At 43.8% G+C, this 230,686-nt stretch carries 196 protein-coding genes, 1 tRNA gene and 1 other RNA gene (2 of these 198 only partly in view); 88 read left to right on the forward strand and 110 right to left on the reverse strand.

What is annotated here, in order from left to right; genetic code table 11:
- The 3 genes from srmB to hemW form a co-directional block, all read left to right on the forward strand.
- Window positions 1–855 carry the 3' portion of an ATP-dependent RNA helicase SrmB gene (gene srmB / locus Q4561_RS00470; protein ID WP_303456502.1) on the forward strand. Its footprint begins 396 nt before the window's first position, so the window shows 855 of its 1,251 coding nt (coding positions 397–1,251); its start codon lies off the left edge, out of view; its stop codon occupies window positions 853–855.
- 383 nt (window positions 856–1,238) lie between these two features.
- Complete coding sequence (gene rdgB, locus Q4561_RS00475) at window positions 1,239–1,841, forward strand: RdgB/HAM1 family non-canonical purine NTP pyrophosphatase (protein WP_303456505.1); 603 nt, start codon at window positions 1,239–1,241, stop codon at window positions 1,839–1,841.
- Entirely contained in the window at window positions 1,834–2,973 is a 1,140-nt protein-coding gene (gene hemW, locus Q4561_RS00480) for a radical SAM family heme chaperone HemW (protein WP_303456507.1), read from the forward strand. Before rdgB ends, hemW begins: the two co-directional genes overlap by 8 nt.
- Before the next feature lie 54 nt (window positions 2,974–3,027).
- Here hemW and Q4561_RS00485 read toward each other — a convergent pair whose 3' ends face one another.
- The 8 genes from Q4561_RS00485 to Q4561_RS00520 form a co-directional block, all read right to left on the reverse strand.
- Window positions 3,028–3,837: a YggN family protein gene (locus tag Q4561_RS00485; protein ID WP_303456510.1), complete on the reverse strand. Its 810-nt coding sequence runs from the start codon at window positions 3,835–3,837 to the stop codon at window positions 3,028–3,030.
- 202 nt (window positions 3,838–4,039) lie between these two features.
- A complete protein-coding gene (locus Q4561_RS00490) occupies window positions 4,040–4,591 on the reverse strand; it encodes a DUF1566 domain-containing protein (protein ID WP_303456513.1) in 552 nt (183 codons plus the stop codon).
- A 2-nt stretch (window positions 4,592–4,593) separates the two neighbouring features.
- Complete coding sequence (locus Q4561_RS00495) at window positions 4,594–6,420, reverse strand: DUF1566 domain-containing protein (protein WP_303456515.1); 1,827 nt, start codon at window positions 6,418–6,420, stop codon at window positions 4,594–4,596.
- 99 nt (window positions 6,421–6,519) lie between these two features.
- A complete protein-coding gene (locus tag Q4561_RS00500) occupies window positions 6,520–7,011 on the reverse strand; it encodes a PAS domain-containing protein (protein ID WP_303456518.1) in 492 nt (163 codons plus the stop codon).
- The gene (locus Q4561_RS00505; protein ID WP_303456522.1) at window positions 7,011–8,006 is read right to left on the reverse strand and encodes a response regulator; all 996 of its coding nucleotides are present in this window, start codon (window positions 8,004–8,006) and stop codon (window positions 7,011–7,013) included. The genes Q4561_RS00500 and Q4561_RS00505 overlap by 1 nt, the downstream gene beginning before the upstream one ends.
- 188 nt (window positions 8,007–8,194) lie before the next feature.
- On the reverse strand, window positions 8,195–8,911 hold the full coding sequence (locus tag Q4561_RS00510) for an LrgB family protein (protein WP_303456523.1): 717 nt from the start codon (window positions 8,909–8,911) through the stop codon (window positions 8,195–8,197).
- Complete coding sequence (locus tag Q4561_RS00515; RefSeq protein WP_303456526.1) at window positions 8,901–9,296, reverse strand: CidA/LrgA family protein; 396 nt, start codon at window positions 9,294–9,296, stop codon at window positions 8,901–8,903. The genes Q4561_RS00510 and Q4561_RS00515 overlap by 11 nt, the downstream gene beginning before the upstream one ends.
- Before the next feature lie 263 nt (window positions 9,297–9,559).
- Window positions 9,560–9,892, reverse strand: a complete 333-nt coding sequence (locus Q4561_RS00520; RefSeq protein ID WP_303456529.1) for a DUF3718 domain-containing protein — start codon at window positions 9,890–9,892, stop codon at window positions 9,560–9,562.
- A 240-nt stretch (window positions 9,893–10,132) separates the two neighbouring features.
- On the opposite strand from Q4561_RS00520, the gene Q4561_RS00525 reads away from it, so the two are divergent.
- Complete coding sequence (locus Q4561_RS00525) at window positions 10,133–10,792, forward strand: hypothetical protein (protein ID WP_303456532.1); 660 nt, start codon at window positions 10,133–10,135, stop codon at window positions 10,790–10,792.
- A gap of 20 nt (window positions 10,793–10,812) precedes the next feature.
- Here the strand turns inward: Q4561_RS00525 and Q4561_RS00530 are convergent, their stop codons facing one another.
- Together Q4561_RS00530 and Q4561_RS00535 are read right to left on the reverse strand one after the other, a co-directional pair.
- Entirely contained in the window at window positions 10,813–11,142 is a 330-nt protein-coding gene (locus Q4561_RS00530) for a hypothetical protein (RefSeq protein ID WP_303456536.1), read from the reverse strand.
- A 228-nt stretch (window positions 11,143–11,370) separates the two neighbouring features.
- Window positions 11,371–12,168 (reverse strand): MbnP family protein, encoded by a 798-nt coding sequence (locus Q4561_RS00535; RefSeq protein ID WP_303456539.1) that lies wholly within the window; start codon window positions 12,166–12,168, stop codon window positions 11,371–11,373.
- Window positions 12,169–12,505: 337 nt separating this feature from the next.
- Here Q4561_RS00535 and Q4561_RS00540 point away from each other — a divergent pair.
- The 3 genes from Q4561_RS00540 (at window position 12,506) to Q4561_RS00550 (ending at window position 16,529) form a co-directional block, all read left to right on the forward strand.
- A tRNA-Ile gene (locus Q4561_RS00540) sits at window positions 12,506–12,582 on the forward strand.
- Window positions 12,583–13,015: 433 nt separating this feature from the next.
- Window positions 13,016–16,144: a TonB-dependent receptor gene (locus Q4561_RS00545; RefSeq protein ID WP_303456542.1), complete on the forward strand. Its 3,129-nt coding sequence runs from the start codon at window positions 13,016–13,018 to the stop codon at window positions 16,142–16,144.
- Window positions 16,145–16,334: 190 nt separating this feature from the next.
- Window positions 16,335–16,529 carry a hypothetical protein gene (locus Q4561_RS00550; RefSeq protein ID WP_303456545.1) on the forward strand — a complete coding sequence of 65 codons (195 nt, stop codon included), beginning with the start codon at window positions 16,335–16,337 and terminating at the stop codon, window positions 16,527–16,529.
- Window positions 16,530–16,617: 88 nt separating this feature from the next.
- Here the strand turns inward: Q4561_RS00550 and Q4561_RS00555 are convergent, their stop codons facing one another.
- On the reverse strand, window positions 16,618–17,556 hold the full coding sequence (locus tag Q4561_RS00555) for a PA2778 family cysteine peptidase (RefSeq protein WP_303456548.1): 939 nt from the start codon (window positions 17,554–17,556) through the stop codon (window positions 16,618–16,620).
- Window position 17,557: 1 nt separating this feature from the next.
- The gene (locus tag Q4561_RS00560) at window positions 17,558–17,938 is read right to left on the reverse strand and encodes a PA2779 family protein (protein ID WP_303456551.1); all 381 of its coding nucleotides are present in this window, start codon (window positions 17,936–17,938) and stop codon (window positions 17,558–17,560) included.
- 378 nt (window positions 17,939–18,316) lie between these two features.
- On the opposite strand from Q4561_RS00560, the gene Q4561_RS00565 reads away from it, so the two are divergent.
- The 5 genes from Q4561_RS00565 (at window position 18,317) to Q4561_RS00585 (ending at window position 23,804) form a co-directional block, all read left to right on the forward strand.
- Window positions 18,317–19,033, forward strand: a complete 717-nt coding sequence (locus tag Q4561_RS00565) for a hypothetical protein (protein WP_303456553.1) — start codon at window positions 18,317–18,319, stop codon at window positions 19,031–19,033.
- A gap of 101 nt (window positions 19,034–19,134) precedes the next feature.
- Complete coding sequence (locus Q4561_RS00570; RefSeq protein WP_303456556.1) at window positions 19,135–20,217, forward strand: patatin family protein; 1,083 nt, start codon at window positions 19,135–19,137, stop codon at window positions 20,215–20,217.
- A 143-nt stretch (window positions 20,218–20,360) separates the two neighbouring features.
- Window positions 20,361–20,960, forward strand: a complete 600-nt coding sequence (locus tag Q4561_RS00575; protein WP_303456559.1) for a TetR/AcrR family transcriptional regulator — start codon at window positions 20,361–20,363, stop codon at window positions 20,958–20,960.
- A gap of 263 nt (window positions 20,961–21,223) precedes the next feature.
- Window positions 21,224–21,961 carry an SDR family oxidoreductase gene (locus Q4561_RS00580; protein WP_303456562.1) on the forward strand — a complete coding sequence of 246 codons (738 nt, stop codon included), beginning with the start codon at window positions 21,224–21,226 and terminating at the stop codon, window positions 21,959–21,961.
- 250 nt (window positions 21,962–22,211) lie between these two features.
- The gene (locus Q4561_RS00585; protein ID WP_303456564.1) at window positions 22,212–23,804 is read left to right on the forward strand and encodes an ABC-F family ATPase; all 1,593 of its coding nucleotides are present in this window, start codon (window positions 22,212–22,214) and stop codon (window positions 23,802–23,804) included.
- A 176-nt stretch (window positions 23,805–23,980) separates the two neighbouring features.
- Here the strand turns inward: Q4561_RS00585 and nagA are convergent, their stop codons facing one another.
- Genes nagA through Q4561_RS00600 form a run of 3 tightly spaced genes read right to left on the reverse strand, consistent with a single transcriptional unit; the run spans window position 23,981 to window position 26,252 of the window.
- Window positions 23,981–25,114 carry an N-acetylglucosamine-6-phosphate deacetylase gene (gene nagA / locus Q4561_RS00590; protein ID WP_303456566.1) on the reverse strand — a complete coding sequence of 378 codons (1,134 nt, stop codon included), beginning with the start codon at window positions 25,112–25,114 and terminating at the stop codon, window positions 23,981–23,983.
- Window positions 25,114–26,103, reverse strand: a complete 990-nt coding sequence (locus Q4561_RS00595; protein ID WP_303456569.1) for a BadF/BadG/BcrA/BcrD ATPase family protein — start codon at window positions 26,101–26,103, stop codon at window positions 25,114–25,116. The genes nagA and Q4561_RS00595 overlap by 1 nt, the downstream gene beginning before the upstream one ends.
- Window positions 26,097–26,252 carry a hypothetical protein gene (locus Q4561_RS00600; RefSeq protein WP_303456571.1) on the reverse strand — a complete coding sequence of 52 codons (156 nt, stop codon included), beginning with the start codon at window positions 26,250–26,252 and terminating at the stop codon, window positions 26,097–26,099. Before Q4561_RS00600 ends, Q4561_RS00595 begins: the two co-directional genes overlap by 7 nt.
- A gap of 216 nt (window positions 26,253–26,468) precedes the next feature.
- Between Q4561_RS00600 and Q4561_RS00605 the strand changes: the two genes are divergently transcribed.
- On the forward strand, window positions 26,469–27,119 hold the full coding sequence (locus tag Q4561_RS00605) for a sulfotransferase family 2 domain-containing protein (RefSeq protein WP_303456573.1): 651 nt from the start codon (window positions 26,469–26,471) through the stop codon (window positions 27,117–27,119).
- A 47-nt stretch (window positions 27,120–27,166) separates the two neighbouring features.
- Here the strand turns inward: Q4561_RS00605 and Q4561_RS00610 are convergent, their stop codons facing one another.
- The 3 genes from Q4561_RS00610 to sbcD form a co-directional block, all read right to left on the reverse strand.
- A complete protein-coding gene (locus tag Q4561_RS00610) occupies window positions 27,167–28,747 on the reverse strand; it encodes a diguanylate cyclase (RefSeq protein WP_303456576.1) in 1,581 nt (526 codons plus the stop codon).
- Between the two features lie 215 nt (window positions 28,748–28,962).
- Window positions 28,963–32,640 (reverse strand): AAA family ATPase, encoded by a 3,678-nt coding sequence (locus Q4561_RS00615; RefSeq protein WP_303456578.1) that lies wholly within the window; start codon window positions 32,638–32,640, stop codon window positions 28,963–28,965.
- Window positions 32,637–34,022: an exonuclease subunit SbcD gene (gene sbcD, locus Q4561_RS00620; protein ID WP_303456580.1), complete on the reverse strand. Its 1,386-nt coding sequence runs from the start codon at window positions 34,020–34,022 to the stop codon at window positions 32,637–32,639. The genes Q4561_RS00615 and sbcD overlap by 4 nt, the downstream gene beginning before the upstream one ends.
- A gap of 191 nt (window positions 34,023–34,213) precedes the next feature.
- Between sbcD and Q4561_RS00625 the strand changes: the two genes are divergently transcribed.
- Both Q4561_RS00625 and Q4561_RS00630 read left to right on the forward strand, forming a co-directional pair.
- On the forward strand, window positions 34,214–35,512 hold the full coding sequence (locus Q4561_RS00625) for a PAS domain-containing methyl-accepting chemotaxis protein (protein WP_303456582.1): 1,299 nt from the start codon (window positions 34,214–34,216) through the stop codon (window positions 35,510–35,512).
- Window positions 35,513–35,600: 88 nt separating this feature from the next.
- Complete coding sequence (locus Q4561_RS00630) at window positions 35,601–36,209, forward strand: YigZ family protein (RefSeq protein WP_303456584.1); 609 nt, start codon at window positions 35,601–35,603, stop codon at window positions 36,207–36,209.
- 159 nt (window positions 36,210–36,368) lie between these two features.
- On the opposite strand, the gene Q4561_RS00635 is transcribed toward Q4561_RS00630, so the two are convergent.
- From Q4561_RS00635 to Q4561_RS00645, 3 genes are all read right to left on the reverse strand, one after another.
- A complete protein-coding gene (locus Q4561_RS00635; protein WP_303456585.1) occupies window positions 36,369–36,905 on the reverse strand; it encodes a peroxiredoxin-like family protein in 537 nt (178 codons plus the stop codon).
- Window positions 36,906–37,042: 137 nt separating this feature from the next.
- On the reverse strand, window positions 37,043–38,974 hold the full coding sequence (locus tag Q4561_RS00640) for a M1 family metallopeptidase (RefSeq protein ID WP_303456587.1): 1,932 nt from the start codon (window positions 38,972–38,974) through the stop codon (window positions 37,043–37,045).
- A gap of 188 nt (window positions 38,975–39,162) precedes the next feature.
- Window positions 39,163–39,591 carry an organic hydroperoxide resistance protein gene (locus Q4561_RS00645; protein WP_303456589.1) on the reverse strand — a complete coding sequence of 143 codons (429 nt, stop codon included), beginning with the start codon at window positions 39,589–39,591 and terminating at the stop codon, window positions 39,163–39,165.
- Between the two features lie 177 nt (window positions 39,592–39,768).
- Between Q4561_RS00645 and Q4561_RS00650 the strand changes: the two genes are divergently transcribed.
- Window positions 39,769–40,233 (forward strand): MarR family winged helix-turn-helix transcriptional regulator, encoded by a 465-nt coding sequence (locus tag Q4561_RS00650; protein WP_303456591.1) that lies wholly within the window; start codon window positions 39,769–39,771, stop codon window positions 40,231–40,233.
- Between the two features lie 313 nt (window positions 40,234–40,546).
- Window positions 40,547–41,425: an FAD:protein FMN transferase gene (locus Q4561_RS00655; RefSeq protein ID WP_303456594.1), complete on the forward strand. Its 879-nt coding sequence runs from the start codon at window positions 40,547–40,549 to the stop codon at window positions 41,423–41,425.
- Window positions 41,426–41,470: 45 nt separating this feature from the next.
- Here the strand turns inward: Q4561_RS00655 and Q4561_RS00660 are convergent, their stop codons facing one another.
- The 3 genes from Q4561_RS00660 to Q4561_RS00670 are packed head-to-tail and all read right to left on the reverse strand — an operon-like array spanning window position 41,471 to window position 46,863.
- Window positions 41,471–43,090: a general secretion pathway protein GspF gene (locus Q4561_RS00660; RefSeq protein WP_303456597.1), complete on the reverse strand. Its 1,620-nt coding sequence runs from the start codon at window positions 43,088–43,090 to the stop codon at window positions 41,471–41,473.
- Between the two features lie 10 nt (window positions 43,091–43,100).
- A complete protein-coding gene (locus tag Q4561_RS00665; protein ID WP_303456599.1) occupies window positions 43,101–45,581 on the reverse strand; it encodes a LamG domain-containing protein in 2,481 nt (826 codons plus the stop codon).
- Between the two features lies 1 nt (window position 45,582).
- On the reverse strand, window positions 45,583–46,863 hold the full coding sequence (locus Q4561_RS00670) for a hypothetical protein (protein WP_303456600.1): 1,281 nt from the start codon (window positions 46,861–46,863) through the stop codon (window positions 45,583–45,585).
- A 497-nt stretch (window positions 46,864–47,360) separates the two neighbouring features.
- Between Q4561_RS00670 and Q4561_RS00675 the strand changes: the two genes are divergently transcribed.
- The 17 genes from Q4561_RS00675 to Q4561_RS00755 all read left to right on the forward strand — a co-directional run bounded on the left by Q4561_RS00675 (window position 47,361) and on the right by Q4561_RS00755 (window position 64,938).
- Window positions 47,361–50,090 (forward strand): hypothetical protein, encoded by a 2,730-nt coding sequence (locus Q4561_RS00675; RefSeq protein ID WP_303456602.1) that lies wholly within the window; start codon window positions 47,361–47,363, stop codon window positions 50,088–50,090.
- A gap of 3 nt (window positions 50,091–50,093) precedes the next feature.
- On the forward strand, window positions 50,094–50,846 hold the full coding sequence (locus Q4561_RS00680) for an SH3 domain-containing protein (protein WP_303456603.1): 753 nt from the start codon (window positions 50,094–50,096) through the stop codon (window positions 50,844–50,846).
- Window positions 50,816–51,445 carry an outer membrane beta-barrel domain-containing protein gene (locus Q4561_RS00685; RefSeq protein ID WP_303456605.1) on the forward strand — a complete coding sequence of 210 codons (630 nt, stop codon included), beginning with the start codon at window positions 50,816–50,818 and terminating at the stop codon, window positions 51,443–51,445. The genes Q4561_RS00680 and Q4561_RS00685 overlap by 31 nt, the downstream gene beginning before the upstream one ends.
- Before the next feature lie 10 nt (window positions 51,446–51,455).
- The gene (locus Q4561_RS00690) at window positions 51,456–51,980 is read left to right on the forward strand and encodes a TlpA disulfide reductase family protein (RefSeq protein ID WP_303456609.1); all 525 of its coding nucleotides are present in this window, start codon (window positions 51,456–51,458) and stop codon (window positions 51,978–51,980) included.
- A 2-nt stretch (window positions 51,981–51,982) separates the two neighbouring features.
- Window positions 51,983–52,237: a DUF4266 domain-containing protein gene (locus tag Q4561_RS00695; RefSeq protein ID WP_303456612.1), complete on the forward strand. Its 255-nt coding sequence runs from the start codon at window positions 51,983–51,985 to the stop codon at window positions 52,235–52,237.
- Window positions 52,203–53,357 carry a DUF3570 domain-containing protein gene (locus tag Q4561_RS00700; protein ID WP_303456615.1) on the forward strand — a complete coding sequence of 385 codons (1,155 nt, stop codon included), beginning with the start codon at window positions 52,203–52,205 and terminating at the stop codon, window positions 53,355–53,357. Before Q4561_RS00695 ends, Q4561_RS00700 begins: the two co-directional genes overlap by 35 nt.
- 10 nt (window positions 53,358–53,367) lie before the next feature.
- Window positions 53,368–53,955 (forward strand): hypothetical protein, encoded by a 588-nt coding sequence (locus Q4561_RS00705; protein WP_303456618.1) that lies wholly within the window; start codon window positions 53,368–53,370, stop codon window positions 53,953–53,955.
- An 11-nt stretch (window positions 53,956–53,966) separates the two neighbouring features.
- Window positions 53,967–56,240 (forward strand): hypothetical protein, encoded by a 2,274-nt coding sequence (locus Q4561_RS00710; RefSeq protein ID WP_303456621.1) that lies wholly within the window; start codon window positions 53,967–53,969, stop codon window positions 56,238–56,240.
- Complete coding sequence (locus Q4561_RS00715) at window positions 56,230–59,373, forward strand: tetratricopeptide repeat protein (protein WP_303456624.1); 3,144 nt, start codon at window positions 56,230–56,232, stop codon at window positions 59,371–59,373. The genes Q4561_RS00710 and Q4561_RS00715 overlap by 11 nt, the downstream gene beginning before the upstream one ends.
- Window positions 59,357–60,193 (forward strand): hypothetical protein, encoded by an 837-nt coding sequence (locus tag Q4561_RS00720; RefSeq protein WP_303456626.1) that lies wholly within the window; start codon window positions 59,357–59,359, stop codon window positions 60,191–60,193. The genes Q4561_RS00715 and Q4561_RS00720 overlap by 17 nt, the downstream gene beginning before the upstream one ends.
- Window positions 60,186–60,533 carry a hypothetical protein gene (locus Q4561_RS00725; protein WP_303456628.1) on the forward strand — a complete coding sequence of 116 codons (348 nt, stop codon included), beginning with the start codon at window positions 60,186–60,188 and terminating at the stop codon, window positions 60,531–60,533. Before Q4561_RS00720 ends, Q4561_RS00725 begins: the two co-directional genes overlap by 8 nt.
- Before the next feature lie 117 nt (window positions 60,534–60,650).
- Entirely contained in the window at window positions 60,651–61,316 is a 666-nt protein-coding gene (locus tag Q4561_RS00730) for a MotA/TolQ/ExbB proton channel family protein (RefSeq protein WP_303456631.1), read from the forward strand.
- Between the two features lie 6 nt (window positions 61,317–61,322).
- Window positions 61,323–61,910, forward strand: a complete 588-nt coding sequence (locus Q4561_RS00735; RefSeq protein ID WP_303456633.1) for a biopolymer transporter ExbD — start codon at window positions 61,323–61,325, stop codon at window positions 61,908–61,910.
- The gene (locus tag Q4561_RS00740; protein ID WP_303456635.1) at window positions 61,907–62,461 is read left to right on the forward strand and encodes a biopolymer transporter ExbD; all 555 of its coding nucleotides are present in this window, start codon (window positions 61,907–61,909) and stop codon (window positions 62,459–62,461) included. Before Q4561_RS00735 ends, Q4561_RS00740 begins: the two co-directional genes overlap by 4 nt.
- Entirely contained in the window at window positions 62,458–63,438 is a 981-nt protein-coding gene (locus Q4561_RS00745; protein ID WP_303456636.1) for an AgmX/PglI C-terminal domain-containing protein, read from the forward strand. The genes Q4561_RS00740 and Q4561_RS00745 overlap by 4 nt, the downstream gene beginning before the upstream one ends.
- Before the next feature lie 352 nt (window positions 63,439–63,790).
- Window positions 63,791–64,426: a hemolysin III family protein gene (locus Q4561_RS00750; protein ID WP_303456638.1), complete on the forward strand. Its 636-nt coding sequence runs from the start codon at window positions 63,791–63,793 to the stop codon at window positions 64,424–64,426.
- Window positions 64,423–64,938 (forward strand): hypothetical protein, encoded by a 516-nt coding sequence (locus Q4561_RS00755; RefSeq protein WP_303456640.1) that lies wholly within the window; start codon window positions 64,423–64,425, stop codon window positions 64,936–64,938. Before Q4561_RS00750 ends, Q4561_RS00755 begins: the two co-directional genes overlap by 4 nt.
- A gap of 19 nt (window positions 64,939–64,957) precedes the next feature.
- On the opposite strand, the gene Q4561_RS00760 is transcribed toward Q4561_RS00755, so the two are convergent.
- A complete protein-coding gene (locus Q4561_RS00760; protein ID WP_303456642.1) occupies window positions 64,958–65,866 on the reverse strand; it encodes a hydrogen peroxide-inducible genes activator in 909 nt (302 codons plus the stop codon).
- Between the two features lie 198 nt (window positions 65,867–66,064).
- On the opposite strand from Q4561_RS00760, the gene Q4561_RS00765 reads away from it, so the two are divergent.
- Complete coding sequence (locus Q4561_RS00765) at window positions 66,065–67,051, forward strand: universal stress protein (protein WP_303456645.1); 987 nt, start codon at window positions 66,065–66,067, stop codon at window positions 67,049–67,051.
- Between the two features lie 121 nt (window positions 67,052–67,172).
- Here the strand turns inward: Q4561_RS00765 and Q4561_RS00770 are convergent, their stop codons facing one another.
- The 5 genes from Q4561_RS00770 to Q4561_RS00790 form a co-directional block, all read right to left on the reverse strand.
- The gene (locus Q4561_RS00770; RefSeq protein ID WP_303456648.1) at window positions 67,173–68,441 is read right to left on the reverse strand and encodes an inorganic phosphate transporter; all 1,269 of its coding nucleotides are present in this window, start codon (window positions 68,439–68,441) and stop codon (window positions 67,173–67,175) included.
- A gap of 289 nt (window positions 68,442–68,730) precedes the next feature.
- Window positions 68,731–69,447, reverse strand: a complete 717-nt coding sequence (gene phoU, locus Q4561_RS00775; RefSeq protein ID WP_303456651.1) for a phosphate signaling complex protein PhoU — start codon at window positions 69,445–69,447, stop codon at window positions 68,731–68,733.
- Between the two features lie 36 nt (window positions 69,448–69,483).
- The gene (pstB, locus tag Q4561_RS00780; protein WP_303456654.1) at window positions 69,484–70,290 is read right to left on the reverse strand and encodes a phosphate ABC transporter ATP-binding protein PstB; all 807 of its coding nucleotides are present in this window, start codon (window positions 70,288–70,290) and stop codon (window positions 69,484–69,486) included.
- An 8-nt stretch (window positions 70,291–70,298) separates the two neighbouring features.
- Window positions 70,299–71,951 carry a phosphate ABC transporter permease PstA gene (gene pstA, locus Q4561_RS00785; RefSeq protein ID WP_303456656.1) on the reverse strand — a complete coding sequence of 551 codons (1,653 nt, stop codon included), beginning with the start codon at window positions 71,949–71,951 and terminating at the stop codon, window positions 70,299–70,301.
- Window positions 71,944–74,193, reverse strand: coding sequence for an ABC transporter permease subunit (locus Q4561_RS00790; RefSeq protein WP_303456659.1), 2,250 nt, complete (start codon window positions 74,191–74,193; stop codon window positions 71,944–71,946). Before Q4561_RS00790 ends, pstA begins: the two co-directional genes overlap by 8 nt.
- A 239-nt stretch (window positions 74,194–74,432) precedes the next feature.
- Between Q4561_RS00790 and Q4561_RS00795 the strand changes: the two genes are divergently transcribed.
- From Q4561_RS00795 to ppx, 3 genes are all read left to right on the forward strand, one after another.
- Complete coding sequence (locus Q4561_RS00795; protein ID WP_303456661.1) at window positions 74,433–74,939, forward strand: glycine cleavage system protein R; 507 nt, start codon at window positions 74,433–74,435, stop codon at window positions 74,937–74,939.
- Between the two features lie 145 nt (window positions 74,940–75,084).
- Window positions 75,085–77,166, forward strand: a complete 2,082-nt coding sequence (gene ppk1, locus Q4561_RS00800; protein WP_303456664.1) for a polyphosphate kinase 1 — start codon at window positions 75,085–75,087, stop codon at window positions 77,164–77,166.
- Between the two features lie 23 nt (window positions 77,167–77,189).
- Window positions 77,190–78,719: an exopolyphosphatase gene (gene ppx / locus Q4561_RS00805; protein WP_303457165.1), complete on the forward strand. Its 1,530-nt coding sequence runs from the start codon at window positions 77,190–77,192 to the stop codon at window positions 78,717–78,719.
- 155 nt (window positions 78,720–78,874) lie between these two features.
- On the opposite strand, the gene Q4561_RS00810 is transcribed toward ppx, so the two are convergent.
- From Q4561_RS00810 to tkt, 9 genes are all read right to left on the reverse strand, one after another.
- On the reverse strand, window positions 78,875–80,995 hold the full coding sequence (locus Q4561_RS00810) for a S9 family peptidase (RefSeq protein WP_303456667.1): 2,121 nt from the start codon (window positions 80,993–80,995) through the stop codon (window positions 78,875–78,877).
- 198 nt (window positions 80,996–81,193) lie between these two features.
- Entirely contained in the window at window positions 81,194–82,675 is a 1,482-nt protein-coding gene (locus Q4561_RS00815) for a TolC family protein (RefSeq protein ID WP_303456670.1), read from the reverse strand.
- Window positions 82,668–85,850 (reverse strand): efflux RND transporter permease subunit, encoded by a 3,183-nt coding sequence (locus tag Q4561_RS00820; protein ID WP_303456672.1) that lies wholly within the window; start codon window positions 85,848–85,850, stop codon window positions 82,668–82,670. The genes Q4561_RS00815 and Q4561_RS00820 overlap by 8 nt, the downstream gene beginning before the upstream one ends.
- A gap of 10 nt (window positions 85,851–85,860) precedes the next feature.
- Window positions 85,861–86,949, reverse strand: coding sequence for an efflux RND transporter periplasmic adaptor subunit (locus tag Q4561_RS00825; protein ID WP_303456675.1), 1,089 nt, complete (start codon window positions 86,947–86,949; stop codon window positions 85,861–85,863).
- A gap of 187 nt (window positions 86,950–87,136) precedes the next feature.
- Window positions 87,137–87,469, reverse strand: a complete 333-nt coding sequence (locus Q4561_RS00830) for a hypothetical protein (protein ID WP_303456677.1) — start codon at window positions 87,467–87,469, stop codon at window positions 87,137–87,139.
- Between the two features lie 133 nt (window positions 87,470–87,602).
- On the reverse strand, window positions 87,603–88,499 hold the full coding sequence (locus Q4561_RS00835; RefSeq protein ID WP_303456679.1) for a fructose bisphosphate aldolase: 897 nt from the start codon (window positions 88,497–88,499) through the stop codon (window positions 87,603–87,605).
- Window positions 88,500–88,620: 121 nt separating this feature from the next.
- The gene (locus tag Q4561_RS00840) at window positions 88,621–89,796 is read right to left on the reverse strand and encodes a phosphoglycerate kinase (RefSeq protein ID WP_303456682.1); all 1,176 of its coding nucleotides are present in this window, start codon (window positions 89,794–89,796) and stop codon (window positions 88,621–88,623) included.
- Between the two features lie 77 nt (window positions 89,797–89,873).
- Complete coding sequence (gene epd, locus Q4561_RS00845) at window positions 89,874–90,884, reverse strand: erythrose-4-phosphate dehydrogenase (protein WP_303456684.1); 1,011 nt, start codon at window positions 90,882–90,884, stop codon at window positions 89,874–89,876.
- Between the two features lie 17 nt (window positions 90,885–90,901).
- The gene (gene tkt / locus Q4561_RS00850) at window positions 90,902–92,896 is read right to left on the reverse strand and encodes a transketolase (protein ID WP_303456686.1); all 1,995 of its coding nucleotides are present in this window, start codon (window positions 92,894–92,896) and stop codon (window positions 90,902–90,904) included.
- Window positions 92,897–93,285: 389 nt separating this feature from the next.
- On the opposite strand from tkt, the gene metK reads away from it, so the two are divergent.
- Entirely contained in the window at window positions 93,286–94,431 is a 1,146-nt protein-coding gene (gene metK, locus Q4561_RS00855; protein WP_303456688.1) for a methionine adenosyltransferase, read from the forward strand.
- Window positions 94,432–94,719: 288 nt separating this feature from the next.
- On the opposite strand, the gene Q4561_RS00860 is transcribed toward metK, so the two are convergent.
- Complete coding sequence (locus Q4561_RS00860; protein ID WP_303456690.1) at window positions 94,720–95,082, reverse strand: hypothetical protein; 363 nt, start codon at window positions 95,080–95,082, stop codon at window positions 94,720–94,722.
- Window positions 95,083–95,509: 427 nt separating this feature from the next.
- Between Q4561_RS00860 and Q4561_RS00865 the strand changes: the two genes are divergently transcribed.
- Complete coding sequence (locus Q4561_RS00865; RefSeq protein ID WP_303456691.1) at window positions 95,510–95,995, forward strand: hypothetical protein; 486 nt, start codon at window positions 95,510–95,512, stop codon at window positions 95,993–95,995.
- Window positions 95,996–96,032: 37 nt separating this feature from the next.
- On the opposite strand, the gene Q4561_RS00870 is transcribed toward Q4561_RS00865, so the two are convergent.
- Both Q4561_RS00870 and Q4561_RS00875 read right to left on the reverse strand, forming a co-directional pair.
- On the reverse strand, window positions 96,033–96,563 hold the full coding sequence (locus Q4561_RS00870; RefSeq protein WP_303456693.1) for an exonuclease domain-containing protein: 531 nt from the start codon (window positions 96,561–96,563) through the stop codon (window positions 96,033–96,035).
- Between the two features lie 223 nt (window positions 96,564–96,786).
- On the reverse strand, window positions 96,787–97,935 hold the full coding sequence (locus Q4561_RS00875) for an iron-containing alcohol dehydrogenase (protein WP_303456695.1): 1,149 nt from the start codon (window positions 97,933–97,935) through the stop codon (window positions 96,787–96,789).
- A 42-nt stretch (window positions 97,936–97,977) separates the two neighbouring features.
- On the opposite strand from Q4561_RS00875, the gene Q4561_RS00880 reads away from it, so the two are divergent.
- The 4 genes from Q4561_RS00880 (at window position 97,978) to Q4561_RS00895 (ending at window position 105,296) form a co-directional block, all read left to right on the forward strand.
- The gene (locus Q4561_RS00880) at window positions 97,978–98,934 is read left to right on the forward strand and encodes an AraC family transcriptional regulator (protein WP_303456698.1); all 957 of its coding nucleotides are present in this window, start codon (window positions 97,978–97,980) and stop codon (window positions 98,932–98,934) included.
- 175 nt (window positions 98,935–99,109) lie between these two features.
- Window positions 99,110–100,285, forward strand: coding sequence for an ABC transporter substrate-binding protein (locus Q4561_RS00885; RefSeq protein ID WP_303456701.1), 1,176 nt, complete (start codon window positions 99,110–99,112; stop codon window positions 100,283–100,285).
- Window positions 100,285–103,155 (forward strand): ATP-binding protein, encoded by a 2,871-nt coding sequence (locus Q4561_RS00890; RefSeq protein ID WP_303456704.1) that lies wholly within the window; start codon window positions 100,285–100,287, stop codon window positions 103,153–103,155. Before Q4561_RS00885 ends, Q4561_RS00890 begins: the two co-directional genes overlap by 1 nt.
- Before the next feature lie 251 nt (window positions 103,156–103,406).
- The gene (locus Q4561_RS00895; protein WP_303456707.1) at window positions 103,407–105,296 is read left to right on the forward strand and encodes a bifunctional diguanylate cyclase/phosphodiesterase; all 1,890 of its coding nucleotides are present in this window, start codon (window positions 103,407–103,409) and stop codon (window positions 105,294–105,296) included.
- A 38-nt stretch (window positions 105,297–105,334) separates the two neighbouring features.
- Here the strand turns inward: Q4561_RS00895 and rnpB are convergent.
- From rnpB to Q4561_RS00915, 4 genes are all read right to left on the reverse strand, one after another.
- An RNA gene (gene rnpB, locus Q4561_RS00900) (RNase P RNA component class A) lies at window positions 105,335–105,684 on the reverse strand.
- Between the two features lie 52 nt (window positions 105,685–105,736).
- Window positions 105,737–107,197 carry a potassium/proton antiporter gene (locus Q4561_RS00905; protein WP_303456709.1) on the reverse strand — a complete coding sequence of 487 codons (1,461 nt, stop codon included), beginning with the start codon at window positions 107,195–107,197 and terminating at the stop codon, window positions 105,737–105,739.
- A gap of 91 nt (window positions 107,198–107,288) precedes the next feature.
- Complete coding sequence (secD, locus tag Q4561_RS00910) at window positions 107,289–109,985, reverse strand: protein translocase subunit SecD (protein WP_303456710.1); 2,697 nt, start codon at window positions 109,983–109,985, stop codon at window positions 107,289–107,291.
- A 78-nt stretch (window positions 109,986–110,063) separates the two neighbouring features.
- Window positions 110,064–110,459: a hypothetical protein gene (locus Q4561_RS00915; RefSeq protein ID WP_303456712.1), complete on the reverse strand. Its 396-nt coding sequence runs from the start codon at window positions 110,457–110,459 to the stop codon at window positions 110,064–110,066.
- A 269-nt stretch (window positions 110,460–110,728) separates the two neighbouring features.
- Here Q4561_RS00915 and Q4561_RS00920 point away from each other — a divergent pair, with 269 nt between their 5' ends.
- Window positions 110,729–111,256, forward strand: a complete 528-nt coding sequence (locus tag Q4561_RS00920; protein WP_303456714.1) for a DUF421 domain-containing protein — start codon at window positions 110,729–110,731, stop codon at window positions 111,254–111,256.
- A 24-nt stretch (window positions 111,257–111,280) separates the two neighbouring features.
- On the opposite strand, the gene Q4561_RS00925 is transcribed toward Q4561_RS00920, so the two are convergent.
- Window positions 111,281–112,486 (reverse strand): AraC family transcriptional regulator, encoded by a 1,206-nt coding sequence (locus tag Q4561_RS00925; RefSeq protein WP_303456716.1) that lies wholly within the window; start codon window positions 112,484–112,486, stop codon window positions 111,281–111,283.
- A 222-nt stretch (window positions 112,487–112,708) separates the two neighbouring features.
- Between Q4561_RS00925 and Q4561_RS00930 the strand changes: the two genes are divergently transcribed.
- The gene (locus tag Q4561_RS00930) at window positions 112,709–113,548 is read left to right on the forward strand and encodes a DUF2306 domain-containing protein (protein ID WP_303456720.1); all 840 of its coding nucleotides are present in this window, start codon (window positions 112,709–112,711) and stop codon (window positions 113,546–113,548) included.
- Between the two features lie 71 nt (window positions 113,549–113,619).
- Here the strand turns inward: Q4561_RS00930 and Q4561_RS00935 are convergent, their stop codons facing one another.
- Window positions 113,620–114,342 carry a YebC/PmpR family DNA-binding transcriptional regulator gene (locus Q4561_RS00935; protein ID WP_303456723.1) on the reverse strand — a complete coding sequence of 241 codons (723 nt, stop codon included), beginning with the start codon at window positions 114,340–114,342 and terminating at the stop codon, window positions 113,620–113,622.
- Between the two features lie 120 nt (window positions 114,343–114,462).
- A complete protein-coding gene (gene zapE, locus Q4561_RS00940; RefSeq protein ID WP_303456726.1) occupies window positions 114,463–115,560 on the reverse strand; it encodes a cell division protein ZapE in 1,098 nt (365 codons plus the stop codon).
- Window positions 115,561–115,822: 262 nt separating this feature from the next.
- Between zapE and Q4561_RS00945 the strand changes: the two genes are divergently transcribed.
- The 3 genes from Q4561_RS00945 to Q4561_RS00955 all read left to right on the forward strand — a co-directional run bounded on the left by Q4561_RS00945 (window position 115,823) and on the right by Q4561_RS00955 (window position 119,030).
- Complete coding sequence (locus Q4561_RS00945) at window positions 115,823–116,260, forward strand: DUF1043 family protein (RefSeq protein ID WP_303456729.1); 438 nt, start codon at window positions 115,823–115,825, stop codon at window positions 116,258–116,260.
- An 80-nt stretch (window positions 116,261–116,340) separates the two neighbouring features.
- On the forward strand, window positions 116,341–117,708 hold the full coding sequence (locus Q4561_RS00950) for a DegQ family serine endoprotease (RefSeq protein ID WP_303456731.1): 1,368 nt from the start codon (window positions 116,341–116,343) through the stop codon (window positions 117,706–117,708).
- 251 nt (window positions 117,709–117,959) lie between these two features.
- A complete protein-coding gene (locus Q4561_RS00955) occupies window positions 117,960–119,030 on the forward strand; it encodes a trypsin-like peptidase domain-containing protein (protein WP_303456734.1) in 1,071 nt (356 codons plus the stop codon).
- Window positions 119,031–119,220: 190 nt separating this feature from the next.
- On the opposite strand, the gene murA is transcribed toward Q4561_RS00955, so the two are convergent.
- The 7 genes from murA to mlaF form a co-directional block, all read right to left on the reverse strand.
- Window positions 119,221–120,483: a UDP-N-acetylglucosamine 1-carboxyvinyltransferase gene (murA, locus tag Q4561_RS00960; protein WP_303456736.1), complete on the reverse strand. Its 1,263-nt coding sequence runs from the start codon at window positions 120,481–120,483 to the stop codon at window positions 119,221–119,223.
- Window positions 120,484–120,497: 14 nt separating this feature from the next.
- Window positions 120,498–120,755 carry a BolA family protein gene (locus Q4561_RS00965; RefSeq protein ID WP_303456738.1) on the reverse strand — a complete coding sequence of 86 codons (258 nt, stop codon included), beginning with the start codon at window positions 120,753–120,755 and terminating at the stop codon, window positions 120,498–120,500.
- A gap of 44 nt (window positions 120,756–120,799) precedes the next feature.
- Window positions 120,800–121,108 carry a lipid asymmetry maintenance protein MlaB gene (locus Q4561_RS00970; RefSeq protein WP_303456739.1) on the reverse strand — a complete coding sequence of 103 codons (309 nt, stop codon included), beginning with the start codon at window positions 121,106–121,108 and terminating at the stop codon, window positions 120,800–120,802.
- On the reverse strand, window positions 121,105–121,770 hold the full coding sequence (locus Q4561_RS00975) for a phospholipid-binding protein MlaC (RefSeq protein ID WP_303456741.1): 666 nt from the start codon (window positions 121,768–121,770) through the stop codon (window positions 121,105–121,107). Before Q4561_RS00975 ends, Q4561_RS00970 begins: the two co-directional genes overlap by 4 nt.
- Window positions 121,771–121,868: 98 nt before the next feature.
- The gene (gene mlaD, locus Q4561_RS00980) at window positions 121,869–122,342 is read right to left on the reverse strand and encodes an outer membrane lipid asymmetry maintenance protein MlaD (RefSeq protein ID WP_303456743.1); all 474 of its coding nucleotides are present in this window, start codon (window positions 122,340–122,342) and stop codon (window positions 121,869–121,871) included.
- A gap of 9 nt (window positions 122,343–122,351) precedes the next feature.
- On the reverse strand, window positions 122,352–123,128 hold the full coding sequence (mlaE, locus tag Q4561_RS00985; RefSeq protein ID WP_303456745.1) for a lipid asymmetry maintenance ABC transporter permease subunit MlaE: 777 nt from the start codon (window positions 123,126–123,128) through the stop codon (window positions 122,352–122,354).
- Window positions 123,125–123,925 (reverse strand): phospholipid ABC transporter ATP-binding protein MlaF, encoded by an 801-nt coding sequence (gene mlaF, locus Q4561_RS00990; protein ID WP_303456747.1) that lies wholly within the window; start codon window positions 123,923–123,925, stop codon window positions 123,125–123,127. The genes mlaE and mlaF overlap by 4 nt, the downstream gene beginning before the upstream one ends.
- Window positions 123,926–124,341: 416 nt before the next feature.
- Between mlaF and Q4561_RS00995 the strand changes: the two genes are divergently transcribed.
- The 12 genes from Q4561_RS00995 to mgtE all read left to right on the forward strand — a co-directional run bounded on the left by Q4561_RS00995 (window position 124,342) and on the right by mgtE (window position 133,676).
- Window positions 124,342–125,298, forward strand: coding sequence for a calcium/sodium antiporter (locus tag Q4561_RS00995; protein WP_303457167.1), 957 nt, complete (start codon window positions 124,342–124,344; stop codon window positions 125,296–125,298).
- Complete coding sequence (locus Q4561_RS01000; protein WP_303456749.1) at window positions 125,298–126,272, forward strand: KpsF/GutQ family sugar-phosphate isomerase; 975 nt, start codon at window positions 125,298–125,300, stop codon at window positions 126,270–126,272. Before Q4561_RS00995 ends, Q4561_RS01000 begins: the two co-directional genes overlap by 1 nt.
- Window positions 126,272–126,838, forward strand: a complete 567-nt coding sequence (gene kdsC / locus Q4561_RS01005; RefSeq protein WP_303457169.1) for a 3-deoxy-manno-octulosonate-8-phosphatase KdsC — start codon at window positions 126,272–126,274, stop codon at window positions 126,836–126,838. The genes Q4561_RS01000 and kdsC overlap by 1 nt, the downstream gene beginning before the upstream one ends.
- On the forward strand, window positions 126,835–127,413 hold the full coding sequence (gene lptC, locus Q4561_RS01010; RefSeq protein ID WP_303456752.1) for an LPS export ABC transporter periplasmic protein LptC: 579 nt from the start codon (window positions 126,835–126,837) through the stop codon (window positions 127,411–127,413). The genes kdsC and lptC overlap by 4 nt, the downstream gene beginning before the upstream one ends.
- Complete coding sequence (gene lptA, locus Q4561_RS01015; protein WP_303456754.1) at window positions 127,382–127,945, forward strand: lipopolysaccharide transport periplasmic protein LptA; 564 nt, start codon at window positions 127,382–127,384, stop codon at window positions 127,943–127,945. Before lptC ends, lptA begins: the two co-directional genes overlap by 32 nt.
- Window positions 127,946–127,947: 2 nt before the next feature.
- Window positions 127,948–128,673, forward strand: coding sequence for an LPS export ABC transporter ATP-binding protein (lptB, locus tag Q4561_RS01020; protein WP_303456757.1), 726 nt, complete (start codon window positions 127,948–127,950; stop codon window positions 128,671–128,673).
- A 75-nt stretch (window positions 128,674–128,748) separates the two neighbouring features.
- Window positions 128,749–130,233 carry an RNA polymerase factor sigma-54 gene (locus Q4561_RS01025; RefSeq protein ID WP_303456759.1) on the forward strand — a complete coding sequence of 495 codons (1,485 nt, stop codon included), beginning with the start codon at window positions 128,749–128,751 and terminating at the stop codon, window positions 130,231–130,233.
- A gap of 29 nt (window positions 130,234–130,262) precedes the next feature.
- The gene (gene hpf, locus Q4561_RS01030; protein WP_013785361.1) at window positions 130,263–130,550 is read left to right on the forward strand and encodes a ribosome hibernation promoting factor; all 288 of its coding nucleotides are present in this window, start codon (window positions 130,263–130,265) and stop codon (window positions 130,548–130,550) included.
- A gap of 8 nt (window positions 130,551–130,558) precedes the next feature.
- A complete protein-coding gene (gene ptsN / locus Q4561_RS01035; protein WP_303456762.1) occupies window positions 130,559–131,002 on the forward strand; it encodes a PTS IIA-like nitrogen regulatory protein PtsN in 444 nt (147 codons plus the stop codon).
- Window positions 131,003–131,041: 39 nt separating this feature from the next.
- On the forward strand, window positions 131,042–131,887 hold the full coding sequence (gene rapZ, locus Q4561_RS01040; protein ID WP_041453031.1) for an RNase adapter RapZ: 846 nt from the start codon (window positions 131,042–131,044) through the stop codon (window positions 131,885–131,887).
- The gene (locus tag Q4561_RS01045) at window positions 131,887–132,159 is read left to right on the forward strand and encodes an HPr family phosphocarrier protein (RefSeq protein ID WP_303456765.1); all 273 of its coding nucleotides are present in this window, start codon (window positions 131,887–131,889) and stop codon (window positions 132,157–132,159) included. Before rapZ ends, Q4561_RS01045 begins: the two co-directional genes overlap by 1 nt.
- A 158-nt stretch (window positions 132,160–132,317) precedes the next feature.
- The gene (gene mgtE, locus Q4561_RS01050) at window positions 132,318–133,676 is read left to right on the forward strand and encodes a magnesium transporter (RefSeq protein WP_013785365.1); all 1,359 of its coding nucleotides are present in this window, start codon (window positions 132,318–132,320) and stop codon (window positions 133,674–133,676) included.
- 2 nt (window positions 133,677–133,678) lie between these two features.
- On the opposite strand, the gene Q4561_RS01055 is transcribed toward mgtE, so the two are convergent.
- The 10 genes from Q4561_RS01055 to rplM form a co-directional block, all read right to left on the reverse strand.
- Window positions 133,679–134,575 (reverse strand): AraC family transcriptional regulator, encoded by an 897-nt coding sequence (locus tag Q4561_RS01055; protein WP_303456769.1) that lies wholly within the window; start codon window positions 134,573–134,575, stop codon window positions 133,679–133,681.
- Window positions 134,576–134,733: 158 nt separating this feature from the next.
- On the reverse strand, window positions 134,734–134,937 hold the full coding sequence (locus Q4561_RS01060) for a hypothetical protein (protein WP_303456771.1): 204 nt from the start codon (window positions 134,935–134,937) through the stop codon (window positions 134,734–134,736).
- Window positions 134,938–135,046: 109 nt separating this feature from the next.
- Window positions 135,047–135,253 (reverse strand): hypothetical protein, encoded by a 207-nt coding sequence (locus Q4561_RS01065; protein ID WP_303456773.1) that lies wholly within the window; start codon window positions 135,251–135,253, stop codon window positions 135,047–135,049.
- 123 nt (window positions 135,254–135,376) lie between these two features.
- Complete coding sequence (locus Q4561_RS01070) at window positions 135,377–135,832, reverse strand: ClpXP protease specificity-enhancing factor (protein WP_303456776.1); 456 nt, start codon at window positions 135,830–135,832, stop codon at window positions 135,377–135,379.
- Window positions 135,829–136,461, reverse strand: coding sequence for a stringent starvation protein SspA (gene sspA / locus Q4561_RS01075; protein WP_013785368.1), 633 nt, complete (start codon window positions 136,459–136,461; stop codon window positions 135,829–135,831). Before sspA ends, Q4561_RS01070 begins: the two co-directional genes overlap by 4 nt.
- A gap of 109 nt (window positions 136,462–136,570) precedes the next feature.
- Window positions 136,571–137,305 (reverse strand): cytochrome c1, encoded by a 735-nt coding sequence (locus tag Q4561_RS01080; RefSeq protein ID WP_013785369.1) that lies wholly within the window; start codon window positions 137,303–137,305, stop codon window positions 136,571–136,573.
- Entirely contained in the window at window positions 137,305–138,567 is a 1,263-nt protein-coding gene (locus Q4561_RS01085; RefSeq protein WP_303456780.1) for a cytochrome bc complex cytochrome b subunit, read from the reverse strand. The genes Q4561_RS01080 and Q4561_RS01085 overlap by 1 nt, the downstream gene beginning before the upstream one ends.
- 1 nt (window position 138,568) lies before the next feature.
- Window positions 138,569–139,201, reverse strand: a complete 633-nt coding sequence (gene petA / locus Q4561_RS01090; protein ID WP_013785371.1) for a ubiquinol-cytochrome c reductase iron-sulfur subunit — start codon at window positions 139,199–139,201, stop codon at window positions 138,569–138,571.
- Window positions 139,202–139,678: 477 nt separating this feature from the next.
- Window positions 139,679–140,071, reverse strand: a complete 393-nt coding sequence (gene rpsI / locus Q4561_RS01095; protein WP_013785377.1) for a 30S ribosomal protein S9 — start codon at window positions 140,069–140,071, stop codon at window positions 139,679–139,681.
- Between the two features lie 12 nt (window positions 140,072–140,083).
- Entirely contained in the window at window positions 140,084–140,512 is a 429-nt protein-coding gene (gene rplM / locus Q4561_RS01100; protein ID WP_013785378.1) for a 50S ribosomal protein L13, read from the reverse strand.
- Window positions 140,513–140,855: 343 nt separating this feature from the next.
- On the opposite strand from rplM, the gene Q4561_RS01105 reads away from it, so the two are divergent.
- On the forward strand, window positions 140,856–141,500 hold the full coding sequence (locus Q4561_RS01105; protein WP_303456784.1) for a hypothetical protein: 645 nt from the start codon (window positions 140,856–140,858) through the stop codon (window positions 141,498–141,500).
- A 94-nt stretch (window positions 141,501–141,594) separates the two neighbouring features.
- Here Q4561_RS01105 and mazG read toward each other — a convergent pair whose 3' ends face one another.
- The 11 genes from mazG to djlA all read right to left on the reverse strand — a co-directional run bounded on the left by mazG (window position 141,595) and on the right by djlA (window position 153,189).
- Window positions 141,595–142,554, reverse strand: a complete 960-nt coding sequence (mazG, locus tag Q4561_RS01110; protein WP_303456787.1) for a nucleoside triphosphate pyrophosphohydrolase — start codon at window positions 142,552–142,554, stop codon at window positions 141,595–141,597.
- Window positions 142,532–144,715, reverse strand: a complete 2,184-nt coding sequence (gene relA, locus Q4561_RS01115) for a GTP diphosphokinase (RefSeq protein WP_303456790.1) — start codon at window positions 144,713–144,715, stop codon at window positions 142,532–142,534. Before relA ends, mazG begins: the two co-directional genes overlap by 23 nt.
- A gap of 12 nt (window positions 144,716–144,727) precedes the next feature.
- Complete coding sequence (gene rlmD / locus Q4561_RS01120) at window positions 144,728–146,149, reverse strand: 23S rRNA (uracil(1939)-C(5))-methyltransferase RlmD (RefSeq protein WP_303456792.1); 1,422 nt, start codon at window positions 146,147–146,149, stop codon at window positions 144,728–144,730.
- Between the two features lie 17 nt (window positions 146,150–146,166).
- Window positions 146,167–146,544, reverse strand: a complete 378-nt coding sequence (acpS, locus tag Q4561_RS01125) for a holo-ACP synthase (RefSeq protein WP_303456793.1) — start codon at window positions 146,542–146,544, stop codon at window positions 146,167–146,169.
- Between the two features lie 71 nt (window positions 146,545–146,615).
- Window positions 146,616–147,353, reverse strand: a complete 738-nt coding sequence (gene pdxJ / locus Q4561_RS01130; RefSeq protein WP_303456795.1) for a pyridoxine 5'-phosphate synthase — start codon at window positions 147,351–147,353, stop codon at window positions 146,616–146,618.
- A 155-nt stretch (window positions 147,354–147,508) separates the two neighbouring features.
- Complete coding sequence (recO, locus tag Q4561_RS01135; protein ID WP_303456796.1) at window positions 147,509–148,222, reverse strand: DNA repair protein RecO; 714 nt, start codon at window positions 148,220–148,222, stop codon at window positions 147,509–147,511.
- Window positions 148,223–148,280: 58 nt separating this feature from the next.
- On the reverse strand, window positions 148,281–148,556 hold the full coding sequence (locus Q4561_RS01140) for a hypothetical protein (RefSeq protein ID WP_303456798.1): 276 nt from the start codon (window positions 148,554–148,556) through the stop codon (window positions 148,281–148,283).
- Window positions 148,557–148,638: 82 nt separating this feature from the next.
- Window positions 148,639–150,360: a single-stranded-DNA-specific exonuclease RecJ gene (gene recJ / locus Q4561_RS01145; RefSeq protein WP_303457171.1), complete on the reverse strand. Its 1,722-nt coding sequence runs from the start codon at window positions 150,358–150,360 to the stop codon at window positions 148,639–148,641.
- 137 nt (window positions 150,361–150,497) lie between these two features.
- Entirely contained in the window at window positions 150,498–151,220 is a 723-nt protein-coding gene (dsbC, locus tag Q4561_RS01150) for a bifunctional protein-disulfide isomerase/oxidoreductase DsbC (RefSeq protein ID WP_303456801.1), read from the reverse strand.
- Window positions 151,221–151,405: 185 nt separating this feature from the next.
- Entirely contained in the window at window positions 151,406–152,323 is a 918-nt protein-coding gene (gene xerD / locus Q4561_RS01155) for a site-specific tyrosine recombinase XerD (RefSeq protein ID WP_303456803.1), read from the reverse strand.
- Window positions 152,323–153,189: a co-chaperone DjlA gene (djlA, locus tag Q4561_RS01160; RefSeq protein ID WP_303456806.1), complete on the reverse strand. Its 867-nt coding sequence runs from the start codon at window positions 153,187–153,189 to the stop codon at window positions 152,323–152,325. The genes xerD and djlA overlap by 1 nt, the downstream gene beginning before the upstream one ends.
- A 466-nt stretch (window positions 153,190–153,655) precedes the next feature.
- Here djlA and lptD point away from each other — a divergent pair, with 466 nt between their 5' ends.
- From lptD to Q4561_RS01195, 7 genes are all read left to right on the forward strand, one after another.
- On the forward strand, window positions 153,656–155,890 hold the full coding sequence (lptD, locus tag Q4561_RS01165) for an LPS-assembly protein LptD (RefSeq protein ID WP_303456808.1): 2,235 nt from the start codon (window positions 153,656–153,658) through the stop codon (window positions 155,888–155,890).
- Between the two features lie 54 nt (window positions 155,891–155,944).
- Entirely contained in the window at window positions 155,945–157,231 is a 1,287-nt protein-coding gene (gene surA, locus Q4561_RS01170) for a peptidylprolyl isomerase SurA (protein WP_303456810.1), read from the forward strand.
- Window positions 157,232–157,246: 15 nt separating this feature from the next.
- Window positions 157,247–158,230 carry a 4-hydroxythreonine-4-phosphate dehydrogenase PdxA gene (gene pdxA / locus Q4561_RS01175; RefSeq protein WP_303456812.1) on the forward strand — a complete coding sequence of 328 codons (984 nt, stop codon included), beginning with the start codon at window positions 157,247–157,249 and terminating at the stop codon, window positions 158,228–158,230.
- On the forward strand, window positions 158,227–159,054 hold the full coding sequence (rsmA, locus tag Q4561_RS01180; protein ID WP_303456814.1) for a 16S rRNA (adenine(1518)-N(6)/adenine(1519)-N(6))-dimethyltransferase RsmA: 828 nt from the start codon (window positions 158,227–158,229) through the stop codon (window positions 159,052–159,054). The genes pdxA and rsmA overlap by 4 nt, the downstream gene beginning before the upstream one ends.
- A gap of 9 nt (window positions 159,055–159,063) precedes the next feature.
- The gene (gene apaG / locus Q4561_RS01185; protein ID WP_303456816.1) at window positions 159,064–159,438 is read left to right on the forward strand and encodes a Co2+/Mg2+ efflux protein ApaG; all 375 of its coding nucleotides are present in this window, start codon (window positions 159,064–159,066) and stop codon (window positions 159,436–159,438) included.
- A 12-nt stretch (window positions 159,439–159,450) separates the two neighbouring features.
- A complete protein-coding gene (locus tag Q4561_RS01190) occupies window positions 159,451–160,266 on the forward strand; it encodes a symmetrical bis(5'-nucleosyl)-tetraphosphatase (RefSeq protein ID WP_303456818.1) in 816 nt (271 codons plus the stop codon).
- Window positions 160,267–160,520: 254 nt separating this feature from the next.
- Window positions 160,521–162,545: a methyl-accepting chemotaxis protein gene (locus Q4561_RS01195; protein WP_303456821.1), complete on the forward strand. Its 2,025-nt coding sequence runs from the start codon at window positions 160,521–160,523 to the stop codon at window positions 162,543–162,545.
- Between the two features lie 146 nt (window positions 162,546–162,691).
- Here Q4561_RS01195 and lysC read toward each other — a convergent pair whose 3' ends face one another.
- The 6 genes from lysC to Q4561_RS01225 form a co-directional block, all read right to left on the reverse strand.
- Complete coding sequence (gene lysC / locus Q4561_RS01200; protein ID WP_303456823.1) at window positions 162,692–164,056, reverse strand: lysine-sensitive aspartokinase 3; 1,365 nt, start codon at window positions 164,054–164,056, stop codon at window positions 162,692–162,694.
- A gap of 72 nt (window positions 164,057–164,128) precedes the next feature.
- Window positions 164,129–164,578, reverse strand: coding sequence for a DUF192 domain-containing protein (locus tag Q4561_RS01205; protein WP_303456825.1), 450 nt, complete (start codon window positions 164,576–164,578; stop codon window positions 164,129–164,131).
- Window positions 164,579–164,648: 70 nt separating this feature from the next.
- Window positions 164,649–167,261, reverse strand: a complete 2,613-nt coding sequence (gene acnB, locus Q4561_RS01210) for a bifunctional aconitate hydratase 2/2-methylisocitrate dehydratase (RefSeq protein WP_303456828.1) — start codon at window positions 167,259–167,261, stop codon at window positions 164,649–164,651.
- Window positions 167,262–167,620: 359 nt separating this feature from the next.
- A complete protein-coding gene (locus Q4561_RS01215) occupies window positions 167,621–168,613 on the reverse strand; it encodes a DNA ligase (protein WP_303456831.1) in 993 nt (330 codons plus the stop codon).
- A 213-nt stretch (window positions 168,614–168,826) separates the two neighbouring features.
- Window positions 168,827–171,640 (reverse strand): bifunctional aconitate hydratase 2/2-methylisocitrate dehydratase, encoded by a 2,814-nt coding sequence (locus Q4561_RS01220; RefSeq protein ID WP_303456834.1) that lies wholly within the window; start codon window positions 171,638–171,640, stop codon window positions 168,827–168,829.
- 415 nt (window positions 171,641–172,055) lie between these two features.
- Window positions 172,056–173,429, reverse strand: coding sequence for a PQQ-dependent sugar dehydrogenase (locus Q4561_RS01225; protein ID WP_303456837.1), 1,374 nt, complete (start codon window positions 173,427–173,429; stop codon window positions 172,056–172,058).
- Window positions 173,430–173,541: 112 nt separating this feature from the next.
- On the opposite strand from Q4561_RS01225, the gene Q4561_RS01230 reads away from it, so the two are divergent.
- From Q4561_RS01230 to Q4561_RS01245, 4 genes are all read left to right on the forward strand, one after another.
- Window positions 173,542–174,012, forward strand: a complete 471-nt coding sequence (locus Q4561_RS01230) for a hypothetical protein (protein ID WP_303456840.1) — start codon at window positions 173,542–173,544, stop codon at window positions 174,010–174,012.
- A gap of 210 nt (window positions 174,013–174,222) precedes the next feature.
- Window positions 174,223–175,791 carry an AMP-binding protein gene (locus Q4561_RS01235; protein ID WP_303456843.1) on the forward strand — a complete coding sequence of 523 codons (1,569 nt, stop codon included), beginning with the start codon at window positions 174,223–174,225 and terminating at the stop codon, window positions 175,789–175,791.
- A 222-nt stretch (window positions 175,792–176,013) separates the two neighbouring features.
- A complete protein-coding gene (locus tag Q4561_RS01240) occupies window positions 176,014–179,214 on the forward strand; it encodes a PAS domain-containing hybrid sensor histidine kinase/response regulator (protein ID WP_303456845.1) in 3,201 nt (1,066 codons plus the stop codon).
- Window positions 179,207–180,301, forward strand: coding sequence for a two-component system response regulator (locus tag Q4561_RS01245; protein ID WP_303456847.1), 1,095 nt, complete (start codon window positions 179,207–179,209; stop codon window positions 180,299–180,301). Before Q4561_RS01240 ends, Q4561_RS01245 begins: the two co-directional genes overlap by 8 nt.
- A 255-nt stretch (window positions 180,302–180,556) precedes the next feature.
- Here Q4561_RS01245 and Q4561_RS01250 read toward each other — a convergent pair whose 3' ends face one another.
- The 11 genes from Q4561_RS01250 to phoB all read right to left on the reverse strand — a co-directional run bounded on the left by Q4561_RS01250 (window position 180,557) and on the right by phoB (window position 194,796).
- Window positions 180,557–181,882 (reverse strand): lipopolysaccharide assembly protein LapB, encoded by a 1,326-nt coding sequence (locus tag Q4561_RS01250; protein ID WP_303456849.1) that lies wholly within the window; start codon window positions 181,880–181,882, stop codon window positions 180,557–180,559.
- Between the two features lie 4 nt (window positions 181,883–181,886).
- Window positions 181,887–182,495, reverse strand: a complete 609-nt coding sequence (locus tag Q4561_RS01255) for an energy transducer TonB (protein ID WP_013785411.1) — start codon at window positions 182,493–182,495, stop codon at window positions 181,887–181,889.
- Window positions 182,496–182,498: 3 nt separating this feature from the next.
- Window positions 182,499–182,906: a biopolymer transporter ExbD gene (locus Q4561_RS01260; protein ID WP_013785412.1), complete on the reverse strand. Its 408-nt coding sequence runs from the start codon at window positions 182,904–182,906 to the stop codon at window positions 182,499–182,501.
- A gap of 29 nt (window positions 182,907–182,935) precedes the next feature.
- Window positions 182,936–183,454, reverse strand: a complete 519-nt coding sequence (locus Q4561_RS01265) for a MotA/TolQ/ExbB proton channel family protein (RefSeq protein ID WP_303456851.1) — start codon at window positions 183,452–183,454, stop codon at window positions 182,936–182,938.
- Between the two features lie 2 nt (window positions 183,455–183,456).
- Complete coding sequence (locus Q4561_RS01270; protein WP_303456854.1) at window positions 183,457–184,824, reverse strand: MotA/TolQ/ExbB proton channel family protein; 1,368 nt, start codon at window positions 184,822–184,824, stop codon at window positions 183,457–183,459.
- A 13-nt stretch (window positions 184,825–184,837) separates the two neighbouring features.
- A complete protein-coding gene (locus Q4561_RS01275; protein ID WP_303456856.1) occupies window positions 184,838–185,596 on the reverse strand; it encodes a DUF3450 domain-containing protein in 759 nt (252 codons plus the stop codon).
- Between the two features lie 181 nt (window positions 185,597–185,777).
- A complete protein-coding gene (locus tag Q4561_RS01280; protein WP_303456859.1) occupies window positions 185,778–188,432 on the reverse strand; it encodes a TonB-dependent receptor in 2,655 nt (884 codons plus the stop codon).
- Window positions 188,433–188,557: 125 nt separating this feature from the next.
- Complete coding sequence (locus Q4561_RS01285) at window positions 188,558–191,323, reverse strand: hypothetical protein (RefSeq protein WP_303456861.1); 2,766 nt, start codon at window positions 191,321–191,323, stop codon at window positions 188,558–188,560.
- Between the two features lie 433 nt (window positions 191,324–191,756).
- A complete protein-coding gene (locus tag Q4561_RS01290; RefSeq protein WP_303456864.1) occupies window positions 191,757–192,731 on the reverse strand; it encodes a PstS family phosphate ABC transporter substrate-binding protein in 975 nt (324 codons plus the stop codon).
- Window positions 192,732–194,033, reverse strand: coding sequence for a phosphate regulon sensor histidine kinase PhoR (gene phoR, locus Q4561_RS01295; protein WP_303456867.1), 1,302 nt, complete (start codon window positions 194,031–194,033; stop codon window positions 192,732–192,734).
- 73 nt (window positions 194,034–194,106) lie between these two features.
- Window positions 194,107–194,796: a phosphate regulon transcriptional regulator PhoB gene (gene phoB / locus Q4561_RS01300; RefSeq protein WP_057793852.1), complete on the reverse strand. Its 690-nt coding sequence runs from the start codon at window positions 194,794–194,796 to the stop codon at window positions 194,107–194,109.
- A gap of 202 nt (window positions 194,797–194,998) precedes the next feature.
- On the opposite strand from phoB, the gene Q4561_RS01305 reads away from it, so the two are divergent.
- Window positions 194,999–196,735 carry a HAMP domain-containing sensor histidine kinase gene (locus tag Q4561_RS01305; RefSeq protein ID WP_303456869.1) on the forward strand — a complete coding sequence of 579 codons (1,737 nt, stop codon included), beginning with the start codon at window positions 194,999–195,001 and terminating at the stop codon, window positions 196,733–196,735.
- 93 nt (window positions 196,736–196,828) lie between these two features.
- The gene (gene rdgC / locus Q4561_RS01310) at window positions 196,829–197,740 is read left to right on the forward strand and encodes a recombination-associated protein RdgC (RefSeq protein WP_303456871.1); all 912 of its coding nucleotides are present in this window, start codon (window positions 196,829–196,831) and stop codon (window positions 197,738–197,740) included.
- Between the two features lie 281 nt (window positions 197,741–198,021).
- On the opposite strand, the gene Q4561_RS01315 is transcribed toward rdgC, so the two are convergent.
- Window positions 198,022–198,594, reverse strand: a complete 573-nt coding sequence (locus tag Q4561_RS01315; protein ID WP_303456872.1) for a helix-turn-helix domain-containing protein — start codon at window positions 198,592–198,594, stop codon at window positions 198,022–198,024.
- Between the two features lie 169 nt (window positions 198,595–198,763).
- On the opposite strand from Q4561_RS01315, the gene Q4561_RS01320 reads away from it, so the two are divergent.
- Complete coding sequence (locus Q4561_RS01320; RefSeq protein ID WP_303456874.1) at window positions 198,764–199,927, forward strand: benzoate/H(+) symporter BenE family transporter; 1,164 nt, start codon at window positions 198,764–198,766, stop codon at window positions 199,925–199,927.
- Window positions 199,928–200,043: 116 nt separating this feature from the next.
- On the opposite strand, the gene Q4561_RS01325 is transcribed toward Q4561_RS01320, so the two are convergent.
- Window positions 200,044–200,880: an HDOD domain-containing protein gene (locus Q4561_RS01325; protein ID WP_303456876.1), complete on the reverse strand. Its 837-nt coding sequence runs from the start codon at window positions 200,878–200,880 to the stop codon at window positions 200,044–200,046.
- A gap of 387 nt (window positions 200,881–201,267) precedes the next feature.
- Between Q4561_RS01325 and Q4561_RS01330 the strand changes: the two genes are divergently transcribed.
- Window positions 201,268–202,989: a Zn-dependent hydrolase gene (locus Q4561_RS01330; RefSeq protein ID WP_303456879.1), complete on the forward strand. Its 1,722-nt coding sequence runs from the start codon at window positions 201,268–201,270 to the stop codon at window positions 202,987–202,989.
- Between the two features lie 170 nt (window positions 202,990–203,159).
- Here the strand turns inward: Q4561_RS01330 and Q4561_RS01335 are convergent, their stop codons facing one another.
- The 4 genes from Q4561_RS01335 to folB form a co-directional block, all read right to left on the reverse strand.
- Window positions 203,160–203,528 (reverse strand): histidine triad nucleotide-binding protein, encoded by a 369-nt coding sequence (locus Q4561_RS01335; RefSeq protein WP_303456883.1) that lies wholly within the window; start codon window positions 203,526–203,528, stop codon window positions 203,160–203,162.
- 93 nt (window positions 203,529–203,621) lie between these two features.
- Window positions 203,622–204,422: an undecaprenyl-diphosphate phosphatase gene (locus tag Q4561_RS01340; RefSeq protein ID WP_303456886.1), complete on the reverse strand. Its 801-nt coding sequence runs from the start codon at window positions 204,420–204,422 to the stop codon at window positions 203,622–203,624.
- Between the two features lie 8 nt (window positions 204,423–204,430).
- Window positions 204,431–204,925 (reverse strand): 2-amino-4-hydroxy-6-hydroxymethyldihydropteridine diphosphokinase, encoded by a 495-nt coding sequence (gene folK / locus Q4561_RS01345; RefSeq protein WP_303456888.1) that lies wholly within the window; start codon window positions 204,923–204,925, stop codon window positions 204,431–204,433.
- A complete protein-coding gene (folB, locus tag Q4561_RS01350) occupies window positions 204,925–205,278 on the reverse strand; it encodes a dihydroneopterin aldolase (RefSeq protein ID WP_303456891.1) in 354 nt (117 codons plus the stop codon). Before folB ends, folK begins: the two co-directional genes overlap by 1 nt.
- A gap of 238 nt (window positions 205,279–205,516) precedes the next feature.
- Here folB and plsY point away from each other — a divergent pair, with 238 nt between their 5' ends.
- The gene (gene plsY / locus Q4561_RS01355; protein WP_303456894.1) at window positions 205,517–206,119 is read left to right on the forward strand and encodes a glycerol-3-phosphate 1-O-acyltransferase PlsY; all 603 of its coding nucleotides are present in this window, start codon (window positions 205,517–205,519) and stop codon (window positions 206,117–206,119) included.
- 47 nt (window positions 206,120–206,166) lie between these two features.
- On the opposite strand, the gene Q4561_RS01360 is transcribed toward plsY, so the two are convergent.
- Together Q4561_RS01360 and tsaD are read right to left on the reverse strand one after the other, a co-directional pair.
- Window positions 206,167–207,471: an ectonucleotide pyrophosphatase/phosphodiesterase gene (locus Q4561_RS01360; protein WP_303456895.1), complete on the reverse strand. Its 1,305-nt coding sequence runs from the start codon at window positions 207,469–207,471 to the stop codon at window positions 206,167–206,169.
- Window positions 207,472–207,544: 73 nt separating this feature from the next.
- Window positions 207,545–208,558 (reverse strand): tRNA (adenosine(37)-N6)-threonylcarbamoyltransferase complex transferase subunit TsaD, encoded by a 1,014-nt coding sequence (gene tsaD, locus Q4561_RS01365; RefSeq protein ID WP_303456897.1) that lies wholly within the window; start codon window positions 208,556–208,558, stop codon window positions 207,545–207,547.
- Between the two features lie 389 nt (window positions 208,559–208,947).
- On the opposite strand from tsaD, the gene rpsU reads away from it, so the two are divergent.
- From rpsU to rpoD, 4 genes are all read left to right on the forward strand, one after another.
- The gene (gene rpsU / locus Q4561_RS01370; RefSeq protein ID WP_012517258.1) at window positions 208,948–209,163 is read left to right on the forward strand and encodes a 30S ribosomal protein S21; all 216 of its coding nucleotides are present in this window, start codon (window positions 208,948–208,950) and stop codon (window positions 209,161–209,163) included.
- A 172-nt stretch (window positions 209,164–209,335) separates the two neighbouring features.
- Entirely contained in the window at window positions 209,336–209,782 is a 447-nt protein-coding gene (locus tag Q4561_RS01375) for a GatB/YqeY domain-containing protein (RefSeq protein ID WP_303456898.1), read from the forward strand.
- A gap of 141 nt (window positions 209,783–209,923) precedes the next feature.
- Window positions 209,924–211,705, forward strand: a complete 1,782-nt coding sequence (gene dnaG / locus Q4561_RS01380) for a DNA primase (RefSeq protein ID WP_303456900.1) — start codon at window positions 209,924–209,926, stop codon at window positions 211,703–211,705.
- A 326-nt stretch (window positions 211,706–212,031) separates the two neighbouring features.
- The gene (gene rpoD / locus Q4561_RS01385; RefSeq protein WP_303456901.1) at window positions 212,032–213,855 is read left to right on the forward strand and encodes an RNA polymerase sigma factor RpoD; all 1,824 of its coding nucleotides are present in this window, start codon (window positions 212,032–212,034) and stop codon (window positions 213,853–213,855) included.
- A 256-nt stretch (window positions 213,856–214,111) separates the two neighbouring features.
- On the opposite strand, the gene Q4561_RS01390 is transcribed toward rpoD, so the two are convergent.
- From Q4561_RS01390 to Q4561_RS01410, 5 genes are all read right to left on the reverse strand, one after another.
- Window positions 214,112–215,731 carry a methyl-accepting chemotaxis protein gene (locus tag Q4561_RS01390; RefSeq protein WP_303456902.1) on the reverse strand — a complete coding sequence of 540 codons (1,620 nt, stop codon included), beginning with the start codon at window positions 215,729–215,731 and terminating at the stop codon, window positions 214,112–214,114.
- A 154-nt stretch (window positions 215,732–215,885) separates the two neighbouring features.
- The gene (locus Q4561_RS01395) at window positions 215,886–217,067 is read right to left on the reverse strand and encodes a topoisomerase IV (RefSeq protein WP_303456904.1); all 1,182 of its coding nucleotides are present in this window, start codon (window positions 217,065–217,067) and stop codon (window positions 215,886–215,888) included.
- Window positions 217,068–217,098: 31 nt separating this feature from the next.
- Entirely contained in the window at window positions 217,099–217,503 is a 405-nt protein-coding gene (locus Q4561_RS01400; RefSeq protein ID WP_303456906.1) for a phosphate ABC transporter substrate-binding protein, read from the reverse strand.
- 471 nt (window positions 217,504–217,974) lie between these two features.
- Window positions 217,975–221,085, reverse strand: coding sequence for an efflux RND transporter permease subunit (locus Q4561_RS01405; RefSeq protein ID WP_303456909.1), 3,111 nt, complete (start codon window positions 221,083–221,085; stop codon window positions 217,975–217,977).
- A gap of 3 nt (window positions 221,086–221,088) precedes the next feature.
- A complete protein-coding gene (locus Q4561_RS01410) occupies window positions 221,089–222,150 on the reverse strand; it encodes an efflux RND transporter periplasmic adaptor subunit (protein ID WP_303456911.1) in 1,062 nt (353 codons plus the stop codon).
- Between the two features lie 212 nt (window positions 222,151–222,362).
- Here Q4561_RS01410 and Q4561_RS01415 point away from each other — a divergent pair, with 212 nt between their 5' ends.
- The 5 genes from Q4561_RS01415 to Q4561_RS01435 all read left to right on the forward strand — a co-directional run bounded on the left by Q4561_RS01415 (window position 222,363) and on the right by Q4561_RS01435 (window position 226,656).
- The gene (locus tag Q4561_RS01415) at window positions 222,363–222,818 is read left to right on the forward strand and encodes an NUDIX hydrolase (protein WP_303456913.1); all 456 of its coding nucleotides are present in this window, start codon (window positions 222,363–222,365) and stop codon (window positions 222,816–222,818) included.
- Between the two features lie 118 nt (window positions 222,819–222,936).
- Entirely contained in the window at window positions 222,937–223,704 is a 768-nt protein-coding gene (locus tag Q4561_RS01420) for a class II aldolase/adducin family protein (protein WP_303456915.1), read from the forward strand.
- 66 nt (window positions 223,705–223,770) lie between these two features.
- The gene (locus Q4561_RS01425) at window positions 223,771–224,955 is read left to right on the forward strand and encodes a mandelate racemase/muconate lactonizing enzyme family protein (RefSeq protein ID WP_303456916.1); all 1,185 of its coding nucleotides are present in this window, start codon (window positions 223,771–223,773) and stop codon (window positions 224,953–224,955) included.
- Window positions 224,956–225,019: 64 nt separating this feature from the next.
- Window positions 225,020–226,306, forward strand: a complete 1,287-nt coding sequence (locus Q4561_RS01430; RefSeq protein WP_303456919.1) for a hypothetical protein — start codon at window positions 225,020–225,022, stop codon at window positions 226,304–226,306.
- Complete coding sequence (locus Q4561_RS01435; RefSeq protein ID WP_303456922.1) at window positions 226,303–226,656, forward strand: hypothetical protein; 354 nt, start codon at window positions 226,303–226,305, stop codon at window positions 226,654–226,656. The genes Q4561_RS01430 and Q4561_RS01435 overlap by 4 nt, the downstream gene beginning before the upstream one ends.
- A gap of 6 nt (window positions 226,657–226,662) precedes the next feature.
- On the opposite strand, the gene Q4561_RS01440 is transcribed toward Q4561_RS01435, so the two are convergent.
- Together Q4561_RS01440 and Q4561_RS01445 are read right to left on the reverse strand one after the other, a co-directional pair.
- Entirely contained in the window at window positions 226,663–227,574 is a 912-nt protein-coding gene (locus Q4561_RS01440) for an amidohydrolase (RefSeq protein WP_303456925.1), read from the reverse strand.
- A complete protein-coding gene (locus tag Q4561_RS01445; protein ID WP_303456927.1) occupies window positions 227,571–228,320 on the reverse strand; it encodes an SDR family NAD(P)-dependent oxidoreductase in 750 nt (249 codons plus the stop codon). The genes Q4561_RS01440 and Q4561_RS01445 overlap by 4 nt, the downstream gene beginning before the upstream one ends.
- A 233-nt stretch (window positions 228,321–228,553) precedes the next feature.
- Between Q4561_RS01445 and Q4561_RS01450 the strand changes: the two genes are divergently transcribed.
- The gene (locus tag Q4561_RS01450) at window positions 228,554–230,314 is read left to right on the forward strand and encodes an acyl-CoA dehydrogenase family protein (protein ID WP_303456930.1); all 1,761 of its coding nucleotides are present in this window, start codon (window positions 228,554–228,556) and stop codon (window positions 230,312–230,314) included.
- A gap of 120 nt (window positions 230,315–230,434) precedes the next feature.
- Here the strand turns inward: Q4561_RS01450 and Q4561_RS01455 are convergent, their stop codons facing one another.
- Window positions 230,435–230,686: the 3' end of a DUF3016 domain-containing protein gene (locus Q4561_RS01455; protein WP_303456933.1), read on the reverse strand. 294 nt of this gene lie beyond the right edge of the window; only the last 252 of its 546 coding nucleotides appear in the window; its start codon lies beyond the right edge, outside the window; the stop codon is at window positions 230,435–230,437.

A 230,686-nucleotide genomic window follows, 5' to 3' on the forward strand; every position in this document is an offset into this window, starting at 1 on the left:
CGTTTATTCGAGCACATCCAAAATGAAATGGCCGATTGTCGTGACATCGAGTGCCTTATACTTGATGAAGCCGACCGCATGCTAGACATGGGTTTTCGCACTATTGTGAACCAGATTGCGAGTGAAGCACGCTGGCGCAAACAGAACATGCTATTTTCTGCCACATTAGAAGGCGGCGGTGTAAGTCAGTTTGCCAATGACATTTTGCAAAACCCTGAAGTGATTGAAGCCTTTCCATCACGAAAAGAAAAGAACAAAATTCATCAGTGGTACCACCTAGCTGATGACTTAAACCATAAAAAGGCATTGCTCGTTCATATATTAAAAGAACAAGCGACGACTACGGTTGTGTTTGTTAAAACTCGTGAACGCCTGCAAATGCTAAAAGATTACTTAGCATCGCAAGATATTATGGTGTGCTGGTTACAAGGCGAAATGCCACAAGATAAACGTATGGCTGCCTTAACGCGTTTTAAAAGTGGCGAAGTGCCAGTATTACTGGCCACCGACGTAGCCGCACGAGGCATTGATGTACCTGAAGTTAGTCATGTTATTAACTTCGATATGCCACGCAAAGCCGATATCTATGTGCATAGAATTGGTCGTACTGGCCGTGCTGGTGCTAAAGGCACTGCAATTTCATTGGTAGAAGCCCACGACTTTGAGTTCATCGCCAAAGCCGCCCGCTATACCGAGGAGCCTATTAAAGCCCGCGTTATCGCCGAACTTCGTCCGCAGAACAAAACACCTAAAATTGGCCCAAGAAAGAAAAAGCTAACCGCGAAAGACAAAGCAAAAGCCAAGTCTAAAGCGAAGCCAAAGAATAAAACCAAAGTACGCACTAAAAAGCGCTAGTGCGATGCAATGATATGGGGATAAGAGATGCGGCCAATCAGGTGTGTTGGCTGCGTAAGCCCTCTCCCAATTTTTGGGCCATCTGCGAAACTGGCAGGTATAAACCTCGTTTAGCCATTTTAGAGATTTCTTATAAACCGATTCTTGTAAAGGGCTGCTTAATTCCCTACACACGCTGTTAAATAAACCGCGATTAAAACTGCAATATTAGCTACGCAGGCTAGCAAATAGGTGAACTAACTACCCCGTAACCACGCGGTAAATACGTCCCTGTACGCTCCGCTGCCGCATCCATGCGGCAGAGGGGTTTCGGGGTAGTTAGTTTTCCTGCTTAGCCTAACCTGCGCCAGCTAAATATGAATTCAATTTCTTAAGGTATTTTTATGACTTTTCCTCAAAAGATAGTGCTCGCGTCTGGTAATCAGGGCAAGGTGCGTGAGTTCACCAGCTTGTTTGCTGAATACGGTGTAGATGTTATTGCGCAAAAAGAATTGGGCGTGGAAGATGTGCCTGAAACTGGCACTACCTTTGTTGAAAATGCCATTATTAAAGCTCGACATGCTGCCGAGGTAACAGGTTTACCCGCTATTGCTGACGATTCGGGTTTAGTGGTTGATGCTCTTGGCGGCGCGCCAGGCATTTATTCAGCTCGTTTTGCTGGCGATAATGCTACCGACAGTGACAATATCGACAAGCTTTTAAGTGAGCTATCGGGCAGCGATAACCGCAAAGCACATTTCTTTTGCACACTCGTCTTCATGCGTCACGCTGATGATCCTGTGCCTTTAGTCAGCCAAGGCAAATGGCAAGGCGAAATTTTAAATTCTCGGGAAGGCGATGGTGGCTTTGGTTACGATCCTGTGTTTAACGTGCCGTCACACAACTGCACTGCTGCCCAGTTAGATAAAGCTGAAAAGAACCGTATTAGTCATCGCGGAAATGCCCTGGCTATATTATTAGAATCAATGAGAAACACTTTTGCGTAATCCTCCACTAAGTTTGTACGTGCATATTCCTTGGTGCGTACAAAAATGCCCTTACTGCGATTTTAATTCACACGGTTTAAAGTCTGCACTGCCCGAAAAAGAATACGTGGCTCACTTACTTGATGACTTAGCCATAGATGCTAAGCGTATTGGCGATAGGCCAATTGAAACGATTTTCATAGGCGGGGGCACCCCAAGTTTATTTTCAGCCGAGGCAATTAGCGACTTAATCAAAGGGATTCGCACGCGGGTGAACTTGACAGATGACGCTGAAATTACCATGGAAGCAAACCCTGGCACGGTGGAAAGTGGCCGTTTCGCTGGATTTTATCAAGCCGGAATAAACCGTATATCAGTAGGTATACAAAGCTTTCAGCCAGCCCACTTAAAGGTGCTTGGCCGCATTCATGACGATACCCAAGCCATAGAGGCGATAAACCAAGCGCATAGTGCTGGCCTACCCACGTTTAACCTAGATTTAATGCACGGCTTGCCTGAGCAGAGTGTTGAAAATGCTATGTCTGATGTAGATAAAGCGCTGGCGTTATCACCCTATCATTTGTCGTGGTATCAGCTCACCATTGAGCCTAATACACCCTTTTATTCTCGCCCGCCGGAATTACCCGATGACGATATATTGTGGGATATTCAAGAACAAGGGCATGCTCGATTAAAAGCCGCAGGTTACGAGCAATACGAGATTTCTGCTTACGCAAAAGCGGGGCATCAGTGTCAGCATAATCTTAACTACTGGCGCTTTGGGGATTACTTGGGAATAGGTTGCGGTGCCCACGGTAAGATTACGGATATCGCTACAGGCACTATTACGCGTACGGTTAAAATTAAGCACCCTCGTGGTTACATGGAAATAAGCCGCCCTTATTTGGATACTGCAACTCAAGTACCTGCTGAAGACTTACCTTTTGAATTTTTCATGAACCGCTTTAGATTAGTAGAGCCCTGCCCTATTGAGGATTACACCACACTAACCGGTGTTGAACTGACAAAAGAATATCAAGACGCTTTGGATGATGCCCAAACACAAGGGCTACTCGATATTACCGATACCCATTGGCAGGTAACCGCCAAAGGCAGACGTTACTTGAATACTTTGCTATCTTGCTTCGTATAGGTGGTATTGAGATTGGTTGGCTTGAATTAGCCGCGCTTAGTAAAAGGCTAACTACTACTCAGTCTCTTCTGGGGAATGGGAAGTAATGAGGTTATACGGTTGCAAGGCAGGAATTGAAGCGCGAAGCTTTTCTTCAGCAACATCTAACCGTTTTAGCTTGTTGCAAATCCACTCTGCTTTATTTCTTAGGGTAGTAGCTTTGCTGTTCATGTCTTTTTCAAGCTGCTCGCCTACTGTGCCTAATTGACGGGTAATTTCAGCAACTTTTTCACTATTCACTTCGTCACTATTCGTGTTAATACCACTAATAGCAGACAAGATACCGCCTACCGAAGTGGAAATAGCTTCTTCTAACTGGGCTTCAATTTCACTGTCAACGAATTCATCCACGCTTTCTAACGACCCTGGGCCAATGAAATAATGATTACTTGCGTGCCTAAACTTGTCTTTAACTCTCACTTTCACTCGCTTCATTGCACTATTTAAGCGCTCGTAGCTGTCGTGATCGCTGCCAACTAAACCTAGGTAAACACTTTCAATAGTATCCACTGCCAAGTCGACACCCTCGGTAGCCAAAACAATCATTTTGGGCACTACGTAATGAAGACCGTGGGCGTATTCACCTAACCACTCACTTTGTTCCGCAGTAAGAGTTTGCCAACGCCCATCAATAAAAAGCTGAGTTTGATCGTTGATTTGCACCCGCGTTCGCGATTTTTCCATGACCCGAAGTTGTGTTTCATTCACTGCTAGGCCGTAGGCAAAATCTATGTTGCACGTGATTTCCGCCGAGGCTGGCTTAATCCAACCAGCGAATAGCAAGGTGCTTAAAATGCCTATTGATAGGCGTTCAAAATATTTCATGGAGCTATTGTGGCTAGCTTGCACACAAATAGGAAGGTGGCATGAGTCTAAACTGCGAAAAATCAGGGTGAAAGATCAAGGTTGGCATTTATACCCCCAAGCAATAGGAAAAGCGCGTATTACAGGTGCGCGCTTTATCATTTCCTACCGTCCCCCCCTTACATTAACCTAAAGTATAAAGTAAGAGGTTTGTCTCATTTCACTAATCGTTAGTGTACGTTCGCACCAATCTTACGTAAATAAAGCGATCTTTCTCTTTGATTGAATGGCTCGCATTGAAGAATGCGACTACCCATGCTCTATCGGGATCATCTACCGAAGGCGTGGATGTCCAAAAGTCATCTGGCGGCGTTGCTGGAAACATGGTGCTATTCACAGCGGGGCGAACACAATCACGCTCAACAATGGTAGCAAGCTCTTTAACATTAGGTAAACGCCAACCTAATAGGTCATCATCACTGGCTGCTTGTGCAAGTTGCAACGCTTGTTGCCACGTGTACTTCACGGCTTCTCCATCACAGGTACTTCCGTCCCAGGTTTGGCCTTCTGCACAGCGCTCCCACACTAAATCCGTAGGCTCGTGCAACACCGTACTAGTGGTGATAGTAGTAAAGTCTTCATCAGGTGTTGTTTCCAGCCCGTCAGACAAACAGGTTTGTGCGGACAGACCAGTAGACGCCAACATAAGCGACGCAGCTACAGCGGCTACGGTTGGTGCTGATTTAGGTGCTAATACAGATGCTAAAATTTTCATGATTATCTCCCCGCTCTTACTAAGCGCACTTTTGCCGCCGAGGATTTATTTAAAAAGTTATCTACCCCAGAATCGAAATCAAGTGCCCACGCATTTTGCGCATCATCACTGTTAACACCATCGGCGCTAGGCACAGATGTCCAGTACCAGACAGGGTCTGATGAGAGCACGCCCGTGTACGGGAAGTAATCTTCATCAATAGTCATGCTATCAGAGATGCCTAAATGCATTAATGAAAAAAGCTCTTGATGGGTTGGCATACGCCAATCGTAAAAGCCACATAGCCCTTGGGCATTAAGCGCCGTGACATAGGCTTGTGTATTACAACTGGTAAGCGAGCACGCCGTATCAGTGCCGCTTAGGTCACCTTCATAACCACCATTAACATCGTCGCTATACCATGAGTAGGTGTAGTCTTTATCTTGTAAAGTACCGTCGTCGGTTTTTACTTCCCACACTAAGCCCGTCACATTATCTCGAACACAAGACCACGTATCCGCACTGGCGTCTTGCTCATCACCATTTGCATTTAAACGGGTGTAATCAAACCCAGCTTTGCCTCTACCGGCTTTTTCAATTAAGCCATTTTGCTCAACAACATCTGCGCCACGTTGGCCATCTTGACCCGGCCATTCGTTCTGTTGAGCTTCAGTAAGGGCATTGTTAGTCGCTTGCTGTAACACGCCGGTATCATTCATTAATGGTGTAGGCATAGTACGTACGCTCACATTAATAGTGTCTTCTACCTGATTACCGTTGGCATCGGTAACCGTTAGGGTATAAGCCACTACGGTATATTCAGTTACCGCAGGCGCGATAGCAAAAGTAGATAAGTCATCTTCATCATCTATTGCTTGAATATCTACGTTTTGGTTTAACGTAGCTGCATCTGCTGTATTAACAGGCAACGTTGTTGAAGATAGGTTATTGCTGCGCTCCCAATCGTAAGTGAGGGGTAATGCGCTTGGAATACTGGTACTGGCATCGCCATCAAGTACAATCGTTTCACCACTGAATACACCTTGCGAAGAACCGGCGTCAACTACGGGGAGCGTATCTGATTCAGACTGCACAAAAATAGTCACAGATTCAGTGTCGGTTGTACCTTCACTGTCGGTCACTTCAAGTTCAAAGGTTAGGGTCTGCGCGTCGTTCGCGATAGGCGTCACTATGGTAAGGGTTGATAAATTCGTCTCTTCACCCGTAATAACATTGGTGCCATCGGTTTGCGTCCAACTGTAGTCAGAAATGGATGCACTCTCGTCTGTAGCGTCGTCATCGGTACTGCTACTACCATCGAAAATAACTTCTACGCCACCGGGGAAATTGTTCGCGTCTAAACCATCCCATTCTGGTACTTCAATAATCGCCTCTGGCGCAATATTAACGGGCACGACAGTAATAACCGTTAAATCACTAGCCTCGTTACCACCTGTGTCGTTTACTGTTACCGTAATAGTATATTCGGTTGCACTTGATACGCTTGGCGCTTCGAAACTAGCAGCCGAATCGCTAGTGTCTTCATGGGTAATAGTGAGTGAGGGTGATGCCGACCAACGATAAGTGTATTCCTCATTTCCGCCACTCACTACAGCACTTAATGAATAGGTCGCCCCTTCGGTAATAGTGGCATCGTCGCCTGCGTTAATCACTAAACCATTGCTGCCTGAACCGCCATCGCTATCACCGTCTCCACCTCCGCCACCACAAGCCGACAGCACAAATAAACAGCCTAACAAGAACGTAAATTTAGCAAGCTGGCTAGTGCCGCTTCTGTTCTTTAGTGTCAATAATAGTGGTGAAAATAGAAACTGAAAAAAACTTTGCATAATGACTCCGTCAACACATAGAGCTAACACTACATGTCGATTAAACGCATTTAAGTCTGGGGCTGATTAGCAGCTTTCAAGAGGCTATAAAGGTATATATCAGCGAGAAAATTGTTGGCGCTCTTTCGCTTCTGTTATCTGAACCTGTATGGCTTCAAGTTGCTTCTTACCAACGGCGACATCTGTCATGTCGTAAATCATCATACTGATATACTCAACGTTTCCGGTGGCCGATATTAATGGCGACAGCGTGATGTTTTGATACATGAATGACTCACTACCTGTAATCGGCCGATAGTTGGGAAACTTAAATAAATAAGGGCGCTGTTCCCAGGTCATAAATGCTCTGGTTTTTAGCTCAAATACCGGTTTAGACTTTTGCTTAAACCAATCTTCTTTAATGGTAGGAAATAAATCAAAAAGCGATTGATCACGAACATCACTGGGCAACTTGCCACTGTGACTTTCCATGAAACCATTCCAGACTTGAACTTGATACTGTCGATTTAACACTACGATACCTACATCAACGGTTTGCAGCATGTCCATCATCCAATGGAATTCAAGTATATCATCCAAGTGTTGGCTCACTAGAAGTCCTCCAACAGGTGGGCAAGTTTCGAATTCATGGTTTTCATCGACTCTTCAGTAAATAACAAAATCAAATCACACTGAACGTTATAGCCTTCAAGGCCATAGCTTAGTTCAATAGCCAATGTTCGCTTCCACTTAATTTTATTCATACTGATAATTTCAGTAATGGCTCTGTGCTGCCCCAAAACGATGGGATGCCCTTGGCTAAAGTTAACGTCCATTTGCACCGCAAGACCGCTTAGGCAAGTTCCAATAAGAATACTGGCAGCGTCCATTAATAGTTCTAGTTGAAGCTGATCGTCCACCTCACCTTCAACATTTAAAATTTTCGCCACATCTTCAAAACTCGAGTCGCTAAGAATGCAAATGGCCTCGCCGCTGATACCGGGTCCCAAGAACCCCTGACATACCGCAGTAACTTGCTCATGGCTTTCAATATCTGAAAGCATCATGTGCAACTCAGATACTTCAATTAGGTTAACATTGGGAATAGGAAGACGAACAAATACGTTCATAATTCTCGCTAGATGGTCGCCCGCTTGGCCCATCGCGATATTGGTAATTTCTTGGTAGCAGTCTCGAATATTAGGATCTAGAGGCGTAACATCGGTTGAGAGTTCTGGTTCACTGTGAAGAATATCGAACTTTTCAAGCACCTCGACGAGCATTTGTGGAGAGACAGGTTTGCGGATGAAATCCAGCGCCCCTAATGCCTTTACTCTATCGTAAGCTTCGGGCTGAATATCACCTGAAATAACAATAACTTTCGTATTTAGTCCTGCCGCTTGAATCGCTTCAAGTGTGCCATAACCGTCCAAAATAGGCATATTTAAATCGAGTAGCAGCAGATTGCCTTTACCTTCTTTAAGTGCAACCAGTGCTTCTTCACCATTTTTTGCAAAATGGACAGCAATGTCCCAATCTTGAGGCAAGCATTTAGCAACTTGTTTTCGAGCGACTAAAGAGTCGTCACAGACCAGTACAGAAAACATTGAGCGATATTACCACCTAGCTTTTGATGACAGTTAACATTACAAAAAGTGTAATCGTTCCTGTATCGGCATTAATACTTCGAACTGAAGCGATAAATTCTGACGGCCGGTATTTATACGTAGCGCGTCTTACCTAAGAATACTATTTTCGAATAACATTCTTTCATCAATTGTAGTCAAATTTATCGCTATGGTGATAAAAAACTAAAGATTATTGGAAGAATAATGGCGGTAAATATTCCATTAACACATAAACCTAGGGTTGCCATGGCTGCCACCTCATCCCCCATTTGCAAAGATTTAGCAGTTCCTACCGCGTGAGCAACCGTACCTAATGCTACGCCTTGCGCTTGTGTGTCGGTGACGTCGAATAACCGAAAAACACTGGTAGCTGCAATCGCACCTACTACACCAGTTGTTATAACAAACACAGCCGCAAGGGCCGGAATACCGCCAATTTGTGCTGATGCCTCCATTGCAAGGGGCGTAGTTATTGATTTTGCCAGCATGGTGAGTTGCATGCTGATAGGAGAGTCGAAACACCATAAGGCTGCCCATGCAAAAATAGGCGCCACTACACCACCTGCCATTATACTTAGCAGCAAAGGCAAGCCGTAATGATGTAGTCGTTGCCACTGTCGGTAAATTGGCAAGGCCAATGCAACAGTTACAGGCCCTAACAGCCAATGCAAAAAGCTAGCAGATTGCTGATATATTTCGATTGAAGTATTCGACAAAAACACAATGGTGCCAACACTTACTGCGGTAAAAATAAGCGGATGTGAAATAGGGTAGCGGTAATATTTGCGGTTAATACGTAAGCCAACCCAATAGAAAAGCAGCGTGCTCCCTAACCAGATAAGTCCAGAGAGCGACAAGGCGTGACTAATGGCCTCAATCATCATTTTGCCCCTGGCTTGAATGACGAGCGGCTAGCAATTTCTCTGCTATTTTTGCACTGATACCCAAGCTTATACAGGTAGTAATAATTATAGCGATACCTATCGCCCACCCGTTTTGTGCTATTTCGGTCCAGTAAGTGGTAACGCCAAGTACCGCGGGAACGAACAGTACCGACATATGACTGAGTAAAGGCGAAGCCGCCCGGGCAACATAGGGCTCAGCACTAGGCGCAATAAAGAGTATTGCCAGTAAAATAAGTAATCCCGTGAGGGCTCCCGGCAAGGGCAACCCCACAGATAAAGACAGCCACGTTCCCACATAAAAGCATACCAGCACTAAAATAGCGCCAAATATCCACCTTTGCATTCCTGCTATCAAACTTTTCATACCTCCATTTCAAAGCAAGCTAGTACTTCAGTTACCCATAGTTTACGAAAACAGTGTATCGACTGAATGAATATGGCGCTAGTAAGACATTGGTCTTTATCGAAGTTTTCGACCTATAGACAGAGCGAGAAAGGAAACTATAAATAGACGATAGAAATGTAGTGAATAAATGCTTTGTTAACAACAAAAAAAGAGCTACTGATAATCAGTAGCTCCAAATCCAGGGATTTTAAAATTTAATATACTGCGTTATCTTTTTGCCACTAACGTTTTGCCGTTAAAACTGACTTTTCGGCGTTAACTCTGCGGGCAAGATAATCACCCGTTGAAATGGCGTTATTAGACTGGGCAAAAGAAAGCATATCTTCGCCGTTACACACTAATCCTTTGTGCAAATCTTTATAACTAATACGACTGCGTTTTACCGCTTTATGCAATGCTAAGCGATTATCATCTTGAATCGCTTCACATACCGCTACAAGGTCTTTTTCACTACTTTCAGGATACCCATTCGCATTGGCCAGACTTGCTGCTAACGCAAGCGTAGCACCAAAACCAAATAAAACGGGTAATCTAACGTGGCGTGACATATCCATATCAAGTTCCTCTAACGAGATTAGTTAAATGATGCGTCGACATCTCGTTTTTGTCTTCGCGAACATAAACTAGTGAAAAAATATGACATTCGCGCTATAAAAAGGTTAAGACTCTGTTACGTACGACCAAGCGATAAACGGATGATAAAAGCCGATAATTAACCATGCTAAAACGCTTAATGGTCGCGGGTTACACACTTTTTGATACAAGTCACTCATTCACTAAACAAGGAAGTCATTATGTTAGAGCAACAAAAATACCATCATATTCGAGAGCAAATGCGCCCAGGCGATATTATTGCGTTTGGCGGTAATAGCCTTTTTTCGCGTTGGACAAAATTAACCACCCGCTCTGCCGTTACCCATATCGCCATCGTAATGCAAACCAAAATGCGGGATGAAGAATCTGGCCGATACTTTAATCAGGTAATGGAAGCGACGGTTTATGAAGGAAAAAAAGGGGTAATGACAAACCGATTAAGCGAACGGGTTCATACTTACGATGGCGACATGTGGTGGTTACCTTTAGGTGAAGATGCCCGAAGCATGTTTGAACAGAATAAGTTTGAGTTCTTCAACTTTATGTTTGCTCAAGAAGGTAAGGCGTACGACATACTTCAGCTTTTCGGCTCAGCAGTAGATGCACTAGACAGCCATCCTATTCTAGGAAGCATTAGCTATAATCAAGAAGATTTCAGTAGTTGGTTCTGTTCCGAGCTTATTGCTGAGGGGTTAGAAACCGCAGGTATTATTAGTAGTGTTAATGCATCAGAAGTGACGCCGGTTGATATATGCAGGTTTTCTATTTTTGAACCACGTTACGTGCAACTTAAAGGTGAAGCTCGCCCAATAGCGGGGTTCAACACACAGTTAGCAGATAACTGGGGTCAGGTTTGCTGACCCAGTATAATATCCAATAATTAGAAAATGCTATCTTGATGGATTTTGATGAACATGCTGGTACCGATTTTGGTGTAATCGATTTTGTATTCTTTCCCATTTAGGGTTTGAATAAACACTAAGGTCTTTTCATCACCAAATACTTCGCTTGTTGTGATATCAACAAGTTCCATGTCCATCATTTTAGCATCCCGCTTATTTTCAGGAACTTTTCCCTCATATTGCTTGATGCCTTTGTAAGTAACAATTATAGGCGGATGCTCATCACCATTTGTTACTAGCAAATCTAACTTTCGAATTTTATGGATAATGGTATTTCTACCGCTTATCAGGAAGGCCTTTTCTGTCATTCTTATCTCCGCGCCAGTTCGCCTTGTTCAGTAATGCTTTTTTATTTCTATTAAGATAGCAAATTTTAACACCATGTGCACAACATAACCTATTGGCACGAGGTTATTATCTCTATCTGAAGTATAGCCATAAAATATCAACCATAGCCAAAAATTAACTATCGAATTTAGGCGTTAGAAGCCCATTTTAAGCACTTCTATGCCAATACCTAATACAAAGCGTAGAGCTTACTCCCATTTTATCCAAGGTCTATTTAATAAGTTTCGTAACAATTGTTTGCAAGGCGGGGCTTCTGGGCTCGAAAATTCACAGCTTGGAGCTTCTAGAATATCAACTTGAGCCAGTATATTCGACACTGACAATTCCAGCGTCAATTCACTGTCTAACTGAGTCATTGGCAAAATAAATTCGACCCTATTGGTGAACGCACATGATGCTTCTGGCGGCGTATCGGTCGACGCTGAAGTACAATTCGCACTACCTAAATGATATGACCACTGCTTTTCATTTGCGCCCGCTTGGGATAAATCTAGTCTTAAAAAACGATGACCTTGCTGTCTATTCAAAAACATTGATGTGTCGTTTAACGGCGAGGCTTGGGAAAGGGGGTTAGCATGATTCGCATCGAACGGAAGTCCCATCGTAAACCTAAGGTTGGTAGCCAGTTTCAATAAGCCCTCAGACACATCTAGAATAATTTTATTGTTTGCATCATCAGGCGAACTGCACAGCGAATGAAATTTTAGAAGTGCAGTTGATTGGGTCTGCCATTTGGTTTGCTTAAACGAGACGCGCTGCCACTTACCATCTATACGTACTTCAGGTTTAGTTAGATAAAAGCCGAAATAATCTAGCTGCCATTTCGTAGGCCCTACTTTTACCATTGATGGACACGCACCACTCTCAATACCCGTTAACGTAAATGGGATCTCCCCCACTTCTCGTTCTTTCCAATCTAGCGTGTCACAACCCGACAACCCTAAAACAATCGCTAACATGACACCAAAACGCCCGTGCATTTTCATTTCTATTTTTACTTCCTGTTCAAATTTATTGTGCTAATTGATGTGCTACCAATTGAGCTATTAAAATGGCGTATCGGATTAATCCAATGCGTGCCTTATGGCGAGTGTTCATAGTGCTGTTAACTAGGCTGGTTCGTCAAGGAATGACGATAGTACTGAAGGTAAAGATATCGATAAGAACGCAAATTCATAAAAAATGCAGAAAAAACTGAACAAAAATAAAGCAAACTGTTCACAAAGCCGAACCCTAGGCGTGACAAGGCAATTAAAACTGCTTATACTTGCGCTCGCTTTTCGTTGATACGTTTCGCGTTTTTAACAAAGCGATTTCAAATATGGCCCCATAGCTCAGTTGGTTAGAGCATCCGACTCATAATCGGCAGGTCCCCTGTTCAAGTCAGGGTGGGGCCACCATTTTTATCTATAAATTACTCGTCTATATTTAAATTCTTCCCAAAATATCTTACTCCTCAAAAGAGTCGATATTATTTATTCGCGTCACTCACTTTCACGTACCCTCGCGCCGCTAGAAAACCCTACTCCAAATAATTCACTCGCCTATATTGCTGTATCTCTTTGAACTACATATCCACAGACCACTTTTACGTAAACACACGTAAAGCGTGTAAAAACACGTAAAACCGCTTGATTTATTAGCCGCACAAACGCTCAAATAACCTTTTATTTCATAATGTTATGTAAATATGCATTTACACAAATGAAATAAAAATGAAATAAAAATAGCCAACAATTGCGCTACCTAAGGCAACAGCAAATAAGACGTGCTTAGTAAGCATGCGTGGCTTGCTGAGCACTAAAACTCACTATTATAAATAACGAGAAATACATGAATAATAAAACTCAGTTTAATCGCATCGCGATGGCTGTCGCATTGTCTATTGGGGTCGCAACAACAGCCGTTGCAGCCACCGGACAATCTTCAGCAATGCGCGGCACCATTTTGGGTCCTCAAGGTAATCCTGCTGCAGGTAGCGCCATTACCATCATTCACCAACCTTCAGGTACGGTAAAAGAAGTTACCGTAAACGATGAAGGGGTATTCTCTGCTAGGGGTTTACGTGTTGGTGGTCCTTATATGATTGTCGTAGAGTCAGAAAAGTTCCAAAGTCGTGTTATTGAAGATGTGTATTTAGAATTAAATGACACGTTTGAGCTTGATACGGCTCTTCAATCTGCCTCAGATATGGAGCGCGTAACGGTTACTGGTACTCGTGACTTTTTCTCAAACAATGGGTCGAATTCAGTGTTTGGCGAATCTGCCATTGAAAACATGCCTACCTTTAACCGTGACATCAAAGATATTGTTCGCTCAAACCCATTAGCAGTCGTAAGTGCAGACGGCGAAGAATTAAGTATTGCCGGCTCAAACCCTAAATATAATACCTTTACTGTTGATGGCGTAGGCGTTAACGACACCTTCGGCTTGCAAAGTAACGGTTACCCAACGTCACGTCCTCCAGTTTCTTTAGATGCCATCAGCCAAGTATCTGTTGAGTTTACGCCTTTTACTGCCCGCGCTGGTAAATTTGGTGGCGGTAACGTGAATGTGGTAACTAAATCGGGTACCAACGAATTTCATGGTACGGCATTCTATGAAGAAGTGCCTTTTTCTGGCACCGCAAAAGATACAAAGCTTTACAACACAGAATATGATGTTGATAACGACGAATCATCATATGGCTTCACGCTTGGTGGTCCATTAATTAAAGACAAACTTTTCTTCTTTGGCTCTTATGAAAAATGGGAAGAAGAAATTGATACGGGCTTTAACTCTTCTGCATACCCTACTGAACTCGTTAGTGCGGCAGAGGAAGTGATTACTGCCCTAAATGACACTTATGGCCTTGAAGATTCGATTGCAGGTGCTCCTGATGCAGACGAAGACGAAAAATACCTCATTAAATTAGATTGGAACATTAACAACGACCACCGCGCTGATTTTACTTATAGCTATCAAGAAAATACCGCTGCACAAAACTATAACGATGATTCAGAAACTATTCTCTTATCATCAAGCGCTTGGACCTTAGCGCAGAAAAATACGTACTACACCGCCCACGTCTATTCAGATTGGTCAAATAACCTTCAAACAGAAGTGAGTCTTTCATACAAAGAATTTGAGCAAGCTTCTGTCACGGCTTCTGATTGGGGTGAAATCAATATCGACACTGCAGCAGGTTCAGACAGTGGCTACAGCATAGTGGGTGGGGCGGATGAAAACCGTCATGCCAATGTCCTCGCCAATGAAGTGTGGAACTTTGCCTTACACGCGACTTATTTAGCGGGAGATATTGAATACAAGTTCGGTACTGAAATAGAAAACACGTGGAACTACAACCTTTACGGCCGAGACTCTTTAGGTACGTGGTATTTTGATGATACTGAGGCATTCGCTAATCAGGAAATTTCTTATTTCGAATACGCTAATGCGTATACCAATGATGTTGAAGATCTTGCCTATAATGTTGAAAGTACGGTTTACTCGCTTTATGGCGATGCAACCTATGAATTATTCGACGACTTCTCGGTTACTGCAGGCTTGCGATATGAATACCTTACTGTTGAAGACTCTCCTCAGCTAAACGATAACTTTAGCAACACCTACGGTTTTACGAATACTGAAAACCTTGATGGCTTCGATATTTTCCTTCCTCGGGTAAGTTTTAATTGGGATATCAATGACGACTTAACCCTGCGAGGTGGCGCAGGTCGCTTCTATGGTGGAATGCCACTGGTTTGGATCTCAAACGCATACACCACCGATGGTGTAACCAATGACTCGGTAACTTTTTCGAGCCTTGACGCAAGTTCGGTAGACTTCACTTCAGTTCCTACCGAAGCGCAAAGTGCGTTGATGCAAGGAGCGGGAAGCACGAACTCAATCGATCCTGATTTTGAATTGCCTTCTGACTGGCGCTATCAAATTGCTGCAGACTACACCTTCGATATCCCTACCCTTGGTGATAACTTTGCGTGGACGACTGAGCTAACTTACGTTGATCGTCAAAATGCGGCTTACTGGGAAGATTTGTCTCGTATCGATAACGGCAATAGTACCCCAGATGGCCGTATCATTTGGGACAACGTTTATGACGGCACTGAATATGAAGACAACTATGATATTCAGCTAACCAACTCTGATGACGGTGGCCGCAGTATCTTGTTTACCACCGCGTTGGCCAAACAATGGGATAACGGTATCAGCCTTAATACCTCTTATACCCATCAAGATATTACTGAGGTGAACCCTGGTACAAGTTCAACAGCTGAGTCTAACTATCAGTATGAAGTTACAGTTAATCGTAACGATCCTTTAGTGGGCACGGCTTACTACGAAATCAAACACCGTTTTCTAGTAAACCTTGGTTACACTCACCAGTTTTTTGACGGCTACAACACTAACGTTAATTTGTTCTTTGAACGCCGTTCTGGTCAGCCTTTCTCTTGGGTACTTGGTGCTTACCAAGACGGTGGATTGGGAGACCAGTCTGAATTTGACGATGCAGACGTTTATTTACCTTACATTCCATCGGGTGCTAACGACGCAGCGGTTGATTTCTCCAGTGGCCTTAGCTACGACGAAATCATGGCGATTGCTGAGCAAGCAGGTGTAGCAGGCAGTGCTGGTGGCTATGTAAGTAAATACTCATCAACCCAGCCATGGGTAACAACAGTAGATTTGGCAATTTCGCAAGAAATCCCTGGTTTTGTAGAGGGCCATAAAGGGCGCATTTATCTGAATATTGATAACTTCGCCAACCTTCTAAATAGCGATTGGGGTAAGGTATACGATTTAAGCTACCCGCAACAAATACTGTTCGATTATGACATTAATGATGCAGGCCAGTATGTTTACTCAGAAGCCTATGGTGGTACTGATACCAGCAACTATAATTCGTTTGATGAAGAGCAATCAACGTGGCGAATTAAGGTAGGCGTTAAGTATACTTTCTAAGTATTGAACCTACCTATTAACTAACAACAAGCCAGCTGCTATTCAGCTGGCTTTTCTATTTCAGTATCAGTAATTCATTTTATAGGTGGAGTTCAGTGTCAAAAAAAGTTGGCAAGCTATTTGAAAGTTCAAGAGTAGGTATTGACCAAATGACTGCGTAACACGCACTAAACAACGAGATTTTGACACTATGCGCCTACCGACCAAACAACTTATTAGTAAAATTGAAACGCTATCTAATGATTTGTCACAAGACCAGCTATCCAACTTTCTTGATATCATCAACGCGATGACTGCGCTTGTCGAAGAAGCTAGCGAGTTAAGTAACACCGATGGCGCAATAAAAATCAAAGAAGCTCCTGCCGTTGGGTCAATCATACATTAGAGCTTGGTCCCTGAGTCTGGGTTTTAAAAACTTGCGCTCCTCAAAAACAATTGATCAGCAAAGGAAATTATCACTTCCTTTGCAAAAGTCACTTGTATGATTTTATGGTTAACGCCGTTTTTTTCAAACTCTCATCTTCGGGAAACCGCAATAGGGCATCATCAATTAATGCGTGAGCCTTGGTTATGTTTCCACTTTTGGCAAGGACATAAGCGTAGTTATTCATATACGCAGCCTGATTCTGACCCACCTGATACCCCCGCTTAAACCATTCTACCGCTTTCTCTGGCTGTTCTTCTAAATAGTAATTGCCCAATAGAAAATAGGCTAACCATTGATTGGACCACTGTTTGGTAGCCGCTCGTAAAAAGGCAATAGCTTGCTCGTCCTTTCCCACCTCTAACATATCGTAAGCAGCACTAACGTAAGTAAACGGATTCATCTTATCGCTGATTTTATTTGGAGGAACTGGCGCTAGAAGCCAATAATTTCCTCTTCCCCATGTTTTTTCAAATAGTTCGAAAGACATAGTGTGATTGGGCGTTAAGCCCGTGTGCATGGTCATGGTACGAGTGGTTAAATCGAAACCGGTCACTACCGCGTAATGCCATTGGGGTAGCAGTTGAATAGATAAATTTTGAAATACAATGACAGGTATATCACTACTCACTAACTGCATTAATTTAGTTAGCGTCCCCCTTTCGGTATAAGGTAAAAAATCATACTGACGCGTTGCCGTAATCATTTCTAGCTGTAAGCTTCCTTCTTTATCAGGAATAAATATTTTGGGCGCTATGTCATTCGCACTAATATTTTGCCCATAATATTCAAATATTTCTGATAACGTAGTGGGGCCACAGTAATACTGTTCTTGAGCATAAAATGGGACATTGTTTATGGTATGGCTTAATGGTACCCCAGAAGGTTTTTGTAGCGCTAAGCGGTCTGCCTGCGGCGTTCCCTGGCACCCACTTAGCAATAAAAAGCCCGCAATAAAGCAGGCTCTGAATAAAACATCTAATTTCATATTAACTATTAATCGGACGAATAAAAGGATACACGTCAGTTACACCTACTAAATCTAAGATAGCAATAATGGCGAGTACAGTAAGTACTGCACCAACAACACCACCGGCAGGTGCATCGTTCAATTGGCTGTTGAGCTGCGCTATTTCACTGTTAGTCATACCGTTTATGCGAGAAATAGCATCGCCCTGGGTAACACCCAGACTTACCAGTTTTTCTTGCACATCAGCGCGGCTAACCATTTCAATGAGTTGCTGTTTGTTGTAAGCATGTGCTTGTGCCTGCATCACGTTGTGAGAAGTCACCGCTTCAGCTTGTACCGTTCCAGTAGTAACAACAAAAGCGGCCGCTGCACCAACCAACAACTTAGACATATAATTCATAGGGGTTCCTTTTCTCTTTATAAAATCTACAACACTAAATCTTATACAAACAAAATGAAAAATAGGTTCAAACGATTCAAGAGTCAGCGGGCTTAATTTTCGATATTGGACTTTGAATGAATATATTAACTCTAGATCTTTACCATCCAGTATTTAAAAAATAGTGAAATAGGTTTACTCTTCTAGGCATAATAATTAAGAGTAAAAAACTTTCTCACTATGCGCTTTTTCGCCCTTTCGGTCGCTTTCTTTCTTAGCTTAGTTGTTTCAGTATTGGTAAGTTGAAACGATATCAACACATCATCGATAACGCTTCATACTGACGATCACCACTTAACGAGCAGAATTAATCAACCACATGCCCCTTTTTCGGCAAGTGTGGATACTGCGCAACTATTGCTTGATGCCATAGACTATAATAAGCCTATTCTAGAAGTTTCACTTAAACGTTCATTCCAACAGATAGAGAATGGCGAATCGGTTTGTGTTATCAACAAGATAAAATCAGCCGAGCGAGAAAAGAAGTACACTATTTCCTTGCCGCTTAACTTCTTTCAAACGCAAAAACTCTATCAGCTTGCATCACTCGCGCCTTTGGCCCCAGAATTACTAAACGAGAATGGCGAAGTAGTTAGCATTCAAAAGGCATTAAATGCGTTTAAAGCATCAGCCATTGTGTTGCCAGAAACCTATTCTTTTGGTGAGCGGGTAGATAATGACTTAAGCAACATTGATGACAGTCAAATAATAACCTTGAGCAACTCAACATTCTTTACTCGTTTTATGAAGATTATTTCTGCAGGTAAAGCCGACTTTGCCCTTATATTCCCTGCGTCTTTGTATCAATCATTTGGCGATACCCAGCCTGTTGAAATGAGAAGTTACGCTATTGCGAACAACCCAAAGTTCGTGTCTGGTCACATGATATGCGGTAAAACGCCGGAAGCGCTGGCATTTATTGAGAAAGTAAACGCGGCGATAAAAAGTATCTACTCAAAGCCAATTTTTATCGAAGCGCACACAAAATACCTTCCTGCAAATTCAAAGCAGATTATCGAGCGAGCAATACAGCAACAGGTGTCTAACATCCTGTAGGTTTTTTCCTATCGTACCGATTCATTCTTTCAATTTTCGAAATATCGAATTTATCTTTACACTTGTTTAAATCAACTAAACAGATTTAAACAGGTAATGAAATGAATTCCTCTGCTGCGCCCACGTCCTTTCCTCTTTATGCCACCAAGAGCAATAAATTTGCGCTTATCGCTGAAGGTGGTGGGCAGCGAGGAATTTTTACTGCTGGTGTATTGGATGCTTGGCTTGAAGCAGGTTACGACCCTTTTGATATGTTCATTGGTACATCTGCTGGCTCGCAAAATTTAACCAGTTTTTTAGCGCGGCAAAAAGGCTACGCAAAGCGTTTAATTCGAGGCTTATCTCGTCATAAGCGCTTCTTCCAATTAGGCCGCGGCCTTGTGGGTAAGCATATTGTCGATTTAGATTGGTATTTCGATAAAACGAAAGAAGCTAACCGCATATTAGATTTTAATGCCGCGAAAGAAAGCTTAGGGGACAGAGAGCTACTTATTACCGCCACTAACTCTCGAGATCGCAAACCCTATTTCTTAAGCCCTAAAGGCAGTGGCAACCAATGGCGTGAATTGTTGAAAGCCTCTAGCGCTTTACCTTTCTTATACAAGCAAGGTGTAAAGCTCACCACTGAACATAATGCAGTTTCGGTCAGCGATAATGTAGCCACTGTGCTTCCTCAGGCACAACCTGAATCCGACTACTATCTAGATGGTGGTTTAGGTGCGCCTTTGCCTGTCCGTGAGGCTTATGAGCGTGGGGCTAGAAAAATCGTGGTTATTCGTACTGGTGATGTAAATTTCCAAGCGCAATCAGCATGGTTACACAAGCTTAAATCATTAGTGTGTGTAACCGGTCATTGCCCTAAAACGATTAACTATTTAGTTCAACATGAACAAGCTTATCAGCAAGAATTAGCCTTTATTGCTAATCCACCGGCGGATGTGGAAATTATTCAAATTTTTGCGGGCACTAAATTGCACAGCAAATTATTGGGTAGCGCCGATATCGACCTTCGTCACGACTATAAAGTAGGCGTTGATGCAGGAAGACAGTATTTAATGCAGCAAACAAGTGCAAAATCAATTGTCGTTGAGAAACCTTCTAACATTCATGAAACAGCCTTTGCTAACGTTGCAGGTGCTCAATTAGCGTCGAAGCAAACAGAGCCTCAGCGCTTATCAGCGTAAGTCATAATCAACACCAGTAAACTGATAAGAGCTCCCTAACTCTAGGTTTACAAAAATATACCTATTGGTACAATATAGGTAAATCAGCTTTAGCCTATATACATACGCTTTGGTTATACATACAAGTAAGTTTTGGGGCTACTATGACAGTGGGTAGAAAAAGAGGTTTTGACGAAAACGTAGCGCTTGATGCGGCTATGAACGTTTTTTGGCAAAAAGGATACCTTGGCGCCTCTTTATCCCACCTAACGGCAGCTATGGGTATAAACAAGCCCAGTATGTACAGCACATTCGGCAACAAACAGGCCTTATTTGTTAAGGCAACATCTCATTATGTCGAGTCACATATGGCGAAACATCTGAAAATTCTAAGCGCGCCATCGCTATCTCTCAGAGATAAATTAATGCAGTACATGCAAAGTGTTATTGCTATGCAAACAGAACAGTCTCAAGGCCGTGGTTGCTACTTAGTTTTATGCCAGTCTGAAATAGTCAGTGATGAAATACCCAGCGAGGCTGTAAGTGTTTTGGAGCAATACGACGTTGAAGCCAAAGCTATTTTCTTGTCGTTATTTGAAAGTGACCCTGAGTCTATCGAAAAGGGCTTAGACAAAAACGCGCAAATACATGCGCTAACTATTTACACCGTTCTTAAAGGCGCAGCCAGTATGGCACGAGCTGGAGTACCTTGTGCTCAATTAAATGGAGTAATTGATAATACGTTAACAGGCATTGGCCTGTGATAAATATATCAATTCTATATTAAAGCCGCTTCAAAGCGGTTTTTTATCTTTTTACCAAAGTGCCCACTCTGTACTCCCTACTCTCTACTCTCTAACCTCTAACCTCTAACCTCTAACCTTTAATCTTTAATCTTTAATCAAAGAATATCTATAATTATCATTATATTATATGCAATTTCTTACGTCCCCCTTGAATTTCATACCAATAGGTACAATATTAATTACATACCAATCAGTACAATTTGATAAATTTGGAGTCATTAATGGGAATTTCAGTAGAAGGTAAAGTTGCACTAGTTACAGGTGGAAACCGTGGAATTGGAAAAGCAATTGTTGAAGAATTTTTTAAACGCGGTGCTAAAAAGGTTTATTTAGCGGTTAGAGATCCAGAATCTACAGCAAGTTTGACAGAACAATACGGTGACAAAGTCGTTACCCTTAAAGCAGATGTGTCTGATGCGGTATCAATAAAAGCGCTAGCAGAAAATGCTACCGATGTAGATATCCTAGTCAATAATGCTGGGGTAATGAAGCTTAGTTCTCCGCTAGCTGAAGATGCTGAGGAATCACTCAAGCATGAATTTGATATTAATGTGCTCGGCCTCATTCGGGTAGCTCAAGCATTTGAAACTACGCTTGTTTCGAATAAAGGCGCTTTGGTTCAGTTAAACTCTATAGCCTCAATTAAAACATTTGGCGATATGGCAACATACTGCGCCTCAAAAGCAGCCTCGTATTCAATTACCCAAGGCTTGAAAGAGAAGCTTGGCGAAAAAGGCGTAACCGTATTAAGTGTTCATCCTGGCCCTATCTCAACAGACATGGGCAAAGGTGCAGGTTTTGATGATGCCCCAGGCCCAGATACTGTAGCCCAAGGGATTGTTGAAGCGCTTAACGCTGGCGACTTCCACTTGTTCCCAGATCCAATGGCAAAACAGCTTGAAGAAGCTTATCAAAGCTACGCCGACAACATTATCCTTGGCGACCTTTCAGTAGGGTAACAGGGAACAGCGTCGCATGAATTTATAAGGGGCTATTTGGCCCCTTTCTCTAAATTTCGTGACAGTTGGTTAACATAAGTAGGCTGTTTACGACATTTATATGAAGATACGTCCAATAGCTCAAAATTTCCTCGACACAGCGGCCTTAATTCCTTATAGTGCGCGCCCAAAGCTTACTCGCGTAAAATGCATTTTTAACATTTATCGCTAAGCTATCTTTTTCTTCTGATTTACCCGCTGGATACCTGTTTTGATTACCACCGCCAATATCACCATGCAGTTTGGTTCTGCACCCTTGTTTGAAAACATCTCTGCCAAATTTGGTAACGGCAACCGCTATGGCCTTATAGGCGCTAATGGTTGCGGCAAGTCTACCTTCATGAAAATTTTGAGCGGTAAGTTAACCCCAAGTGCGGGTAACGTTTCTATGGCGCCAGGTACTAAATTAGGTATCTTAAGCCAAGACCAATTCGCATTTGAAGAGTTCAGCGTAGTTGATGCTGTGATCATGGGCGACCGTGAATTGTGGGAAGTGAAAAAAGAACGTGACGAAATATACAGCAAGCTAGATATGAGTGAAGAAGACGGCATGCGCGTTGCCGATTTGGAAACTCAATTTGCGGAAATGGATGGCTACACCGCCGAAGCTCGCGCGGGTGACATTCTGAATGCCGCTGGCATTGAAGAACATTATCACTTTGGTTTGATGAAAGAAGTGGCGCCGGGCAAAAAAGTTCGTGTATTACTAGCACAAGCCTTGTTTGCTGACCCTGATATTTTGCTACTCGACGAACCAACCAACAACTTGGATATCTACACCATTACGTGGTTGGCCGATGAGCTAAATAAACGTAAGTCGACCATGTTGATCATTTCGCACGATCGTCATTTCCTAAATTCGGTATGTACCCACATGGCTGATATCGATTACGGCGAATTGCGTGTTTATCCTGGTAACTACGATGCATTCATTGAAGCCTCGTTGATGGTTCAGGAACAGTTGCTTAACGAAAACGCGAAAAAATCAGCAGAAATTGAAGAACTACAAGGTTTCGTAGCGCGTTTCTCGGCTAATGCCTCAAAAGCAAAACAAGCAACGTCTCGTGCTAAGCGCTTAGAAAAAATTGAGCTTGCTGAAGTTAAATCTTCAAGCCGCCGCAAGCCTTACATTGTGTTCGAACAACATAAGAAACTTCACCGCTTAGCGATTACACTGGAAGGCGTAGGTCATAGCTACCCAGACCTTCCACTATTTAACAATGCAAACTTGTTGTTAGAAGCAGGCGCTCGTCTTGCCATTATTGGTGAGAACGGCGCGGGTAAAACTACCCTATTAAAATGTTTGGTTGATGAATTATCGCCTGAGCACGGAACTATCAAATGGGCTGAAAACGCCTCGATTGGTTATATTCCGCAAGATAGCACTAAAGATTTTGAATCTGATTTAAGCTTGTTCGATTGGATGAGCCAATGGCGCTTACCTAAGCACGATGACTTACAAGTTCGAGGCATGTTAGGCCGCTTATTGTTTAGCTCAGACGACTTTAACAAAAAAGTAGCTGTGTGTTCTGGTGGTGAAAAGAACCGTTTGTTGTTTGGTAAGCTTATGCTGCAAGACATCAACGTATTGGTCATGGATGAGCCTACCAACCACTTAGACATGGAATCTATTGAAGCGCTAAACAATGGGCTTTATAAATTCGACGGTACGGTTATATTTGTAAGCCACGACCGTGAGTTTGTTTCATCATTGGCGACGCAAATTATCGAAATAAAAGATAACAAGCTTAACCACTTTGAAGGTAACTACGAAGAATTCTTGGCGCATAGCGAAGGCAAATAACATCGAAAGTCGTTAGTACTGACTTTCGATACAAGTATATATTGTTGAAAGCCCAGCATGGTAACTCACTTACAGTGACTCCATGCTGGGCTTTTTTGTATGCGGCTTGCGGTAAGCCAAAGCATGCGATAGCGTCGCTAGTTCTATAGCTAATCTTGTCTTTGCTATTTCTGTAGCTATTGATGCGGAGCCTTAGCCGTGCCTTTTACCCAAATGTTATGCAGCGTTAAATCATCTTTCACTAACAGTACATTGGCATATTGCCCAACTGCTATACTCCCGAGCTTTTGCTGTATGCCCATAAAGGTGGCCGGCGTGCTACTGGCCATTGTGCTTGCGTGAGTAAGGCTGATACCTAAATCTTTACAGGTGTTAACTACTGCGCCATGCATATCTAGACATGAACCTGCCAGAGTGCCATCAGGCGTAGTCAGTTTACTTCCGCTTCGTTGAATTTCTGTATTGAAAAACGCAAGCTTATCTAGGTTGCTCCCCACATGGGCCATAGCATCGGTAACCAGCATTATTTTATTTTCGCTTTTCACCTTTATGGCCAATTCAGCGCTCTTAGGGTGAACATGGTGGTGATCAACTATTAACCCGCAATACGCACTATCGAACAACAATGCTGCCCCTACCGCTCCCGGTGCACGAGACGTAAATGCCGACATGGCGTTGTATAAGTGGGTAAACCCTGTCGCCCCTGCAGATAATGCATCGCTTACCTGTTCGAAGCTTGCATTGGTGTGCCCTAAAGCCACCACTACCCCCTCAGCTACCATTTCTTTGATAAAACCAAGGCTGACCGTTTCAGGGGCAACGGTGAGTAATACCTTTCCTATATCTTTTCTACATAACGTAGCCAGTTCGCTATCACTAGGCGTGCGAATAAAGGTTTCTTCATGCACGCCTTTTTTGGCCGCACTTAAAAATGGCCCTTCAAAATGAATACCTTCAATATTAGGATGATTGTCGGTAATGGCTTCGCTTACCGCATCGGCAGCCTGAGCCATAATAGTGGCGTTGTCTGTGATAAGTGTGGGCAGCATACTGGTAGTGCCGAATTGTAAATGGGCATTCGCCATGGTTTTAAGCGCATCATACGTGGGCGTATGGTTAAACAATATTCCTCCACCACCATTTACTTGCGTATCGACGTATCCAGGAATAAGCGTTCCTTCAATAATATTCCTATGTTCTTCATCATTGGCGTCACGCATATCATAAATAACGCCCTGCTCTATACATAGGGTTTGACTGCTCTTGATTCCCGATGGGGTCAATACTTTGCTTGCGGTAATTGTTTGCATTACGCCTTTGCTACCTTTCGTTTTGCGAACTGAATAGCACCCGCTTGAGGTGTTGAAAGTGGTGCGGTTAGCCTAGCTTGAATATCAGCGTCTAATAGTGGTTGGTAAACATAACTTAATCCACCCATTAAACAAATGGGAAAATCTTGATTGCCACTAAGGGTTTTCGCGATACCAGTGAGATAACTAGCGCCTTGCTGAATAAATGAATTAGCTACCGTACAGCCCTTCTTGTGTGCAGCGACAACGCAAGGTGCTAAAGTGCCATATTCCTTCCCCGTAAAACCAGCTACTTTTGTTACCAGTTCGTGGGCAGTTGATACTGCCAAGCTCTCGCAGACCATTGAAAATAAATGGCCTTGTGGTACTAAGTTGTCAAATACTAATAAGCAATGTTTAACCGCTTCAAGTCCAAGCCAACTGCCGCTGGCATTGTCGCCAATTGAAAGCCCGTAGCCACCTTTGTCGTGAAAACCAGCATCTTGATCAGATGGATGCTTTCCAGGTTGTTGAAAAACAGTGGCCGCCGAGCCAGTGCCGCAAATAATCAAACCACCTGAGAGGCCATTATGGGCGCCTAAACAAGCAGCGTGTAAGTCACTGATGACGGTTAGTGATTTAAATGGATGGTTTAAAGCAAGAAACTGTTCTAATGCACTGGGAATATTAGCGCCAGCAAGCCCTGCGGCAAGATGTATCTGGCTGAGTTCGATTGTTTGATTGGCTAAGCTAATGGGCTTGTGCAATTCGCTAATGGACTTATTCACTTCGCCAACGTGCTCTTTCAGCACGCTAACGGGCTCATTCAGCACGCTAATGGCTTTTTCACTAGCAGTGATGATGGATTGCATGGCAAGGGCGGCATTGGTCATGATATTGGCAGAGCCAGCCTCGGCAGTGCTCAACACATTACCCTGCTCATCTTCTAGTTGTACCCTGCAATGGGTGCCGCCGCCATCTACGCCGATAAAGTAACCTTGGTTTACCACTTTGCTGTTCCTGTTCTTGCTTCAGTTTTGGCTTTCATTTCTTTTTCCGGTTCTATTGCTCTTGCCATTACCCCTACAAATACCATTGCCTTTGCCTTTGTCTTTACAACTGCAATGCCAGCCCCTCCCCTTTTTATTTTATCTACCATGCTGCGGTTATCCATTTTAGTAGATGCTAGCCCAGCAGTGTTTTACTGCATATTATCATAGCTTTACTTACCACCATCAAAAAGCCAATTTATGCACTTCATGTCGTGGTATCTTTTACTTATTATTGAATAGGCCACCAGCATCAATCTGTTTGTCATATTTACCTGTCACACTGATTCGATGCTTGAAATCGGGTTTCGCAAGGATAATAACCGATGCTACTTTCTCATAGTAAACAATTCCTCTTTGTACATATTGCCAAAACGGGTGGCACGAGTATTCGTGATGCACTATCCCAATATCGGTGGGGACATCGCTATGCGGTAGCGCAATTTATTACGAACAAGATGAGTCAATTATGTGGGCATAAGATTGGCAGTCGCTTTCCTCGCCACTCACGCATTATTGCTGCAAAAGAAATGCTACCAGAAGAGTATTTTAATGGGTTGTACAAGTTTGCCGTAGTGAGAAACCCGTGGGACTTACAGGTTAGCTCGTATCATCACATTAAGCGCGAACGCCCTCATGTCATGGAAGGCCATGAAACCTTTGCAAGCTTCATGCAATGGAAGTTTAACCCTACACGTCCGTATCAGTATCACATAGACACTTCACTGCAATTACAAAGCGATTACCTTGTAGATTTACATGGCAATTTATTAACTGACTTTATTGGTCACTATGAAAATTTGCAGCAAGATTTCGACGCAATTTGCGAACACCTAGCCATTCCTACATCAACACTTCCACACAAACGTAAAGCCACAGACAGAAGTAGCTATCAAGCGTATTACACCGATGAAATCAAATCCCTAGTTGATAACCATTTCGCTCAAGATATTCAATTATTAGGCTATACGTTTTAACCTCATTACTAACTGTTTTTTTGGCAAACTCTTCGTTACATTTCCGCTTAAATAGGTTGCGTCATTGCACTTTGATGTGCCTTTTTTTGCTCATACATCAGTGTATCAGCCTGGTCAAGTAACGCCTCTAGGTCGCTACAAGGCATATCTGTAATCAAGCCCCCTACACTGGCCGAAACCGGAATTTGTGCGTTTAGCGTTTGTATAACTAAGTCACTAAATCTGTGCTGAATACGCTTTACCAATCGCTCAGATTGGCTTCGGCTGTGGCAATAGCTCAACACCACAAACTCATCCCCCCCTAGTCTTCCCACCACATCTTGCTCGCGGCATTGCCCTTTAAGAATTTTTGAAATAATACGTAGCACATCGTCACCTGATTGATGCCCAAACGAATCATTAATTCGTTTGAAATTATCCACATCAATGAACATCAAGGTAATGAAGCCACCATGGTGATTGAACTCATCAAGCAACACTTTCGCAGCCCCTTCCCATCCGTCTCGATTAAGAATATGACACAAGGGGTCGGTAGCTGCCCGTTTAAACGCGGCCATCCTGTCGTCATCTAACTTTTTCACTTTTTGCGCGGCAGCAAAAGCAAATATCAAGGCTTCTATAGTGACGGCAATAATAAGCCCGTACCGCTGCATGAACGGACTATAGTCTTTCAAATAAAACCTAGCGAGCATAGCCAGCACGATAATTGACACACCAAGTAGTACCAAATTTGCGCAGTGCACCTTGTGATACACGGCGTAGATGATTGCAGATAAAATACCAGCCATAATCACCAGGGTAAGCTTCGACATGAGTTTATTAACTTCCATACTCGCGTCACTACTTAGCACTAATTGCGCGCTGACTAAAATCAACACCAAACAGGTTAGGTATTGCAGCGACTTTCTTTGCCATTTCTTTAAAAGCGCTTTGAAATCGAGTAATTGATCTAAAAAGCGTAACGACGTGAATATGGTTAAACCCGCGAAGAACACACTCAGTTGTAAGCTATTTACAAAGAGAACTTGCGGAAATAAGGTGTGAACTAACCCCTCTTGTAATAAGAAGAATATACCTGCACTTGCCACGTAAAAGCTGTACGAATAGAAACCGTAACTTCGCATGCTGCGGCCTAACACCCCAACATAAATAGAAAGCGCAAAGCAAAAGCCCACAAATGCACTTAAGGTTAATGTGTGAATTGTATTAAATGCTTGGTAATCAGGAACCGATGATATTTTGGGGTGTATGGTTCTGCCAAACTGAGCATCTACATCTAAATGGTAAGACGTTGAGCCAGCGGCAAGAACATAAGCTTGTCGTGCACTAAGAAGTTCGTCTTGCTGCACAGGCTCTGGCTTCTGTGAACTGTGCTCTGGAGCTTCTGTTCTATATAACGCGGCTTGATTAACGAAGTTTCGAGGAAAGTGAAAAATATGCGGGTGATCAAGGTCGCACTCAAAGGTTAAGCGTTGCTCACCTTTCACCATTTGAATAGGGTTACCTACCTTGCTTTTTAACGGCGAAGTAATAACGCACGAGGCGAAAGCACTCCCACAAATTAAAAAACACAACGCGGCAACGGCAATCAGAAGTATGGCTGACCGTCTTGCATTTAAGTCGCACATGGAAGTTGTTCGCCTCCAACAATCTGTACTTATGCAAGTTCCTCTTTGCTTAAAATTACCTTATAAGTTGTTCTCGTGACTAATGCATTATCGCCTTCGAAACTACAACACATATTTAGTCGGCATCACCTTTAATTTCGTAGTGTTGCATACGATACATATTTAAAGGCTGATTTAAGTGTAGCTTTAAATAATAGTCAGCGCCAAAAAAATCGTCAAATTTTTGTCGCTGAGTACTGATTTTCCAACGCGCTTAGCCCTACCCCATTTCGTTTTATCACTTTTAATTGGGTAGGAATTCGTTCTTTCATCGCTTCAATATGGCTAATTACACCTATCATTTTCCCGCTAGCGTTTAGGTTATCTAGCGCATCTAAGGCTACGTCTAGGGTTTCGGCATCTAACGTACCAAAACCCTCATCTAGGAATAAAGAATCGATGCTCGTTTTAAAGCTCACTAAGTCAGACAGGGCCAGCGCTAGCGCTAAACTCACCAAAAAACTTTCCCCCCCTGAAAGTGTTTTCGTATCGCGGACTACATCACCCTGCCATGTATCTAACACACTCAAGCCCAAGCTATCTTTTGTATTGCGGGTAAGCTGGTAACGCCCGTGTAATCTATCGAGTTGTTGATTGGCTAAGCGCACTAAATTATCTAAGGTGAGCCCTTGGGCAAAACGCCTAAACTTATCGCCACTGGCCGAACCAATAAGAGAGTGTAGATAAGCAATATCATCATACGAGGTTTCAAATTCCCGCAATTCATTAATTAAACTTTGCTGCTTCTCTAGGGCTTGTTGATTGCTGTCTAGTTGTTGCGATATTTGCCCTTGCTGCGCAAGTAAGCCATCTTTCACTTCACTTTGCTCATGCAGCCTAGCTTGTGTTGTTTCTATATCAGTTTGCTGCCACTCAGTAGCCTTGTTATGGGCGAGTAAAGCCCTATGCTTTTGCGTGATCTTGCCTAATAACAATTGCGCGTTTTGCTGTTCCCGTTCAATCACCTGCTTCTTCTGCACTAAACGTTGGCGTTCTTCATAAGGCAATAGGGCTTTTAAAAACTCGCCTTCATTAGAAAAAGGGCTTTGGCTCAAGGCTGTATCAAACTCGGCTTGCTTGGTCTCTTTCGCGCTTTGTTTTTGTTCTAATTCGGTTGTGAGTATCTTTAATTGCGCATTCGCATTTTCTAACTCACGCTGGGCATGTCGAAGCGCAGTGTCAGATTGCCTAAATTGCTGCTCTGTTACCGACACCCCGTTTTGGACTTCACGTCTAGCAGTGGCGATATCGCCTTGGGGAAAGAGCGACTTACGTGTGGCAAGATGCCCATCTCGCTGAAATTCAATTTTTTGAATACTTGTTTTATATAATGAAATGTCTTTTTCAGTAGATACCCTGGCTTCATTTAATGCAAGTAGCTTATCTTCCAGACTTTTTATATCATGAGACATCGTATTAAATGCATTGGTTTGTTGCTGAAATGCTTCAACATCGTGCTGCTTTTGAACAAGCCATTCAGTTATGTTGCTGTCAGGCGCTACGTTTAAGTGAAAGCTTTCAATTTCGTGAACCAGCGCACGTCGATTATTGGCAAGCGTGCTCTGTGTGTTAGATTTTGCACTGTTTAAGTCGCTAAGCTGAGCTTCTAGTTGGGCGACCTTTGCAGTTAATAATGTAGTCTCATTATTAATGGTGTCTATCTGCTGCTGATGCAAGCGCGTTTGGTTTTTGGCCTCGTTAAGCTTCTCTTCGCCATTTCTTATCAGGTTAAGCTGTTCATTCAACTTAGATAGGGTTGCCTTGCAGGTTTGCTGAAAATGCTTGAACGATTCACTATCTGCTATATCAAGCTTGGCATTTAATGTAACCATCGCCTGTTGCCAATCTGTTTCAATTTTAGCAAAAGCGGCTGTAGCGTCTGCCATCACTTTCTCACACTGCTGCTTTTCGAATTCTGCCGTGCTTATTTGCTCCCGCTTTTGCGTACCCGCCTTTTCAATGCTCTCTAATGTACGAGTTAATTCATCCCGTTTTGCGATAGTTTCAGGCACATCAATATTCATTAGCGAAGCATCATGCTCGGTGGCGCCGCATAAAGGGCAAGCTTCGCCTCGCGATAGCGCGTTACGTAAATGAGCAAGCTCTGCATCTAGCTTTATTAACGACTCAACATCTTTTAGATGGCTCTGGGTTGCTTTGTAATTCGCCGCTAGGTCTGCACGCTCTTGTTTAAGCGTATCTATTTGTGAATGCAGCGAACTTTGCAATTTTGTATTTTCTAAATGGCGCGCTTTGTGACTACTGTACTGTTGCTGCCATTGCTCACAGGCAGCAAGAACAGGCCAGTTGTTGTTAAGCACGCTTATTTCAGCATTAACACTGGCTACATTACCATTACTGAGTATTTCAGCCAGCCCAGACTCACACAACGACACGACCTCTGCGCTTTGGGAATATAACCCTGACAGTTTGCTTTTGTTACGTTCTTTACCTGACAACTCGGTAACGGCACTGTCTTTTTGTTGTTGGGTTAGCGCTATCTTTTTTGTTGTTTCAGCAATGGCAATTTCATCATCACTAAAACGCGCTACTTTTTCTTTCCAGCCACTTATTTCGCCCGCTATTTTACCGTCGGCTTGATGCGTTGTTAGGTAGGTGGTTAAGGTCTTTACTGTGCGCTTTTTACCTTCAAGTTCATCAGAAAAAGCGTGGTGATTTTCTTGCGTCTTAGCCTGCTTTTGAATGGAATCTGCTAATGCTTGCTGGTTTGTATCAAGCCGATTAGTAAGCGTATTGATTTCAGTATCAAGGGGAAGCACTTGCTCGTTAATCAAGGTTTCAACACGCTGTTGATTTGCTTTCGCTTTAGCTAAATCAGCCTCGCTGTGCTCAAATGCAAGTAGCGAGGTTTGTTGCTGACTTTTTAATTGGGGTAATTGTTGTTGTTTTAGCGTTAGTTTGTTAGCAATACGCTGCACATCTTCGTTTAACTGGCTAAGTGCTGAATGAGGTAAACGAAGCAACTCGGCGGGCTCACCTGCCACCAACAGCGCTAACTCGTCTTTCGCTTCGCCATAAACCTGATTAGCTTGAACTAGCGCTGCGTTCGCGCTATCAAGCTCTATTTCCATTTGTTTAGTTTCTTGCTGCCATTGCAGTTGCTCGCGCAGCGAGACTATTTCAGTGTTGATACTAAGTAACTGTGTTTTAAATTCAGCTAGCTGAAAAGTAAGTTCACTATGCTGCGCTTCACTAAGTAGAGCTACACCTTCTAGCTTTAGTTTGAATTCGCGTTTGGTGGTTTCTGCTGCTTTGTACTTTTCATGAATAGCTTGTGATAGCTGGCCGTAAATTTCTGTGCCTGTAAGCTCTTCGAGTAATTCAGCTCTATCCCCTTCGTTGGCATTAAGAAACGCGGCAAAGTCGCCTTGGGAGAGCATCATCGATTTAGTAAAGCGCGCAAAGTTAAGCCCGGTTAGGCGTTCTATCTCTTCACTTTTTGGCCTAACTTGGGTGGCTAACACCTTGCCAGATTCAACCTCGGCTAATTCCACATCGGCTGATTGCAAGTTTCCGTCGGCCTTTCCTCTAGCACGTCGCATGCTCCAAAAAGCGCGATATGCTTTACCTTTTATATCGAACTCAACTTCTGCCAAACATTCAGACGTACCTCGGGTCATAATATCGTTCGAGGTAGCCGAAATAGTGCCTAAGCGCGGAGTTTGATGATAAAGGGCTAGGCAGATAGCATCTAGTAACGTGGTTTTACCCGCCCCTGTAGGACCGGTAATGGCAAACAAGCCATTATCGATAAATGGAGATTGGGTGAAGTCTATCTTCCACTCCCCTTTTAATGCATTTAAGTTTTTCAGCCGTAAGGTGAGAATTTTCATAGCTTGTCCTCACCGGGCTGTTCACTTGTATATTCATTTACCTGTTCAGCGCTTTTGATGTTGTCGTCAGGCTTTGCATCGGTAGCATTGGCCTCTTTTCCCTCAACTTTAACGCTAACGTTATCAATATTGTCCCCCTCGTTGTCTACATGGGCCAATTGCACATCATCAACCACCTGCTCAAACAAGGTTTGAATACGTTGTTTCCTTAGCTTGTCGTCATCAGACTCAAACGCTTCCAAAGATAATCTTGCATTGAAGACTTCTTGCACTGACAGCTCACTTAAATTTACATTTTCTTTCGCAGAGATAGCGTTGCTTCGTTGTTTGCGCATACGCTTTAGCTGCAATATTTCCGCAGGCTTGTCGTCTATTAACGCCTGAATGCGCTGCTGAAGATCGGTGAGATAATCTTGGGTTTCTACCTCAATGCATAACCATGCAGGTTGTGCTTCAGTGGCGCTTTTAACCGCCTCACTTTGTTGCAAGGCAAGCGCAATGTCGTCTAGGTTTCCGCGCAGCACCTCCATTGCTTGAAAGCGTGGAATTGGCATACTTTCAACCTGAACGAGAGACTGTTTTTCAAACGTGGCAATTAGCACCTGCTTTTGTGATTTAAGTTCATCAAAGCTTAAAGGGATAGGCGAGCCGGAATAGCGAATGTGATCGCACCCAGCCACTTTTTGTGGCCTGTGAATATGGCCAAGAGCAATGTAATCTGCCGGCGGAAAACCATCGGCGGCAAACCCTTCTAGGGTACCAATGTAGATGTCCCGTACACTTTCAGATTGACTCACCCCTAAAGCAGTTAAGTGGCCCGTTGCAATAATAGGTACGCTAACGTTTAGTTCATCTCGCTTTTTCAGCGCGATTTGATAAAGATGCGCATAATGCTGTTTAATTGCCTCGCCCAATGCTTTGCGTTTCTCAACTGCCGATTCTCCCGCTTGGCTTTTTAAAACATCACGGGCACGAATGAAAGGCACCGCGCACAGTATTGCGCCTGTTTTACCTTTTCGGGTAGTTAAAGGCAACACTTGCTCTTGCGCATCGCCATAGGTGCTAGCAATAACGTGGCAGTTTAAATAAGACAGTAATTCTCGGCTTTCATTTAACACAGATACAGAATCGTGATTGCCCCCAAGCACCACCAATGTGCAGCCCATACCTTGAAATCTGCCGACAAGTTGATGATAAAGTTCCCGTGCGTAACTCGGCGGTGTACCGGTATCAAAAATATCACCCGCAACAATCACTGCATCTATCGCTTCTTGTTCAACCAAATCAACCAGCCATTTAAAAAATTGTTCGTGTTCACTTTTGCGGCTTTTAGTAAAGAAACTTTGGCCTAGATGCCAATCGGAGGTGTGTAGAACTTTCATATAAAAATGACTCTGAAATGCTGTTGAGAATGGATTGAAAAGGGTTTAAAGGACTAAATAGTAATCGCGTTTAGTTAGTGATTATTAAATAACATACCTAATCCCCTATAGATTGCACCTATTGTCTAAACGCCCTTGCTTCAATTTAGCACTATACTTTTGTCACTTTATTAGAAGTTAACGGTGCCGACATGCTTGTATCCAGTTCACGATATAATAAGGAAGTTTCCTCACTCACGGCCGAGAATTCCAGCTTAGCAACTATGCTAAGTACATTAAAAGAAAACCTCGCGTACGCTATATACGCTGAAAGAGGGGATTGCTTATATGCATCATCTCGGCTTTTGGATATTTTAGCCCGCTCAAATAGTGGGGCGCCATCCTTCAATCGTAACGATCTTCGTGTCCCTGGTACTCAGAGTGACAATGATTATCGCCTATTTTGGCAGTCATTGCTAAACGGTGGATCTTACACGAATACCGTTGCGATGAAAGCAGAGACAGGCGAGACTAAGTGGCTAACGGCCAGTTACACTCATGTACCGAACGGGGACACTGTAGAAATTCACGCCATCTATCATGATGTAACTGAACAACAAAACGCGGTACTTTCTGGTAAAGCCATTACAGATGCACTCAATAAATCAATGGCAGTTATCGAGTTTGAGCCTGACGGGACGATTATTACTGCCAATGAAAACTTCACCGCGACGGTTAAACACACCCTTGATGAAATTAAAGGCAAGCATCATCGCTTGTTCTGTAAAGACGATTTTTATCAGAACAACCCAAACTTCTGGCAGACATTAGCGAGTGGACAATTTTCTTCAGGTACTTTCGAGCGGATTAATGCTGATAAAGAAACCTTGTGGCTAGAAGCTACGTACAACCCCGTTTTCGATAGCACCGGCAAAGTGGTCAAGGTCATTAAGTTTGCCTCAGATGTAACAGCACAAGTTCTAGAGAAACATGCAATAGCTCAAGCAGCCGAGTTATCCGTATCTACGGCTGAAGAAACGTCGCAAATTGCCGCAGATGGGGCCTCATCACTTCAGCGCAGCATCGATGTCTTTAAAGTTACATTAGACGAAGTAGACCAAACCAATGTATTGATGCATGAACTTAGTGAGCAGTCACTGAAAATCGAAACCATAGTTACTACTATCAGTGGAATTGCAGATCAGACTAACCTTCTTGCATTGAATGCAGCTATTGAAGCCGCGCGTGCGGGCGAACAAGGCCGAGGCTTTGCTGTGGTTGCAGATGAAGTTCGACAATTGGCACAACGTACCAGTGACTCCACCGTTGAGATTGAAGCAGTAGTCGCAGAGAACCGTAAACTGGCCGACAAATCTACCAGTAAAATGGCAGTAGTTAAGGAAAACGTTGATTTAAACAGTCAGCAAATTACTCAAGTACAAAATGTGATGGACGAAATCTTAAAAGGTGCAGTAAACGTGTCAGAAACCGTTTCTGGCATACTACGTTAACGTTAAAAAGCCTCTAGTGAAGTAATAAAGTGCTTAGCGTTGTTGTACCTGTATTTAGCCACTAGCGAAACTCAGGTACAATAGCGTGATGTCATATCCCGTTCCCGCTCAGCAGGTTGAAAGCCTGTACGAGATAAAAAAAAGTAAGTTTATTGCCTTTGCCGCCTTTGCAGATAGTCGCGAAGCTGCGATGGCACATCTAGCAAATGTGAAGCAGCAATACCCAGATGCTCGTCATCACTGCTGGGCTTATTTACTTGGCAATCCGCACTCACCATCAAGTGCCGCAATGGCCGACGACGGTGAACCCAGTGGTACTGCAGGAAAACCCATTCTTAATGTATTACAGCATAAAGGTGTGGGCGATGTAATCATTATAGTTACCCGCTATTTCGGTGGTATTAAATTGGGAGCCGGTGGGTTGGTACGTGCTTATTCCGCCTCAGCGCAGCAAGCGATGGAACAATTGCCAACCCGAGAAGAAGTACGCCTTTATGATGTGTGTATAGAGATAGACTTTAAGCATGAACAATTTATTCGGCATTTATGCGAGCAGTATTCAGGCAAAATACTAAGTTGTGACTATGCACAGCACGTTACCGTGAATGTGCAGTTACCCAATCAAGCCATCGATGAATTCAAAGAAAAAACGGCTGCTATGGCTATTGCCTTTGCTCTTCCCGACCGCGAAGCATAAAAAACCTGCTGATGCAGTGAATTGCGCTCAGCAGGCTTGCTAGTCTTGATGTTGCTTCTCTTAATTTTATTTCGCGCTAGCTCAGAAGCTAATTTAAAACACTAATTTAAAACACTAATTTAAAAAGCTAGCGCCAAAGCTGAATAAATAAATGAGTAGCTACCCGTTAAATGTACCGCGAATAGGGTAATCATTTTCTGGGTCTCGAATGAACTCCAAACCTGACACAAGCTGCTCTAAATCTGGACGTACAAACGGTGCGTTTGCCAACTCACAAATTTGGATAGTGTTGTCTTGATTTAGGATGAATAATGCAGGCTCAGCAAAATTATGATCGGTTTCTTTCGCGCTTCTAGGCTCAGAAATATATAAGCCCAACTCTTTCATATCTGCTTCGCTTAAACCATAAGCAATCGGGAATGAAATTGATAAGTCGTCTAGATGTTCTTCAAGCTGAGATTGACTGTCTGCAGATACTGCAATCAAATCAACGCCTAGCTCTAACAAACGCCCTTTATAGTCTTCAAGCGCATTTAAATACTTAGTACAAATTGGACAGTGTTTGCCACGGTAAACAACCACCATCTTCCAGTCACAACCTTCACGTTTGTTACTTAGTGAAACGGCCTCACCAGAATCCAGTGTTACCTGTACATCAGGAAATGAAGAATCAGGGTGTAGTTTTTGCGTATACATACAATCTCCTTAATAGCGTATTGACTACGTGAGCCAATATCTTCCGTAAAATAAGCCATTAGCAACACTAACAAACTCGCTAGTGTTACTAATGATACCTATTTAGTTCTACGCCTTAAGGCTTGTAAAGATCGCTTTTATTCAACAAAGCCTTGGTTGGCTCTGATGGTCAACGGGTGGTAACCCGGCTTTGCTTCTTCGAAAGCACGTTTTGCAAATGCTTTGCCTTCTGGGGTTTTCGAAAGCGCTCTATAAAGCGGCTTAACTAACTTGTTGCGGCCAATTTTAACCAGGTATTCATACAAGCGGTCGTAGGCAGGTTTATATTCATTTGCTACCGCAATCATTAACCAACTATGGGCAATTTCGTTGTTTTGTGTTGTGGTTAGCGAGAACGCAGCATCTAGTGCAGCCAATTGTTCGGCTGAAAGTTCATTTGGCATATTGTTCAAGAAATACAACCATTCATGCACGGTCCATAGTTCGGTATCAATATTTACCGCTTCTACTTCACCGGCTAACCATGCATTGCGGGTTGCATCAATTTTATCAAACGCATCCGACTCTGGCACAGGTGCCCCTTCTGGAATGCCTGGTTCGAACACCCACGCATCAATGCGTGCTTTGCTTAACTTATCTGGGTATTGCACTAATAACGTTTCATCTAGGTAGGCTAAGAACGTATCGGTAGTGATGCTTTTAAACTCGAAGTCTTCAAAGTACTGCATTAGAAAAGCATCGAAATTCTCACGACCAATTTTGTTTTCAATTTCACGTAAAAAAAGCGCGCCTTTTTCGTAAGGAATGTTAGAGAAAACATCGTCTGGATTTCTACCGCGAAGGTCGATAGCTAAAATTTCATCTTCTTCGTTTAGGGCTTCAATGTCGTTTTGTAAATCTTGATACCCTAGAACGGCTTCTTTTTTAAATCGGTCGTGGCCGTATATCATTTCCATAATGCGGTAGGTTAAATAAGTAGTGAAACCTTCGTTTAACCATAGGTCACGCCAAGTCGCATTGGTAACCGTGTTACCCGACCAACTGTGTGCCAACTCATGGGCAATCAGCGACACTAAGCTTTTATCACCGGCGATCACTGTGGGGGTAATAAACGATAAACGAGGGTTTTCCATGCCACCAAATGGGAAAGAAGGCGGTAAGATCAGTAGGTCGTAACGATCCCATTGATACGGACCATAGGTTTTTTCCGTTACTTCTAACATGGCTTCGGTATCTTCGAATTCTTTCGCCGCCGCATCTAACACGCTAGGCTCGGCATAAACACCGGTACGCTCACCCATTGACTTAAATTTCAAATCACCAATAGCCAATGCAATTAAATAAGAAGGTACAGGTTGCGGCATCGTAAACGAGTATTCACCATCGCGAGCCGTCGTTGGGTCATTTGAAGCACTCATCACGGCCAACAAGGCTTCAGGAGTGTGGATAGTGGCGGTATAGGTTACTCGTACTTGTGGTGAGTCTTGTAGCGGAATGAAGCTTCTTGCGTGCATAGCTTGCGCTTGGGTAAACAAGAATGGATGCTGCTTGCCTGCGGTTTGTGCTGGCGTTAACCACTGTACACCCGACGCATTTGGCGAAGTTGAATAGGCAATGGTTAGCTTATCTGCCCCTTCAGGTAGTGTAACCGACAGCGGTGTACCAAGTTCAGGATCGGTTTCGCCCATATCGTAAGAAACCGCTTCGCCATTGACTGTTACCGAGGTGATATCTAAAGCGCGAGTATCTAAAATAACGGTATTGAAGGTAGGCTCGCTACGTTTAACTGTAAGCGTGGCAGTACCGGATAATTTTGACGTTTCAAAATCTGCGGTTAAGTCTAAATCTAAGTGGGTTACTCGTACTTCTGATGGGTTGGCAAATGAATGGTAATCTTTGCCCGCTTCAATTTCAGACATCACATCCACTTTAGACACTGCGCTCTCGGCAGCAATTTTGCTGTCCGCGCTATCAGAAACCGCTGATGGAGTTTTAGTTTCTTGCGAAGATTGTTCGCTGCACGCAAACAACATTGGGGCACAAATGGCTACCCAGCCTATATTCTTCATAATACTTCCTGTTATTTTTCTGTCTTACTCATAATTCTGTCTTATCTATAATAACAAAGAAGTCCCCTAATGCTTAAGCTCTAAACGACAAGCAACGACACTAGCGGTTAAATTGAAGTTTTCCCCCTCCTCTACCTCAAATCTGCAATGCAGATTATTTGGTGAGGGAGGGAGCAAGTAGTAGGCCTTTACGCTAGTGAAATTTGCACATCAATGTTGCCACGGGTGGCATTTGAATATGGGCAAACTTGGTGTGCTTTAGCCACTAGGCTTTCTGCTGTAGATTTTTCCATATCCCCTAAATCAACGCTTAGTTTTACTGCGATAGCAAAACCTACCTCGATAGGACCAATCGATACATCACCTGTTACGCTGATATCGCTACCTAATTTAACTTTTTCAGCCGCAGCAACATGTTTGAGTGCGCCAATAAAGCAGGCTGAATATCCAGCGGCAAACATTTGTTCAGGATTAGTACCGCTTCCACCTGCCCCACCTAATTCTTTTGGTGTTGATAGGGTAACATCTAAACTTCCGTCGCTCGTTTTAGCCGTACCTTCACGACCACCTGTTGCTGTTGCAGTGCCGGTATAAACCACTTGTTGAAGTGTATGCATAATATAAATCCTCGTTTGCTTCGCTCAACGTGAGCATTCTTTATTAAATTGAGATTGCGAATAGAAAATGCAACTTACTTTGCATGCAAAATAAATTAACACTAATGCGACTTGTAGATCAAGTCCTTTGCATGCAAAATATTAATTATTCTGTTTCTCTCAATTTTAGGAACGCTTATGTCTGACAAAGCTAGGCTTGATGAACTTGCACCCGATACGCTTAAATTAGAAAGCCAGTTATGCCATCGCTTTTACACCCTATCTAATGCGTTTACTCGCGCCTATCGCCCGCTGCTTAAAAACCTTGATATTACCTATCCTCAATATGTAGTGATGATGGCCTTGTGGGAACAATCAAATATCACCATTGCCGAATTGCTCGATAAAACCGTTATCGATGGCGGAGCTATGACGCTAATTTTAAAAAAGCTAGAACAGAAAGGTTTGTTAAACGTTGTTAAAGATGAACATGACAAGCGCGTACGCCGAGTGGTGCTGTCGAAAGCAGGTAAAGATGCCAAAGTAAGCGCACGTGAGGTGCCAGCGCAAATGCTATGTAAGCTAGATGGCATGTCTAACGCTGAGGCAAAGCAATTAGTTGTGCTAATGGATAAGCTGCAAGGATGTTTTAACGCAGGTTAAGAATACTACTCATTAATAAGTTCGACCATGTTGCCCTCACGCTTTTGGTAACCGCAAATATGTTACAGTAACGCGCAGAATAAGGTCGAGAAATAAGCTCGTGATATGATATGTCACTGCGATACGGGACTGCGATCACAGAGCCCGAAATAGAACAAAAATTAAAAATACGAAATAAGAAAAATATGAAAAACGAGACAAATTAATGAATAACTGTTTTTTTCGAACATGTCTTTTACGAGCCTGGCTTCTAACTGCATTAATCTGTAGCCCTTCCGTTTTCGCCCAATGGCATTACGGTGAAGCGGATATTATGGGCACTAACATCGAAGTTCAGGTATGGGCCGAGAGTAAAGATGTGGGCGATGCCGCCATTGCTAAAGTGTTTGAGCAAATGGAAGCCGTTAACCAGTTGATGAGTCCTTATATCCCATCCAGTAATCTAGCGATAGTGAACCGAGACGCCGCGAATGAGCCGGTGGTTGTTGATGACGCGCTTTTTCGTCTTATCAAAGAAGCACAAGCTTTTAGCGAGCTAACCCACGGCGCTTTCGATATCACTTTCGCCAGTATTGGTTTTATGTATGACTACCGTCATAAAGCCAAGCCTAATCAGCAATCCATTGAAGCGGCACTAGACGCGGTAAACTATCATCATATAGTACTTAATGAGGCTGAACATTCGGTTAGTTTCAAACACGAAAATGTGAAAATAGATTTAGGCGGAATAGCGAAAGGCTATGCCGTAGATATCTCTATTGAAGCCTTAGCCGATATGGGAATTGAACATGCGTTGGTAACCGCTGGGGGAGATACCCGCTTATTGGGTGACCGACGCGGGCGCCCTTGGATGGTAGGTATACGCGATCCTAGAGATGAAACTCGCCAAGCGGTGACATTGCCATTAGCAGACGCGGCTATTTCTACCTCCGGTGATTACGAACGGTATTTTGAAGAAAATGGCACCCGTTACCATCATATCCTGTCACCTAAAACGGGAAAATCAGCGAACGAAGTACAGTCGGTATCCATTATAGGGCCGTCGAGTACAATCAACGACGGGCTTTCAACCTCAGTATTTGTGCTTGGAGTAGTAGAAGGTATTACGTTGATTAACACGCTGCCTGACTATGAAGCAATTGTGCTGGATAAGCATCGCAAACTTCATTATTCGACAGGCCTTACTCAATAAATAAAGCACTAGACTAACTTATCCATTCTTTAAGGTGCAGCCTTGCTAAATCACCCCATTCACTATCGGTTCGAACGCAGTAAGGCTGTCCATTAATGTGCTATTACCTAAGCCATGACTTGGAAATAATTGAGCAAATTGGCCTTGCTCTCCGTGCAGCGCAAGGTAATTCAGCACAATAGTTTCCACCAGTAAGTTCACATTATTTGCCGCTGGAGTAGACGCGGTTTCTACTGAACCGTCGGTACGCATATATCCAAGCTGCTGATGTTGCGCTTGAGCATCGGTGTTCGCACCAATAAGTTGAGGCGCGCCCCCTGGGTTGAAAACTAAGAAAAACGACGCCGAAGTAGACGAATTATCGCCAGTCCACACGCCTTTTCCGCGACCATTTTCAGAATCGTCTACCATGCCGTTACTAAACACCGAACCATCGCTGCACACGTACATCATAAGTGGCGTACCTAACCGAGCTGCATATTCTAAACAAGCGCCCATACAGCGGCCTGCCCGTCTGTCGCGAATTTCTCCCGTGGCTCGACTGCCATCGTGATAATCAAACCCGCCCATGGTAATGGTGCCTGCGCCGGCAAACCCATTCATGACCAGTTTCATTACAGATGCGGTCTTTCTAAACTCGCTGTCACCGTTAAATTCTTCTTCGGTAAATATTCCTGAGTCGCCTACAATGTCCGTATCTAACTCAGGGTTTAAGGTAGTCGGATCGCCAAAACGATCAGTAATATCTGCACTTTTCACGTAACCGCAGCGCACCATTTCTTTTACTACTTCATCTGAGCTAATCTTGGTGTCTACATTGTTAAGCTTCATGTCACTAATACGGGAAATTGACTCCATAACAGCCACAGAGTCTTCTTGACTAAGCAGCCCCACTAAGTCGCCGGTATCTACAAGACCGGTCACATCAGAGGGGCGGTCAATTTTAGTGGGTCTCGCTGAGGCATCTATCATGGCAGATGGCGCCATTGAATTCCCACCCGAGTCACTATTACGAGAGCCAACAAGCTGCAACAATGAGCCATCGGCGCCCGCGCGATTAATGCCGTACATAGGGTTATGCGGGTTATTGCCCGTGTCGTTTTCCGAGCGTGCGGGAATAACGGCACCGTTAATATTCGCCCTGTTAGTTACGCTTACTTTATCTAAAATACCTTGTAAAAAAGCACTGTCGCTGTGAAAAGCGAGCCCCAACTCGTTGTTTATGTAATCCGATAAACCGGTGTCTGAGTTTGCTATTGAAGGTACCATATCGCCCGGTAAACCTTGTCTGCTATAACCCGCCGTACTTAGAAAGTCGAGTTGACCGCCACGTCCACCCACCAGCACATTAGACCCAGCCACATTAGCGCCACCTGCTAGGTCAAATACAATAAAAGGTATTTTACCCGCGCCTTGAGAAGCAATCCCGCAGGTTGCTTTCAATGCCTCTAAATCAGCAGATAAAGACGCATGCGCCTTTTTAGGGTTAGCAAAAAGACTTAACGCTGAGCCCCCCAACACTGTCGCCGCACCGGTACAAAAACCTTGGGCAATAAATTCCCGCCGAGTAACAGGCTTACTGTGATCTAAGTGATACAGAGGAGCATCGGCACATGCCGCTTGTTTTGGACGCTTTTTGAAAAAGTGTGAAGTTAGTTTTGCCATGAAATTCGTCCTACTGTATCAACATAGTGGCACTGCCTAAAACGGCGGCGCAGCTGGCTTTAGCTATCGTTTTCGTATATTGGGTGTCGCAACTACTTCCTGCACCACAAAGCGTTAATCGGTCTATCAGCAAATTAAGCTCGCCTCGAACAGCGGTTTCATCCGCTTGAGAGTCAATGTTGCTTAATAACATATTGCTGATGATAGGCGTGAGCACACCGTCTCGCGCGTCTCCCTCATAGGCTGAGCTTGCTGGAAGAGTAAAGTCAAAGTCGGGAAAATACGCATTACGTAAACTGTCCGTTTCTACCAGCGTGTCGCAGTAACGAATGGCAAGCTGAGTTATTCCCATCTGATTAGATGCTAAGAAGCTGCTAATATCTGTTACCGAGGGCAACTGTTGTTTGAGTTGTATGAAGGTATCGTTAATCGTAGGCGTATTCATGGGAACCGTGGTTAACACCGACATAGTCGCATTAATTTCTGCGAAGTGCTTAGTGCCAATATCTGACTGCGGCTCAAGATCAGATGACTCTGCTGGCGACGCAGGAAGTGCTTCCACCACTATGTTTTGATTGTCGCCCAATACTTCAAACGTTAAGAAAAACTCGTCTAGTTCAGGGCCCTTTTCTAGTGGAATAATAGTGCCTTGGCGCGACAATGCGATTCCGCTTTGAGCATCGTAATTTGTATCTGAAATTTGAGTATTTAAGGTTGAAAACACCTGACCTGACGATGATTCTCTGCCGTTAAGACCAATACGCATTCCTGCTAATGAAATGTCAGGTATTTGAGCACTACTATCAAGAGAGATGAAGAAAGGTTCTGCAAAAAGATAGCTATATGAATCGTATTGACTGACTTCAAACACAATGTAGCTCTGCGGCACGTCAATTAACTCACTGACACCGAATAGTAGGTAATATTGTTGCCCCACTCCCGCGTCAAAATTCGTTAAAATTTCATCATCAGACAACGTTCGGTTATGGATGGCAACCATTCTGATGGTTCCCGCCCAAGGTGCTTCTCCTGACACTTCACTGCCTAGCACGAATGCGAAACTATCGTCCCAGTCAGTTAAATTCGTACCTTCAACATTGTCGCCGTCTTTAGCCAATTCACCATTAACATAAATGCGGCGACGATTATTAGCATCGTAATTAACTACTACGTGCTGCAGCGCGGCTTGCAATACTTCATCGGCATCATCGGTCGATAGCGCGGGCTCTCCGTTAATATCGGTATTTCCAGTACGCAACAACATATCGTAATTATAAAGCGTTTGCCCTAGGGTAAAATTACGACGATCTTTACCCCCTGAATAGCTAACAATGCGTGCAGGCCCTTCTTGCGTAACGTTGGCTGGGGCAACCCACGCTTCAATAGCAAACTCTCCACTGCCTAAAATAAGGTCGTAAAGTTTCTTGCTATTCGTTGTACTGCCCTGTGCTTTTCCTTCCGCTAACTGAATGCCATAACCGCCTACCCAGTCGTAACTGCCAGACAAGGTTAAATCTAATGCCGGATCAACACCGGATGTATCAAAAGCAGTATTGCCGGTTCCGGCTTTAAATTCCCATTTAGCAATCGTGTTTTGTTCAAAACGTCCTCCACCACTGGCTAACGTCCCATCAAATAAAGAAACCGCATTTGAATTAACTAAACTCTCATCTAGCTCTGTGGTTTCAATGCCCTCAGCCATGGCGGCAATAGCGTCTTCAAGTGATTCGCCATCTTGGTCACAATTACTCCAGCAGTTGTGAAATTCATCTCTAAGACGCACAACAAAACGTGAGTCGCTTGGAGTAGTCAAATTCATTCTATCTTTAGCTGCTTCATAAGCCTCATCAATATCGCTAGACGAGAAAAAAGGAGAGATAGGTATAGTGGCGCTATTGGTGTGACAACTTGCACAGAAATTTTCTAGTAAAGGATAAACCGTGCTTTCAAATAAAGCGGCGCTTTCTGGAAAGTTCTTTGTTGAGCCCGGCGACTTGGTAGTGGGCGCTTGAAGTTCTATTTCGGTAGCCTGATTCTGTTGTTCAGACTCACTTGCCCAATCAGAAATCCACGTTGTTAAAATGTCGGCGCAGGCGGTATCGCTGGTTAGCCAACAATTATGTCCACCAGCTACTTTCGTGACTAAAAGAGATTCGCTGGGCTGACTTAAATTAACTAATGTTCCTGTATCGGCGTAAGCAAGGTTTATATCGTCATTGCGTGCAAAAGTGGGAGACTGTGCCCCCTGCGTATGACAAGCACCGCAACGGTCTGTGGTAGCAATATTATCCCATAATGCGCGTTTAAAATTGGCAACATCGTCGGTACTCGCAGCCGGCCCTGTATAATTTACGACGGGTTGCTCGGTAGCAGGTGGAAGCGGGTTAGTTTCAACTTGTGTTTCACTGCCGCCACAGGCTGCTAACAATACAGTTAGCATGGTTGCGACTATATTTCGCCACTGCAGTTTCCTTACATTTGCTTGGGGCATGCTAATCTCCTTTACAGTAGTTCGCGGCTTCAGCGAATACTGACTTCATTTGATACCCCGATGTGGCAAACTGAGTTTGCAGCGCGGTGATTTGATCCCTATCGTCACTGTCTTGAGGTGACCTAAGACACACTTCTTCAAACACTTTAGTCACTTGACACTCGGCGAACTGTTGACTGTTTGCCAACTCTTCACCCATAGATTTAGCGCCTTGACCAGAACCGGTTAACGACTGTGACCAGCCCAAATTGTAATTAACACCTTCACGCCAATAGTTGTCCCAGCTATCGTCATCAGTAACAAACCCATGCACGAAATTATTACCATTAATTAAGTATTTTTCTTGTACCCGTGTGCCAGAAACTGGGTCTGTCTCACCATTTGAATTGTATTCAATGGTACCTTGATCGCCATCTGGATCGCTGGCGGCGTCGTAACGGTAATTGTAATAAGCAAATGCCTGCGCTAAAGGGTCCATGCCCGAATGGCAGCTCACACAGTTGTTGTGAAACACGCGGCTATCTCCGCCAGGGCTTCTACTCACATCCTGCCTAATTCTATCCGGAGCCCGCGTAATATCTGCCACCCCTTCTAAATCCGTGCACATATGATTAATTAACGTAAAACGGAACATGGCGCGGTTGGTACCATCTTTGAAAAAAGCTTTAGCGGCAGCTCGAGTTGTCATCACTCCTGCTGTGGCTTCACTTGGTAGACCAGTAACAGCTGATTGCGTGGTTTGTACTAAGTGGGCCTTTAAATCAGTTACCTCATCTTCCATCGCAAGGTAATGTTCATTGCTGGTGTTGCTATAAGCCGGTAGAGATAGGGCGTTATCGCCCACGTATAAAATATCGCCGCTTAGCACTTCGCGAAAATCGATATCATCTCTAACCATGCCCACAACAGTGGCAATATAGTCGTTAAGCGGCTCAAATTTATCGAACGCTTCATTAGTCCATGGCGCCACCCAGGTTTTCAACGTAACGTTGTAAAATGCGGGATGCTCCATTGCCATATAAGCCGCAGAGTTCGTATCGCCGGCTTCAATTAACGACTGCATAGCATCTAACGTACTTTCTGAAGCTGGTACACCTGCCAATCTCTCATGCATTCGCATAGCTTGTTCCCGCGAGCCTGCGTATGAACTGGCAGTAAAACCAACTGAAATTACTAGCAGTGATGTCACACTAATGATTGATTTAGCCGCTTCTAGTTTGAATTGAGGCGCTTTTAAAAATGCTAAGCAATTTTTTATTAGTGAGGAAGTTGTGTCTCGCACTATTTCTTATCCTAACTTTCGCAATTACCATTAATAAAACCAATCGGTTAAAAAAGTGTAAAGCATTTATTATTGATTTAGGTGTTAGATTTTATAACTTATGTCTGAATAAATTAGCCTTAGCTTATACGCCAGCCCAAGTGGATAAAGGAGCTGGCGAACTGCTCCCCCGTATCAACCCCACTGAAGTAAAATCGAAAAACTCTGCATTAACTCGCTGCGATGGGCTTTTCTGTTTCTATCCATGCGCTCACCTCTATGCTTCGAAAGTATGAAAAAATATTCCTTTTATAATTTTCAAGCTTGAGTCATTCTTCTGTAAATGGAATGCTAACAGCACTTACAATTGTCAGTGGTATGTAAGTGTCTACACAGACTAGCTAGCTATGTTTTGCAAACGGGTTCTACCTTGCCAGTCTAAAATGAGCAGACAAACATTAACTCACTGATAAACAATTAAGTTTAAAAATCTGTTTTCAGGATAGAGGCTCATAACCATGGAACTTGGCTCAACAACTAACACCCTTTCAAGGACGGTATTTCGCACGGTAAGTGCGTTGCTGGCGTTTGGTGTGCTTATGGGTTGTGGCGAGTCTGTGGTATCGCAAAGTAACGAAGACCCCGACCCTGTCGTGGTCGATATCCCCATTGCTTTTGTTAAGCGTACGCTACCCATTAACGATGACGGTACTGCTACCGTGGTTGATTTACGCACTCCTGCCGAATTCATCCCAGGCGCTCGGCTTTATATAAAAGGCAGAGCCGCCGTAAGTAGTGAAGAAATCAATATAACTGACCGTGCATTTGCTGATGAAAGCCAGCTTGAAAATAATGACGGGGATATCACTACGTTGCTGTACGACGTAAAAGACCTAGAAGTGTCTTTTGATGGCACCCGCCTCTTGTTTGCCATGCGCGCGCCAGAAATTGAAGGTGCCGATGATGACGAACAGCCCACATGGAATATTTGGGAGTATGACTTCCTTAATGATGACTTACACCGTGTCATTACATCAGATATTGTCGCTGAAGCTGGTCAAGATACCGGCCCGATTTATTTGCCCGACGGCAGAATAGTCTTTAGCTCAACACGGCAACGTACAAACCAAGCCATTCTTATTGACGAGGGTAAGGCACAATATTCAGGCTTAGAAGAAAGCCTCACCACCCAAGCGTCTGTATTGCACGTGATGGATGCGAACGGGAACGACATTACGCAAATCTCGTTTAATCAAAGCCATGATATCGATCCCCTTGTACTCCCTAATGGAAAAGTGCTTTTCACTCGATGGGATCAAGCAGCTTCAGATAAAGGGATGCATTTGTATCAAATGAACCCTGACGGTAGCCAACTAGAAATAGTTTATGGCCGCCATAGTCATGATTTAAACGGCAGCAATATTCATTTTGTTCAAAGTCGTGTAACCCCCGATGACAAAGTTATTACTGCGGGGAGTGAATATGAGCGAGACACGCTAGGTGGTAACTTTTTTCAAATAGATATTGATAATTACACTGACAATGAAACCCCAATAGCATCCAGTGATAGTCTGTCTGAACCTGGTCAAGTTCCCGCATTGTTTGACACCATTGATGCACAAGCAGCAATTTCACCCGGCGGCTATGTGGCAGCGCTTTACCCACTTTTTGATGGCAGTGGACGACAACTCTTCACATGGAGTCAATGTCGAGTTTACGACCCAGACGCTACAACTGATAACGACGCTGAACGCAGAATCCTTCCCTGTACCGAAGCGCTATTAGACACTCCTGATATTGAAGCAGCACCATTACTGTATGGATTGTGGATGTACGACCCACTGACCAATACCCAAAACGTAATAGCCCCACCTGAAGAAGGCTTCGCCTATACCGAAGTGGTGTCGATGGAGCAAAGTGACTTCCCTGACGACTTTTCGGTTAGCGAGAACGCGGCTAGCGGAAGCTATGATTATGACCTTGCTGACCAAGGTTTAGGCCGTATTCACATTCGAAGTGTTTATGATTTTGCCGGTGAAGATGCCACTCCCTTGGGCATAAGCAGTATGAGCAATCCAACGATAACATCAGCAGAAGACCGCCCTATTCGGTTTGTTCGTGTAGTGAAAAGCGTCTCTATTCCCGATGACGATATTATTGAAGTGGAACGCAGTGACTTTGGTCCAAACCAAAATTTACTGATGCGTGAAATATTAGGCTATGCCATGGTGGAGCCCGATGGCTCATTGATGCTTGATTTGCCCGCCAATGTGCCCCTTTCATTTAGCTTTTTAGATGAAGCAGGCATGCGGGTTACCGCTCGCCATGATAACTGGGTACAACTAGTGCCAGGTGAAGTGAAAACCTGTAATGGCTGTCATTCTAGCGACAGTGAATTACCTCATGGCAGGCTTGATGCGGAATACCCATCCATTAATTTAGGCGCACCATCAACTGGCACTGCACATCCGGGCGCAAACCCTGCTTTATTCGCCGACTTAGGTGAAACCATGGCAGAAACCAAAGGAAGGGTGAACGGGGTTGCCTACCCAAGTGCTGATATCGAGTTTGAAGATGAGTGGAGTGATCCTGAGTTAAGCACAGTGTCAGCATCATTTTCCTACGCGTATGGCGACATGACAACACCCATTCCTATATCGCAGAGCTGTGCGCAAAACTGGACGAGTTTATGCCGTATAGCCATTAATTACCCCGACCATATTCAGCCACTTTTCGAACTATCAAGGGTGACGGTAGATGAACAGGATGCAACGGAAATCGACCATACATGCATTAGCTGTCATGCCCCTGCAGATGAGGACGGCTTGGTACAAATCCCCGCCGCTCAGTTAGATTTAAGCAACCAAGTATCACTGGATAACAATCAGCAATTGACCGGTTTTCGTGAATTGCTTTTTAACGATGCCGAAGTTGAAATAGTAGAAGGTGTACTACTAGATAAATTGGTACAGGCCTTTGATGGCAACGGCGACCCCATCTATGAAACCGACGAAGATGGCGAACTCATTCTAGATGCAGAAGGTAACCCTATTCCTGTGTTAGTCACGATTAATGTGGCAGCATCAGCCCGGGCAGGAAGTGCTGCAACAAGCACCACATTCTTTACCCAATTTAGCACCGGCTCACATGCCAATTGGCTAAGTGATGCTGAGCTTCGGTTGATTGCCGAATGGCTAGATGTAGGGGCACAATATTACAACAATCCGTTCGATACGCCGCAGGACTAAAAGATGAATAAAATAATGTCCTTAATTGGCTTTCTTTGCGTGGCTTTAGCCTGTTCATTTTCCCTAGATGCCCGTTCTGATGACGTGGTAGTAAAAGTAGTAGAGCAATACGCCGATATGCATACAGGCCCTGCTTCAGAGTTTCCGGTTTTTCACGTTATCGAAAAAGGTGAAACGATTACGGTGCTTAAGTCACATACGAACTGGTACCGAGTACGAACCGGTGATGATAAATATGGCTGGATTGCGAAAAAGTCCCTTGCTGCAACATTGGGTCTTGATGATTCCCCTATTCAGTTAAATGAGAGTAACTTTGAAAGTTACGTCAACCGCACCTGGGAGTTTGGGTTACACGCAGGCATGCTTGACGATGTTACCGCAATGACAGTTAGCGGTGCATGGGTACTCACTGACAACATAGCGATTGAAGCAAGCGTAGGCCAGGCGTTGGGTAATTTTTCAGACAACCGTTTTTGGTTAGTCAGGTTTCAACACTACACCTTTCCAGAGTGGAAACTCTCGCCCTACTTTACCCTTGGGGCAGGACAAATTCGAACAGAACCCAGTGCCACGCTTGTACAGAGCGGCGCTGAATCAAGAACTAACGACTTACTTGAAGTGGGTGCGGGTGCGCGTTACTACCTAACCAAAAACTTTGTGGTAAGAGCAGAATATAAACGACTAACGGCGTTGACCGAGCGTGACGAATTAGAGGAGTTAAATATATGGACTTTAGGCCTTTCAGTTTTCTTTTAATTGGTGTGGCAGCACTTATTGAAAGTGCTGGTGCTTATGCACAACAAACGCCGCTTATCGAACCTGATTTAGATCGTCGCGAAATTCGCGAAGCTGATATTGATAACGAAAATTTTGAAATAGGTGTTTTTGCCGGCCAAGTCAGTATTGAAGACTTTTCATCATCTTCAATAGTGGGCGTTACTTTAGGCTATCACATTACTGAAAACATCTTTGCTGAAGCGAGTTACGCTCAGGCAGATGCCGGTGAAACCAGCTTTGAAATTTTATCAGGTGGCGCACCATTTCTCACTGAAGACGAGCGCGAGTATCGCTACTACGACCTATCTGTAGGTTACAACTTCAATGGTGAGTTATTTGTAACAGATAGCATTGTTTACAACACCGACTTTTTTGTCACGCTAGGCGGAGGCAATACAGATTTTGGTGGTGAAAGCCAATTCACATTAAGTCTTGGCGCGGGCTACCGCGTACTGATTACCGATTTTTTCGCCGTTCGTTTAGATATGCGAGACCGCATTTTTAATAGTGAGCTAATTGGCGAAGAAAAAGACACCCATAACCTACAGTACACCCTTGGTGCTACTTACTTTTTCTGAGTAATACCTTATGAAAGCTAAAATACTAGATCCATTTACAAGCCTTGCCGCTAGCGTAACTGTGTTGCTTTGCGTGGCACTTTTGCTATGTACAGAGGCCAATGCCGCAACGAAAAATGCCCCTGCCCCCGACTTTACGTTAAAGGGCAAAGATGAAGCGAACCATCGACTTAGTGAAGAAGTAGGGAACATTGTCATCGTTAACTTTTGGGCATCGTGGTGCGGCCCTTGTAGAGAAGAATTACCGACGTTCGAATCCCTATATGAAGAATATGCCGATTTAGGGGTCACCATATTAGGCGTGAATGTTGATGACGACCCTGAGAAAGCGAACGTTTTGCTTAAGGATATCAGTGTCTCCTTCCCCGTTTTGTACGATACCAGCGGCGATGTCAGCAAGCTCTATGACGTGTCGGCAATGCCCACCACTGTGATGATTGACCGTGATGGAAACACGCGATTAATACACAAAGGGTATAAGTCGGGCGATGAAGTACGCTACGAAAAAGCGCTTAAATTGTTACTAAGGGAATAATAATGAAAAAGCGAATGCTGTTAAGCGCTGTACTGCTAACGAGTGTTGTTACCGCCACAGGCTGCGTAAGTACGATGGATGAACTCACCAACATAGAACCTTGGGTTAAGCCTTATGAACGCAGTAATTTAGCCGACCCTATTATGAGTGTAAATCGCAATCCTGTTGCCATGGCTTACATGAGACATGTTTTTGAAGCCCGCGAAGCAGCAAGAGGCGCCGATGGTGGTGCTGGAGGTGGTTGTGGTTGCAACTAGGTTTTGGATAGCGGCTGCGGCTGTGTGGTTTAGTTGCAATGCAACAGCCGCAGTACTGCCACAAGACCGTTCTGATGTGATGTACCACAGCTACTCTGGCGACGGTGTCACCATTGATGGCCCCTCAGTTATGCTGCGCAAGAAAGTAGGTAACAAAGTATCGTTTTCAGCGAACTACTACGTGGATGCCATATCAGGAGCTTCAATTGATGTGCGAGCCCAAGCTAGTAAATATCAAGAAGAAAGAACAGAAACCACCGTTGGCGCTGACTTTATTCACAACAAAACGTTAATGAACGTGAGTTACACCAACTCAAGTGAAAATGATTTTGAAGCAAATTCTTATCACCTAAGTTTTAGCCAAGACTTTTTTGGCGATCTGAGCACGTTAGCCCTTAGTTACTCCCGCGGTAACGATGAGATACGTCGGGTGGGCGACGAGAGCTTTCTAGAAGAAGCCACAAGACAAAAACTTGGATTGGGGCTAAGCCAAGTTGTATCGAAGAATATGATTATCGGTTTTAACGCTGAAAATATCTCTGATGATGGCTACTTAAACAACCCCTACCGCACCGTTCGCTATCTTGACGCAGATAGTGCAAGAGGGTTTTCCTTTACAACTGAGGTGTACCCGAATACCCGAGTGAGCAATGCGTTTTCTATCAATGCAAATTACTACCTACCCTATCGAGCAAGCATATATGGCGATATGCGGTACTACTCAGATACATGGGGCGTAAAAGCGACCAATGCCAAATTAGGTTATATCCACACCATTGGAAAAGCATGGATCCTTGATGCCCATGTTCGCTTTTACCAACAAGACAAAGCTAATTTTTACCAAGACCTTTTTAATCGCGCAGATGAATTTACCTTCATGGCTCGAGACAAAGAACTCTCTACCTATTCCAGTTTTTCAGGTGGGATAGCGGCAACTTATGAATGGCAGTTTTCATCAAATGCATTGGTCGAAAAAAGTACATTCAACATAGAATACGATTACATGCACTTCGACTATGATGATTTTCGCGATGCCACGACAGGCGAAACAGTAGGTGAGGAAGCCTTATTTGGCTTCTCGGCCAACGTTATTCGCGCTTATGTTTCTATATGGTACTAGGAAAATAATAATGAAAATTTACCATTTAGTGAAAGAACCTAATAACTGGTTACTTAAGAAGCTTTGGGGCAATGAAGTGTTGTCTATATTTGGATATGCATTTCTCGCTTTCAGCTTAACCTTTTCGTTTACGGTAAACGCTGAAGAACCGACTGATGCGCCTATTTCTGCACAAATAGAAGATCTTAAAAAAGCCCTTATTGCGTTAAACCGAGACCTTTTTATACTAGAAGAGGATTTGCTCTTTCCTTCTAGTACACAGGTAGCAGTGTACCTTTCTTTAGATGTGGGTACTTACTTTGCGTTAGATGCTGTTGAGTTGGTTATTGATGATGAGATGGCCACCAATTACTTATATACAGAACGCCAACTTCATGCCCTCAAACGAGGTGGTGTGCAACGGGTATATATGGGTAACTTGAACCAAGGTGAACATGAACTTACCGCGTTTTTCACCGGTATAGGGCCAGAAAAAAGACCTTATAAGCGCGCCGTATCTATCGCTTTTGAAAAAGACGAAGATGCACAAGCCATTGAATTAAAAATAACAGATTCGACGGCTAAACATCAGCCAGAATTTACCGCCACTGTGCTTTAGGGCTTGATGTGATGATTGCAAATCGGTCGTGGTGGCTTCTGGCTGCGCTTTTAGGAATAACGTCAACGTGTGTGTCTTCTGAAGATGACATGCAAGCCGCTGATGATAAGCGCAATACAGACGCCGAATACCACACCCAAAACCTACACAAGATGCACTTTGGTGAAGTGGTCTACTCTCTTTATGTTGATGAACCTTTAACCGTTTTGGGGCGGATGGCAGTAGCAGAACAAAAAGGGGTTAGCGATACCCACGGCCAAACAATGTCTTTAATGAAAGGTGGCGTGCAACTTGGCTACGGCATGCCTCAATCAGCGCAGCATAATCTTTCTTCACAAGCCCAATCACTAGAACTGAGTAACAGGCCGCTCGCGTGGTACTGGCTTGCTCGCCTGAACTTTTCTCATCAGCGTTACCAACAAGGAATTGAAGCATACGATGCGTTAGAAGCCTCGTTAGCCTCAGCCGATATTGATGTAGATGAGTTGCTTACACCAGCGCAGTGGTACGAATTGAATTATGAGGCGGCGCAAGGGGCAATGTCTCTTGACCATACTAACAACACTGATATATCACGATACCTACACCCTATTCCCAAAGGGCACATTACTCGCCATTATTTAAGATACAACCGCGCCGTTGAAGCTTATCAGCAAGGTAATACCCTAGAAGCGAATCATATTCTAGCGGCTCTTGAAAGTGACTTAACACAGAGTGCAACTAGCTCAATAAATGATAGCGGTTGGCTGTCTTGGCTTAGTTGGTGGCAAGACCGCGTAGATACCACGATTAAAAATAGTGAAATACAAGCATTACTCAACCAAGTGCTGCTATCAAATGGTCAGGTCTTACTGGATTTAGGGCAAAAAGAAGCTGCATTATTCGCGTTTGATCGTATCAATACCCAATCCTTAGCACGCCAAAATACACTAAACAAATCACCGGATAACCCTTACGGTGACAACGGTCAGAATTTACTGCGAGACGAAGCGCTTTTACACTATGGCTGGGGGCTGGCACAAACTGAAAACTTACCGTTAGCACTGGGCGTGTGGGACTTTTTGTCAAAACAACACACCAACCTTTTCACCTTACAGGCCACTCACGCGCTGGCCTATGGTTATGCGCAACAAGGTGGCGAAGTTCAAGCCTACGATACACTTCAGCTACTGACCAATAAGCTTGAAGGCGCTATTGGTGAGCTAGACAACCTAACCCATCAAGTAACAGAACCGGGGTATTGGCAAGCCGTTTCGTTGGGTGCCAATGAACTAAGCGGTGAACTAAGCAGCGAACGCGACGAGCAAATTAGCGAACGCGATAAACAGTCCAGCGATCGGGAAGAAGAAAACAGTACACACGGGAATAAAAGTACCGATAAAGCACATTGGGAAGCGCTATGGCCAGCATCACAGCAGGATTTGCTGGCAGAGATAATAGCTGATAATAGCAGTTCTCTAGGCCAACAAGATAAGTTGTCGAGTTTAGTTTCACTGTATGGCGTTGCACAAACACTTGGTGAACAATTATCTGACGTTACCATTTATGAAAATCTACTAGATGAGCGAGACAGCACCCATGCTAACCGCGTTCAAAATGTTCAACCCGCTGAGTTGGCGCAAAAGCTAGAAACATTGCAGCAGGTATATTCCGATTTGCAATCAAACATCGATAAAGCTGAAACCACCGCTGAGCAAAGCGACGATGAATGGCTATCTGTATTGCTTACTTTCGCTACCGCTGATCAAAAAGCCTGGTATGAGAGAATAGCGCGAGCTCAAGCAAATCTTTCGATGTTGGCAGGTAAACGTACCATGCGCCCTAGTTATCAAGCACGCCTGCATCGCGCTAAAGGCACGCTTATATGGCAACTTGCTGAGCAATTTCAACGAGAGCACTGGCAAAGTAAGAAAGACCTTGGCAACGTACATAAGAAGCTAATTGAAGCAGGCCTTTCTCAACAACGCTTAGACTCACTGCTAAACGCACCTAGCGTGACAACCTTACAACGCAACGAATTAGCCTCTATACAAGGCCGGATCAAACATCATTTACACACCACCAATACGTTAATAACAACGATAGAAGCTGCACTAACAGAAAAGTCGCTTTTTGCTATTGCTCAACGAAAAGCTTATTTATCACAACAACACGCGCAAAGCAGGCTGGCCATGTTGCAGTTACGGGATTTTAACTTAAATTCGTCGCCATCAACGCCAGCAGATAAAACGAGTAAGGTTGAAAATACAACCAAGGCAGCCCAGGGAGCGCAAAATGAAGGGTGATCAGGCGCTAGTGTTTAAAAGAGCTGTGACAAAACGAGCTGTATTAAAAAGCCCAGTTTTAAAACTAGCATCGTTAAAAGCAATGCGACTACCGAGAAAAGCGTGGCTAAGTATCTTATTGCTTAGCTTATGCGGATGCTCGTTTAGCTTTCAAGAACAAGAAAAAGCAGTGAATAGCGACAGCGAAAGTTCGCTGTTATCACAATTAAACATTGCCCCTATCGAGGTTGAAAAAACGAAACTGGAGCCTGTGGGGCTAAGTGAAATTCGCGATGGCTATGCGCAGGTGGTTGGAAAACTAGACAACGAACAACTTGCACGCCAACTAGACTTAAGGCTTGCCGATGTGGAAATGCTGCTAGCTGAAGAAAAGCAAACCCAGATCCCACTGTCACCCGACCAATCTATTTACCAAGACGCTATCACCGCTTATCAGAATGTATTGATAAATTACCCAAATGACGAGACAAAAGAAGCGGTACTTTATCAACTTTCTCGTGCGTATGATTTAGATGCTCAGCCTGAAAAAAGTGTCGCCGTATTACAAGAGTTACTCGCACAATTTCCGTCATCTGAACATGCAGCAGAAGCATGGTTTAGGATGGGTGAAGCCTCGTACAGTGAAGGAAATTACCGTGCGGCATCACAAGTCTACGATAAAGTCATTCAAATTGGTGGGCACAATGCGTTTTATACTATGTCTGCGTATATGCAAGGTTGGGCGTACTACAACCTAGAAGACTATGACGCAGCCTTAGTTTCTTTTGACAACATGCTATCAGCGAGCTTTTCGGATATCGCAGACGAGCAACTTCCCACCTTAGATGCATTGTCGCGGGGCCAGCAAAGGTTGGTAAAAGACAGCCTGCGGCTCATGAGTGTGTTATTTTCGCTTAAAGGAAATGGGAAAGCGGTTGTGGCCTTCTTTTCCAATAAACAAAATGCTAATAGTCACGATGCCAGTAGACCGACAGCAGCTTATCAACACTTAGTGTTTAACGAATTGGCGCAGCAGCACTTAGACAATGACAGGTATATTGATGCCAGCGAAGCTTACCTAGCCTTTGCCAATGCCTACCCTGCTCACAGTGAAGCCGTTGAATTTTATGTGCGACACATTGATGCGTTTATATTAGGTGACTTTCCCAGTGAAGTGCTAGCAGCGAAAGCCGGCTTTATTGAAATGTTCGGGAAAGGTCGGGGGTTATTTGAATCGCTCACTGTTTCGTCACAAGACAGCGCGAAGCCTTATCTACACACTTACTTACGAGAGCTTGCGCAAGCACAGCACAGTTTTGCCCAGCAGTTGAGCTCTCCAGAGCGCCGCCATACCTTGCCTGAAACAATTCAACGCTTAGATGACCAAAGCTTGAAGGCCCAAACCCAAGCCGCCTATGCCAAAGCAGCAGGTTATTACACTGACTTTATAGATACCTTTCCAGAAGATGCATTACGCCCACAAATAGAGTTTAATTTGGCGGAAAGCTACTTCGAATCTAAGCAGTTCGCTAAAGCCATCTTTCATTATGAACGCTTTGCTTACACCTTTACCCAACATGAAAAAGCGAGCGACGGGGCCTATGCCGCACTGCTGGCGTACGACAACTTAATAGATCAACATAATTCAACCGACAGTGCATTCCAAGCCAGTTGGCTCGAAAAGCAACGCAGCAGTAGAGTGCAATTTATTCGCGTGTTTGATTACGACGCTAGGGCTATAACCGTTGTGCAAACACTGATGCAGTCTCACTTCGACTTGGCTAGACTAGGCGCAATGAAGCAGGGCGCTAGCAAACAAGGGGCTGCGGAACTAAGTACATCGAACACTACTGAGTTCGAAAGCGCGCTCAAGTATAGTCGATGGTTGCTTTCACCTCCTAAAAGTCAAACTACGCCGGTAAGTGACGCAATACAAACCTCAGCTCAGTTAGTAGAAGCCCATGCTCTATTCGGTTTAGCCCGTTTCGCCTTAGCCGAAAGCGCCTACGCTAAAATTTTATCTGACCTGCCACCACAAGATAATAACGTTAAAAGCATCACCCGAAATTATGCGGTTAGCATGTACAAACAGGCTGATACCGCCGTTGCAAAGGGCGACTATGCGCTGGCTTTAACCCACTTACAGCGAATTATTGCCAATACCCCAAACACCGATGTGCGAATAAACGCTCAGTATGATGCCGCAACGTACCTGATTGCCGAGGCGCGTCTTGAGGAAGCCCAGTTGTTACTTGAAGACTTTGCTAGGCGCTTCCCGAATCACGAATTGGCAAAAACCATAGAAGATAATCGATTATACGTTTATGAAGAGTCTGAAAAGTGGCAAGAGGCTGCTGAAATACTGTATGCCAAGTGGTCGCGAGACAAGCAAAGTGAAACAGGACGAACTGCACTTTATCAGGCCGCCGAGTACTATGAAAAAGCAGGGAATAGAGCTAAGTCATTACCGGCCTATCGTGCTTATGCTCACGCCTACCCCGCACCATTTACTTTGGCAATGGAAGCGCGATTCACTATGAGCCTATTTTATCTGGAAAGTGGTGAAGAAGGTAAGCGCCGTTTCTGGTTGAACAAATTGATAAAAGCCCACGATGCTTCAGTGAGTGAAAGCGCCAGAAATACGGACGAAAATACGGAAGAAGAAACTAGGGTACGCTCAAAAACCTTGGCCGCGATGGCAGCTATGGTATTTGCTGACGACGCAAAATATGTTTTTGACAATATTAAGCTCACCCAACCTCTCAAGCAGAGCTTGTCAAAGAAACGCACTGCGCTAACCAAAGCGGTTAATGCCCACAACAAGGTATTGTCTTATGGGGTAAGGGAATACGTCACCGTAGCGAGCCACCAACTTGGCACTTTGTATCGCACCCTAGCCCAAGATTTAATGGCGTCTGAACGCCCTTCCCAACTTAATGCACTAGAGCTAGAGCAATATGACTTGCTGTTAGAAGAGCAAGCCTATCCATTTGAGGAACAGGCTATTCAAGTATATGAAATAAACGCCCAACGAAGTTGGGACGGGCTTTACGATAAGTGGGTGAAAGCAAGCTTTACAGAGTTATCTGAATTACTGCCTAGTCGCTATCGTAAAGTTGAAAAACTTGAGGAGGTAAGTGTTGAACACTACTAGCCCCAATTCACATGTGAAATTTTTCTTGCTGATGGTATTAGCGCCATTATGGCTAGCAGGCTGCAGTAGTATGTCACTGCCTTTTGCTCAAAAAGACAGCCAGACTGAGGCCATTCCAGACGATACATCACGCACTACTTCAGGCGCTCTAACTAATAAGGAACCTAATAAGGGGCCTGATGAGATACCTAATGAGAGCCCTGATGAGAAACCATTAATAGAAAGCGTCGATAAAGCAACAGCCCTAAAGTTAAGGCAGTCTCCTAACCGTTATTTATCTACACGGGGTGTTTTATCAAAAAATCAGGATTTGGCTTTCCAACATGCGGTCGCGCAATTCCATCACGGAAATCTCGTTGAAGCTACTACCCTGCTACAACCTCTACTACATTCGCCTGATGCGCCATCCTTTTTGTATGTATTAATGGGTGACATCGCCATGCGCGCGAATGATAAACAAGCAGCGGTAGCGAATTATGAAAACGCCCTTAAACAGAATCAATACAACTATTTCGCGTTAAACCGCATGGGCATGCAGGCCCGTGAAAACGGTCATTTTGAAAATGCCGAAGCGTATTACCTTAGCGCATTAGAAGCTTGGCCTGGCAATGAAGCGGCCTATTACAATTTAGGTATTTTGTACGACCTGTATGTAGGTGATAAGGCAAAGGCGTTGAGCCAATATGAAACCTATTTTGCGCTAGTTAGTAACCCTAAGTCAGGTGACGTGGATAAAAAGCAAGCGAGACAAATTCAGCGTTGGATAGCCGACCTAGGTCGCCAACTCGTCAGTGCGAACAAGGAAAACCATAATGACTAAATCTTCGTTTCGTATTCTATTGTCGCTTCAAAGTGCTTGTTTGAGCTTATTATTTATTTGCTCACCAAGCGCGGCACAGCAAGAAGAGACTTCACCTGACGAACCATTGCGCCTAGAAGCAACTATTCGTGGTGATAAAGAGCAGCCCAGAGTCATAAGTATCGTTCCGTGGCAGCTACCTATTCATCGCGAAATAGAAGGTACTTTGTCGTGGGAACCTTCAAACAAAGAATTAGAACCTTTAAACAGAAAGCAGTTTTTACGCAAAGTCGCGTTGTCAAAACAGTTCAGCGCGACGGGCCCTTTCGCTAATCCCCCTGTGAGCGAAGATAATCATTAGGTATTAATTCCATCATAGATGTGGTCATACAGATAACCTATTCACGCACACAATAAGTTATAACAATGTTTAACGTGGCGTTTAGGTACTCGTTGTAAATTTTAAAGAGGAAATATCATGCAAGCCTTTGAAGTAATCGTTCGCTTTTTTCAAGAAGGTGGCCCTTTTATGTTCCCTATTGCGATAGTGTTAGCAATGGGTATTGCCATCGCCCTAGAGCGGTACTTTTTCTTAAGCTCGGCGAAGCGCACTAATAAGCGCGCCTTTACAGAACTAGAGCCTTTGTTGAGCAATCAACAATACGATCAAGTTCGTCGCTTAGGTGAGCAAGGCACAGCCCCTATTAGCCGTGTGATAGGCGCAGGTATTGCTCGACTGCAAATTAGCCCTCGTCGTGAAGATATTGAGTACGCGATGGAAGAAGGGTTGATGGAAACCATTCCTCGTTTAGAAAAGCGCACACCCTACCTAGGCACCTTAGCTAACATTTCAACACTGTTGGGCTTGCTAGGTACGATTATTGGCTTGATTGCAGCGTTTTCGGCAGTCGCTAACGCAGATCCATCAGAAAAAGCCAGCTTGTTATCGCAAAGTATTTCAATAGCGATGAACACCACAGCATTTGGATTGATTGCCGCCATACCTTTATTAGGTTTTCACTCTTTACTGCAATCAAAAACCACAGAGATTGTAGATAGCATGGAGATGGCTGGCGTGAAATGCTTGAATGCTTTGATGGCGAAAAACGCCGTATCATCACATAGTCGCGGTTCTGACGAGTAGATAACCATGTTAGGCAAACGAACCCGTCAAAGAAAACCTGATGCGGAATTAGATATCACGTCATTTCTCAATCTTATGATTGTGTTGGTACCCGTGCTATTAATGATGATGGTGTTCTCTAGGATAACCGTTGTAGAGCTTAAGCTGCCTGGGCTAGAAGCTCTGGGCGACGGGGCCAATATAGAAAACCAACAAATAGAGCTCGTAGTTACCTCTAAGGGCAGTGCTATCTATTTTCCCGCAGGGTATCTTGTGCAACAAATTCCTGCTTTGCAGCAAACCGATAGCGCGGCAAAAATGCAAGATTGGGACAATATTCAATTTGTTTTAAAGCAGTTGAAACAAACCTTATTGACTAAAGGCACGCAAAAAGACGATATTTCGCTGATGATTGGCGACGATGTCGATTACCAAACTATCGTCACCTTGCTTGAGCGCACGCGTTCATACAAAGATGTGGTAGCAGCATCCGTGGTAGATGCCGCCCTATTCCCCGATGTTACTTTCGCTGAGATGCCAGAAGATATGTCACATATAGTCTGGAAAACTGACGTATTATCCACCGAAGGTAGCAGTGCAGAGGGCGCGTTATGAGGCAATCAGTTCACGCAAAACGTATGGCACGCAACCACAAGCGACAAGGTCAGCAAGCTAAGCTCAGCTTAGTATCACTTATGGATATCTTTACAATTTTAGTCTTCTTCTTGATGCTAAATGCGTCTGATGTTCAGGTACTTGATAACCATAAGTCGGTAACGCTACCTGAAGCGCAGTCTGATACTCCAGCAAGGGAAACCCTGCTTATATTGGTGAATAACAGCGACATTGTGCTTCAAGGGCAGAAGCTAGCCGATGTACCCACAGTGTTAAGCAGTGGGCAAGATACCATCGATGCGTTATCTAAAGAGTTGCAATACCGCGCCACTAAAGCAGCAAAGGAAGGGGTAATTGAAGGCACTGTCAGTGAGCAAGAAGCAAATGACGTCAATAGCGCCGGTACAATAAGTAAAGCAATTACGATTATGGGTGATCAGTCAGTGCCCTATGCTTTATTGAAAAAAATTATGTATACCTGCGCTGAAGCTGGCTATACCGATGTCTCTCTCGCTGTAGAGCAAATCGTCAGTAATGAGGTAGTGCAATGAGCAGCGTTTATTTTCAAACTCAGTTACCTTGGTCTTCAAGCGAACAAGAAAATAAGCGCTTCACAAAAATTACCTATGGCTGTCTTGCCATAGCGTTAATGGTAGCGCTGCTGGTTCAGTGGGTCCAGGTCCCGCAGCAAACTCGTGAAGAAAAAGAATCCATTCCGCCTCAACTCGCTCGCATCTTAAAAGCCAAGCCGCTGCCACCGCCTCCCGTGGTGAAGCCGACGCCTAAAGTAGAGCCAATTGTGGAAGAGAAAAAACCGGTACCTAAAAAGCCTGATGAACCGGTTAAACCCCTGCCGAAGCAAGTGCCAGAACCGGTACCTGTACCGAAACAAATCACAAAAGAAGAAAAGGTAGCGCAAGCGAGGGAAAACGCTAAACAAACTGGGCTACTAGCGTTCTCGGACGACTTAGCCAGCATGCGAAATGATATAAACCTAGCAAATGTCGCTAATACCGAGACGATTGAAGGCGCTGGGCAGCAAGAACAGACTAGCCGAAAGCGCATTGGCCAAGAGACACTCACCGCATCAAGCGGCAGCCTGAAGAACGCGAATATTAGCCAAAATATTGGTGCAAGAGGCGAATTAGAAGGCCGCAGAAACACCGAATTCAATGCCCCTGAAGAAGGTGTAGCATCACTAGCCGCTAAGCGTATAGAAGTTGAATCGCAAGTACTTGGAGATAGAGATCTCGAATCTATCCGAAAAGTCCTAGATGCAAATAAAGGGGCAGTTTATGCACTTTATAGAAGAGCGCTTCGCCAAAACCCTGACTTAGAAGGCAAGGTGACGGTAAATTTAACCATAGAGCCGAATGGTAGCTTGTCAGCGGTTGCTTTAGTCAGCAGCGAACTTGAAAATGTTGAATTAGAGAAAAAGCTACTGGCTCGTATCCGGATGATTAACTTTAATCAAGCGAATGTGCAGCAAACCCAATTAGAATATGCGTTTAATTTCTTACCCTTCTAAGCGTCCTAGGCGTGCTATCTACTCACCTGTAACGTGAAACAGTAAGGCGTACTCTTTAATTACAAGAGTGCGCTTTATTTTGCACACAAGGCTTCGTCCTTACCCCACTGTGTTTAAGAATAATAAACGTATAACGCCAATCTGCTTAAGACATGCCACTAACGGCGTTAAGATTTACAAGTACAGCGCAAAGTAACTCAATATCGAAATAAATTTGTCATACTCGTCTTCCCAGCTTCTGTTACAATTGAGCGCACACATGTACGCCCAAAGACGTACACTGTATAAAACAGCGGTTAACAATAAGCTATTTAAAAACAAACGCTAAGTTAAAGCGGAGGTGAAGAGAAGAATGACAAGCATAACGGCAAAAGCCTATTCTGTATTAGAAGAGTGGCTCAATAGTATTAGTCATGGTGTTGGCTGTATTGCGGCTATTGTAGGTATGGTTTTTTTGCTTTATCGCGCAGATGATCTTCTTACTATCACAGCCTCCGCCGTTTATGGTGCTTCGCTTATTCTGATGTTTCTAAGTTCAACCCTTTATCACGCCACTTCCCACCAGCGCGCTAAGGGGTGGCTAAAGCTATTTGACCACAGCGCCATTTATTTATTGATAGCAGGTACTTACACGCCTTTATTACTAGTATCGATTGGCGGTGTACTTGGGATTACCATGACCGCGGTAGTATGGACATTAGCGTTAGCTGGCGTCGCCTTTAAGTTAATTGCGCAGCACCGCTTCCCTAAGGTATCGGTAATGACCTATTTGCTCATGGGCTGGATTGCCATAGGCCTTATTTACCCCTTATACGTAGCATTACCTGGTGCAGGGCTATGGCTATTGGTCGCGGGTGGCTTATGCTTCACCTTTGGGGTGTGCTTTTATGTAGCGAAAAAGGTAAAATACACCCATGCTATTTGGCATGTATTCGTTTTAGGCGGGTGCAGCTGCCATTACTTCTCAATTTATTATTATGTGGTATGAATAAAAACGAATCAGCACAAACATCTAGGGGCTCAAACGACCAAACCTCTCTTGCATGGTTTTCGCTAAGTGCGGGAAAGATATGTCTGGGTCAAAAGCCTACTTCAGATACCTATACAAGATTGAAAGGTTTTGGCGTTACCCATCTTGCTACGGTACAAACCGGTGAGGAAGATGCCCCTATCATTCGCGATGGCGCTAAAGCTGCTGGGCTTGAATGGATATGGCTGCCCTTTTTACACCCATCAGCAGAATCTCCTACCGACGATGTTCATTTGCATCAATATCTACACGAGTTGTCGCAAATGCTAATGGAAGGTGCCAGTGTATATTTACATTGCGATGGCTCACAGCACCGCTGTAGCTTGTTGTTTTATGCCCTGTGTCATTATTGCCGCGCGCCTTCAAACAGTGCCTACAGCGCGTTACATAGCTTTGGGGCAAGCTCAGCCAACGGGTTATCCCGTGGTGAGCTACAATGGGCGGCTGAGCTTGGTCATACCGCCCCTTAATATTGGTATTGCGCTAATATTATCTAAGGGTCGGAACGGGAAGCAGAGGTGAAATAATTTCGCCAATGCGACGAAACAGTTGCATGCGCGTGGTACCGGAACGCCACACCAAACCTATCTCTCGAAAGCCTTGTTCTTCGGCAGCGAAACTTTTCAAATGAGTGTGTGCCAAAATAGACTGATTGATAGCTAACTCGGGCAAAAAGGTATACCCCATTTTGCTGTTTGCTAGCTGAACAAGGGTATACAAACTACTGGCGGCAACCGAACTAATTTGGTCACTATGCTGCAGATTACAGGCGCTTACTGCGTGCCCCGTCATACAGTGCTCCTGTTGTAACAAGAAAATGCTCTTCTTCGGTAACGAAGAGATATCCACTGGATCGGGCAATTTATCTGCTATTTCTTCATGGGCCACAAGATGAAATGGGTCATGCCCCAATATCATTTGTTTACACCCTGGCGTCTCCATCGGTAGCGCTAAAATAAGTAAATCTAAGCGCCCGTCTATTAACTGTTGAAGAAGCTTCTCAGTGGTGTCTTCTTGCATTTCCACGTTGATGTCAGGCAAGAATGCGTTAAATGCACCAAGCATGCCTTCGAACAAAAATGGCGCTATGGTAGGAATTACACCTAACTTCAGTGTGCCTCGCTGCCAGTTTCCTGCATTCTGTGCATATTCCACCAATTCACCGGCTTCTTGAAGCAGCAGTTTACTTCGCTCGACAATATCTAACCCCAATGACGTGAAGACAAAAGTCTTGTGCTCTCGCTCAAGAAGCTGGCTACCAAAGTGTTCTTCGAGGTTTTGGATTGCCGTGCTTAACGTCGACTGGCTTACATTACAGCGCTGGGCTGCACGATGAAAATGCTGCTCTTGATACAGGGTAACTAGGTAATGTAAGTGTTTGAGATTAGGCCACTTCATAACAACTCTTTACTGATTAAGAAATTAGGTTTTAATCTAGCACAAAGATTATAAAGACCCAATAAGAATACGGTTATTACCCTTTTGTGAAATACGACTTTGTTATGATGTAAATCACAGTTTTAAGGTAGCAAGCATGTAACTCAACGGGTAGGATGAAACATGAAACATATAGCGCGACATTAGCTAAGGATTTCTATGGACAGTCATTTTACTAATATTTTGTGTGTACTCAGCGATTCCCATCGTCAAGACGATGTGGTGGCTCAGGCCGTTCATATTGCAAAGAGTAATCAAGCTTCACTTACCATCATGCTTACCTTAGAAGCTCTACCGCCTAATGCCAACATGGTGATGGAGTCTTTTGCATATATAGAATCTCATCAGACCATGGAGTCTCAGGCGAAAAGCTGGCTTACCGAACAGCAAGAAGCATGGGCGAAGGATTACCCGCTATCCACCACAGTAAAAATTGGCCATCCCCTCATTGATATTGTGAGCGATGTGCTAAAGCATAATTACGACTTGGTGATTAAGCGAAGTGAAGAAGGCTTTTTAGACCGCCTCTTTGGTGGCTTGGATATACGCCTATTTCGAAAATGCCCTTGCCCTGTATGGGTGTTAAATAAGAACAACCGCAGTCAGTATAAGAACGTAGTGGCTGCTCTTGATTTAAATTATCACTATCCAAAACACGAAATTTCCGTAAGGAAGAAACTTAACTTCGACATATTGCGCCATGCTGCCCGCATCGCCATGCTTGAATTTGCGCAGCTTCATATAGTGCACGTGTTTGACTCTGTGCCTGAAAACATTGTGCGAGACGGTTTCATTAGCGTCGATAACGATACAATGGAAACTGACCTTTCAAAAATTCATGAGGAACGCGAGCAAGCCCTTGAAGCGCTGTTAACTGAATTAGAAAGTGAATTGGCGCCCGATATTATCGAGTTCTTACAACCTCAGAGACATATGGTGCATGGTTACCCACGCCGAGAGATAGCCGCTACCGCAAAGTCGTTAAATACAGACGTCATTGTTATGGGTACAGTAGCTCGTATCGGTGTACCAGGGTTTATTATGGGCGGAACAGCGGAAGAGACTATTGAACAGGTTAATTGCGCTGTGGTAGGCATTAAACCCGATGGCTTCGTTTCCCCTATTAAACCAGATGCTTCTGAATAAAGCGGTGGAGCGTTGACTGGGTATAAATCAACTAAACACTAATCACCTAGGCATACATTAGCTAGGCACAAAAAAACCGCGTTATTCGCGGTTTTTTCTCTATTATTTTCTATTAAAACAATTAAACGCCGAAGGCAGCTTTTAGTGCGAAGAAGAAGATAATTGAAAGAATAGCACCTGCTGGCAGGGTAACAATCCACGACACCACGATATTTCTAACAATACCAAGATTAAGTGCCGAAACGCCTCGAGCCAAACCTACACCTAATACCGCACCTACTAGCGTTTGCGTGGTAGAAATAGGTAAGCCAGTACCTGATGCTATTACAACCGTAGTAGCTGCTGCTAATTCAGCGGCAAAGCCACGACTTGGCGTAAGGTGAGTAATCCCCTGCCCAATTGTTTTAATTACGCGATGACCGAAGATAGCTAAACCAAGTACGATACCTAAACCACCTAGGGGCAAAATCCACCATGCAAGGCTAGCACTGGCATTGATTTCACCGCCAGATGACACAACACTAACAACCGCAGCCAATGGACCAATTGCGTTCGCAACGTCGTTTGAACCATGAGCGAAAGCCATACAACAGGCGGTAACCACCATAAGCAACGCAAATACTTTTTCTACGTTGGCAGCTTGTAAGTCGGCGTCTTCTGAACCACTAAATTTCATACGACCTATAAACCACTTACCAATGATGGCCAAAATAATAGCGATAACCACTGCCAATATATAACCGTTCATGGCGCTCATTTCTAAGCCCACGTGCTTTAGCCCTTTTTTAATGGTAACTAGCGACATAATAAAGCCCGCTAGTGCCATGTAAAAAGGCACGTAACGCTTAGCATTTTCAAACGGAGACTTAGTATCGAATATAAGTTTGTGTGCACTCATAAAAATAAGATAGGCGATAATGCCCGATATAGCAGGCGTAACAATCCAACTACCTACGATACCGCCCACTTTATCCCACGCTACTGCATCCATACTTACGCCGGTCGCAGTAAAGCCAATAATAGCGCCAATAATTGAGTGTGTTGTAGATACAGGCCATCCTAACCACGAGGCGAAAGCCAGCCATATTCCTGCTGCAAATAGAGAGGAAATCATACCTAGAACGAGATATTCGGGAATAGCAGAGAAGTACTCTGGATCAATAATGCCTTTACGAATAGTAGAGGTCACCTCTCCACCCGCTAAATAAGCACCTGCAAACTCAAATATCATGGCAATTACGATTGCCTGTTTTATTGTTAACGCTTTAGAACCAACAGATGTTCCCATTGCATTGGCGACGTCGTTCGCCCCAATACCCCAAGCCATGATAAAGCCGACACCGGCAGCAAGGAGAATAAGAATGAGACCATAACTCTCGAAAAATTCCACGGATAACCGCTCCTGATCTTTACGCGATTTAAGCTAGCTACTGCCACACCACGTTACATACGCTTGTAAGTGATGTAGACAAAAATGATAGTTTGACGACAAAATTATTCTTAGCTCAAGCTTAGATTATTTTTTGCACGAATTATTCTTTGCTGCGGCGCATGATAGCGTAATCATCTGCAGAGCCATAGTGAAAATCTACGAAAAAACAGAAAACGCAACGGAATTAAATTCATACGATGATAATTTGGACAAGTATTGCGGTTTTGTGACAGTTTTTAAGCAACTTTTAGCTTAAATCCTCTAATTTCTGATGAATGTTTTCCAGCGGTGTATGCCTTACATCTGTACCTCTGGTTAAATAAACAACGTATTCACACACGTTTTTGCATCTATCGCCGATTCGCTCTAGCGAGCGCATCGCCCATAAAACATCAAGCCAGTCTTGCATATCTTCAGTGGTCTTTTCCATTTCAGTGGTGGTGTAGGTGAGCAAGCGTTTATATTCGCTGTCTATTCTATTATCTTGCTGATAAACCGCTAACGCAGCACTTTCATCTTGTCGAGCAAACGCATCGAATGTGCCTCGCATCATGGCTGCTACCCGCTCACCAATGAGTAACATGCTACTTTTAATAGTGTCAGAACTTGGCAGTTTATTACGGGTCACCAATTTAGCGATACGTTCTATTTCATCACCCATTCTTTCAATATCGGTGATAGCTTTTGAAATAGTCATAATAAGGCGCAGATCACTGGCGGTAGGATGACGCTTAGCAATAATTCTAATGCACTCTTCGTCTATCTGGATTTCCATCGAATTAATCTTAAGGTCATTCAGCACCACTTTTTCAGCCAAGCCAGGATGATTTAATTTCAAGGCTTTTAGCGTGTCTAATAGTTGCTGCTCCACTTCACCGCCCATGGTTAACACCGAGTTTCTTAAGTTTTCTAACTCAATATTAAAGGTGCCGGAAATGTGAGTATTCAGTGCAACTTGACGCATTATATCGCTCCTATTCGCTACAACTAATTTTGTAGATTAACCGTAGCGGCCGGTAATGTAGTCTTCTGTCTGCTTTTTATCTGGCATGGTGAATAATGAATCGCTATCTGCATATTCAATTAACCGGCCTTGATGGAAAAACGCTGTGTAGTCGGAAACCCGAGAGGCTTGCTGCATATTGTGGGTAACAATCACGATAGTACAACGCTTTTTAAGCACCGCCATCAACTCTTCAATAAATAAGGTCGTAAGTGGATCTAGCGCTGAGGTAGGTTCATCTAACAGTAAAATTTCAGGTTTCAGTGCCAGTGCTCTAGCAATAACAAGGCGCTGTTGCTGCCCACCAGACAAAGCATTAGCCGATTCAAATAACCTGTCTTTCACTTCATCCCACAACGCAGCATCTTTTAATGCGCTCTCTACTGCATCGTCTAAATGCCGACGGGTTTTAACCCCTTGTAGTCGCAGTCCATAACAAACGTTGTCGTAAATACTCATAGGGAACGGATTGGGGCGCTGAAAAACCATACCCACTTGGGTACGTAACCGAGAAACATTTACTTTTTTACTGTTAATGTTTTTGCCACCAATAACAATTTCGCCTTCGTATTTGCAGCCATCGTACAAATCGTTAAGCCTGTTAAAGCAATTCACCAATGTAGATTTACCGCACCCGCTTTGGCCAATTAACGCAGTAATTTTGTTTTTTGGGATGCGCATAGAGATGTCGTTGAGAACGTGCTTATTCCCAAACCATAAATTAAGGTTACGCACATCAATAGCAGTGGTGTCATCTGTGATATCAGCCACATTGAGCGTATTGCGTTCAAACAACTTCAGCATGTAAAAGGTTACCCTTGTAAATAGCGCTTTCTTAACCGCGTTCTTAGTATAACTGCAAGCACATTCAATACAAATACCACCATCAGCAGTAGCAAGCAGGCTGCAAACATCATAGAGGAGTTTTTCGCATCGGTGCTGCTATGAAAGGCACCGTCATAAATGAGTACCCCTAAGTGCATGAATTGGCGCTCAAGATGCAAATAGGGAAACTCGCCATCTATAGGCAGTGTGGGCGCGAATTTCACTGCGCCTACTAGCATCAGAGGCGCTACTTCGCCTGCCGCTCGCGCAATTGCTAATATAACCCCTGTCATAATGCCCGGGGAAGCGATAGGAAGTATTGTTTTAACTATGGTTTCTACTTTCGTGGCACCTAGCGCGTAACTGCCTCGCTTTAAGCCTTCTGGTACCCGTCTTAACCCTTCTTCAGTGGCAACGATAACCACCGGCAAGGTAAGAATAGCCATGGTTAAACTGGCCCAAAATACCCCAGGGGTTCCCATAGTAGGTGCAGGCAGTTTATCGGCAAAGAAAAACGCATCAATATTACCGCCTAGGGTATAAACAAAAAAACCAAGACCGAATACCCCGTAAACAATGGAAGGTACACCTGCCATGTTGCTCACACTTATTCGTATTGCCGTGGTAAATGGCGTATCGGGCGCATACTCACTTAAATAAATTGCCGCCAGCACACCAAAAGGCGTCACAATTATTGTCATTAAAAACACCATCAACACTGTGCCGAACAGTGCTGGGAACACCCCACCAGAGGTATTTGCTTGTTTGGGAGAGTCGGTTAGAAAAGTAGCTACACGATTAAACACAACCTGCCATTTTTCAAAATAACTAAGCTGGCTCACATAATCGATGCTTTTTATTTCTGACACCCGAATACTGTATTCTTGCGCATTAGCGAACGTAATTCTTAATTCGTACTCATCACGCTCTTGTTCAAAATGAATAACGTCATGCTGCCAACGTTCAAATTGCGTTTCTAAGCGCTTTCTTGCCGGTGCATTTCTATTTACCCCTTTACCATCTAACGAGGCTAACGACTCATGAATAGGAGACAAGCGCTCACTGCGGATTTTTTCAATTTGTGAACTTAGTGCTGTTACTCTGCTTTGAATATCTGCAAAGTGTGATAAATCTTGGCGACGACTATCAGGGGTGGTCAAAAATTGTGGCTGCCCTAGTACGAAGCGACCGTCTATGGTTTTTATTTCTGCGCTGTTGTGAGCCAACTCCATATTAATAACATCGGCCTCGGCCAGCTGCATTTGCGCGCCATAAGGGCTTTGGTCATCGGCATAGTGCACCTGATAGATACGCTCAGCTTCATCAGTTATGTATAACTGAGCGAATATTCTATTTTCTTTATTTTCTCTATTTTTTCTATCTTTTATAGATGTCTGAGGTTTTTTATTCCCATTGTCAGCTTCATTCGTATCGCTAGTGTTGTTTATGGCGCCGTACTCACTTCCCACAGCATCTTTATAGGTCACATCGTAAATAGGCTCTGGCCAAAAATAAGCCCCGCCTCGAAACGAAATAAGCACTAAGACACTGACTAGCGCAATCAGAAGTAGACTGGTAAAAAAGGCGGTTAACGAAATCACCAGCGATTGCCGATGAGCAGGGCTAAATAAACTATTCATAATAAGATCTACTGCGTAACCGCTGGCGAGTAAATTCAGCAATCGTATTAACAACAAAGGTAAACACGAACAATATGCCTGCGGTTAAGAAAAGTATTTGGTAATGGGCAGAAGAGACATCTGCTTCGGGTAACTCGATGGCTAAGTTAGCAGTTAACGCCCGTAAGCCTTCGATCAAGCCCCAACTTGATATAGGCGTGTTCCCCGTCACCATCAACACAATCATAGTTTCACCAAAAGCCCGCCCGAACCCCAGCATGATTGCGGCCATTATGCCTGGGAAGGCAACATGCAATACTACGTGTATCAGCGTTTGAAGTCGTGTTGCTCCTAACGCAAAAGAGGCATGTTTTAAATTATCAGGAACGCCGCCAATAGCATCTTCAGCAAGAGAATAAATACTGGGTGAGATAGCCACACCTAATGCTAAGGCCACTACTATAGTGGTTTTACCTATCGGACTGTCAGATTCAGCCGCTAGCAGTTCGAACCCGTCCACGTTGACTATGCTGAAGAACCATTCTGGCGCCCACACCACACTGATATAACCCAAAATAAAAATACCAACTAATGCAAAGCCTAACTCTGCACCGTGGCGAATTTTAGCCGGCAACCTATCCGCCACAGGCCGCTGAACAAAGGCAACACCAATAAGTACAAAAGGAATAACAATAAGAAAGAAAGCGAAGGAAAACAAAAATTGCTCAGCCATAGGCGAGAGCCAAATAGCGGCGATAAAACCAATTAATACACTAGGAATCGCTTCTAGCATTTCAATGGCAGGTTTTAACGCATGGCGAAGGCGGTTCTTGGCAAAAAATGCAGTGTATATTGCGGCCCCTATCGCTACGGGAATAGCAATAAACAAGGCTAACAGCGACGCTTTCATGCTGCCTATAATTAATGGTGTGAGACTAAACTTAGCTTCTTGAAAATCTGTGGCATTGGTGGTTTGCCATACCGTATCTTCAACCACATAACCTTCGTAATGCTGAGGAGCAAAAAGCGAACGCCAAGTCGTAATGCCACTCAAATGATTTGCGGTCCAAATAAAAATAGACGAGCCATTGTAGCCATAAAGTCGATTACCGAACCAAGATATCGATTGCAGAGCTTCGGGTAAGTCAATCTTGGTTACCACCTCGCCGGATACCCGGTTAATAAACATCAAACGTTGTTTATTAGTCAGCGCAGCCACCACGTTAATACTCGCGTGCTCTTTAATATCTACGAGGCGCTCACCGGCATCTAAAGAAAATTGATACGTTTCGGTAAAGCCTAAACTCTTGTCGTCGCGATGGAGTACCCATCGACTTACTTGATTATTGTCGCCCTGTAAGAAAAAGGTTCTGTCTTTTTCTAAGCTTAGTACTGTTATTTCGAGGGTATCGGAGGAATCTGTGTTTTCAGCAGTCGCAAAGGAAGTTAACGGCGTGAGCGCTTTTTCATCCTTTGATAGCTTAGCTAGATATAGCCTTGCGCCTTTTTCTACCAACATCATTTGCGCACCTGGCAACAGATGCATATTATCGATGTTGGTATAAAATTTATCAATCATCTGGGTAGGGTCAAGCTGATTAACCCAGCGTACGAAGACTCCTTCTTTTGTCGTTAACGCAATTGCCGCCCATTTTGACGATAACGCAAGATGCCAAGATTCCGTGTTAGACCAATATTTGTTCGGCAGCGCAAAAGATACGCTAGAGGAATTTAGACTAGAAGAACTTAGGCTTGAAGAAAGTAGATTTTGAGAAATCGCTGAGGACTGATTGAATTGGTTGGCGTTATTTGTATTGGCAATTAATACACTTCGGTACGTAATCGACCTTACCGGCACCACTCGCACTTGCCCACCCGCAGAGATATCTACAATCGCATTTTCGCCCATCAAAGAAGTGGTTGCGAGTTGATGATCACAAGGGCGAATATAGTCGTGAAGCTTAGCAAAACCGTTATCGTTGTAACCATATAGGCTTAGCCGGCATGCTTCACCACGCATAACAAATGGCTGCCCGCCGAGCAGATCGCCCGTATTCACCACATTGCTGTTATCTGGAAGGGTAAGTTGATGCTCTTTTTCGATAGTCGGTACTAACGCTAGCGGTAAAGCCTGACTCACAAGATGAGAAATTAAGATGACCAGCGTCAGCAATACCAAACCACCAAAGGCAGTGACGATATATCGCCCCCACTTATCGTTGCGCTGGCGTTTTTTATTGATGCTATCGCTATTGGAAGTCATTCTTATTTAATAATAATATCAGGTGTAAATTACACTGGTGAGCAGTGTAAGTTTTGTTATGCTAATAGCAAGCGAAAACTTTTAGGCTCTTAGTTGTCCAAAAAGCCTAAAGCAAGCAGCCACACGCACAGTGGAAGGTAAAAGTTACCGACAGCGCTCTCAACTAACGACGCTTATGGTATTACCCTCAAACCACAGTGGCAAACGTATTTCTACAGATTCTGAAATAGGAGTTTCTCATGCAATCGCTCATCATCAGTATTATGGGTAAAGATAAACCTGGTTTGGTAGATGCTTTAGCTAAGTGTATTTATAAACACCAAGGTAATTGGCAGGGTTCTAGCTTTGCCCATATGGCAGGCATGTTTACTGGCTTTGTGGAAGTACACGTTCCGAAAGATGAGAACGAGAAACTTGTTAACGCTCTAAATGCTATTTCCGATTTGTCAGTTCAGTCGGTGGCAGTGAATACTGCGAGCAATACATTAACAAATCAACTTACCGTTGATGTGATGGGCAACGACAAGGCAGGCATAGTGCAAGAGCTAACCTCGGTGCTGAATCAATTTAATCTTAACATCCTCAATTTCTCTTCACGTTGCGAAAGCGCGCCTAATTGGGGAAGTCTAATATTCAAAGCCAATGCGGTTATAGCGGTACCTGAAGATTTTGATGACGATGCACTGCAAGATGCTCTTGAGTCGTTAGCCAATGATCTTGTAGTAGATATTCAGGCTAAACAGTAAGGCCCTAGCGACACAGTAAGGCTTCAACGACCTGTTGGCAGTAAAGGACTACAAATTAACCCTATTATATCTAAGGGTTGTCACAGTAATGTCATTGACTGATGTCAGTCTTTGGCCATTTTTAAAAGCGAAAATACGATAAATTATGGATAACCCAGAATTATATTATCCCAAAGAACTTAGTTGGTTAGCATTTAATGAAAGGGTTTTGCAGGAAGCTGCTGATAAAAACAACCCCGCTGTAGAGCGTATTCGTTTTCTTGGTATTTACTCAAACAATCTGGACGAATTTTATCGTGTTCGTGCTGCTGACGTAAAACGCCAAATCACTATTGCTCAGAACGACGGCAATGAAGAAGAAGCTGAAAAACAAACGGCGTTAATGGCTATTATCCAGCAGAAAGTGGTTCAGCTTTCAGATAAATTCGACCATATCCACAAAGACGTATTAAGAGCGCTCGCACGTTACAACATTCACATTTTGCGAAAGCATGAATTAAATGACTATCAAAAACAGTGGGTGCGCAATTTCTTTGTGAATAAGGTGCTTCGCCATATTGCACCTATTATTATTGATAAAAAGATGGATTTGTTAAGCCGGCTAAATGGTACATCTGTTTATTTGTACGTCGCGCTTCGACGCAAAGACCGCAATACTCGCTATGCGGTTATTCAGGTGCCTACCTCTGACATGTCTCGCTTTATGCTTATTCCGCCGGAAAAAAGCCGGAAGAAAAAGCATATCATTATGCTGGATGACATGATTCAGCTTTGCTTAGAAGACATCTTCCGAGGCTTTGTGAAATTTGACGAGGTCGAGTCGTTTTCATTCAAGATGACCCGAGACGCCGAATACTCTATTAATGACGAGATTGATGAAAGTTATGTAGAGAAAATGTCTGAGAGCATGAAGCAGCGCTTAATTGCCGAGCCTGTTCGGGTTATTTACGATAACGACATGCCTGAAGATATGATGCAGGACTTACGCAAGCGTTTACGTATAACCAAACTCGATACCATGCATGCAGCAGGGCATTATCGTAACTTTAAAGACTTTATTGGCTTTCCCAATGTGGGCCGTGAATATTTAGAGCATGCGCCACTACCTGCTATCGACAGTAATGCCTTCTCTAAATTTAATACTGTATTCGATGCTATTACTGCTCACGATATTTTATTGTATTACCCATATCACCGATTCCTGCATGTGACTGAGTTTGTGCGTCAAGCTGCTTTCGATCCTAGCGTTAAAGTCATTCGCATTAATATTTATCGTGTAGCCAGTAACTCACGTATTATCAATTCACTGATTGATGCAGTAGACAACGGTAAGAAAGTTACCGTTGTCGTTGAACTTCGCGCCCGTTTCGACGAGGAAGCCAACATTGCTTGGTCTAAACGAATGACTGATGCTGGCATTCGGGTTGTATTGGGTGTACCTACTTTAAAAATTCACTCAAAGCTATGCGTGATCACCCGTGAAGAACGTGGTGCTATGATTAATTATGCGCATTTCGGTACGGGTAACTTCAACGAAAAAACCGCAAAAATCTATACGGATTATAGCTTATTTACGCGAAACCAAGAGTTAGCGAATGAAGCAGTAGCCGTGTTCGATTTAATTCAATACCCGTTCCGCCGGTATAAATTCCAGCATTTACAAATTTCACCTTTAAACGCAAGAACCCGTATTCAGTCGCTTATTCGTCAAGAAATTCAGCATTTAAAAGAAGGCCGACCAGCGCAGATCACCTTCAAGATTAATAACCTTGTCGATAATGAATTGATGGATGACTTGTATCGTGCCAGCCAAGCTGGGGTGAAAATTCGCGGCATCGTGCGTGGTATGTGTTCATTAATACCGGGCTTAAAAGGTATTAGCGAAAATATCGAAATTATCTCTATTGTAGATAGGTTCTTAGAACACCCGAGGGTGATGGTATTTGAAGGCGGCGGTGAGAGAAAAGTGTTTATTTCATCTGCTGACTGGATGACCCGTAACATGGATAATCGCATTGAAGTCGGTTGCCCTATATACGATAAAAACCTGCAACAGCGCATTGTCGATATTATGGATATACAATTTCGTGATACGCTGAAAGCGAGAGTGATTGACAAGGAACAAAGCAACAAGTACGTTGCCCGAGGCAATCGTAAAAAATTACGTTCACAAATAGAGATATACGACTATCTTGTGAAAGAAGAAGAAAAAGAAGCAGGAAAATAGAACCCTAAATGACTCAGCATGAAATGACTCAGCATGAATCCGTTTTTGATACTGTTGAAAGCCGTGAGGTTAATAAAGTAGCCGCGTTAGATATTGGCTCGAATAGCTTTCACCTTGTGGTAGCACGTATCGTTGCTGGGTCTGTTCAAATTCTGCATCGCGTTAAGCAAAAAGTGCGATTGGCAGAAGGGTTAGACGACGATAATATTTTGTCTGACGAAGCCATGGAGCGAGGCTTAAAAATGCTCCGTATCGTGGCTGAAAGTCTGCGTGGTTTTGAACCCGACTCGGTTCGCATTGTCGCTACCCACACACTTCGTAAAGCAAAAAATGCACACCACTTTATTAATGCCGCGAAAGATATTCTGCCCTACCCTGTAGAAGTCATTTCAGGGGTGGAAGAAGCCCGTTTGATTTACTCTGGTGTAGCACATACCAACCATGCTGATGGTCAGCAGTTGGTAGTGGATATTGGCGGTGGCTCTACAGAATTTGTCATTGGCGAAGGGTTTAATCCACTTATTTGTAGAAGCTTACAAATGGGCTGTGTGAGCTACACCAAACGCTTCTTTCCAGATGGGGAATTGAAAAACAAATCTTTCGACCTTGCTATTACCGCGGCTGAACAAGAGCTTGAATTTATTCAGGGTAAGTACCGTAAGTTAGGCTGGGTGCAATGTATTGGTACGTCGGGCACTATTCGCTCCTTATTTACCTTGTGCCAACAAGATAAACCGAATGGCCACGATATACCGGTAACGCTTAAAAGCTTACGTAACTTAATGAAGCAATTTATTAGTGCTGGCCATATCGACAAGCTTAGCTACCCTGATTTAACCGAAGACAGACGCGTGGTTATTGCCGGCGGCTTGGCTATTTTAATTGCAGTATTTAAAGCTTTAGAAATAGATACCTTGGTTTATTCCCCTGCGGCCTTGCGTGAAGGCGTGATTTATCAGATGGAAGATGAGCTACATCATGCGGATATTCGCGGCAGAACTGCTAGCAGCTTGGCTACTCGTTATGATGTAGATACCACACAAGCTACGTTAGTGCTCAACACCTCATTAATGCTATTTGGTCATGCCGAAAAGGCATGGAAACTTAAGCATCACGATTTCAAAAGTATGCTGGGTTGGGCGGCGTTGTTGCATGAAGTGGGCATTCAAATTAACTCTCGGGGTGTACAGCGCCACAGTGCCTATATTCTGGCTAACGTAGATATGCCTGGGTTTACGCAAGAACAACAAGAGTTATTAGCTACGCTAGTGCGCTTTCATAGAAAGAAAGTGCGGGCTAACGACCTTCCTAATTTTAACTTGTACGATTTAGCGGCGGTTAAAAAGCTTATCGCCTTGTTGCGCATTGGCGCGTTACTTAACATTAAACGTCAAGAAGGCTTCTTACCTGATTTAGAAATTGATGTAGATAAGGGCGGTCTAAGCCTTACTTTCCCAAAAGATTGGTTAGAAGAAAAGCCCATCCTAGCTGCTGACCTGGTGCGAGAAAGCGCCTATTGGAAGGCGTTAGACTTAACGCTTTCTATTAAATAAGCCCTATTTAAATAGTCCTTATCAAATAATCTGCATAAAATAAGCCGGATCAAGCAAGCCGGTTTGCGAGCAATAAAAAGGGAGCATTAATGCTCCCTTTTTGCGTTTTACGCTTTAGGTTTTATGCTTTAGGTTTTACACCAGCGTGAAATCAATTATTGCTCGTCTTTCTGCTCGGCAGAATATTTCTTAAACCATGCCAATATGTTCTCTACCTTGCCTATCATACGGGATGGTTTTGACGCGATGCCATGAGGTGAACCAGGCACTTTCACTAATACCGTATCTACTTTTTGCAGCTTAAGCGCTTGATAAAACTGCTCAGCTTCAGATGAGGGCGTACGCTTATCTTCTGTACCGGTAATCAACATAGTTGGCGTTGTGACATTTCCCACTAAAGAAAGCGGCGAGCGTTCCCAGTAATGCGCGATATTTTCCCATGGTTTAGCGGGAAACTGGAAAGGTATTTGGTAAAGCCCTGAGTCAGCAGTAAGTACCTTTGAAAGCCAGTTAATAACCGGCTTAGCAACAACAGCGGCTTTAAAGCGGTTAGTTAACCCTATAGCATAAGCTGATGCTATTCCTCCTGCAGAGCCGCCTGTAATAAAGAGCTTCTCAGGGTCTACTAGGCCCTTATCGATAAGGGCATCAACACCAGACATATGATCGGCAAAATCGTACTTAGAACTGTACTTACCTTGCAATAGCAATGCAAAGCGCTCACCGTAACCTGTACTCCCCCGATGATTATCATAAAATACAATATAGCCTTCGGCTGCCATACGTTGTAACTCGGCAGTGAACACAGGGCCGTAGGCCAAGTTTGGGCCACCGTGAATCTCTAGAATAAGCGGATATTTTTTAGTTTCATCGTAATTAGGCGGCAAGATATACCAGCCTTGAATTTCCTCATCATCAATTGATGAGCGATATACAATTTCTTTAACTTCACCAAGTTGCTTATGACCTAACGCATCTTCGTTTAAAAACGTAAGTTGTTGTTCACTACGGGTGGTTACAAACACATCTGCGGGGCGATCGGTACGCCCTTTGGTATAAGCCACTACGTTGTCGGCAGCATGGTACATACCAAACACATAGGGACGCCCTAGGGTAGTGCCCCCTAAGCCTTTGGCAACAGACTTAACTTTGCCAGAAAGCGTAACAACATCGACCTGCGCAAGGCCGCGTACCGATTGCTGGAAGTAGATACTTTTATTGTCTTTCCACTGAAAATTAGACACAGAATTATCAATGTCAGCGGTAAGGTTTTTGTGCTCAGTACCATCTGCATTCATAACGTATAAATAACGGTTTTTATACATCACTTTATCGTCACTACGGCGTGAATACGCCACATACTTTCCATTCGGTGATACTACTGGAGAGGATTCCGTGCCTTTAAAGTCGGTAAGCTGCTCAATATCACCTTGCATATTTACCGTAAAGATATCGGACTCCACCGGCTCATATTCCCAGTTGTCACTGCGATTGGCCGAGAAGTATATTTTTTGCGAATCAGGAGAAAAGCTTAAGCTTCCTTTGTGGTGATAATTACCAGAGGTTAGTTGCCTAGCCGTGCCGCCATCTGTTGAAACCACAAAAATATGTGTATAGGCCGGCTCTAGAATCCCTTTACCGTCAGCTTGATAACGGGCTTTGGTAATATACTCAAATTTAGGTGCCCACTTTGCGCCTTTCGGCTTTTTAGGCAAATTGACTTTAAGGGGCTTTTCTTCAACATCCACACTCATGGTAAATGCGATATGTTTTCCGTTAGGTGACCAGGTAATATTGCCAAGGGATGACGTAACATTGGTGATTAGGGCCGTTTGCCCCGTATCCATCCAACGCACGTATAGCTGAGGCTTGCCTTCTTCATTAGACAAATAGGCGAGTCGCTTACCATCAGGTGACCACCGTGGAGAATAATAACTGTTCTTAGATGATAATAATGGGCGATGGGATTTTCCATCTACTGACGCCAGCCAAATGTTGGAGCGTGTGCTGTCTGTCATGACGTCATTAGAACGGCGAACGTAGGCGACTTGCTCGCCATCGGGAGATACCCGTACGTCACTCACGTACTCTAAATCAAAAATATTTTCAGACTGAAAAAACATATCATTATCAGTGCCTTCTTTCTCATCCTCGGCGTAAGAGAATGATGAAAGGCCTGTAAAGATACATAGAAAGAATACGGTTAAACGCGTTGTAACACGAAAATCTTGTCTACCTTGCCTGCGCTGGCAATTAACAATTTGAGTTGAAAACATGATACCCCTGATATTTTTATTGGTGTTTCTTTATCTTACGGAATAAATAATAAGTGTTAATAATAAACGGTGAGTAAACAAAATTATAAGATGAAATTTTGGTGATTTTGAGCGGATATATAGGTAAAAGTGTTCAGCAGAAAAGTAAAGATTGATAAGCGCGATGCACTTATCAACCTTGATTTTTAATGGGTTAAACTAGGACTTAACCGCAGGAGTAGCAGTTTGCCAACCTCCTCCTAACGCTTGGTATAAGTCGACCAGCGCCGACATTTGTTGTTGCCGAGTTTCAATAAACTCACTTCTTGCTTCTAGCGCTTCTCTTTGTGCTAACAGCACTTCAAGATACTCACCATGGGCTGAAGTGAACAACTTATTCGCAATATCTACCGACTGCTCTAAAGCCTCAATTTGTAGGCTTTTAGCATTTACGCTTTTATCTAAATTATTAAGCTTAGATAAACTGTTAGTGACTTCCGCCACAGCGCGCACAATAGTCAATTCATATTCATAGGCTGCTTTTACTTGCTCAGCACTCGCATTTTGATAAAGCGCCTCAATTGCGCGGCGATTAATTAGAGGAGCAAAAATATCACCAGATAGTGAGTATGCTAACGATTCAGGAACGTTAAACAAATATCGGCTATCAAAGGCAGAGAGCCCTATATCAGCATTAAGCTCAAAGGTCGGGTAAAAATTAGCTTTTGCTACATCAATATTTAGCTTGGCTGCGGCAAGTTCCAACTCAGCTTGCTTAATGTCTGTGCGATTGGCAAGTAAAGATGAAGGCACACCCACATTTGGCTTGTAAATCTCAGCGTTTAGCAATATTTCACTATTTCGCGCAATAGGTTGTGGCGTTCGCCCTAGCAATAAATTAAGAGTATTCTCCTTCTCAACAATTTCTTGTTCAATTACAAATCTTTCGCTCTCATTTTTCTTAATTTCAGCTAAGAAACGTGAAGCGGGTAAAGATGTAGAACGCCCATAGTTCTTCAACGCATCAATAGTTTTAATGACGTTTCGCTGTACCTCTATGGTTGAGTCTAAGTTAGCTAATTTATTATCCAATGCCAGTAATTCGTAATAGCAACGGGATACTTCAGACACCAGTTGAGTAATAAAAAATTTCCGGCTTTCCACCGAGGCTAAGTACTCAAGAGAAGCAACTTTGGTTGCATCTCTTAACTTGTGCCAGATATCCACTTCCCATGATGCACTAAGCCCGAGCTTCAAATTCCCCAAAGGATCGGGAAAGGCTTTTCCTTCTTTAATATCTAATTGGTTTTCAACTGCTCCTTCCCGAGTATATTCCCCTACTTTCTCGGTTTCAGCTTCAATGCCCGCCGACAAGCTAGGTAGATATTCACCTTCTCTTGCATAAACCTCGTTTGAAGCAATATTAATTCGCTGCAAAAGTATCGCTACTTCTTGGTTATTATTCACAGCGAATTCGACTAAGTCGGACAATTGTGGGTCGTTAAACCAGTCAGACCAATTGATGTTAACATCACTATTTACCCGCGAACTGGGAGCTTTCTCTGCAGCGGTATAAGCATCTGGCAAATCAATTTGGGTATCTCGGGTTTGTATAGTTGGTAGCGCACAACCTTGTACAACTAGGGCACTGGCGAGGGCTATCCATAACGGGCTTTTGGTTATTTTTTTGCGCTTAATCATCGCTTAGCACCTCATCGTTATACTGATAAGTTTCGGTTAACGGTAAATGATCTTCGTTTTTAATCAGAGATTTCCCTTCTTCTAATTTTGCAAATAAGAAGTACAAACCGGGAATGATTAAAACACCAAATATGGTACCAAACAGCGTCCCACCTAAAGCTGATGCGCCAATGGTTCTATTTCCCACTGCGCCGGCCCCTGTGGCAATGACAAGAGGAATAAGCCCTGCCACGAATGAAAAAGAAGTCATCAGAATTGGACGAAAACGCTGCTTTGCTGCTTCAACGGCGGCATCAGCAATAGACATGCCCTGCTGGTTTTTCTGCACAGCATATTCAACAATTAAAACCGCATTTTTACCAAGTAGGCCAACTAACATAACAAGCCCTAATTGAGCATAAACGTCATTGGCTAGCCCCATACCTTTAAGCAACAGAAATGAACCTATTATTCCTGTTGGCAGTGATAGAATAACTGCAAACGGCAACAGCAAGCTTTCATACTGAGAGGCAAGTACGATATAGACGAAAAGAAGTACAACAGCGAAAATAACAATGGCTTCATTTCCGCGTTTAGCTTCATCAAAAGACAAGCCTTCCCACCCTATATCGTACCCATTGGGCAGTGTAGCCGCAGCGACTTCTTCTACCGCTTTTATTGCTTCAGCTGACGTATAACCTTCGGCAGGTTCCGCTCGTATTGCAGCTGAGGTATACAAGTTGTAGCGAGTTATTTCATTAGGGCCTTGTGTTTTCACCAATTTCATAAAGGCAGAGTAAGGCACCATTTCCCCCTCTTCGTTTCGCACATAGTAATCTAGTAAATCACTTGGATAACGACGGTACTCTGGGGCACTTTGAGTGTATACCTTAAAGAAGTTGTTAAAACGCGTAAAACCTTGCTCATAGGTACTACCAATCAAAATGTTAAGGTTTTCCATGGCTTGCCCGATGGAAACGCCTTTTTGCATTGCCGCTTGGTTATCAATCTCTATTTTGTATTGAGGGTAATCGGCGGCATAGAAAGTGAATAAACCTTTAAGTTCTTTACGCTCGACTAAATCAGCCATAAAGTCTTTGTTGATTTGGTCAAATTCCTGATAGTCCGTTGTATTGGTTTTATCTAGCAGGCGGAATGACAACCCTGAAGACGCCCCATAACCTGGAACAACCGGTGGCTCGAAGTATTCTACAACCGCACCTAAATGGTGTGTTTTTGCTTCTAACTCTTCAATGATCTCCCGAACCGACTGCTCCCGATCCGACCAATCTTCAAGGTTAATCAAACAAGTACCAGCATTCGAACCACGCCCTTCGGTTAGAATTTCATAACCTGCAAGTGACGATACTGAAGATACCCCTTCAACCTCTAACGCTAAGCCTTGAAGCTCACGGGCTATGCTATTGGTTTCCTCTAAAGTACTTCCCGGAGGCGTTTGAATAATAGCGTAAATTTGGCCTTGATCTTCACCTGGTATAAAACCCGATGGTAAAGTGAGGTTTAACCCGAATGTACCAATAATAAACGCAGTTAAGGCAATAATAGTTACTAAACGACGAGTAACAAGCGCTTTAATAATGCGTATATAGCGGCCAGTTAATTTTTCAAACCAATAGTTAAATACATCAATCATTTTGCTAATAATTGATGCCTTTCTTACATGCGTGTGTGGGTTTTTTAACAGCATTGCACACAACACTGGGGTTAGCGACAAGGCTACAATACAAGAGATAATAATCGACGATGACATGGTAATTGAAAATTGTCGGTAGAAAACACCAACCGGACCAGTCATAAAGATGAGAGGCACAAACACTGCTGTCATTACTAGCGTAATCGCTATGATTGCTCCTCCCATTTCACCTAGTACTTCCTGGGTTGCCATGTATGGCGTAAGTGTTTTACTTTCCTCCATTTTGGCATGTACCGCTTCTACAATAACAATAGCGTTATCAACAACAATGCCGATGGCCAACACCAAAGCAAACAAGGTGATTAAATTAATATTAACCCCCGTGGCTTGCATACAGAAAAACGTTCCTACCAAAGATACTGGTACTGCAAGTAATGGAATCAATGTAGAACGCCAATCACCTAAAAAGACAAACACCACAAGTGACACTAAAATGAACGCTTCGAATAAGGTGTGAAGTACTTGTTCAATTGACGCATCTAAGAATTTCGAAACGTCATAGTTTATTTCATACTCCATTCCCTCTGGAAATGTCTCCTCTAGTTCAGCCATTTTTGCTTTTACTTGAGAAATAACTTCGTTAGCACTGCTACCATAATTCTGTTTAAGCACTATCGCAGCCGAAGGGTAGCCATCTTTGTTTGAATAAATATCAAAAAATTCACTACTTAACTCAACATCGGCAATGTCACTTAGTTTCAGTAACTTTCCGTCACTGTCTGCGCGAATTATAATGTTTTCGTATTCTTCCGGCTCATCATAGCGGCCCTCGTAAATTAGCACGTATTCTTTCGACTGTGCTGTAATACCAGAACTTCTCCCTAATCGACCGGGACGACCGATTAAGCTTTGCTCGTCAATAGACTCCATAATTTCATCTACAGAGACATTGTAAGCACGCATGCGATCGGGTTTCAGCCAAATACGCATAGCGTATTGCCTGCTACCAAGAATTTTGGCACTCGCAATACCATTAACCCGTTGAATTTCTGGGATCACGTTAATGTTTGAGTAGTTGTACAGAAACTTCTCGTCTGCGTCGTCGTGGGTACTATAAACATTGATATACATCAGCATGCTGGGTTGAACACGTTCTAACACTACCCCCTCTAACTGAACGAGTTGCGGAAGCCTATTCATTATTTGATCAAGTCTGGTTTTAACGTTGATCAACGCTTGATTAGGGTCTACATCTAAATCAAATATCACTTGAATTGTAGCTTCACCGGCACTGGTGGCATCAGACACTATGTACTTCATCCCCGGCACACCATTTATTGAACGCTCAATGGTCACAAGGGAAGACTTCACTAGAACATCTGCACTAGAGCCTGGGTAAGCTAACGAAATAAGCACCCGAGGTGGCGCTATATCAGGGAATTGGGAGGTGGGTAATGAAAACACCGACAATACCCCTAAAAATATGATCATGACCGATAGCATAATTGCCATCACAGGCCGTTTAATAAATACTCCAAACATCAAACCGTCCTCATTCAGCGTCTAGTTCAAGTTCAGTTAAGGTGTCATTTGCTGAAATAAGGTGAGGCTCTATTTGTTGGCCATTTCTCACTCTTCTTAGCCCTTCAATTAGAATAGTGTCACCTTCTTCTATTCCATCAGAAACTAAGAAAATGTGTGGAAGTTCTGCATTTACCTCTATGTGTCGAGTCGACAGTTTGTTTTCTTTGTCCACAATATAAACATAATTTTGATCAAGAATTTGAAAAGTGGCTTTTTGAGGAATAATCAACGAGCCTGGGTAATTTACATCAACTAAAACATTACCTGTCTGTCCATGCCTAAGAAGTGAATCGGGGTTGGGAAATGAGGCGCGCATTTCAATCGTTCCGGTATGATTGTCAAAATCCGCTTCGATTGCGTCAATAACACCGTCATAAGGATAAACTGTGCCATTAGCCAGCTTTAACTTAACTTTCGTATTTTTACTGGCTTTGCCGCTTTGCACATAATCTAAATATTCGGCCTCAGCTACGTTAAAGTAAACCCACATTTGGCTAAGATCAGATAAGGTTGTAAGCAGTTCGCCTTCATCTAGCAAGCTTCCGGTTCTCGCCTCTAAGCGATCCATCTTCCCTGTAAACGGTGCCTTTATATCAGTAAAAGCAAGGTGAGCTTTCGCTAATTCCACTTCGGCCAAGGCCTTTTGATATTCAGCTTCAATAACAGCAAGCTCATTTGGCGATACAATGTTTTGGTCAACCAAAGATTTAGTGTTTTTATACTCCATATATACCGCTTCGGCTTCCGCTTCTGCCTTTCGCAACTCGGCCTCGTAGATGGTAGGCATTACCTTGAACATAGGCTGCCCCTTCTCTATGGTTTGACCTTCATCAACGAAAGTTGATTGAAGATAGCCTTTTTCCATCGCGCGAACTTCAATATGCTGAATAGCCCGTATTTGGCTAACATATTCTTTTATCAGGGTTGTATCCTGTTTAATTGGGTGAGTGACATTGAACTCCAACATAGTGGCATGATGTGACTCGGGTTCTTGATGACTACAACCGCTTAATATGGCGGTAAGAATACCTGCTGCTAAAAGTGTTTTTTTGCTCATAATTTAAATTCGTGTAATGGGTACCGTTTTATCGAAAACAGTAATAACCAATGCGCGTCAGATTGCTCAATAGAGTAATCAGACAGCACAGAAAAACAGCCAGCGTAAATAACGCTGAGCTCATTGAAGTATCGAATGTAAGGTGAGATTTTTTAGCGAGTGTTAACGCACAAAAGCTAAAAAAGGCTTATGCAACAGGAGGGGCTCTAGTGAAAGGGGTAACGTAACTATTGAAGGTGTGGGGACAAGCGTATGTTGTAAATATTATCGCATCACTGACAACAACATAGGCATCAACTTGCGACAGACACACTACGGGATAAGGGTCATCCTGTGTATTGTCTTCTACCCCAGATTCAACAATCTGCTCGACGATTGAAGCATCGTAATGATGCTTTGATGATATAGGCTTTACAACGCTTTGATTAAAACAAATCGCGCACGCAAAAATAAGTAAAGCTAGTGCAAAGGCTTTACTTTTTTTCGTGTGATACAAATTATTCACCGACTCGTTTTCCATCAAATCAATACGCTGAAAAGTAACGCAAGAATGCTACACAGGACTCAATGATTTGACAAGACAGTTGGAATAACATGAGGTTATTTTACGACAAAAGGGCGCTTATTAGCGCCCTTTTAATGATAGGCGTGTATTATTTCGACGCTTGATAGATTCCTTCGATAGCTTCATCTAGTGTAGCTTCGAACTCTTCATCAGACTGTTTATCAGAAACACCTTCCGTTAGCGCTCTTGAGAAACTTGCGATAATACCTTGGTTTTCTGAAAGCTTCGCATTGGCCTCTTCACGGTTGTAACCGCCAGACAACGCAACCACTTTAAGTACACGAGGATGATCGACAAGCTCTTTATAGAAGTTAGCTTCATTAGGCAGTGTTAGCTTTAACATCACTTCTTGGCCTTCGCTCAACAAATTAAGCTGAGTTAGAATTTCAAGTTTAAGCAGTGCTTCTGCTTCCGCTTTTTGAGGGCTATGAATATCCACTTCAGGTTCAATGATAGGCACTAAACCTGCTGCGATAATTTGCTTACCTACTTCAAACTGTTGCTCTACCACATCTTTGATACCTTGATGATTTGCCAGTTTTACCACTGAACGCATCTTAGTACCAAAAACATCTTGGGCAACGGCTTTAGCCAGTAACGCATCTAGACCAACAATCGGCTTCATCACCTGTACACCGTTGCTCTCTTCAACAAGCCCTTTATCCACTTTCAAGAAAGGAATAACGCGCTTCTTTTGCCACAGATAGTGCGCAGTAGACATGCCTTCAATTTCACGGTCTAGGGTATTTTCAAATAAAATAGCGCCTAAAACCCGCTCGCCACTGAAAGGGGTGCTGGTGATAATACGTGTACGCATTTGGTGAACAAGGTTAAACATTTCTTCGTCAGAGCTGTATTCTGACTCTTCAATGCCATATAAACGTAGCGCTTTTGGTGTACTACCGCCGCTTTGATCCAAAGCTGCAATAAAACCAACTTGCGTTTTAAGTTTATCTAGCATGGCCTGCTGTGCTTGTGATGCCATTGCAACACTCCTTTTTTATAATACTGCTCTAAGAACAGGTGTAGGGTTTATCGTTATATGCCGACGTACATCAATGTATCGCCGGCGAAAATCGGAATCGATTTTTAGTAGTCTGCTAATTTTATTTGTTTTTTTCTTCTAGCATGGCTACTGCAGGTAATGTTTTGCCTTCTAAAAACTCTAGAAACGCACCACCACCTGTAGAGATATAAGATATCTTATCAGCGATTTCATATTTATCTACTGCTGCCAGTGTATCACCACCACCAGCAATTGAGAACGCATCGCTATCAGCAATTGCTTCAGCTAATGCCTTTGTACCTGCACTGAACTGTTCAAATTCAAATACACCTACTGGGCCATTCCACACAATAGTACCCGCATTTTTAATAATGCTTTCAAGGGCTTTTGATGAATCAGGGCCGATATCAAAAATCATATCATCGTCAGCGACATCACTAACGGCTTTAAGGGTCGCTTCTGTATTTTCATCAAAGGCTTTACCCACTACTACATCGGTAGGCACTGGAATATTCCCGCCATTTGCCACTGCATCGCTCATTAACTGCTTCGCTTGCTCAGTTAAGTCCATTTCTACCAAAGACTTACCTACGTTATGACCTTGCGCGGCAATAAACGTATTAGCGATACCGCCGCCAACTATAAGTTGATCAACTTTTTCAGCTAAGGTTTTAAGCACGGTAAGTTTAGTTGACACTTTAGAACCGCCTACAATCGCAACCATAGGGCGTTTAGGGTTGTCTAATGCTTTGCCTAGTGCCTCTAGTTCTGCTGCAAGAAGTGGGCCTGCACACGCTTTAGTGGCAAATTTTGCCACACCGTGGGTAGACGCTTGTGCGCGGTGCGCGGTACCAAATGCGTCCATTACGAAGATATCGCAAAGGGCTGCATATTGCTTTGATAGGGTTTCTTCGTCGCTTTTCTCGCCTTCATTAAAGCGTACGTTTTCTAGAATAACCAAAGAACCTGGTGCTACATCAACGCCGTCTAAATAGTCTTTTTCTAGGGTTACTGGTACGTCTAGCGCGTCGTTCAAATAATTCACAACTGGTTGAAGTGAGAATTCTTCCGCGGGCTCGCCTTCTGTAGGGCGGCCTAAATGAGACATTACCATTACCGCAGCGCCAGCATCTAGCGCGGCTTTAATGGTAGGGATGGAAGCTCTAATACGCGCATCAGAAGTCACTACGCCATCTTTTACTGGCACATTTAAATCTTGTCTAATTAATACGCGCTGACCTTGTAAGGCCAAATCACTCATACTTGGAATTGCCATTGTCTTTCCCTTGTTAATCGAATAACTGTGAAAGCTGCCAAGGCTGGCGCTACCAACCTCGGCAGCAAAATTCTTAATTAGCTTGCGTCATACATTGCTTGCGCGGTGTCGAGCATTCTGTTTGCAAAACCCCATTCGTTGTCACACCACACTAGTGTTTTCACCAGTTGCTTATGACTAACGCGGGTTTGCGTACCATCCACAATACAAGAATGGGGATCGTGATTGAAATCAACAGAAACAAGCGGCTCTTCAGTGTAATCTAAAATACCCTGCAATCGCCCTGCTTTCACTCGCTTCAATGCCTGATTAACGTCAGCTATCGTTACTTGCGTACTTAAGGTTACACTTAAATCCATTGCAGTAACATTAATGGTTGGCACCCGCACCGCAATAGCTTCAAATTTACCTGCAAATTTTGGCAAAATACGTTCTATTCCTGCTGCTAACCGAGTGTCTACTGGAATAATAGACTGGCTGGCTGCGCGAGTACGGCGTAAATCTGGGTGGTAAGCATCAATCACTTGCTGGTCGTGCATAGATGCGTGAATAGTGGTAATAGTACCGCTTTCAACCCCAAAGGCTGCGTCTAGCGCTTGAATAACCGGCACAATGCAGTTGGTTGTGCACGACCCATTAGACACCAACTTATGCTCCGCTTTTAGCGTGTCATCGTTGGTACCAAAAATTACGGTATTGTCTAAATCGGGGGAACCCGGAGAAGAGAAGAGCACTTTATCTGCCCCCGCATTGATATGCGATTGACCTGACGCCCTATCATCAAACTTACCTGTGCATTCAAGCACAATATCTACCCCAATTTCGCGCCAAGGCAGTAAGTTGATATCAGGCTGTGCTAACAAGCGAATGGCATCGCCTGCCACGTTAAGTGTTTCGTTTTCTAATGTCACATCAAAACCGAACCGCCCGTGGGCGGTATCGTATTTCAATAAGTGAGCTATACCTTCTGGCTTAGCGACATCATTAATCGCAACCACTCTAAAGTGGCTATTGCGCCCGCTTTCATAAAGCGCGCGCAATACGTTACGACCAATACGACCAAACCCGTTTATGGCAATGTTTACCATAGACTGCGGTGACCTCGTTAGCTAAGAGACAATGCTGCCTCTACCACTGCATCAGTAGTAATATTAAAATGTTTGAACAAGTCACCCGCTGGTGCTGATTCACCGAACGTATCCATACCAATGATGGCGCCGTTGAAACCTACATATTTGTACCAGCTTTCTTTCGATAGTGCTTCAACTGCAACACGCTTAGTGACGCTAGAAGGCAATACGCTTTCACGGTAATCCGCTGATTGACGGTCGAAAACGTCGGTAGAAGGCATAGAAACCACGCGAACTGCTTTACCATCTGCACTTAGCTTATCTGCTGCTTCAACAGCAAGTTGAACTTCAGAACCAGTGGCGATGAAGATGTATTCAGGCGTGCCTGCACAGTCTTTAAGCACATAACCACCTTTAGTAACATCGACTAATTGCTGTTCATCACGAGGTTGCTGCGGCAAACCTTGGCGAGTGAAAATCAATGTTGAAGGACCATCGTTACGCTCAATCGCGAACTTCCATGCAATAGCAGATTCAACTTGGTCACATGGACGCCAGTTGTCTAGGTTTGGTGTAGCACGTAGTGCCACTACTTGTTCTACAGGCTGGTGCGTTGGACCATCTTCACCCAAACCGATTGAATCGTGAGTGTAAACGAAAATAGCAGGTTGCTTCATTAACGCCGCCATACGTACAGCATTACGGGCGTATTCCATAAACATTAGGAAAGTTGCGCCGTAGGCTTTAAAACCACCATGAAGGGTAATACCGTTCATCATGGCTGACATACCGAACTCACGTACACCGTAGTAAATGTAGTTACCCGAAGCATCAGTAGCTTCAACGCCTTTACTGCCATCCCAAATGGTTAGGTTTGAACCGGCTAAGTCGGCAGAACCGCCTAGAAGTTCTGGTAGTAATGGACCAAATGCATTTAATGCATTTTGTGATGCTTTACGTGACGCAATGTTCTGCGGGTTAGCTTGCAAATCAGCAATGATTTTGTCGGCTTTATCGCTGAAGTCTGCTGGCAAGTCGCCATTTACACGACGCTTAAATTCAGCCGCTAATTCAGGGTAAGCACTTTCGTATGCTGCGAAGGCATCGTTCCACGCACTTTCAGCATCGCCGCCTTTGCCTTTTGCATCCCAGCCAGCATAAATGTCGTCAGGAATTTCAAATGCACCGTGTTTCCACCCAAGTTTTTCGCGAGTAGCAATAATTTCGTCATCACCTAATGGTGCACCGTGACAAGACTCAGTGCCTTCTTTGTTTGGCGAACCAAAACCTATCACAGTTTTACAGCAAATTAGCGTAGGCTGAGCGCTGTTCGATTTAGCTTGCTCAATGGCTGCTTTAATTTGTTCTGAATCATGACCGTCAACGCCTTCAATCACTTCCCAGCCGTAGCTTTTAAAGCGTGCTGGCGTGTCGTCGGTGAACCAACCTTCAACTTCACCGTCAATTGAAATGCCGTTGTCATCCCAAAAACCAATAAGTTTACCAAGGCCTAATGTGCCCGCTAGTGAACAAGTTTCATGAGAAATACCTTCCATAAGACAACCATCGCCCATGAAGGTGTATGTGTAGTGGTCGACAATATCGTGACCGTCACGGTTGAACTGCGCCGCTAATACTTTTTCAGCTAGTGCCATACCCACAGCGTTACTTACGCCTTGGCCTAATGGGCCAGTGGTAGTTTCAACACCCGGCGCATATCCATATTCTGGATGGCCTGGCGTTTTAGAATGTAGCTGACGGAAGTTCTTAAGCTCTTCAATAGGCAGTTCATAGCCTGAAAGATGCAGCAAAGAGTACAACAGCATAGAGCCGTGACCGTTTGAAAGCACGAAGCGGTCTCTGTTTGCCCAAGACGGGTTTGCAGGGTTGTGTGATAGAAAATCACCCCACAGTACCTCGGCAATATCAGCCATCCCCATAGGGGCGCCTGGGTGACCAGATTTGGCCTGTTGAACAGCGTCCATGCTTAAAGCACGGATGGCATTGGCAAGTTCACGACGAGAGGGCATGTTGTCTCCTGATTTATTTTGTAGCTGAATTTCGCTAAGGGAACACTGTGGGCAAAATCCCTTTGTTCAACCTTAAAGCGCTGCATTGCTGTATAATCTTAATGTGGGCGTTATTCTTACCCATGCCACCATTCAGTTCAATGGCTTTTCATTGCCATTACCGAAAGTAGGCTAAAATAATGAATATTCACATCATTCCTTTGCTAACCAATATCGTTTCTTTGTGTAAGCGTGGCTAAACTTACTCAATTGTCTGCAAAAGTGATCCGCCACTGTCAACAAATCGTAACGAAAGGACTTTTAGACGTCTAGAAGTAAAGACTGGTATTTATACCTTGTTTTAGTACAATACTCACCTATTTTGAACAATAAACGCTTATGGAGCATGTATGGCCACGCATTTATTCACCTCCGAGTCGGTGTCTGAAGGACACCCGGACAAAATCGCCGATCAAATTTCAGATGCGGTTCTAGATGCTATTCTAGCGCAAGATCCTCGTGCCCGCGTGGCCTGTGAGACCTATGTTAAAACCGGAATGGTATTAGTAGGTGGTGAAGTCACTACCTCAGCGTGGGTTGATATTGAAGAAATCACACGTAAAACGGTAAGAGACATAGGCTACGTGCACTCTGATATGGGTTTCGATGCGGACTCTTGTGCAGTATTAAACGCTATTGGTAAACAGTCGCCAGATATCAACCAAGGTGTTGACCGCGAAAGTTTAGAAGAACAAGGTGCCGGCGACCAAGGCCTTATGTTCGGGTACGCCAGTGACGAAACCGATGTGCTAATGCCTGCGCCAATTACTTATTCTCACCGCTTGGTTCAAAAACAAGCTGAAGTAAGAAAATCTGGCAAGCTAGACTTTTTACGCCCAGATGCGAAAAGCCAAATTACCTTTAAATACGAAAACGACAAGCCTGTAGGCATTGATGCGGTAGTACTTTCTACGCAGCATTGTGATTCTGTTTCTACTGCACAAGTACGTGAAGCGGTAATGGAAGAAATTATTAAACCAGTGCTTCCTAGCGAATGGATTGATAGCAACACCCGTTTCCACATCAACCCTACTGGTCGCTTTGTTATTGGCGGACCTGTTGGTGACTGTGGTTTAACCGGTCGTAAAATCATTGTAGATACCTACGGTGGTATGGCCCGTCACGGTGGTGGTGCTTTCTCTGGTAAAGATCCTTCAAAAGTAGACAGAAGCGCAGCATACGCTGGCCGTTATGTTGCTAAAAACATTGTTGCTGCTGGGCTAGCTAAGCGTTGTGAAATTCAGGTTTCTTACGCCATTGGTGTAGCGGAGCCAACATCTATTAGTATTGATACTTTCGGTACTGGCGTGGTTGATGAGAAAACCTTAGTGGCGTTGGTACGTGAACATTTCGATTTACGCCCTTATGGGCTAATCAAAATGCTTGATTTAGAACGAGCTATTTACTTGCCTACTGCTGCTTATGGTCACTTTGGCCGTGAAGCATTCCCGTGGGAAGCGACTGATAAAGCTGAAGCATTACGTTCATCAGTATAGTTTGCTCAGCGGTATAATTTGCTTTAGGGCTGTTTACCCGCTCAGGGCTGTTTATCTCGCTCAAGGCTGTAAAGGGTCGCTTCAAAGTGAAGCGGCCCTTTTTGTTTTTGGCAAATAACGCGTTATATCAAGCCGGCAGCAAAGGAATGATTGCTGAAACTTCCCCCCGCCCTCACCATGTCAGGCAAACCAAATCGCGCTAATGCGACATTTTGAAATTCTTTCGTATGGGTTACTTCGACTTCCGCAAAGTCTGGCGGTAAAAATTGCCGACTACTAATTTCACTATCAAATTCTACTTCTACCAGTTTTAATGGCGCTAAGTTGCCAGTGAAGATATCTACCACTAATTGAGCCCCCAAAAAAGTCAATTCGGTATCGCTGCTTTTCCACACGCATGTTTTGGGTTAAAGGCCATAAGTCGATAAATTGTTCAGCGTTCAGGGTTATTCGAGTGTCTTTTCGTTTCAGACCAACACCCTGCTTCACCGCCATGGTGTACACACCGCCCTCGTCTCTTATACATATATGCTTATCGGGCTCAGTAGCCAAGTAGCCTTGCCTTATCGCCACGGGTTGACGAGTATCTAGCAAGCCTTCGGGCATATAATTCACTAAAAACTTCCGTTCAAATTCCCATTCCGTTTGCATTACTTACCTCCGGTCATGTTCCCTATTTGAAAGTACTGCCTTGCGTACCCAGTTGAAGTTTTTACTTAGTACTCTCTATGAACTACGGCTCTTCATTACCTACTGCCCTTTAAAAGTTAGTCCACAATAGAAATATGTAACAAGTTTATTTTTAACCTTTTGAATAAAAGACTACACTTAGTATTCAGCTCTTATTTTTTGTGTCGGTTTTGTTTCATATTTTCACGCTGAAAGTATGTTTACGCTGCTAGCAAGTCAGGCTCTTTTTAAGAAATTGTCGCATCAAGCGGCCACCTGAGCTCGCCATGTAAGTCTGTCACTTAAAGCTCTAACGCAGGGCTCTAACATAAAAATCTCGCGCCAAATTAATAATAATCGTTAGTTAAAGCACCAAAGTAAGCTATCTCACTCAACTAGGAATTTATTCATGAAAACTTACCCAACTAGCGTGGTTTGTTTGATATTGCTTGCCCCCTTGAGTGCTGCTAATTGGGAAGCTGCTGATTGGGAAGCTCTTGAAAGGGGTAGCTACTATGGCCCCATCGTTTTCAAAAGCGAAAAGATAGCGAAGTGGAAAATTAAGAGTCGCTTTAATGAATCCCGTATTGAATCTATTCCCGGCTATGAAAGCCATTTCAATGCCAGCAAAAATAGTCAGCTATCAATTCGTGCGCACCGTGCGTTAACCTTACTGTTCGAACAGCAAATATATGCCTCGTTTAATACCAGTCATTCCCCATTGCAGTACTATCCAGAATGGCGGTACATACCAGACAATTTAGGTACCTTTACCCGTTTTGGTTGGTTAGTGGGTGATGAAGAAGGTTTGAACATGGCATTGGAATTTGAACATAGAGAAGTAGGAGATAACGAAAACAACGCGTTAACCCTAGGTGTTCAATACCTCTTTTAACTATCACTCTTCGTGATTTAAAAATTCAGCATGTAGATTATATTTTGTGTTTTGCGGCGTACACACGATTTCTTGTTTCAACGAATGTACTTTGAATAACAGTGGCGTCGTTACTTGCTCTATGACGTCGAGCATCAGTCTGCGATTCAATATTTTGCTTAACATCGTGCCAAAGCGTCATCTGTGGTTCACTCAAAACATATTCCAATGCTCTGCATGAAAATGACATTTCCACCGAAGCTGCTGAAAATAACTTAATCAGCCAAGGGTGATCGACCACCCACCCATCGCTATACACATTAGTATTGCTTAGAAAGGCATTAAGCTCTTGGCACACCTTGACCGGGCTTACGCCATAGGTATTTAACATAGCTCTGGTGATACCATGTAAAGATTCTGCTTCTGTATCCCAATGAACCCAAGAGTCAAAGGGACGAATCAGTTTGCACCACTTTGCACCATCATAGCGCACAACACCTATTTCAATAGGGTAACTACGGGCACCGAACCCACTGGCTTCCACATCTATAATGGAAGGGGGATAATTTCTCTGCAAGCTAACTCCCATCTACGCTGGCGATAAAAACGCACTACCTTCTTTAAAGCTAATAAACATATTCAGAAAGCGTAAACGGAGTTGAAATTCATACTTCTTTTGCATAATAAAAAAACAAACCGACACTTCACCTACCTAAGTAATAGTAGAATCGTGCCAGTTTGCATCATTACTTAATGGCAAATGCGGGCTTCTGCCTAAGCAACAGCCCGCTTTTAGGGAGGTTTGGTAGGTATTACTCAGCAACGGCCAAGTTAAGAATTTGCTCACTCACTTCAGGGGTAATAGCGCCGGTTTCACCAAGGGAAAGCATCTTATTTCCTTTTAAGTTTTCTAGCACGGCATTCACTGCACTTTGCTTGTCGCCCGCATGCTCAGTAAGTTGGGTAGCCACTTCAAGGCTTTGATAGAACGCTTCAATAGCATCGATAGTGCGAAGGGCAATATCATCACTCTCTTCTAAACGAAACACGTTTTGGCCCATCTGCGTTAACTTCGCTGATTTGGTTTCAAGTTGAACACGTAACAGTGATGGCTGAACAATCGCCAATGAACGTGCATGATCAACCCCGTATAGCGCCGTAAGTTCATGTCCAATCATGTGAGTAGCCCAATCTTGCGCAACACCTGAACCGATAAGGCCGTTCAGTGCTTGGTTTGCTGACCACATCAGATTAGCGCGCCATGCGTCATCTTTGTTATCAATTTTTCCACCAAGCTGAATAAGGGTTTTCAGCAAGGTTTCAGCGTAACCATCTTGAACCGGTGCATTTTGCGGGAAGGTTAAGTACTGCTCGCAAACATGAACAAAGGCGTCTACTAGGCCATTAACCACTTGGCGATGAGGTAGACTTTTAATTACATCTGGGTCTAATACAGCAAATTGCGGATAGACTAACGGAGACATAAACGCCAATTTTTGCTTAGTGGCTTTCTTGCTGATAACTGAACCGCCGTTGGATTCAGAGCCTGTTGCTGGCAACGTAAGAATAGCGCCAATAGGCAATGCCTTATCAACTTTGTGCTCGCCAGTTAGAATGTCCCACCCGTCGCCATCGTATACTGCACTAGCGGCAACATATTTGGCACCATCAATCACGCTACCACCGCCTACCGCAAGAATATAATCAACGCCGCTTTCTTTGATTAGGGCAACCGCTTTGTCGAGGGTTTCAATGGTAGGATTAGGCTCTACACCCCCGAAAGATTCCCACTTATAGCCTTCTAATGCTTTTTCTACTTGGTCGTAAACGCCGTTCTTTTTAATCGAACCGCCGCCGAACAATACAAGAACGTGGCTATCTTTTGGTAGTAAGGTGTTAATTGAACCAATTTGTCCTTGACCAAATTGAATACGAGTTGGGTTGCTAAATGAAAATTTCATGGTCTTTCCTCTGTCATTTCTTGCCTGTGTTAATGCATAATAATGCCATTATTCGTAAACAAACCGTCTAATTCTGGAAAAAAATTGCCTATTTCTCCAAACATTAAAATTCCCTCGACTGATCTAGCGTTTTTGAGTCAAATTCTTAAGCAGTTTTTAGCCGCTAAAGGAAAACCAACGCTAAACGGCATGACTAAAACCCCTATAGATGGCGTGCGAGTTTTCCGCGATCCCCATGGCAGCCCTAAACAACCATTATTGTATCAGTCGGGCATTATCATCATGTTACAAGGCACTAAGCGCTTGTTTGTTGATAATCGTGAAATTGAATATAAGAAAGGCGATTACATTGTATTTGGTGTACCTCTACCGGCCCAATGCGCTGCCACGCTTGAGGATGATGACTGTATATTAGGTTTAGTCATCGATATTCCTGCCGCGCTTTTAGTGGAACTATCTCAATGGCGAGATGACAGCGCAAAAAATAGCCCCGCACCAACGTTTACGGTAAGCCAGCAGTCGTTAGACAGTAACATTACCGATGCAACCCGCAGGCTGCTAACGGCATTAAACAATGGTAATAGCGCAAAAGCATTGGGTGCTGGTTTCGTGCGGGAAATTGTCTATTACATCCTTAATGGCCCTGCTGGTCATGTGCTGTGTGGATTAACTGACAACGGCCACTATGCAAGAGTCGCGCAGGCGTTGCGCACTATTCATGATGAGTATGCATCGGTGCTAAATGTAGATTCATTGGCGGCCAGTGTGAACATGAGCGTCTCTGGTTTTCACCGCGCCTTTCGGGACGTGGTACTCGATTCCCCTGTTCAATACATAAAAAAATTTCGTTTATCTAAAGCCAGAGAATTAATAGCCTTAGGTTACCGGGTAGGAGATGCAGCTGAGGAGGTTGGGTATAAAAGCCTATCGCAATTTTCAAGAGAGTTTAAACGCTACTACCAATTTACCCCAGTGCAAGACCGCCAATCTGTTAACTAATTGCAAGGGGAATGCTTACTTTGTGTTCGCCTTTAACAGAAAAAATGATGCAGAAAACTCCGCTCGGCCCTGACTATTAATTGAACAAAAATAGACGAAAGAACAATGATTGGAAGGTAAAACTATGTAATTAATGCTATACAATTACTAGCCTTATCCTCAATTTTAGTTTTCTATGCGCTTACGTTTTACATTCTGGCTACTAACGTCAATCACGTTAAGCTTTCACACTAACGGCAATGAGGCATCTTCACCACTTTATATTGGTATAGATGCTGACTTTTCAGCTGTTGCTGTGGACGGTGGTATAGCCATAAAGCAAGGTGTGGAGCTTGCGGTAGATGAAATAAATAAAAACGGCGGTTTGTTAGGCCGAGAACTTGCGATTGTTAGTAAAGATCATAGAGGTAATCCTGCTCGCGGTATTCATAACATTAAACAGTTTGCCGCTAACAAAGATGTGATAGCGGTAATAGCCGGAGTACATACGCCCGTTGCATTAGCTGAACTTGAAATCATTCATGAGCTCAATCTTCTTTTTTTAGTTCCTTGGGCTGCTGGTACGCAAGTCGTCGATAATCAATACAAGCCTAACAACGTATTTCGTGTTTCTGTACGTGATGCAGAAGCAGGTAAAGTGCTTATACAGCATGCAGCATCCCGCGGATTTAAAAGTGTAGCACTTGTTTTAGAGCGTACAGGTTGGGGCCGCTCTAACGAGTTATCACTTACCCAAGCAGCTTCAGAGATGGGTATAACCATAACAACCATTCGTTGGGTAAATTGGCAACAAAAGGTTTTTGAGGAAGATATATCAGCGATTAAATCGGATAAAGCAGAAGCCATTATTTTAGTTTCAAATGCACCTGAAGGCGCCGTTGTCATAAACGAATTAGCAGCTCAAAATCTGACTAAATTACCGGTTATATCCCACTGGGGAATTGCGTCGGGTAACTTTATCGAGCGATTGAATGTTGAGCCTCACTCATTGGATTTGTCGGTGTTACAAACCTTTCATTTTGATCATCAAAAGCACGTACAAGCGCAGCAGTTGCTAGAAACCTACCATGAGAAGTATGGGCTTATAGACCCAAATGCGATACCCGCAGTGACGGGGATTGCTCATGCTTACGACCTAGTTAATATGTTAGCAGTCGCCATAGTAAAAGCAGGGACAACCGATGTTGATGCACTTAGAAATACACTAGAAGATTTAGGAACCTTTGAAGGCGTATTAAAAACATATCAACCAGCCTTTACACCTACACAACATGATGCCCTTATGGCAAAAGATTATTTTATGTCGTCATTTGATAATAAAGGTAATCTAGTTGTGTTGGATACTGACTGATGTCATTTCAGCCTCCTCCGCTTAGGAAGCGGTTATTAACCAGCATGCTCCCCCGTTTGTTCGGGTTAATTCTTGTTATCGTTATCATGCTTTTCGCCTTTACCTTCTTTTTCGCAAAGCAGCAAATCGATGCGGTTCAAAAGCAGTCGATTGAAGGCTTAAAACAAGATCTTTCTTTCATCATCAATGACACTACTCGCCAACTTTCAGACCTTGCTTCAAACGATATAATTATTAACTCTCTGGTCGATTTAGAACAAAGAGACAATTACCTTCCCATGTTTTTCAGGTCATTAAAGTTAACTCAAACCAGAAACGTAGAGTTTGCGTTATATGACTTTTCCGGTGAGATGGTTATTCAGAAAAACTGGAGTAGCTCAATCTCAGAAAAGCTTGATACTGCATGGCAACGAAAGACCTTAGGCGCCTCTTTCTCATTTTCTTCGATAACCCAAAATGGCGTGCTGTTTTCAGTTCCTGTATTACTAGGCGGTGCCGCAGAAGGTGCGTTGGTAATGTATGTGGAAAGCCTACAAGCCTTGCTGGCGCCCTTCCCAAGGCTTACCACCCAAATTGTCACCGAACAAAATGGGCGAGTATTGTTTAGTAGCGATCCTGAGTTTATTCCTCCTGGTTCACAATTCAGTGACGCAGACACGATGGGCTATATGACCCTTGATTCTCGTCATCAAAACCTAACGCTGTATAGCCTCAACCCTGTTAGTACCGCGCTTAAAGGGTTGTATTGGCTAGCGCTATTAATGTTGGCTATTATTCTAGGCATTATTTTAGTTAATTTACATATCATTCGTACCACCGCTGTGCTTGCTGAAAACACCTTATCAGGGCTTTATAAAGATATCGCTCATCGCATCAAATCAACTGATACTGAAGAGCCCGTAGTGGTTGAAGAAGCACGTGAGTTAGCCAATATTCGCAGCGCCTTCGACACGTTAATTTCAGATCTTGCTGAAATGTCATTATCAAATGAGCAGTTTTCTGATGTCATCGACTCAATGGGAGATATGCTCTTAGTCGTAGATGAAAACCATCGTGTTATGTTAAGCAACAAACGGTTCGATGCATTCTGTGAGGACCAATACGGGGAACGTGAAGGTACGGTTAAGTATATTCTTAATAAGCTCGTTAATAAATCGGCAGGAGAACTTAAACACTTTTCGGTAGGAGACGGGCTGGAAAAGCAGATTAAGTGGACAAATACCCCCCTTGAAGATGCCAATCACAACGTAAAAGGCGCCATTTTTGTTGGCGTAGACGTAAGTAGCCAGCGTTCTTTAGAAAGTCATGTTCAAATTCTTAGCCATGCCATGGATGAAGCCACCGTTTCTATTATCATTGCAGATATAAAAAGGTCAGGTCAGCCAATCATTTATGTGAACAATGCTTTTAGCCGCCTTACCGGACACAATAAAGAAGACATTATTGGTAAAAATTGTAGGCTGATGCAGGGTGACGATACGGATAGTACAACCACGATGCAAATACGTCGGGCTATTTCAAATCGCGAACCTATTGAGACCACTTTACTCAATTACCGCAAAGACGGAAGCTCATTCTACAACAGGCTGATACTCACCCCAGTAAAATCAAATGGCGAAGTGACTCACTATATTGGTTTCCAACAAGATGTCACTCAACAACGCCAAGCGAAACGCTACTTACAAGAAGCTAAACAAAAAGCTGAAGAGTCAGCGCACATGAAGTCGGGCTTCCTCGCGAGTATGAGTCATGAAATTCGCACCCCTATTCACGGTATTTCTGGCGTACTTCAGTTGTTATCAAATTCACCATTAAACGATGAACAGAAGCACTACCTGTCTTTGGCTACGTTCAGCATTCAAGGTTTGCTGCACATCGTTAACGATATTCTCGACTTCTCCAAAATTGAAGCTGGGCAGTTACAAATTGACCATCAGCCTTTCGACTTACTAGAAACCTTGGAAAGTCTGCAGTCTCAATACGCCATTTTGTGCCAAGAGAAAGGCTTAAACCTGTATTTTCATTTTAATCTTCAAGGTTTTCACGTCGTCATAGGCGACTCTGTTCGATTTAGACAAATATTATCTAACCTCATTGGTAACGCTGTAAAATTCACCGAGAAGGGTGAGATTGATGTGACGACCACGTTAGAACACACCAGTGGAAACAACTTACGCCTTACTTGTGCGGTTAAAGACTCGGGTATTGGCATCGCAAAAGAAAAACAAATGGGTATATTTGATGTGTTTACCCAAGAAGATCTCTCTACAACCCGTAAGTTTGGTGGCACAGGGCTAGGACTCTCTATTAGTAAGCAGTTATGCGAACTTATGAATGGCGAAATTCATTTAGACAGCGAAAAAGGCCAAGGAAGCACATTCACATTTAATATTATGCTTAAAGAAGGGGATGATAGCTTAATTGCCCCTCAACAAAATAGAGTTGCTAACAGCAAGCCATCGACGCAAAAGCGTAAAATTCTTATTGTTGAAGATAACGATATTAATCAAGTTATTGTTAAACAGCACTTAAGTAACCACAAAACATTGAGTGCGAAATCGGGCGTTGAAGCATTAGAAGCCCTTTCAAAAATGAAAGTGACGTTTGATGTGATATTGATGGACTGTCAAATGCCCGACATGGACGGATTTGAAGCAACTCGCCGTATTCGTCGTGGCGAAGTGGGCGAACGTTATACCAACGCTCCTATCATTGCACTCACTGCCAATGCTATGAAAGGTGATAGAGAAGCTTGTTTTAATGCAGGAATGAACGATTATTTAAGTAAGCCTTTTAATGTTCAAGACTTATTAGAAAAAGTAGAATATTGGGCCGAAAAAGGCACTGAGACGAACGTGCATCTTAGCTGATTTAGCTGATAAGAATGTTCAGCATATGATAGTGATACTGTCTTGTAATTCTATAGTGTCGCTCCTCTAAAAGTAGAATAAGCCAATCATTTTTTAATGTTGAAGCTAGCGAACTAAGTGTTTGTTGAATAAAGCAGATTCGTTGTCTATTCTAATTACATTCAGTGCAAAAATTACAATGTAATGCAATGTAAAAAATCTCCCAAAACAGCATTATTCCAATATACTAATTTAATTTATCCATGGTAAACATGACACACACTCGCGAAACTACTGCAGGCCAACAAGAAATGCTTGCCGTACGATACCGTCGTCGCTATCGACTCTGTCAGGTTTTAACCATACTCGGCGTTATTTTTCTATTTGCGCTAGGGAGTTTTAGCTTAATCGACGGCGCGCAAGTCCTAGGCTGTATATTAATTCTCAACGCTCTCGTCGGCTTAGCAAATCTCTACCTGTTAAAGCGTACCGGCAATGTTGAGCGTGCAGCTACGATCCTAAGTGGTATTCTTTTCTTCTTATCAATGAGCTTAATAATTACAGGCGGTAAGAGTAATACTGGAATACTATGGGTTTACCCAATTGTAGCCATCAACCTTTTTATCAATCGCTTTTGGCCTGCTGTATGTTGGTTTGGGCTTTTCAATGTTGCCAGTATACTGCTTCTGTTTACACCCCTTTCAGTATTGTTGATGACCAGCTACTCAATCGTTGAGGCAGTTCGATTCATATTGACGATGCTGGCACTTAATTCTATCTGCCTAGCCGCCCTACGTTCTGAAGAACAGGCCTATCAAACAATTATGCAACTGCATGCTGATGATATTCGTCAGATGGCTTATTACGATACACTCACAGGACTACCCAACCGTTGGAGTTTCAAAACTAATTTGGAACGCCTGCTAGCTCGAGCAAAGAAAGATAAACAACGTATTGGCTTACTTTATATAGATCTAGACAATTTTAAGCAGGTTAACGATCAATACGGTCATGAGGCTGGTGACCGTTTATTGTTCAAATTTAGCGAGCGACTTTGGGAAGCAATTCGCCCTACCGACCAGTTATTAAAGCCGCAGACAGAAAGTTTGGCAAGATTAGCTGGCGATGAGTTTGTTGTGCTACTACCTAATATCAAAGAGCCTCTTGATACCAGCACTGTCGCGACAAGAATTTTAAATATCTTTGATGGTGGTTTTGAAGTCGATGGTGTAACCCATATGATTTATGCCAGTATAGGTATATCCGTGTACCCTGATGATGCCACTGACCCCGCTAAGTTACTTCATCACGCTGATGCAGCAATGTACGACGCAAAACATAATGGTCGAAATTGCTTCAGGTTTTTTACCCAAAAAATTGCCGACACGCTGCATCAACGTCAGCAAATAGAAAAAGGCTTAAGACAAGCTTTACGAGAAGAGCATTTTTCTTTGGTATATATGCCTATATTTGACTGTAAAAATAACACCATTGTTGCCGTTGAAGTACTGCTACGATGTCAAAGTCCAGAATTAGAAGGACTTGGACCAGACCAATTTATTCCAATAGCGGAATCGACTGGAATAATCAAAGATATCGATTTATGGGTCATCGATAATGCCTTACGAGCACTAGTTATATTAAGAAAAGAACATCTTTTTGAGGGAAAAATTTGCATCAATATATCGGGTGTAGAACTGCTTAACGAACGTTTTCCTTCACATGTAAAAAATCTATTAGAACAACATAAAGTCCCGCCACAAAATGTAGAACTCGAAGTCACTGAAACCGCATTCGTTGCCGACGATGTGACCTGTCTGGAAACCCTAAATGCACTAAATGAGCTGGGAGTGTCTCTCGCATTGGATGACTTTGGAACAGGCTACACCGCTTTCAATCAACTAATACATTATCCTGCAGATTGCTTGAAAATTGATCGTTCATTTGTAAATGATCTCTTTTCAGAACGCGAGGCGCGCAACAAGATGGTGATGATTATTCAAAATTTAGCGAAACTCTATGATCTTAGAGTAATTGCGGAAGGGGTTGAGACCGAAGCTCAAATGGCTTATCTACGAGAAAACGGTTGTGACTGGGCACAAGGATACTATTTATCGCGCCCGTTGCCTTGGAATGACTTACTTAAGCGATTGAGCGCTTGAGAAATAATAAGTGAAGCAGATGCTTCACTTACCTAAAAAGGTGGAGTTGGCCGATAAGCCGGGTTCTGTCGTGGGCAACCATTCCTCTAGATCAGCAATTACTCACTGATTCAAGCAACCTACCCGATCCCCATGCGGGCCACACGTTAAGGGATCCTATTTGGTCTTGCTCCGGGTGGAGTTTACCTTGCCACAACCTGTTACCAGGTGTGCGGTGCGCTCTTACCGCACCCTTTCAGCCTTACCGGCCATTGCTGGCTTAGGCGGTCTTCTCTCTGCTGCACTTGTCGTCGGCTTGCGCCGCCCAGACGTTATCTGGCACCCTGCCCTTTGGAGCCCGGACTTTCCTCCCCTTTCTTACGAAAGCGGCGATTGCCTGGCCAACTCCGCGGCGCATTCTACATGAAGATGACCCATATAGCGACAACCACATGGTGCTTTTAGGTATCACCGTAAAAGCACGTTTCTACCGTGTTTTTGTCGAGCAGCTTTGTAATCACAAAAACTTGATCATTTTCTTTAAGAACTGTGCTGCCTTTCGGGATAAGCGTGCTTTCCCCTCTAGCGACTAACGCCACCACAGTATCTTCTGGTAATCCCAATTCTGATATACTTTTTCCGGTAGAAGCCGACATTGAATGAAGTACTATTTCAATTAGCTCACGTTTGTCTTTTGCCACTTTTACAATTTCTAAGGTGTTCGCTTCCCCTCGTGGGTTTTCAAGCACTAGGCCTAATTTACGGGCCGCAAAAGGTAAGCTAGAACCTTGTAGCAGAGCTGAAATCATCACAATAAAAAATACTACATTGAAAATAAGTTCAGCACTGGGTAATTCAAAAATTAACGGGAAAATGGCCAGTATGATGGGTACTGACCCACGCAAACCTACCCAAGAAATAAGCAGCGAAGCTTTAAACGAAAATCTACTTAGTAATAGCAGCGGCATGGCCACCAGCGGGCGAGCGATAAAAATAAGTACAAAGGCAATTAACAGGCCTTCTTTCCAGTTATGCAAAAGTTCGGTGGGCGTGACTAATAAACCTAGAATAACAAACATCGCTATTTGACTTAGCCACGCTAGGCCATCAATAAATACGAAAGTATTCCGTTGATAGGAAAATCGGCTATTACCTACAATTACACCGGTAATAAAAGTGGCTAAAAAGCCGCTGCCATTTAAGTTTGCCGCTAAGCCAAACGCCAATACCCCAAATAACATAACAAACACAGGGTACAAACCAATTGCCATTAAGGTTACGCGCCTAAACAGTGCTACGGCTAAGCCGCCCACTACAGCACCAGTTAATGCGCCCACGCCCATTTGACTGACAAATAACAAGGCTAACTCAGAGGCCTTAGTGCTGCTATCTTGAATAAGCGTGATAAGCCCAATAGTAAGAAAGATGGCCATTGGATCGTTTGAAGCACTTTCTAGCTCTAATGTGGCTTTTAATCTGGAAGGGATGCTAATACCTGCATTACGCAGTACGGAAAAGACCGCAGCCGCATCAGTAGAACCAACAATGGCACCGAGTAGTAACCCTAAATAGAGAGGTAAGTCGAGTATATACATAGCTGCCACACCGGTTATTGCGGCTGTGCCTACCACGCCAAAAGATGCAAGCAGTGCGGCAGGCTTCCACGCCCGCCTTATAGACTTCTTTGAGGTTTGTAGCCCGCCATCAAATAGAATGAGAATGAGTGCGAACGTTCCTATGGAATGGGCTGCATCGGCATTGTCGAAGCTAATTCGGCCTATTCCATCTTCGCCAGCTAGCATACCAACGCCCAAAAAGAGCACTAATACAGGTACGCCGAAACGAGGAGACAGTTTGCTGACCAACACGCCGAAAATAGCTAAAACCGCACTAAGTAGAATGATGTGATCTACAGCAAACACAAGTTATCTCCTTCTAACATAATAACCAGTAGTATACAGATGAAATGAACAAAGCGGTATTTCACCGCTTCGCTTATTTCGATAAAGGTGGTTAAGGAATATGAGCCAACGACGCTTTTACCTCCTCTGAAGTAGGGCGAAGCTGCGCCTTCCCTTTTTGCTCTCTTCGTTTACCTAGCATGTTTAACAATGCAGAGGTAATAAACAAGGTTGAAGACGTACCAATAACCACCGCAAATACCATAGGTACGGCAAAACTATTAACTGCATCGCCCCCTACTAACGCCATGGGTAACAAGGCTAGTAAGGTAGTTAATGAGGTAAATACTGTTCTGCTAAGGGTACTATTTACGGCTTCATTAATAATATCAGCTAATGGACGCTCTGGGCTCATGCGCAGAAGTTCTCGCACGCGGTCTAACACTACCACTTTGTCGTTAATTGAATATCCTATTAAGGCCAGTAGCGCGGCCACCGCGGTAAGATTAAACTCAATACCGGTCAAGGCCATAAAGCCAATGGTTTTAGTTAAATCAAGTAGTACGGTAAGTAAAGCTGCGGTAGCAAAGTGTGCTTCAAATTGAAACCACAAATAAGCCAACATACCGCCACCGGCAATCAGTAAGGCTAAAATAGACAGGTCGGCAAAGCCGTCGCTAACCTTGGGCCCCACAACATCTACCTTTTTAAATATCACTGAACTGTCTGCGTCTTGTATCACCTGCTTTAGCATTTCAATATTGTTGCCTTGTGTGGCAACAGTGCGTGCTTCGGTATCAGCTTCTAAATTCGTTTCGGTAATAGCTTCTGTGCTAGCTACTGTGTTGGCTCCTGTATTAGCTCCTACATAAGATAAGGCATTCGATTGTTCCGATACTGGCGCTCGTAACAAGTACTGATTTTTTGCACCATATTCTTGAATAGCAATGTCTTCAAAGTGATGCTGTTTTAACACCCCGCGCAATTGCTCCGTCGAAAGTTTCGGCGCAGAGATTTCCATCATAGTGCCGCCAGTAAAATCTACGCCGTATTGCAGCCCCGGCTTAAAGAACAGTGCCACGGAACACAAAGTTAATATGAGTGAAACGCTCAAGGCTATTTTTTTAGATTTTAAGAAGTTAAATGGCCCTAATTTATCGGCCATAGTTAACAATGGCGAAGATAAGTTAATCGGCTCTCTTTGATGATTTTTAATTGCCCGTTGCATCAGCAGTTTAGTCAGCGCTACTGAGGTAAATAATGAGGTTATCAATCCTATTGCAATGGTTACCGCAAAACCTTTTACTGGCCCGCTTCCAAATACAAACAGGAGGCTAACGGCAATAAGAGTAGTGAAATTTGAATCAACAATGGTACCAAAAGCTTTATCAAAGCCTGTTTTTAATGCCCCACCTGCTGGCCGGCCTTTCTTTGTTTCTTCACGAATACGCTCATTAATTAAGATATTCGCATCTACCGCCATGCCCATGGTGAGTATAAGGCCTGCAATGCCAGGTAAGGTAAGTGTGGCTCCAAAAAGGGTAAGTACACCGAACACCAATGCCATATTGACCGTAAGGGCAAGACTAGCAATCGCGCCCCAACGACCATAAATAGCCAACATAAATACTAAAACACCCAATGCCCCCGCAATACCGCTTTTCACACCGGTTTCAATAGCATCGCTACCTAAATCAGGCCCTACAGTGCGTTCTTCAATAATATGCAATGGAACGGGTAACGCGCCAGTGCGTAGCATCAAAGCCACATCTTGCGCTTCACTCATGGTAAAACTACCGGTAATCTCGCCTCTACCGCCGGGAATGACACTGTTGATAACTGGCGCAGTTACCACAGTATCATCTAGCACTACCGCCAACGCACGCCCGATATTGTTTTTCGTCATCGTGGCGAATTGCCGCGCACCGTCATTATCTAAGCGAAACGTTACCACCGGTTGGCTTGTTTCAGGGCTAAACACCGCTGCCGCATCGGTAATATGCTCACCTTCTAATGCCACATGTTTTTCGAGTAAATACTGCCTGTCGTTGCTATCGGCCCGAATAAAGCTATCGCTATTATTCACCTGAGTCTGCCAATGAAATTGCATTTGCGCCGTAGTACCTAGCAAGGCTTTCACATTGGCTGGGTCTGAAATACCCGGCATTTGCACTAAAATGGCATCGCTACCTTGGCGAGTAACACTTGGCTCAGTAAGGCCGGTTTCATCAAGTCGTTTACGCACTACTTCTAGGCTGCGATTAATCGCATCTTTTACTACCGCTTCTTGATATTCCTCGGTGAGGGTGAGCTCAATCATACTCCCTTTTTGGCTAATACCTTTTGGAGCAATACCTTTTGGAGCAGTGCTTTGTTGTGTAAGAAGAAGCGCACTAGTGCCGTCAGATTGCACCGATACTTCGTTTGCCCGCTGTTTAACTTTATAAAGGTCATCAGGGTTTGAAAGCGTAAATTGAACTGATAGCGCTTGATTTGATGTGTTTTTAGCACCTTGTTCAGATACTTTGAAAGATGCATGCTTAACATAGCGAATTTTTTGTTCTCTTAAGTCACTAAAAAGCGCTGAAGAATAGGTATCCAACTGACGAGCAAATAACGCATCGGTATCCGCTTCTAAAAGCAGGTGCGAACCACCTTGCAAATCTAATCCTAGGGAAAGGGTATGTTGACTGTACCAATCCGGTACATGTTGTCTAAGTGAATCGGGCAATATATTGGGGGCGACGCTAAGTAGGCCTAGTAATATAACTAACGCATATACTAGGCCACGAAATGAAAATCGTGTCATAACAAATCCTGTAATAAACCTTTAAAAACTCTAAAAAAGAGAGCGGCTGCAAGTGCAGCACGTGATAGCAGTAAGGTATTACGAGGTAGAAGGCGGACCGCGGCTTGATATGCCCTTCCAGTGAAAGGCAATATATTCAAAGGGTTTGCTAAAGATAGCACCCGAGAAGTCGACGAGAACTAAATGGGGTTGATTCCCAAAGAGAAGTAGATGTTCATCTGAATTATCTAGGTCGGCATCTTGCTTTTGATTGTGCTGGGTAAACCCGAAGCGTGTCGCAATAGAAAGCCCGAAATCGGAAAACGAAATTTGCGGATTTTGTTCATTGAATGATGCGGTATCGCTTGCGGAATAAGCGGAAAATGGCGCGCTGAACACAAGCACCGACACCACAATAGAAAACACCCACGCATAAACTGAAGACGCGTAGTTTTTCTGAGATGATGAGTGACCGTGGTTATTACGATCAGGCATAAAACGATGCATGAGAGCGGTAGTGATAACTTTTTATTATTCCGTTGCGCTGTATATGGGTATGAAATAACAAAATGCAAATACTCGCCCCATACTCAACCCTTGATACAAGTTAAAAAATACTAATCTCTTTAGCGACAGCCACGGTACAAATAATCTCAACCGGCGGAATGGGAATAAATTAATAGGGTCAGTGTAAATTAATTCGAAATTTACACTGCCCTTCTTTATTGCCATTTCTCTTTATTGCCATTTGGTTAAGGCTATTTATGTTTACCACCGTCCCTACTCTAGATTTATTGCTAAAAGGCTTACTGCTAACCACTATGAGCATGTTCTGGGTGGTGCTACTGGTACGAGTGAATGGACTACGTTCTTTTTCAAAAATGACCAATTTTGATTTCGTGATGACAGTGGCAGTAGGGTCGTTACTAGCAAGTGCGTCGCAAACGAATAGTTGGGGCGCGTTCTTTCAGGCTATGATTGCTATGGCAGCACTGTTTTTAGTACAGTTCGTCACTGCCCGATTGCGCAGACGTTCCGATAAGATTGAAGCGCTTATGCAGAATACGCCTGTCATATTAATGCGCGACGGTGTAATTATTGATACTGCGCTAGCTGAAACGCGAGTGGCTCGTAGTGACCTTATGGCAAAGCTTCGGGAAGCGAATGTATTAGATATGCAAGAAGTTAGGGCGGTAGTACTAGAAACCACTGGCGATATCTCCGTGCTTCATGGAGACCAATGTGCCGCTCACATGTTAGAAGGCACTAAAACTATTGGTAATGGGCGATAGATAGTTTAGGTCAGAGCCACTGTTTTAAGCCTTCGACACACTACACCTCATTGTATTGCCCTGCTTTCTATACTCTGTCGGCATTTGCCCCGAAATCGTCTTAAACACACGATTGAATGTGGCTAAGGATGAAAAACCACTCTCCAGTGCAATCACCAAAATACTCCATTGCTGGCATTCTTGATTTCGTAATAACTGCTTAGCATGCTTCACCCTAAACTGATTCACGAACAGGTTGAAGTTAGCGACATCAAAATAGCCTCTTACGGCCTTACTCACTTTATATTCCGATGTATCCAACGCTTGCGCTATATGAGCGATTTTTAAGTTAGGCTGTAAGAAAATTTGTTTTTGATTAATTAACGTATTGATACCATTCACAATCAACATATCGATTGCTTCATCCTGCTTTTTATCACTATCGCCTCTGCTAGCGTTAGCGTTATATAAACTAGACGTTACAGGTTCAACATCACTCACTGGTTGTTCGAACGAGTGAGTGTTTGATTCATCGTGTATTTTATTTTGTAACTGGTTTTGTCGTTGACGGTGTGACTGTTTACTCACTTTCTGAGAGTAGACAACATATTGGATTGCGCCAAGTATTAGCAGTGCAGATGAGCAAATTAGCCAAGGCTCATAATATTCAATCTCATTAGGACTAAATAAAAACTTAGGTAATATTGATGAATTAAATAAACCAAGGAAAAAGGCAGAGGCAAACACTATCGACTGGCGTTTTTGAATGTCATTTTTACTATTGAATCCACGCAATGCTTCCCAAAAGGATAAAGCTAGAATGCTGGATGAGAGCAAGTTCACAACCTCATTCATTCCCTGTTTGAGTTTTAGCATCTGCGCTGGGGTTAACAAGTTTGGCATATCACTCGCCACCACTAAATGCCATGTCTGATTAAATATCACTAGCCCTGCAACCACAAATGCTACTGCAAAATGCCTGCGACTTAAGGGGTTACTGTCTCGAAATAGCGTTCTAGCAATCAGCCACACCGCGTTGCATGTCGCGCAGGTTGCTAGTCCTATTACATACTGATACGCGCCTAGGGTATCGGCACTTAATTTCTGCGTGGCCACCATACAAAGCGATGCGCTGAATATGGCTACTAAATAGTTTACTGTCTGCTTATCATTTTGGAACGCATGGGTAAGCATTATGCTCAAACTACAGCACAACAAAAGGTAATAGGGTAAATCGTTTTGCCACGCCACAGGGGTTCTACGCCTTTAAATATATCTCTACCCTCAGTGTAAGAAGAATCGCCGCTAAGCACAAAAGAACTTTGTTAAGGAGTATGTCAAAACCTCTAACTTAAGGTATTCATTTTTCGAATTTGAGAAGAATGAGCTCTTATTTTCTATACGCTTTAGGGAAACTAGAAATACGTGAACGGCGCGCTAAAAGAGCGTAACAATTATACAAGAGGCAAAGATATGTCGGCGACAAATACCCTAACACCCGATCCCCTAACTCCCACTACCTTAACCCCTTCAGCGAAGCTGTACGATACCAGTCAGAAAATAGGATTTTCTTGCTTGCTTATAGCGCAAGCATTCTTCGTTAGCTATCTAATTGCGGGTTATGGCTTTACAGGCTTGAGTGAAGGGGTATCTCAATGGAATCGCTTCAATAGCACGGCCTATGTTGCGGGTGATTATCTTGGCAATGCTATGTATGCCGCACATGTTTTACTTGCCATTGTCATGATCATGGGCGGAAGCTTACAGCTAATGCCAGCCATAAGGCGTAAATATAGAAGCTTTCATAAATACAATGGCCGACTCTTTGTCACGCTTGCGTGTAGTATCTCGCTGGCGGGTATGTATCTACTACTATCCCGTGGCACAGTAAGTACACCTTTGCTACATGGGTTAACGGCTTTTTCAGGGATAATGGTTATCTTAAGTAGTTTCTTTGCGATTCGCGCGATAAGAAACGCCAACGTGGCACTACATCAACGATGGGCGCTACATTTATTTTTAGCCGCCAATGGCGTGCTTTTCTTTCGGCTATTTATTTTTGCTTGGATGACACTATTTGGCACCCTTGGCATTAATACTGCCGACTTCACAGGCCCAGCGGTAATAGGAGTGAGTGTGCTGTCTTACGTGACACCTCATATTATTGCGCAGCTAATTTGGATGGCTAATCATGAAAATCATGTCTTACTAAAAATCTGTATCAGCGTGACCTTATTACTTGTCTCTGCCGCATTCTTGATTGGGCTTTTTAGTTTAACCTTCGGTATTTGGTATCCAACGATTACTGGATAAATAGAGGAAGTGATATAAGAAAAATAGGGTCAGTGTAAATTTAGCCTAAAAAGTACTCTGACCCCATTTCTTTAGTTTGGTGTTATACCGTTATGGTAAACATCTTGTACATCGTCGCAGTCGTTCAGCATGTCCATGAATTTTTCGAACATAGGCATGTCTTCTTCGCTGATGTCTGATTCTGTTTGCGGAATCCAGCTCATCTCTTCTGCGTCGAAGCTAATATCTGGATACGTTTCAGTAAGGGCGGTTTTAACTTGGAAGTACTCAGTATGCGGCGCATAAACGGTAATTTTGCCGTCTTCGCCTTCTACTTCAGTAACATCAACATCCGCTTCCATCAAAACTTCTAAAATAGCGTCTTCGTCGTCGCCATCAAACTGGAATACGGCTTGGTGGTCGAACATGTGCGACACGGCACCTTGTGCGCCAAGCTTTGCATTAGTTTTAGTGAAGCAGTTGCGTACTTCAGTGATGGTACGGTTAGCGTTGTCAGAAAGACAATCCACAATCACCATGCAGTTACCTGGGCCAAAGCCTTCATAACGCATAGGTTGGAAATCTTCGCCTGCACCACCAGCGGCTTTATCAATCGCTTTATCGATAACATGACCAGGTACTTGGTCTTTTTTCGCTTTTTCCATCAAACGGCGAAGCGACAAGTTAGTATCTGGATCCGCGCCGCCATTTTTAGCACACACGTAAATTTCTTTACCGTACTTAGAATAAACTTTAGTTTTCGCGCCAGCGGTCTTGGCCATGGCGGCTTTTCTTACTTCGAATGCTCTTCCCATCTTAAGATTCTCTTTTTTACAAATGGAGTTCTGCCATCAGTAGCAGAAAAAATTGGGCAAATTCTACCGATTTTATGCCCAACAATACAGTGCCAAGGGCACTCTCGTTGTTTTAATTGGTTAAGGTAAGTGCTCGGTAGCTAAGTATTCGTGCGATTGCATTTCGCTTAAGCGGCTTAAACAGCGTCTAAATTCAAAATTAAGCAGCCCCTCGCCGTACAAACTATCCATCGCAACCTCGGCCGAAATAATTAGCTTTACGTGGCGTTCGTAAAATTCATCCACCATGGCAATAAAGCGGCGTGCTACATCGTCATTGTGTTGCCCCATAACCTTTACATTTGCCAATAACACTGAATGGTAACAACGACTTAGTTCTATATAATCACTCTGGCTTCGCGGGCCACCGCAAAGCGCATTAAACTCTATCATCAATACGCCATCAGCATTGCGCAGGGTATTTATCTGCCTATTATTCACTTCAATGCTTTCATTTTCAGACCCAGCTTCAGGTGCCAACTGAGCGAAATAACCGTGTAGGTTATCAATCGCGTCACCATCTAATGGGTAGTGGTAAATTTCGGCTTGTTCAAGAGTACGAAGTCGATAATCGACACCGCTATCTACATTTATTACCCGTGTATTTTGATTGATTAACTCGATAGCAGGTAAGAAGCGCGCGCGTTGAAGACCATTTTTGTATAAGTCATCGGGGACAATATTAGACGTAGCCACCAACACTATGCCATAACCAAACAACTCTTCCATTAGTGTGCCTAGGATCATGGCATCGGTAATGTCCGATACAAAAAATTCATCGAAACAAATTACCTTGGTTTCTTTGGCTAACTTGGCGGCAATGGTTTTTAATGGGTCTTGTGCGTTGGTAAGCTGCTTAAGCTCATCGTGAATTCGGTGCATAAATCGGTGAAAGTGCACACGCATTTTATTTTCAAACGGTAGGCAATCGTAGAAGGTATCCACCAAATAGGTTTTTCCTCTGCCTACACCGCCATAAAAGTAAATGCCCTGAATGCCCGCGTTCTTTTGGCCTTTGCCAAATGCCGACTTAAGCTTTACCCGCCAAGTATGTTTTTTCTCTGGCTGGGTTAACTCGTCAAATAAACGCTGTAATTCTTTCACTGCATTTTCTTGTGCTGCATCGTACTGAAACTCAGGCGACGTCAAATCTGCTTGATATTTTTCCCATGGCGTCATCGCCTATTCCACTCCCGCAAAATGTCAATAGTGGCCGTGGCTGCACCGACCTGCTTGAAATTATCAATTATGACCTTAATTTTAATGGAAATCACGGTAGAATCGTACCTAGTTAATTTGCATAGCTCGTATAAACTTAAATTATGCGTTATCTATGCGCTTTCATACTGGCTCTTGCTATATTCAAGTAATGGTCGAATGCATTAAGTAGCACGTATCAAGGTGAACTTAATGTGGGTAGTACGTTAATTCGGAGAATAGAATGGAACTGTTAGTGTCTCTTGCTTTACTAGTAGTGGGTTTAATCATTGGCTTTTTTATAGGTCGTTTTGTACACACCAAAACGGGCGGGAATAATGCAGCTCAAACAGAGCAACAAGTGAAAGAGATATTAGCTCAGCAAGCTCAACATCACATTCATCAAACCCGTCAAAGCCTAGAAGGTATTGAAGGTCAGTGCGAAACACTGAAACAACAAATTAAAGAATACGAAGCATTGCTAACGCAAAGCAGTGACGATGATGACGCTAAAGTGCCTTTTTATGGCGAACAGGCCACGTCTTACCTTCGTAACAATTTAAATAACTCTGAAAAAGCTAAAGCTAATAAAATATCCGATACCCAGCCGAAAGACTTCGCTAATTCAGGGTCGGGGCTTTTCGTCGGCGGTTCTGAGCAATCTACCGCAGACAAGTCATAGTTTAGGAACTTTTTCAGTTATTTCAGAGTCTTTAGCTAAATGATTCAATATCGCAATAACCTGAAGGAGTATAAGCGAGCATGAAAGTGTCTTTTCGTCAGTATGTCGTGGCGTCTGCAGTATTAGTAAGTTCTCTTGGCTTTAGTGTGAACTCGTATGCGGCATTACCGTTCTTTTCAGATAAAAAAGATGAGGTGCCCTCTCTAGCCCCCATGCTAGAAGAAGCAACGCCTGCAGTAGTAAGTATTGCCGTTGAGGGAACGCAAACCTCTCGCCAACAAGTGCCAGAGATGTTTCGTTATTTCTTTGGCGCCCCCCAAGAACAAGTTCAAGAGCGCCCATTTAAGGGGCTAGGTTCTGGGGTGATTATCGACGCCGATAAAGGCTATGTGGTTACTAACAACCACGTAGTGGATAACGCCGATGAAATAACCGTGAAACTTACTGATGGCCGTGAATTTAAAGCGAAGAAGCTAGGATCTGATGAGCAAAGTGATATCGCTTTATTAAAAATCGACTCAGATGACCTTACTGCATTACCGTTAGCCGATTCAGATGCACTAAGAGTGGGTGATTTTGTGGTAGCCATTGGTAACCCTTTTGGTTTATCACAAACGGTAACCTCAGGTATTGTGAGTGCGCTTGGCCGTTCTGGTTTAAACATTGGAGGTTATGAAGATTTTATTCAAACTGACGCTGCGATTAACCGCGGAAACTCGGGTGGCGCGTTAGTCAGTTTGCGCGGCGAACTTGTCGGTATAAATACTGCAATCTTCGGCCCTAATGGCGGTAATGTGGGGATTGGTTTTGCTATTCCGGCTAATATGATGAAGAGCTTAGTCGACCAAATTGCCGAATATGGCGAGGTTCGCCGTGGCTTATTGGGTATTCTGGGCAGCGATATAGATGCAGGACTTGCAGAGGCGATGAATGCTGATGTGAACATTGGTGCGTTTGTCAGTGAAGTAACCCCAGATTCTGCTGCTGACAAAGCAGGTATCCAAGCTGGTGATATTATTACCGGTATTAATGGTAGAAACTTGCATAGCTTCCAAGAACTAAGAGCCAAAATCTCTAGTATGGGTGCTGGCGCTGAAGTTGAACTTACTGTTATGCGTAAAGGTAAGAAGATGGAAATGGATGTGGTGCTTGGCGATGCTACGCAATCAACCGTCACGGCTGCACAAATTCATCCTGCACTTGAAGGTGCTACGCTAACTAATGGTACTGATGAAGCCGGCAACGCAGGCGTGGTTATTTCAGAACTAGCTAATGGCAGCCCTGCTGCACGTATTGGCTTGAAGTCTGATGATATTGTGATGGGTGTGAACCGTTTACGTACCCCATCAGTGGCTGAGTTTAGAGATGCGTTAGATAAAGCAAAAGGGGTAATTGCCCTTAATGTTAAACGCGGTAACTCTACGCTGTACTTATTGATTCGTCAGTAGTTCTATCACTGCTACATAAAACAGCGCCGAATGGCGCTGTTTTTTTATACCCAATGGCGAGAAACCGTATATTTCCCGTAAAATGCGAAAGCCCAATAGTATTAAATACGACAGATTGACGGATAAGGTGATATCCTTTACCTTAATCAAATAAAAAATACCATTAACACAAAGCCTTATTTTGCCAAGTATTTTGGTACAAGTTTTCGGCTTAAGTTTTTGGGCATTTAAAAACAACGTAAGTGTGGCTTGTGACTGGCAGCTCAATAGTTAATTTCATAATAAAATCAATATTCCTTGGAACAATAGTAGCCTTGCTTCTGTTGTTTTTATTGCCGGATCTCCGCCAAGGTGGTGGCCTTACTCAAGGGCTTTTCACCGAGCCTTCCGTTAGTGCTAGTCGCGAGAGTTATTTTGCGCCATTAAGCCGCTCTGCCCCTGCGGTAGTAAATATTTATAGTGTCAGTATTGAGAACGACACCGGCTTGTTTCGCAATCAGCCAAGAGAACGTACTAGTCTAGGTTCTGGCGTGATCATGACCGAGAACGGCTATATTCTAACTTGCCACCACGTAGTGAATAACGCTGACAGTATCTTTGTAGCAGTACAAGATGGCCGTATTTTAGAAGCGCAAATAGTCGGTAACGACCCCCTCACCGATTTAGCCGTTTTAAAAGTAACCGCAGATAACTTACACATTATTCCTCAAGTTTCTGAGCCAGATATTCACGTAGGTGATGTAGTCATGGCGATTGGTAACCCATTCGATTTGGGCCAAACCATTACCCAAGGTATTGTGAGCCGTGCAGGAAGAAATGGTCTATCTAACTATGTCGATTTCATACAAACCGATGCGGTATTAAATCAAGGCAACTCAGGTGGCGCATTGGTTGATAGCAACGGTATTTTACTGGGTATTACTAATGCGAATTTCCAAGTGCGTGACTCGCGCAATCGCGTACGTAATGTAGATGGCATTAACTTCGCGGTGCCTTATGAGCTAGCTAAACGTGTGATGGATAAAATCATCAACAATGGCCGCGTTATTCGTGGGCAGTTAGGCTTTATTGGTGGTGAAGACCGCAATCGCCCGGGTATTGAAGTAACCGCGGTTGCCAAAGGCAGTGCAGCTGATGAAGCCGGTTTACAGCCTGGCGATATCATATTAGCCATCGATGGTATTCGATTAGAAAACGCATCAAAAACTTTAGACATGATTGCCGAAACTACCCCAGGCACTACGCTTGAACTTGAAATTAGCCGCGGTGGTAACCCGCTAACGATTAAAGCGCTCGTTGCTGAGCTTCGTGCGCAAGAGTAGAGAAAGCGTCACGCCTGATAGCACTCAGGAATAAATAAAGAATTAACGAATGAATAGCAGCACTACCGAATAACAGCATTAATAGACAAATACAAAAAAGGCGCCTTATGATAAATAATCATAGGCGCCTTTTTTATAAGCCGTGATAAGCAATTAACTCACATTGCTCGTGGCTCTTTATACTTTATTTTTACTCTTTTACACGCTCGATATTGGCACCAAGTGCGCTTAACTTCTCTTCAATGGCCTCGTAACCACGATCTAAATGATAGATACGGTTTACGTGGGTTTCGCCATCGGCAATTAGCCCAGCAATAACCAAGCTTGCAGACGCGCGTAAATCAGTAGCCATTACAGGTGCACCTTTTAGCGCAGAACTACCTTTAGACACTGCAGAATTACCTTCAAGGGCAATTTCAGCGCCCATGCGTTGTAACTCTGGAACATGCATAAAGCGGTTTTCAAAGATAGTTTCAGTGATAACACCAGTGCCTTCAGCTACGCAGTTAAGGGTAACGAACTGTGCTTGCATATCGGTAGGAAACGCAGGGTGTGGTGCGGTTTTAACACGAACCGCTTTCGGCTGCTTACCTTGCATGTCCAGCTCAATCCAGTCTTCACCTAAAGTGATAACTGCACCGGCTTGTTCAAGCTTATCGATAACCGCTTCTAAGGTTTCTGGTGCTGCATGAGTACAGCGAACTTTCCCACCCGTTACCGCAGCAGCTACAAGAAAAGTACCGGTTTCAATACGATCAGGCAGTACACGGTAATCACAACCATTAAGGGTTTCTACCCCTTCAATGGTAATTTTGTCAGTACCAGCGCCAGAGATAACCGCACCCATTTGTATAAGGCAGTTAGCTAAATCGACTATTTCAGGCTCGCGAGCAGCGTTCTCTAGCACGGTAGTGCCATCTGCTAACGCAGCAGCCATCATTAAGTTTTCGGTAGCACCAACACTAACCATGTCCATAAAGATGCGAGCACCTTTTAAACGGCCATCAACCTCAGCACGAATATACCCTTCGTCTACTTCAATTTTAGCGCCCATTTTTTCAAGGCCAGTTAAATGAAGATTAACGGGGCGAGCGCCAATAGCGCAGCCGCCGGGAAGAGATACATTTGCTTTGCCTTGCTTAGCAAGCAAAGGGCCAAGCACTAATATAGAGGCACGCATAGTGCGTACTAGCTCGTATGAAGCGGTGATGCTCTGTAAGGTACTTGAATCGAGTACCACGTCGTTTGCAGCAGGTTGTGCTACTTCAACGCCTAGCTCTCGAAGCAGTGCTACTGTGGTGTTGATATCACGCAATCTAGGTACGTTGGTGTAACGACATGGTTGGTCACTAAGCAAGCTGGTCATTAATAATGGCAACGCAGCATTCTTAGCCCCAGAGATACGCACATTTCCCTGTAGTGCAGGGCCTTTCTTTATTACAAGTTTATCCACGAAAAAAGACCTGCTTACTGAGGAACGTGAAACTGGCGCTCACGCTCCCAGTCTTTTACTGAAAAGGTTTTGATCGTAATGGCATGCATAGAACCATCGGCAATCTTATCTGATAAGGGCGCATAAACGGCTTGCTGACGTTTAACACGGCTCATTTCATTAAAGATATCGCCAACAGCGATTATATTGAAATGAGAACCTTCGCCTTTAACGTGAACTTCGTGAAGTTCTAAAGCGTCGGTGAGAATTTTTTCAATTTCTGACAATTCCATAACTTACTTCTATACCTGCTTGTTCTATATCTAGCTAATTAGGCTCATTCTACTGGTAAAAAGCCATCAACGTCGCTTATTTTAGCCAGTTTACGTAATTTTTCTGGGGGTTCACGCAAGCTAACACTAATACCCGCCCCCTTTCCATCTCTAATTGCGTTTAAAATCCAAGCTAATCCAGCGCTATCCACACGCTCAACATCACCTAAATCTATACAGCAGGTACCCGCTTTGACCAAAATAGCACTTTGCGAAGAGGTTAAACTTTCCCAAAAGTTTTTAGACAGGGTGTCACGATCTAAATGACCGTGCACACTGACTTGGGCGTTATCGTTAACCTGAAAAAGGCTCACGCACTATCTCCGTCAAAATCGATAGGCTCATCTTGGTTTAGCTCTACAGGCTTACCAATCTTGTCTCTCATCAATGCGATAACTGCATCAATACCGTCTTGACGAAGAATAGACTCAAACTCGCTACGCTTACTATTAAGCATGCTGATACCTTCAGCTACCATATCGTACGCTTTCCACTCGTTAGTCTTAGAGTCTTTACGCACTTTAAACGCTATTTTAATTTCAGGGCGTTTAGGATCTTGTACTACGGCACGAACCGTTACCGACTTTTTATCATCAAACGACGACTCAGGCTCAAACTGTACAGTTTGGTTATCGTAATATCCCATAGCAACCGCGTAAGACGTAATGAGGTATTGTCTAAATACCGTAATGTACTCACCCATTTTTTCCTGAGGGACAGATTTAAAGTGTTTGCCTAATACCATGAACGCGGCAAATTTATAGTCGATATGAGGAACTAGCTCTTCTTCCATAATAGTACGTAGCATTTCAGGATCGGCCTTAACAGCCTCTTGATTTGCTTTAATTCTATCGAAGGTTTTAGACGCTACGTCTTTAACCAACTCATACGGGTTTTGTTCGTTAACTTCTTGAGCTTGTGCCATTCCCACTAAAGAGAACATCCACACACCCATTACTATCATTAACTTTTTCAATGTTTATCTCCTGAAACTGAATTCTTACTACAACAGACCTGACAAAGTAGTTTTTGGTTTCATCAAGTCTTTATTAATTCTATTTAACCTTCGTATTCTTATTCTTCGTCCTTTCCTCGACTAAATAAGAATTGCCCTATCAAATCTTCTAATACCAATGCCGACTTTGTATCTTGTAAATAGTCGCCATCTTTAAGGTTTGCGACTCCGTCAAACGAAAATCCTGGCTGGAAGCCAACGTATTGCTCACCTAGTAGGCCAGAGGTCAGTATGGAAACCGAACTCGTTTCTGGAAAACCGTCGTAACTTTTCAAAATCGATAACTCTACTACGGGCGTGAAGTCTTCTTGATCAAGTGTGATAGAAGAAACACGACCAACGTTAACACCACCAACCTTTACAGATGACCGTGCCTTCAAGCCGCCGATGTTGTCGAATTTAGCGTATAGGGTGTAGGTATCACCATCGCCACCTACCGATTGATTAGCCACTTTGAGTGCCAGTAACATTACCGCACCAATGGTTAATACAACGAACATGCCAACCAAAACTTCCGATTTATATTTATTCATGACTCAACCCTACTCAATGCCAAACATAAGGGCGGTAAGCACGAAGTCCAGCCCTAATACTGCTAATGAAGAATACACTACAGTTTCTGTAGTAGCTTTGCTGATCCCTTCCGACGTAGGAATAGAATCGTAACCTTTAAATATGGCTATCCAAGTGACAACTAGGGCAAAAACGAGGCTTTTAATAATACCATTAACCACATCTTCACCCCACTCCACTGTAGATTGCATAATTGACCAATAACTGCCAACGTCTACACCGAGCCAATCAACACCCACTAAATGGCCACCTAGAATACCGACAGCACTGAATATTAGCGCCAGCATCGGCATCGAAATCATGCCTGCCCAAAAGCGAGGTGCGACAATACGTCTTAGCGGGTCAACCGCCATCATTTCTAAACTGCTAATTTGTTCGGTCGCCTTCATTAGGCCAATTTCGGCGGTGAGTGCAGAACCAGCTCTACCGGCAAACAATAATGCTGTTACTACGGGGCCTAGTTCACGAAGCAGTGATAGCGCCACCATGGGGCCTAAGCTGCCTTCAGCACCATAATCAACTAAAATAGTATAGCCTTGCAGCGCCATTACCATGCCAATGAACAATCCTGACACGATAATAATTAACAAAGACTGAACGCCTACCACATGAAGCTGTTTGATGGTTAGCGGAATATTTTTAAGTCTTGGAAACGCGAGTAGCGCTCCCATTAACATGTACGTTGCGCGGCCAATTGCAGTGACTTTGCCAATGACATTTGCACCTATAGCTTGGAAGAACTTCATTTGTCCCCTCCGAAAAACGTACTTTCTAAATCCGGTGCAGGATAATGAAACGGCACAGGGCCATCTGCTTTTCCTTTTAAGAACTGCTGAACTAATTCAGAGTCACTTTCTTTAATTTGCTGAGCTGTACCTTCACCAATAACACGCTTGTCAGCCAGAATATAAATATAGTCTGCAATGGTGAGTACTTCAGTAACATCGTGGGTAACTACAACGCTCGTTAAATCTAGCGCGTCGTTAAGCCCTCTGATTAATTTTACCAACACGCCCATAGAAATTGGATCTTGGCCGGCAAAGGGTTCGTCGTACATAATAAGGTCGGGGTCAAGCGCAATTGCTCTTGCTAGCGCTGCTCGTCTAGCCATACCACCAGAAAGCTCGCTAGGCATGAGCTGCGCAGCACCTCTTAGCCCAACAGCCTGTAGCTTTAGTGCGACAGTTGTAGCGATAAGATCTTCCGATAAGTTAGTGTGTTCACGTAGTGGGAACGCGACATTGTCGAACACCGTCATGTCTGTGAACAACGCGCCGCTTTGAAACAACATGCTCATTCGACGACGTGCTTGATAAAGCTCTTTTCGGCTCATGGCAACAATAGAGTCACCATCAAACTGTATATCACCCTCATCTGGTGTTAATTGCCCGCCAATAAGGCGCAGTAAGGTGGTCTTCCCTATCCCACTGGGGCCCATAACGGCCGTAATTTTACCTTTCGGAATGCTCAGCGTAATACCATCATAGATAATACGGTCTGCACGTCGAAAGGTTAGGTTGTCTATCTCGACTAAATGGTCCATAGCGATTTTATTTATCGACCCTTGAAAGATTAGTGATACCAGCAAAACAAGCAATGCTATTCATTGCTCGCTTCCTATAGATGTAAGGTTCTAGTTACTTGAATCGCCTTTAACGCCGTACATTTTCTTTATTGCATAAGGCAAGTTCTATGCCTTCGAGTACGTTAAACCGATAAAGTTTACTGATCAGTGTAATTTAATGTCATTGTACGCTTTTTCAAGGGATGCACAAAAGCAAAACGTTACAAGTTATGTTCGATTTATTCGAATTTAGAAAATTCGGATGATTTTCAAACAGTAAAGCGGGTGTTTGGGATGACTTAATACCACCTTTGCTAAAATAACCGATAGTTCTCATAGGCAAATGGCATTGTTTTTGCGACAATCTTGTGAAATTCCTAACTATGCTGGTTGTTGTGCTTTTAAACGTAGTCATTTTTTTAGTTGGACTGATTGTACTTAGCTGGAGTGCAGACCGTTTTGTATACGGTGCATCAGCGTTTGCCAAAAATATTGGTATGGCGCCTATGATGATAGGCTTAACCATTGTCGCCATGGGGTCATCGGCTCCCGAGATTGTGGTTTCAGCCGCCGCGTCCATCAACGGTAATATGAATACCGCGGTGGGTAACGCACTGGGCTCAAACATTACCAATATTGCGTTGGTATTAGGCATAACCGCCTTAGTGAAACCCCTTCTAGTTGCTTCCTCTACGTTGAAGCGTGAACTTCCTGCCCTACTTGTTATTACCGTCATAGCTGTTGCGTTTCTCTTCGACGGCGAGCTTACTCACATTGAAGGCATCATACTCATTAGCCTTTTCGTGATTGTTTTGGGCCTAATGGGTTGGTTATCTATGAAAGTAGATAAGGAAGACCCCTTAGTAAGCGAAACTACCGATGAAATTCCTAACGATGTCCCCACCTCTTCCGCCATTTTCTGGATTGTGGTTGGCCTTATATTGTTGCCGTTAAGTGCCCACTTTTTAGTAGGCTCAGCGGTAGAGATAGCCAGTTACTTAGGCATGTCCGATTTAGTCATCGGCCTGACCATTATAGCCCTTGGTACCAGCTTGCCTGAATTAGCCGCCAGTATTGCGGGTGTGCTTAAAGGTGAAGACGACCTAGCCTTGGGCAACATTATTGGCTCGAATATTTTCAATTTACTTGCCGTATTAGGCATGCCGGGGCTTCTTGCCCCTGGAGCGTTAGATCCTGACGTGTATACCCGCGATATGTTTGTCGTGCTAGGGCTAACCCTTTTGCTATTTTTATTCAGTTTTACCTTAATGGGCAATCGTAGGATAAGCCGAAGAAATGGCGGCTTGTTGATTGCTTGCTTCATTGGTTATCAATTTTGGCTTTTTGCGTAATGTCACAAGAAAATAGCTACATCACTTCAGCCAAGCGCGTCATTGAAATTGAAGCGCAGGCCATATCAGCGCTTTCATCACGTATGAATGATGACTTTGTTAGTGCATGCACCTTATTGCAAAACTGCGCAGGCAAGGTTGTGGTATGTGGCATGGGCAAATCAGGCCATATTGGACACAAGATTGCGGCAACCTTAGCCAGTACCGGAACACCTTCATTCTTTATGCACCCAGGGGAAGCCAACCATGGCGACCTAGGCATGTTAAGCAAGGGAGATGTACTATTGGCCATTTCCAACTCAGGGGAAACTGCTGAGTTGGTAAATCTATTGCCCATAGTGAAACGCCTAAATGTACCTGTGATAGCAATGACTAACAGCAAAACAAGCTCGCTAGGTCAGCATGCCGATGTTGTACTTAATATTAGTGTGGAGAAAGAAGCGTGTTCGTTAGGCTTAGCGCCTACCTCTAGTACCACAGCTACTTTAGTGATGGGCGACGCTTTAGCCGTAGCATTATTAGATCGTAAAGGCTTCACCACAGATGACTTTGCGCTTTCCCACCCTGGTGGCAGCTTAGGCAGAAAATTACTGCTGAAAGTAAGTGACATCATGCTAACAGGCAGCGAGTTACCTTTAATAAGCCAAGACGCTCTAGTGGCTGAAGCCTTATTGGAAATTTCTAAAAAAGGCTTGGGTATGACGGGTGTCATCGATAACGATGGCATTTTGTTAGGTGTTTTCACCGATGGCGACTTACGCCGCATTTTAGATGCGCGTATTGATTTGCATACAGCCACGGTTACTCAAGTGATGACCAAGGGCGGTAAGACTACCATGCCAGAGCAACTCGCTGTGGAAGCGCTAAACTTAATGGAAACCCATAAGATAAGTGCGCTAATGGTAACGGATGAAGCTCGAAAGCCTGTGGGCGCGTTTAACATGCACATGCTACTTAAAGCGGGAGTTTTATGATGAGTAATACACAAACAACCGTTGATACCCTTTACACCGCTATGCCAGCGGCGCTATTTAACGCACTGCAGCACATTCAATTATTAGTCTGTGATGTAGACGGTGTGTTTTCAGATGGCCGTATTTACCTTGGCAATGCGGGTGAAGAGCTAAAAGCCTTTCATACCCGTGATGGTTACGGTGTAAAAGCCCTTGTCGATTCAGGTGTTGCCGTTGCTGTAATCACTGGCAGACGTTCAGCTATTGTTGAAAATAGAATGAAAGCACTAAACGTGGCGCACATCGTGCAAGGTGAAGAGAATAAATCTGAAGCACTTGCAGCACTCATGAACCGATTATCGCTAAAACCCGAGCACGTAGCTGTAGTGGGTGACGATATGCCAGATACGGGCATGTACCCGCACGCTAGCGTAAAAATTGCGGTAAAAGACGCTCACCCAGCGGTTGCTAAACAAGCGAACTGGATCACCACGTTACCTGGTGGTTTTGGGGCGGTACGTGAAATATGTGACACCCTGCTTCAAGCGAACGACAAGCTGCACGGCATTCAAGGTGCTAGTGTATGAAGGTACTAGGGTTCGACCGCTTAGGGTTAAGCATTTCTGTGTTATTTATCTTGGCGTTGGCCATGTATATTCCTATTTGGATGGAAGAAGATCCTACCCAGCAAACCGACCAAGGGCCAGACGCCTTAAAGCCTGCGTATAAAGCTAAAAACTTAACCACTACCCTATACAACCAAGACGGGCTGCTGAATCACAAAGTATTTGCCTCGTCGATGGAACATTACGACCAATTGGGCTTTGTTTTATTCCAAAAGCCCAGATATACCTTATATACCGACGATGCACAGTCGCCGTGGGAAGTGACCGCGACAGAAGGTACTTTGTACAATAACGAATTGATCCAGTTAGAAAATAATGTCGTTATTGAAAACCAAAGTGTCGATGACTTTGTAAAAACAATACGCACAGCGTTTATAGAGATAAACCTGTACACTAAGCAAATGACATCTGATCAGCCCGTGGAAATACGTGGCTTACAATATGTGATTAACAGCAATGGGTTTAACGCCAACTTGCGTACCCAGGAATACGAGTTAATAGACCATGTACAAACCATTTATTCGCCTAGCCACTAAAGTACTTGCTGCTAGTTTAGCGGTGAGCTTATTCGTTACCGTGGCAGTCGCGGCTGAAAGCGACTTTAACAAACCGATTAAGGTAGATTCTAAATCGCAATTTGTCGATGGCAAAAACAAAACATCATTGTTTAAAGACGATGTTCGAATTACCCAAGGTACTTTGCTGATTAACGCCGACGAAGTGGAAGTTATTGCCAGCGACGGTGATGGTCGTGAGATATTCGTTGCCCGTGGTAAACCAGCCAGTTTCTCGCAAGAATTGGAAGACGGTGCATCAGTAACCGCTAAAGCCAACGAAATTCGCTACGAAGTAGTGAATCGAACCATTTCGTTAAGTGGAAGTGCTGAGTTGCAGCAAGATACTAGTAAAGTACAAGGCGACAACATTACCTTCGACATGGTAACAGAACAGTTACTAGCAACAGGCGGCGAAGATGGCAAAGGCGGCAGAGTAACCACAGTATTCACGCCAGAGGCTATACGCAAAGCCTCATCAGATAACAAAGGCGACAAGGCGGACGACAACTAATCATGGCAACGTTGAGCGCACAAAGTCTTGCAAAAGCGTATAAATCACGACAAGTGGTTCGCGATGTAAGCTTATCGGTTTCTACTGGGCAGATTGTAGGATTACTTGGCCCTAATGGCGCGGGTAAAACCACAACTTTCTACATGATTGTAGGCTTAGTTCCCCTTGATAAGGGAAAAATCATCATTGATGACAGCGAATTAACCCACGAGCCTATGCATGAACGTGCACGTCGCGGCATTGGTTATTTGCCCCAAGAGGCGTCTATCTTCAGAAAGCTGACGGTGTTTGAAAACATCATGGCGATTTTACAAACCCGTAAAGGGTTAAGTTCAGCAGATCAAGAACAAGAAGCTGACGCGCTACTTGATGAATTTAATATTAACCATATACGTAATAGTACGGGTATGAGTTTATCCGGAGGTGAACGCCGCCGAGTAGAAATCGCTCGAGCATTGGCAGCCAATCCGCAATTTATTTTGCTAGATGAGCCATTTGCTGGTGTTGATCCTATATCGGTTAATGATATAAAGAAGATCATTCAACATCTTCGTGATAGGGGAATTGGAATCCTCATCACCGATCACAACGTAAGAGAAACACTGGATGTGTGTGAGAAAGCGTATATTGTGAGCCAAGGCGAACTCATCGCGCAAGGGACGGCAGAACAAGTTTTAAGTAATCAGAAAGTAAGGGATGTATACCTAGGAGAACAATTCAGGCTATAGTTACTGTAACCGAATTGTCATTTTCAGTTTTAAGCACGGGTATATTCACAACAAGAGTTTAAAAATAAGACGTAGATGAAACCATCTTTACAGCTAAAGTTCAGTCAACAACTTACTATGACACCGCAGTTGCAGCAGGCTATCAAACTGTTGCAGTTGTCTACGCTCGACCTGCAGCAAGAGATACAGGAAGCACTCGACTCAAACCCTCTTTTAGAAGTTGAAGAAGGCGGTGATGACCACCCTGTTGAGAAAAACAACATGGATGGTGACGACCCTTCGGTAGAAGCAGCACCTACCGCGTCTAGCGATTCGATAGAAGCCGGCGATGCGCTGGAAAAAAATGACCTTCCGGATGAATTGCCCATAGACAGCACTTGGGATGAATACTACTCGGCCTCTTCTGCACCCGCACCTGGTCCATCAAACAATGATGACGACCAACTGTTTCAGGGTGAAACTACCGACAACATTCAAGACCATTTGCTTTGGCAGATGCGATTAACACCTTTTTCAGATACCGACCGCGCAATTGCTACCGCCATTATCGACTCAATCGATGAATCTGGTTACCTCAACGTACCCATTGAACAGATTTTAGAATCAGTGAATTCTGACGATGTTGAAGAATTGGTGGAAATGGACGAAGTTGAATGTGTACTAAAACGCATTCAAATGTTCGACCCTATCGGTTCAGGCTCTCGTACCCCTCAAGAATGTTTATTGGTGCAATTACGCCAGTTTTCAGACGATACCCCTTGGCTTACCGAAGCCAGACAGCTTATTAACGAGTACTCAGACCTGCTGAGTAGCAAAGATTACCGCACGTTAATGCGTAAGAGCCGTTTAAAAGAAGATCAGCTACGTGAAGCCATGCGCTTATTGCAAACGCTGAATCCTCGCCCTGGTAGCGCATTAATTACCAAAGAGCCGGAATACGTTATTCCTGATGTTTCGGTAAATAAAAAGAATGGCCGTTGGGTGGTGGAACTTAACCCCGATAGTTTGCCAAAGTTAAGTGTGAATCAACAGTACGCTGCCATGAGCCGACGCTCAAAGAACAGCAGCGACTCACAGTTTATTCGCTCGCATATGCAAGAAGCCAAATGGTTTATTAAAAGCCTTGAGTCAAGAAACGATACCTTGATGAAAGTAGCGAACTGTATTGTGCAGCAACAAATGGGTTTTTTCGAGCACGGCCCAGAAATGATGAAACCAATGGTGCTAAATGATGTCGCAGAAATGGTAGATATGCATGAATCCACCATTTCTCGTGTCACCACGCAAAAGTATATGCATACCCCACGTGGCATTTTCGAATTGAAGTATTTCTTCTCTAGTCACGTGGCAACGGAATCTGGTGGTGAGTGTTCATCTACCGCTATTCGCGCGTTAATTAAAAAGCTTGTGGCAGCGGAAACGCCCAGCAAGCCATTAAGCGATAGCAAGATTGCTCAATTGTTGGCCGAACAAGGCATTAAAGTTGCTCGGCGAACAATAGCAAAATACCGGGAATCGTTATCGATTCCGCCGTCAAACCAACGCAAAAGCCTTATTTAAAGGCCTTGATAATTTAAGGAAGACGAAATATGCAAATCAACCTTACCGGTCATCATGTCGAAATTACTGACTCTTTGCGTAGCTATGTCGATACGAAGTTCAGCAAACTAGAGCGTCACTTTGATCACATATCTAATGTGCATGTCATCCTGAACGTCGAAAAACTCAATCAAAAAGCCGAAGCCACCATGCACCTCAGCGGCGCGGAAGTGTTTGCTTCATCTCACAATACTGACATGTATGCAGCGATAGACAGCATGATCGACAAGCTCGACAGGCAAGTTATCAAGCATAAGGAAAAGCTGAAAAAGCACTAAATATTAGTATGGAAATTCAAGCCATAGTAAGTTTGGACCGCACCGAGTGTGCGGTTCAATGTAATAGTAAAAAGCGTATTCTAGAGATTATTAGTGACATTGCCGCTAAAAATAATCCCGATATCGATCAGGCCACTGTGTTGAATAGCCTGCTTACTCGTGAGCGTATGGGTAGCACAGGCATCGGCAACGGCATTGCGTTGCCTCACGGTCGGTTACCGGGCTTAGAACATGTTATCGCCATTATTGTAACCAGTAATCCCGCCATCGATTTCGATGCGCTAGACGATCAACCCGTAGATATATTTTTCGCTCTGTTAGTACCAGAAGAGAAAACAGAAGGTCACTTACAAACCCTTGCCACGGTAGCAGGTAAATTAAGTGATAAAGAAACGGTGAAAGCCATTAGACGGGCTACCACCAGTGACGATATTATTACAGCGTTAAATTAATACAGCACTGCACCATATTATAAAAAGGGAGAAATGCAGGTGAAACTGATTATTATCAGTGGTCGTTCTGGTTCAGGAAAGTCAGTTGCGCTACGTGCCCTTGAAGACTTGGGATATTATTGCGTAGATAATATTCCAGTAAATCTCCTCCCTACTCTTACCCATACCGTGGTGGATGAATACGACCAAGTCGCAGTAAGTATCGATGTAAGAAACCTGCCAAAAAATCCAGCCGACTTGGTAGAGATTTTAGATTATCTCCCCTCGTCTTGGTCTATGACCATTGTGTATATCGACGCCAGTGACGATGTGCTAGTGAAGCGTTTCAGTGAAACACGCCGTCTTCACCCGTTAGCAAAACTCAACAAATCTTTATCTGAATCAATCAAAGCCGAATCAGACTTACTTGCACCTATAGTTGAGCGTGCCGATTTATATATTGATACGGATAAACTCACTATCCATCAACTTGCAGAACTTATTCGCGAGCGAATTCTAGGCAAGAAAAGCTCTCGTTTGGTACTGGTCTTTGAATCGTTCGGCTTTAAGCACGGTATTCCGAAAGATGCAGATTATGTATTTGACGCCCGCTTTCTGCCCAATCCACATTGGGAACCCGATTTAAAACACTTAACTGGCTTAGATGCCCCTGTAGAAGTGTTTTTAGGTTCACAGCCTGTGGTGACTAAATTTATTTGGCAAATACAGAACTTAATAACAACATGGCTGCCACATTTGGAACGCAATAACCGCAGTTATGTGACAATTGCGATTGGATGTACTGGTGGTCAACACCGTTCAGTATTTATTGCTCAGTCGTTAGCTAAAACCTTTGGCGAAATGCACCCAGATGTACAAATTCGTCACCGCGAGTTAAATCAGTAATGACAATTGAAAAAACACTTACCATCGTCAATAAGTTGGGCTTACACGCCCGCGCCGCCACTCAACTGGTGCAATTAGCTAACCAATTCGATGCTAAAATAGTGCTAGTAAAAGGTGATAAACAAGCCGACGCGAACAGTGTATTAGGCCTAATGATGCTTGAAAGTCACCAAGGTGAACAAGTAAATGTGGTCGTTGAAGGTAATGATGCTGAAGCTGCACTAAGCGCGATTGAAACCTTAATTGAAGGCCGTTTTAACGAAGACGAATAATGCAGCTTTCGATACGACGGAGAAATTCTGCTCAAAGCCGTCTATAATTTCACCATACGGCTCGTAATTGTCTGTACCTACTGTGCTTTTGTCATGACAGCGTCATGGCAAGTGCGATATCCTACCATTATAGAAATCCCATTTTTTAGGCGAAAGCAGTGGCAGAAGCGCTGGTCTCAAAATACGTACAAAGCCAACTTAGGGCACTAAATGGCGCGTTGAATAACGGCCAATTTGTTTCTGTACGAAAGCTTCTGCTTGAATTACCCCCATCAGATGTTGCACACATTCTCGAATCTAGCCCCAGTCGTACTCGTGACGAGTTATGGGAGCTTATCGATGGTGATTTCCACGGTGATATTCTAGAAGAACTCTCGGACGACGTACGTAACGGTATCATCACCAAAATGCTGCCTGCTAATGTAGTAGACGCGTTAGAAGAAATGGATACCGATGACTTAGCCGTTACCCTTAGTAGTCTGCCTGAGCCTGTATTACAGGACATTCTAGACTCTATGGATGCACAAGACAGGGTGCGTGCTGAACAGGCATTATCCTACGGCGAAGAAACTGCCGGTTTCATCATGAATACCGACACCATCACCCTTCGCCCCGATGTGACCATTGATGTAGTACTTCGCTATATTCGCCTTAAAGGTGAGTTACCCGAAAACACCGATACCTTTTACGTGGTGAACCGTACCGATAATTTAGTCGGTATCGTACCGGTAACTCGATTACTTACCGCTGAAACTGAAGCTAAAGTGTCGGATGTAATGGATGAAGAGTCTGAAGCTATTCCCGTTCACATGCCAGATGATGAAGTGGCCAGCTTGTTCGAGCGCTATAACTGGTTATCAGCCCCAGTGGTTGACGAAAAACATCGCTTAGTAGGCCGAATTACCATTGATGACGTGGTAGATATTATTCGTGAAGACGCTGAGCACTCCATGATGAGTATGGCGGGTTTAGACGATGACGAAGATACCTTTGCACCCGTATTGCAAAGTACTAAGCGACGCTCGGTATGGCTTGCGGTAAACCTGGTAACCGCGCTAATGGCGGCGATGGTAAGCGATTTGTTTGAAGCAACGCTAAGCCAATTGGCCGTACTTGCAATATTGAACACCATAGTACCAAGCATGGGCGGTGTTGCCGGAAACCAAACCCTTACCTTGGTTATTCGCGGAATGGCACTCGGGCACGTTAATGCCAACAACTCCCGCTGGTTAATTAGCAAAGAGATATCTATTGGTTTTTTAAACGGTGCGATTTGGGCAATCTTAATTGCTTCGGTAATAGCGCTTTGGAAACAAGACTACATGTTAGGAATTATTATCGCCTTTGCCATGCTGGTTAATATGATAGCCGCAGCAATGGCAGGCGCTACACTGCCACTTATCATGAAACGCTTGAAAATAGACCCAGCGTTAGCGGGAAGCGTAATATTAACAACTATTACTGATGTAGTTGGTATATTCGCGTTCTTAGGCACTGCTACGTTGTTTTTGATGTAGTGCTAACTTACTAATCCAGCCGGTATTTGCCTTTCGTGGCTCCATTGCTTAGGCGACTGTCCATATAGCCGTTTAAACTCTCGGCTAAATTGAGACGAGCTTACATACCCCACATCCATCGCAGCTTCATTCACATTCATGCCACCCAAAATCTTCATCGCGGCCGTATTTAAACGCATAGACTTCACAAACTGAATTGGGGACATACTTGTAGCTTGTTTAAACTTTCTGTGGAACACAGCGCGACTCATGCCCACTTGTGAGGCCATATCATCTATGGTTACCGTTGCATCTAACCGAGTAGACAAATATTCGATGGCCCGGGCAATTTCGTTTCCTACACCAAAAGCTCGCCTTGCTGAATCACCTGCACCGCCTTTGAGGATGGCGTAGTAAACTTCACGTAGTCGACTATTGCCAAGTACCGCAGTATCAGATGCATCTTGAGTAAGTTGTAATAGACGCAGCAGTGCTTCAGAAAACCCAAGGTCCCATTCAGAAAGCGTAATGCTTGGCGGTAACCCTGCGCCCTTAGATTGTCTATTCATGCCTGAGGCTCGCTCTACCTCCATCGTTAGCTCGGTCATTACGCGAGTATCAAGGGAAATAAACACACCTAATAACGGGTTATCTGGCGACGCACTAGGCGTTCCAGCCTCAACTGGCATAGACATGCTGCAGCACATGTATTGGTCAGTGCCATAGACATAAGACTTTCCATCTAGTATCGCCTCTTTAGTGCCACTGACAATTGCCACTACAGTAGGCTCGTATACCGCAGGGGCACATCGAACTCCTTCGGTAACTCTAAATAGCTGAACCCCTTTAATCCCCGTTTCAAATAAACCATCTTGGGTAAGTTTATTTTCAATGAGGGTTTTAATTTCTTGTTTGAACATGATGTTGGCACCAAAAGACAGACATAAAACAATAACGATACAAATAGGCACACTTTAGCTAATTAAACTGCCATAAATTAAGCCACTTGATACTTAGTGTTTATTTTAACACAAAGAGTTTCGCCCCTGATACGGGTAAAGATAACGAGTTGTTCTAACTAACCTGCTCTACTACCGTTTGGCATTGGTGTTTCAGGCATGGCCAAGCAAGGCGTTAACTTATCGGCGTAGCCAATATCAAACAACATACCTTGAGATACTTCGCCCGCCATCTTTTGCTCGGGTAAATTAAGGACAAACAACGCTTGCTTGCCTTTAAACTCGAAAGGGTTTTCACGCTCTTGTTTAATACCAATCCGCATAGATAATCGCCCACTCAGAAGGGCGAGTTTAAAATGTCCGTACTCTTTGTTGTGTTACCTTGATGTAGAACCACTATACCTGTGGTAACACGCCGCGATTACGAACATTTTAAGTCTCGCTGAGAGGGTAATTATCTATGCGGACTGGTATAATACCCGCAAGAATAGAGCGCTGATGATCACCAAAATCTACATTGAGCTTCATCAGCTTTTTAGACTTTTCCACCTCGGCGACATCGATAATTGTACCCACACGAATATCCAGCTTTTCAAAATCACTGAACTCAATAAGATCTTTAATTGAGGCGTTTTGCATAGGCTTATCTTTAAATTAGTATTAATAACGACTTACGAAACTAACAGAACAGACAGATTGGTACACGAAGGAAAGGTAAAGAATAAGCCGACTTCCTGCTAAGGCAGCAGGAAGTCAGAATGCTTATTTAATGACTTTTAAGGTAGGCTTTCCCTTTTTAGGGGGAACGGGTGCATCTGAATTATCAGACGCGTCGACGTCTTCAATAGATGCAGGCCCAGTGGCTTGAGGTTCAGATGGCTTACTTGTTTTGGCCATCTCCTCTTCGGTAGCAAATACAGTACCGGCGCCATTTTCACGGGCATAAATCGCCATAATGGCTTCGCTAGGCATGCTTAATCTTCGTGGTTGGCCACCAAAACGAGCTTGGAAAGAAAGCCCGGTTAGGTCCAATGAGAAGTTCACACATGCACTAGGCGACACGTTTAAAACGATTTGCCCATCCTTAACAAACTCTAAAGGCACTTCCACCATTTCATTCGTTGCATCAACAACAATGTATGGGGTGAGATCGTTGTCCACTATCCATTCGTAAAAGGCCCTTAATAGGTAGGGCTGATTAGACGTCATAGATGTCATAGTGGGTTGTGGATCTCGCGCTCTTGATCGGTTAGCGATGCTTTAAATGAACTGCGAGAGAAGATACGGTTCATGTATGCATTAATTTCTTTACTACCTGCGCCATTAAGCTCAATACCTAAAGCAGGTAAGCGCCACAACAGCGGAGCAAGGTAACAATCAACTAAGCTGAACTCTTCACTCATAAAGTAAGGCAATTCACCAAATACAGGTGCTAATGCAAGTAGCGCTTCACGTAAGTCGTTACGCGCAGCTTCAACGTTACCTTCACCACGGAAGATACGAGCTGCTAACGAATACCAGTCTTGCTCGATGCGGTGCATCATAAGACGGCTTTGGCCACGAGATACCGGATAAACAGGCATAAGTGGTGGATGCGGGAAACGCTCATCAAGGTATTCCATGATGATATGCGATTTATAAAGCACCAGTTCACGATCAACAAGAGTTGGAACGGTTCCGTAAGGGTTTAACTCCAACAGATCCTCTGACAGATTGCTAGGATCTGTGTAGCTTATTTCAACACCCACACCTTTTTCTGCCAACACAATACGCACCTGATGGCTGTAAATATCAATTGTGTCAGAGAACAACGTCATAATAGAACGTTTATTCGCGGCTACGGCCATTCAATTTCCTCCGTCGAGAAACTAGTTATGCCCGGTAATTCGGGCGAAATTCAAAGACTAAAAAAGGGGGCGAGAAGCCCCCTTTGCCATTATACATAATTCTGTGCGATTAGTGCACTTCTCGCCAGTATTCTTTCTTCAGCAAGTAAACAAATACAAACAGTACGGCAATGAAGATAAGTACCCATTTACCAATACGGTGTGATTCTAGCTTAGCCGGCTCACCAGTATACTCTAAGAAGTTAACAATATCGGCAACGGCTTGGTCGTACTCGTCTGGAGACATAGAACCTGTACCATCAGATTTAATGCCAACATATTGCTCAACCATTTCGCCATCTACCATGACTTCTTCGTGCATTTCAGTTGGTGTACCTTGTAAAGGTTGAAGCACATGCGGCATACCCACTTCAGGGAATACTTTGTTGTTCACACCAAATGGACGGCTCTCATCTACGTAAAAAGAACGTAGGTAAGTATATATCCAGTCTTCACCACGAACACGAGCTACAAGGGTTAAGTCTGGTGGCGCAGCACCAAACCAACCTGCCGCGGCATCTTCAGGCATTGCACGAGTAATATAATCAGCAACCTTCTCGCCAGTGAACTGAAGGTTTTCAGTTCCTAGCTCGTCAGGAATACCTAAATCGGCAAATGTACGCTGATAGCGCTGATACTTCATTGAGTGACAGCCTAAGCAGTAGTTCATGAACAACTGCGCACCACGTTGCAGCGAGGCCTTGTCGGTCAGGTCGATAGGTGCCTTATCAAGATGCACACTACCACCAGCGGCTAACGCTACACCCGGTAGAAAAAATGCTAGAAAGCACATCAATTTTTTCATTAGGCAATCCTCTCTGGTACAGGCTTAGTTTTCTCGTTACGGCTGTATAGGAACAACAACACGAAGAAACCAAAGTACATAACAGTCGCGATTTGCGACGCAACAATCTTCCAGTTTTCTTGAGGTGTAGCACCTAAGTAACCTAAGAAAACGAACACAATTGCGAACACAATAAGGTTTACTGTGTGTAAACCACAACGATAGCGCCACGATTTAACACGGCCGCGATCTATCCATGGTAAAGCGAACAGGGCTGCAATAGCACCAAACATAGCAAGTACACCAATTAGTTTATCAGGTACGGCCTTAAGAATGGCGTAGAACGGCGTGAAGTACCAAACAGGGAAGATATGTTCAGGTGTTTTCAACGGGTTCGCAATTTCAAAGTTAGGATGCTCAAGGAACTTGCCGCCCATTTCAGGTGCGAAGAACAAGATATACGTAAACAAGGCTAAGAAAATACAGAATGCTACCAAGTCTTTCAGCACCATGTGCGGGAAGAATGGCAAGATGTCATCAGCGATATCATACTTGCTAGTGTAGTACTCATGAATCTTAAACTTGGTTTTTTCAGACTCTGGTAACGAGCCTTTCTTATGCTTAATAGCGATACCGTCTGGGTTGTTTGAACCCACTTCGTGTAGCGCAATAATGTGTAAGAACACCAAAATAACAATAACCAATGGCAATGCAATAACGTGCAATGCGAAGAATCGGTTAAGGGTAGCACCCGAAATTACATAATCACCTTGTAGCCAGATAACTAGGTCTGGACCTACAACTGGAATCGCACCAAATAGCGATACAATTACTTGCGCACCCCAGTAAGACATTTGTCCCCAAGGCAATACATAGCCCATGAAGGCTTCAGCCATTAGTGCAAGGTAGATAAACATACCAAACACCCAAAGCAGTTCACGAGGCTTCTGGTAAGAACCGTAAATCATGCCGCGGAACATATGCAGATATACCACGATAAAGAACGCTGAAGCGCCAGTACTGTGCATATAGCGAATGATCCATCCGTAATCAATTTCACGCATGATGTATTCAACAGACGCGAACGCACCTTCAGAAGTCGGTACGAAGTTCATTGTTAACCAGATTCCAGTAATAATTTGGTTAACTAAAACGATGGTAGCCAAGAATCCAAACACGTACCAAAAGTTCATGTTTTTAGGGGCTGGGTATTGGATGGCGTGCATATTCGCCACACGCATAATTGGAATACGCGCTTCAATCCACTCTAAAAAAGCATTCATATTACACAGCCTCCGCTTCTGAGCCGAGAATGATATTTGTATCATCAACGAACTGATAAGGCGGTACAACAAGGTTTAATGGCGCAGGTACGTTTTGGAATACACGACCAGCCATATCAAACTTAGAACCGTGACATGGGCAGAAGAAACCATCTGGAACCCCTTCAACCACTTCTTCGAAAGCACCATCTTTAAGGTGCTGCGGTGAGCAACCTAGATGCGTACAAATACCTACTAGGATAAGGTACTCTTCTTTCATAGAACGGAAACGGTTCTGGGCAAACGTAGGTTGTTGCTCTGCTTCAGAGTTAGGATCTTTCAGTTTATCTTCGTGAGTGCTCAATTCTTCAAGAATTTCAGGGGTACGACGAACAATCCATACAGGCTTGCTTCGCCACATCACACGCACTAGCTGTCCAGGTTCAATCCCGCTGATATCTACTTCAACGTCAGCACCGGCCGCTTTCGCTTTGGCACTTGGATTCCAGGACGCAATAAAAGGCACTGCCGCTCCAACAACACCTACACCACCAACTACCGACGTGGCAACGGTCAAGAACCGACGACGGGTGTTGTTTTCTGGCTGGTTGTCATTGTGTGCAGACTCTGTTGCATCTACAGATACATTGCTCATCCACATTTCTCCAGGTTCGGATAATTATGATGTATAACCCTAACTTTTACTGGTTTTATCACGTTAGGATCGCCCATCATATGGCTTGTCATGAAGTTAACTCGAAGGCACTTATGTGCTCATTCGAGAATTCACTAAAGTTTCGTCAAATTTCGACCGCAAATGATAAAAGAAAAGCCCTTATAAACACAAGGTTTTACTGGTATTTAAGCAATAAATTAATCTGGGGTCATTGTTAAGAATTAGTGAGTGATTGGAATAAAATCAAGAATTTGACCGAAATTCGGTCATTTGAGGGCTTTTATTAAATCATTGTTAGCTTTATGTTGAAATGAAGCGCGGAAACTCAAAGTACTAATTGAGTAGGTAGATTAGCGACGGAAAGAGAAAAATTACAGCACGCGCTAAAGAAAGTAGATTTTTAGCCAAAAAATAAAAAACCCGGCATAAGCCGGGTTTTTTGCATAAAACGTAAAATTAACGTTTTGAGAACTGTGGACGCTTACGCGCTTTGTGTAGACCCACTTTCTTACGTTCAACTTGACGAGCGTCACGAGTAACGAAGCCAGCTTTACGTAGAGCAGGACGTAACGTCTCATCGTACTCCATAAGAGCACGAGTGATGCCGTGACGAATTGCGCCAGCTTGACCGTTAGAACCACCACCTTTAACAGTGACGTATAGGTCAAACTTTTCCAACATTTCAACAAGTTCTAGAGGTTGACGAACAACCATGCACTCAGTCTCGCGACCAAAGTACTCGTCTAGAGCACGTTTGTTTACTTGAATGTTACCTGAGCCTGGACGCAGGAACACACGAGCGGTAGAACTTTTGCGGCGGCCGGTGCCGTAGTATTGAGTATCTGCCATGTCGATTGCCCCTTAGATGTCCAAAACTTGTGGTTGCTGTGCTGCGTGCTTATGTTCTGCACCAGCGTAAACTTTCATTTTACGGAACATTGCACGGCCTAGAGGACCTTTTGGCAGCATTCCTTTCACTGCTTTCTCAATAACCATTTCTGGTTTGAAAGCTAGCAGCTTTTCAAAGTTAGTTTCTTTCAGACCACCTGGATAGCCACTGTGTGCATAATAGATTTTGTTCAATGCTTTACGGCCAGTAACCGTAATTTTATCAGCATTGATAACTACAATGTAATCACCAGTGTCCACATGAGGAGTGTACTCTGGCTTATGCTTACCACGAAGGCGCAATGCGATTTCTGAAGCCAAACGGCCTAGAGTTTTGTCTGTGGCGTCAACCACGTACCAGTCACGTTGTACCGTTTCTGGCTTTGCAACAAAAGTTTTCATTTAAATATCACCCGAATAATATCGTCGTTACTGATTTCTGAACACCAGAAATCACCATAAAATCAACACAAAGACCCCTTCGAGCCGGTCGATTCTTCCACCTTCCCAAAGGTGGGCGTAACTGGGCAGGGCGCGAATTATACAGGTTTTGACGAAAATGCGAACCCCTAATTTGCAATCTAGGATAGTTTTTCATCAAAAAGTGGCAACCGAAACTGTGATGCACTTATTCTATTTAGCTAATTCGTTTAGCAAGTTAGATTGTTTTTCTTGTTTTTTACCTGCAACTACTGTTAAAACATCTGTCAAAATCTCCAATTATCATCTACATAGGACTTCCACCATGCTTAGTAAACGTGGACTTTTCGCTATTTGTATCTCGCTTCTGGCGTACACCAACCTTACCTTCGCTGATAGCGACAATACCTTGCTGGCTATCCAACAACAGTGGGCAGCGGTAAATTATCATTACGAAAGTAAGGATCAAGAAGAAGCCTTCATAAAGCTTATCGAAGAAGCTGAAGCTTTTGCTGCCGTCTCTAATAACAGTGCCGAAGCGCTTACTTGGTTAGCCATCACACAATCTAGTGCAGCCAAAGCGAAAGGTGGTTTAGGTGCGCTTGATTTTGCCAAAGCGGCAAGAGCTAATCTTGAAAAAGCGATTGATGCAGATGAATCTGTATTAGAAGGTACAGCGTTAACTGTATTAGCCGCGCTATATCACAACGTACCCGGTTGGCCGGTTGCCTTTGGCAGTGACAAAAAAGCAGCTGGCTTATTTAAGAAGGCATTAACGCTTTTCCCAAACAGTATGGACACCCATTATTTTTACGCAGAATACTTGTTTGATGATGGGGAGTATGAAGAAGCGGCCAAGCATTTAAAACTAGCCAAGGACGCCCCTGAAAAGTTAAACCGCCCCATTGCCGATAAAGGCCGCAGAGCGGAAATAGAAAAGTTAGAAGCGAAAGTGGCAAGCAAGCTTTAACAGGTTAACTTTAAAAGCTTAGTCTTAAACACTGGCCTCAAAAGCTTGGTCTAAAAGCCAAGCTTTATACACAGATGTATAAACTAGCCCAGCGCTACGGTTTAGCAGTAATAACTTTCGCTTGCTGCCATAGCGCTTCCATCTCATCGAGCGTCATATTTATCAAAGGTGAGCCTACACTCTCGGGCTCGCCGCTTTTCATAAATAGTTCATCAGCAGCAACCGTTTCGTGGGCTGAGGCTGTTTTAAAAGCCAAAGACTCGACCACTTTAAAGCGTTTAGCAAATTTATTACTGGCATTGCGAAGCGCTGTATCAGCATCTACTTTACAGTGCCTTGCCAAATTAACCATAGCAAACAATGCATCGCCAATTTCTTCCTCTAAGGCTTGCTGATTCAGAGTGTCGGCATCAAGCTCTTGTTGAATCTCTTCAACTTCTTCTCGCACTTTATCTAGAACAGGCGCAACTTCTGGCCAATCAAAACCAACCTTTGCACAGGCCTTTTGAAGCTTTTGGGCATACATTAATGCAGGCATGCCTACTGGCACATCATCAAGAAGGCTGGAGAAAACCGGTTTACTGCCTTTATTGGTCGATGTGGCTCCTAAATTTTGCTTTGAAGCTTGTTGCCTTAAATTCTCTTGCTTTAACGCTTTCTCTTGCGCTTTTATCCTGTCCCACTGTGCAGTTAAACCTTCTTCACTGCTTGGCTGGGAAGAAGAGTCACCAAATACATGAGGATGACGGCGGGTCATTTTGTCGCTGATACTTTTCGCTACATCGTTAAAGGTGAAAGTGCCCTCTTCCTCAGCAATGCGGGAATAAAACACCACCTGAAACAGCAGGTCACCCAGCTCGTCACGAATATCTGAAGGCTCACCTTTCGCGATAGCATCAGCCACTTCGTAGGCTTCTTCGATGGTATAACGGGTTAGGCTTTCCATGGTTTGCTGAACATCCCACGGGCAACCAGACTCTGGATCTCGAAGCTTCGCCATAATTTCTTGAAGTCGTTTTACCTCAGGCAACTCAGAATTGTTTGCGTTTTGCATCGGTAATGCCTTTTAACTGACGTAGTCGTGCAAGCACTTTTGATAAGGTGTCGAGGTCTTGTACTTCGATTGAAATGGTAATTAGCGCTGTTTGCCTGTGTTTATCACTTAAACTATTCACACCCAGTAATGGCACATTTTCATTCGCGAGCACGGTAGTAATATCACGCAATAAACCTGTTCTATCGTGACAGAAAATATCAACTGACGTTTCAAACCCGACTTTAAGCTCTTGTGACCAATTCACCTCAATTTGGCGTTCTGGGTGCTGCTGCAGTAAATGCTGCAACTGATCGCAGCTTTCTTTGTGTACGCTCACCCCGCGACCTTGGGTGATATACCCCATAATCGGCTCACCGGGTACCGGTTTACAGCAATTAGCTAGCTGGCTCATTAAGTGGCCAACCCCTTGTACAACAACTGCATCTTTCTTGCCTGCGCCCTTAGCACTGCGTTTAGTTTTCACTTTAGGGCTAATTTCTGGCTCTTCCGGCTCAGGCTCTTGTAGGAAGTGAATGTAGTTGATGACTTGCATCACCCTTACATCCCCTGTGCCTATTGCAGCATACAAGTCTTCTACGCAGTGGCCGTTAAACTTCTCGTACACTTCATTGGCTATTTTAGTCGGCAAATGAGCTCGGTGTAATTCACGCTCTAGTAGCTCTTTACCTGCGGCTAGGTTTTTATCCCGATCTTGCTTTTTAAAGTACGAATGAATGGTGGCGCGGGCACGAGATGAATGCACGTACCCCAAACCAGGGTGCATCCAATCGCGGCTAGGGTTAAGCTCTTTGCCTGTTAGCACTTCCACTTGATCGCCGCTATGCAGCTGATAAGTAAAAGGAACAATTCGCCCATTAGCTTTCGCCCCGATACAGCGATGCCCTACGTTACTGTGAATATAGTAAGCAAAATCGAGGGGCGTAGCGCCTTGAGGTAAGTCGATAACATCGCCCTTCGGAGTAAACACATACACGCGATCATCAAACACCTGACTGCGCAGCTCTTCCACCATGTCACCAGACTCGGCCACTTCTTCCTGCCACGCTAATATGCGGCGAAGCCAGTTGATGCGTTCATCGTAGCCCGACTGTTTGCCCGTACTGCCTTCTTTGTATTTCCAATGCGCCGCTACGCCGAGTTCGGCGTCTTGATGCATTTTGTGTGTACGAATTTGAATCTCTACCGACTTACCTTCAGGCCCCACAATGACCGTATGAATAGACTGATAACCATTAGATTTAGGGGTCGCGATGTAATCGTCAAATTCGTTAGGTAAATGCTTGTAGCTGGCGTGAACCGTACCAAGTGCGGCATAGCAATCTTGTAAACGTTCAGCGATAACCCGCACGGCACGTATATCGAAAAGTTGTTCGAAGGTAAGGCGTTTTTTCTGCATTTTTTTCCAAATGCTGAAAATATGTTTTGGCCTACCGTACACATCGGCGCGAATGTTTTCGCTATTCATTAATGATTGAAGATCATCAACAATGCCGTCGATATACTCAGCTCTCTCTCGACGTTTACCATCGAGCTGTTTGGCGATTTGTTTGTAGGTGACAGGGTGTAAATAGCGAAAGGCTAAATCTTCCAATTCCCATTTAAGCTGACCAATCCCTAAACGGTTAGCCAAAGGGGCATAAATGCTGGCACATTCACGAGCCACCATAACCCGCGTTTCTTCATCGGCTTTTTTAGCCTGCTGCAGAGCACAAATACGTTCTGCCATTTTGATAACAACAGCACGAACATCTTCAACCATGGCAAGCAACATACGACGAATACTGTCTATGTGTTGCTCATCAGATTTTTCATTGAACAGAGAACCGTTTACTTTTCTTGCGTGCAAGGTTTTGATGGCGTCCATACGCCTTACACCCACGACTAAGTCACGAATTTCACTATCAAACTCTTGTTCAATATCAGCTTCGGTTAAACAATGTTGTTCACAGTAGGGAAAGACCAATGCCGCCTGCAAGGTGACATCGTCCATATTTAACTGACAGAGTATCTCGACCATTTCTTGGCCGACGAGAAGGCGCTCTGGCATAGAAGACACACTGCGAAGTTTGTCTTTGGTTTCTTCACTTAAATCGAGGCTGTCTAGCCACACCTCAAAAGGAGGTCTATCGGCTGCATGCACTTTTCTTGTTGTCACCATAACCGCTGCTCGCTATTGCTGTTGGCGTGTAAATAGCGCCATCGTTTCCATATGATGGGTAAAGGGGAACATTTCAATCACACCCGCCTTTTGCATTTGATAACCTCCATCTATCAGTACACGCGCATCCCGCGAAAAAGTGTTCGGGTTGCAAGAAACATACACTATCGTATTGGGTGTTGCTCGAACCAGTGCATGACAAACCGTCAATGCACCTTCACGAGACGGGTCAAGCAAGACTTTGTCGAACCCACCCGCTAACGCTTTATCTACTGATTTTTCGTCAGCCAAGTCGAGCTGCATCCAATCCACATTAGTTATGCCCTGTTCGAGGGCGTTGCTTTTAGCGCGCTGCACCATTTCAGCAACACCTTCTACCGCGCTTACCTTGGCGCCGCTGTGGGCAATGGGTAAGGTAAAATTACCTAAACCACTAAACCAGTCAGCTATTCGCTCACCGGGTTTAGGGGCTAACCATGCCACAGCCTGAGCCACCATTTTAGAATTAACTTCTGCATTAACCTGCACAAAGTCGTTCGGACCAGGTTGCAGATAGAAGCCGTCTACTGTGTTACAAGTAATTGGCGCTATTTCATGCAAATGAGTAAATTTGCCATTACCGTCTTCGATTGTCATATTCACGTTTTGTTCCACAGCAAACTGGGAAAGCGACGTAATAAAATCGTTGGCTAATGAACGAGTATGTTTAACGGTAACTTGGACCGTATTTTCACCAGCCAATAAGCTGATGTGGCCAATAAGGCGAGCGCTGGCAAAGCCTGAAATAGCAGATTTAAGCGGTGAGATAAGCTGGCTTAGTGATTCCACTAAGACCGGGCAGTCATCGATAGTGACTATATTTTTACCTGCACTTTCTCTAAACCCGAGCTTAATTTTATCTGGGTTTCTTGCATCTATTGCTAGGCGGGCTTTGCGGCGATACTGGGGTTTATCGCCACTTAAGGGCGCTTGCCATGCTTCATCGCTACAACCTAGCTTCCGCTGAAACAAACTTTTAAGGGCATCGTCTCGAAGCGCTAAAGCCTCATTGGGCTCAACATGCTGTAACTGACAACCACCGCACTGATTTGCTACCACACAAAATGGCTTTTGGCGATACTCTGATGGCGTATTCACTTTGGCAACTTTCGCATTAACGATTTGCTTGTTACTTGAAAGCGCTTTTATCTGTACGGTTTCTCCAGGCAAGGCTCCATCAACAAAGTATAAGGTTTCACCTCGGGCAACGCCCTGCCCTTGCCAATCCATACTGTCTATTGTTATGGCATCATTAGCAGCATTAATCTCATCAACCGAAGGCCATGATTGTTTGGTTTTTACAATGTGCTGCTTTTCACCCGAGCCTGAACCGCGAACTCGCCCTTTCACATTGCCTTTGTTTTTGCCCTTGCTGGGTTTATAAAATATGGCCACGTTGTGCTCCCGTTACGTTAATTTTCAAGAATAACGGTAGCAACCGCATAGTGTATTTCATCAGATATGCTTATTACGCTAGAGGTAATAGCTCGCTGCTTGCAACGCAGGGCAAATTCGCCAGAAAAGTGAAGCTCTGGCGCGCCAAGGTCGTTGTTACGCACTTCAATATGCTGCCAACTGACACCATTACCAATACCCGTACCTAACGCTTTTACGGCAGCCTCTTTAGCCGCAAAACGCTTAGCTAAATAGCGTACCGGCTCATTACTAGCAATGTACAAGTTAAGTTCGTAAGGCGTGAGCACGCGTTTGGCAAGGCGCGCTGTGGTCGCATCGCTCTTATTCAAACGTGCAATTTCAATAATGTCTGTGCCTAGTCCAGCAATGGCCACAAGGTATTCTCTTTTTGTTTTTAGCGTTGATGAGCTATTTTACTTTTTAAACGAATGAAGCCGACGTGAAGTTAAATGCCGCTTCTAGCTTCTAACATGAGTTTTCGCATATCAGCTACCGCAGTCGCTAAGCCATCAAACGCCGCTCTTGCGATAATCGCATGGCCAATATTCAGTTCTATAAGTTGTGGTATAGCCGCTATCGGTTTCACGTTATGGTAATGCAACCCATGACCGGCATTCACTTTTAGCCCTAGTTTATCGGCATATTCAATGCCTTCTACTAATCGGGCTAACTCTTCTTCAAGCTCTGCTTCATTGGTTGCTTCAGCATACTGGCCTGTGTGAATTTCTATGTAAGGCGCACCGCACTCAACCGCTGCATCTATTTGTTTTTTGTCTGCATCGATAAATAAAGATACTAAAATGTTCGCTGCCGCTAAACGCTCACAGGCTTGTTTCATTACGGTTAAATTACCCGCTACGTCTAGCCCACCTTCAGTGGTTAGCTCTTCACGCTTTTCGGGCACTAAACAACAAAACACCGGTTTCACTTCTTCGGCAATAGAGAGCATTTCATCGGTAACTGCCATTTCTAAGTTTAGGCGAGTATTAATGGTTTGCGCCAAAATGCGTACATCTCTGTCTTTTATATGGCGGCGATCTTCACGTAAATGCACAGTAATACCGTCGGCTCCCGCGCGCTCTGCAACATCAGCTGCATGCACAGGATCGGGGTAGTTAGTGCCGCGAGCATTTCGAAGTGTGGCAATGTGATCGATGTTAACGCCAAGAAGAAGTGTACTCATTAACAGATACCTATAGTAGAACGGGCTTTTGGCAATCGGCGCTTCTTCGAAGAATCTCTGATTGCCTGTCTAAAATTGATTGAGCGCTATTGTAACAAACTTTCGCGCTATCACATGGCAAAAAGCGTGATTAAATATGCGTAACACTTATCATTTTAATGCTTTCTAATTACAAACAATTCTCTACTTTTTAGCGGTTTATCGCCAATAAGCGGCTTGAGCAAATCACGGCATAGCAATTTGGCCACTCGTTTACTTATAGGCGTAAATTCCCCTTCTGCTAGGGCAAGTAGTGCACTGCCCGGCAAGCCCTTGCTAGTGTAGCCATTTGGCACATCATCCGGTAAAGCGCAAAAGCCAAATTCAGGCTGCAGTACATAGTGTTTTTCGGCCTCAATGGGCATTTCATATTCTACATCCTGAGTAAAATCAGGTAGTAGCCCCATTTCATCTAGAAGCGATAACTCAAATTTTCGTAGCGTAATTTCTATATCATCATCGCCGAACAACGACGTTAGCGCTTGCTCGTAAGCCTCATAAACCGCATCACTGGCTAGGCCCGCAGGCATAATTCGATTGGTAAGTTCATTGAGGTACATGGCACAAAATAGCGGTGTGCCCGCTAAATTAATGGATGGCGCGGTACTCTCTACCTGCCGCAAGTTTTTTAAATCAGATTTACCGGCAAGCTGAAGTTTGAGGGCTTGAAAAGGTTGGAGAAGACTCTTTTTATCCGATTTACTATTACGTACGCCTTTCGCTACAGCGCTTACCTTGCCTTGCTCTAAGGTGAAAAAATCAACAATATAACTGGTTTCCCGATAGGCTCGGCGGTGCAACACAAAAGCAGTCAACCAGTCGTTATTCATTCATTTTCCATTATTTAAAGCAGCGTTCATATTAAGGATGGCTAGCAGTTGCAGCAGCTTAGCTTCGTTTGATACGTACCACTTTCATGGTTTCAAACTCAATGCCCGCCACCTCTTCTACCTGTCGGTAGTAAGTGATATTGACCCGCGCCCCTTTTAAGTTTTGGTACAGCTTTTTTCGGCGATAGATAAAGGGCACATCAATACCTTCTAACATTACGGTGTTGCGCACCCAATCATCTTCTTCGCGCTGAACGTGAGAGACTACCTTCATATTATCAGACTGATTCAACTGACCATGCTTGCTGATTAATTTGTCAGTCTCAGATTTCATGTTATTTACCTTGCACCATTTTGTTTTTGAATGTTTAGGCTCTCGCGTTTTGTCTTTATGCGCTTTCTAGCTGTTTTTTAATCTATGCGCTTTCTAGCTGTTCAATAATAAGCTGTACAGACTCTTGGCCGCGAAATACATTTACATCTAATCGGTAGACAATGCGTACCTGTTTTACCATGGCATTTGGCCACGCTTTAATATCGATGTTAAAGGCAATGGCATCTACTTCGCCCACTGAAGGCTCTCGCAATACCAGCTTTAAGTGTTTTTCACCCACAAGTCGTTGTTGCACTATTTGAAACTCACCATCAAAGAGTGGCGACTCAAAGCCCTGCCCAAAAGGCCCTGCTTGCCTAAGCAAATGGGCAAAAGATAAAGACAACTCTTGTCCCGTTAAGCTGCCGTCAGACAGTAGTACTTGGTTACCGTCTAGTTTATCCACATGCTGCTTAGCAATGTCGATGAAGGCCTTTTCGAATGCTGCTAAATTAGCAACCGGTAAACTCAAACCGGCTGCCATTGCATGGCCCCCAAATTTATCAATAATGCCAGGGAAGCGAGTATTCACTTCATCGAGTACATCACGAATATGCACCCCAGGAATAGAACGGGCTGAGCCTTTAATTGTAGCATCATCTTGATGAGCAAAAGCGATAACCGGCTTTAAATACTGTTCTTTTAAGCGCCCCGCCACAATACCAATTACCCCTTGGTGGAAATCGGCTTGATACACCACCAATGCGGCAGGTATATCACCTTCAGCTAAGGTCATTTTTTCTAGCACTTGTTCAGCTTGCGCTTTCATTCCGGTTTCTATTTCACGACGTTCGCGGTTTAACGCATCAAGCTCCGAGGCTATCATGCGAGCTTGCATGGTATCGTCTTCTAACAAGCAGGCTATGCCTTGAGACATATCATCTAATCTGCCGGCTGCGTTTAAGCGAGGGCCAATAACAAACCCTAAATCGGTTGAAGTAAGATGAGCACAATCTCGATTTGCCACTTCAACCAAGGCTTTAATACCCGGCCTGCATTTACCTGCTCGAATGCGTTGTAAGCCTTGATGTACCAAAATTCGGTTGTTTTTATCTAATACCACCACATCGGCTACCGTGCCCACGGCTACAATGTCTAGCAGCGACGCTAGATTAGGCGCTTGAATAGTCTTTTCAGTAAACCAGTTTCGCTGTTGTAGTTCGGTTTTAAGCGCTAGCATGATGTAAAACGCCACGCCTACCCCAGCTAAGTTTTTAGAAGGGAAAGTACAGCCAGGCTGATTGGGGTTCACAATAGCATCGGCGGGAGGAAGCTCGTCACCCGGTAAGTGGTGATCGGTAACAATAACCTCTATGCCCAATGCTTTTGCATGTGTCACACCTTCAATACAAGCAATGCCGTTATCTACCGTAATTATAACGTCAGCGCCTCGCTGCTTGGCAATATCCACAATAGGTACGCTAAGGCCATAACCAAAATCGAAACGATTTGGCACCAAATAATCAACCTTATTAAACCCCATCATGTGCAATGCGTGAATACACACCGCAATACTGGTCGCGCCATCGGCGTCGAAATCGCCGACGATAATAAGCGACTTATCCTGCTCAATGGTGTCAGCCAGAATGCTCGCCGCTGCGGCCATACCCTTTAGCTCATTAAAGTGGGTAAGGCCTTTCAGGCCATTTTCTAATTCGCTAACATCTTGTACGTTTCTGCCGCGATAAATCCGGTCTATTACAGGGTGCAAAGCAGAAGCAAGAGGGGCGTCACCAGTTTCACGGCGCACTACAGGCAATATCATCGACATTCATCACTACGGTTAATTAGAGGGTAATGATACCCAAGGGAATGAGGTAGGTAAAATGAGAACATAAAAAAACGCACCTAGCATAAGCATTAACTTTTGCTATGGTGCGTTTTTAAAAATTGAATTTGACGCTATTCGGCTTGTTCAATAGCCTGTGCAATCATGCCAGCAGGTTGGTAACCTGGAATGAGCGAGCCATCAGGTAATACGATATTAGGCGTACCATTTACACCTAGTTTTTGCCCTAACAAATATTGCTCTGCAACCTTGTTAGCACATTGAGCGGTTGCAACATCGTTACCCGCCTTCGCGTCAGTTAATGCTTTTTGCGGGTTCGCTGCACACCATACCGACACCATGTCTTTATAATTTTGGCTATCTAAACCAGCACGAGGAAAGGCCAAGTAGTTTACCGTAATACCCATGTCGTTTAAGTCGCCCACTTCTTTATGAAGCTTGCGGCAATAGCCACAGGTAATGTCGGTGAAAACATTGATTACATGCTTTTCATTTTTAGCTTTAAACGTAATGGCTGATGACTCCATTTCATTCACGCCTTCAACGCGAAGTGTAGAATACGCCACTTCGGTTTCATTACGCATGCCTTCATCGATGTTCAGAATTCGGGCTTGGACTAAGTACTTACCATCTTCACTTACGTAGAAAAACCCGCGGTTAGTCGATACTTGTACCAAACCTGGAATAGGCGAGTCAGCAAGAGATTCAACATCCAGTCCCAGCATGTTAGTCAGCTTGTTTTTAATTGCCGCTTCATCTGCAGCGTTTGCCATGCTAGCGAACAGGCTCGTGGTGAATACCATTGCAACTAATAAGCTAAATTTTACTACTTTCACTATATTTACTCCGACAGCAACCTTGCTTTCAAAATACTAAAAAAGAGATTCTAAATAAGACCCGATATGACTGAGAAAAATTCCCAGCAATATTTATAAAATAGCGACACTTAGAAGATTCATAAGGTAATGCTATCACACCCGACTTTGCGTGACACTGACGTTTGCCTCACCAATTGGTGGCGTTATCCCCGAGGGTGATGACTGTGAATTAAGGTTTGTAAGCGCTCAGTAGCGACATGGGTATATATTTGAGTCGTTGAAAGGTCGCTATGCCCCAACAACATTTGCACTACCCGTAAATCCGCGCCATGGTTGAGTAAATGGGTGGCAAAGGCATGGCGTAACGTATGCGGAGACAAGTGCTGGTCTATATTCGCCTTAACAGCATAGTATTTTATGCGATGCCAAAAGGTTTGCCGCGTCATTTTTTGACCACGTTTACTCAAATACACATAGTCAGATTGCTTGGTGGCCAGCACAGGGCGGGCAGTTTTTATATAGGTTAGTAGCCATTCAATGGCGTCTTCACCCAGTGGCACTAACCTGTCTTTGTTGCCTTTACCAGTAACTCGAACCACGCCTTGCTGCAAGCTTACCTCGCTCATTTGTAAACCGATAAGCTCACTTACCCGCAATCCTGTTGCATAAAGCACTTCGAGCATGCTTTTGTCTCGGCACTCTATAGGGTCTTCCACAAGAGGCGCAGCTAATAAGTCTTCTACCTGACGTTCACTTAAGGAAGAAGGTAAAGATTTAGGTAATTTGGGGTTCGATAAGGAAGATATAGGATTATCTACCCGTATTTGCTTACCAATTAAATACGTATAAAAAGCCCGCAGCGCACTCATTGCACGTTGGGTGCTGCGTGCTGAAAGGCCTTTATCGTGGCGGTAAGCTAAGTAGTCTTGCATCATTTCGGTGGTAAGTACCGCAATGTCTTTAATGCCTTGGTTATTACAAAAGATAGCCAGTTTAGTTAAATCTGTGCGATAGCTTTGCTGAGTGTGATCAGATAACCCTTTCTCGAGCCACAGCATTTCTATAAAGCCATCGATATGTGCCTGACTAGTAGCAGGCACATAAGTAAGCTCACGCGCCATTAAAAGTCACGCTTTTGCTTGATAAGCTCGTAAGCAGATTGAATATCTTGGGTCTTTTTCTTGGCCATTTCCATGGCTTGTTCAGGCAAACCTTTTGATACGAGTTTATCAGGGTGGTGCTCAGACATACGTTTCCTATAAGCCCGTTTAATGGTTTTTTCGTCATCTGATGCACTAACCCCTAAAATACGATACGCATCATCAAGAGATTGTTTTTCGGTGTAGGCGCTTTGCTGAGAAGAACGCTGCTGGCCATGGGCGCCTTGACCTCCTCTCCCGCCTTGTCCGCCTCGCTGCCTAAAGCGTATTTCAGCTTCAAACATGGAAATAAGGTAATCAAGATCACGGCGTCTAAAGCCTAGCGGCTTCGCCACCTTTTCTAAAACCACATACTCTTCTTGCGTTAACTTGCCATCGGCAAATGCCGCTTGAATCAAAATCTCCAAGAAAACTTGCAATATGTCTCGCCGACCATGACTGGCCTCGTACAACCCTTTTAACGTGTCGGTGATAGGAAAGTCTCTGGCTTTACCTTCACGGAATGCTTCTTGTGCTTCTTTACGTGCATCACCGGTTAACTTCATGTCATCCATGAGCGCGGTAGCAATTTGAATTTCTCGGCTAGTGACTTTGCCATCAGATTTCGCTAAATGACCCAGCGCCGAGAACAAGCTATGAAAGAAAACCGCTTGTTGCTTCATACTATTTTGATCGGTAAAGAAACGGCCGAACCCACCGAGCTGATTAAAGTCTCGGCTGTAAGCCTTATCAAAGAAATGCCCTACAATTAACCCTAAAACAGCACCGGGGATTTTTAAAAACATAAACCCAAAAAGTACACCAAGGATTTTTCCCCACACAGCCATGTCAGCATTCTCCTGTAATCTTTAGCGCTTAATACGATGATGATGTTTGCACGATGGCAAGGTTTGAAATTGATATAGCGGAGCCAACAAATACACTCATTTAAACACTGATAAGTGCTCTAATTTTAGCTATAACAAACAACATAAGCATAAGAAGTTGGTATAGCTTGACGCTTTTCAACCTAAACGCGGACTTATTTCGTCTATTCGATGATTAACTTTTTATGCGATAAGCCAATAAATATGCGTCAAATCACCCTTTAGATAAAGAGAAATACGATTTTTTTAATCCAATGGTTGGTAAATACTACAGAAGTGCTTAGAATTGACGGCTAATTACATTGCGTTAACTGCCAACGTTACTAGGTTGGCGTATTATTAACTCTATGCAGAACTATACGTGAGCCTGAAGGTCACAAGATTATAGTGTAAGCAACGAATAACAAAACAGGCCATTCACCACCGCATGAAAAAGACCTGCGCCATGCTTGTTTCCGCGACATTGTCTACTCACGTCGCGTTTGCACAGGAAGCTAATCCAGAATCAGTCTCACCGCTCGCCTTCTGCTCGGTAGAGCCCATTGTCTTCAAAAGTTCGGCACTTATGCCGAAGGGGCACGTGAAGGTTGAAGCCAACCGTACTGAAATTATTGAAAACAAAGTTGCGCTATTTTCAGGTAATGTCGACATTACCTCTGACAGCGCCATCATTAGCGCGTCTCAAGCGCAAGTCAATGGCAATGGTGAAGACGTACTTGCAAAAGGTGATGTGCATTTTCGTGATGCGCAACTAAGCGTAGAGAGCGATGCGGTATCGCTGCGTTCAAAAGAAGAACGCCTGGAAATGCAAAATACCCGGTATCAACTCACAGGCTTTGTTGGCCAAGGTGCTGCTGAGGATATCTTGGTTGATACCAACGAAGGTATCGTTCTACAAGAAGTAAGCTTTACTACTTGCCCGGAAGGTCATGAAGACTGGATGATTCGGGCAAGTGAAATTAGTATCGAAAAGGGCACGGCTTGGGGTAAAGCAAAACACACCCGCTTTTATATTGCTGATGTACCTGTTTTCTATTTACCTTACTTTGCATTTCCCGTTAGTAACGAACGCCAAACCGGTTTGTTGTTCCCAGAGTTAACCAGTTCTAGTAGCACAGGGGTAGATTACACCCAACCATTCTATTGGAATATTGCGCCTAACTTTGACATGACTATTTCGCCAAGGGTAATGACCCAGCGCGGCGTGCAACTTAATACTGAGTTTCGTTACTTAACCGAGAAAAGTGAAGGTACGGCTTACGTTGAGTATTTGCCGAGCGATAGCGACATTGACGGCTCGCCGGATCGTTATTTTTACCGTTTACAACATCAAGGCCAGCTTAATGAAAATTGGGTTTTAGGGGTTGATTTTAACGGGTTGAGCGATAACAACTATGTGGTTGATTTAGGCTCTGATTATTATAGCAGCGCTGATACTCACCTTTATCGTACCGTTAGCTTGGGTTATTACACCCGAGACCTAACGGTGAATATGCAAATTAAAGATTTCGAAATTCTGGGTGATACCGCCGATAGCTATCGTGCCTTACCAGAAGTTAAAATTGACTACCGTACGCCTTTTGGCCGCTACTTCGAGTTTAGTGTGAATTCAGAGTTAGCTTATTTCGATAACACCTCTGACTCTGCCCCAACGGCAACGCGCTTTCATGTAGCGCCTACGCTGGCAATGCCTTTTCGTGCTGCTTGGGGTGAATTTGTTGCTGAAACCACGGTTTTACAAACGGTTTATAAGCAAGAAAATATTCAAGATACTGACTTAAGAGAAAATGTAGAGCGTACTTTAGGTCAAGCTCGGTTATTCGGCGCGCTATATTTCGAGAAAGACTCTTCATGGTTTGGTGAAAACAGTGCGATGACCTTAGAGCCTAAAGTCCAGTATCTATATACTTCTTATGAAGACCAAACCCATATTGGCCAATACGACTCAACGCCCCTTCTAACCGATGTTGAAGGATTATTTCGAGGGCAAGAATTTACCGGTTTAGACAGAATATCAGACAACAACCAAGTTACCCTTGGTGTTACCAGTCGAATATTGGATAAAAACAATAGGGAACAATTTGTACTTAGCTTGGGTCAGATATTCTACCTTGAAGATAACAAGGTCATTGCCGCGACTAAGAATCAGGACCGTTCGGCGCTGGCAGCCGAGATGGACTGGCGGTTTAACCAAAACTGGTATGCCCATTCTGATATTCAAGTTACCACAGACACCGACAAAGTTGATTTAAGCAGTGTGGGCATAGAGTATCGAAAAGATGCCAAAAGATTTATTCAGTTAAGTCATCGATACGTTCGTGATTTAAGTGGCGAAACCATCGACCAAGTGGGAATATCAGCAAGTTGGCCGATTGCCGAAAATTGGCAATGGGTAGGAAGAACCTATCGTGACCTTGAGCGCGACCGTAGTATTGAAACCTATGCAGGTATTCAGTATGAATCGTGTTGTTGGGCAATACGATTAGTGGCAGAAAGAAGTTTAAGTAACCGCTACGACTCATCGGGAGAACAATCTACCGACGAATTCGATACCGGAGTGTCATTACAATTTATTTTCAAAGGTATCGGCACGTCTGGTACACAAAGAAGCATGCTAGAAGATGGCTTGTTTGGCTATCGTCAGCCATATAGTTTAAATTAATCCGTTGTAACGCTGGGAGTAGCCCTGCGTTAAGCATTAACCAATAATAAAAGAGTGAGTATGAAGTTCATAATCCGGGCCTTGTTAGTCAGTGCAGTGTTGTCGTTTAGCAGCTACGCGCAAGAAGTAATGCTTGACCGCGTAGCGGTTATAGTCGATCAGGGTGTTGTACTTCAAAGTGAAGTCGATGCACTCATGAACGATGTAAAACGAAACGCAGAGGCAAATGGGCAAGACCTTCCTTCTGACCGCGCATTGCGTACTCAGGCCATCGAGCGTTTAATCACTAAGAGCCTTCAGATGCAAATGGCTCAAAGAATGGGTATCCAAATTAGTGATCCACAGCTTGAACAAACTATTGCGAACATTGCTGCGAATCAAAACACTACCGTTGAAGAATTACGCAGACAACTTCGCTTAGAAGGTATTCCTTATGAGGATTACCGAGAAGATATTCGTGAAGAAATTATCATGGGTGAAGTACGTCGTGCGAATGTTCGCCGCCGTGTTTACATCACCGATCAAGAAAGAGAGACCCTGATTGAGCTTATGGAGCAACAAGGAGCAGAACAAGAAGAGTACCGTTTAGGCCACATTCTTATTGGCTTCCCTTCCGATCCATCTGATGATCAAATTAGCGCATCCCGCGAACGTGCAGACAAAGTACTTTCTTTATTAAACTCTGGGTCAGATTTTGCTAAAATAGCTATAGCCTCATCATCGGGTAACGAAGCGTTAGAAGGTGGTGACATGGGTTGGTTGAACATTAACGGCATGCCGACCCTATTTGCTGAGGCAATTCAGGGCAAAGCTAAAGACGAATTAGTCGGCCCTATCCGAAGCGGTGCTGGTTTTCACATCCTGAAAGTATTAGATACTCGTGGTATTGAGAAAATCACCGTTGAGGAAGTTAGCTCTCGCCACATTCTTGTGAAACCTTCAATTATTCTTAGTGAAGACAAAGCAAGAGAAATGCTAGTTAAGTTCAGAACCCAACTTGAAGCGGGTGAAGCTGATTTTGCAGAACTAGCTAAAGAATATTCTGAAGACCCTGGTTCAGCCCTTAAAGGTGGTGAGCTTGGTTGGTCAGACCCAAACAATTACGTACCTGCTTTTAAAGACGCCCTTGCGCAATTATCAGCCGGTGAATACAGTGACCCAGTACGCTCAGTACATGGTTGGCACTTAATCCAGTTAATCGATAGACGTGTAGATGACGCCACCGAGCGCCGCAAAGAAGACAAAGCGCACCAGCTTATTTTCAATAGAAAGTTTGCAGAAGAAACCGAAAACTGGTTACGTGAAATGCGCGACGCTGCCTACATCGAAGTTGTCGAGTAATATATAGAAGCATAAATGACACCGATAAAAATTGCAGTAACACCAGGTGAACCCGCCGGTATTGGGCCAGATTTGATCATAAAGCTGGCCCAAGAATCTTGGCAAGCCCAGTTAGTGGTATTCGCCGATGGCGAGATACTTAAAACCAGAGCAAAAGCACTTGGTTTACCGCTTACCCTTCTTCCTTATGAAGCATCAAACCCGCAGGTTCAGCCCGCGGGTTCGCTGTTTATTAAGCAAATTGATAAAGCCACTGATGTGGTTCCAGGTAAGCTAGATAGCGATAATGGGCTGTATGTAGTAGAGACCCTTCGCCAAGCCTGTCAGGCCAACATGGAAGGCGATTTTCATGCTGTGGTAACGGGTCCTGTACATAAAGGCATTATTAACCAAGCCGGTGTGTCTTTTAGTGGCCATACCGAGTTCTTCGCTTATCAGTCTAATACCATTGATGTGGTTATGTTATTGGCAACTGAAGGCTTGAATGTCGCATTAGCGACTACCCATATTCCTTTAGAGTATGTCTCTCGCGCCATCACGAAAGAACGCCTTCATAAAGTGCTGCATATTATCAATACCGACTTCAAACTGAAGTTTGGTGTACGTAATCCGCATATTTTCGTTTGTGGTCTTAACCCGCATGCGGGGGAAGATGGGCATATTGGTACTGAAGAAATTCAAACCATTATTCCGGCGCTAAATGAGTTACGAGAAGAAGGTTTGAATATTACTGGTCCTCTTCCTGCTGACACTATATTTCAACCGAAGTATCTGGAAGAAGCAGATGTGGTACTTGCTATGTACCACGACCAAGGGCTTCCCGTGCTAAAATACAAAGGGTTTGGTGCATCGGTAAACATTACCCTTGGCCTTCCCTTTATTAGAACATCCGTCGATCACGGTACTGCATTAGATTTAGCAGGCCTTGGTAATGCCGATCCCGGCAGTTTCAGAAAAGCATTGGAAAAAGCCATTGAGCTTGCACATCATCAACAATGAGTAAAACACATTTAGGCCACACGGCCAGAAAACGCTTCGGACAAAACTTCCTACACGACGATTATGTGATTGGACAAATCGTGTCGGCCATTAATCCGCAACACGAGCAAAACTTGGTTGAAATTGGCCCTGGTTTAGGCGCATTAACCGACCCTGTTTGCGATGAAGTTGAAGCACTTACTGTTATCGAGCTTGACCGCGATTTAGCCAAGCGTTTGCGAGAGCACCCTTTTAACGGCAGCAAGCTTACGGTTATTGAACAAGACGCCATGACCATGGATTTCACTGAGCTGGCTAAAACCATGCCAGTGAAAGACAAGGGTCTACGGGTTTTTGGTAACTTGCCGTATAACATTTCAACGCCGCTTATGTTTCATTTGTTTTCTCACGCGGCGTGCGTAGATGACATGCATTTTATGCTTCAAAAAGAAGTGGTGAACCGTTTAGCAGCAGGTCATGGTTCTAAAAGCTATGGCCGATTATCAGTAATGGCACAATATTACTGTAAAATTATGCCAGTATTGAATGTACCACCCGGTGCCTTTAAGCCACCACCGAAGGTTGATTCTGCGGTAGTACGACTGATTCCACATAAAACCCCGCCGGTTGATGTAGTATCTGTGGCAACACTAGAGCGAGTATGTGCACAAGCGTTCAATCAGCGCCGTAAAACCATACGAAACTCGTTGAAAGAAAGCCTTACTGAAGCACAAATCAGCGCGCTGGGTATAAACCCAACCGTTAGAGCCGAAGTACTATCCTTACAGGATTTTGCGACAATCGCGAATGCAGTATCAGCGTTAGAAGAAGCACAAGAAAATTAAAGTTAGCTTATGAATGAGTCTGAAATTAAGGTGCGGGTGAAAACCCGCCATCTGCCCGAGCATCTCCCCTCTGATTCGCCACAATTTGCGTTCGCTTATCACGTGACCATTGTGAATGACAGCCAAGAAACAGTACAACTGATTAATCGATACTGGCAAATTACCGATGCGAACGGAAAAACATCAGAAGTCAGTGGCTCAGGGGTTGTGGGCAAACAACCCATATTGAAACCCGGGGAAGATTTTGACTACACCAGTGGTGCAGTACTTGATACCCCGGTGGGAAATATGCAAGGATATTATGAAATGGAACGTGAAAACGGAGAGCGCTTTCGTGTTCCAATCGATGTATTCCGGTTGGCGGTTCCCAATATTCTTCACTGATATTTGAGATTTATGTCCTATCGTAACACCTATGTAGTGGGTGATATTCAAGGCTGTTATGGCGGTCTACAACAGTTACTGGAAAAAGCGAAGTTCGACGCTGATAAAGATAAACTTTATGCGGTTGGGGACTTGGTGGCCAGAGGCGAAGACTCGTTAGGCACTTTACGATTCTTAAAGAGTTTAGGCAGTAGTTTTGAAACTGTTTTAGGCAATCATGATCTTCATTTATTGGCGGTGGCGAATAAGGTTCGCAAACCTAAAAAAGCTGACAATATTCAACCTTTACTTGATGCTCCCGACCTTCCTGAACTACTAGATTGGCTCCGCCAATTCCCCTTGGCAAAAAAAATCAGTGCAAAACATACTATTGTACACGCGGGGCTTTACCCTCATTGGAGCACCGATACTCTAGTTAGCCTTAGCGGCGAAGTTAGTAAGCAATTACAATCGAAGCACTATACTGACTTATTAAACAACATGTATGGCAACTCGCCCACGACATGGTCTGAAAAGCTTAAAGGCGTATCACGCACCCGCTTTATTGTAAACGCGTGCACTAGGATGCGTTTTCTACACAATGACGGCAGCTTAGAGTTCGATACAAAAACCCACCCTTCACAAGCACCAAAATCGGTGAAGCCATGGTTTAAAGTTGCGAATCCCAACCTTACTGAGCATGAACACGTGTTGTTCGGCCACTGGGCTGCCTTAAATAGCGAAACACAAGATAGCCGATTTGTTGCGCTAGATACGGGTTATGTATGGGGACAAGAATTAACTATGCTCGATATCGATTCAAATAAGCTTATTAAAGTTCATGCATAAAAGTACATAAATAAAGTACTCATATAAAAAGTGTGAGTCGTTTAGCCAGCCACCCAAATCTCAAACTCCTGAACTTTATTAGTTAACTAAATAGCTTAGCTGCCGATATGCTGAATATGTACGAGCATCTATACTTGTTTTACAGTCCTTGTTACGCATTTTAATACCTTTATTGGCTCAATAGAGGTGTATTTTGGGTGGTCTGCGGGGTAGTATCGTCCCGCAAGAGAATAATAAATAGTCTAGGAGTTTCAATGAAGATTACAGTAGCCACTCGCGTTATCGGCGGGTTTGTCGCAATCACCTGTCTGCTGATTATCATTAGCGTAGTCTCGCTGTTTAACCTTAATTCTATTGGTGCGGCCACCGAAGAAGTTAACGATGTAGCACTTCCTACAGTAGCGGGGAGCAATGCGCTAAAAGCCAACTTCCTAAATATGGGCAGATTGACCTTCGAAGCCTACATTGAAGAGAGCTTATCTGGACTACAAGAAAAACGCACAGCATTCAATCAAAGCCGAGATATGTTTGAAGCCGAGTATAAAAAGCTTGCTACTGCGGTTGCTAATGAACCTGAACTTCAAAGCAAATTAAATACCGTACGCGCTTCCTACGACAGCTATATTAAAAACGTTGAAGCCGTTTATTCGAACCATCAGAAATTTATGGATCTTCGAAACACCATCGACGACCGTTTAGGTGATGCAGAAGACAACGCTGACGACGCTTCTACTTACTTACTAGACTTTTCTGACCTTGATGCGGTGCAAGGAGATGCAAATCTTAGACGAGCTGCTGACATTGGTAGCCAACTAGAAACCTCGTTACTGTCTCTACTTACTGTTTCTTACGAATATGTAAAAACCGAAACCCTCATTCGCTCACAAACCCTAGGTAACGAAGTGAACTTGGTGGTAGACAAAGTGGCCACCTTGCTAAGCGATATGGGTCAGGCAGCTGGACAACGAGATCAGTCTGGCACTTTAGATGATATTAATGAACTGGTGAATGAAGCACTTAACGCAATAACTGCTAACAATGGCGTAATGGCATTGCATGTAGAAAGACTAGAACGCAGAAATGATTCAGAAGCGGCGCTAAATGCATCGGATAAGAACATTGCAAATGGTATTGTCGAGCTTGAACAGCTGCTCGCCCTTGCCGATGCAAAAGCGAAAGATGTAGAGAACCAAGTTAACGGCGCTATCACGTCGGGCAATGTCATCATTATCGCGGTTGTCATATTTTCAATTTTGATAGCGGCGGTTATTGGCTATGTCACAGTAAGAGCCATTACACGCCCGCTTTACCGCGTAAACGAATTACTTACAGTGGCCTCTTCTGGCGACTTAACTCACCGTTTAGACGACTCAGCAGAAGATGAGTTTGGCCTGTTGGCTAAAAACTGTAATAACCTAATTGGTAACCTCAAAGAGTTAATCTCTGGTATTAATACCCGTGCTGAACAACTTGCTGCAGCATCAGAGCAAACTTCGGCGGTTACCGCACAAACTACTCATTCAATCCAAGATCAAAAATCACAAATTGGCCAAGTGGCAACAGCGACTACAGAAATGCACTCAACCTCGCAATTGGTAGTGCAAAACGCTGAAGATACGCTGAGCCAAATTCGCCATGCTGATGCAGAGGCTGAAAATGTACGTCAAATTTCGCTTGAGAATAAACGTATTATCGAAATTCTAGCTAAAGACGTTCAAGACGCTGCAGATGTTATTAACAAACTTCATCAAGACAGTGCCAGTATCGGTGGCATTCTTGATGTTATTCGCGGTGTTGCGGATCAAACCAATCTACTAGCCTTAAATGCTGCCATTGAAGCTGCACGTGCGGGTGAGCAAGGTAGAGGCTTTGCGGTAGTTGCTGATGAAGTACGTACGCTAGCGAGCCGAACGCAACAGTCTACGCAAGAAATTAACGCTATGATTGAAGTACTTCAAGCGGGTGCTGAACGTGCTGTATCGGTAATGAATCAAGGTAAAGAGCAAACTGTAGCCTGTGTAGAGCAAACAGAAAAAGCCACGTTGGCGCTAGATATTATTTCTGATGCCGTACATAAAGCCCATGATGTTAGCTCTCAGATTGAACAATCAGCCCGTGAGCAAAACACCGTTTCGCAAGAGATTAGTGAGAAACTTGAGACTATTGTAAACATCGCGGAAGAAACTACGTCGGGTGCACAGCAAACCTCTGATTCAAGCCATGAAGTGGCAAGGCTTGCAGAAGAGTTACAGCAATCTATTCGTCAGTTTAAGGTGTAATTGTAGAGTTGAAACAACTACTTGGTTCAATCTGAAAAATAAAAAGGGAAGGTGTTTAACCTTCCCTTTTTTTATGCTTTTTTGAACTGTTTTAGTAACTAATCAAATAGCTAATTAATTAACCAAGTGAGCAATGAGTAGCTCTACTATTCAAAAAGCGCTTTATGTAAGTCCTGAACAATTTTATCGCTGTCAGTCTGGTTCACTAAAAACGACAAGTTGTGCGGGTTCGCACCAAAACAAATCATGCGTAAGTTGAAATCGGATACCGCAGCAAAAATCTTGCTAGACACACCAATCGCCGTTTGCATGTGGTTACCTACCACAGTAACTAAGTCGTAACCGTTCTCTACTTTCACATCACAAATAGTTTCAAGTTCTGCAATGGTTTCTTTGTTTAACCGTTGTGCCACTGAATTAGCCGGATTGTCTAAGGTAAACGACACCGAGATTTCTGATGTCGTTACCAAATCCACACTTAGCTTGTGCTTCGCGATAATAGCAAAAACCTGCTGTAGGAAGCCCTGTGCGTACATCATCTTAGGCGTTTTCACCGTCACCATAACTTGGTCTTTACGGCGAGTGATGGCGCGATAAGGAGGCTCTTCAACACAATCACGTACAATCCAAGTACCGCCTTTTTCTGGCTCTTTACTTGAACCTACAAACACTTTGATATTTTTACGAAGTGCAGGTTCCATAGTAGCGGGATGAAGCACCTTAGCACCAAAGGTCGCCATTTCAGCCGCTTCTTCAAAGCTAAGTTCTGGTAACGGGCGAGCAGCTGCAGTAATACGTGGATCGGTAGTATAAACTCCAATCACATCGGTCCATATTTCACAGGCATCGGCGTCTAAGGCTTCAGCAATAAGCGCAGCGGTAAAGTCAGAACCACCACGACCTAATGTGGTAGTGCGACCTTCATCATCAGCACCCACAAACCCTTGCGTTACCACAATAGCATTTTCAATTTCAGGGGCCAGCAACTGCTTTGCCAAGGCTTCTATAGTGTCAATTTGTGGTACTGCTTCACCAAACTCACTGTCGGTGCGCAATACTTTACGTACGTCAAAGTTCATGGTTGTTACATTTTTTTCAGCCACTTTTTGCTCAGCCAAAACAGCACTAAACATCAGTGAAGACATACGTTCACCCATAGAAAGCAACTGGTCTTTTAAGTCGTTTCTATGCAAAATTTCTTCATGGAAGGCAAGAGAACGCATCTCTTCCAGCAAATCGTTTAGTTTAGATTCAACCGTACTTTTATCAGCAAGCTTGTTGAGAATGGCAATTTCAATATCAACAATAGACTGGCAGGTTGATTCTATTTGCTCTTGGGTAAGTGGGCTGTGCGCCAAATTCACAAGGTGGTTTGTCACCCCTGCTGATGCACTGACTACCACAATGCGAGTCGCACTGTTTGAGGCAACAATACGCGCGCAGTTTTGCATCACTTCATAGTTCGCAACACTGGTTCCGCCGAACTTGGCGATGGTTAAAGCATTTGCCACGATTTTACTCCGAATTTCCTTTACCGAGCATGTTGCTCGATACTGACCGGCGAATAGATCATTCGCACCGGTTTAACGATTAATTTCTATCTGGTCACCCACACTTATATTGTGTGAAGCGAACCACCCTTGGTTCATTTCTAGCGCGTAGAGTACCTCTTTAGTTGCCTGCACAGACGTTAGGTCGTGAGGCTCTAGAGGTTTTATATCTGTAATTACGCCATTTCTGTCGATATAGGCGACATCTAAAGCAACATTCGTATTCTTCATCCACATACTGGCGTATCTTGACGATGCAAACTTAAACAACATTCCACAATCATCACACAGTGATTTTCTGAACATTAACCCTTGGGCGCGTTGATCAAAAGAATGTGCGTATTCCATTTGGTAAAGTTTGCCATCAATTTTTATCGATATTTGGTCAAACTCTACGCTAGGCTCCATCTGTGCATTGGCATTTAAAGCGCCATATCCTAGAAGCACAAAAAGCGCGATTGCAATGAAAGTAGTTTTAGCCATTAGACATTCCTTTTACCCATAAAAAAAGCCGGACACTTACGGTGCCCGGCTTTGTAGTTTATACACTAAATCAGGCAACATTCAACGTTGGAATGATATTGGCCTTCGCCTCTTCTTCTGCCTTCTTAAAACTTGGCATTTTATCAAAGTTTAAGTAGCGGAATACTTCAGACGACATGGAGTTAATTTTACTCGCATATTCCATGTATTCTTCTGCCGTAGGAATACGGCCAACGATAGCGCCTACCGCCGCCAATTCAGCCGATGTGAGGTATACATTCGCCCCATCACCTAAACGGTTAGGGAAGTTACGAGTTGAAGTAGATAATACTGTGGTGCCTGCATCTACACGAGCTTGGTTACCCATACACAGTGAACAACCTGGCATTTCAGTACGAACGCCTACCCTGCCATAAATATTGTAGTAGCCTTCTTCCATTAACTGAGCCTTATCCATTTTCGTCGGTGGCGACATCCACAAACGGGTAGGTAAGGTTTTATTAAACTGCTCAAGTAACTTACCTGCAGCACGGAAGTGGCCAATATTTGTCATACACGAACCAATGAAGACTTCGTCTACGTTTTCACCGGCTACGTCTGATAAGGTTTTCGCATCATCAGGGTCGTTGGGGCAACACACAATAGGCTCTTTAATATCGTTGAGGTCTATCTCGATAATTTCTTTGTACTCAGCATCTGCATCGGCGCGCATAAGTTCAGGATTAGCCAACCACTCTTCCATCTTTTGAGCACGGCGCTCAAGGGTACGTGGGTCGCCGTAACCTTCGTTAATCATCCAACGAAGCATAGTGATGTTTGAGTTTAGGTATTCAGCAATAGACTCTTCTGAAAGGTTAATACTACAGCCCGCCGCTGAACGCTCTGCCGATGCGTCAGACAATTCAAATGCTTGCTCTACCGTTAGGTGCTCAAGCCCTTCAATTTCTAGTACGCGACCAGAGAACGCATTAATCTTGCCTTTCTTCTCTACGGTGAGTAAGCCTTGCTTAATACCGTATAACGGAATGGCGTGTACTAGGTCACGCAGGGTAATGCCTGGCTGCATTTCGCCCTTAAATCGAACCAGAATAGATTCAGGCATATCAAGGGGCATGACACCGGTAGCGGCAGCAAACGCGACTAAGCCAGAACCTGCAGGGAACGAAATACCCAGTGGGAAACGGGTATGTGAGTCGCCACCTGTACCTACCGTGTCTGGCAATAGCATGCGATTTAACCAGCTGTGAATGATGCCGTCGCCTGGGCGAAGGGATACACCACCTCGGTTCATCATGAAATCTGGCAAAGTGTGCTGTGTTTCAATATCAACGGGCTTAGGATAGGCCGCGGTGTGACAGAAAGACTGCATGGTTAAGTCGGCTGTGAAACCAAGGCAGGCTAAATCTTTCAGCTCGTCTCGCGTCATAGGACCTGTGGTATCTTGCGAGCCCACAGTGGTCATTTTAGGTTCGCAATAGGTGCCCGGGCGAATACCTTCAACGCCACACGCTTTACCTACCATTTTTTGGGCAAGAGTATAGCCTTTGCCGGTATCGACAGGTTGCTCTGGGGTGCGGAACAAATCTGTTGCGCCTAAACCTAATGTTTCTCGTGCTTTTTCAGTTAACGCGCGGCCAATAATAAGGTTGATTCGTCCACCAGCGCGTACTTCATCTAAAATCACTTTAGATTTATAGTCGTATTCAGCTAATACTTCGCCGGTTTCATGATTGGTGATTTTGCCTTCAAACGGGTAGATGTCGATAACATCGCCCATATTCATTTTTTCTACATCGGCTTCAAATACTAAGGCGCCGGCATCTTCCATCGTATTGAAGAAAATGGGTGCCACTTTGCTACCAATACATACACCGCCGCCGCGTTTATTAGGTACGCCGGGTAAGTCTTCACCAAAGAACCACAATACGGAGTTAGTTGCTGATTTACGTGATGAACCAGTCCCTACCACATCACCTACAAAGGCAACGGGATAACCTTGGTTTTTCACATCTTCAATTTGTTGCATTGGGCCTTTAACGCCATGCTCTTCTGGCTCTAAGCCATCACGGGTCATTTTATAAGCCGCTAAAGCGTGAAGGGGAATATCAGGGCGCGACCATGCATCAGGTGCTGGCGATAAATCATCGGTATTGGTTTCACCGGTCACTTTAAATACTGAGTATGTGATTTTGTCGTCCATTAATTTACGCGACGTAAACCACTCACCCTCTGCCCACGACGTAATAATGTCTGTGGCAAATTCATTTCCGGCTTTATGTTTTTCTTCAACATCATGGTAGGCGTCAAACATAAGCAGGGTGTGCTTAAGTTCTTTAGCCGCGAGGGGCGCTAGGTTTTCATCGTCGAGAAGCTCAACCAATGTCACGATGTTGTATCCACCATGCATATTGCCTAGAAGTTCAACGGCCTTTTCTTTTGAGATTAACGAGCAGCTGTCGTCACCTTTTACGATAGCGCTTAGGAAACCCGCCTTTACATAAGCGGCCTCATCAACGCCCGGAGGAACGCGTTCAGACAATAATTCTAATAGGTTGTCTGCTTCACCTTCTGGTGGATTCTTAATTAACTCAACCAAGCCTGCTACCTGTTCAGCATTTAGCGGCTTAGGAGGGATCCCTTCAACAGCACGTTCTTCTACATGTTTGCGATAGTCTTGTAACACGATGTCTTCCTCTTGATGTCGCTTGCGCAATGGGGATAAACGGTCTTGTACGGTCTTAACGCAAGGTCTGTTTAAAAATACCTCATAAGTATAACGATTAACCTACCTAAATTAAATTTTTGAGGCTTTTTATTCGTTTATAGTCATCATTCAGACACTTAATATTGAACGATTAAAGCTATTAAAAAAACACAAATCAAACTTTAAAACTAATTAATGTTTTCAGCTTATTATTTCTGAGATCGCTCCCTGTCATCATTACTAGCCATCATTGCCAGTCATCACTCCCTGTCATTAGCAGCATGGAGATTACCACTGTTAACACCTGCTATGCCTAAACACCACAGAGGTATAACGTCTTATAAATTTGGTAAGTCTTTGGCTGGGCGAATATGCCTAAAGCTCGCGAAGCGGGGAATACCTTTTTTTGTTAAGCCAAAATATTTAAACGTTATCCAACTGTTCATTGGGGGCGGATATTGACGCTGTTTCATACTAAACCCTGTTCCAATTTTAAATTGTATACCCTCGGGCGTCTCTACAATAAGAGAGCCCAGCATGCCCGCGAACTTCCCTTTTCCTTCTACATAGCCAATCACTTTGGCTTCTGCATCGCTATACCGTTTCGCTTTTAATAACTGATTACTGCGCCCGCTCTGATAAAAAGCTCCTTTGTGATGTAGTATTAAACCTTCACCGCCCTTCGCGGTGACCTCATCTATTTTCGCTTCAAGAAGCCGCTGAGAACTCAGCGTAAATTGTGAGATCATAGCCAAATTACTGCTATTTGCTCCCCTCACTAGAGACTCCATCGCAGACACGCGCGAGGCAAAAGGAACATCGCTGATGGGCATATCGAACACCATCATCTTCACTGCCCTCCAGCGCTCATCTGGCGTATGGCTAAGTACAATAGAAGCGATAGCTTCAAAGCTGCTCCGCTGCGTCCATAGTTCTCCATCAAGAGCTACATTAGGCCAATTATCGGTAAACCACTTAGGTGCATAGATAACATTTCCGTTTCGGGTAATAAGCTGCGTACCGGTCCAGCGGGCACGCACGCCATCTAACTTCTCGCTAATGAAGTACTCAGCAATATTGATGTTATCACTTGCCTTGTAGGTCGCTGCAGTTTGGATAGGCGTTATAGCCTGCTCGGGCACCTGTTTATTAGAATTAGGCATTGGCCTATTGACGTTTGGCATAAGCTTGGCGACGTTAGGCATTGGCTTTGCAGCGCTAGGTATTGGCTCAGCAGTGTTAGACATTGCGTGAGTGACGGGAGCAGCCAATGAAACAGTAGACCAGCTTATCGCGAGTATTAGCAGTAAGAAAAAGGGTTTGAAATTCATTTCGGCATTCTTGTTTAAAACAAAAAAGCTTACGCTGTTCAACTTATGAGTAAACTGGGCTTAGGACGGGTTTACATGAAGGTTTAGAATACAGGTGGGAATACAGGTAGGAGTACAGGTGGAGATACAGATGGAAATAGAGATATAAAAAAGCCCCAACCGAGGTTGAGGCTTTCACACTAATTATCATTTAACCAAGGGTTAAATTTGAACTTAGCTTACTGTTTTAACAGCGACGCTTGGCTCGAACTTAGCTTTAACGCTCATGTCTTCTGATGGCGGCGCGAAGTCTGTAAGGTTAATACCTTCAACCGCAGCTTTGTACTCATCCATAGTAGGGAAGCGTCCTAGCACAGCAGACAATACTACCAATGGTGTTGAACCAAGAAGTGACTCACCTTTCTTCTCGTTAGAGTCGGCAACAACACGACCTTGGAACAAGCGCGTAGAGGTAGCAATTACCGTATCACCAGGTTCTGCTTTTTCTTGGTTACCCATACAAAGGTTGCATCCTGGACGCTCTAGGTACATGATGTTGTCGTACTTAGTACGTGCTGCTTCTTTTGGCTTGTCGTCGTTGAACTCGAAACCAGCGTACTTAGTAAGGATATCCCAATCGCCTTCCGCTTTTAGCTCATCAACAATGTTGTATGTTGGTGGTGCAACGACAAGTGGTATGTTAAACGACACACTGCCATTTTGCTTTTCTAAATTACGAAGCATTTGAGCGATAATCTGCATGTCACCTTTGTGAACCATACAAGAACCAACAAAGGCTAAATCAACGGCTTTGCCGTCGTAGAAAGAAACTGGGCGAATAACGTCATGGGTATAACGCTTAGAAACGTCGTCGTTGTTTACGTCTGGGTCGGCAATCATTGGCTCTTCGATTTGGTCCAAATCAACCACAACCTCAGCGTAGTACTTCGCGCTATCATCAGGTGCTAGTGCAGGATTCTCACCAGACTTGATTTCAGCAATACGCTTGTCAGCAAGGTCAATCAAACCTTGAAGCATGTTGGCATCGTTTTCCATGCCTTTGTCGATCATTTTCTGAATACGGCTCTTTGCCACTTCTAGCGACTTGATCATAGTCTCGTCGTTAGAAATACAGATTGAGGCTTTCGCCTTCATTTCTGCCGTCCAGTCAGTAAAGGTAAACGCTTGGTCAGCAAGCAAAGTACCGATTTGTACTTCGATAACTCGGCCTTGGAACACATTCTCGCCGCCAAATTGCTTCAGCATTTGAGCTTGAGTAGCATGAACAACGTCACGGAAATCCATGTGGCTCTTCATGTGGCCTTTAAAGGTTACTTTAACCGACTCTGGAATTGGCATCGCCGCTTCACCTGTCGCAAGTGCTACCGCTACCGTACCCGAGTCAGCACCGAACGCGACACCTTTAGACATACGCGTATGTGAGTCACCACCAATGATAATAGCGCGATCGTCAACGGTAATGTCGTTCAATACTTTGTGAATAACGTCAGTCATTGCATGGTAAACCCCTTTAGGGTCACGTGCCGTGATTACGCCAAAGTTATTCATGAAAGACATAAGCTTAGGAATATTAGCTTGGGCTTTCTTATCCCATACCGAAGCTGTGTGACAGCCCGACTGGTATGCGCCGTCTACAAGCGGAGAAATCGTTGATGCTGCCATTGACTCTAGCTCTTGGCATGTCATCGGACCGGTTGTATCTTGCGAGCCTACAATATTTACTTTTACGCGAACGTCTGAGCCAGCGTGAAGCGGGGTCTCAGACTTAACGCCTACCGCATTGCGGTTAAAGATTTTTTCAACAGCAGTTAAGCCTTGGTTCTCTACCGATACTTCTTTCGAACGTGCGTAAACTTCAGGTACGTCTGTGCCCAACACTTTCGCAGCAAAAGTTTGTAATTGCTTACCAAACGTTACCGCGTAAGAACCACCCGCTTTCATGAACTCCATTTTTTGCGGAGTGAAAGCGCTTGATATATCAGCAAGTTCTTCTGAACCATTGAACAGTTTCTTCGCTTTAGTATCGATAGTTAGTACAGTGCCACTAGCAACTGAATATGCTTCTTCTAGCACTGGGTCGCCGTTAGCATCGCGAACCACTTCACCGTTAGCATCAGTCTTTTTAACCCAGTTTTTAAGGTCTAAACCAATACCGCCAGTAACGTCTACGGTGGTTAAGAAGATAGGCGCGATACCGTTAGTACCTGCAACCACTGGCGCTTTGTTCACAAATGGAATGTAAGGGCTTGCTGCCTCACCGGCCCAAAGTGCAACGTTATTCACACCAGACATGCGCGAAGAACCTACGCCCATGGTACCTTTTTCAGCAATAAGCATTACTTTAGCGTTAGGGTGCTTTTTACCTAACTCAACAATTTCTTGCTGTGCTTCAGACGTGATCATGCACTGACCGTGTAGCTCGCGATCTGCACGAGAGTGAGCTTGGTTACCTGGAGAAAGTAAATCAGTAGAGATATCACCTTCTGCAGCAATGTAAGTTACTACATCAATTTTTTCTGGTACGTCAGGCAATTTAGTAAAGAACTCTGCTTTTGCGTAGCTCTCAAGAATGTCTTTTGCTATTGCATTACCTGCGTTGTACGACGCTTCTAAACGCTCGGTATCAGCTTCGTATAAGTAAACCTGTGTTTTTACTACTTCAGCAGCTGTCTTAGCAACGGCTTCGTTGTCTGAAAGTGCCAAATCTAGAAGTACTTCAACAGACGGGCCACCTTTCATATGTGAAAGCAGCTCTAACGCAAACTCAGGTGTAATTTCAGCAACAACTGACTCACCTAGTACGATTTCTTTAAGGAATGCGGCTTTAACACCTGCAGCACTTGTTGTACCTGGCAGTGTGTTGTAGATGAAGAAATTAAGAGAATCTTCACGGTGCTCGTTATTGGTATCTTTAATTTGAGCAATAATTTCTGACAGCAAATCGGCACTGTCGATAGGCTTAGGGTGTAAACCAAGTTCCGCTTTACGGGTCTCGATTTCGGCCATGTATTCTGAATACAAACTCATATAATTCTCTCGGTCTTGGTTATACGTAGGTATTTTTTATACGCAGGGGTTAATTATACGTCGGTCTTAGCTATACGCATGAAATTATAGTGGTTATTTTAACTGATTTTTAAGCATCAGGTAATCATTAGAAAATAGCAGAATGGCGCAAAGCCCCATTTACACTTTTCATTAACTTCAACGCATTGACAATTTTCTAATTTGGCAGTTAAACGCCAATTGACTAAAACAAAAAATAATTATTATTTATCATTTAGTTAGAATGAAAATTTAGTGTAAATCTCGTTTTATATTACTTCTTTGGGCAATATGAAAAGCGAGCTATACAAAGCACGACTTATCTTAGGTATTTCTCGTATTTATGGTCGAACCAGATGAAATAATAAACAATAATGTTGTAATTTTACAATATTTTCTAGTTATTAGATTCAAGGAGACTAATCTGAGCTAGCCCTGAGCTAGTACCCGCGACAGAAGGATCAGGTGGTAGCAACTGTATTAGCTTAGCACTTTCCCCATCAGTCAGCACATAAACGCCGCCATCGTTCCCTATTGCCACATCACGAACCCGTTGATTTATTGAAGAAAAAACTCTTCGATACTGAAAAGGCTGGCTTGATAAGTCAACCGCATAAAGCGCCTTCGCTTTTAAGGCAGAAACAAGCAAGTGATTAGAGAGTGCCGGAAAAGTATTGTGGTTGTATACCGCCATGGATGATGGCGCTATAGATGGCGTCCAATCCACGAGTGGATTCACCATGCCTTCGTATTGATTAAAGGGGGAAATCGTTGCCCCAGAATAGTCCCTTCCTAGCGTAACCACTGGCCAACCATAGTTCGCACCAGGCGCAAGCTTGTTTAGTTCATCGCCGCCATCAGGGCCGTGTTCATGCAAGTAAACGTCACCATTTTGCATTTTCACCAACCCTTGTGGGTTCCTGTGCCCCAAGGTGTAAACAAACTGTGCATTGTTAAAAGGCACATTTGAGGCAGGCTTTCCTTCTATGGTAAAACGAAGCACTTTCCCTAACTGTGAACTTAATACTTGGGCCTGTTCTCGGTAATCGAAACCGTCTCCTGTAGTCACCAACCAAGTGCCATCATCCATGGCCACCAGTTTGCCACCAAAATGCACTGGCGTAGCCTTGCTGTCTTTAATTTCTATTACTGGTGTGAGTGCTTCAATTTGCCCATCATCGGACAAAACACCCCGCATAATTGCCAAACGATTCGCGTCGTCGGTGCCCTTCGAGTACGAAAACAGAATGACTTTCGAGGTGCTAAAATCGGGAGAAAGTGCCATGTGCAGCAAACCGCCCTGCCCTTTTTGATAAAGCTGCACAAGTGGCAATTTTTGTTGAGCCAAGGATTTTCGAGCTGATGCTTGTGCGAAGCCGGCTTGTTGGGGCGAAGAAGGTTTACTTGAACTATCGACAGTAGAAGGTACGGTGACAACAGTGCCGTCTCGTTCTGCCACCAGCCAACTGCCATCGGGCAATTGCAAAAGCGCTTTGGGGTAATGCAGAGCATCGGCAATTACCCTATTTATTGCTGTATCAGAAGTTGGTGTCTCAGAAGCGTGTTCCTCAAGCGCATTTTTATCCGACGTACCTGCTGAAGCACTGTAGGTTGATAATAAACTCAAGCTTGTGAGTATTATCAAAGTTACATAACGTGTAGGTCGAAGTGCTTGGTATTTGTTAGTACCACGTATTTTGTTCACACGGTTTTTATTACCTAGTTTTTTATTAGCTAGCTTTCTATTAGCTAGCTTCTTGTTACTAAGCATGGCCCACCCGCCTTGGCTAAACATAATTTCCTTCCCCCTATTTATTAAGCTACCTTAGCATGCAATAGTATTTTGATTGTTATAACACCTTAAAATAGCGGGAACAGCGGTTATGTGGCCTTTTATCAAAAGTTTTCTTCCTGCGTGGTTAGCGACCTTTTTAGTGGCTAGCGGTTTACACACGTTTCAAGTACTAAAAGCGCTATCCAATCTTGGGGTGGCAATATTACCCTCTGAGTGGCTATCTACCGCATTGAAGGATGTAGTAGGCTTACTCCCCACGTATGGCATTATTATCGCTGTTGCACTGTTACTTGCGTTCGGGGTTGTCACTATCATTCGCAAATACGCCATAAAGCATGACATTACAAAACCTCGCTTTATCACGTTAACAAGCGTGGCGGGGGCAAGCAGCATTGCCGTTGCGTTACTTGCCATGCAGCCTATTCTTAACGTTACGCTTATTGCAGGAGCGCGTGGGTATGATGGCTTTTTACTTCAATGTTTCTCAGGGTTATTTGGTGGTTTCATTTATGGCTTATTGCGGGTAACGAGTAGGTCGGGTCCACTTTCAAATAGCTAATCGCCAGTACTTTGCAGCGCAAATTTCACACTGGTTCCACGCTTAAATCAGCGATCCCCAACCCTAGTCAAATCTATCCAAACTACCAGCAACCATCACTAACATGAATATTCAGCTATAATGTAATAGGTATGTAAATAAAAATGAACATTTGTTACTGTATCGGCACAGTCACTTTTCATTGAAACCTCTCATTCAGGATAAAGCATTATGTTAACGTACCCAGATAACGTTACTTGCCTGGCCGACAATATCGAAGCCGTTCTTTCCAAGCATGCTGAAAAGCCTGCGTATACCGCATTAGGTCAAACTCTAACCTTCAAAGAAATAGACGAGAAATCTGCCGCCTTAGCCCGCTACCTTACTCATACTGCGAATTTGAAAGCAGGCGATCGAATAGCTATTCAGCTACCCAACTTAATTCAAAACCCTATCGCCGTGTATGCAGCTTTGCGTGCGGGTTTGGTAGTGGTTAACACTAATCCGCTTTATACCGAACGGGAAATGAAGCATCAGTTCTCCGATAGTGGCGCCACTGCATTAGTTATTTTGAGCGACTTACTGCCTAAATTTGATGCCATTAAAAGTGACACTCAAATTAAAACTGTTGTGGCTACATCAGCGACTGAATTATTAGATGCTTCTACTGCGCCAAGTATAGACGGCACAGTGTCCTTAACGGATGCCGTTGCAGCAGGTGCAGACTTGCCAGCGGTGCAAAGACCTAAAACAGAATTTGATGCTTTGGCTATGTTGCAATACACCGGAGGAACTACTGGTGTGTCTAAAGGCGCAGCCCTTAGCCATAAAAACGTGATGAGCAACAGTGTTCAAATGCTAAGTCACTTAGGTGGCTTCTTTAAAGAAGGCGAAGAAGTAGTAGTTTGCCCACTTCCGCTGTACCACATTTATGCTTTCACGGTATGTATGATGGCGCTGTTTGCTAAGGGTAGCCATATCATTCTTATTCCAAACCCACGGGATATCGACGGTTTCATTCAAACATTAAAGCCGCACAAGATTACCGCGTTTGCGGGTATTAACACGTTATTCGTTGGTTTGGGTCGTCACCCAGAATTTGCCAAGCTCGACTTCTCTAACCTGCATTTAACTATGTCTGGTGGTACTGCGCTTACACAAGGTGCAGTGTCTATTTGGAAGCAAGTGACAGGTAATACTATTACTGAAGGCTACGGGTTGTCAGAAACGGCTCCGGTTGTATCGTTTAACCTTCCGGGTGAAGAAGAAATAGGTACTGTGGGTAAGCCTTTGCAAGATACAGAAGTTGCTTTGCTAGACAGTTACGATAACCCCGTAGCCAAAGGTGAATCTGGACAGATTGCTGTTCGTGGACCACAAGTCATGCTGGGCTATTGGAACAGAGACGATGAAACCGCAAAAGTCATGACCAAAGATGGCTACTTTAAAACGGGTGATATCGGTATTTGGGTAGAATCTGGCGCACTTAAAATTGTCGATCGTTTAAAAGACATGATTATTGTTTCTGGCTTCAATGTGTACCCTAATGAAGTGGAAGATGTACTCACTGCTCACCCTGACATTATGGAAGCAGCAGTAGTAGGTAAACCTGATGATAAATCCGGTGAGCGAGTTTGCGCGTTTATCACGGTGAGCAAGCCCGTTAGTAATGACGACATCATCGCGTTTTGCAAAGAAAGTCTTACCAACTACAAAGTACCTAAGGAACTGACCGTTTTAGAAGAGCTTCCTAAATCTACCGTAGGGAAAATTCTGCGCCGCGAGCTTCGCACAGCCTAGTTTTATTACTTTTTCAAAATAATAAATTAAATAAAATCAGGTTATTGCTACCAAAGAATAACCTGATTTTTTTGCCGCTATATCATTTCCAGTCTATAAGTTATTCATTGAACCTTACGTAAGTTTGATTCCAATTCAGTGAATTCCCATTTAATTAAGCAAATCAATACTGCATTTTCTTGTGAAAGTAATCCTCGAGGGGAGCTTTGGCTAGCTGAAATTTTGAGTAATACTTCACCAACAGATACGCATGATATATCTCGCCTAAAAATGGGCCTAAGCAAGCTACTCGCTTCAGTTGATGAGACCTATCAGCGTTTTAATTTTGAAAGTGATGTTCAACTTAACAGACCTGCCGATATTGCAACTCATGCCCATGAGGGCTTGGCTAGCTCAAGTTCCTCAGTCTTTAGCGATGTAAACTCATCAATTAACAACCTTCGTCAAACAGCCAGTACACTGTTAGCGGCAAAAGGACAGCCCAACGTTGCTGAACCTATAACAGATATGTCCTCGCTATCGGCTCTGGTTTTGAATTTAGTTAACGAGCAGCAGCACTCTAACAATGAAATGCTTATACAACGCATGGCGATGGATAAGCATGGCATCGTTGTCACATTAGATTTAGATGGCAACATCTTGATGGCCAATGACAAATGCTGCGAACTCTCAGAATTTAGTCGAGAAGAGCTGATTGGTAACAACGCAGACATGCTCAATGTCAAGAACGTCCCCTTGGCTACTCGAATAGACATTCTGAAATCTCTATTTAAGGGTGAGGTTTGGCATGGAGAACTTCATAGTATTGCTCGCTCTGGCAATCCTTGGTTTGTGTTTTGCACTATTGTCCCTACCTTCAATGATGAAGGCCGAGTCGTCAATGTTGTGGTTATATGCACTGATATTTCAAACCAGAAAAAATTGGAAGAAAAATTAGCGCTTGGGCGAAACTTTTATCAAAGCATCACTGACAGCATTGGTGAAGGGGTTTATGCCATAGACGCAAATGGGAAAACGCAATTTCTCAATCCAGAAGCCACGCGTTTATTGGGTTGGGAGTTAGAAGATTTACAAAACCAGCGCTTCCACAACGCGGTGCACTACCAACGAGAAAATGGACAACTTATACCTCGACATGAATGCCCAGTGAACATCGCAATCCTTGAAGGGGAAACCTACACGTCAGATGAAGACTTTTTCACCGATAAACGTGGACGTATATTTCCTATTTCAATTATTGCTGTTCCTTTAAAAGACAAACATGGCGCGCCAAATGGACACGTGGGCGTATTTAGAGATATTAGTGGACGTAAAGAGTTAGAGCGCAAGCTACGCAATGCTTACAAAGAAGCGGCCAATGCGAATAAAGCCAAAGGCGACTTCTTAGCCACCATGAGCCATGAGATACGTACGCCCATGAACGCCATTATTGGTTTAACCCATTTAGCATTGGAAACCGAGAACCAAGCTCAACAACAAAATTACATGACCAAGGTAAAAGGCAGCGCAACTTCGCTGCTCACGTTAGTAAACGGAATTTTAGATTTCTCAAAGCTAGAAGCGCAACAAACCAAATTCAATCGGGTTGAATTTAACCTAGCTGAAATGATGAATAAGCTTGCACAAGTTTTTCAACATAAAGCACGCCAGAAACACCTGCAGCTACTTTTCGATATGCGTTTAGACACCGACATTACCTGTAAAGGTGACAATGACAAAATTTATCAAGTGCTCGTGAATTTGATAGGAAACGCTATAAAATTTACTGAGCGTGGCTTTGTAAAGATAACGGTGCGAAATAAAGGCTTAGCGCTGTCGTTTAGTGTAAGTGATACTGGAATTGGTATTGGAGAAAAAAGTAAAAGTAAGCTGTTCAATGCGTTTGTGCAAGCCGACGCCTCTATTTCACGAGAGTATGGTGGAACGGGGCTGGGGCTAGCGATCAGCAAGCGGCTGGTAGAGCTTATGAATGGAACTCTTGAGTTCACAAGTGAGCTTGGAAAAGAGAGCCATTTTAGTTTTACGCTTCCCGCCATGCTCTCGCATAATACGGCTGAAAGCGTACCGACTTACGCACTAAATAAGCCGTTGTTGTGTATAAATACCAGTGATGCCATGACAGAGGTTGAATCCATACTTTCTCACATTTTCTCACGGTTGTCCCTTACTTGCTCATATATTGACGCTAATACTGACACCATCCCTTTAACGCCGCACGACGTTATACTCTTGCTTCCAGAGCCATTGTCAGCATGGAATAAGTTGGCCAATCATATTAAGTTCGGCGAGTACGAAAAGCTAAATATTGTCGCTATTATTACCCCGATAGAGGCCGAAGAAGCGAGGCGACGTTTACACGCTAGCGCACTTCACAATATCAGCATTATTGAACTTCCATTTACCGACACGCAAATAGTAAACGAATTATTTCCCCCTTCTAACTTAATCACTCAAACATACGATGAAGGGCTAGAGAGCAAGAAATGGCGTAAACGTCGTTTAGCGGGGAAACACGCCCTTTTAGTAGACGATGACAATATAAGCCTTGAGATCGCACAACAAATATTACTCGACTCAGGGTTTGAAGTAACAACGGCAACCACTGGCGAACAAGCAATCTCACTAAGCCATGATAATAAGTTCGATGTGGTACTGCTCGATTGTATTCTTCCTACTATTAGCGGCTTTACTGTGGCGGAGGAGCTTTGCAACCGGCCTGATTGGCATTGCCCAATTATTGCGCTGAGCGCAGACGGTAGCAGTGAAAATAAACAAAAAGCATCTAGTGCGGGCATGTGCGCGCATTTACTAAAACCTGCAAGCGCGGCTGAAATATTACATGTCATCGATATAAATATTACCGCTCCGGTAAATTCAGCGCTAATGCATGAAAAGGCTGACCCATTCCTGCATTCGCTTGAAGCGTTTTATCTAAACTACGGCAATGCCGACATGCTGGCACAACTCATTGATCTGATGGTTGAGAGTACAGACAAACATGATGCTATAACTTCACTACTAGCTGACGCCAAATCTATTGGTGCAAATACGTTAGTGAAGGCGTTAGATGACTTTTGTAATAGTGAGGGAAACGACGCTGACTACGCGCAAATAATATCCGCGATTTCATTCGCTTTAGACGCCACTCTTCGACTTATTGCGCATACGCTTTCATTACCAAAAGAGTATGATGAAATAGAAGTCGACGAGGTATTGTCAATTTCAGACTTGTCTGCGGTTATTAGCAGCCTTGAATCATATGACGCAGAGGCAGTATCTCTGCTATCAGCGCTTTATAATCAACATGCTACTTCATCATCGGCGCATACATTAAACCATGCAAGACAACTTGTGAGTGTTTACGATTACAGCCGAGCACTTGAAGAACTTGTACGCTTAAGGGATACACTGCTAAATGGCTGATAACCAACAATCGAAAAAAACGGATTTTAGCGTTTTAGTCGTTGACGATGAGCCAGCAAATATTGATTTATTGCAGGGTATCTTGTCGCCTTATTATCAAGTAAAAGTAGCGCCCACTGGGCATATTGCATTGAAAGTCGTAGAGCAGTTCACCCCAGATCTAATTTTACTCGACATTATGATGCCGGGTATTGACGGTCATGAGGTATGCCGGCAAATTAAAACCTCCCCAGAGCTTGCCCCCAGACTGGCTAAGGTGCCTATCATATTTGTTACGGCTTTAGGCCAAGGTCAAGATGAAGAAAAAGGGTTCGAATTAGGTGCAGTGGATTATATTACTAAGCCTATCTCACCCGCATTGGTACTTGCTCGGGTAAAAACTCACATCTCGTTAGCACATCAAGTAAGAGTAACTGAACAAGAAGTTAAGATCAGAACGCAAGAACTGCTTCTGAGTCAGCAAAGCGCGATTAGTATGTTGGCCGCTGCAGGGCATTACAACGATACCGACACGGGTCACCACATTTGGCGCATGGCCGCCTATTGTCAGTGTTTAGCTTTAGCCGCAGGTTGGTCAGCTGACGACGCCTCTTTACTGGCACAAGCCGCGCCTATGCATGACACCGGTAAAATCGGCATTCCCGATAGTATTTTAAAGGCCCCTCGCCGACTTTCCTCTGATGAAATGGACATCATGCGCACCCATGCTGCCATTGGGTTTGAAATTTTAACGCGAAGCAATACCCCCTTATTTAATTTGGCAGCTGAAATTGCTCGCTATCATCATGAAAAGTGGGATGGTAGTGGTTATCCATACTCACTGGCAGGTGAGCAAATTCCTATTAGCGCGCGCATTGTGGCTATTGCTGATGTGTTCGATGCCCTGACTATGAAAAGGCCTTACAAGAAAGCATGGTCGGATGATGAAGCGTTTAGTTATATCGAAAATGAGTCTGGAAAGCACTTCGACCCAGAGTTAGTGGCTATTTTTTTATCTATAAGACCAAAAGTGCTGGAAACAAAAGCGTATTGGAATGAACTTGAAGCACGAAATGAACTGCCATCAATAGAAGCCTTGCTTCCCTAAGCATTTATTCCTGTAGCCTCAATTCCCTAAGTCTTCCGTGAATGGTTCGAATCAGCGAAAGCAATTTATGGCGCAGAATATTACGGTAACATACAGGATTAGATTTTGTGTCGTTATCTTTTAGCCAACGGCTTTAAGAATACAGCCTCAGACTAGTCGGCTTTTAATGACAACAACACTAACAAAAACGCCGCAAGCTCGTTTAGAAGCCTGCGGCTTTTATATTGACACTTATAAGCATGCTAGCTGTTGCGTTTAGCTATTGCCAAGCTCAGCTTCAATACGTTCAGACTGCGACTTTTCAGATTGCACAAACTGTTTCCACTGCTGCGCCATAGCACGGCTTTTCTGATGCTTTTCAGCTTCAGCAAGTTGGTTAAGTGCTAGTGCATACTGCTTTTGATTATAAAGGGCCATGCCTTTAATCAAGTATACCAAGCCAGGGTTACGCATCTCGCCTTTTTCAATCGCGCGATCTGCTGAGGTAATCGCCTCATCCCAACGTTGTTCGTTAAGCAAAATTTGCGCTAACTGAGCATCTAACTCGCCATCTTCTGATAATTCTGCCGCTTGCATCATTACCGGAATCGCTCTGTCTTGCTCTTTGGCGAGTGTCCAGCTTTGGCCTAAAAACTTAAGGTTTCGAAGGTTTTCTTCAAGCACACCTTCTTTCATGGCCTGTTCCATCAACAATGCGCCTTTATACGGTGCACGATGATAGTAATAAAGCTGAGCCATGTTGAAGATATCAGCAGGTGACGACACAAAACCTTGTTGGTAAGCCGTTTCCATAATAGCAAGCTGCTTACGCTCTTCACCAAGTTCGCCGTACATGCCGGCTAACTGTATCCAATACTTTGGTTCGCTATAAAGCTTTACTAGCTTGATCAAAATATCTTTTACTTGCTGAGGCTGTTTAAGTTCGTAGTACACCGCGCGCTGAAGAATAAGCCAAGCTTCATCAGGTAACATGCCTTCTGCTTCGTGCTCTTCAATCGCTTGCGTTATCCAGTCTGCAGACTCTTCATAACGTTTGTTTTGATAATACGCCTGTGCTTTTAATACCTTATTTTTAGGTGGAATAACACCGTTGTTTAATACTTCCCAACGTTCGATAAACTCTATCGTTCTATCGTAGTTACCTTGCATCAAATGCAATTGGGCCAAACTGAAGAGGGTCGACATTTCGAACTTTTCAGGAATAGGCTGCTGGTTCACTACGTTTTCAAACGATTCTAGGGCTTTATCGTAGTTTTCGTCGTTGTAATAAATGAAGCCGAAAAAGTTATACATCATGGCTTTTTCGTAGCTATTCATAGAGTCAGCTTTTTCTTCTACCTCTTTAAGAATAGAAATAGCCTCTTCTACATCGTCTGCATCATCGGCGGCTGATTGTGCACGTGCTAATTGCTCGTACACTTTACCGCGAAGTGTAGGAACACGACGGGTTTTCTTATCACTGGCTTTTTGTTCCTGGGCAACCGCATCATTGGCAACCAACATAGTAGGAACAGACACAGTTGCAAAAACAACGGCAAACGCCAGTGCACTAAGCAATGTATTCGTTTGTTTTATTCTCATGTCATTATCCGTCTATCTGGAAGGTAATACGGTTTTGAATACCAGACACTTCCGTGGCTTCGCCATTAACCACTCGTGGCTTATATTTAAACTTCATTGCTGCATCCATTGCTGCTTGTTCAAATATGCCTTCTGGGTTGGCTTCTATCACGATAGGATCTCGCACTGCGCCTTGCTTAGTTACCGTAAATTCAACAATAACAAAGCCTTCAATACCACGTTGTAAAGCACGGCGAGGATACACAGGCGCCACTTTAACAATAGGTAAATATTCACCATCACCAGACTCAAGGGCTAACCCGCCGTCTAATGAAATATCATCACCAACATCTGCACCGAAATCCATAGACGTCCCTTCCGCATCAGGAGTAGGAGAGTCCATTTGAGGCTGTTCCATTTGTGGTGGTGGCTGATCTGGCTTAGGCGGCTTTTTAGGCTTACGGTCTTTTTTCTCGACCTGTTCGTCCTGCTTAACCCTAACAAAGTCAAGTACACTACCCTTTGGCGGTTCCGTTAACGCACTGCCACCCATCTTGATAAGTGATTGCATCAAGAAGAACAGGCCTAACGTGATCGCAAGGGATATAACAAATGCGATTATATATCGTGGCATGATTTATGGCTCTTGAGCTGCAATCGAAACATCAAAAACACCTGCCGCACGGGAGGCATCCATAACCTTAATAAGGGTTTCAGTCGTTGATTCTTTATCTGCTTGAATCACAACGGTACCCTGCGGGTTTTCAGCGTGAAGACGCTCGATGTTAGCCTGTACTGCGCGCTCATCGATACGACGCTTATTAATCCAAATCTCGCCTTTATCAGAGATAGCGATAAGGATGTTAGCGCGATCTTTTTTCACAGCAGTAGCTGCTTCAGGACGGTTAACATCAATACCCGCTTCTTTTACAAACGATGCGGTTACAATAAAGAAAATCAACATGATAAATACAACGTCCAGCATGGGCGTCATATCGATGGCTGCTTCTTCTTCATCAACCAGGTTTTGAAAGTGCTGCTTCATAATTTTTACCTTACCTTAATGCCGTAGCATTAACGTTGAATAGTCAATGCATCCTCAAGATGCGTGCGTTCAGATTTCACCATACGGTTAAGCCACGTAGAGGCGAATACGCCTGAAAGTGCACCCACCATGCCCGCCATAGTGGGGATAGTGGCTTTCGATACGCCTGATGCCATAGAGCGAGCATTACCCGACCCTGCAATAGCCATTACATCGAACACTTCAATCATACCGGTTACCGTTCCCATCAAGCCCAGTAACGGACAAAGCGCTACCAAAGACTGAATAATCGGGATGCTACCGTTAAGACGCATGGTTAACTGTGAAATCGTTTTCTGACGAACTTGCTGTGCAATCCAAGAAGAGCGGTCGTGACGTGAAGTCCACATAGACACCGCCTCTTTCTTAGCTTGCTTATGCCAAATCATCAGATACATGGCACGCTCGAGGATCAAAAGCCACATAACGAATATCAGCAGACCGATGACCAGAAGAACCTGGCCACCTGTTTCTGTGAAATCGCGAATTGCTTCCAGAAACTCGATCATGATTAGCTCCGCTCTGCGCGCTCTGCAATAACGCCAGACGCTTGTTCTTGAAGAATGTATACAATGTTCTTAGAACGTGTATTTAGCATGGCGTATAGCAACGTCATCGGAATAGCGACTACCAGACCAAGAACCGTTGTGACTAGTGCTGTTGAAATACCACCCGCCATTAGTTTCGGGTCGCCTGTACCAAATAAAGTAATGGCTTGGAATGTATTAATCATACCGGTTACCGTACCAAGTAGACCCATAAGCGGTGCTACTACTGAGATAATCTTGATGATAGTAAGGTTACGCCCTAGCTTAGGTACTTCGCCCAAAATCGCTTCAGTAAGGTGAAGCTCTAGTGCTTCAACGTCAGCATTTGGATGATCGTCTCGTACTTTAAGCACACGACCAAGTGGGTTATTGGTTTTAACTTCCTTATTCTTAAGCTGGCTGTTCACCTTCATGCGAATTAATGACAAGGTAATCAAACGCTCAATGGCAAGTAGAAGCCCGAACGCACCGACAATAAGGATGATGTACCCTACTACGCCGCCTTGTTCAACACGCTCTTTAAGGTTTGGCGCTTGAACTAGAAGACCTAGAATTGAACCACCTGTTGGGTCGATACCAAACTGAACTAACTCACCACTTGCAGATTCTTGAAGTTCTGCAGCTGAGCTGTTGTAACGGTCAGCAGGTTGACGGATAAGTTCTGAAACTGTGCCAGTCACACCGTTGTACTCAAGGTACTTACCATTAGCAACGAGTGCGAAAGGTCCTACACGTACCACTTCTTTCGATACTTTCTGACCACCCGCTTCAACGACGTCAGTAGTGAATTTGGTCACTTTTCCTGACTCAGTCATTTCACGTTGCATTTCAAACCAAACACGCTCAATTTCTTCGATAGAAGCAAGCTTTGAGCTAGAGCCCATGTCTTGTGCCATTTTATCTAGGAAGTCTGAACGACCTGTGATTTGCGCAGATACTACTGAGTTATAAAATTTGTTCTTGGTGTCGCCAGCAATTTGCTGAAGTACACCAAACAATTCTTTCAATGAACCTAAACGAGTATCTAGCGCACCATTAAGGTCTGCTAATTTAAATTCGTTTTCTTCAAATCGAGTTTCAAGCTGCTCTGACTGTGCCAACATTTGGTCACGACGAGCGCGTGTATCACGCAATACTTGATCTTGCTCGGCACGTTGCGCTACGAAATCGCGCTCACGTTGTTTGTTTTGCTCAGTTTGAGCAAACTGACCTTCTTCTAATTGCTTTAGAAGTGCGTCTAGGTCCATTGCGCGGTCGCTCTGTGCTACAGCACCGGCGCTAATGCTAAGGGCTACTAGGCCAAAAGCGATTTGTTTTACTGAATTAAACATTCTCATCAACCTCTTAGTCTGTGATAGCCACTGGTAGCATTAGTAAGTCTGGGGCAAGTTGCTTCTTCGCCATGCGCAGACCTTTAGTTATTTGTGTGCGGTAGCTGCTGTCTAGCTCTTCCCACTGGCGTGTTTGCTTGTTCCAAACACCTTGTGAACTAGCATCACGAGTTTGATAGATAAGAGCGGTACGACCTAAGCGTAAAAACTCAACGTCACGCTCTTGACCATTAATAGTATGTAAGCCGCTGTAGGCTTCCATGGTGCGGCCGTAGTCCATTTCAACTTGGTACGCTTCCATTACACGACGGAACTTCTCAGACGCTGCTACGTCGGCGCGATCCATCATGGCTTTTAAATCCATAACGCGGTTTTTGCGCTCTTCAGGAAGGAAAGGTACGTCTAGGGCAATGAACTGTTCCATGCCATCAATCATACGCATCATAAGCGGGGTAATTTGACGCTCAACAACCGATACTTCATCGATAGCAGCGTTCAAGTCATCCATTTCTTGTTCTTGGCTGTTAATTTGCTTACGAAGTTGAGTGTTATAAACATCCAAACCTTCAATTTCTTTCATCAATGTTTTGAATTGCTGAAGTTTGCTGTCAATCTGATCGGTAATACCGTTGATTTTTTCCTGCGACTTCGCAGCAGATTCATTAATTTTCGCCGCCTCATCGACAACGGGATTTAGTACTTCATCGTCTTGTGCTAGTACAGGCATGGCAACTAGTGCACCTGCAATAAGCAAAGAATTGATAAGCTTCATACATTCAAACCTTAAAAGTTAAAAGAAGTTGGGGGTTACCCATCTATAAATTACTGCGCGTAGGATAGGAGTTTTCTGTGACGGTTTTATTACACTCACTGTCACACTTGCGCTTATATTTCACAAACAAAGGAAGAAAAAAAAGGCCGCTTCAGTAGCGGCCTCTTTTATATGGTTTTATTTAAAAATCATACTTATACGAAAGACTGATACCGGTACCTCGGGTTTCAGATCTAACCAAAGTGTCTTCAAATTCAATTTCTTTTTGTTCATTAAAGATATTTTGAAGTTTGAATGTGACAGTACTGTTAAAGTCTGGGAAGTAACGATAGACCATGTCTAACGAGTGGAATGGCTGCTCGAAGCTATCATCGAAGCCATCAATCCCAGGAATAAGAATACGATCGCCAAACACGTTATAAACTAATGAACCTGAGTGTTCACCGTTGTCTGAGTCGAAACCAAACTGCAGATTGACTACGTATTGAGAGTGCCCAGTTAAACGTCGAGTGGTATTGGTAATAGCAGCAGAAACACCAGTTTGTTCAACAATATTTTGGAAATCCAATTCAATTTCAGAGTCACTGATTGTGACGTTACCTGATACGAAAAGGTTATCCCAAACGCCTTTACCAATAACATCTAAGCCTTGCAAGAATTCAATTTCAACACCGAACAATTCGCCAGACTCTGCATTCGCAATTCGAATAAGAGGTGGACCATCTTGTGCAGGCGATTGAATTGATTCAATTGGGTCGGTCATATCTTTGTAGAACAAACCAACCGATAAGTTATTACCCGCTTCTCGATACCATTCCCAACGCATATCGTAGTTTTTAATGGCCGTAGTACGAATACCTGGCGTACCTGCGATAGGGAAATCCGTTAACGGATCGATATAGGTAGCTGAAGATACTTCACGTAGGTCAGGACGGACCACGGTTTCACCAAAGCTGAAACGTAACTGCATATCGTCACGAACGAAATAGGTCAACGCTAATGCAGGATAAATATCATCTTCTTGGAATGCTAATTCGGCACGGTCGGTATCATCAGCAATATCAAACTGATTGGTACGAGGGTCGAAAGGTACAACGGCTTGACGGAAATCTTCGTAGCGAATACCGCCACTGAAACGCCATACGTTGTTCCAGAACAAATCGGCTTCAAAATAGTATGCATCTATTTTTTGGCCGGCAGCATAATCATCACCGGCTATCGTTGTATCACGAATAATAGGTGTGGTTGATGCAAACTCTGCGCTGTCTAACGCACTGTCGCTTAAAATTTCAGAAATTTGATAACCATCAAGATCGGCTGAAGAAGAAAACGCGCGAGAGTTAATATCAAAACGGCGGTTTTCTGCGTCGCGGAACTTAGTCACAAAGTTACCGCCAGCTTTAAATTCCATTTCCCAATTGTTAATGGTGTAAGGAATATTAAAGTTATATCCGTAGTTTTCTACTCGGTCATGCAACTCTTGGAATTCATAACGGGCAGCGGTAGTAGAGTTACTTAGTGAACTTTCTGTTTCCACATCGAAAATGCCGTCTTCGTTAGCATCTTCAATGATAAAGCGCGTTTCAAAGTTACCAGGAGAATACCGCTTAGAACGACCTAACGAGTATTTCCAGTCAAAGCCCATAAAACCAAGCTCTGGGAAAGTATGTGTTCCCTTAACTTGGTTGGTATAAAGCTTACGCTCTTCATAGACAACTTCTACATCGTGAACACGTTGACCATCAGACAATGTGTTGTTAGCCGTATTACCAAATTTATCTTGGATTTGATCACGGGTATCGTTCAACACAATCAAGCTGTAATCAATACGATGTTGACGGTTATAGTCGATACCAAAGTTAAACATGGTAGACCACTTCACCGATTTTTCAGTGGTGTTCACTTCGTCAAACAAGCGAACCATACGAATTTCATCGCCGTTTCTTAATGCTTGCTCACCAATGTATTCTTCTGATACCACGGTAGAACGGTCGTAACCGGCGGCCATAAGGAAACCGAAGCGCCAGTCTTCGTCGTAATCGTAGCTGTTACCAAAGGTAACATTTGCGCCCATATCTGGGTCTACGCTCTCGGTGGTAACGTCATAGTCGCGATTAACGTCTTTCAGTAACGAAATAGCTTCATCTTGAGATAAGTTATCTAGAAAGTTCTTCGAATCCCAGCGTTCGCTGATAGAACTTGGTACGGCGCGGGTGCCATCATCACTGCCTATCCAATCGTTACTGCCACCGTTATAGGCCACAGCATCATCGAAGTTATCGAAATTAGTACCTAGACTACCCTGCATATTAAACACATAGTCAGTAGGAATGGTTTTAAGTCTAATATCAACGTTACCACCACCAAATGAGGCAGGCATTGAAGGAGAGTAAGACTTTTGTACCGACAAGCTTTCAATAATAGATGACGGGAATAAATCTAGAGGAATAACGTTACGGGTTGGATCTGGGCTAGGTACGGCCAAACCGTTCAACTGGGTTGAAGAGTAGCGTTCACCTAAACCACGAACGTAAATAAATTTACCATCAACCAACGTTAGACCTGTCACACGACGAAGCGCAGAGGCAGCGTCAGAGTCACCAGTACGAGAGATTTGTTCAGCTCCCATAATATCAGCAACGAAAGCTTGGTTTTTACGTTCTTCCATAACGGCAGTTGCCGTTCCTTTCAAACGTGTTCCTGTTGCTACCACTTCTTCGATGACTTCTTCGTCACCTGCTTCTTGCGCTATAGCGGGAAACATACCGGTAGCAACTGATGCTAGCACGGCAAGACTAAGTGGCTTGAGAGGAAACCTGATAGCAGGCTTTTTCATTGTAAACCTCGTGGTAAAGCGTTCTTTCTAATCAGTGTAAAAATCACACTGCTTGTAATACATAAAAAGCAAGCACGTCACTGATTAGTGTAACGTGCCTGCTTGATTAGCGTTTTTTGGCGTATTTACTCTAGACCAACAGTCCAACCAGCAGTCCAATCGTTGTCAGCAGATACTGCGCCAACGAAGTCTGTGGTGTCAAAGAAGGTATCGCCAGTCCAGTCTTTCGGTGTTACCGCATCAGTTGAAGAGTAAATTCCAGTTACTACTTCAGCCTGAGTGGCTACAACCGCGTTCCCAGTCATGGTGTTTTGGAACCAGTCAGCTAGGTCAACTGCGCCGTCATCGTTTTTGAAGTTCTCGTCGTTTTCACAAGCAATCACTGAGTTAGTAAAGGTAGTTGTACCATCGCTAAGGTTAGCTTGTGATTCAGTCACGTTTTCAATTTCAAAACACTCACCCATTCCAGCAGGGCCAGTAACAATCACATTTGAAAGTTGAGCACCAGTACCTTCACGTAAGTAGATACCTTCAGCATCGTCATCACCGTCAAACTCATTACCAATAATAGTTAAGTTAGAGATAGTTGGGTTAGACTGAGGTTCTGCCGCTGGGTTAGAACCGTCATTATCAGCTTCGATACCACGGTTAGCGTCAGAGTTATCTGTTGCTTGGCGAACCAATACATACTGCATGCGACCACGGAAACCGTTGTCCCAATCGATGCTGTCATCTTGAATGTCAGTCAGTACTAGGTTTTTAACGTCAACCGCACCACCGAAGAATTCAACACCGTCATCTGCGTTTTTGTGAACTTGTACATACTCAACGGTAGTACCAGAACCAACACCACCGAAAGTGATACCGTTTAATTCGTTATCTGGCGCAATTTCGAAACCGCCGTGCATAACCCGCACATATTGAAGCGTACCAGAGCTTTCAGTATCGTCAGTTCCGCCGAATACTGCACCTTCTTGCACACCTTCAATTTGAAGTGAGCAGTCACCGGTTGCAGGACACTTGTTTGACGTACCGTTACCAAGGATAACTAAACCACCCCATTGACCAGCAGCACCTTCTCCACCAGAAACGTCATCGAAAGAGGTGAAAGTGATTGGGTCAGTAGCCGTACCTGCCGCATTAATTTGTGAACCACGGCTTACTACTAGGTAATCATTACCTGATGCGCCGTATACCGTTACGCCAGGCTCAATGGTTAATGTTGCGCTGTCTGTGTTATCGCCACCCACAAATACCGCACCTGAGATAGCGTATAGGTTACCTTCAGTTAGCGTTAAGTCAGACGTTAAACGACCTGTTACTTCACACGTTGTGGTTGAACTATCAGCTGCGCTAATGTTAGTGGTTCCTGATGGACAGCCAGATTCAGAAGTAACAACAGACACTGTGCCGCCGCCGTAACCAAATGCCCAACCTTGACGCCAGTCATCAGTACCGATTGCGCCAATAAAGTCAGTGGCATCAAAGAAGCCGTCTACTTGTGAAGCGTCTGTGCCTGCACCTAGTAGTGAGCTGGTTGATGAAGGAGAACCATCAGTGTTTAGCGAGATAGACTCTGAAATGCTGTTGCCAGTTTGGGTGTTAAGGAACCAATCTTCCAAATCAACCGCACCGTCATCATTTTTAAAGTTTTCTTCGTTATTACATGCCATTACTGAGCTAGAAATAGTGATAGTACCGTCAGCTAGGTTAGCTTGTGATTCAGTCACGTTTTCAACTTCTAGACACTCGCCCATGCCAGCAGGGCCAGTAACAACCATGTTGTAAATTTGTGCGCCAGTACCTTCGCGAAGGTAAACACCTTCTGAGTCATCATCACCGTCAAAGCTGTTACCAATAATAGTCATGTTAGAAATCATTGGATTTGACTGAGGCTCTATAGCAGGATCTGAACCATCGTTATCAGCTTCGATACCACGGTTAGCATCGCCACCGGTTGAGTCTTGCTCGATATAAACGTACTGAAGTTTGCCTTGGAAACCGTTGTCCCAATCAACACTGTCGTCTTGGTTGTCAGTTAACACTAAGTGCTTAACATTAACGTTTCCGCCAAAGAACTCTACGCCATCATCTGCGTTAGCGTGCACTTGAAGGTAATCAACAGTAGTAGCAGAACCTACACCACCGAAAGTAACACCGTTTAATTCGTTGTCAGGCGCAATTTCAAACCCTGCATATTTCACTACTACGTAGTTTAAGGTACCAGAGTTATCTTCTGTATCTGTACCACCGAAAACAGCACCTTCTTCAGCACCTTCAATTTGAAGTGAACAATCACCTTCAGCTGGGCACTTGTTTGATGGTGCGTTACCTAGAAGGATGATACCACCCCACTGGCCAGCACCCACTTCATCACCGGTAACATCTTCGAATGAAGTAAAGATAATTGGGTCTGCAGCTGTACCCACCGCTTCAATTTTTGAACCACGGCTTACTACAAGGTAATCATCGCCAGTACGTGCAAATACGACTGTGCCTTCTTCAATCACCAAGTTAACGCTGTCTGCGTTATCGTTACCCACAAACACAGGGCCTTCAAGCGCCCATACTGTATCGTTAGTTAATGTAATGTCACCTTGGTCGTCTGCATCGTCGGCAGTTAACGTACCTGATAAAACACGAACTTCTACATCTGTACCAAATGCGGTAGATACCTCACCTGATAGGAAAGAGCTTGACTCACCTATCGTTGAATCAGAAGAACCATCTGATGAAGAACCGTCATCGCTGTCGCTACCATTGTTCACTACGCTATTGTCTGTTGTGCTGTTATCAATATCGCCTTCGCTGATATTGATGTCACCACCACAACCGGCTAAAACAAGAGCTGCCGCAATTGCAGAAGCTTGAAATAAGTGCTTGAGTTCCATGTGTGTCTCCAGGTGCTGGTATAATTATGGATTTAGAAAACGCAAGAACTTTACCTAAGCTAAATGACACATTTGTTACATTATGACAGTGTCACAAAAGTTTCACACTATACCACCAAAAAATGGACTACTGGTTAACCTGTTAAAAATTTGGAAAACCTTAATCTTTGATTTTAAGCGAATTTTGTAGTGCGGCGCTATTCAGCTAAGAATGTTTGTATTGGGTGACATATCAAGTACAGCTTGCCAAGCATGACGGGGGATAGAATGAGAATGGTATCTGCCTGTACCTGTCTGTATCTGTACGCAGCGTTGAGTAAATAGCATGGCCTTTGGCAGGTAAATCGTGGGCCCAAATTCTTGGGCGCTATATTGTGATAGCTAAATCAGGAGCACGGTAACAAGAGTGATAAGCAGTATTTACTCAGCACCATCACTCAGCACTGTCACTCAATAAGCGTCGCTGTCTAATCAACATATCTTCCCGAATAGGAAAGTATCCATCTCGAGAGACCTGTTCTTGCCCTTGTTCAGATAAAATATAGCGCAGAAATTCTCTTTCTAGCGTGGGCAGGGGCTCGCCGGGCTTTTTGTTTATGACTAAATACAAGAATCGAGAAAACGGATAAGACTCACTGCGCACGTTATCTATCGTAAGTGGCACTAACGAATCGGTGGTTTCACCTAATGGCAACGCCCGCACCCCTGCGGTTTTGTATCCATAAGCAGCGTAGCCCATCGCACCTTTACCCGATGCAACCGATAACACCACAGATGCCGATCCCGGTTGCTCGTTAACGGTATTTCTAAAATCGCCATCACACATAGCAATCATTTTAAATAACCCGTAGGTTCCTGACACCGAGTTACGTCCGTACAAACGGATAGGTGCTCGATAACCATTAGTATCAATGCCTAACTCTGACCACTTACTGATTGGCCCATCCCCTCCGCAAAACTGAGTGTGAGAAAAGATAGAATCGACTTGATTTAGCGTAAGGCCTTGCAGCGGGTTGCGGCGTTCTACAAAAATGGCAATCGCATCCATGGCCACTTTAAGCACTAAAGGTGGATAGCCGTGTTTACGGGTGAAGTCGCGAATTTCACTTGGCTTTAATTCTCGGCTCATGGGGCCAATAGTGGCCGTGCCTTCAATAAGTGCGGGCGGCGCAGTAGAAGAACCAGACGCCTGAATTTGAAAACCAACTTGGGGGTAAAGGGTTTTAAATTCTTGTGACCAAAATGTCATTAAATTTGCGAGAGTATCTGAACCCACAGAGGTGATTTTTCCTGCCACCCCAGGTTGACGCTCATACTCTAACTCATGGGTGGTTTCAGCATGTGCTAAACGGGTAACAAGCAACAAAACGACCACATTGCATAGGGCGATGAATTGCTTTCTACGCATTTAAATTTGCTCCGCGATTAACTCTTTATCAAGTACAAAGGAAAACTGGCTGCCCTCACCTAAGGTACTGGCAATATCTAAACGGGAATTGTGATGGCTAAGTACGTGCTTCACTATCGACAAGCCTAATCCTGAGCCCCCTGTTTTACGAGACCGCGCTTTATCCACACGGTAAAAACGTTCGGTGAGTCGATTAAGGTGATTAGATTCAATACCATCGCCATTATCATGAACGGCAAATTTAGCCCCTTCCTCGTCACCACGCCAATATACATGAATTTCACCACCAGGTGGAGTGTAGTGCACAGCATTAAATACTAAGTTAGAACAAGCACTTCGCAGCTCGGTCTCTACACCAAAAACTTTTAGTCCGGCATCAATATGAAATTCAATATGATGCTGTTTTTCTTTATTCAGCGACTGGGCTTCTCGCTCTATTTGAGACAATACCGTGGGAATATTTACCACGTTTTCATAGATACGTTCAGAGCTAGCTTCAATCCGCGACAATACCAATAAGTCTTCAATCAGATTCTGCATCCGGTGGGTTTGCGCGGTCATTTCCTTCATGGCTTTTTGCATAAAAGGGTCTGCTGACTCGTCCACCGGCAATATTTCTAAATAACCATTAATAACCGTAAGAGGCGTTCGTAGTTCATGTGAAACATTCGCGACGAAGTCTTTACGCATCGCCTCTAACTGAGAAACTCGGGTAATATCCCGAGCCACAACTAAAAGATGCTCGTCACCATAAGGCATTATCCGATATTCAAAGGTTTTATGCGGATTAGTAGGCGATGGTACTTCAATAGGGTATTTAAAATTACCGGCATGAAAATACTGAATAAACTCAGGATGGCGCAATAAGTTATCGAGCCTTCTGCCTGCATCTTGTGGCCACTTTAGCCCTAGGTCTAGGCGGGCCAAACGGTTACACCAAATAATACACGCTTTAGAATCTACCACTACCGCAGCATCGGGTAAGGCTTCAGAGCCTTCACGAAAGCGTTTAACTAATTCACCCAACTCTTTACGCTTATTTCTGTTTCTGCGCTGCAGGTAATAAATACCTTCATAGATATGTTCCCACACACCACGCACTGTGGGCGGTGACATCTTACGGCTATGCCACAACCAGCGGTTAAGCTTGTATAAATGCCAATAATTGAAAATGAGCAGCAAGGTGGCGCCAATGGCAACGGCAAATAACATGTCATTCATGTACCAACCAATTAACGCAAATACCAAAAGGTAAAGCGCTAATCGAAGCGTACTTCTCAGCCATGAGAACGGGTAATACATAGTGAATGCGCCCTGAAACAGTGAAACGCGGAGAGCGAAGAGACGCTAAAACCGTCTCTTATCCGCTGGGAATTTAGAGTTTGGTAGAGAAACGGTAACCGGCTCCACGCACGGTTTGAATCATAGCATCATGCCCATGACGAGAGATAGCTTTACGTAGGCGTCTGATATGCACGTCAACGGTGCGATCTTCTACATACACGTTTGTACCCCATACATTATCGAGTAATAGTTCGCGGCTATAGACACGCTCAGGATGGGTCATGAAAAAGTGCAGTAGCTTAAACTCAGTAGGTCCCATATCAAGAGGCTCTTCGTTAGCCATGACACGGTGTGAGACTGGCTCAAGTTTCAAACCATTAAACTCAATAGGTTCTTCATTCGAGGTAGGTGTTACACGTCGCATCACCGCTTTAATTCGCGCGATAAGCTCTTTAGGTGAAAACGGTTTAGTAACGTAGTCATCAGCACCCGCATCAAGACCACGAATTTTATCTTCTTCTTCGCCTCTAGCGGTAAGCATAATCACTGGAATATCACGAGTGAACTCATGCTGCTTTAAACTCTTAGCCAATTGCACGCCGCTACCACCAGGTAGCATCCAATCAAGTAAGATTAAATCTGGGTAAGGTTCACATATTTTTTCTTGTGCTATATCGTAATCTTCGGCTTCAATAATATTAAAACCAGATTGTTCTAACACAAACTTTAGCATTTCTCGGATGGGCGCTTCGTCCTCAACCACCAAAACTGTTCGAGACATTATTATTTTCCTGCTCATCACAAAACGCCGCTATTATTAATGTGCACTGTGACACTTTTATTAAAACGATTACATTAATGTGTCAAGTTTTCGACAAAAAACACTATTATTTTCTTCTGAGAGGTTGCTTGTTTATTCATACATTTACGCATATTCTTGGCTATGAAGGTAAAGTAATCAGTAGACAGAGGAATGTTGTTCAATGGCGGCAGTAAAAACTGGGTTATCAAAAAAGCTGCTAACACGGGTGCTTTCTGTCTATTTTATTCTTACGCTAATTGTGACAGTTGGGCAGATATTTACTGAGTACTTAAGCACCAAAGATCATGTCGAAGATGAACTACAAACCTTAAAAAACACCTTCTCAACCAGCTTAACCCGTGCCCTGTGGGAATTAAACACTGAACAGGCAAGCTCTATTGCTGAAGGCTTATTAGAGCTTCCAATTGTAGAAGGTGTTCAGGTTAGAGATGAAAACGGTAACCAAATTGCCGAATACGGTTTGAGCATTCAACGCCCCCGCTCTCCTATCGAAGAAGAACTCATTGAAGACCACCCTGGAGGCATTTTTAGTTATAGCTTCCCATTAATATTTAAATTTTCAGGCCGAGAATCCACAGTTGGCGATGTCACACTTTATTCAAGTTTCGATACTATTTTTGGGCGTATTGAAATTGGAGTATTTTTTCTAATTGGCAATGCATTAATAAAAACCACCTTTTTGGTGTTTCTTTTCATGACCGCTTTTCGCACCATGTTGTCAGAACCTTTAGCTGAAATGACCAATCAAATGGAAAGGTTCGACCCGCTTCATCCTGACGAAAGTAAGCTTACGATAAAAATAAATGACGATAATGAACTACTGCAACTCAAAGAATCATACAACAACGTTATTGACGACTTAATTATTTCAAACAGCAAGTTAACCAACACCCAGAGTCAACTTTCTCACGCTAATAAAAAGCTAGACGATCAGAACCTCATTTTGGAACAAGAAGTCGCAAAGAAAACCTCATCGCTTTCTCAAATAATGCTTAGCCTTGAACAGCAAAAAGATGAGCTTATTGCAAACCAGCGAGAGCTTCGTCAAGAGAACGAAAATAGACAATATATTGAAGATGAACTTCGTAAACGAAACACAGAGTTAGCAAACTCAATGGGGAATTTACAGTTAGCCAAAGACCAATTGGTTGAATCTGAGCGCATGGCTTCCCTTGGGGGGTTGGTAGCCGGTATTACCCATGATGTGAATACGCCTCTTGGCGTAGGAGTTACCGCTGCGAGTTTCTTGCAAGAACGACTTACTAACTTGAAAACAAGTTTTGAGTCAAAAAGCCTGACCACTAAGAACATGGAAAACTTCATTAATGAAGCAGAACAGACGGCCAATCTTTTGTTAACTAACTTAAATAGAGCCTCTGAATTGATTGCTAGCTTTAAGCAAGTGGCGGTAGATCAAACCAGTGAAACCGAGCGAGAAATTAATCTTAACGACTACATAATCGACATTATTAAGTCGCTCAAGCCAAGTTTTAAGCATAGTAACCACGAGATTGACGTTAACTGCCCTGAAGATCTTTATATTCGCTGTGCACCCGGCGCGATTGCCCAAATTGTGACTAATATGATTGTAAATTCTTTAGTTCACGGCTTTGAAAATACCAACGATGGCAAAATAAACCTCGATGTAAGCGTAGCTGATAATGTTATAGAAATGCGCTACCGAGACAACGGTGTCGGGCTGTCTAACGACGATCTAGACCGATTATTCGATGCATTCTTTACCACTAAGCGCGGAGAAGGCGGCAGCGGGCTAGGCACGCATATTATGTACAACTTGGTTACTCAGTCTTTATCTGGGCACATTGAAGCGCAGAGTAAACGGGGCGAGGGCCTGCAATATACTATTCGTTTCCCTATGAAGGGAAAACCCGCGTAACTTAAAATCTCTATAGCTCCCGCGCTATATCCATTGCACCACATTCACTAGCTTGGTACGCTTGCCCACCGTTTTTTAAAGAGACAGCCTCAAATGTGGTTTAAAAATATAAAAGCCTACCAAATTACACAGCCACTTTCCCTTGACGATGGCGACCTTGAGCGCGTGCTTAGCGAGCAAGCTTTCCGCCCTTGTAAGAGTCAAGATTTGGCCACTATGGGCTTTGCTTCCCCTTTTTCTCAAGCTGGTAAACAAGGCACCATGTTTCAGCGTGTTGGGCAACGCTATTGGCTTACCGTTAAGAAGCAAGAAAAACTACTTCCTGCTGCAGTCATTAACGCAGAACTAGACGATATGGTTGCCAAAATTGAAATGGAAACCGGCTCGCCTGTAGGAAAAAAAGCGAAGGCCGATCTTAAGCAAGAAATTCAAACTCGCTTATTGCCTCAAGCTTTCACAAAAAATACCTATACCCATGGTTTTATTTCTTTAGAAGATAACCTTGTGGCTATTGATGCGTCTGCCGATGGCAAAGCCGAAGCCTTTCTAGCGCTAGTGCGAAAAGCGATTGGTTCATTGCCCGTTGTGCCTCTTGCACGCCACAGTTTACAGTCTGAGCTTACTCACTGGCTTACTGACGCTGCGCCAGACGGTATAGCGTTACTTGAAGAAGCTGAATTTAAATCAACAGACGATGCAGGCAGTATTATTCGCTGTAAAAACCAGCCTCTTGATAGTGACGAAATTACTATTCATTTGGATGCCGGTAAGTTAGTTCAAAAAGTCGCCTTTGAATACCAGGACACATTAACCGCGGTTATAGCTGAAGATGGCTCGCTAAAACGTATTAAGTTTACTGATAGATTAAAAGAAGAAACTGAAGACATCCCTAAAGATCAAGTTGAAGCCCGTTTAGACGCTGAATTTGCACTGATGTCGGCAGAGCTTTGCACCTTGTTAAACTTCTTACGCGAAACCCTGAACTTAAACGAAGGGGATGCATAGCCTCAGCCTTGAGCGTGAATACACAGCCTTGAGCGGGGATTCAGCCTCAAGAAACTCCCCCTTTTTCAGTTGAGCAAGCGCCAATGCGCCTTGCTCAACACCGCATCTTCGTCGATAGTGCTGCGAACTGATTGCTTAGCCCGTAGTGTTTGCGCTTGAGCGTAGTGTTAGAGCTTAGAGCTTAGTGGTTGGTGGTTGGTGGTAGGTAATTGAGCTTAATCTTTGATGCTCAGTGCTTTTACCATTTGATGGCCACAAACACTGAGCATTTTTAATAACAACTACAATACTGGGTAATGAATAATATTGATGAAACGAGTTCTTCCGCTTTCATCTTTATAGCCATGAGCCTGATCGGCTTTTAGCAATCCTTGCTCACCTGCCGAAATAGTTTTACGTTCATCGCCCTGCCATAAAGTTAACTTGCCCTCAATACAATGAATATGCTCAGTCACACCACTTTGGTGGGCACTAGAACACTGCTCATGTTGATGGGTTAAGGTAATTTCGAATACCTCAAACCCTTTGTTTACATCAAAAGGGAATAGAGTTTTCACTTGCATGTTTGGGTCGTGAATAAAGCCATGATTCACATCGAATTCAGACTGCGTATTCGGAGCAATAAAAGAAGAAAACGACCCATTCAAGCCTGTGGCTATTTTCCACAACGTGGCGATGGTAGGGCTTGATTCTTGGCGCTCTATTTGGCCTAGCATCGCCTTTGATACACCTGTTAATGATGCCGCCTTATCTAAAGACAACCCCATTTCACTGCGCAGCTGCTTTAACCGTGTAGAGATACTTAAAGAGAAATCTCCGGGTTGCTTTTCATTGCTATCGCTTTTGCTATTCATTATTTGCTAGTTTCTATCAGAGATTTCATTACATAAAATAAAACAATACATTGCCAAAGGAAAAACCTTGTGCGCTATAGCGCACAGGTGTAGAGTTAACTCCACTCGTACGTTATAACGCACACAGTATGAAGCAGTTTGGTAATCGGTTCAATTTATTGAGGCAAAGATGAAATCAAAATGGCAGCTTAGCCACATTTCTTCGGGTTTAACGGCTGTAACCGTTGGCTATAGCAGCGCAGTAGTGATTGTAATTGATGTGGCTCGCAAGGCCGGTGCAAGCCCAGATATGGTGATAAGCTGGCTGTTGGCACTCGGCTTGGGTATGGGTATTTCTTGCATCTTCTACTCATGGCTTATGAAAATGCCCGTGGTGACAGCATGGTCTACCCCGGGTGCAGCATTCTTATTAGGCAGTATTGAACAATATAGCCTTGCTGAGTGTGTAGGCGCCTTTATTATATGTGCGGTACTATCGCTTATTACTGCACAAAGTCGCAGTTTGCTTAATCAAATTAGCCGTATTCCCGCCAGTATTTCGTCTGCTTTGTTGGCAGGTATTTTACTCCCTATCTGTATAGCGATATTCAGTGATGTTGAACAACACCCCTATATTGTCGCGGGTTTTCTTGCCATATATCTTGTAGGTAGTCGCTTCTTTCCACGTTATTTAATGCTATGTCTACTGGTCGTTTCCATTGCAACTAGCACGTGGTTAAACGGAGAACTTAACCTTGCATTTGCTTTACCTACGCCGGTTTGGGTCACCCCTGAATTTTCGGTGACGGCTGCTATCGGACTTGCCGTTCCTTTGTATTTAATAACCACCTTGTCGCAAAACTTACCTGGTATTGCGATACATCATGCTCATGGTTATCACCCCGATCATAAAAAGATCCTAAGTGGTATCGCCGTACTGCAAGGTGTTTTAGCTCCCTTTGGTGGATTTACATTTAACCTTGCCGCCATCACCGCTGCGTTGTGTATGGGCGATGAAGCCGATAACGATAAAAGCCAGCGCTACAAAGCCGCTATTGCTGCAGGTGTCGGGTATTTATTTATGGGACTGTTAGCATCGGTTGTGGTTGTTTTGTTTGTTTCAATGCCCGCCATCGTGGTGCATTTGCTAGCGGGATTGGCGCTATTAGCCACCCTTCAAGGCGCACTAGTACGAACAGTAGAAAGTGATAAATATCGGCACGCTGCACTGGTCACGTTTTTATGTACCGCATCAGGGTTTAGTTTGTTGTCTATTACTTCAGCGGTATGGGGACTCATGCTTGGCTTGTTGTTAATGTTGGTTGAAAATAACAAACAAAAAAGCCGAACGTAAGGTCGGCTTTTAGTCGTACAACATTATCTTAATGAGAAGCCTCGATGGAAAGTCGTTATAGGCTATCCCAATCCGCTATCGTTAATAGCTTTTCACATCTAGCTCTTTATAACTAGCTAAGCAAATATTTGCTTAGCTGCACTGGCTAGCTCGACAAATTCATCTGAATTCAATAACGCTACGTCATCGATAACATCTCGCTGTATAGCTAGATTCAATACCGCATCTTTTTGGCTTTCCATAGACCCCGATACCGCAGCACCCACACGAACAAAATCGATGTAAGTGACATGCTCCGGAATATAGCTTAAGTCTTTCCAGCACTTAGCCACACTAATGAAATCTTGCCCAAAACCCCACTCACGCATGATACTAGCGCCAATTCGGCCCCCTAGTTTATCAATGGCAACTTCTAAAAATGTAGGATTGGCAAATACTTCAGGATGACGCTCAGCTTCCGTAAGAATAGGTAATACACCAATATTGTGCGTTAAGGCCGTTAACGTCATGGTGTCCATGCTCATTTCCCGCTTTTTGGTACGCGCAACATACATTTGCATTACTGCCATAGAGTTGGCAACAATATTGACCGTATTTGCCCATTCTTTCTGCAAGTAGCTGCTCACCACGTCATTTTTTGAAACAAACAGTTGCTCCATGGCCAGTGCGGTAGATATATTTTTGATTTGTCGTAAACCAATACGGGTAACCGCTTGGCTAATGGAATTCACTTTAATGCTACGCCCCATGTAAGCACTGTTCGCAATTTTAATCATTCTTGCGCTTAATGAAGGGTCTTGAGCGATAACATCACCCATTGCACCTAAGTTAATATTAGGATCATCCGCTGATTTTCTTACTTTTAAAGCAATCGCGGGTAACGTAGGAAGTACGAGTGTGTCGTTAGTTATTTTTTCAACAAGAATCGTTGAGAGCGCATTTTGTGTAGACATATACCTACCCTTAGATATGTTTCAAATAGCCACTAAAAGGCAATGAATTTAAGATACCCGCGGTTACACTGTAATCCTTGTTTGCGAGTAAATGACCAATTTGCAGTTGCTCAGAGACTTTTCAATTCCACTATAAGCTACGCATTTGAAAAGCATAGATTTATCATAGCAGGAAATCACAATCTCCTTATGTTATAACCGTTATTTAGCACAATTAATACTGAACCTTTTGCTAACTTAATATTGAATATACATTATTACGCGTTATCAAGAGTGTAGTACATATACCTTTACATGAAACCTTGATACATATCAAAATGCCCTAGGTAACCTGTTACCTTATTGTATATTCACCCACTGCCACTAAATGTAGAACAGAAAACTTTTATGATAAAATTACCACGTAAACATTACTCTACCTTAGCATTGGCTATTGCCTCTAGTTTATTCTTAAGCGCTTGCGGCAAGGCACCAGAAGAGGCGGTTTCAAAAACTAAAACTGTCACACCGGCGTCTCAAAACGCTACACCAAACGCTTCCACAGGTCCTGCGCTTCTTATCGATAAGTCTCGCCTTTCTATTTATCACCCCGTTGCACTTACCAGCGACCTATCACATTTAAGTGACGAGCAAAAACAGATGATAGGCTTGTTAATTGATGCTTCCAAAATAATGGATGACCTATTTTGGAAACAAGCTTTTTCAGGTGATAAAAATGAATTTTTAAACAGTATAGATGGCGACGACGTTAAGCACTTTGCCGCTATTAACTATGGCCCTTGGGATAGACTAAACGGCGATAAACCTTTTCTGTCTGGGTTTGATGAAAAAGCGTTGGGGGCTGAATTCTATCCCCATGACATGACGAAAGCTGACTTTGCTGCAGTCTCGTTTGATGACCAACAAGGTTTATACTCGCTAGTGAAGCAAGATGACACTGGCAAACTTTACTCAGTCCCCTACTCTACGGCCTATAAAGCTGAGTTGACGGCTGCGTCGAATATACTAAAACAGGCTGCTGAACTGGCACAAGATCCTAGCTTTAAAGCTTACCTGACCTTGCGGGCTGAAGCATTGCTTACCGACGATTACTTAGCGTCTGACATGGCATGGATGGATATGAAAACCAACCCTGTTGAGTTGGTTATCGGCCCTATTGAAAGCTATGAAGATCAATTATTCGGCTACCGTGCAGCCTTTGAAGCTTATGTCTTGGTGAAGGATTTGGCATGGAGTGAAAAATTAGCAAAATACGCCGCTTTTCTTCCAGAACTACAAGAAGGGTTACCGGTACCGGCTGAATATAAAGCCGAAGTTCCAGGCTCTGATGCCGACTTAAATGCTTATGACGTGGTGTATTACGCGGGTCACTCTAACGCGGGCAGTAAAACCATTGCGATTAACTTGCCTAATGATGAGCGTGTACAACTTGAAAAAGGCACTCGTCGTTTGCAACTTAAAAACGCCATGCGTGCAAAGTTCGACAATATTCTTATTCCCATCGCGGATATGTTAATCGCTCCAGAACAACGCGCTCACATTACCTTTGATGCTTTTTTTGCCAACACCATGTTTCACGAAGTGGCCCACGGTTTAGGCATTAAAAACACCCTTGATGGTAGCGGTACTGTGCGAGGGTCGTTAAAAGAACACGCTTCTGCCCTTGAAGAAGGAAAAGCAGATATTCTTGGCCTTTACATGATTCAAAACTTATTAGAAAAAGGCGAGATTTCAGAAGGCACGCTAGAAGATTATTACGTTACCTTTATGGCCGGCATTTTCCGTTCAGTACGTTTTGGGGCTTCTAGCGCACACGGTAAAGCAAACATGATCCGCTTTAATTTCTTCGCACAAGAAGGCGCTTTCGAGCAAACTGAAAAAGGGGTTTATCGGGTTAATGTTGAAAAGATGGGCGCAGCAGTAGCAGCGTTATCTGAGCTTATTCTTACCTTACAAGGGGATGGCGACTACGACGGTGTGGCAGAATTGGTTGCGAATATGGGCGTGATTAAGCCACAGCTAGCAGCAGATTTAGCTCGTTTAGAAGCGGCAAACATTCCTGTAGATATTCACTTCAACCAAGGTAAAAAGGTACTGGGTTTAGACTAAGTTCTACCTGTTGATTTTAGAGGCTTTATTTTAGAGGCCTTATTTAAAAGGATTGGTCTTATGTGCATCCATAACGGTACCTACATAAGTATTTAAAGACTCAGCCGGCTAGTTGTATTTATTAAGCAACTAGCCGGCTATCTTTATATTCATTAAAAACAAATGATGTATTATTCTAAGCGCTTTGCAGTATCAATATAAGGCGGCCATCCCATAATCTTACCCGCCAGTACATGTAAGTGGATGTGATATACCGTTTGCCCACCAAACTCATTACAGTTCATTACCGTACGATAACCTTGCTCATCTACCCCTAGCTCACCCGCAACCTTTGCAGCCACATAAGATAAGTGCCCTACGACTTCTCTATCTTCTTTAGTGATGTCGTTAATGGTAGGAATAGCCTTCTTCGGGATCACTAAAAAGTGAACTGGCGCCTGCGGGTTAATGTCTCTAAACGCTAACGAAATCTCGTCTTCATAAAGAATATCCGCGGGTATTTCTTTATTGATAATCTTAGTAAAAATAGTCTCTAACATTGCCTACTCCCTGCGTAAATCACTAACAATAATATGATATCGGTTGCGTAGGACCCTAATTAACAAATATTGGTTAACAGATCCTGGTTTACCCTATGCGAATACGAACCAGAGCAAAATTACGCCTAATAGCAGGCGGTAAATTACAAATGGAAGCATTCCAATGCGCGATATCCAGCTTAGGAACAAATAAATACATAAATAGGCACTAACAAATGAGAATGCTGCGCCATAAAGTAAGGCAGACCAATCTACCGCTTCGTTTGCCTGTAATAAATCTAATGTGGCGAGCAACCCTGCACCCAAAATAACCGGGATAGAAAGCAAGAATGAGAATCGTGCACAGCTTTCTCGATTAAGACCCAGCATTAAACCGGCAGTCATGGTAATACCTGAACGAGATGTACCAGGAATTAACGCAAGCACTTGTGCCATACCAATTAATAACGCTTGCTTCCAATTAAGAGACGTTAATTCTTGTGTGCGTTTTGCGGTAGCATCGGCATACCATAGCGCCAAGCCAAAGATAATGGTGGTAGCGGCAATAACAAGGGCCGTTCGGGCGTTAAGTTCTATCCAGTCTTTCATCACAAAACCGATTATCACAGCAGGTATAGTGGCAATAATTACGTACCAAGCCAGTTTGCTGTCGGTGTTTTGCTCTTTGGTGAAGCCTTTAGTTACCCAAGCTACTGTCATTTGAGCGATTTCTTGGCGAAAATAAATCATTACCGCCAGCAAGCTTCCAACGTGAACAGCAACATCAAATGCTAATCCCTGACTCACCCAACCAAATAGTTCTGCAGGCAAGAGAAGGTGCCCAGAACTACTAATAGGTAAAAACTCGGTAACGCCCTGAATAATGGCCAGTATAATTATTTCGAACAGTGTCATTCCTTTGCTTAGCTCCAAGTAAAGTTGATGGGCGAGAGTGCTTGTTTTTGTTTATCAAATGCCTGCCAAAGTACCTCGTAGGTTTTACCTTCAACAGGATGAATATCATTAGGTACCAATTCAGCTAACGGCCACAATACAAAGGCGTTATACAAAATTTCTTCCCGAGGCAATACAACTGGTGCATTAGTCACTTCGTTATCGTATGTGAGTAAATCTAAATCTAGTGTACGGGAACAAAATTTCTTTTCCCCGTGTTTACGACCATTGTCTCTTTCTATCTGACGAAAGGTGTCTCGCACTTCTAGAATACTCTTAGAAGTAACCGCTTTTGCCACCAAGTTATAGAAAGCGCTGCCGTCAAATCCTACTGACTCACTTTCGTATACTGACGAATAGCTAACATCATCAAAATGCAATTTAAGGGCTTTTATACTTTCTCGAATGTAGTATTCTTTGTCGATATTAGAACCCACACTGATTAAAATAGTGTGACGCCCCACTAAGTTTGTTCCTGATACATAGCCACAGCTACTGTTTGCGCATTGGGAAGAATGTTGGGCTTCACAATTTTAAGGCGAATGGCCTGTGCAGGAAAAGTAGCAAGCACCTGGTTCATGACAGCACCGCCGAATGCTTCTAATAGGGTAAAGCTGCTCGTTTTACCCACTTCGGTGATGCAATCAGCCACTTCAGCATAGTTAATGGTGTCGTCCACATTGTCCGACTTCATCGCAGCGTCTAAGTTCGCATCTAGTTCTACATCAAGCAGCAAGGTGGTTAAACGCTCACGCTCCCAGTCATAGACACCAATTAGCGTATCCACGGCAAGTCCTGTTATATATATTTTTCCCATAAACCTTTTCATTTTGTGGTCACACTGGTCTTACTACCACGTTAACTTCTTCCCAAAAGGTGGTATATCACTTTTGAATGGAGTAGCTTTACGCTTTGCGTTACTCGCCTTTTTGGCGAGGGTGGCACAACTATACCGTTGTACTGCAAGTGGGGGCAACATGCACAGTAGCATTCGCCCTATATTATTAGTTTTGATATACGTTTAGTGTACCAAGCAGCAGGTTGAAGCAGCAATAATGATACCGTTAGCCCTTTTAATGATTTGCGTAGCCTATTTATTTGGCTCTTTATCGAGCGCGGTGGTTATTTGTAAAGCCTTTTCACTTCCCGACCCTCGCACTGCAGGCTCTAAAAACCCCGGCGCTACCAATGTTTATCGAATTGGTGGAAGAATTCCGGCGTTGCTTGTACTAGTAATGGATATTTTGAAGGGCACTATTCCGGTTTACTCAAGCTACTTTTTAGGTTTAGAACCTGTGCTTTTAGGCCTTATCGCCATCGCAGCGTGTTTGGGCCACATTTTCCCTTTGTACTTCGGCTTTAAAGGTGGCAAAGCCGTAGCAACAGCATTTGGTGCCATGCTCCCCATTGGATTAGATTTAGCAGGGCTGCTAATTTTGAGCTGGATTATCGTGGTGTTTCTTACCGGCTATTCGTCTCTCGGCGCATTGATTGCAGTAAGTTTAGCGCCATTATTTACTTGGCTAATCAAGCCACTCTATACCGTTCCGGTACTTATGCTTTCTTTACTTATCATCTTACGACACCGTGAAAATATCGCCCGATTGATGAGCCGTTCTGAAGGTAAAATTTGGGATAAGGGCAATACGAAAGAGTAAACACAATCATAGTGTGGGGGGCAGACCAACGAATGCGTTTTGTTTATTTATCGTAACCCTTGTCTTAATACGGCAATTTCACCATCAATAGGTGTGAGCAAATCCAGCCCCATAATTTCCGCCAAGGCAGGGTAAATTTCTAAGTTACTAAAAGCAGGGAGTGTTTTGCCTTCTTGAAATGAAGGGCCTGATGCAACAAATAACCCGCCCATATCTGGTAGCGTATTTAAGTATCCATGCCCACCTTTACTAGCATGAGTATCTTCCTCACTTTTAAAACGACCTGGCGCTGAAATTTCAATAACAATGTCGCCCGTACGCTTGTTGTAAGGTATATGCCTAGAATCACGTTCAGCAGTGGTTAGTACTTTAAATTGGCCTTTTGCGAGCGCGTTAAGTCGAGATTTCTCATCTTCAATTAGTTCTGCCCTCACCTCTGAATGTGCGTAAAGCCGAACCAGCGCTCCACTGTTATTAATAGTAAAATAATCGGGAATATCTAAAGATTCCACCATAACGTTATGACTGTCGTTTAATGTTGTCATACCGTGATCAGACACCACCACTAGGTTTACCCTTATCGGTAGCGCGTTCAGTCGGTCATACAGTTGACCAATTAACTCATCAACCTTGGCGACGGCTTCTTTTGTTTTTGACGACGTAGGCCCTTCATCGTGACCTACCGTATCGGTCAGCGAAAAATAGCCTGCAACAAAGAGGGGGCGTGCTGTTTCAGGTAAACCTAGCCATTGAACAATTTGATCAATCCGCTGTTGGTAGTCTGCATATTTTGAATAATGATAAAGATAGGTAGGAAGCGCGCCGGCTATTCTGGCGTCAGATTCAGGCCAGAAAAAGGTCGCTGCTTTATGTCCCTGAAATTCAGCTAAATGCCAAAGGGGTAATGCCGTAATCCAACTACTGTCGCCCTTGGCTTTACCCATCGAATATGTAGCATAGCCCCCCTGATTATCAGGCCGCGACTTTGCATAAAATCTGTTATCAATTATACCGTGGTTAATGGGCAGCAGCCCTGTCACAATAGAAATATGGTTAGGGAACGTATTGGCAGGGTAAACCGGCGTTAATGATTTCGACCGCACACCCGCTTTAGCAATACGGGCAAGGTTTTTCGCATCATGAAGTTCAATGTAATCATGCCTAAATCCATCTAAGGAGATGAGTACAACATGATTTTTTTCGTGCTGGACCGACGGATTGGTCACGGGGTCTGTAGTGGCTTCATTATTGCTTTGCGCATCAGCTTGAAAGGCCATTAACAATAAAACGATAACGGCAGATAGCGGTACGTAAAATTGGATGACTTGCCAAGATCTAATCTTGTCAAACATGATGATTATTCCTACAAACCAACTAAAATACTCTTATCTTTTAGCATGATAACCCTATCCCGTGACAGCATTATTATACGGGTGATAGTGTATCAAGTGGCCAGCGAGGTTTAGCTTGTGAAGACAGCCCTAATATTTCACCTGCTTTCAATCGTTGCATACCTGCATAGGCAATCATGGCACCGTTGTCGGTACAGTATGCCAAGTTCGGATAGAACACTTCCCCACGTAAGTCATCCATCAAGGTTTTCATCTGGGTTCGCAGCATGGTGTTTGCACTTACGCCGCCAGCAATCACTAACCGTTTCATACCGGTCTGTTTAAGCGCTCGCTTACATTTAATGATGAGGGTATCGATAACCGCTTCTTGAAATGCATAGGCAATATTTGCTTTGGTTTGCTCATTGTCATCCGCAGCACGGATGGTGTTGGCTGCAAAGGTTTTCAAACCGCTGAAGCTGAAATCTAAACCTGGGCGATCTGTCATTGGCCTTGGGAATTTGTAGTGGCCAGGCTCACCTTTTTCAGCCAGTTTGGCTAATAAAGGCCCACCAGGGTAATCAAGCCCCAGAAGCTTAGCTGTTTTATCAAAAGCTTCACCGGCTGCATCATCTATAGACTCGCCGAGTACTTCATAACTGCCTATACCTTCTACTTTTACCAACATAGAATGGCCGCCCGATACTAACAATGCAATAAAGGGAAATTCAGGCGCGTTATCTTCTAGCATAGGGGCAAGTAAATGTCCTTCCATATGATGCACACCTACCGCAGGTACACCCCACGCATACGCTAAAGAACGGCCCACTGATGAACCTACTAATAAGGCACCAACAAGGCCTGGACCTTGGGTAAAGGCTACGCCGTCTAATTCACTAGGTTGGGTGTTAGCATCACTAAGTGCTTTTTCGATAAGTGGGATAATTTTTCGAACATGATCTCGTGACGCAAGTTCAGGCACTACACCGCCGTAATCGGCGTGTAATTTAACTTGGCTGTATAATTCGTGTGACAATAACCCCGCAGTATCGTCATAAACGGCAATACCCGTTTCATCACAAGAAGTTTCTATTCCTAATATACGCATACTATTCCTAATATTTGCATTGAGCCAAACCTTACCTTTACGTCTTTAATAACAAAGTTTATTACAATAGATCAGTACCTGACCTGTTTGATCATCTGCGATCTGTGATATGATCCACTCAACCGATGCGGGATCGCGCTGAATTCTTCTTCTCACGTAGACAGATAAAAGGTATTACCTTGTCTCAGAGGGCGCAGAGTTTACCTTTATTCCGCATATCTTGGAATGGTGCTTCGTTTATTTGCGCAATATTGCCTATTTTTTGGCAATTCAGTCTTTACTTTCTGTTCGGAAATGATTAGAATTTCGCACCATTTTTAACCCGGGTGGCCTTTTTAGCGCTCAATTTCCCGGAATTATACAGCAAAAGTTTTGAGGTGAGTGTTTAAATGCCTATCGTTAAAGTTAGAGAAAACGAGCCGTTTGATGTAGCGCTGCGTCGTTTTAAGCGTTCTTGTGAGAAAGCAGGCGTATTGTCTGAAGTTCGTCGTCGTGAGTTCTTCGAAAAGCCTACTTGGGAACGCAAGCGTAAGAAAGCCGCTGCCAAAAAGCGTCATCTAAAGAAATTAGCTCGTGAAAACGCACGTCGCGTAAAACTCTACTAGTACAGGGTTTCAGTTACGAGTCTGAAAGGTGTTGCATTTGCAGCACCTTTCGCGTTTCTGGGGTACAGAAATTTATTCTCGCTTTTTTATTAGCTTTATTTTTTACTTTTTTCTTTTTACCTTCTTATAATATTTCCCCTTTCAGACGGGAACACTATTTTTTGGGAGCATCATGGCTTTAATAGACGATTTAAAATCTGCACAAAAAGATGCAATGCGCGCCAAAGACAAATTACGTCTAGGCACAATCCGTATGGCAATAGCAGCAATTAGACAACGTGAAATTGACGAGCAAATTACCCTAACTGATAGCGATATTCTTGCCGTATTAACTAAGATGGTTAAACAGCGTCAAGATGCTGCCTCTCAGTTTGATGCCGCTGACCGTGATGACCTAGCCAGTAAAGAGCGTGAAGAGATTGTGGTTTTAGAAGATTTTCTTCCACAGCCTTTAACCGATGAAGAACTTGCAGCGTTAATTGATGAAACTATGGCAAATACTGGTGCTCAAGGCATGCAAGACATGGGTAAAGTAATGGGCAGCCTTAAACCGCAAGTTCAAGGTCGTACCGATATGGGCGCGCTTAGTGCGAAAATTAAAGCCCGTTTAAATGCCTAAATAACGCTAAAGAGATAGCGGTAGAAATAGATGTAGGTAGGTTTGTGCTAATACAAACCTGCCATTCTCATTTTTTCCCTTCCCTGTTAAAGTACTTTTTTGTGTTAATCTAGTTACCGTTATAAGCATTAGTGTCCCCTCATGGCCGGAAAAATACCTCGCGATTTTATTGATGATCTTCTCTCACGCACCGATGTTGTCGACATTGTTGATAGTAGGGTGAAGTTAAAAAAAGCGGGCAAAAATTATCAAGCTTGCTGCCCTTTTCATAATGAGAAAAGCCCTTCTTTTACCGTAAGCCAAGAAAAGCAGTTCTATCATTGCTTTGGTTGTGGTGCGCACGGCAACGCTATTTCCTTTTTAATGGAATTCGACCGTCTTGAATTTGTTGAGGCCATTGAAGAACTCGCCAAACTCTACGGATTAGAAGTGCCGAGAGAGAAAGGCCACTTGCCTGTTGTTAGCGAAGAGAAAAAGCAGCAACAGCAAGACGACTACTCGCTAATGGAACAAGTTGTTCGCTTTTTTCAACACCAACTAAAACAAAATGAAAATAGCGGAAAAGCCATAGATTATTTGAAAAGCCGTGGACTTAGCGGCGATATCGTTAAGCAATGGGAAATTGGCTATGCGCCAGACAGTTGGGACGCCCTGCTAAAAACCTTTGGCAAAGACCAAGCCCGTGTAAAGCAGCTTATCGACTTAAAACTGGTTAATCAAAACGACCAAGGCAGACGTTACGACTTCTTTCGCGACCGAATCATGTTCCCTATCAGGGACAAACGAGGCCGCGTTGTCGGTTTTGGTGGCCGAGTATTAGAAGACGGCGGCCCTAAATACTTAAACTCCCCTGAAACCCGTATCTTCCATAAAGGCAGTGAGCTATTTGGTTTTTACCAAGCTCGTCAACAAAACCGTCAACTCGACACTGTTATGATTGTTGAAGGTTATATGGATGTAGTAGCATTAAGTCAGTTTGGTATTAACCAAGCAACGGCTGCACTTGGGACCGCTACCACCGCTGAACATATGCAAATGTTAGTGCGAGCAACGCCGCATATTGTTTGTTGCTATGATGGCGACCGCGCAGGACGAGAAGCTGCATGGCGCGCGTTAGAAAACGCCCTGCCCGCCTTAAAAGACGGTGTCAGACTGTCTTTCTTATTCTTACCTGACGGCGAAGACCCAGATACTATGGTAAGAAAGATTGGCAAAGATGCCTTTATGGACATGCTCGAGAATGCCATGCCTTTATCTCGCTTTTTCTTCGAAAACCAATTAAAGACGCATAAAATTGGAACGGCAGAAGGTAAAATAGCGCTTCGTAAAGCCGCCATGCCATTAATTGAAAGTGTTCAGGGTGACGACCAAAAGCAAATGTTATTAGAAGAACTTGCCAAGCATACTGGTGAATACGACAGATTTAAATTGCAGCAAGACATATCAAAAGCAAACCACAAAAACAGTAAGCCAGGGTATTCGGCAAATAGAAATCAAGTGGGAAAAGCCCGCTTATCACCGCTTCGTATGCTAATTCGCTTGTTGTTAGACTCTCCCTCATTAGCAACGCGCTGCGACGACGTACAGCCCGCGGTATTTGAGGGAAGCGATGCTGCTGGTATGGATCTTTTATTAGATATTCATCGTTATTGTGCACAGTCACCTAACGCTACAACAGCACAGCTAGTTGAAAACTTCCGTAACCATCCCCATTCTTCTACTATCGCGAAGTTATTGTTACAAGAACATCTGGTCAAAGACGAGGATGCTGAACGTGTTTATAGCGACAGTTTTGCTCGACTACTGGATTGGCATTTCGATAGCCGAATTGAAACTTTAATTTCTCGCTCTCGAGTTCAGACACTTACACAAGTGGAAAAAGAGGAACTGAACTTGTTAATGAAGGAACGCCAGAAAAGCTGACCATAAAGTCGAGCCTAAAAACTGGCTAAAAAATCAGCCACCAATCTGGTAAAACCATTAGTTATTCTGCTATACTGGCTAATTCGCTGCACGCAAGCTTATAAGCATAAATGTGAACAAATTTGCAGCAATGTCAGTAGCAATTAAAAAGCCGAACCAAAACGGGCAGAACCAAACCCGGGCAGGTGTGCACCGTTTAATATAACGTGACACCGAGCGAAAGCGGCATTGATACAACAGTAGTACTACAGAGAAATAACGTACATGCCTTTAAAGGCATGGGTATTTCTATTGCAAACTAATTGAATGTGAGAAGTGTAGGTTATATGGCGCAAAGCAAGCAGTCTCAGATTAAACTCCTGATTGCAAAAGGTAAAGAGCAAGGTTACTTAACCTTTGCAGAAGTTAACGACCACCTGCCGCAAGATATTGTCGATTCTGATCAAATTGAAGATATTATCCGCATGATCAACGACATGGGAATTCAAGTTTCTGAATCTGCACCAGATTCAGACGAACTTCTCATGCAAGAAGCATCCGCCGATGAAGACGCAGCTGAAGCTGCAGCTCAGGCGCTTGCTACAGTAGAAAGTGAAATTGGGCGTACCACCGACCCTGTGCGCATGTATATGCGTGAAATGGGTACGGTAGAACTTCTAACACGTGAAGGCGAAATTGAAATCGCTAAACGTATAGAAGACGGTATCAATCAGGTTCAGTGCTCTGTTGCTGAATATCCTGAAGCCATCACTTATCTACTTGATCAGTGGGACCTGTACGAAGCGGAAGAAATTCGCATTAGCGATATCATCTCGGGCTTTGTCGATCCTAATGAAGAACAAAATTTAGCCCCAACGGCTACTCACATCGGCTCGGAACTTTCAGAAGAAGAACTGGAAGATGAAGATGACGATGACGACGAAGAAGAAGATGAAGGTGGTGTAGACCCAGAATTAGCACGCGCTAAGTTTGGTGCCTTACGTGATCAATACATTGTTGCCCGTGACGTTATTGAGAAGAAAGGTCGTTCTCATGCCGCTGCTCGTGAGCAAATTAATGCATTGAGTGAAGTCTTCAAAGAATTCCGTTTAGTGCCTAAGCAATTTGATCGTATGGTTAAAAACATGCGTTCAATGATGGACAAAGTGCGTATTCAAGAACGTCTTGTCATGAAGTTCTGTGTTGTTAACGCTAAAATGCCTAAGAAAGATTTTATTAAGGCATTTGCAGGAAATGAAACATCATCTGCATGGTTAACAAAAGCGATTAAAGCCAACACCGCTTATTCAGATGCATTAGCAGTAAATAAAGAAGAAATTGAGCGCTGTATTAGCAAGATGAACCATGTTGAACAAGAAACTGGTTTGGTTATTGCTGATATCAAAGACATTAACCGTCGTATGTCAATTGGCGAAGCGAAAGCCCGCCGTGCGAAAAAAGAGATGGTTGAAGCTAACTTACGTTTGGTTATTTCAATTGCTAAGAAATACACTAACCGTGGTTTGCAATTTCTTGACCTTATTCAGGAAGGTAACATCGGCCTGATGAAGGCGGTAGATAAGTTTGAATATCGCCGTGGTTATAAGTTCTCAACTTATGCTACGTGGTGGATTCGTCAGGCAATTACTCGTTCTATTGCTGACCAAGCGCGTACTATCCGTATTCCTGTGCACATGATAGAAACGATTAACAAACTTAATCGTATTTCGCGTCAAATGTTGCAAGAAATGGGTCGTGAGCCAACACCTGAAGAATTGTCTGAACGCATGCTTATGCCAGAAGACAAAATTCGTAAAGTGTTGAAAATTGCTAAAGAGCCTATCTCAATGGAAACGCCAATTGGCGATGATGAAGATTCGCATTTAGGTGATTTTATCGAGGATAGTACGATTATTCAGCCTCTCGATTCTGCGACCGGCGGTAGCCTTAAAGACGCAACACAAGAAGTGTTAGCAGGGCTAACTGCACGTGAAGCGAAAGTACTTCGCATGCGCTTTGGTATCGACATGAATACTGACCATACACTTGAAGAAGTCGGCAAGCAATTTGACGTTACACGTGAACGTATTCGTCAGATTGAAGCGAAGGCATTGCGTAAGCTACGTCATCCTAGCCGCTCTGAGCAGCTACGAAGCTTTTTAGACGAGTAGAGTACTGGTAACAAAAAAGTATTAAAATAATTAAAATCCCCTGCTTCGTCAGGGGATTTTTTTGTCTATCGTAATACCGTATTCCTATCACGATCAGCCCGCTAAGTCGATGCTGCTATCGAGATACTTCAGTTTATATGCACACTTAATTACATGCTTTGCTATGTGAAACGACTTGGCACAATGAGAAAGCAAAACGCCCTCAGTTTAAGTGCTAAGGGCGTTTTTTGTTTAGCTTATGCGCATTCTATAGGCGCTATACGCGGAACTGCTTCGCTATCGATTCCAAATGCTGTGCTAAATCGGCAAGTTCATTACACATAACACCAAGCTCCCCTGAACGGCCTGCTGTCTTTTCAGTACGCTCATGAATTTCATCAACGTGACGTACAATATCTACTGCCACGGTACGTTGATCTTCAGTATTGTGGGCAATCTGTTCGTTCATTTGGTTTATTCGACCAATGGTACTGGTAATGGTCTCTAAGCTAATACCGGCTTTATTGGCAGTTTCAACGCTATTCGTTGCTTGCTCAGTACCACGAGCCATTACTTCAACCGCAGAGTGCGCCGCACTTTGAAGTTGTTCAATGGTACTTTGAATCTCTTCTGTTGACTGCTGTGTACGAGATGCCAAGGTACGCACTTCATCAGCAACTACCGCAAACCCACGCCCCTGCTCCCCTGCCCTTGCAGCTTCAATGGCAGCATTAAGTGCTAAAAGATTAGTTTGCTCTGCAATGCCTTTAATTACATCAAGTACCGAGCCCACCTTGTTAGAGTCTGATTCAAGCCGCGCAATAACGTCTGCGGTTTCTCGCACGTTATCGGCCAATTGCTGAATGCTAGATACAGTTTGTTGCACTATTAAGCGGCCTTCACTGGCAGCACTGGTTGCTTCGTTAGCATCTCCAGCAGCTTGCGCTGCACTGTGAGCCACACCGTCCACTGAACCACTCATGGTATCTACAGCTTGTTTTGCGTTTTGCGCAGACTGTTGCTGAACATCAATCGTGCGCTGAGTTTCTTCTGTAAGACCGCGCATGTTTTGGGCTAGATTCGATAAGGGCAAGCTTGCCTCTACTACATCTTTCACAACGCCCTGCAACTTATCCATAAACTGATTGAACCAATAAACTAACTCGCCAATTTCATCTTCGCTTTTGGTAGCAATACGAACGGTTAAATCACCATTCTCTTGGGCAATATCTTTAAGCGAACGTACTACGTCATCAATGCTTTGTTTAATGCCGCGAACAATAGGAACCGCAGTGGCAAACAACAATAGTGTAACGACTATGGTCATCACCACACCGGTACTAATTAATGAGGTATTTGCTGCATTGGTGCGCTCAAAAGACGCAACAAATGCCGATTGTTGTTCATCTTTAAAATTAGTCATCGATGCAATAACCGCATCATATGAGCTATTCATTTGTGCTGACAACTGACCTAAACGACTAAAGTCTGCTGTGCCATCGACCATGGATTGAGATACGCCATAGGCGACTTCAAAATAATCATCAAACCCTTCGGATATATCAGATATTGTGGAACGGAACTCGGGGCTGATTTCACTAATTCCATTTAACCCAGCTTTCGCTTCAGAGGCTAATTCGCTAGCAGCATCTAACGTATCGTGGTCGCCGGTTGTCACCGCACTACTTAAGGTATCCCTTACTTTTTGCATATCAACCAGTGTAGATGCGGATAATTGCAACGCTGGAAACTGAACCTTTTCAACTTTTTCAAGGGTATCGCCGTTGTTCAGTGCAACGTAGACAGTAATTAAAAGGTAAATAATAAAACTGAGTGCAGCAATTCCTGGTATTAGAAAAATCTTTGTTGCGATGGGCATTTTTTTTAGGAAATTCATTTTTATTTCACCGATTACGTCACAATACTTTAGGCTTGGCCATACAATACGACCTTGTAGTTTTATATCGTCTCATTCACAAAAAACTTTAGAAAAAACGCAGCCCTGCGCAATATTGAGCAGGGCATTAGGTTAGGTTACAGTGACCTTTAATTTAGAATGTATAGTTCGCCCCCACTCTAAGCAAAGTCGCATCATTAAGGTCATTTAAATCATCCGAATACCAGGTGACTTCCGCTTTTAGCGCGAAGCCTGGCTCAACGTCGTATCGAAGGCCTAAGGTTACTGCTGATACGTCAAGCGCTTGGTCCGCGGCAATGCCCGTAGCAGCTTGATAAATACTAGACCAGGTCGCATCTGTTGTCGCATCACCCGTATCAATAGTGCTCGGAAGGGCTGCAATAAGTGCGGCTTGGTCATCATTATCGGCCTCTTCAACCTCATAAGTAATATGCGGTGTAAATTTGCCAAAACGCATACCTGCAGTGATATACCATGCTTCGTTAGAAGCAATAATAGCATCGTCCACTTCGGTTTTTGTAAATTCAGCACCAACGAACCAATCGTACTTATCAATATCAACAGCGACCTCAAAAAACACACCGGTATCTTCATTTACGCTGAAGCCTTCTGCAGCCGTTATAGCAGAAGGAATAATACTGCCGAATTGTGCCATTCCGGCAACAAAGGTATCAAAATCTTCGTTTACTGCTGACGTTGTGCCTCGTGCCAGTAACGTACGAGCACTAAACCAATCACGGGTAGCTTCGAATGAAACCGCCATCACGTTTTCCAGTTCAAGTGCAGCCTCTGTACCCGAAATAGTTGTGTCGGCCTCGACATGACCGAACGTAACCTGAGCGCCATACTCCCAGTCACCAGAGTAGGTGCTATAGTCAATTCGCACACCATCGATATTGTTAAAATCGATGCCATAAACCGCATCTGGTGGCGTTAACCAATGATAGGAATAACCTACATCTAACGAAGAAGAGTATTTAAACAAAGGCATACGTATTCGACCGGCACTGACGCTGACATTGTTCGATACCATATAAGTCATGTAAGCCCATTCAAAGCTTGCATCGTAATCTTCACTACCGCGACCAACAAGCTGGGCTGTTGCAGAAAGCTTATCGCTTACATCACCGCGTACTTGTAGCCCAAAAACACTCGCAGGGTCGAAACTAAAATCACTGTCATAGTCGTACACAGCTTCGTCTTCATCCAGTGTCATACCACCGATTAGGTTAGCGAAGCCGTTAATCTGAATTTCTGCAAATATTGGCGCTGACATCAAGCTAGCAGCAGTTAAAAAGGCAAGTTTAGTTTTCATGCTCGTTCCTCAAAATTCTTAAACTGGGTAATCAAAAAGTGGCAACTACGCGAACGCTACCGTCTACGGAGCCAGCATCCACATAGCCAATTGCACCGGGGTCGGCGGCAACGGCTGAAATTACCTCTGCGTCGCTACCCAATGCCTTAGGTGGCTGACCTTTTCCTGTAAAAACCAACTTAGACCAAAATGCGGTCAGCTGAGAGGTAGATTTATTCAAGACTTTTTGATTGAATTCGTCAGTCGCCGATTGACCTTCTGCAAGGGCAAGAGGAACTGCTGAGGTGCCGTTTGGAAAAGCTTTCATCTTGTTAAGAAAGAGACGGCTGATTGAGCCTTTATCTAATGCATCACCGTTATCGGGATGTACGATTACTGCTACATCGGCGAAAGCCATGCTGCTGCATAAGCCTGCTGCTAGTATCCACTGTTTCATTGCTTGTCCTCAAAGTCATTGGTGTTTCGGGAGTGCTAAACAGAGCGCGCTCGCTCTTGATGCAATAACCGATTCGCTTGTTTTCTATTCTTACTCATACAGATATGCTTCTGCTTCAAGGCTAAAATAAGTATTAGCAAGGATCTGAAAAACTGCCAGCTAACTGGATTAAATTATTATCCAAAAGTAGTAAGAATAAGCCGTTGGCTTGAAAAGTGAGCGCATTGTAGTCAGGAAAAATCAAGAGACAATTAGACTAAAGTTAAGAGGTACAAAAGTAGGTCTATACTTGATAATTTTGATTTTTTAAAAATAGAACTGATATACAAATAGAACTTTAAAAACAGAGGGATATATGAATTTTAGGGCGTGATTAATAGGCATGACACACCATATTAGAGTATAAAAACACATACTCTAATATGATGCTGTTTTTTATTAGAGCTCGATGCGTTCGAGCGGATGAAAAGCTTAGTGCTCTTCACCTTTACGGTAAGGGATATCAACTTCTAAACGATCAATTTCCAGGGTACGCTCTTGCGGCGATCCAGTATTGCGCGCCAGCCAACTGTAAGCAGTCGGCACTACATATAAGGTCATGAAAGTTGAAACCAGCACACCTGCCGCTATTACCATACCGATGACCATCCGACTTTCTGCACCAGGGCCAGACGCAAAAACCAAAGGCAAAGAACTAAACACGGTAGTAAAGCCAGTCATCACAATAGGGCGAAGACGTTGAGCTGCAGCACGCCTTAACGCATTATCAAATTCCATCCCCGCATCACGCAATTGGTTAGCGAATTCTACTATAAGAATACCGTTTTTCGCAGCAAGCCCAATCAACATCACTAAGCCTATTTGGCTATAAATATTCAGCGTCATACCAGCAAAATAAAGGCCTATAAATGCCCCAACCATTGCTAATGGCACGGTTAGCATTATCACTAAAGGATGCACCCAACTTTCAAATTGCGCCGCAAGAATGAGGTAGGTAACGGCTAACGCCAACATGAAAACATAGACAAATGAATTCCCTTGTTCTTGATAAAGCTGTGACTCGCCTTTGTAGTCTATAGAGACATTCTCAGGAAGCTCAGTGCGTACGATATTTTCAAGATAAGCTAGTCCCTCTCCTAATGTGTAATCGCCAGCAAGGTTGGCTGAAATAGTGACAGCACGCATCCGGTTGTAACGATTTAAGCGAGAAGAAGTTGCCTGCTCTTCGAAAGTAAGCAGGTTATCCATGGGAATAAGCTCACCAGTTCTTGCTGAACGAACGTACAGGTTATCAATGCTGTTAGGGCTTCTAAAATCAGCCTCTATCCCTTCAATAATCACATCATACTCTTCGCCTCTGTCTAAAAAGGTAGACACAGTACGTTGGCCTAACATCACTTCTAACGTGCGGCCAATATCACTAATAGACACACCTAAATCGGCTGCTCGGTCTCTGTCTATGTTTACCAGAAGCTGGGGGGAGGTCTCTTTGTAATCAGAATCAATGCGTACTAAGTTTCGATTCTCTGATGCTTTTTCAATCAGGATGTCACGCCACTCAACTAAGTTCTCGTAAGTATCCCCTTGCAATACAAACTGCACTGGGCGACCAAAGCCTGCCCCGGAAATTCCGCTTCGCATAATCGCAAAAGCTCTCACATCAGGTACGGCATTAAGTTTTGCACTTATTTCGTCCATCAATGTGAAAGTACTAAAATCCCTTTCATCCCAATCAGCAGAACCAATAATCGCCATACCAGCGTTGTTGCCAAACCCAGGTGTACGCACCAGTAATCTACCTATTTCACCGCTCTCACGGTAAGGCATGAGTATATCTTCTATGAGTTTCAAGTTAGCGGCATTGCTTTCAAAGCTGGCCCCTTCTTGGGCATTCATTAGAATATAAAAATTACCACGGTCTTCTTTGGGTACAAATTCACTTGGCAGCTTTTGTGCCATTTGTACTAACGCCACAACAGATACAATCAGCAGTAACACCATAAGAAACGGTTGATGAATAGTGCTGCCTAAGCTTTTGAAGTAACGGTTTTCCAGCGCATGAAAACGCTTATCCATCCATGCGCCGAAACCGGCAGAACGGGTACGCTTTTTCAAAATTTTAGACGCCATCATGGGCGATAAGGTCAATGCGGTAAAACTAGAAAACGCCACTGCCGCTGCAATCGCTAAGGCAAACTCAGTAAATAAGCGCCCCACATTACCTTCTAAAAATACCAAGGGTACGAACACTGAAATGAGTACCAAGGTAGTCGCAATAACCGCAAAGCCAACTTCTCTAGCCCCGCGATAGGCAGCAAGAATAGGCGGCTCTCCCATTTCTATACGACGTGAAATATTCTCAAGCACTACAATGGCATCATCTACCACTAATCCAATCGCTAAAACCATGGCCAGTAGAGTAAGTAAGTTGATAGAGAAGCCTAAGGCATACATAACGATAAAGGCTGCCACTAACGATACGGGCACGGTTACCGCAGGAATTAAGGTGGCTCGTACATTGCCCAAGAATAAGTAAATCACAATCACCACCATCAGCATGGCGATGGCGAGGGTTTCGTATACTTCGTTAATTGAGGCTTCAATAAATACTGATGAGTCGTAGCTAGGTACAATAAATATATTGTCTGGTAAGGTTTCTTCAATTTTCTGAATTTGCGCTTTGGCAGAGCGTGCTACATCTAAGGTGTTGGCTTTAGATTGTTTAATAATTCCCAAGCCAATCATATTAACGCCGTCACCTCTAAATTCGGTTTCGTCGTCTTCTGCTGCCAACTCTACTTGAGCAATTTCGCCCAACCGAACTAGGTAACCGTCATCTCCAACCGCAACGGTTAGGGCTGCGAAGTCATCTTCAGATAAGAAGGTTCGGGCAACACGTACTTCAAAGTTTCTATCAAAAGACTCCACTTCACCTGCGGGGAGCTCAACGTTCTCAGAGCTAATTACGCTCTCGACATCAGTGACGGTAATCCCTCGCGCAGCCATAGCATTTCTGTCTAAAAAGACTTTCATGGCATAACGACGCCCTCCACCAAGCTGCACTCGAGCAACGCCGTCGGCAACCGATAAACGGTCCACTAAGAAACGCTCTGCGTAATCGGTAAGCTCCATAGTGTTAAGGTTGGTACTGCGTAAGTTGTACCAAACGATGGCGCTTTGGTCAGAGTCGGCTTTAGATACCTCAGGCGGATCGGCCTGATCGGGCAAGTTATTTAGCGCACGACTTACTCGCTCTCGCACATCGTTAGCGGCAGCGTCTATGTCTCTGGATAACTTAAATTCTATGGTGATATCGGAGCGGCCATTGGCCGACATCGAGGTAATGTTTTTAATCCCCTCAATACCAGAGATTCTATCTTCCAATAATTGGGTAATTCGGGTCTCGACGATATTAGCCGATGCACCTGTATATTTAGTAGAAACCGACACAATAGGCGGGTCGATATCGGGGTACTCGCGAAGGGCCAGCATGGAAATGGCAACTACACCAAAGATAATAAGCAGTAGGTTAACCACCGTGGCAAATACTGGCCTTTTTACCGAAATGTCAGATAACAGCATGTCTTAACCCTCGTTATTGCGATTAAGCACGTTAACCGCCGATTGGTCGCGCACGCGCAACGTACCTTCCGTAATCACTTCATCGCCTTCTTGAAGGCCAGACACAATTTGAACTATTCCCGGTCTACGCTCACCAATAGTCACTTCTTGTTGATGTGCCACCTCATCTTTTACTACATAAACATACTGGCTATCTTGCACCGGCACTAATGCTTTTTCAGGAAGAATTAAGGTATTAAGCACACGCTTTTCAACCACGATAGTCATTAACATGCCAGGGCGAAGCCTTTGGTCTTTGTTATCGATAATAGCCCGTACGCTAATAGCACGGCTGATAGGATCTAATCGTGTATCAATGTGGGTTATTTTTCCGGTGAAAAACACCCCCGGATAGGCCACAGAGGTGGCAGTGACTTTCTGGCCTTTGGCCACGCTTGCTAATTGATTCTCAGCAATACTAAAATCTACTTTTACCACGCTAATATCATCTAGAGTGGTGATTACATCGGCAGGTTGAACCAGTGAACCTATACTCACTTGTCTTGCACCCAGCACACCTGAAAATGGCGCGCGAATTTGTAAATCATCAACTTGTGCTTCAGCAATATCTAACTGCGCCTCTAATCCTTTAACCTTAGCTTGTTGCTCATCAAGTAACTGTTCTGATGCGGCGCTAGATTCACGCAAATTGTATATTCGAGTGTATTGACGCTTAGCTTCATCAATATTCGCCCGTAATTCCGCCACTCTCGCCAGTTCTTCATTGTTGTTTAACTGTAAGAGTACTTGGCCTGCCTTTACACTATCGCCATCTTCGAAATTAACAGAGCGTACGGTTTCAGTGACTTGTGCGGTAACCGCAATAGATTCATTCGCTCTGGCGGTACCCAAGGCCTCTATCGTAATTGCCATTTCCCCTTGCTCTACCAACATGGTTTTCACGGTGGTAGGGAGAGGGCCGCCTTTTTTCACCTCTTCATCGGCAGGTAGGTACAGATAGACGACAACAGCCGCTAACAGTAAAGTACCTATAAGTAATGGAGATAGTAATTTGCGTGAAGACATAACCTTTCCTATTGGTAAACATGCACCACGTGATAAAGTAACCAAGATGGTGCAATAACGAGATTCAGGGCCGCGTTCACACTGGGCAACTTTATCTACGTTTTTATTATTATTAATTTTTTCTAAATAGTATTTTACCCAAACAAATGAGTATCAATTTTCGCTTATCATCCATTTTGGTAGTTTTAACGCTTTTTGGATGTACAAAGTCTGTGCCTGAAGCCCCTTTTTGTCGAAGCGTTAATAACGCTAAGCATACTCAAGAGACCGCTGCATGCATCATAAAAGTGCAAAATAGAGCATTGTTAATAAAACACCGCCTTTCAAATCGGTTGGATTTCCCTGGCGGTGGAAAAAAGGATAATGAATCATTAGCATGTGCCGCACACCGCGAAACATGGGAAGAAACGGGTTTTAATGTAGAGGTAGGCAGAAAGTTAGCCGTTACCAAAAACAATCTAGCGTTGTTCGAATGTACGTTAGACGCTGGTGTTGAACTCTTACCCAATGTATTTGATGCGCCCCCGTGGGCTAAGCTAGAAGTGGTTGAATTGGTGCAAGCTGACCCTTTTATGCTGACACATGTCGAGCTACGCTTTCCTGATGATCTCATTGTGTTTCGCGACAGCTTTAACCAAATTGAACCGCGTAAACCCCGCCAAGAATAATCTGGGATTAGTTGTGCCTTTGCCTTTGCTTTGGTAATTTGACTACCCGCTATTGTTAGCGCGGCATTGCGTCATCAATTATCTTCATGTTCAGCCTACAATATTTGGGAGATAGGCCTTGTATTCATTAGCTCCTCTTAGCTTAAAAGGTAAAGTGTCTGACATAGAATGGCAAACTCGAGTCGACTTGGCAGCATGCTACCGACTGGTTGCTGATATGCGCTGGGGTGACCTTATCTACACGCATATTTCGGCTAAAGTACCAGATACAGATCATTATTTAGTTAATGCGTTTGGTTTGGGATTTGACGAAGTGACCGCCTCCAATTTAGTGAAAGTCGATCTTGAAGGCAATATTCTTGATGACTCGCCCTATCAGATTAACCCTGCCGGATTCATTATTCATAGTGCTATTCACGAAGTCCGTCACGATGCAATGTGCGTCATTCACCTGCATACCCTAGCCACTATTTCTGTGGCATCGGTAAAAGGCGGCTTAAAACCGTGGAGTCAGTATTCGTTATTTTCACTGCCTTCGTTGTCGTACCACAGCTACGAAGGGTTAGCGGTAAACGACAGCGAGAAGAGAAGCCTGCAAGATGATCTAGGCGACACTAATCATATGTTACTGCCAAATCATGGCGGTCTAACCCTAGGACCTACTGTGGGCGATGCATTCATGCGCTTTTACGATTTACAACGCGCCTGTGAAATTCAGCTAGCACTGATGCAATCAAACGAAGACGTTATCGATATACCGCAGCCTATTATTGACGGTATTTATCAGCAAGCCAGCGTGGTTCATAGCGGTGAAACCGGCGGCCAGAAAGCCTGGCCCGCCATGTTAAGAAAAGCCTATAAGCTAGACCCAGGTTTTTGTGAATAATGAATTTTTATGGCCGTGGCTAGTGCTGCTAGTGGCGACTAAAAACAGACAATAGAGAAACTATAAATGAAAGTAACCAAAGTAGAAATTTTTGATATTGAATGCCCTAAGCGCCCAGGATGGAATCCTGTATTCGTGCGTGTGTATACCGATGAAGGCATTACCGGTGTGGGCGAAGCCGGTCTCGCCTATGACTGGGGTCACAGTGCAGCAGCGCACATGATAAAAGAAATTACCGAAGCCATGCTAATTGGTTTCAATCCGTTTCATACCGAATTATTGTGGTCGCGTATGCTGCGCGAAGGCTTTTGGGGATTAGGCGGCGGCCCTGTTATTTATGCCGCCATGAGTGCTATAGATACTGCCCTTTGGGATATTAAGGGCAAAGCCCTAGGCCTGCCGGTTTACGAGCTACTAGGCGGAAAGACTAACGGCAAGCTACGCAGCTATGCCAGCCAATTACAGTTCGATTGGGACAAAGAAGTCACTAAACTTAACGATCCTGCCGATTATGCTCGTGCTACTGAAAAAGCATTAAAAGACGGCTACGATGCGGTGAAAGTAGACCCTATTGTTTATGATAAAGACGGAGTCACACACTTCGACCGCACTAAGCTTTTCTCTAAACCAGAATTAAAGCTATTTAAAGCCCGCTTACAGGCCATACGCGACACCATGGGTGAAGATGGCGATATTATTTTTGAATGCCACAGCCTATTAGGGGCATCAACGGCAATTCAGCTTGGTGATATTGTAGAGGAAATTGGCTGCTTATATTACGAAGAGCCTGTGAATTACTTAAACTCGAAACTTCACGATAAAGTGGCTAAAAATGTAAATGTGCCAATCGCCGGCGGTGAACGCTTGTATCACCGCTGGGACGTACGCCCTTATTTGGAAGACCAATCCATTGATGTACTTCAGCCTGATGTAGGCTTATGTGGCGGCTTTACTGAAGCCAAGAAAGTGTGCGACTACGCCGACATTTACGACGTACGCATTCAAGCGCATGTGTGTGGCGGCCCTGTGGCCACTGCGGCAAGCTTGCATTTAGAAACAGCAATACCTAACTTCTTGATTCATGAGCACCATACCTACGCGATTAAAGACTGGAACCGCGAACTGTGCTTACAAGATCCACAACCGGTAAACGGCTTTATTGAAGCGCCAGATACGCCGGGACTAGGTATCGACTTGAACGATGAGATTGTTTATCGCTCACCTCACATGACAATAACAGAGCTTAAATAGCGAAACGCTTAGATAGGGGCAATGGATTACCTTGCCCCGCCTGTTTTCAAGGATAAGAAGAAGTATGTCAGCCCCGTCTTCACCACCAACGTCTTTATGCTCTCCCCCTGTCAGTATTGTTAGCTATTCACCTATCGCTTTAACCCGCAAATTTAGTGCGCTAACGCCGTCTCTAGCCAGTAAGGTTGAAGATGTTATGCACCGCCAAAGTTGGGTGTTAAACCAAGAAAGCAAACTTGATATGGGCTATGTTTCTACTGACTCAGACTTGCTTAGCCCCATGTTCACTCCTTTGGTAAAGCTTGAGGTTGACCATCAAACCCCTGCTTTTCAACACGCCTTTTCCACTTTAGAAGAACTGGGTCTTCAACTTGAAGGGTTGAACTTACGGCTTTACCAAACAGGCATCGCCACGCTACAAGGTTCATTTACCCCTTTGTCGGAAACGCAACTCGCCTTGTGTTGGCAGAAAATTGAAAATAGAGATATAGAACAAGCCTTGTCTTTAATTATGCAGGCGGCGGGAAGCGTAATGATTGACCTGTTGAACGCTGCCTTCGATACACTAAAAAAACACTGTAAGCTTTTGACATCCGAACTCACAGAGACTGACTCGGTGCTTTGGACAGGACGCTGTTACGTTACCTGCGTGCCAGAAACGCCTGAGGAAGCGAGCCGTGTATTTGCGATTATTCATGAATCTGCGCCCGACACCTACGGCGACAACGAAGCCTTCTTTCGCTCTGGTAACTGTTTGTTTTTAAGCAATGAAATTGCGTTATCTCTTGATAACCGCCGCGTGTTGTTTTTACTCCAGCATTACAACGCACTACTGTATGCCTATCAACAATCTATGAGTAATGCATATCATCAACTGCAATCACTAAAAGCGCTGTCATCGGGGAAACGAAGAAAAGCCCTCGAGAAATTGATCCAACGCATGGTTTCAATTAAAACCCTAGAGTATATTCGATTGGAGTTTTGTGACTCCCTTCGAGGTTTACAAGGTAGCAGGAAACCTTTAGCCCAAGCCTTGATAAACGCGTGGGAAATTAATACGGTAGAAGAAAGTTTACTTGATAGAGCGGCGTATATTAATAACGCCATATCCAGTTACGAGAACCAACTTAATCGTGCTATAAATAAATCGATTGAAGTCATATTGATGCTGATTGGTGGCGTGTCATTGGTGGATATTACCAATAACTTCGTTACCGCCGCGCAAAAGGTGGAACACGATAGTACTTGGGGTATTTATGATATTTTCTCGCTAATGTCGTCTGAGAATACGGTTAATCTAGCCTTAATAGCCGTGCTATTAATGGCCTTACTATTTGCGAAGAACAAATGAATAAACGCACTAAATTCACCATTATATTAACACCCGGCGCTCATGCTTATGATGCAGTTAAGCATGCGTTAAGCGACTACCTTTCAGCCTACCACGGTGGTTGCACGCATATAAATTGCGAAGGTGCGTGGCGAGCAGATGCACATAAATTTAAATCTTGTTATGAGGCTGAAGTACTTACCGAGCAATCATTATGTGTATGGTGTTCTGTTATGCCAGATAAAGCAGAGCGCTTTATTGATGAACTTCGTGCCTACCTTTCTATTGTGAAAAAGCAGCACAATGCCGACTTCGGCTTTGTACATATTGAGAGCGAAATAGTGACCGCTCACCATCAGTTTATTGATTAGTCATACTTATAGGTTTAGCGAATACCACTTCGCTGTGTTCGTCGCCATGAGCTTATCCGTTGCTGCCCCGCCAAAAGTAGCTGGCATTTGTTCAGCTAGGGTGTTGAGCATAGTGTTATAGCCCGACCACAGTGCATTATAACTGCAGCGCCAGTTAGAAAGTGGAAAATTGCTTGCTAACATCACGCGTTCAATACCAAAAATAGCCACGGTTTTTGCTACTATTTTTTGCGCAATACGCCACTGCCAATTTCTGCAATGCATCTCCCATCCTGATAACTTCACTGCCACCCTAGAACACTGCGCTAGCGCTTGCATATTGCTTTCCCACTGCTTAACGTACTTAGCGGTAACATCCGTCGCAATCAAGGCTGCGCCTACATGGTTGATAATAACGTTAAGCGTTGGCACCGCATCTAAAATATTAAGCAGCGCCTTTACCGCCCTACAATCACCAATATCCAATTGGGCATCAAAGGATAACTCATACTCGCTACATCGCTTTAGCCCATGTTTGGTTTTAGGGTGAGCCAGAATAGGGGCAGCCTGCTCATCTAAAATGTGGCGAAGCCCTGCCACCGAAGACTGCCCTGTCACCGAATAAAGACCAGCCAAAGCTTCTATATGCGACAAGGTATTTACACTACATAAATCTATACAGGCCACACTTTTAAACGGTAACTGAGCATGCTGTTCTAAATAGCGAATTTCCCGCCAAGGGCGCTCATTATCAAAACCCGCTTCAACATGCACGTAACCTACAAGGGTATGACCGTTAGTTAACTTCAGGTTTCTCTCATCGCTTGGCACAGCGATAGCTTGCTTGTCTTGCCAATGGGGCGGATGTTGCGGCTTTAGCCAATAATAGTCACCAGCATCAAGGGCAAAAAAGTGTAGGTGACCATCTACAATTTTCATCGTGCGGTATAACCGCCATCAACGGCATGTAAGCTACCTGTGATAAAACTCGCTTTTTCACTACAAAGGAAATACACCAGTTCCGACACATCTTCTGGTTGGCCTAAACGCCCGATAGGCTGCTCAGCCGCCTCCTGGGCAACCACTTGGGCTTTATCTGCACCGCTAGCCGCTACATATTTATCTATGGCGTGGTGAAACAAAGGCGTTTCTATTGTGCCTGGGCACACCGCGTTCGCGCGAATATTAAAAGGGGCATAATCTAGGGCGGTGGTTTTTGCCATAGACGCCAATGCAGATTTGGTTAAACCGTAAGCAAAAGAGTTTTGCTTGCCAACAAAACATTGATCTGAACCCATTACCACAATGGCACCACTTTTCTGCGCTTTCATGGTCGGCAATGTTGCTTTTATTGCGCCGTAAGCCCCCTTAATATTAAGGCTCATTATTTTGTCTAGCAAAGCTTCATCGGTATCTTCAATAGTGGCCGATACATGTATACCCGCATTGCACACCAAGGCATCAATACGGCCATACTTAGTCGCTATTTGATTTATAGCGTCGCTCACTTGCTCCACTTTACTGACATCACAAGCCACCCATTGTGCATGAGTTGGTGCGTCGTCAAAATCTCTTATATCAAGATTGATTACACGGTAACCATTTTCGCTAAAGGTATTACACACGGCTAAGCCAATTCCTAAACTCCCGCCGGTGACCACACAGACTGATTGCGCTTTACTCATGAGATTCTTACATTCTTTATTGGGTACTAACTTGGGTTATAGGATGCCAGCGAGTTATTGAAAAGCAAGTGTTGTCCGTGTTTAGCTTACCCCGTTTATTGAATAAAACAGGCGTTCTGGCCATCCCCCGACTATTATTTTTCATTAACTTTCCCTTAACGGGCTACTCTGACTATGCTTTTTGTGTCTATAATGTGGAAAATTAAAACACTTGTTTGAAAAGGGAGTTATCCATGCCTCTGTACCACGCCCCTACTACCGATTTTCAGTTTTTACTTAAAGACTGGTTAGGCCTAGATGCCCATTACGAAAAATTAGGAATCAGTGATTTTGATAGCGAACTGGCCAACGAGATTATTTCTCAAGGCGCAAAGTTTGCCATTGATGTTGTTGCGCCATTAAACCGTGAAGGTGATGAAGAAGGCTGTAAGCTTGAAGATGGTAAAATTACTACGCCTAAAGGCTTTGCTGATGCCTATCAAGAATACGTAGCTAATGGCTGGAATGCCATGTTAGGTACGGCTGAATATGATGGCCAAGAACTTCCTTACACTATGGCCGTGCCTGTACATGAAATGCTAAACGCAGCAAATTTAAGCTGGCGTTTAACGACTATGCTGACAGAAAGTGCCACCCTAGCGGTGACTAAACATGCTAGTAAGGAATTAAAAGACAAGTATCTCGCTAAACTCATCAGTGGTGAGTGGACAGGTACAATGAACTTAACCGAACCTCATGCAGGTACCGACCTTAGCTTACTTAGCACTAAAGCTGAACCTCAAGGTGATGGTACCTACAAAGTGACAGGTAATAAAATCTTTATTACTGCTGGCGATCAAGACTGGAGCAGCAATGTTATTCACTTGGTACTTGCTCGCTTACCAGATGCCCCTAAAGGCGTAAAAGGCATTAGCTTGTTTTTAGTGCCTAAACTTATGCTTGATGAAAACAACGAGCCAGGTGAAGCAAACGCTTTGTCTGTGGGCAGTATTGAACACAAGATGGGTATTAAAGCGAGCCCGACTTGCGTGATGAACTTCGATGACGCCACAGGTTGGCTAGTGGGTGAAGAAAATCAGGGCTTAGCTTGTATGTTCACCATGATGAACGACGCACGCTTCCAAGTTGGTTTACAAGGTTTAGGGGCTGCTGAAGCTTCTTACCAAGGTGCACTTACTTATGCTCGTGAACGCGTTCAGTCTCGCGCGCCACAGGGCATTCAAAACCCTGAAGGCAAAGCCGATCCAATTGTATTTCAGCCAGATGTCGCACGTATGCTACTTACACAAAAATCGCAAATTGAAGGTAGCCGTGCATTGTCTTTGCTGTATGCAAAGTTCATGGATATTGAAAAGCTAGGCACTGACGAAGAAAAAGAAAACGCAGATAAGGTCTTGCAGTTCCTTACGCCTATTTGCAAAGCCTACATGACAGATATGGGCCTTGAAACCACCAGCATTGGTGTACAAGTCTTTGGTGGTCACGGCTTTATTCGTGAATGGGGCATGGAGCAGCTAATGCGTGATGTACGTATTGCCATGCTTTATGAAGGCACCAATGGTATTCAAGCATTAGATTTAATTGGCCGTAAATTAACCCGTGATGGCGGGCAAATGATGGAAGCTACTTATCAAGCATTTGCAGAGTTGGTTGCTGATATCAGCGATGCTGAAAACAAAGGGCTAGCTCAAGGTTTACTTGACGACTGGCGTGCTTCATCGGCTGATTGCTTGGCTATGGATAGCACCACTGCAGCGGCAGCTGCAGCAGATTATTTAGCTTACTCCGCGTACTCGCTAATTGGTGTGCTTTGGTACAGCATGGCTGATAAAGCAGCAAGTAGTGACAACGCTGTGCTGGCTTCTTCTAAGCAGAAAACTCGCGACTTTTATATGCAACGTATATTGCCTCGTCGCAATGCGCATAAACAAGCGTATTCAGCAGGCTACGAAAGCACGTTGGCTGTATCTGGCAGTGAGTTTGATTACATCTAACCTTGCCACGTGCAACGCTAAATCTTTTTAAATACGGTTTAGCGTTGTTTATGTGGATACAAAAATGCCGTTAAACATTAAATGTTTAACGGCATTTTTTATTATTAAATAAATTAGCCACTAATTATTAGATGCTAAACTTTCAGCAAACGTATCGTTAAACCAATTTTCAATCATATTTTTTTCGTAAAGCAGTCTGTCATTGATTGAGCGACGTTTAATCGTATTCATGAAGTTCAAATCTTTAATTTTGACATCTTCTTTTTTTAACTCGACGCTATTCTCATCCAACAGCACATAGGAAAATTCCATTCTAGGGATGTCAATTTCCTTAATTACACGAATGTCAGCTGCAGATTGCCCTAAGCCAAC

The sequence above is a fragment of the Alteromonas sp. 1_MG-2023 genome, from assembly GCF_030547075.1.
In the GTDB taxonomy this organism is placed as follows: Bacteria; Pseudomonadota; Gammaproteobacteria; order Enterobacterales; family Alteromonadaceae; genus Alteromonas.

What these genes read in the sequence shown, in the direction of transcription:
- rdgB (WP_303456505.1), top strand. Translation starts at nt 1,239, where the DNA reads ATGACTTTTCCTCAAAAGATAGTGCTCGCGTCTGGTAATCAGGGCAAG.
- Q4561_RS00485 (WP_303456510.1), bottom strand. Translation starts at nt 3,837, where the DNA reads ATGAAATATTTTGAACGCCTATCAATAGGCATTTTAAGCACCTTGCTA.
- Q4561_RS00490 (WP_303456513.1), bottom strand. Translation starts at nt 4,591, where the DNA reads ATGAAAATTTTAGCATCTGTATTAGCACCTAAATCAGCACCAACCGTA.
- Q4561_RS00495 (WP_303456515.1), bottom strand. Translation starts at nt 6,420, where the DNA reads ATGCAAAGTTTTTTTCAGTTTCTATTTTCACCACTATTATTGACACTA.
- Q4561_RS00505 (WP_303456522.1), bottom strand. Translation starts at nt 8,006, where the DNA reads ATGTTTTCTGTACTGGTCTGTGACGACTCTTTAGTCGCTCGAAAACAA.
- Q4561_RS00510 (WP_303456523.1), bottom strand. Translation starts at nt 8,911, where the DNA reads ATGATGATTGAGGCCATTAGTCACGCCTTGTCGCTCTCTGGACTTATC.
- Q4561_RS00515 (WP_303456526.1), bottom strand. Translation starts at nt 9,296, where the DNA reads ATGAAAAGTTTGATAGCAGGAATGCAAAGGTGGATATTTGGCGCTATT.
- Q4561_RS00520 (WP_303456529.1), bottom strand. Translation starts at nt 9,892, where the DNA reads ATGGATATGTCACGCCACGTTAGATTACCCGTTTTATTTGGTTTTGGT.
- Q4561_RS00525 (WP_303456532.1), top strand. Translation starts at nt 10,133, where the DNA reads ATGTTAGAGCAACAAAAATACCATCATATTCGAGAGCAAATGCGCCCA.
- Q4561_RS00530 (WP_303456536.1), bottom strand. Translation starts at nt 11,142, where the DNA reads ATGACAGAAAAGGCCTTCCTGATAAGCGGTAGAAATACCATTATCCAT.
- Q4561_RS00535 (WP_303456539.1), bottom strand. Translation starts at nt 12,168, where the DNA reads ATGAAAATGCACGGGCGTTTTGGTGTCATGTTAGCGATTGTTTTAGGG.
- Q4561_RS00545 (WP_303456542.1), top strand. Translation starts at nt 13,016, where the DNA reads ATGAATAATAAAACTCAGTTTAATCGCATCGCGATGGCTGTCGCATTG.
- Q4561_RS00550 (WP_303456545.1), top strand. Translation starts at nt 16,335, where the DNA reads ATGCGCCTACCGACCAAACAACTTATTAGTAAAATTGAAACGCTATCT.
- Q4561_RS00555 (WP_303456548.1), bottom strand. Translation starts at nt 17,556, where the DNA reads ATGAAATTAGATGTTTTATTCAGAGCCTGCTTTATTGCGGGCTTTTTA.
- Q4561_RS00560 (WP_303456551.1), bottom strand. Translation starts at nt 17,938, where the DNA reads ATGAATTATATGTCTAAGTTGTTGGTTGGTGCAGCGGCCGCTTTTGTT.
- Q4561_RS00570 (WP_303456556.1), top strand. Translation starts at nt 19,135, where the DNA reads ATGAATTCCTCTGCTGCGCCCACGTCCTTTCCTCTTTATGCCACCAAG.
- Q4561_RS00575 (WP_303456559.1), top strand. Translation starts at nt 20,361, where the DNA reads ATGACAGTGGGTAGAAAAAGAGGTTTTGACGAAAACGTAGCGCTTGAT.
- Q4561_RS00580 (WP_303456562.1), top strand. Translation starts at nt 21,224, where the DNA reads ATGGGAATTTCAGTAGAAGGTAAAGTTGCACTAGTTACAGGTGGAAAC.
- nagA (WP_303456566.1), bottom strand. Translation starts at nt 25,114, where the DNA reads ATGCAAACAATTACCGCAAGCAAAGTATTGACCCCATCGGGAATCAAG.
- Q4561_RS00600 (WP_303456571.1), bottom strand. Translation starts at nt 26,252, where the DNA reads ATGGTAGATAAAATAAAAAGGGGAGGGGCTGGCATTGCAGTTGTAAAG.
- Q4561_RS00605 (WP_303456573.1), top strand. Translation starts at nt 26,469, where the DNA reads ATGCTACTTTCTCATAGTAAACAATTCCTCTTTGTACATATTGCCAAA.
- Q4561_RS00610 (WP_303456576.1), bottom strand. Translation starts at nt 28,747, where the DNA reads ATGTGCGACTTAAATGCAAGACGGTCAGCCATACTTCTGATTGCCGTT.
- Q4561_RS00615 (WP_303456578.1), bottom strand. Translation starts at nt 32,640, where the DNA reads ATGAAAATTCTCACCTTACGGCTGAAAAACTTAAATGCATTAAAAGGG.
- sbcD (WP_303456580.1), bottom strand. Translation starts at nt 34,022, where the DNA reads ATGAAAGTTCTACACACCTCCGATTGGCATCTAGGCCAAAGTTTCTTT.
- Q4561_RS00625 (WP_303456582.1), top strand. Translation starts at nt 34,214, where the DNA reads ATGCTTGTATCCAGTTCACGATATAATAAGGAAGTTTCCTCACTCACG.
- Q4561_RS00630 (WP_303456584.1), top strand. Translation starts at nt 35,601, where the DNA reads ATGTCATATCCCGTTCCCGCTCAGCAGGTTGAAAGCCTGTACGAGATA.
- Q4561_RS00635 (WP_303456585.1), bottom strand. Translation starts at nt 36,905, where the DNA reads ATGTATACGCAAAAACTACACCCTGATTCTTCATTTCCTGATGTACAG.
- Q4561_RS00640 (WP_303456587.1), bottom strand. Translation starts at nt 38,974, where the DNA reads ATGAAGAATATAGGCTGGGTAGCCATTTGTGCCCCAATGTTGTTTGCG.
- Q4561_RS00645 (WP_303456589.1), bottom strand. Translation starts at nt 39,591, where the DNA reads ATGCATACACTTCAACAAGTGGTTTATACCGGCACTGCAACAGCAACA.
- Q4561_RS00650 (WP_303456591.1), top strand. Translation starts at nt 39,769, where the DNA reads ATGTCTGACAAAGCTAGGCTTGATGAACTTGCACCCGATACGCTTAAA.
- Q4561_RS00655 (WP_303456594.1), top strand. Translation starts at nt 40,547, where the DNA reads ATGGGCACTAACATCGAAGTTCAGGTATGGGCCGAGAGTAAAGATGTG.
- Q4561_RS00660 (WP_303456597.1), bottom strand. Translation starts at nt 43,090, where the DNA reads ATGGCAAAACTAACTTCACACTTTTTCAAAAAGCGTCCAAAACAAGCG.
- Q4561_RS00665 (WP_303456599.1), bottom strand. Translation starts at nt 45,581, where the DNA reads ATGCCCCAAGCAAATGTAAGGAAACTGCAGTGGCGAAATATAGTCGCA.
- Q4561_RS00675 (WP_303456602.1), top strand. Translation starts at nt 47,361, where the DNA reads ATGGAACTTGGCTCAACAACTAACACCCTTTCAAGGACGGTATTTCGC.
- Q4561_RS00680 (WP_303456603.1), top strand. Translation starts at nt 50,094, where the DNA reads ATGAATAAAATAATGTCCTTAATTGGCTTTCTTTGCGTGGCTTTAGCC.
- Q4561_RS00685 (WP_303456605.1), top strand. Translation starts at nt 50,816, where the DNA reads ATGGACTTTAGGCCTTTCAGTTTTCTTTTAATTGGTGTGGCAGCACTT.
- Q4561_RS00690 (WP_303456609.1), top strand. Translation starts at nt 51,456, where the DNA reads ATGAAAGCTAAAATACTAGATCCATTTACAAGCCTTGCCGCTAGCGTA.
- Q4561_RS00695 (WP_303456612.1), top strand. Translation starts at nt 51,983, where the DNA reads ATGAAAAAGCGAATGCTGTTAAGCGCTGTACTGCTAACGAGTGTTGTT.
- Q4561_RS00700 (WP_303456615.1), top strand. Translation starts at nt 52,203, where the DNA reads ATGGTGGTGCTGGAGGTGGTTGTGGTTGCAACTAGGTTTTGGATAGCG.
- Q4561_RS00705 (WP_303456618.1), top strand. Translation starts at nt 53,368, where the DNA reads ATGAAAATTTACCATTTAGTGAAAGAACCTAATAACTGGTTACTTAAG.
- Q4561_RS00710 (WP_303456621.1), top strand. Translation starts at nt 53,967, where the DNA reads ATGATTGCAAATCGGTCGTGGTGGCTTCTGGCTGCGCTTTTAGGAATA.
- Q4561_RS00715 (WP_303456624.1), top strand. Translation starts at nt 56,230, where the DNA reads ATGAAGGGTGATCAGGCGCTAGTGTTTAAAAGAGCTGTGACAAAACGA.
- Q4561_RS00725 (WP_303456628.1), top strand. Translation starts at nt 60,186, where the DNA reads ATGACTAAATCTTCGTTTCGTATTCTATTGTCGCTTCAAAGTGCTTGT.
- Q4561_RS00730 (WP_303456631.1), top strand. Translation starts at nt 60,651, where the DNA reads ATGCAAGCCTTTGAAGTAATCGTTCGCTTTTTTCAAGAAGGTGGCCCT.
- Q4561_RS00735 (WP_303456633.1), top strand. Translation starts at nt 61,323, where the DNA reads ATGTTAGGCAAACGAACCCGTCAAAGAAAACCTGATGCGGAATTAGAT.
- Q4561_RS00740 (WP_303456635.1), top strand. Translation starts at nt 61,907, where the DNA reads ATGAGGCAATCAGTTCACGCAAAACGTATGGCACGCAACCACAAGCGA.
- Q4561_RS00745 (WP_303456636.1), top strand. Translation starts at nt 62,458, where the DNA reads ATGAGCAGCGTTTATTTTCAAACTCAGTTACCTTGGTCTTCAAGCGAA.
- Q4561_RS00750 (WP_303456638.1), top strand. Translation starts at nt 63,791, where the DNA reads ATGACAAGCATAACGGCAAAAGCCTATTCTGTATTAGAAGAGTGGCTC.
- Q4561_RS00755 (WP_303456640.1), top strand. Translation starts at nt 64,423, where the DNA reads ATGAATAAAAACGAATCAGCACAAACATCTAGGGGCTCAAACGACCAA.
- Q4561_RS00760 (WP_303456642.1), bottom strand. Translation starts at nt 65,866, where the DNA reads ATGAAGTGGCCTAATCTCAAACACTTACATTACCTAGTTACCCTGTAT.
- Q4561_RS00765 (WP_303456645.1), top strand. Translation starts at nt 66,065, where the DNA reads ATGGACAGTCATTTTACTAATATTTTGTGTGTACTCAGCGATTCCCAT.
- phoU (WP_303456651.1), bottom strand. Translation starts at nt 69,447, where the DNA reads ATGCGTCAAGTTGCACTGAATACTCACATTTCCGGCACCTTTAATATT.
- pstB (WP_303456654.1), bottom strand. Translation starts at nt 70,290, where the DNA reads ATGCTGAAGTTGTTTGAACGCAATACGCTCAATGTGGCTGATATCACA.
- pstA (WP_303456656.1), bottom strand. Translation starts at nt 71,951, where the DNA reads ATGAATAGTTTATTTAGCCCTGCTCATCGGCAATCGCTGGTGATTTCG.
- Q4561_RS00790 (WP_303456659.1), bottom strand. Translation starts at nt 74,193, where the DNA reads ATGACTTCCAATAGCGATAGCATCAATAAAAAACGCCAGCGCAACGAT.
- Q4561_RS00795 (WP_303456661.1), top strand. Translation starts at nt 74,433, where the DNA reads ATGCAATCGCTCATCATCAGTATTATGGGTAAAGATAAACCTGGTTTG.
- ppk1 (WP_303456664.1), top strand. Translation starts at nt 75,085, where the DNA reads ATGGATAACCCAGAATTATATTATCCCAAAGAACTTAGTTGGTTAGCA.
- ppx (WP_303457165.1), top strand. Translation starts at nt 77,190, where the DNA reads ATGACTCAGCATGAATCCGTTTTTGATACTGTTGAAAGCCGTGAGGTT.
- Q4561_RS00810 (WP_303456667.1), bottom strand. Translation starts at nt 80,995, where the DNA reads ATGTTTTCAACTCAAATTGTTAATTGCCAGCGCAGGCAAGGTAGACAA.
- Q4561_RS00815 (WP_303456670.1), bottom strand. Translation starts at nt 82,675, where the DNA reads ATGATTAAGCGCAAAAAAATAACCAAAAGCCCGTTATGGATAGCCCTC.
- Q4561_RS00820 (WP_303456672.1), bottom strand. Translation starts at nt 85,850, where the DNA reads ATGTTTGGAGTATTTATTAAACGGCCTGTGATGGCAATTATGCTATCG.
- Q4561_RS00825 (WP_303456675.1), bottom strand. Translation starts at nt 86,949, where the DNA reads ATGAGCAAAAAAACACTTTTAGCAGCAGGTATTCTTACCGCCATATTA.
- Q4561_RS00830 (WP_303456677.1), bottom strand. Translation starts at nt 87,469, where the DNA reads ATGGAAAACGAGTCGGTGAATAATTTGTATCACACGAAAAAAAGTAAA.
- Q4561_RS00835 (WP_303456679.1), bottom strand. Translation starts at nt 88,499, where the DNA reads ATGGCATCACAAGCACAGCAGGCCATGCTAGATAAACTTAAAACGCAA.
- Q4561_RS00840 (WP_303456682.1), bottom strand. Translation starts at nt 89,796, where the DNA reads ATGGCAATTCCAAGTATGAGTGATTTGGCCTTACAAGGTCAGCGCGTA.
- epd (WP_303456684.1), bottom strand. Translation starts at nt 90,884, where the DNA reads ATGGTAAACATTGCCATAAACGGGTTTGGTCGTATTGGTCGTAACGTA.
- tkt (WP_303456686.1), bottom strand. Translation starts at nt 92,896, where the DNA reads ATGCCCTCTCGTCGTGAACTTGCCAATGCCATCCGTGCTTTAAGCATG.
- metK (WP_303456688.1), top strand. Translation starts at nt 93,286, where the DNA reads ATGGCCACGCATTTATTCACCTCCGAGTCGGTGTCTGAAGGACACCCG.
- Q4561_RS00860 (WP_303456690.1), bottom strand. Translation starts at nt 95,082, where the DNA reads ATGCAAACGGAATGGGAATTTGAACGGAAGTTTTTAGTGAATTATATG.
- Q4561_RS00865 (WP_303456691.1), top strand. Translation starts at nt 95,510, where the DNA reads ATGAAAACTTACCCAACTAGCGTGGTTTGTTTGATATTGCTTGCCCCC.
- Q4561_RS00870 (WP_303456693.1), bottom strand. Translation starts at nt 96,563, where the DNA reads ATGGGAGTTAGCTTGCAGAGAAATTATCCCCCTTCCATTATAGATGTG.
- Q4561_RS00875 (WP_303456695.1), bottom strand. Translation starts at nt 97,935, where the DNA reads ATGAAATTTTCATTTAGCAACCCAACTCGTATTCAATTTGGTCAAGGA.
- Q4561_RS00880 (WP_303456698.1), top strand. Translation starts at nt 97,978, where the DNA reads ATGCCATTATTCGTAAACAAACCGTCTAATTCTGGAAAAAAATTGCCT.
- Q4561_RS00885 (WP_303456701.1), top strand. Translation starts at nt 99,110, where the DNA reads ATGCGCTTACGTTTTACATTCTGGCTACTAACGTCAATCACGTTAAGC.
- Q4561_RS00890 (WP_303456704.1), top strand. Translation starts at nt 100,285, where the DNA reads ATGTCATTTCAGCCTCCTCCGCTTAGGAAGCGGTTATTAACCAGCATG.
- Q4561_RS00895 (WP_303456707.1), top strand. Translation starts at nt 103,407, where the DNA reads ATGACACACACTCGCGAAACTACTGCAGGCCAACAAGAAATGCTTGCC.
- secD (WP_303456710.1), bottom strand. Translation starts at nt 109,985, where the DNA reads ATGACACGATTTTCATTTCGTGGCCTAGTATATGCGTTAGTTATATTA.
- Q4561_RS00915 (WP_303456712.1), bottom strand. Translation starts at nt 110,459, where the DNA reads ATGCCTGATCGTAATAACCACGGTCACTCATCATCTCAGAAAAACTAC.
- Q4561_RS00920 (WP_303456714.1), top strand. Translation starts at nt 110,729, where the DNA reads ATGTTTACCACCGTCCCTACTCTAGATTTATTGCTAAAAGGCTTACTG.
- Q4561_RS00930 (WP_303456720.1), top strand. Translation starts at nt 112,709, where the DNA reads ATGTCGGCGACAAATACCCTAACACCCGATCCCCTAACTCCCACTACC.
- Q4561_RS00935 (WP_303456723.1), bottom strand. Translation starts at nt 114,342, where the DNA reads ATGGGAAGAGCATTCGAAGTAAGAAAAGCCGCCATGGCCAAGACCGCT.
- zapE (WP_303456726.1), bottom strand. Translation starts at nt 115,560, where the DNA reads ATGACGCCATGGGAAAAATATCAAGCAGATTTGACGTCGCCTGAGTTT.
- Q4561_RS00945 (WP_303456729.1), top strand. Translation starts at nt 115,823, where the DNA reads ATGGAACTGTTAGTGTCTCTTGCTTTACTAGTAGTGGGTTTAATCATT.
- Q4561_RS00950 (WP_303456731.1), top strand. Translation starts at nt 116,341, where the DNA reads ATGAAAGTGTCTTTTCGTCAGTATGTCGTGGCGTCTGCAGTATTAGTA.
- Q4561_RS00965 (WP_303456738.1), bottom strand. Translation starts at nt 120,755, where the DNA reads ATGGAATTGTCAGAAATTGAAAAAATTCTCACCGACGCTTTAGAACTT.
- mlaD (WP_303456743.1), bottom strand. Translation starts at nt 122,342, where the DNA reads ATGAATAAATATAAATCGGAAGTTTTGGTTGGCATGTTCGTTGTATTA.
- mlaE (WP_303456745.1), bottom strand. Translation starts at nt 123,128, where the DNA reads ATGAAGTTCTTCCAAGCTATAGGTGCAAATGTCATTGGCAAAGTCACT.
- mlaF (WP_303456747.1), bottom strand. Translation starts at nt 123,925, where the DNA reads ATGGACCATTTAGTCGAGATAGACAACCTAACCTTTCGACGTGCAGAC.
- Q4561_RS01000 (WP_303456749.1), top strand. Translation starts at nt 125,298, where the DNA reads ATGTCACAAGAAAATAGCTACATCACTTCAGCCAAGCGCGTCATTGAA.
- kdsC (WP_303457169.1), top strand. Translation starts at nt 126,272, where the DNA reads ATGAGTAATACACAAACAACCGTTGATACCCTTTACACCGCTATGCCA.
- lptC (WP_303456752.1), top strand. Translation starts at nt 126,835, where the DNA reads ATGAAGGTACTAGGGTTCGACCGCTTAGGGTTAAGCATTTCTGTGTTA.
- lptA (WP_303456754.1), top strand. Translation starts at nt 127,382, where the DNA reads ATGTACAAACCATTTATTCGCCTAGCCACTAAAGTACTTGCTGCTAGT.
- lptB (WP_303456757.1), top strand. Translation starts at nt 127,948, where the DNA reads ATGGCAACGTTGAGCGCACAAAGTCTTGCAAAAGCGTATAAATCACGA.
- Q4561_RS01025 (WP_303456759.1), top strand. Translation starts at nt 128,749, where the DNA reads ATGAAACCATCTTTACAGCTAAAGTTCAGTCAACAACTTACTATGACA.
- hpf (WP_013785361.1), top strand. Translation starts at nt 130,263, where the DNA reads ATGCAAATCAACCTTACCGGTCATCATGTCGAAATTACTGACTCTTTG.
- ptsN (WP_303456762.1), top strand. Translation starts at nt 130,559, where the DNA reads ATGGAAATTCAAGCCATAGTAAGTTTGGACCGCACCGAGTGTGCGGTT.
- Q4561_RS01045 (WP_303456765.1), top strand. Translation starts at nt 131,887, where the DNA reads ATGACAATTGAAAAAACACTTACCATCGTCAATAAGTTGGGCTTACAC.
- Q4561_RS01055 (WP_303456769.1), bottom strand. Translation starts at nt 134,575, where the DNA reads ATGTTCAAACAAGAAATTAAAACCCTCATTGAAAATAAACTTACCCAA.
- Q4561_RS01060 (WP_303456771.1), bottom strand. Translation starts at nt 134,937, where the DNA reads ATGCGGATTGGTATTAAACAAGAGCGTGAAAACCCTTTCGAGTTTAAA.
- Q4561_RS01065 (WP_303456773.1), bottom strand. Translation starts at nt 135,253, where the DNA reads ATGCAAAACGCCTCAATTAAAGATCTTATTGAGTTCAGTGATTTTGAA.
- Q4561_RS01070 (WP_303456776.1), bottom strand. Translation starts at nt 135,832, where the DNA reads ATGACATCTATGACGTCTAATCAGCCCTACCTATTAAGGGCCTTTTAC.
- sspA (WP_013785368.1), bottom strand. Translation starts at nt 136,461, where the DNA reads ATGGCCGTAGCCGCGAATAAACGTTCTATTATGACGTTGTTCTCTGAC.
- Q4561_RS01080 (WP_013785369.1), bottom strand. Translation starts at nt 137,305, where the DNA reads ATGAAAAAATTGATGTGCTTTCTAGCATTTTTTCTACCGGGTGTAGCG.
- Q4561_RS01085 (WP_303456780.1), bottom strand. Translation starts at nt 138,567, where the DNA reads ATGAATGCTTTTTTAGAGTGGATTGAAGCGCGTATTCCAATTATGCGT.
- petA (WP_013785371.1), bottom strand. Translation starts at nt 139,201, where the DNA reads ATGAGCAATGTATCTGTAGATGCAACAGAGTCTGCACACAATGACAAC.
- rpsI (WP_013785377.1), bottom strand. Translation starts at nt 140,071, where the DNA reads ATGGCAGATACTCAATACTACGGCACCGGCCGCCGCAAAAGTTCTACC.
- rplM (WP_013785378.1), bottom strand. Translation starts at nt 140,512, where the DNA reads ATGAAAACTTTTGTTGCAAAGCCAGAAACGGTACAACGTGACTGGTAC.
- Q4561_RS01105 (WP_303456784.1), top strand. Translation starts at nt 140,856, where the DNA reads ATGCTTAGTAAACGTGGACTTTTCGCTATTTGTATCTCGCTTCTGGCG.
- mazG (WP_303456787.1), bottom strand. Translation starts at nt 142,554, where the DNA reads ATGCAAAACGCAAACAATTCTGAGTTGCCTGAGGTAAAACGACTTCAA.
- relA (WP_303456790.1), bottom strand. Translation starts at nt 144,715, where the DNA reads ATGGTGACAACAAGAAAAGTGCATGCAGCCGATAGACCTCCTTTTGAG.
- pdxJ (WP_303456795.1), bottom strand. Translation starts at nt 147,353, where the DNA reads ATGAGTACACTTCTTCTTGGCGTTAACATCGATCACATTGCCACACTT.
- recO (WP_303456796.1), bottom strand. Translation starts at nt 148,222, where the DNA reads ATGAATAACGACTGGTTGACTGCTTTTGTGTTGCACCGCCGAGCCTAT.
- Q4561_RS01140 (WP_303456798.1), bottom strand. Translation starts at nt 148,556, where the DNA reads ATGAAATCTGAGACTGACAAATTAATCAGCAAGCATGGTCAGTTGAAT.
- recJ (WP_303457171.1), bottom strand. Translation starts at nt 150,360, where the DNA reads ATGATATTGCCTGTAGTGCGCCGTGAAACTGGTGACGCCCCTCTTGCT.
- xerD (WP_303456803.1), bottom strand. Translation starts at nt 152,323, where the DNA reads ATGGCGCGTGAGCTTACTTATGTGCCTGCTACTAGTCAGGCACATATC.
- djlA (WP_303456806.1), bottom strand. Translation starts at nt 153,189, where the DNA reads ATGGCTGTGTGGGGAAAAATCCTTGGTGTACTTTTTGGGTTTATGTTT.
- lptD (WP_303456808.1), top strand. Translation starts at nt 153,656, where the DNA reads ATGAAAAAGACCTGCGCCATGCTTGTTTCCGCGACATTGTCTACTCAC.
- pdxA (WP_303456812.1), top strand. Translation starts at nt 157,247, where the DNA reads ATGACACCGATAAAAATTGCAGTAACACCAGGTGAACCCGCCGGTATT.
- rsmA (WP_303456814.1), top strand. Translation starts at nt 158,227, where the DNA reads ATGAGTAAAACACATTTAGGCCACACGGCCAGAAAACGCTTCGGACAA.
- apaG (WP_303456816.1), top strand. Translation starts at nt 159,064, where the DNA reads ATGAATGAGTCTGAAATTAAGGTGCGGGTGAAAACCCGCCATCTGCCC.
- Q4561_RS01190 (WP_303456818.1), top strand. Translation starts at nt 159,451, where the DNA reads ATGTCCTATCGTAACACCTATGTAGTGGGTGATATTCAAGGCTGTTAT.
- Q4561_RS01195 (WP_303456821.1), top strand. Translation starts at nt 160,521, where the DNA reads ATGAAGATTACAGTAGCCACTCGCGTTATCGGCGGGTTTGTCGCAATC.
- Q4561_RS01205 (WP_303456825.1), bottom strand. Translation starts at nt 164,578, where the DNA reads ATGGCTAAAACTACTTTCATTGCAATCGCGCTTTTTGTGCTTCTAGGA.
- Q4561_RS01215 (WP_303456831.1), bottom strand. Translation starts at nt 168,613, where the DNA reads ATGAATTTCAAACCCTTTTTCTTACTGCTAATACTCGCGATAAGCTGG.
- Q4561_RS01220 (WP_303456834.1), bottom strand. Translation starts at nt 171,640, where the DNA reads ATGAGTTTGTATTCAGAATACATGGCCGAAATCGAGACCCGTAAAGCG.
- Q4561_RS01225 (WP_303456837.1), bottom strand. Translation starts at nt 173,429, where the DNA reads ATGCTTAGTAACAAGAAGCTAGCTAATAGAAAGCTAGCTAATAAAAAA.
- Q4561_RS01230 (WP_303456840.1), top strand. Translation starts at nt 173,542, where the DNA reads ATGTGGCCTTTTATCAAAAGTTTTCTTCCTGCGTGGTTAGCGACCTTT.
- Q4561_RS01235 (WP_303456843.1), top strand. Translation starts at nt 174,223, where the DNA reads ATGTTAACGTACCCAGATAACGTTACTTGCCTGGCCGACAATATCGAA.
- Q4561_RS01245 (WP_303456847.1), top strand. Translation starts at nt 179,207, where the DNA reads ATGGCTGATAACCAACAATCGAAAAAAACGGATTTTAGCGTTTTAGTC.
- Q4561_RS01250 (WP_303456849.1), bottom strand. Translation starts at nt 181,882, where the DNA reads ATGAGAATAAAACAAACGAATACATTGCTTAGTGCACTGGCGTTTGCC.
- Q4561_RS01255 (WP_013785411.1), bottom strand. Translation starts at nt 182,495, where the DNA reads ATGCCACGATATATAATCGCATTTGTTATATCCCTTGCGATCACGTTA.
- Q4561_RS01260 (WP_013785412.1), bottom strand. Translation starts at nt 182,906, where the DNA reads ATGAAGCAGCACTTTCAAAACCTGGTTGATGAAGAAGAAGCAGCCATC.
- Q4561_RS01265 (WP_303456851.1), bottom strand. Translation starts at nt 183,454, where the DNA reads ATGATCGAGTTTCTGGAAGCAATTCGCGATTTCACAGAAACAGGTGGC.
- Q4561_RS01270 (WP_303456854.1), bottom strand. Translation starts at nt 184,824, where the DNA reads ATGTTTAATTCAGTAAAACAAATCGCTTTTGGCCTAGTAGCCCTTAGC.
- Q4561_RS01275 (WP_303456856.1), bottom strand. Translation starts at nt 185,596, where the DNA reads ATGAAGCTTATCAATTCTTTGCTTATTGCAGGTGCACTAGTTGCCATG.
- Q4561_RS01280 (WP_303456859.1), bottom strand. Translation starts at nt 188,432, where the DNA reads ATGAAAAAGCCTGCTATCAGGTTTCCTCTCAAGCCACTTAGTCTTGCC.
- Q4561_RS01285 (WP_303456861.1), bottom strand. Translation starts at nt 191,323, where the DNA reads ATGGAACTCAAGCACTTATTTCAAGCTTCTGCAATTGCGGCAGCTCTT.
- Q4561_RS01290 (WP_303456864.1), bottom strand. Translation starts at nt 192,731, where the DNA reads ATGCGTAGAAAGCAATTCATCGCCCTATGCAATGTGGTCGTTTTGTTG.
- phoR (WP_303456867.1), bottom strand. Translation starts at nt 194,033, where the DNA reads ATGTATTACCCGTTCTCATGGCTGAGAAGTACGCTTCGATTAGCGCTT.
- phoB (WP_057793852.1), bottom strand. Translation starts at nt 194,796, where the DNA reads ATGTCTCGAACAGTTTTGGTGGTTGAGGACGAAGCGCCCATCCGAGAA.
- Q4561_RS01305 (WP_303456869.1), top strand. Translation starts at nt 194,999, where the DNA reads ATGGCGGCAGTAAAAACTGGGTTATCAAAAAAGCTGCTAACACGGGTG.
- rdgC (WP_303456871.1), top strand. Translation starts at nt 196,829, where the DNA reads ATGTGGTTTAAAAATATAAAAGCCTACCAAATTACACAGCCACTTTCC.
- Q4561_RS01315 (WP_303456872.1), bottom strand. Translation starts at nt 198,594, where the DNA reads ATGAATAGCAAAAGCGATAGCAATGAAAAGCAACCCGGAGATTTCTCT.
- Q4561_RS01320 (WP_303456874.1), top strand. Translation starts at nt 198,764, where the DNA reads ATGAAATCAAAATGGCAGCTTAGCCACATTTCTTCGGGTTTAACGGCT.
- Q4561_RS01325 (WP_303456876.1), bottom strand. Translation starts at nt 200,880, where the DNA reads ATGTCTACACAAAATGCGCTCTCAACGATTCTTGTTGAAAAAATAACT.
- Q4561_RS01330 (WP_303456879.1), top strand. Translation starts at nt 201,268, where the DNA reads ATGATAAAATTACCACGTAAACATTACTCTACCTTAGCATTGGCTATT.
- Q4561_RS01335 (WP_303456883.1), bottom strand. Translation starts at nt 203,528, where the DNA reads ATGTTAGAGACTATTTTTACTAAGATTATCAATAAAGAAATACCCGCG.
- Q4561_RS01340 (WP_303456886.1), bottom strand. Translation starts at nt 204,422, where the DNA reads ATGACACTGTTCGAAATAATTATACTGGCCATTATTCAGGGCGTTACC.
- folB (WP_303456891.1), bottom strand. Translation starts at nt 205,278, where the DNA reads ATGGGAAAAATATATATAACAGGACTTGCCGTGGATACGCTAATTGGT.
- plsY (WP_303456894.1), top strand. Translation starts at nt 205,517, where the DNA reads ATGATACCGTTAGCCCTTTTAATGATTTGCGTAGCCTATTTATTTGGC.
- Q4561_RS01360 (WP_303456895.1), bottom strand. Translation starts at nt 207,471, where the DNA reads ATGTTTGACAAGATTAGATCTTGGCAAGTCATCCAATTTTACGTACCG.
- tsaD (WP_303456897.1), bottom strand. Translation starts at nt 208,558, where the DNA reads ATGCGTATATTAGGAATAGAAACTTCTTGTGATGAAACGGGTATTGCC.
- rpsU (WP_012517258.1), top strand. Translation starts at nt 208,948, where the DNA reads ATGCCTATCGTTAAAGTTAGAGAAAACGAGCCGTTTGATGTAGCGCTG.
- Q4561_RS01375 (WP_303456898.1), top strand. Translation starts at nt 209,336, where the DNA reads ATGGCTTTAATAGACGATTTAAAATCTGCACAAAAAGATGCAATGCGC.
- dnaG (WP_303456900.1), top strand. Translation starts at nt 209,924, where the DNA reads ATGGCCGGAAAAATACCTCGCGATTTTATTGATGATCTTCTCTCACGC.
- rpoD (WP_303456901.1), top strand. Translation starts at nt 212,032, where the DNA reads ATGGCGCAAAGCAAGCAGTCTCAGATTAAACTCCTGATTGCAAAAGGT.
- Q4561_RS01390 (WP_303456902.1), bottom strand. Translation starts at nt 215,731, where the DNA reads ATGAATTTCCTAAAAAAAATGCCCATCGCAACAAAGATTTTTCTAATA.
- Q4561_RS01395 (WP_303456904.1), bottom strand. Translation starts at nt 217,067, where the DNA reads ATGAAAACTAAACTTGCCTTTTTAACTGCTGCTAGCTTGATGTCAGCG.
- Q4561_RS01400 (WP_303456906.1), bottom strand. Translation starts at nt 217,503, where the DNA reads ATGAAACAGTGGATACTAGCAGCAGGCTTATGCAGCAGCATGGCTTTC.
- Q4561_RS01405 (WP_303456909.1), bottom strand. Translation starts at nt 221,085, where the DNA reads ATGCTGTTATCTGACATTTCGGTAAAAAGGCCAGTATTTGCCACGGTG.
- Q4561_RS01410 (WP_303456911.1), bottom strand. Translation starts at nt 222,150, where the DNA reads ATGTCTTCACGCAAATTACTATCTCCATTACTTATAGGTACTTTACTG.
- Q4561_RS01425 (WP_303456916.1), top strand. Translation starts at nt 223,771, where the DNA reads ATGAAAGTAACCAAAGTAGAAATTTTTGATATTGAATGCCCTAAGCGC.
- Q4561_RS01430 (WP_303456919.1), top strand. Translation starts at nt 225,020, where the DNA reads ATGTCAGCCCCGTCTTCACCACCAACGTCTTTATGCTCTCCCCCTGTC.
- Q4561_RS01435 (WP_303456922.1), top strand. Translation starts at nt 226,303, where the DNA reads ATGAATAAACGCACTAAATTCACCATTATATTAACACCCGGCGCTCAT.
- Q4561_RS01440 (WP_303456925.1), bottom strand. Translation starts at nt 227,574, where the DNA reads ATGAAAATTGTAGATGGTCACCTACACTTTTTTGCCCTTGATGCTGGT.
- Q4561_RS01445 (WP_303456927.1), bottom strand. Translation starts at nt 228,320, where the DNA reads ATGAGTAAAGCGCAATCAGTCTGTGTGGTCACCGGCGGGAGTTTAGGA.
- Q4561_RS01450 (WP_303456930.1), top strand. Translation starts at nt 228,554, where the DNA reads ATGCCTCTGTACCACGCCCCTACTACCGATTTTCAGTTTTTACTTAAA.